The organism is Micromonospora siamensis (assembly GCF_900090305.1).
In the GTDB taxonomy this organism is placed as follows: domain Bacteria; phylum Actinomycetota; class Actinomycetes; order Mycobacteriales; family Micromonosporaceae; genus Micromonospora; species Micromonospora siamensis.
Genome location: NZ_LT607751.1, coordinates 3,897,685 through 4,128,370 on the forward strand (window position 1 = coordinate 3,897,685; position 230,686 = coordinate 4,128,370).

Annotated in this window: 186 protein-coding genes, 5 tRNA genes, 3 rRNA genes and 1 riboswitch (2 of these 195 running past the window's edge); of the genes, 88 read left to right on the forward strand and 106 right to left on the reverse strand. The window is 73.2% G+C overall.

Going from position 1 to position 230,686, the window contains the following annotated elements; all coding sequences use genetic code 11:
- On the reverse strand, nucleotides 1-1,072 hold the 5' portion of the coding sequence (locus tag GA0074704_RS18180) for a WD40/YVTN/BNR-like repeat-containing protein (RefSeq protein WP_088971616.1). 44 nt of this gene lie to the left of the window's left edge; 1,072 of the gene's 1,116 nt are visible here — the first part of the coding sequence; its start codon is at nucleotides 1,070-1,072; its stop codon lies beyond the left edge, outside the window.
- Nucleotides 1,073-1,233: 161 nt separating this feature from the next.
- On the opposite strand from GA0074704_RS18180, the gene GA0074704_RS18185 reads away from it, so the two are divergent.
- Genes GA0074704_RS18185 through GA0074704_RS18200 form a run of 4 tightly spaced genes read left to right on the forward strand, consistent with a single transcriptional unit; the run spans nucleotide 1,234 to nucleotide 3,604 of the window.
- Nucleotides 1,234-1,674, forward strand: a complete 441-nt coding sequence (locus GA0074704_RS18185; RefSeq protein ID WP_088971617.1) for an MmcQ/YjbR family DNA-binding protein — start codon at nucleotides 1,234-1,236, stop codon at nucleotides 1,672-1,674.
- A complete protein-coding gene (locus tag GA0074704_RS18190; protein WP_088971618.1) occupies nucleotides 1,671-2,321 on the forward strand; it encodes a GyrI-like domain-containing protein in 651 nt (216 codons plus the stop codon). Before GA0074704_RS18185 ends, GA0074704_RS18190 begins: the two co-directional genes overlap by 4 nt.
- A gap of 27 nt (nucleotides 2,322-2,348) precedes the next feature.
- Nucleotides 2,349-2,999, forward strand: coding sequence for a hypothetical protein (locus GA0074704_RS18195; protein WP_157743711.1), 651 nt, complete (start codon nucleotides 2,349-2,351; stop codon nucleotides 2,997-2,999).
- 5 nt (nucleotides 3,000-3,004) lie between these two features.
- Complete coding sequence (locus GA0074704_RS18200) at nucleotides 3,005-3,604, forward strand: nucleotidyltransferase family protein (protein ID WP_231926529.1); 600 nt, start codon at nucleotides 3,005-3,007, stop codon at nucleotides 3,602-3,604.
- Nucleotides 3,605-4,472: 868 nt separating this feature from the next.
- On the opposite strand, the gene GA0074704_RS18205 is transcribed toward GA0074704_RS18200, so the two are convergent.
- Both GA0074704_RS18205 and GA0074704_RS18215 read right to left on the reverse strand, forming a co-directional pair.
- On the reverse strand, nucleotides 4,473-5,258 hold the full coding sequence (locus tag GA0074704_RS18205; protein ID WP_172880613.1) for a tetratricopeptide repeat protein: 786 nt from the start codon (nucleotides 5,256-5,258) through the stop codon (nucleotides 4,473-4,475).
- Between the two features lie 382 nt (nucleotides 5,259-5,640).
- Entirely contained in the window at nucleotides 5,641-6,585 is a 945-nt protein-coding gene (locus tag GA0074704_RS18215) for a hypothetical protein (protein WP_231926531.1), read from the reverse strand.
- 148 nt (nucleotides 6,586-6,733) lie between these two features.
- On the opposite strand from GA0074704_RS18215, the gene GA0074704_RS18220 reads away from it, so the two are divergent.
- Nucleotides 6,734-7,315, forward strand: a complete 582-nt coding sequence (locus GA0074704_RS18220) for a TetR/AcrR family transcriptional regulator (RefSeq protein WP_088971623.1) — start codon at nucleotides 6,734-6,736, stop codon at nucleotides 7,313-7,315.
- Nucleotides 7,316-7,464: 149 nt separating this feature from the next.
- Nucleotides 7,465-8,046, forward strand: a complete 582-nt coding sequence (locus GA0074704_RS18225) for a hypothetical protein (RefSeq protein WP_088971624.1) — start codon at nucleotides 7,465-7,467, stop codon at nucleotides 8,044-8,046.
- A 140-nt stretch (nucleotides 8,047-8,186) separates the two neighbouring features.
- Here the strand turns inward: GA0074704_RS18225 and rrf are convergent.
- The 3 genes from rrf to GA0074704_RS18240 form a co-directional block, all read right to left on the reverse strand.
- Nucleotides 8,187-8,303, reverse strand: a 5S ribosomal RNA gene (gene rrf / locus GA0074704_RS18230).
- Nucleotides 8,304-8,380: 77 nt separating this feature from the next.
- Nucleotides 8,381-11,493 (reverse strand): 23S ribosomal RNA (locus GA0074704_RS18235).
- A 374-nt stretch (nucleotides 11,494-11,867) separates the two neighbouring features.
- A 16S ribosomal RNA gene (locus GA0074704_RS18240) occupies nucleotides 11,868-13,382 on the reverse strand.
- The 16S, 23S and 5S rRNA genes sit together here, the layout of an rRNA operon.
- 885 nt (nucleotides 13,383-14,267) lie before the next feature.
- On the opposite strand from GA0074704_RS18240, the gene GA0074704_RS18245 reads away from it, so the two are divergent.
- Nucleotides 14,268-14,465: a hypothetical protein gene (locus GA0074704_RS18245; protein WP_088973781.1), complete on the forward strand. Its 198-nt coding sequence runs from the start codon at nucleotides 14,268-14,270 to the stop codon at nucleotides 14,463-14,465.
- Between the two features lie 878 nt (nucleotides 14,466-15,343).
- The gene (tuf, locus tag GA0074704_RS18250) at nucleotides 15,344-16,531 is read left to right on the forward strand and encodes an elongation factor Tu (RefSeq protein ID WP_088971625.1); all 1,188 of its coding nucleotides are present in this window, start codon (nucleotides 15,344-15,346) and stop codon (nucleotides 16,529-16,531) included.
- Nucleotides 16,532-16,606: 75 nt separating this feature from the next.
- Here tuf and GA0074704_RS18255 read toward each other — a convergent pair whose 3' ends face one another.
- On the reverse strand, nucleotides 16,607-17,176 hold the full coding sequence (locus GA0074704_RS18255) for a TetR/AcrR family transcriptional regulator (protein WP_088971626.1): 570 nt from the start codon (nucleotides 17,174-17,176) through the stop codon (nucleotides 16,607-16,609).
- A gap of 104 nt (nucleotides 17,177-17,280) precedes the next feature.
- Between GA0074704_RS18255 and GA0074704_RS18260 the strand changes: the two genes are divergently transcribed.
- The 9 genes from GA0074704_RS18260 (at nucleotide 17,281) to GA0074704_RS18300 (ending at nucleotide 37,131) form a co-directional block, all read left to right on the forward strand.
- Nucleotides 17,281-18,189: an alpha/beta hydrolase family protein gene (locus GA0074704_RS18260; RefSeq protein WP_088971627.1), complete on the forward strand. Its 909-nt coding sequence runs from the start codon at nucleotides 17,281-17,283 to the stop codon at nucleotides 18,187-18,189.
- A 131-nt stretch (nucleotides 18,190-18,320) separates the two neighbouring features.
- Nucleotides 18,321-19,811: an NADP-dependent isocitrate dehydrogenase gene (locus GA0074704_RS18265; RefSeq protein WP_088971628.1), complete on the forward strand. Its 1,491-nt coding sequence runs from the start codon at nucleotides 18,321-18,323 to the stop codon at nucleotides 19,809-19,811.
- Between the two features lie 163 nt (nucleotides 19,812-19,974).
- Nucleotides 19,975-20,424 carry an ATP-binding protein gene (locus tag GA0074704_RS18270; protein ID WP_157743712.1) on the forward strand — a complete coding sequence of 150 codons (450 nt, stop codon included), beginning with the start codon at nucleotides 19,975-19,977 and terminating at the stop codon, nucleotides 20,422-20,424.
- A gap of 299 nt (nucleotides 20,425-20,723) precedes the next feature.
- Nucleotides 20,724-23,138, forward strand: a complete 2,415-nt coding sequence (locus GA0074704_RS18275; RefSeq protein ID WP_088971630.1) for a metallophosphoesterase family protein — start codon at nucleotides 20,724-20,726, stop codon at nucleotides 23,136-23,138.
- Nucleotides 23,135-26,689: a DUF6603 domain-containing protein gene (locus tag GA0074704_RS18280; RefSeq protein WP_157743713.1), complete on the forward strand. Its 3,555-nt coding sequence runs from the start codon at nucleotides 23,135-23,137 to the stop codon at nucleotides 26,687-26,689. The genes GA0074704_RS18275 and GA0074704_RS18280 overlap by 4 nt, the downstream gene beginning before the upstream one ends.
- Nucleotides 26,686-30,399 (forward strand): hypothetical protein, encoded by a 3,714-nt coding sequence (locus GA0074704_RS18285; protein WP_088971632.1) that lies wholly within the window; start codon nucleotides 26,686-26,688, stop codon nucleotides 30,397-30,399. The genes GA0074704_RS18280 and GA0074704_RS18285 overlap by 4 nt, the downstream gene beginning before the upstream one ends.
- Nucleotides 30,396-34,784: a hypothetical protein gene (locus GA0074704_RS18290; RefSeq protein WP_088971633.1), complete on the forward strand. Its 4,389-nt coding sequence runs from the start codon at nucleotides 30,396-30,398 to the stop codon at nucleotides 34,782-34,784. The genes GA0074704_RS18285 and GA0074704_RS18290 overlap by 4 nt, the downstream gene beginning before the upstream one ends.
- Nucleotides 34,781-36,490, forward strand: coding sequence for a hypothetical protein (locus GA0074704_RS18295; RefSeq protein ID WP_088971634.1), 1,710 nt, complete (start codon nucleotides 34,781-34,783; stop codon nucleotides 36,488-36,490). The genes GA0074704_RS18290 and GA0074704_RS18295 overlap by 4 nt, the downstream gene beginning before the upstream one ends.
- 86 nt (nucleotides 36,491-36,576) lie before the next feature.
- The gene (locus GA0074704_RS18300) at nucleotides 36,577-37,131 is read left to right on the forward strand and encodes a hypothetical protein (protein ID WP_088971635.1); all 555 of its coding nucleotides are present in this window, start codon (nucleotides 36,577-36,579) and stop codon (nucleotides 37,129-37,131) included.
- 146 nt (nucleotides 37,132-37,277) lie between these two features.
- On the opposite strand, the gene GA0074704_RS18305 is transcribed toward GA0074704_RS18300, so the two are convergent.
- On the reverse strand, nucleotides 37,278-37,829 hold the full coding sequence (locus GA0074704_RS18305) for an APC family permease (protein WP_231926533.1): 552 nt from the start codon (nucleotides 37,827-37,829) through the stop codon (nucleotides 37,278-37,280).
- Here GA0074704_RS18305 and GA0074704_RS29480 point away from each other — a divergent pair.
- Both GA0074704_RS29480 and GA0074704_RS18310 read left to right on the forward strand, forming a co-directional pair.
- On the forward strand, nucleotides 37,819-37,971 hold the full coding sequence (locus GA0074704_RS29480) for a hypothetical protein (RefSeq protein ID WP_231926534.1): 153 nt from the start codon (nucleotides 37,819-37,821) through the stop codon (nucleotides 37,969-37,971). The two genes, GA0074704_RS18305 and GA0074704_RS29480, sit on opposite strands and share 11 nt — an antisense overlap.
- Nucleotides 37,972-38,140: 169 nt before the next feature.
- Nucleotides 38,141-40,543, forward strand: coding sequence for a transglycosylase domain-containing protein (locus tag GA0074704_RS18310; protein WP_231926536.1), 2,403 nt, complete (start codon nucleotides 38,141-38,143; stop codon nucleotides 40,541-40,543).
- Between the two features lie 46 nt (nucleotides 40,544-40,589).
- Here the strand turns inward: GA0074704_RS18310 and GA0074704_RS18315 are convergent, their stop codons facing one another.
- On the reverse strand, nucleotides 40,590-41,000 hold the full coding sequence (locus GA0074704_RS18315) for a hypothetical protein (protein WP_088971638.1): 411 nt from the start codon (nucleotides 40,998-41,000) through the stop codon (nucleotides 40,590-40,592).
- 70 nt (nucleotides 41,001-41,070) lie between these two features.
- Here GA0074704_RS18315 and GA0074704_RS18320 point away from each other — a divergent pair, with 70 nt between their 5' ends.
- The 4 genes from GA0074704_RS18320 (at nucleotide 41,071) to GA0074704_RS18340 (ending at nucleotide 45,511) form a co-directional block, all read left to right on the forward strand.
- On the forward strand, nucleotides 41,071-41,550 hold the full coding sequence (locus GA0074704_RS18320; protein WP_197697546.1) for a helix-turn-helix transcriptional regulator: 480 nt from the start codon (nucleotides 41,071-41,073) through the stop codon (nucleotides 41,548-41,550).
- A gap of 5 nt (nucleotides 41,551-41,555) precedes the next feature.
- Nucleotides 41,556-41,966: a VOC family protein gene (locus GA0074704_RS18325; protein ID WP_088973782.1), complete on the forward strand. Its 411-nt coding sequence runs from the start codon at nucleotides 41,556-41,558 to the stop codon at nucleotides 41,964-41,966.
- A gap of 41 nt (nucleotides 41,967-42,007) precedes the next feature.
- Nucleotides 42,008-44,398: an ATP-binding cassette domain-containing protein gene (locus GA0074704_RS18330; protein ID WP_088971640.1), complete on the forward strand. Its 2,391-nt coding sequence runs from the start codon at nucleotides 42,008-42,010 to the stop codon at nucleotides 44,396-44,398.
- 621 nt (nucleotides 44,399-45,019) lie between these two features.
- Nucleotides 45,020-45,511 carry an SRPBCC family protein gene (locus tag GA0074704_RS18340; protein WP_172880616.1) on the forward strand — a complete coding sequence of 164 codons (492 nt, stop codon included), beginning with the start codon at nucleotides 45,020-45,022 and terminating at the stop codon, nucleotides 45,509-45,511.
- Between the two features lie 82 nt (nucleotides 45,512-45,593).
- Here the strand turns inward: GA0074704_RS18340 and GA0074704_RS18345 are convergent, their stop codons facing one another.
- The 3 genes from GA0074704_RS18345 to GA0074704_RS18355 form a co-directional block, all read right to left on the reverse strand.
- On the reverse strand, nucleotides 45,594-46,109 hold the full coding sequence (locus GA0074704_RS18345) for a hypothetical protein (protein WP_088971641.1): 516 nt from the start codon (nucleotides 46,107-46,109) through the stop codon (nucleotides 45,594-45,596).
- Between the two features lie 123 nt (nucleotides 46,110-46,232).
- The gene (locus GA0074704_RS18350) at nucleotides 46,233-46,976 is read right to left on the reverse strand and encodes a helix-turn-helix domain-containing protein (protein WP_088973785.1); all 744 of its coding nucleotides are present in this window, start codon (nucleotides 46,974-46,976) and stop codon (nucleotides 46,233-46,235) included.
- 154 nt (nucleotides 46,977-47,130) lie between these two features.
- Complete coding sequence (locus GA0074704_RS18355; protein WP_088973786.1) at nucleotides 47,131-47,943, reverse strand: alpha/beta fold hydrolase; 813 nt, start codon at nucleotides 47,941-47,943, stop codon at nucleotides 47,131-47,133.
- A gap of 348 nt (nucleotides 47,944-48,291) precedes the next feature.
- On the opposite strand from GA0074704_RS18355, the gene GA0074704_RS18360 reads away from it, so the two are divergent.
- Nucleotides 48,292-48,801, forward strand: coding sequence for a pyridoxamine 5'-phosphate oxidase family protein (locus GA0074704_RS18360; RefSeq protein WP_088971642.1), 510 nt, complete (start codon nucleotides 48,292-48,294; stop codon nucleotides 48,799-48,801).
- A 70-nt stretch (nucleotides 48,802-48,871) separates the two neighbouring features.
- Nucleotides 48,872-49,264, forward strand: a complete 393-nt coding sequence (locus tag GA0074704_RS18365) for a hypothetical protein (RefSeq protein ID WP_088971643.1) — start codon at nucleotides 48,872-48,874, stop codon at nucleotides 49,262-49,264.
- 49 nt (nucleotides 49,265-49,313) lie between these two features.
- Here GA0074704_RS18365 and GA0074704_RS18370 read toward each other — a convergent pair whose 3' ends face one another.
- Nucleotides 49,314-50,003, reverse strand: coding sequence for a DUF899 domain-containing protein (locus tag GA0074704_RS18370; protein WP_088971644.1), 690 nt, complete (start codon nucleotides 50,001-50,003; stop codon nucleotides 49,314-49,316).
- 164 nt (nucleotides 50,004-50,167) lie between these two features.
- On the opposite strand from GA0074704_RS18370, the gene GA0074704_RS18375 reads away from it, so the two are divergent.
- A complete protein-coding gene (locus tag GA0074704_RS18375; RefSeq protein ID WP_088971645.1) occupies nucleotides 50,168-50,593 on the forward strand; it encodes a VOC family protein in 426 nt (141 codons plus the stop codon).
- A gap of 64 nt (nucleotides 50,594-50,657) precedes the next feature.
- Here the strand turns inward: GA0074704_RS18375 and GA0074704_RS18380 are convergent, their stop codons facing one another.
- From GA0074704_RS18380 to GA0074704_RS18395, 4 genes are all read right to left on the reverse strand, one after another.
- The gene (locus tag GA0074704_RS18380) at nucleotides 50,658-54,704 is read right to left on the reverse strand and encodes a ThuA domain-containing protein (RefSeq protein ID WP_088971646.1); all 4,047 of its coding nucleotides are present in this window, start codon (nucleotides 54,702-54,704) and stop codon (nucleotides 50,658-50,660) included.
- A 204-nt stretch (nucleotides 54,705-54,908) separates the two neighbouring features.
- Nucleotides 54,909-56,096 carry a multicopper oxidase domain-containing protein gene (locus GA0074704_RS18385; RefSeq protein ID WP_197697547.1) on the reverse strand — a complete coding sequence of 396 codons (1,188 nt, stop codon included), beginning with the start codon at nucleotides 56,094-56,096 and terminating at the stop codon, nucleotides 54,909-54,911.
- Complete coding sequence (locus GA0074704_RS18390; RefSeq protein ID WP_088971647.1) at nucleotides 56,093-57,064, reverse strand: sugar phosphate isomerase/epimerase family protein; 972 nt, start codon at nucleotides 57,062-57,064, stop codon at nucleotides 56,093-56,095. Before GA0074704_RS18390 ends, GA0074704_RS18385 begins: the two co-directional genes overlap by 4 nt.
- Before the next feature lie 21 nt (nucleotides 57,065-57,085).
- Complete coding sequence (locus GA0074704_RS18395; protein WP_088971648.1) at nucleotides 57,086-59,938, reverse strand: OmpL47-type beta-barrel domain-containing protein; 2,853 nt, start codon at nucleotides 59,936-59,938, stop codon at nucleotides 57,086-57,088.
- 512 nt (nucleotides 59,939-60,450) lie between these two features.
- On the opposite strand from GA0074704_RS18395, the gene GA0074704_RS18400 reads away from it, so the two are divergent.
- The gene (locus tag GA0074704_RS18400) at nucleotides 60,451-61,011 is read left to right on the forward strand and encodes a GNAT family N-acetyltransferase (protein WP_088971649.1); all 561 of its coding nucleotides are present in this window, start codon (nucleotides 60,451-60,453) and stop codon (nucleotides 61,009-61,011) included.
- 6 nt (nucleotides 61,012-61,017) lie between these two features.
- Here the strand turns inward: GA0074704_RS18400 and GA0074704_RS18405 are convergent, their stop codons facing one another.
- From GA0074704_RS18405 to GA0074704_RS18415, 3 genes are all read right to left on the reverse strand, one after another.
- Nucleotides 61,018-61,605, reverse strand: a complete 588-nt coding sequence (locus GA0074704_RS18405) for a TlpA family protein disulfide reductase (protein WP_088971650.1) — start codon at nucleotides 61,603-61,605, stop codon at nucleotides 61,018-61,020.
- Nucleotides 61,602-62,036 carry a hypothetical protein gene (locus GA0074704_RS18410; RefSeq protein WP_088971651.1) on the reverse strand — a complete coding sequence of 145 codons (435 nt, stop codon included), beginning with the start codon at nucleotides 62,034-62,036 and terminating at the stop codon, nucleotides 61,602-61,604. Before GA0074704_RS18410 ends, GA0074704_RS18405 begins: the two co-directional genes overlap by 4 nt.
- 71 nt (nucleotides 62,037-62,107) lie before the next feature.
- Complete coding sequence (locus tag GA0074704_RS18415) at nucleotides 62,108-64,132, reverse strand: M6 family metalloprotease domain-containing protein (protein WP_231926538.1); 2,025 nt, start codon at nucleotides 64,130-64,132, stop codon at nucleotides 62,108-62,110.
- Between the two features lie 299 nt (nucleotides 64,133-64,431).
- Between GA0074704_RS18415 and GA0074704_RS18420 the strand changes: the two genes are divergently transcribed.
- Nucleotides 64,432-65,664 (forward strand): PucR family transcriptional regulator, encoded by a 1,233-nt coding sequence (locus GA0074704_RS18420; protein ID WP_157743714.1) that lies wholly within the window; start codon nucleotides 64,432-64,434, stop codon nucleotides 65,662-65,664.
- Between the two features lie 39 nt (nucleotides 65,665-65,703).
- Here GA0074704_RS18420 and GA0074704_RS18425 read toward each other — a convergent pair whose 3' ends face one another.
- Complete coding sequence (locus GA0074704_RS18425; protein ID WP_088971654.1) at nucleotides 65,704-67,602, reverse strand: Xaa-Pro dipeptidyl-peptidase; 1,899 nt, start codon at nucleotides 67,600-67,602, stop codon at nucleotides 65,704-65,706.
- 524 nt (nucleotides 67,603-68,126) lie between these two features.
- Nucleotides 68,127-69,053 carry an ion transporter gene (locus GA0074704_RS18430; protein ID WP_231926540.1) on the reverse strand — a complete coding sequence of 309 codons (927 nt, stop codon included), beginning with the start codon at nucleotides 69,051-69,053 and terminating at the stop codon, nucleotides 68,127-68,129.
- 545 nt (nucleotides 69,054-69,598) lie between these two features.
- On the opposite strand from GA0074704_RS18430, the gene GA0074704_RS18435 reads away from it, so the two are divergent.
- From GA0074704_RS18435 to GA0074704_RS18455, 5 genes are all read left to right on the forward strand, one after another.
- Nucleotides 69,599-69,674 (forward strand) — tRNA-Leu (locus GA0074704_RS18435).
- Between the two features lie 23 nt (nucleotides 69,675-69,697).
- Nucleotides 69,698-69,772: transfer RNA gene (locus GA0074704_RS18440), tRNA-Met, on the forward strand.
- 1 nt (nucleotide 69,773) lies between these two features.
- A tRNA-Leu gene (locus GA0074704_RS18445) sits at nucleotides 69,774-69,859 on the forward strand.
- A gap of 30 nt (nucleotides 69,860-69,889) precedes the next feature.
- Nucleotides 69,890-69,962, forward strand: a tRNA-Arg gene (locus GA0074704_RS18450).
- A 76-nt stretch (nucleotides 69,963-70,038) separates the two neighbouring features.
- Entirely contained in the window at nucleotides 70,039-70,794 is a 756-nt protein-coding gene (locus GA0074704_RS18455) for a class I SAM-dependent DNA methyltransferase (protein ID WP_088971656.1), read from the forward strand.
- 41 nt (nucleotides 70,795-70,835) lie between these two features.
- On the opposite strand, the gene GA0074704_RS18460 is transcribed toward GA0074704_RS18455, so the two are convergent.
- Complete coding sequence (locus tag GA0074704_RS18460) at nucleotides 70,836-71,408, reverse strand: TetR/AcrR family transcriptional regulator (RefSeq protein ID WP_088971657.1); 573 nt, start codon at nucleotides 71,406-71,408, stop codon at nucleotides 70,836-70,838.
- An 18-nt stretch (nucleotides 71,409-71,426) separates the two neighbouring features.
- On the opposite strand from GA0074704_RS18460, the gene GA0074704_RS18465 reads away from it, so the two are divergent.
- Entirely contained in the window at nucleotides 71,427-71,906 is a 480-nt protein-coding gene (locus GA0074704_RS18465; protein ID WP_269458903.1) for a nuclear transport factor 2 family protein, read from the forward strand.
- A 34-nt stretch (nucleotides 71,907-71,940) separates the two neighbouring features.
- On the opposite strand, the gene GA0074704_RS18470 is transcribed toward GA0074704_RS18465, so the two are convergent.
- Complete coding sequence (locus GA0074704_RS18470) at nucleotides 71,941-72,519, reverse strand: TetR/AcrR family transcriptional regulator (protein WP_088971659.1); 579 nt, start codon at nucleotides 72,517-72,519, stop codon at nucleotides 71,941-71,943.
- Nucleotides 72,520-72,610: 91 nt separating this feature from the next.
- Here GA0074704_RS18470 and GA0074704_RS18475 point away from each other — a divergent pair, with 91 nt between their 5' ends.
- A complete protein-coding gene (locus tag GA0074704_RS18475) occupies nucleotides 72,611-73,057 on the forward strand; it encodes a DUF1772 domain-containing protein (protein WP_088971660.1) in 447 nt (148 codons plus the stop codon).
- Between the two features lie 109 nt (nucleotides 73,058-73,166).
- On the opposite strand, the gene GA0074704_RS18480 is transcribed toward GA0074704_RS18475, so the two are convergent.
- From GA0074704_RS18480 to GA0074704_RS18490, 3 genes are all read right to left on the reverse strand, one after another.
- Nucleotides 73,167-74,783 (reverse strand): alkaline phosphatase D family protein, encoded by a 1,617-nt coding sequence (locus GA0074704_RS18480; protein WP_231926542.1) that lies wholly within the window; start codon nucleotides 74,781-74,783, stop codon nucleotides 73,167-73,169.
- Between the two features lie 175 nt (nucleotides 74,784-74,958).
- A complete protein-coding gene (locus GA0074704_RS18485; protein WP_088971661.1) occupies nucleotides 74,959-75,753 on the reverse strand; it encodes a nucleotidyltransferase in 795 nt (264 codons plus the stop codon).
- A 47-nt stretch (nucleotides 75,754-75,800) separates the two neighbouring features.
- Nucleotides 75,801-76,493, reverse strand: a complete 693-nt coding sequence (locus GA0074704_RS18490) for a DUF998 domain-containing protein (RefSeq protein ID WP_088971662.1) — start codon at nucleotides 76,491-76,493, stop codon at nucleotides 75,801-75,803.
- Between the two features lie 232 nt (nucleotides 76,494-76,725).
- On the opposite strand from GA0074704_RS18490, the gene GA0074704_RS18495 reads away from it, so the two are divergent.
- Nucleotides 76,726-77,487, forward strand: coding sequence for a L,D-transpeptidase family protein (locus GA0074704_RS18495; protein WP_172880624.1), 762 nt, complete (start codon nucleotides 76,726-76,728; stop codon nucleotides 77,485-77,487).
- 115 nt (nucleotides 77,488-77,602) lie between these two features.
- Here GA0074704_RS18495 and GA0074704_RS18500 read toward each other — a convergent pair whose 3' ends face one another.
- From GA0074704_RS18500 to htpG, 5 genes are all read right to left on the reverse strand, one after another.
- Nucleotides 77,603-78,340: a LysM peptidoglycan-binding domain-containing protein gene (locus GA0074704_RS18500; protein ID WP_088971664.1), complete on the reverse strand. Its 738-nt coding sequence runs from the start codon at nucleotides 78,338-78,340 to the stop codon at nucleotides 77,603-77,605.
- A riboswitch (cyclic di-AMP (ydaO/yuaA leader) is annotated at nucleotides 78,341-78,512 on the reverse strand. It abuts the gene before it with no gap.
- A 444-nt stretch (nucleotides 78,513-78,956) separates the two neighbouring features.
- The gene (locus tag GA0074704_RS18505; RefSeq protein WP_197697548.1) at nucleotides 78,957-80,051 is read right to left on the reverse strand and encodes a hypothetical protein; all 1,095 of its coding nucleotides are present in this window, start codon (nucleotides 80,049-80,051) and stop codon (nucleotides 78,957-78,959) included.
- A 65-nt stretch (nucleotides 80,052-80,116) separates the two neighbouring features.
- Complete coding sequence (locus GA0074704_RS18510; protein WP_157743715.1) at nucleotides 80,117-80,653, reverse strand: TIR domain-containing protein; 537 nt, start codon at nucleotides 80,651-80,653, stop codon at nucleotides 80,117-80,119.
- A 218-nt stretch (nucleotides 80,654-80,871) separates the two neighbouring features.
- Nucleotides 80,872-82,158: a helix-turn-helix domain-containing protein gene (locus GA0074704_RS18515; protein ID WP_172880627.1), complete on the reverse strand. Its 1,287-nt coding sequence runs from the start codon at nucleotides 82,156-82,158 to the stop codon at nucleotides 80,872-80,874.
- 231 nt (nucleotides 82,159-82,389) lie between these two features.
- Nucleotides 82,390-84,291: a molecular chaperone HtpG gene (gene htpG / locus GA0074704_RS18520; protein ID WP_088971667.1), complete on the reverse strand. Its 1,902-nt coding sequence runs from the start codon at nucleotides 84,289-84,291 to the stop codon at nucleotides 82,390-82,392.
- 146 nt (nucleotides 84,292-84,437) lie between these two features.
- On the opposite strand from htpG, the gene GA0074704_RS18525 reads away from it, so the two are divergent.
- Nucleotides 84,438-85,121, forward strand: coding sequence for a hypothetical protein (locus GA0074704_RS18525; protein ID WP_157743716.1), 684 nt, complete (start codon nucleotides 84,438-84,440; stop codon nucleotides 85,119-85,121).
- 10 nt (nucleotides 85,122-85,131) lie between these two features.
- Here the strand turns inward: GA0074704_RS18525 and GA0074704_RS18530 are convergent, their stop codons facing one another.
- Together GA0074704_RS18530 and GA0074704_RS18535 are read right to left on the reverse strand one after the other, a co-directional pair.
- A complete protein-coding gene (locus GA0074704_RS18530; RefSeq protein WP_157743717.1) occupies nucleotides 85,132-85,974 on the reverse strand; it encodes a hypothetical protein in 843 nt (280 codons plus the stop codon).
- 14 nt (nucleotides 85,975-85,988) lie between these two features.
- The gene (locus tag GA0074704_RS18535; protein ID WP_088971669.1) at nucleotides 85,989-87,224 is read right to left on the reverse strand and encodes a toll/interleukin-1 receptor domain-containing protein; all 1,236 of its coding nucleotides are present in this window, start codon (nucleotides 87,222-87,224) and stop codon (nucleotides 85,989-85,991) included.
- A 193-nt stretch (nucleotides 87,225-87,417) separates the two neighbouring features.
- Here GA0074704_RS18535 and GA0074704_RS18540 point away from each other — a divergent pair, with 193 nt between their 5' ends.
- The 4 genes from GA0074704_RS18540 to GA0074704_RS18555 all read left to right on the forward strand — a co-directional run bounded on the left by GA0074704_RS18540 (nucleotide 87,418) and on the right by GA0074704_RS18555 (nucleotide 91,790).
- Nucleotides 87,418-89,202 (forward strand): S8 family serine peptidase, encoded by a 1,785-nt coding sequence (locus tag GA0074704_RS18540; RefSeq protein ID WP_157743718.1) that lies wholly within the window; start codon nucleotides 87,418-87,420, stop codon nucleotides 89,200-89,202.
- Between the two features lie 44 nt (nucleotides 89,203-89,246).
- Nucleotides 89,247-89,804, forward strand: coding sequence for a hypothetical protein (locus GA0074704_RS18545; protein WP_088971671.1), 558 nt, complete (start codon nucleotides 89,247-89,249; stop codon nucleotides 89,802-89,804).
- Between the two features lie 81 nt (nucleotides 89,805-89,885).
- Nucleotides 89,886-90,380, forward strand: a complete 495-nt coding sequence (gene smpB / locus GA0074704_RS18550) for an SsrA-binding protein SmpB (protein WP_088971672.1) — start codon at nucleotides 89,886-89,888, stop codon at nucleotides 90,378-90,380.
- 177 nt (nucleotides 90,381-90,557) lie between these two features.
- The gene (locus tag GA0074704_RS18555; RefSeq protein WP_088971673.1) at nucleotides 90,558-91,790 is read left to right on the forward strand and encodes a glycoside hydrolase family 16 protein; all 1,233 of its coding nucleotides are present in this window, start codon (nucleotides 90,558-90,560) and stop codon (nucleotides 91,788-91,790) included.
- A gap of 55 nt (nucleotides 91,791-91,845) precedes the next feature.
- On the opposite strand, the gene GA0074704_RS18560 is transcribed toward GA0074704_RS18555, so the two are convergent.
- Nucleotides 91,846-101,508, reverse strand: coding sequence for a calcium-binding protein (locus GA0074704_RS18560; protein WP_157743719.1), 9,663 nt, complete (start codon nucleotides 101,506-101,508; stop codon nucleotides 91,846-91,848).
- A 202-nt stretch (nucleotides 101,509-101,710) separates the two neighbouring features.
- On the opposite strand from GA0074704_RS18560, the gene GA0074704_RS18565 reads away from it, so the two are divergent.
- The gene (locus GA0074704_RS18565; RefSeq protein WP_456299211.1) at nucleotides 101,711-103,684 is read left to right on the forward strand and encodes a M14 family zinc carboxypeptidase; all 1,974 of its coding nucleotides are present in this window, start codon (nucleotides 101,711-101,713) and stop codon (nucleotides 103,682-103,684) included.
- On the opposite strand, the gene GA0074704_RS18570 is transcribed toward GA0074704_RS18565, so the two are convergent.
- Nucleotides 103,654-104,730: a hypothetical protein gene (locus tag GA0074704_RS18570; protein WP_088971676.1), complete on the reverse strand. Its 1,077-nt coding sequence runs from the start codon at nucleotides 104,728-104,730 to the stop codon at nucleotides 103,654-103,656. The genes GA0074704_RS18565 and GA0074704_RS18570 overlap by 31 nt on opposite strands.
- Nucleotides 104,731-105,189: 459 nt before the next feature.
- Between GA0074704_RS18570 and GA0074704_RS18575 the strand changes: the two genes are divergently transcribed.
- From GA0074704_RS18575 to GA0074704_RS18590, 4 genes are all read left to right on the forward strand, one after another.
- A complete protein-coding gene (locus GA0074704_RS18575; protein WP_088971677.1) occupies nucleotides 105,190-105,747 on the forward strand; it encodes an AMIN-like domain-containing (lipo)protein in 558 nt (185 codons plus the stop codon).
- A gap of 89 nt (nucleotides 105,748-105,836) precedes the next feature.
- On the forward strand, nucleotides 105,837-106,514 hold the full coding sequence (locus tag GA0074704_RS18580; protein ID WP_088971678.1) for a response regulator transcription factor: 678 nt from the start codon (nucleotides 105,837-105,839) through the stop codon (nucleotides 106,512-106,514).
- A 10-nt stretch (nucleotides 106,515-106,524) separates the two neighbouring features.
- On the forward strand, nucleotides 106,525-107,916 hold the full coding sequence (locus GA0074704_RS18585; protein WP_088971679.1) for a sensor histidine kinase: 1,392 nt from the start codon (nucleotides 106,525-106,527) through the stop codon (nucleotides 107,914-107,916).
- Entirely contained in the window at nucleotides 107,913-108,893 is a 981-nt protein-coding gene (locus GA0074704_RS18590; RefSeq protein WP_088971680.1) for a Gmad2 immunoglobulin-like domain-containing protein, read from the forward strand. The genes GA0074704_RS18585 and GA0074704_RS18590 overlap by 4 nt, the downstream gene beginning before the upstream one ends.
- 11 nt (nucleotides 108,894-108,904) lie before the next feature.
- On the opposite strand, the gene GA0074704_RS18595 is transcribed toward GA0074704_RS18590, so the two are convergent.
- From GA0074704_RS18595 to GA0074704_RS18600, 3 genes are all read right to left on the reverse strand, one after another.
- The gene (locus tag GA0074704_RS18595) at nucleotides 108,905-109,117 is read right to left on the reverse strand and encodes a hypothetical protein (protein WP_088971681.1); all 213 of its coding nucleotides are present in this window, start codon (nucleotides 109,115-109,117) and stop codon (nucleotides 108,905-108,907) included.
- Between the two features lie 182 nt (nucleotides 109,118-109,299).
- Nucleotides 109,300-109,473 carry a hypothetical protein gene (locus GA0074704_RS29080; protein WP_172880630.1) on the reverse strand — a complete coding sequence of 58 codons (174 nt, stop codon included), beginning with the start codon at nucleotides 109,471-109,473 and terminating at the stop codon, nucleotides 109,300-109,302.
- Nucleotides 109,470-109,688, reverse strand: coding sequence for a flavin reductase (locus GA0074704_RS18600; RefSeq protein ID WP_088971682.1), 219 nt, complete (start codon nucleotides 109,686-109,688; stop codon nucleotides 109,470-109,472). Before GA0074704_RS18600 ends, GA0074704_RS29080 begins: the two co-directional genes overlap by 4 nt.
- Before the next feature lie 407 nt (nucleotides 109,689-110,095).
- On the opposite strand from GA0074704_RS18600, the gene GA0074704_RS18610 reads away from it, so the two are divergent.
- Nucleotides 110,096-110,347: a winged helix-turn-helix domain-containing protein gene (locus tag GA0074704_RS18610; RefSeq protein ID WP_157743720.1), complete on the forward strand. Its 252-nt coding sequence runs from the start codon at nucleotides 110,096-110,098 to the stop codon at nucleotides 110,345-110,347.
- A 610-nt stretch (nucleotides 110,348-110,957) separates the two neighbouring features.
- On the forward strand, nucleotides 110,958-111,947 hold the full coding sequence (locus GA0074704_RS29220) for an HIRAN domain-containing protein (protein WP_088971685.1): 990 nt from the start codon (nucleotides 110,958-110,960) through the stop codon (nucleotides 111,945-111,947).
- Nucleotides 111,948-112,268: 321 nt separating this feature from the next.
- Here GA0074704_RS29220 and GA0074704_RS18620 read toward each other — a convergent pair whose 3' ends face one another.
- Entirely contained in the window at nucleotides 112,269-113,366 is a 1,098-nt protein-coding gene (locus tag GA0074704_RS18620) for a DNA glycosylase AlkZ-like family protein (protein WP_088971686.1), read from the reverse strand.
- Nucleotides 113,367-113,561: 195 nt separating this feature from the next.
- Between GA0074704_RS18620 and GA0074704_RS18625 the strand changes: the two genes are divergently transcribed.
- The 5 genes from GA0074704_RS18625 (at nucleotide 113,562) to GA0074704_RS18645 (ending at nucleotide 117,850) form a co-directional block, all read left to right on the forward strand.
- Nucleotides 113,562-114,719 carry an RNA ligase RtcB family protein gene (locus GA0074704_RS18625; protein ID WP_088971687.1) on the forward strand — a complete coding sequence of 386 codons (1,158 nt, stop codon included), beginning with the start codon at nucleotides 113,562-113,564 and terminating at the stop codon, nucleotides 114,717-114,719.
- Nucleotides 114,716-115,324: a peptide chain release factor H gene (gene prfH / locus GA0074704_RS18630; protein ID WP_088971688.1), complete on the forward strand. Its 609-nt coding sequence runs from the start codon at nucleotides 114,716-114,718 to the stop codon at nucleotides 115,322-115,324. The genes GA0074704_RS18625 and prfH overlap by 4 nt, the downstream gene beginning before the upstream one ends.
- A 213-nt stretch (nucleotides 115,325-115,537) precedes the next feature.
- Nucleotides 115,538-116,290 (forward strand): alpha/beta fold hydrolase, encoded by a 753-nt coding sequence (locus tag GA0074704_RS18635; RefSeq protein ID WP_088971689.1) that lies wholly within the window; start codon nucleotides 115,538-115,540, stop codon nucleotides 116,288-116,290.
- Entirely contained in the window at nucleotides 116,287-117,627 is a 1,341-nt protein-coding gene (locus GA0074704_RS18640) for a cytochrome P450 (protein WP_088971690.1), read from the forward strand. Before GA0074704_RS18635 ends, GA0074704_RS18640 begins: the two co-directional genes overlap by 4 nt.
- A 10-nt stretch (nucleotides 117,628-117,637) precedes the next feature.
- Entirely contained in the window at nucleotides 117,638-117,850 is a 213-nt protein-coding gene (locus tag GA0074704_RS18645; RefSeq protein WP_088971691.1) for a hypothetical protein, read from the forward strand.
- Between the two features lie 46 nt (nucleotides 117,851-117,896).
- Here GA0074704_RS18645 and GA0074704_RS18650 read toward each other — a convergent pair whose 3' ends face one another.
- Both GA0074704_RS18650 and GA0074704_RS18655 read right to left on the reverse strand, forming a co-directional pair.
- Entirely contained in the window at nucleotides 117,897-119,096 is a 1,200-nt protein-coding gene (locus GA0074704_RS18650) for an RtcB family protein (protein WP_088971692.1), read from the reverse strand.
- Between the two features lie 35 nt (nucleotides 119,097-119,131).
- Nucleotides 119,132-119,203 (reverse strand) — tRNA-Trp (locus GA0074704_RS18655).
- A gap of 441 nt (nucleotides 119,204-119,644) precedes the next feature.
- On the opposite strand from GA0074704_RS18655, the gene GA0074704_RS18660 reads away from it, so the two are divergent.
- The gene (locus tag GA0074704_RS18660; protein ID WP_197697549.1) at nucleotides 119,645-120,181 is read left to right on the forward strand and encodes a DUF6058 family natural product biosynthesis protein; all 537 of its coding nucleotides are present in this window, start codon (nucleotides 119,645-119,647) and stop codon (nucleotides 120,179-120,181) included.
- Here GA0074704_RS18660 and GA0074704_RS18665 read toward each other — a convergent pair.
- Both GA0074704_RS18665 and GA0074704_RS18670 read right to left on the reverse strand, forming a co-directional pair.
- Entirely contained in the window at nucleotides 120,090-121,106 is a 1,017-nt protein-coding gene (locus GA0074704_RS18665; RefSeq protein ID WP_088971694.1) for a M56 family metallopeptidase, read from the reverse strand. The genes GA0074704_RS18660 and GA0074704_RS18665 overlap by 92 nt on opposite strands.
- A complete protein-coding gene (locus GA0074704_RS18670; protein ID WP_231926544.1) occupies nucleotides 121,103-121,474 on the reverse strand; it encodes a BlaI/MecI/CopY family transcriptional regulator in 372 nt (123 codons plus the stop codon). Before GA0074704_RS18670 ends, GA0074704_RS18665 begins: the two co-directional genes overlap by 4 nt.
- Before the next feature lie 76 nt (nucleotides 121,475-121,550).
- On the opposite strand from GA0074704_RS18670, the gene GA0074704_RS18675 reads away from it, so the two are divergent.
- Entirely contained in the window at nucleotides 121,551-122,204 is a 654-nt protein-coding gene (locus tag GA0074704_RS18675) for a phosphatase PAP2 family protein (protein ID WP_088971696.1), read from the forward strand.
- 89 nt (nucleotides 122,205-122,293) lie between these two features.
- On the opposite strand, the gene GA0074704_RS18680 is transcribed toward GA0074704_RS18675, so the two are convergent.
- On the reverse strand, nucleotides 122,294-122,665 hold the full coding sequence (locus GA0074704_RS18680; RefSeq protein WP_088971697.1) for a hypothetical protein: 372 nt from the start codon (nucleotides 122,663-122,665) through the stop codon (nucleotides 122,294-122,296).
- A 178-nt stretch (nucleotides 122,666-122,843) separates the two neighbouring features.
- Here GA0074704_RS18680 and GA0074704_RS18685 point away from each other — a divergent pair, with 178 nt between their 5' ends.
- Nucleotides 122,844-123,611, forward strand: coding sequence for an alpha/beta hydrolase (locus tag GA0074704_RS18685; protein WP_088971698.1), 768 nt, complete (start codon nucleotides 122,844-122,846; stop codon nucleotides 123,609-123,611).
- Nucleotides 123,612-123,762: 151 nt separating this feature from the next.
- Here the strand turns inward: GA0074704_RS18685 and GA0074704_RS18690 are convergent, their stop codons facing one another.
- Nucleotides 123,763-124,269, reverse strand: a complete 507-nt coding sequence (locus tag GA0074704_RS18690; RefSeq protein ID WP_088971699.1) for a DinB family protein — start codon at nucleotides 124,267-124,269, stop codon at nucleotides 123,763-123,765.
- A 106-nt stretch (nucleotides 124,270-124,375) separates the two neighbouring features.
- On the opposite strand from GA0074704_RS18690, the gene GA0074704_RS18695 reads away from it, so the two are divergent.
- Both GA0074704_RS18695 and GA0074704_RS18700 read left to right on the forward strand, forming a co-directional pair.
- Nucleotides 124,376-125,413, forward strand: a complete 1,038-nt coding sequence (locus GA0074704_RS18695) for a M4 family metallopeptidase (RefSeq protein ID WP_088971700.1) — start codon at nucleotides 124,376-124,378, stop codon at nucleotides 125,411-125,413.
- 109 nt (nucleotides 125,414-125,522) lie between these two features.
- Nucleotides 125,523-126,209, forward strand: coding sequence for a DedA family protein (locus tag GA0074704_RS18700; protein WP_088971701.1), 687 nt, complete (start codon nucleotides 125,523-125,525; stop codon nucleotides 126,207-126,209).
- A 22-nt stretch (nucleotides 126,210-126,231) separates the two neighbouring features.
- On the opposite strand, the gene GA0074704_RS18705 is transcribed toward GA0074704_RS18700, so the two are convergent.
- The 4 genes from GA0074704_RS18705 to GA0074704_RS18720 all read right to left on the reverse strand — a co-directional run bounded on the left by GA0074704_RS18705 (nucleotide 126,232) and on the right by GA0074704_RS18720 (nucleotide 129,544).
- Nucleotides 126,232-127,071, reverse strand: coding sequence for a M15 family metallopeptidase (locus tag GA0074704_RS18705; RefSeq protein ID WP_231926546.1), 840 nt, complete (start codon nucleotides 127,069-127,071; stop codon nucleotides 126,232-126,234).
- A gap of 65 nt (nucleotides 127,072-127,136) precedes the next feature.
- Nucleotides 127,137-128,102 (reverse strand): acetylxylan esterase, encoded by a 966-nt coding sequence (locus GA0074704_RS18710; protein WP_088971702.1) that lies wholly within the window; start codon nucleotides 128,100-128,102, stop codon nucleotides 127,137-127,139.
- A 17-nt stretch (nucleotides 128,103-128,119) separates the two neighbouring features.
- Nucleotides 128,120-128,329, reverse strand: coding sequence for an endo-1,4-beta-xylanase (locus tag GA0074704_RS18715; protein ID WP_088971703.1), 210 nt, complete (start codon nucleotides 128,327-128,329; stop codon nucleotides 128,120-128,122).
- 210 nt (nucleotides 128,330-128,539) lie between these two features.
- Nucleotides 128,540-129,544, reverse strand: coding sequence for a LacI family DNA-binding transcriptional regulator (locus tag GA0074704_RS18720; protein ID WP_088971704.1), 1,005 nt, complete (start codon nucleotides 129,542-129,544; stop codon nucleotides 128,540-128,542).
- 131 nt (nucleotides 129,545-129,675) lie between these two features.
- On the opposite strand from GA0074704_RS18720, the gene GA0074704_RS18725 reads away from it, so the two are divergent.
- The 5 genes from GA0074704_RS18725 (at nucleotide 129,676) to GA0074704_RS18745 (ending at nucleotide 136,393) form a co-directional block, all read left to right on the forward strand.
- The gene (locus GA0074704_RS18725) at nucleotides 129,676-130,986 is read left to right on the forward strand and encodes an extracellular solute-binding protein (protein ID WP_088971705.1); all 1,311 of its coding nucleotides are present in this window, start codon (nucleotides 129,676-129,678) and stop codon (nucleotides 130,984-130,986) included.
- Nucleotides 130,983-131,987 carry a carbohydrate ABC transporter permease gene (locus GA0074704_RS18730; protein WP_088971706.1) on the forward strand — a complete coding sequence of 335 codons (1,005 nt, stop codon included), beginning with the start codon at nucleotides 130,983-130,985 and terminating at the stop codon, nucleotides 131,985-131,987. The genes GA0074704_RS18725 and GA0074704_RS18730 overlap by 4 nt, the downstream gene beginning before the upstream one ends.
- Nucleotides 131,984-132,844 (forward strand): carbohydrate ABC transporter permease, encoded by an 861-nt coding sequence (locus GA0074704_RS18735; RefSeq protein WP_088971707.1) that lies wholly within the window; start codon nucleotides 131,984-131,986, stop codon nucleotides 132,842-132,844. Before GA0074704_RS18730 ends, GA0074704_RS18735 begins: the two co-directional genes overlap by 4 nt.
- A 36-nt stretch (nucleotides 132,845-132,880) precedes the next feature.
- A complete protein-coding gene (locus tag GA0074704_RS18740; protein ID WP_088971708.1) occupies nucleotides 132,881-135,205 on the forward strand; it encodes a beta-xylosidase/alpha-l-arabinosidase in 2,325 nt (774 codons plus the stop codon).
- Between the two features lie 162 nt (nucleotides 135,206-135,367).
- Nucleotides 135,368-136,393, forward strand: a complete 1,026-nt coding sequence (locus GA0074704_RS18745) for a LacI family DNA-binding transcriptional regulator (RefSeq protein ID WP_088971709.1) — start codon at nucleotides 135,368-135,370, stop codon at nucleotides 136,391-136,393.
- A gap of 17 nt (nucleotides 136,394-136,410) precedes the next feature.
- On the opposite strand, the gene GA0074704_RS18750 is transcribed toward GA0074704_RS18745, so the two are convergent.
- The 7 genes from GA0074704_RS18750 to GA0074704_RS18780 form a co-directional block, all read right to left on the reverse strand.
- Nucleotides 136,411-137,739, reverse strand: a complete 1,329-nt coding sequence (locus GA0074704_RS18750) for a D-alanyl-D-alanine carboxypeptidase family protein (RefSeq protein ID WP_088971710.1) — start codon at nucleotides 137,737-137,739, stop codon at nucleotides 136,411-136,413.
- Nucleotides 137,740-137,808: 69 nt separating this feature from the next.
- Nucleotides 137,809-139,740 (reverse strand): copper resistance CopC family protein, encoded by a 1,932-nt coding sequence (locus tag GA0074704_RS18755; RefSeq protein ID WP_088971711.1) that lies wholly within the window; start codon nucleotides 139,738-139,740, stop codon nucleotides 137,809-137,811.
- Complete coding sequence (locus GA0074704_RS18760) at nucleotides 139,737-140,204, reverse strand: hypothetical protein (protein ID WP_088971712.1); 468 nt, start codon at nucleotides 140,202-140,204, stop codon at nucleotides 139,737-139,739. Before GA0074704_RS18760 ends, GA0074704_RS18755 begins: the two co-directional genes overlap by 4 nt.
- A 56-nt stretch (nucleotides 140,205-140,260) precedes the next feature.
- Nucleotides 140,261-143,230 (reverse strand): multicopper oxidase domain-containing protein, encoded by a 2,970-nt coding sequence (locus GA0074704_RS18765; RefSeq protein WP_088971713.1) that lies wholly within the window; start codon nucleotides 143,228-143,230, stop codon nucleotides 140,261-140,263.
- 20 nt (nucleotides 143,231-143,250) lie between these two features.
- Complete coding sequence (locus GA0074704_RS18770) at nucleotides 143,251-144,552, reverse strand: multicopper oxidase domain-containing protein (protein ID WP_157743721.1); 1,302 nt, start codon at nucleotides 144,550-144,552, stop codon at nucleotides 143,251-143,253.
- 13 nt (nucleotides 144,553-144,565) lie between these two features.
- Nucleotides 144,566-145,825 (reverse strand): multicopper oxidase domain-containing protein, encoded by a 1,260-nt coding sequence (locus GA0074704_RS18775; protein WP_088971715.1) that lies wholly within the window; start codon nucleotides 145,823-145,825, stop codon nucleotides 144,566-144,568.
- Between the two features lie 98 nt (nucleotides 145,826-145,923).
- Complete coding sequence (locus GA0074704_RS18780) at nucleotides 145,924-151,107, reverse strand: hypothetical protein (RefSeq protein ID WP_088971716.1); 5,184 nt, start codon at nucleotides 151,105-151,107, stop codon at nucleotides 145,924-145,926.
- A gap of 246 nt (nucleotides 151,108-151,353) precedes the next feature.
- Between GA0074704_RS18780 and GA0074704_RS18785 the strand changes: the two genes are divergently transcribed.
- The 3 genes from GA0074704_RS18785 to GA0074704_RS18795 are packed head-to-tail and all read left to right on the forward strand — an operon-like array spanning nucleotide 151,354 to nucleotide 153,462.
- Complete coding sequence (locus GA0074704_RS18785; RefSeq protein ID WP_088971717.1) at nucleotides 151,354-152,022, forward strand: response regulator transcription factor; 669 nt, start codon at nucleotides 151,354-151,356, stop codon at nucleotides 152,020-152,022.
- A complete protein-coding gene (locus tag GA0074704_RS18790; RefSeq protein ID WP_088971718.1) occupies nucleotides 152,003-153,172 on the forward strand; it encodes a sensor histidine kinase in 1,170 nt (389 codons plus the stop codon). The genes GA0074704_RS18785 and GA0074704_RS18790 overlap by 20 nt, the downstream gene beginning before the upstream one ends.
- 47 nt (nucleotides 153,173-153,219) lie before the next feature.
- Entirely contained in the window at nucleotides 153,220-153,462 is a 243-nt protein-coding gene (locus GA0074704_RS18795) for a hypothetical protein (RefSeq protein WP_088971719.1), read from the forward strand.
- Between the two features lie 65 nt (nucleotides 153,463-153,527).
- On the opposite strand, the gene GA0074704_RS18800 is transcribed toward GA0074704_RS18795, so the two are convergent.
- From GA0074704_RS18800 to GA0074704_RS18850, 11 genes are all read right to left on the reverse strand, one after another.
- On the reverse strand, nucleotides 153,528-154,373 hold the full coding sequence (locus tag GA0074704_RS18800) for a DMT family transporter (protein ID WP_088971720.1): 846 nt from the start codon (nucleotides 154,371-154,373) through the stop codon (nucleotides 153,528-153,530).
- The gene (locus GA0074704_RS18805) at nucleotides 154,370-155,137 is read right to left on the reverse strand and encodes a polysaccharide deacetylase family protein (RefSeq protein WP_231926548.1); all 768 of its coding nucleotides are present in this window, start codon (nucleotides 155,135-155,137) and stop codon (nucleotides 154,370-154,372) included. The genes GA0074704_RS18800 and GA0074704_RS18805 overlap by 4 nt, the downstream gene beginning before the upstream one ends.
- Nucleotides 155,134-156,375 carry an MGDG synthase family glycosyltransferase gene (locus GA0074704_RS18810; protein ID WP_088971721.1) on the reverse strand — a complete coding sequence of 414 codons (1,242 nt, stop codon included), beginning with the start codon at nucleotides 156,373-156,375 and terminating at the stop codon, nucleotides 155,134-155,136. Before GA0074704_RS18810 ends, GA0074704_RS18805 begins: the two co-directional genes overlap by 4 nt.
- 55 nt (nucleotides 156,376-156,430) lie before the next feature.
- Complete coding sequence (locus GA0074704_RS18815; protein WP_088971722.1) at nucleotides 156,431-158,008, reverse strand: flippase-like domain-containing protein; 1,578 nt, start codon at nucleotides 158,006-158,008, stop codon at nucleotides 156,431-156,433.
- A gap of 254 nt (nucleotides 158,009-158,262) precedes the next feature.
- Nucleotides 158,263-159,543 (reverse strand): D-alanyl-D-alanine carboxypeptidase family protein, encoded by a 1,281-nt coding sequence (locus GA0074704_RS18820; RefSeq protein WP_088971723.1) that lies wholly within the window; start codon nucleotides 159,541-159,543, stop codon nucleotides 158,263-158,265.
- Between the two features lie 61 nt (nucleotides 159,544-159,604).
- A complete protein-coding gene (locus GA0074704_RS18825) occupies nucleotides 159,605-159,916 on the reverse strand; it encodes a hypothetical protein (protein WP_088971724.1) in 312 nt (103 codons plus the stop codon).
- Nucleotides 159,917-159,930: 14 nt separating this feature from the next.
- Nucleotides 159,931-160,959 (reverse strand): SPFH domain-containing protein, encoded by a 1,029-nt coding sequence (locus GA0074704_RS18830; protein ID WP_231926550.1) that lies wholly within the window; start codon nucleotides 160,957-160,959, stop codon nucleotides 159,931-159,933.
- Nucleotides 160,960-161,020: 61 nt separating this feature from the next.
- A complete protein-coding gene (locus tag GA0074704_RS18835) occupies nucleotides 161,021-161,461 on the reverse strand; it encodes a protein-tyrosine phosphatase family protein (protein ID WP_088973794.1) in 441 nt (146 codons plus the stop codon).
- Between the two features lie 118 nt (nucleotides 161,462-161,579).
- Nucleotides 161,580-162,206 carry a hypothetical protein gene (locus GA0074704_RS18840; RefSeq protein ID WP_231926552.1) on the reverse strand — a complete coding sequence of 209 codons (627 nt, stop codon included), beginning with the start codon at nucleotides 162,204-162,206 and terminating at the stop codon, nucleotides 161,580-161,582.
- Nucleotides 162,207-162,240: 34 nt separating this feature from the next.
- Entirely contained in the window at nucleotides 162,241-164,019 is a 1,779-nt protein-coding gene (locus GA0074704_RS18845) for a DUF4012 domain-containing protein (protein WP_088971726.1), read from the reverse strand.
- Between the two features lie 101 nt (nucleotides 164,020-164,120).
- Nucleotides 164,121-165,374 (reverse strand): glycosyltransferase family 4 protein, encoded by a 1,254-nt coding sequence (locus tag GA0074704_RS18850; protein ID WP_088971727.1) that lies wholly within the window; start codon nucleotides 165,372-165,374, stop codon nucleotides 164,121-164,123.
- Nucleotides 165,375-165,518: 144 nt separating this feature from the next.
- Here GA0074704_RS18850 and GA0074704_RS18855 point away from each other — a divergent pair, with 144 nt between their 5' ends.
- The gene (locus tag GA0074704_RS18855; RefSeq protein ID WP_088971728.1) at nucleotides 165,519-166,073 is read left to right on the forward strand and encodes an arsenate reductase/protein-tyrosine-phosphatase family protein; all 555 of its coding nucleotides are present in this window, start codon (nucleotides 165,519-165,521) and stop codon (nucleotides 166,071-166,073) included.
- On the opposite strand, the gene GA0074704_RS18860 is transcribed toward GA0074704_RS18855, so the two are convergent.
- The gene (locus tag GA0074704_RS18860) at nucleotides 166,054-167,517 is read right to left on the reverse strand and encodes a polysaccharide biosynthesis tyrosine autokinase (RefSeq protein WP_088971729.1); all 1,464 of its coding nucleotides are present in this window, start codon (nucleotides 167,515-167,517) and stop codon (nucleotides 166,054-166,056) included. The genes GA0074704_RS18855 and GA0074704_RS18860 overlap by 20 nt on opposite strands.
- 188 nt (nucleotides 167,518-167,705) lie before the next feature.
- Here GA0074704_RS18860 and GA0074704_RS18865 point away from each other — a divergent pair, with 188 nt between their 5' ends.
- On the forward strand, nucleotides 167,706-169,559 hold the full coding sequence (locus GA0074704_RS18865; protein WP_088971730.1) for a nucleoside-diphosphate sugar epimerase/dehydratase: 1,854 nt from the start codon (nucleotides 167,706-167,708) through the stop codon (nucleotides 169,557-169,559).
- Between the two features lie 129 nt (nucleotides 169,560-169,688).
- Entirely contained in the window at nucleotides 169,689-171,008 is a 1,320-nt protein-coding gene (nhaA, locus tag GA0074704_RS18870; protein WP_088971731.1) for a Na+/H+ antiporter NhaA, read from the forward strand.
- A gap of 52 nt (nucleotides 171,009-171,060) precedes the next feature.
- Here the strand turns inward: nhaA and GA0074704_RS18875 are convergent, their stop codons facing one another.
- The 10 genes from GA0074704_RS18875 to GA0074704_RS18920 form a co-directional block, all read right to left on the reverse strand.
- Nucleotides 171,061-171,264, reverse strand: a complete 204-nt coding sequence (locus GA0074704_RS18875; protein WP_088971732.1) for a hypothetical protein — start codon at nucleotides 171,262-171,264, stop codon at nucleotides 171,061-171,063.
- Nucleotides 171,261-171,572, reverse strand: a complete 312-nt coding sequence (locus GA0074704_RS18880; protein ID WP_197697550.1) for a hypothetical protein — start codon at nucleotides 171,570-171,572, stop codon at nucleotides 171,261-171,263. The genes GA0074704_RS18875 and GA0074704_RS18880 overlap by 4 nt, the downstream gene beginning before the upstream one ends.
- Nucleotides 171,569-171,931, reverse strand: coding sequence for a DUF1622 domain-containing protein (locus GA0074704_RS18885; protein WP_088971733.1), 363 nt, complete (start codon nucleotides 171,929-171,931; stop codon nucleotides 171,569-171,571). The genes GA0074704_RS18880 and GA0074704_RS18885 overlap by 4 nt, the downstream gene beginning before the upstream one ends.
- A 39-nt stretch (nucleotides 171,932-171,970) precedes the next feature.
- On the reverse strand, nucleotides 171,971-172,558 hold the full coding sequence (locus GA0074704_RS18890; RefSeq protein WP_088971734.1) for a TMEM165/GDT1 family protein: 588 nt from the start codon (nucleotides 172,556-172,558) through the stop codon (nucleotides 171,971-171,973).
- Between the two features lie 257 nt (nucleotides 172,559-172,815).
- Nucleotides 172,816-173,781: an L-histidine N(alpha)-methyltransferase gene (egtD, locus tag GA0074704_RS18895; protein WP_088971735.1), complete on the reverse strand. Its 966-nt coding sequence runs from the start codon at nucleotides 173,779-173,781 to the stop codon at nucleotides 172,816-172,818.
- Between the two features lie 34 nt (nucleotides 173,782-173,815).
- Nucleotides 173,816-174,613, reverse strand: coding sequence for an ergothioneine biosynthesis protein EgtC (gene egtC, locus GA0074704_RS18900; protein WP_088971736.1), 798 nt, complete (start codon nucleotides 174,611-174,613; stop codon nucleotides 173,816-173,818).
- A 34-nt stretch (nucleotides 174,614-174,647) separates the two neighbouring features.
- A complete protein-coding gene (gene egtB / locus GA0074704_RS18905; RefSeq protein ID WP_088971737.1) occupies nucleotides 174,648-175,979 on the reverse strand; it encodes an ergothioneine biosynthesis protein EgtB in 1,332 nt (443 codons plus the stop codon).
- Entirely contained in the window at nucleotides 175,976-177,208 is a 1,233-nt protein-coding gene (egtA, locus tag GA0074704_RS18910) for an ergothioneine biosynthesis glutamate--cysteine ligase EgtA (protein WP_088971738.1), read from the reverse strand. The genes egtB and egtA overlap by 4 nt, the downstream gene beginning before the upstream one ends.
- Nucleotides 177,209-177,426: 218 nt before the next feature.
- Nucleotides 177,427-178,323 carry a hypothetical protein gene (locus GA0074704_RS28860; protein ID WP_157743722.1) on the reverse strand — a complete coding sequence of 299 codons (897 nt, stop codon included), beginning with the start codon at nucleotides 178,321-178,323 and terminating at the stop codon, nucleotides 177,427-177,429.
- A gap of 16 nt (nucleotides 178,324-178,339) precedes the next feature.
- A complete protein-coding gene (locus GA0074704_RS18920; RefSeq protein ID WP_088971740.1) occupies nucleotides 178,340-178,978 on the reverse strand; it encodes an RNA polymerase sigma factor in 639 nt (212 codons plus the stop codon).
- A gap of 539 nt (nucleotides 178,979-179,517) precedes the next feature.
- Here GA0074704_RS18920 and GA0074704_RS18925 point away from each other — a divergent pair.
- Nucleotides 179,518-180,957: a serine/threonine-protein kinase gene (locus GA0074704_RS18925; protein ID WP_088971741.1), complete on the forward strand. Its 1,440-nt coding sequence runs from the start codon at nucleotides 179,518-179,520 to the stop codon at nucleotides 180,955-180,957.
- Between the two features lie 110 nt (nucleotides 180,958-181,067).
- Here GA0074704_RS18925 and GA0074704_RS18930 read toward each other — a convergent pair whose 3' ends face one another.
- The 3 genes from GA0074704_RS18930 to GA0074704_RS18940 all read right to left on the reverse strand — a co-directional run bounded on the left by GA0074704_RS18930 (nucleotide 181,068) and on the right by GA0074704_RS18940 (nucleotide 185,671).
- A complete protein-coding gene (locus GA0074704_RS18930; RefSeq protein WP_331716635.1) occupies nucleotides 181,068-183,638 on the reverse strand; it encodes an FtsX-like permease family protein in 2,571 nt (856 codons plus the stop codon).
- A 180-nt stretch (nucleotides 183,639-183,818) separates the two neighbouring features.
- Nucleotides 183,819-184,484, reverse strand: coding sequence for a response regulator (locus GA0074704_RS18935; protein ID WP_088971742.1), 666 nt, complete (start codon nucleotides 184,482-184,484; stop codon nucleotides 183,819-183,821).
- The gene (locus GA0074704_RS18940) at nucleotides 184,481-185,671 is read right to left on the reverse strand and encodes a sensor histidine kinase (protein ID WP_088971743.1); all 1,191 of its coding nucleotides are present in this window, start codon (nucleotides 185,669-185,671) and stop codon (nucleotides 184,481-184,483) included. The genes GA0074704_RS18935 and GA0074704_RS18940 overlap by 4 nt, the downstream gene beginning before the upstream one ends.
- Nucleotides 185,672-185,757: 86 nt before the next feature.
- On the opposite strand from GA0074704_RS18940, the gene GA0074704_RS18945 reads away from it, so the two are divergent.
- Nucleotides 185,758-186,981 carry an ArsB/NhaD family transporter gene (locus GA0074704_RS18945; protein ID WP_231926554.1) on the forward strand — a complete coding sequence of 408 codons (1,224 nt, stop codon included), beginning with the start codon at nucleotides 185,758-185,760 and terminating at the stop codon, nucleotides 186,979-186,981.
- Between the two features lie 17 nt (nucleotides 186,982-186,998).
- Here the strand turns inward: GA0074704_RS18945 and GA0074704_RS18950 are convergent, their stop codons facing one another.
- The 5 genes from GA0074704_RS18950 to GA0074704_RS18970 form a co-directional block, all read right to left on the reverse strand.
- On the reverse strand, nucleotides 186,999-188,600 hold the full coding sequence (locus GA0074704_RS18950; RefSeq protein WP_088971745.1) for an asparagine synthetase B family protein: 1,602 nt from the start codon (nucleotides 188,598-188,600) through the stop codon (nucleotides 186,999-187,001).
- Nucleotides 188,601-188,604: 4 nt separating this feature from the next.
- Complete coding sequence (locus GA0074704_RS18955; RefSeq protein ID WP_088971746.1) at nucleotides 188,605-189,555, reverse strand: DUF5715 family protein; 951 nt, start codon at nucleotides 189,553-189,555, stop codon at nucleotides 188,605-188,607.
- Between the two features lie 93 nt (nucleotides 189,556-189,648).
- The gene (locus GA0074704_RS18960; RefSeq protein WP_088971747.1) at nucleotides 189,649-190,461 is read right to left on the reverse strand and encodes an isocitrate lyase/PEP mutase family protein; all 813 of its coding nucleotides are present in this window, start codon (nucleotides 190,459-190,461) and stop codon (nucleotides 189,649-189,651) included.
- Nucleotides 190,458-191,477 (reverse strand): cytochrome P450, encoded by a 1,020-nt coding sequence (locus GA0074704_RS18965; protein ID WP_172880636.1) that lies wholly within the window; start codon nucleotides 191,475-191,477, stop codon nucleotides 190,458-190,460. Before GA0074704_RS18965 ends, GA0074704_RS18960 begins: the two co-directional genes overlap by 4 nt.
- Before the next feature lie 182 nt (nucleotides 191,478-191,659).
- Complete coding sequence (locus GA0074704_RS18970) at nucleotides 191,660-192,406, reverse strand: ArsR/SmtB family transcription factor (protein ID WP_088971748.1); 747 nt, start codon at nucleotides 192,404-192,406, stop codon at nucleotides 191,660-191,662.
- 132 nt (nucleotides 192,407-192,538) lie between these two features.
- Between GA0074704_RS18970 and GA0074704_RS18975 the strand changes: the two genes are divergently transcribed.
- A complete protein-coding gene (locus GA0074704_RS18975) occupies nucleotides 192,539-194,749 on the forward strand; it encodes a family 43 glycosylhydrolase (RefSeq protein ID WP_088971749.1) in 2,211 nt (736 codons plus the stop codon).
- 20 nt (nucleotides 194,750-194,769) lie between these two features.
- Here the strand turns inward: GA0074704_RS18975 and GA0074704_RS18980 are convergent, their stop codons facing one another.
- Nucleotides 194,770-195,306 carry a 2'-5' RNA ligase family protein gene (locus tag GA0074704_RS18980; RefSeq protein WP_088971750.1) on the reverse strand — a complete coding sequence of 179 codons (537 nt, stop codon included), beginning with the start codon at nucleotides 195,304-195,306 and terminating at the stop codon, nucleotides 194,770-194,772.
- A 57-nt stretch (nucleotides 195,307-195,363) separates the two neighbouring features.
- On the opposite strand from GA0074704_RS18980, the gene GA0074704_RS18985 reads away from it, so the two are divergent.
- Nucleotides 195,364-195,798 carry a nucleoside deaminase gene (locus GA0074704_RS18985; RefSeq protein WP_231926556.1) on the forward strand — a complete coding sequence of 145 codons (435 nt, stop codon included), beginning with the start codon at nucleotides 195,364-195,366 and terminating at the stop codon, nucleotides 195,796-195,798.
- 3 nt (nucleotides 195,799-195,801) lie between these two features.
- On the opposite strand, the gene GA0074704_RS18990 is transcribed toward GA0074704_RS18985, so the two are convergent.
- Nucleotides 195,802-196,407 (reverse strand): response regulator transcription factor, encoded by a 606-nt coding sequence (locus GA0074704_RS18990; RefSeq protein WP_088971751.1) that lies wholly within the window; start codon nucleotides 196,405-196,407, stop codon nucleotides 195,802-195,804.
- Complete coding sequence (locus GA0074704_RS18995; RefSeq protein WP_088971752.1) at nucleotides 196,404-197,558, reverse strand: sensor histidine kinase; 1,155 nt, start codon at nucleotides 197,556-197,558, stop codon at nucleotides 196,404-196,406. The genes GA0074704_RS18990 and GA0074704_RS18995 overlap by 4 nt, the downstream gene beginning before the upstream one ends.
- Before the next feature lie 134 nt (nucleotides 197,559-197,692).
- On the opposite strand from GA0074704_RS18995, the gene GA0074704_RS19000 reads away from it, so the two are divergent.
- Together GA0074704_RS19000 and GA0074704_RS19005 are read left to right on the forward strand one after the other, a co-directional pair.
- Nucleotides 197,693-198,592: a hypothetical protein gene (locus tag GA0074704_RS19000; protein WP_231926557.1), complete on the forward strand. Its 900-nt coding sequence runs from the start codon at nucleotides 197,693-197,695 to the stop codon at nucleotides 198,590-198,592.
- Nucleotides 198,593-198,667: 75 nt separating this feature from the next.
- On the forward strand, nucleotides 198,668-200,437 hold the full coding sequence (locus tag GA0074704_RS19005) for a DEAD/DEAH box helicase (RefSeq protein WP_088971753.1): 1,770 nt from the start codon (nucleotides 198,668-198,670) through the stop codon (nucleotides 200,435-200,437).
- A 109-nt stretch (nucleotides 200,438-200,546) separates the two neighbouring features.
- On the opposite strand, the gene GA0074704_RS19010 is transcribed toward GA0074704_RS19005, so the two are convergent.
- Both GA0074704_RS19010 and lon read right to left on the reverse strand, forming a co-directional pair.
- Nucleotides 200,547-201,092, reverse strand: a complete 546-nt coding sequence (locus tag GA0074704_RS19010) for a hypothetical protein (protein WP_157743723.1) — start codon at nucleotides 201,090-201,092, stop codon at nucleotides 200,547-200,549.
- Between the two features lie 317 nt (nucleotides 201,093-201,409).
- Entirely contained in the window at nucleotides 201,410-203,746 is a 2,337-nt protein-coding gene (gene lon, locus GA0074704_RS19015) for an endopeptidase La (protein WP_088971755.1), read from the reverse strand.
- Nucleotides 203,747-204,028: 282 nt separating this feature from the next.
- Here lon and GA0074704_RS19020 point away from each other — a divergent pair, with 282 nt between their 5' ends.
- Nucleotides 204,029-204,376: a histone-like nucleoid-structuring protein Lsr2 gene (locus tag GA0074704_RS19020; protein ID WP_088971756.1), complete on the forward strand. Its 348-nt coding sequence runs from the start codon at nucleotides 204,029-204,031 to the stop codon at nucleotides 204,374-204,376.
- Nucleotides 204,377-204,549: 173 nt separating this feature from the next.
- Here GA0074704_RS19020 and GA0074704_RS19025 read toward each other — a convergent pair whose 3' ends face one another.
- Together GA0074704_RS19025 and GA0074704_RS19030 are read right to left on the reverse strand one after the other, a co-directional pair.
- Nucleotides 204,550-205,860, reverse strand: a complete 1,311-nt coding sequence (locus GA0074704_RS19025; protein WP_088973799.1) for a hypothetical protein — start codon at nucleotides 205,858-205,860, stop codon at nucleotides 204,550-204,552.
- Between the two features lie 279 nt (nucleotides 205,861-206,139).
- Nucleotides 206,140-207,006, reverse strand: coding sequence for a hypothetical protein (locus tag GA0074704_RS19030; protein WP_088973800.1), 867 nt, complete (start codon nucleotides 207,004-207,006; stop codon nucleotides 206,140-206,142).
- Between the two features lie 136 nt (nucleotides 207,007-207,142).
- Between GA0074704_RS19030 and GA0074704_RS29685 the strand changes: the two genes are divergently transcribed.
- The gene (locus GA0074704_RS29685; RefSeq protein WP_088971757.1) at nucleotides 207,143-208,240 is read left to right on the forward strand and encodes a DICT sensory domain-containing protein; all 1,098 of its coding nucleotides are present in this window, start codon (nucleotides 207,143-207,145) and stop codon (nucleotides 208,238-208,240) included.
- 13 nt (nucleotides 208,241-208,253) lie between these two features.
- Here GA0074704_RS29685 and GA0074704_RS19040 read toward each other — a convergent pair whose 3' ends face one another.
- Nucleotides 208,254-208,919 (reverse strand): nitroreductase family protein, encoded by a 666-nt coding sequence (locus tag GA0074704_RS19040; protein ID WP_269458904.1) that lies wholly within the window; start codon nucleotides 208,917-208,919, stop codon nucleotides 208,254-208,256.
- Between the two features lie 117 nt (nucleotides 208,920-209,036).
- Here GA0074704_RS19040 and GA0074704_RS19045 point away from each other — a divergent pair, with 117 nt between their 5' ends.
- Nucleotides 209,037-209,762 carry a helical backbone metal receptor gene (locus tag GA0074704_RS19045; RefSeq protein WP_088971759.1) on the forward strand — a complete coding sequence of 242 codons (726 nt, stop codon included), beginning with the start codon at nucleotides 209,037-209,039 and terminating at the stop codon, nucleotides 209,760-209,762.
- A gap of 193 nt (nucleotides 209,763-209,955) precedes the next feature.
- Nucleotides 209,956-210,432, forward strand: coding sequence for a universal stress protein (locus GA0074704_RS19050; RefSeq protein WP_088971760.1), 477 nt, complete (start codon nucleotides 209,956-209,958; stop codon nucleotides 210,430-210,432).
- Between the two features lie 177 nt (nucleotides 210,433-210,609).
- On the opposite strand, the gene GA0074704_RS19055 is transcribed toward GA0074704_RS19050, so the two are convergent.
- The gene (locus tag GA0074704_RS19055) at nucleotides 210,610-211,308 is read right to left on the reverse strand and encodes a CBS domain-containing protein (RefSeq protein ID WP_088973801.1); all 699 of its coding nucleotides are present in this window, start codon (nucleotides 211,306-211,308) and stop codon (nucleotides 210,610-210,612) included.
- A 217-nt stretch (nucleotides 211,309-211,525) separates the two neighbouring features.
- Between GA0074704_RS19055 and GA0074704_RS19060 the strand changes: the two genes are divergently transcribed.
- Nucleotides 211,526-212,083 carry a DoxX family membrane protein gene (locus GA0074704_RS19060; RefSeq protein WP_172880639.1) on the forward strand — a complete coding sequence of 186 codons (558 nt, stop codon included), beginning with the start codon at nucleotides 211,526-211,528 and terminating at the stop codon, nucleotides 212,081-212,083.
- A gap of 155 nt (nucleotides 212,084-212,238) precedes the next feature.
- Complete coding sequence (locus tag GA0074704_RS19065; protein WP_088973803.1) at nucleotides 212,239-212,616, forward strand: FKBP-type peptidyl-prolyl cis-trans isomerase; 378 nt, start codon at nucleotides 212,239-212,241, stop codon at nucleotides 212,614-212,616.
- A 219-nt stretch (nucleotides 212,617-212,835) separates the two neighbouring features.
- Here GA0074704_RS19065 and GA0074704_RS19070 read toward each other — a convergent pair whose 3' ends face one another.
- Nucleotides 212,836-213,246 (reverse strand): STAS domain-containing protein, encoded by a 411-nt coding sequence (locus GA0074704_RS19070; RefSeq protein WP_231926559.1) that lies wholly within the window; start codon nucleotides 213,244-213,246, stop codon nucleotides 212,836-212,838.
- Nucleotides 213,247-213,632: 386 nt separating this feature from the next.
- Between GA0074704_RS19070 and GA0074704_RS19075 the strand changes: the two genes are divergently transcribed.
- A complete protein-coding gene (locus GA0074704_RS19075; protein ID WP_088971762.1) occupies nucleotides 213,633-214,667 on the forward strand; it encodes an SMP-30/gluconolactonase/LRE family protein in 1,035 nt (344 codons plus the stop codon).
- A gap of 74 nt (nucleotides 214,668-214,741) precedes the next feature.
- Here the strand turns inward: GA0074704_RS19075 and GA0074704_RS19080 are convergent, their stop codons facing one another.
- From GA0074704_RS19080 to pdhA, 5 genes are all read right to left on the reverse strand, one after another.
- Entirely contained in the window at nucleotides 214,742-216,010 is a 1,269-nt protein-coding gene (locus GA0074704_RS19080) for a L,D-transpeptidase (protein ID WP_088971763.1), read from the reverse strand.
- Nucleotides 216,011-216,263: 253 nt separating this feature from the next.
- Nucleotides 216,264-217,943 (reverse strand): right-handed parallel beta-helix repeat-containing protein, encoded by a 1,680-nt coding sequence (locus GA0074704_RS19085; protein ID WP_088971764.1) that lies wholly within the window; start codon nucleotides 217,941-217,943, stop codon nucleotides 216,264-216,266.
- 123 nt (nucleotides 217,944-218,066) lie between these two features.
- Entirely contained in the window at nucleotides 218,067-219,491 is a 1,425-nt protein-coding gene (locus tag GA0074704_RS19090; RefSeq protein ID WP_088973804.1) for a dihydrolipoamide acetyltransferase family protein, read from the reverse strand.
- 110 nt (nucleotides 219,492-219,601) lie between these two features.
- A complete protein-coding gene (locus tag GA0074704_RS19095; protein WP_088971765.1) occupies nucleotides 219,602-220,606 on the reverse strand; it encodes an alpha-ketoacid dehydrogenase subunit beta in 1,005 nt (334 codons plus the stop codon).
- A complete protein-coding gene (pdhA, locus tag GA0074704_RS19100; RefSeq protein ID WP_088973805.1) occupies nucleotides 220,606-221,832 on the reverse strand; it encodes a pyruvate dehydrogenase (acetyl-transferring) E1 component subunit alpha in 1,227 nt (408 codons plus the stop codon). Before pdhA ends, GA0074704_RS19095 begins: the two co-directional genes overlap by 1 nt.
- 72 nt (nucleotides 221,833-221,904) lie before the next feature.
- On the opposite strand from pdhA, the gene GA0074704_RS19105 reads away from it, so the two are divergent.
- On the forward strand, nucleotides 221,905-222,414 hold the full coding sequence (locus tag GA0074704_RS19105) for an Lrp/AsnC family transcriptional regulator (RefSeq protein ID WP_088971766.1): 510 nt from the start codon (nucleotides 221,905-221,907) through the stop codon (nucleotides 222,412-222,414).
- A 58-nt stretch (nucleotides 222,415-222,472) separates the two neighbouring features.
- The gene (locus GA0074704_RS19110) at nucleotides 222,473-224,617 is read left to right on the forward strand and encodes an acyltransferase family protein (protein ID WP_231926561.1); all 2,145 of its coding nucleotides are present in this window, start codon (nucleotides 222,473-222,475) and stop codon (nucleotides 224,615-224,617) included.
- A gap of 1 nt (nucleotide 224,618) precedes the next feature.
- Here the strand turns inward: GA0074704_RS19110 and GA0074704_RS19115 are convergent, their stop codons facing one another.
- From GA0074704_RS19115 to GA0074704_RS19125, 3 genes are all read right to left on the reverse strand, one after another.
- Nucleotides 224,619-225,593, reverse strand: coding sequence for a DNA polymerase domain-containing protein (locus tag GA0074704_RS19115; protein ID WP_088971768.1), 975 nt, complete (start codon nucleotides 225,591-225,593; stop codon nucleotides 224,619-224,621).
- A gap of 50 nt (nucleotides 225,594-225,643) precedes the next feature.
- Entirely contained in the window at nucleotides 225,644-225,970 is a 327-nt protein-coding gene (locus GA0074704_RS19120; RefSeq protein ID WP_088971769.1) for a hypothetical protein, read from the reverse strand.
- A gap of 149 nt (nucleotides 225,971-226,119) precedes the next feature.
- Nucleotides 226,120-226,347, reverse strand: coding sequence for a hypothetical protein (locus GA0074704_RS19125; protein WP_088973806.1), 228 nt, complete (start codon nucleotides 226,345-226,347; stop codon nucleotides 226,120-226,122).
- A gap of 131 nt (nucleotides 226,348-226,478) precedes the next feature.
- Here GA0074704_RS19125 and GA0074704_RS19130 point away from each other — a divergent pair, with 131 nt between their 5' ends.
- The 4 genes from GA0074704_RS19130 to GA0074704_RS19145 all read left to right on the forward strand — a co-directional run bounded on the left by GA0074704_RS19130 (nucleotide 226,479) and on the right by GA0074704_RS19145 (nucleotide 230,320).
- Entirely contained in the window at nucleotides 226,479-227,210 is a 732-nt protein-coding gene (locus GA0074704_RS19130) for a histidine phosphatase family protein (protein WP_088971770.1), read from the forward strand.
- Nucleotides 227,194-228,063, forward strand: coding sequence for an NAD(P)H-hydrate dehydratase (locus GA0074704_RS19135; protein WP_088971771.1), 870 nt, complete (start codon nucleotides 227,194-227,196; stop codon nucleotides 228,061-228,063). The genes GA0074704_RS19130 and GA0074704_RS19135 overlap by 17 nt, the downstream gene beginning before the upstream one ends.
- A gap of 148 nt (nucleotides 228,064-228,211) precedes the next feature.
- Nucleotides 228,212-229,705, forward strand: a complete 1,494-nt coding sequence (locus GA0074704_RS19140; protein WP_088971772.1) for a S8 family peptidase — start codon at nucleotides 228,212-228,214, stop codon at nucleotides 229,703-229,705.
- A gap of 114 nt (nucleotides 229,706-229,819) precedes the next feature.
- Nucleotides 229,820-230,320, forward strand: coding sequence for a hemerythrin domain-containing protein (locus GA0074704_RS19145; RefSeq protein WP_088971773.1), 501 nt, complete (start codon nucleotides 229,820-229,822; stop codon nucleotides 230,318-230,320).
- 70 nt (nucleotides 230,321-230,390) lie between these two features.
- Here GA0074704_RS19145 and GA0074704_RS19150 read toward each other — a convergent pair whose 3' ends face one another.
- Nucleotides 230,391-230,686, reverse strand: the end of a protein-coding gene (locus tag GA0074704_RS19150) for a metallophosphoesterase family protein (RefSeq protein WP_088971774.1). The gene runs 589 nt beyond the window's last position; only the last 296 of its 885 coding nucleotides appear in the window; its start codon lies beyond the right edge, outside the window — the gene reads right to left on this strand; the stop codon is at nucleotides 230,391-230,393.

Genomic DNA, 230,686 nt, shown 5'->3' on the forward strand with positions numbered 1-230,686 from the left:
CCCGGACGATCGGCGCCCAGGTGTCGCCGCCGTCGGCGGACCGGTAGACCTGGCCACCGGTGGTGCCGAAGTAGATCCCGCACGGGTCGAGCGTGTCGACGGCCATCGCGTCGCGCAGCACGTTGACGTAGCAGTGCGACTGCGGCAGGCCGGCGGTCAGCGGCTCCCACTCGTCGCCACCGGTGCGGCTGCGGTAGACCCGCAGCTTGCCCTCCGGCGGGTAGTGCTCCGAATCGCTCTTGATCGGCACCACGTAGACGGTCTCCGGCTCGTGGGCGTGCACCGCGATCGGGAACCCGAAGTCCGACGGCAGGTTGCCGGAGACCTCCCGCCAGGTCGCGCCGGCGTCGTCGCTGCGCATCACGTCCCAGTGCTTCTGCATGAACAGCGTGTCCGGCCGGGACGGGTGCTGAGTGATGTGGTGCACGCAGTGGCCGACCTCGGAGTCCTGGTCGGGGATCTCCCCCGAGCGCAGGCCCTTGTTGATCGGCAGCCAACTCGCCCCGGCGTCGTCGCTGCGGAACGCGCCCGCCGCCGAGATGGCCACGTAGATCCGGTCCCGGTTCGCCGGATCCAGGATGATCGTGTGCAGGCACATCCCGCCCGCGCCGGGCTGCCACGCGCCACCGGTCGGATGGGTACGCAGGGCGGTGCGCTCGGTCCACTTCTGCCCGCCGTCGGTGCTGACGTAGAGGGCGGCGTCCTCGGCGCCGGCGTACAGCGTGTCCGGGTCGTCGCGGGACGGCTCGAGGTGCCAGATCCGCTTGAACTCCCACGGACGCGGGGTGCCGTCGTACCAGAGGTGCTCGCCGACGTCGCCGGCGTAGGCGAAGTCGTTGCCCACCGGGTTCCAGGTTCTGCCGCCGTCGTCGGAGCGCTGGATCAGCTGCCCGAACCAGCCGCTGGACTGGGAGGCGTAGAGCCGGTCCGGGTCGGCGGGTGACCCGGTGAGGTGGTAGATCTCCCAGCCACCGAAGTGCGGGCCGTCGACCGTCCAGTCGTCGCGCCTGCCGTCGGAGGTCAGGGTGAACGCGCCCTTGCGTGTGCCGACCAGCACCCGTACGCCGCTCATAGGCTCATCCTTCCGCTCGTTTGTGCTGGGTAGGACCGACCGCCATGCCGAAACTCATCGGTCCGCGTCAGTCGTATCCCGTGGGTGTGACGATTGCGGGGACGCGGACCGGCGGTGTCACGGAAAACTTCTTGTCGGAGGGCGCGGGTAGCTTCCCGAGCGTGACCGGCCCTCAGGACGTCCCACCCGAGATCCTCGACCGGCTCCGGCCCGTGTGCCTCGGGCTGCCGGAGACCTACGAGGAGCCGGCGTGGATCGGGACGCGCTGGCGGATCCGCCAGCGCACGTTCGCGCACGTCTACCTGGTCGACCCCGACCACCAGGCGGCGCTCGCCCGGGCCGCCGGCAGCGACGAGCCGGTCTGCGTGCTGACCTTCCGCTCCTCCGGCGACGAGCTCGCCGCGCTGACCGGCGGTGGCCACCCGTTCTTCAAGCCGGACTGGGGCGCCGACGTCATCGGCATGGTGCTCGACGACGGTGTCGACTGGGAGGAGGTCGGCGAGCTGTTGACGGAGAGCTACTGCCTCCGGGCGCCGAAGAAGCTGGTCGCCCGGGTGGACCGGCCGGCCGAGCTCGACGCTTTCACCGGCCCGCTCGAATGACGACCAGGATCGACTTCAAGAGGGCCCTCGACGCCTACCGGGCGCAGCAGGGCCGGTTCCGGGTCGTGGACGTGCCGGACATGAACTACCTGATGATCGACGGTCACGGCGACCCGAACACCTCACCCGCCTTCGGCGAGGCGGTGCAGACGCTCTATCCCGTGGCATACAAGCTGAAGTTCGCCAGCAAGCGGGACCTCGGGCGGGACTACGTCGTCCCACCGCTGGAGGGGCTGTGGTGGGCCGAGGACATGTCCTCCTTCACCTCCGTACGGGACAAGTCACGGTGGGACTGGACACTGATGCTCATGGTTCCCGAGTGGGTCAGCCCGGCCCTGTTCACGGCCGCGATCGAAAAGGTCCAAGCGAAGGACGCGCCGGCGCGGCTTCCTGACGTGCGGTTGGAGGCGCTGTCGGAGGGGCGGTGCGTGCAGACGCTGCACGTCGGCTCCTTCGACGACGAGGCGGATGTGCTCTCGCACCTGCATCACGAGGTCATCCCCGGGCTGGGGTTCCGGATGGTCGGCGTCCACCACGAGATCTACCTCAGCGACTTCCGCAGGGTCGCGCCGGAGAGGCAACGCACCATCCTCCGGCAACCGGTCACCGATCGAGCCGCTCCGACTGGACAGGCGCAGGCCTCGTAGCGGTCGTTCCCGCAGAGGGTGGACACAGTGGATGACCATCAGCGTCGGCAGCGGCTCGATCGCCGCGACGTGGAGACCAAGCTCGACGAGGAGTGGCTCGTGCTCGACGCCGCCGACGGCCGTCTCCTGGGACGGGCCTCGACCGGCACGGTGGCCGCCGGCTCCCACCACGTCCCCCATCCCGACCCGGGTCAACTCGGCCTCAGCGTCGGAGAGGGGCAGGACGGTGTCCCGCTGCTGTGGGGCCGATGGGACGGCAACCGACTCACCGTCACCCGTGTGGGCGAGGACGACCGTGGCCTCGTCGACGTCAGCCCCGACGGGACCCGCTTGCTCACGACCGCCCACTGGGGACAGCAGCCCGCGATCCACCGCCTGCCCGACGGCGCGGTGATCCGCGAGGTCACCATCGATCCCCGTCCGGATGCGCCGACGGAGGACCAGGAGGGAGTTTCCTGGGGCTACCGGTGCGGATTCGTCGACGATCACACCATCATCGCGAGCACCATCGAACGTGGTGGGCTGACCCGGCACTGGCTGATCGACGCGACCGAGGGGAACTGCCTCGGCCAGGTGGAGTACCCGCAGCGGGTGTCGGAGGATCCCGTGGCGCTCGGCGACGGGACCTGGTTGACCAGCGGTGGACACCCCTTCCACCTGCTGCTGTGGAGCCTGTGATGGTGATGAGCGAGCAGGACGTCGTGCACCTGGTCGAGTCGGACCCGGACGCGATGGCGGTCCTGCGGGCCGCGGCCGACCTTGGACTGCCGGACTGGTGGATCGGGGCGGGCTTCGTCCGCAACCGGGTGTGGGACGCGATCAGCAACCGTCCGGCCGCCCCGCCGCGCGACGTGGACCTCGCCTACTTCGACCCGGTCAGACAGGAGCCACGCGACGACGCCCGAGCCGCGGCGGCCCTGCCCGGCGTCCCGTGGGAGATCCGGAATCAGGCGCGGATGCATCTGCGCAACGACGTCGAGCCCTACACGAGCACCCTGGACGCGATATCGCGCTGGCCGGAGACCGCCACATGCGTCGCGGTCACGCTGCGGGGCGGCTCGGTCCGCCTGGTGTGCTGTCACGGGCTAGATGATCTTGTCGAGATGGTGGTCCGCCCCTCCCCCGCCTTCCGCAACCCGGCGGGCCGCACGCTGGTACGGCGCCGCGTGGACGCCAAGGGGTGGCGGGAGCGCTGGCCCGAACTACGGCGGGAGATCTCGCACGCGTCCCGTGCCCGACCGGATGACGAGGGTCACCGGACCGGCGGCCGGGACCCTGGCTGAGCACCTCCGGCACATCCGGACGATGGACCCGGACGCATCGAGGGTGCGCCCTGGCGACGGTGTGCGGAGCCGAGGGGGCGATGCCCCGCGCGCCGGCGTACAGCACCCATCCCAGCCAGGCCAACAGGCCAACGCAGATCGAGACGAAGGCCGGGACGGCGACGAAGTCCGGCAGCGGCAGCGCCGAGGACGGGAGGACCGCCACCAACACGATGACGAGAAGCTCCACCAGCGCGGCCAGGCTCAGCGGCACGAGCAGCTGCCCGAGCGCGGCGTTCTGCCGCCCAGGGCGGTTGATGATCCGGCGCCGCGACCAGCGGGCATACACGACGAGACCGACCAGTGCGACACAGCTCGGGACCGCGCGACCCGGCCATGACGCCGGCGGATCGATGCCGAGCAGGAACGGCACCGCCGCGAACAACGCGCCGGCACGGGTCAGACGCATCGCCCACCGGCCGGCATGGGATGCCTGCCGGTGCACGTCGAGCAGGTCGGTGCCGGCCGGTTCGGCAGCTGATGGGGGCACGGGCCCAGAGACTCGTGCGAACCCGGTGTCCGCTGGCGACGCCTCCTGACGGGAAGGCGCCGATCCACGCACGGGCGGACCGGCGGCCCTGCGGTCAGCGATGACGAACACCGCCCCGCTCACCATCAGCGCCAGGAAGTGGGCCGCCATCAGGCCTGCCATGGCGGCCGACATCGGCTGATCCGGGTCCAGCCGCGACGCGACGACGATCAGCAGGACCCCCGTGAGGGCGCAGAGTCCCAGCCCGAACAGCCGGGCGCGGGCCCGAACGTCCGTACGCAGGACGGACGCGGCGTAGATCCGGGCGCCTGAGGAAAGGGCACGCCACGTCCGGGCGGCTCACAGCATCCACAGCGCGGGCGGGAGCAGCGCCAGCAACCCCACCCAGGGAAGCCCGGCGAAGATGCCGAGGAAACCGCCCACCCAGACCGACATCAGCGCCCACCCGGTCAGGCCGCCGATGACCAACCGGTCCAGCTCGGTACGGGCGGCCTGGTTGGTCGGCTCTGCGGCGATGACCGCGCTGAGGTGCCCGGCGGCCGTGGACAGCCGCCCCCGGGTGGCCGCCACGTGGGCGAGGCCGGTGAGGGCGGCCGTGTGCTCAGGGTCCAGCGCCAACGCGCGCCGGTAGGACCGGTGGGCGAACAGGTTCCAGCCGATCGACTGGAACATCAGCGCCCGGATGTGATGGGGCCCGGCCGACTCCGGGGACAACGCCACCGCCCGTTCGATCGCGCGAAACGCGCGACGTGACTGGCCCAGGCCGATCGAGGCGAGTGCCAGCGCGGCGTGCCCCCGCCAGTCGTCGGGCTCGAGGCGAACGGCTTCCAGTGCGCTGGCCCGGGCCCGGATCGGATCCTCCTCACCGAGATAAGCGTACGCGAGCAGCAGATGACCCTCGTGCCGTCCGGGTGCGACCGCGACGGCCCGCACGGCGGCGTCCCGCATGGCGGCGAACTCGTCCTGCGCCTGGTGGCAACGGGCCAGGACGTACAGCGCCTCGACATTGTCCGGATCGTCGGCAAGCGCGGCGGCGATCTCCCCCCGGGCGGCGTCGATCCGACCCACGTCCACCAGCGCGCTGGCCCGCGCCACACCGGCGGCGGACACCGACTGCCCCGTCATCAGCACACTGTAGGGCCAGCCCGGGTCTGGCAGGCTCCCCCGTGGGTGCCCGCAGTCCTGGCACACTGTCCTGACCGGACCGCAGCCCGGTCCGGCCGCGCCCACCACCGGCGGAGCCGGAACCGGCCAGTGCAGCCGCCAACAGTACGACGGGCCACCGTCGGACGCCGCCGTCTTCGACCGGGTCAACGGGACCAACCTGCGGGAGCAGGTCAGCGGCGCCATCGTCACCTGCTCGTGGCTCGGCGGGCTGGTGGGGCTGGGTTGCAACCGCCTACCACGCCGCCAGGCACGGTCTGGTCGGGCTGACCCGCAGCGCAGCCCTGGAGTACGCGCCGCGCGGCACGCGGATCAACGCGGCGGCCCTGCCCGTCGACGCCGGCTACACCGCCCGGTGAGTGCCGGACCGGCTCGACGTGCGGGCGCGGCCGTACTCGGCGAGGGCGTGGAAGGCCGCCTTGGGTGTCCATGAGCCGTCCGGCAGCACGCGCACGATCCCGCGTGCGGCCAGGTCGTAGTCGTGCTCGGCGTCGCCGGTGGTCGGTAGGTGTCGATTGGCGAACGTGTACACGAACACCGCCTCCACCCCGCCGGCCTCGTAGTCTCGCAGCAGATCGACGATGTAGCGGGCTTGGCCTTCCTCGTCGCGCTCCAGCTCCGCGGTGAGCTTCACCGCGCGGCCGCGTTCGTCGTACGTCACCGGTTCTGTCGCGCCCGCTACGTCGCCCGCGCCCCGGAACGTGCAGCAGCCGAATTCGGTGGCGGCGTACGGCTTTCCCTGCCCCACCGCGCTCGCCAGGGTCTGCGGGAACGCGGCGGAGTTGGTCGCGTCGCGATAGCCGGCGTCGCTGGCGATGATGTCGAACGGCGCCCAGTCGACGTCCTCGAGCGGAATCGAGGCGTATCCGACGAGGCCGCCGAAGCGTTCCCGCACGGCGGGAACCACTTCCGCGAAGAAGTCCCGCACGGCGGCCCGGGCGACCGGGACCGCCTCTCTCATCCGCATTGGATCGGTGAACAGCGCCATGCGCTCCGCCAGGTCACGGCCGGGCAGGAAACCCTCCGTGAACATGGAGATCTCGGAGCCGGCGAGATACACGACCGAGGCGCCCTCGCGGCGCAGTCGCTCGGCCCGCTCGGCGCCGTCGAGCAGGAACGCCAGGAGACCGTCGCGGTCGAGGCCGTTGGTGAAGGGGCAGTACCACACCTCCAGTCCCGCCTCGGCCGCCAGCCGCTCGGCCAGCTCCAGCCGGGCCTGGACACCGCCGGTGATCCGCACCGCGTCGCAGTGCAGCTCGTCCCGGATGACACGCAGGTCGCTGCGCACGGTGTCGGGGTCGAACGGCTCGTGGGTGGTGGACCCGCCGCTCACGAAGCCGGTGTCGTAGTTCATGCCGAAGACGCGCATCGAGAACTCGCCCTGTCGTCAAGGTACGTCGCGTACCCTATAAGGTACGTCGAGTACCCTGCAAGGCATGAGCGCACGGCGCCGAGGCGAGGAACTGGAACGGGCGATCCTGCAGGCCGCAGCGGAGGAACTGCGTGAGTCCGGATACGCGGGGATGACGATGGACCGGGTCGCCGCCCGGGCCGGGACCAACAAGAACGCCATCTACCGCCGGTGGCCGCACCGGGCGGCGCTGGGCGTCGCGGCGTACCGCCACCTGTCCGACGCCGCCATGCCGAACCCGGACACCGGAACCCTGCGCGGCGACGCGCTCGAGATGCTGCGACAGGCCAACGAGACATGGTCCTCCCCGTACGGGACGATCCTGCGCGGCCTGCTCGCCGCCGCGGCCGACGACCCGGAGCTGCTCACCCTCATGCGCGAACGGTCCGGCGCGGACGCCATGGACCGCGCCTGGCTCGGGATGCTGGAACGGGCCGCGGCCCGCGGCGAGGCATCGGCGGCCGCCGTCCATCACCGGGTGGCGACGACACCGATGATGCTGCTGCGCGCCGAATACGCGATGCGCGGTATCCCTTCGGTGCCCGACGAGGTACTGGTCGAGATCGTGGACGAGGTGTTTCTGCCGCTGGTGCACGGCCGCGCCTGATGCGACGCGGTGGGTGATACGGCCGTCGCCGGCACGACCGGGCCGGACGATCGGCACGCCCGGCGGCCGCGCCGACGAGCGGCTGCGTACCGGTAGGGCTGGCGATGGTGGGACGCGCTACCGAGGGTGCGCGGGGTTAGCCTTCCACAATGTCGTCGCATGACCAGCTGCTGGCGCGGCTACGGACCACACCGGCCACCGCCGATGCCCTCGCCGGGTTCTTCGAGTTCGACGTGACCCGCGACGAGCCGATCGAGGACGTCGGCGTGGCCTCGGGAGCCGCTCTGGTGCCCATCGCCGGCGACAGCACCGGCGGTTGCTATTTCCTGTGCGGGGACGGGCCATGCCCACCCGTGGTGTTCATGACCTCGGAGGGTCAGGGCGGTCTGATCGCCGACAGTCTCCCCGAGGTGCTGGCGCTCATCGTGGGTCTGCCCTACTGGCAGGACTGCCTGAAGTTCTCCGCGGGCGGAGACCTTGACCAGATGCGTACGGCCGCCGCGCGGCTGGAGCATGACCTGTTGCAGGACGACTCGCAGGTGCGACAGCCGCGCCGGCAGGTGTACCGCGAGTTGGGGCTGTCGGCGACGTCGCCGCAGGAGCTGGTGGCGAGGCTGCACGAGGCGGTCGTTCGCACAGAGCCGGATTTCGTTCTTCTGGACCCAGACGGAAACGCCTACGCGTCGCTGTTCAATACGTTTCGGGTCAGCGACAACCCGGACTGGCGTTGAGCGTGGCCTCGAGATGCCGAGCCGGCCGTTGGAACGCTGCCGGCTACCGCACAATCCGCTGGCTACGGACATCACGCGTCGTCCTGGACGCGAACGCATTCAGGGCCACCCCGGATGGGGTGGCCCTGAATGGAATGTTTGTCCGGCGGCGTCCTACTCTCCCACACCCTCCCGAGTGCAGTACCATCGGCGCTGGAGGGCTTAGCTTCCGGGTTCGGAATGTGACCGGGCGTTTCCCCTCCGCCATGACCGCCGTAACTCTATGAACATGTCAAACACACTCTCGTGGGGTGTTCGGTTGTTCAGAGTTGCACAGTGGACGCGTAGCAGCTTCGTAGTCAAGTCCTCGGCCTATTAGTACCGGTCACCTGAACCCGTTACCGGGCTTACAGTTCCGGCCTATCAACCCAGTCGTCTAGCTGGGGGCCTTACCCACTCAAAGAGTGGTGGGATACCTCATCTTGAAGCGAGCTTCCCGCTTAGATGCTTTCAGCGGTTATCCCTTCCGAACGTAGCTAACCAGCCGTGCCCCTGGCGGGACAACTGGCACACCAGAGGTTCGTCCGTCCCGGTCCTCTCGTACTAGGGACAGCCCTTCTCAAGTATCCTACGCGCACGGCGGATAGGGACCGAACTGTCTCACGACGTTCTAAACCCAGCTCGCGTACCGCTTTAATGGGCGAACAGCCCAACCCTTGGGACCTGCTACAGCCCCAGGATGCGACGAGCCGACATCGAGGTGCCAAACCATCCCGTCGATATGGACTCTTGGGGAAGATCAGCCTGTTATCCCCGGGGTACCTTTTATCCGTTGAGCGACACCGCTTCCACATGCCAGTGCCGGATCACTAGTCCCGACTTTCGTCCCTGCTCGACCTGTCAGTCTCACAGTCAAGCTCCCTTGTGCACTTGCACTCAACACCTGATTGCCAACCAGGCTGAGGGAACCTTTGGGCGCCTCCGTTACCCTTTAGGAGGCAACCGCCCCAGTTAAACTACCCACCAGACACTGTCCCTGAACCGGATAACGGTCCGAAGTTAGATACCCAAATCAACCAGAGTGGTATTTCAAGATTGCCTCCACCCATACTGGCGTATGGACTTCACCGGCTCCCACCTATCCTACACAAGCTCATTCAGATACCAATGTCAAGCTATAGTAAAGGTCCCGGGGTCTTTCCGTCCTGCCGCGCGTAACGAGCATCTTTACTCGTAATGCAATTTCGCCGGGCCTGTGGTTGAGACAGTGGGGAAGTCGTTACGCCATTCGTGCAGGTCGGAACTTACCCGACAAGGAATTTCGCTACCTTAGGATGGTTATAGTTACCACCGCCGTTTACTGGCGCTTAAGTTCTCCGCTTCGCCCTTACGGGCTAACAGGTCCCCTTAACGTTCCAGCACCGGGCAGGCGTCAGTCCATATACATCGAATTACTTCTTCGCATGGACCTGTGTTTTTAGTAAACAGTCGCTTCCCCCTGCTCTCTGCGGCCATACAACGCTCCACCCGCGCGGGGCTTCACGTCTCCGGCCCCCCTTCTCCCTAAGTTACGGGGGCAATTTGCCGAGTTCCTTAACCACAGTTCGCCCGATCGCCTCGGTATTCTCTACCTGACCACCTGTGTCGGTTTGGGGTACGGGCCGCTAAGAACTCGCTAGAGGCTTTTCTCGGCAGCATAGGATCACTGACTTCACCTGAATCGGCTCGGCATCACGTCTCAGCCTATGTGCACCGCGGATTTGCCTACGGTACGGCCTACACGCTTACCCCGGCACAACCACCGGCCGGGCTCAGCTACCTTCCTGCGTCACCCCATCGCTTGACTACTACCCGCCAGGTTCCCACGCTCCCCACCCTCAACCCGAAGGTCTTGGATGGTTTGGGTGGTTAGCACAACGAGGTTCGTCAGGGTCGCTCTTTCGCGGGTACGGGAATATCAACCCGTTGTCCATCGACTACGCCTCTCGGCCTCGCCTTAGGTCCCGACTCACCCAGGGCGGATTAGCCTGGCCCTGGAACCCTTGGTCATCCGGCGGAAGGGTTTCTCACCCTTCTTTCGCTACTCATGCCTGCATTCTCACTCGTGCCGCGTCCACAACTAGGTCACCCCGTTGCTTCACCCCCGGCACGACGCTCCCCTACCCATCCACACACCTGCACCGGATATCAAGACCCGACGAGGTTAAAATGTGAATGCCACAGCTTCGGCGGTGTGCTTGAGCCCCGCTACATTGTCGGCGCGGAACCACTTGACCAGTGAGCTATTACGCACTCTTTAAAGGGTGGCTGCTTCTAAGCCAACCTCCTGGTTGTCTATGCGACCCCACATCCTTTTCCACTTAGCACACGCTTAGGGGCCTTAGCTGGTGATCTGGGCTGTTTCCCTCTCGACTACGAAGCTTATCCCCCGCAGTCTCACTGCCGCGCTCTCACTTACCGGCATTCGGAGTTTGGCTGATTTCGGTAAGCTTGTGGGCCCCCTAGACCATCCAGTGCTCTACCTCCGGCAAGAAACACGCGACGCTGCACCTAAATGCATTTCGGGGAGAACCAGCTATCACGGAGTTTGATTGGCCTTTCACCCCTAACCACAGGTCATCCCCCAACTTTTCAACGTTGGTGGGTTCGGCCCTCCACGCGGTCTTACCCGCGCTTCAGCCTGCCCATGGCTAGATCACTCCGCTTCGGGTCTAGAGCATGCGACTCAAGAGCGCCCTATTCAGACTCGCTTTCGCTACGGCTCCCCCACACGGGTTAACCTCGCCACATGCCACTAACTCGCAGGCTCATTCTTCAAAAGGCACGCCGTCACCCCGCAAGGCTCCGACGGATTGTAGGCGAACGGTTTCAGGTACTATTTCACTCCCCTCCCGGGGTACTTTTCACCATTCCCTCACGGTACTCGTCCGCTATCGGTCACCAGGAAGTATTTAGGCTTACCAGGTGGTCCTGGCAGATTCACGGCAGATTTCAGGGGTCCGCCGCTACTCGGGAACACCCACAGAAGGTCAGCAACTTTCACGTACCGGACTGTCACCGTCTACGGTTGGCTTTTCCACACCATTCGGCTAGCCACTGACTTTGTAACTCCTCAGACAAGTGTCAGCTTGTCTAGCGGGGTCCCACAACCCCGACCACGCAACCCCTGACAGGTATCACACGCAGCCGGTTTAGCCTCGATCCGCTTTCGCTCGCCACTACTCACGGAATCACTAAATTGTTTTCTCTTCCTACGGGTACTGAGATGTTTCACTTCCCCGCGTTCCCCCCATACACCCTATGTGTTCAGGTGCAGGTGACACCACATGACTGGTGCCAGGTTTCCCCATTCGGACACCCTGGGATCACAGCTTGGTTGACAGCTCCCCCAGGCCTATCGCGGCCTCCCACGTCCTTCATCGGCTCCTGGTGCCAAGGCATCCACCGTTCGCCCTTGACAACTTGACCACAAAGATGCTCGCGTCCACTGTGCAATTCTCAACAAACGACCAACCCACAACCCGAACAGCCCCACACCTACGACCCACACAGGATCACGGTTTGCAAGGCCAGGCCGTGCCTGGCGCCTCGACAAGCTTCCGCTCATCATCAAGGCTCTGAAAGACAACCAACCGGTTGTTCCTTCAGGACCCAACAGGGTGTTCTGCGCTCCTCCTCAGCCGCACCGAAGGCAAACCGTTCCCACCACCGAAGTGGCTGTACTAGGCGCCCCCGACCGTTGCCGAGGAAAAACTGGCCAGTGTCTCCGCCATCGAGCACCCCACCGCCACATTCGGACGGTGCGGGCTCCATACCAGCTTTCGCTGGATGGTGCTCCTTAGAAAGGAGGTGATCCAGCCGCACCTTCCGGTACGGCTACCTTGTTACGACTTCGTCCCAATCGCCAGCCCCACCTTCGACGGCTCCCTCCACAAGGGTTGGGCCACCGGCTTCGGGTGTTGCCGACTTTCGTGACGTGACGGGCGGTGTGTACAAGGCCCGGGAACGTATTCACCGCAGCGTTGCTGATCTGCGATTACTAGCGACTCCGACTTCACGGGGTCGAGTTGCAGACCCCGATCCGAACTGAGACCGGCTTTTTGGGATTCGCTCCACCTCACGGTATCGCAGCCCATTGTACCGGCCATTGTAGCATGCGTGAAGCCCTGGACATAAGGGGCATGATGACTTGACGTCATCCCCACCTTCCTCCGAGTTGACCCCGGCAGTCTTCGATGAGTCCCCGCCATAACGCGCTGGCAACATCGAACGAGGGTTGCGCTCGTTGCGGGACTTAACCCAACATCTCACGACACGAGCTGACGACAGCCATGCACCACCTGTGACCGCCCCCGAAGGACCCCCCATCTCTGGAGGTTTTGCGGCCATGTCAAACCCAGGTAAGGTTCTTCGCGTTGCATCGAATTAATCCGCATGCTCCGCCGCTTGTGCGGGCCCCCGTCAATTCCTTTGAGTTTTAGCCTTGCGGCCGTACTCCCCAGGCGGGGCGCTTAATGCGTTAGCTGCGGCACAGGGAACCGGAGAGGCCCCCCACACCTAGCGCCCAACGTTTACAGCGTGGACTACCAGGGTATCTAATCCTGTTCGCTCCCCACGCTTTCGCTCCTCAGCGTCAGTATCGGCCCAGAGACCCGCCTTCGCCACCGGTGTTCCTCCTGATATCTGCGCATTTCACCGCTACACCAGGAATTCCAGTCTCCCCTACCGAACTCTAGCCTGCCCGTATCGACCGCAGGCTTGGAGTTGAGCCCCAAGTTTTCACGGTCGACGCGACAAGCCGCCTACGAGCTCTTTACGCCCAATAAATCCGGACAACGCTCGCACCCTACGTCTTACCGCGGCTGCTGGCACGTAGTTGGCCGGTGCTTCTTCTGCAGGTACCGTCACTTACGCTTCGTCCCTGCTGAAAGAGGTTTACAACCCGAAGGCCGTCATCCCTCACGCGGCGTCGCTGCATCAGGCTTCCGCCCATTGTGCAATATTCCCCACTGCTGCCTCCCGTAGGAGTCTGGGCCGTGTCTCAGTCCCAGTGTGGCCGGTCGCCCTCTCAGGCCGGCTACCCGTCGTCGCCTTGGTAGGCCATCACCCCACCAACAAGCTGATAGGCCGCGAGCCCATCCCAGGCCGAAAAACTTTCCACCAAACCTCATGCGAGGAAAGGTCATATTCGGTATTAGCCCCGGTTTCCCGGGGTTATCCCAAAGCCTAGGGCAGGTTGCTCACGTGTTACTCACCCGTTCGCCGCTCGAGTACCCCGAAGGGCCTTTCCGCTCGACTTGCATGTGTTAAGCACGCCGCCAGCGTTCGTCCTGAGCCAGGATCAAACTCTCCAACAAAAACTTTGTTGAACAATCCATCCTGACAACAAAAGTGTTGCCAAAGGAATCCCAACCAACAACCCACTCCAAAGAGCAGATCACCAGTCCGGGGTATAAATCATAATTGGCACTGGCTTATCAAACACCCTGTTGAGTTCTCAAAGAACAACCACACACCATCCGACAGCCCCGCTAACCGCAGGACCCCGTCCGGGGCATTTCGTCCGCATCCCCGCCGCTCTCGCGCCGGGCACTTTTACTACGTTACCCGGTGGTTTCCGCCGTGTCAAACCAGTGTTTCGCGGTTTGTCATGCTTCCACCCGAATTCCGGGCACCACAAATCAACCAGCTCGCGCCGGACGCTTCATGGCTTTGACAGGCCGGCCGCCCTGCGGTCACCCGCGGGCTCGTCCGTTTCCCTGCCGGTCGAGAACACTACCCGGTCGACTCCGCCTCACCAAATCCGCCCCGCGACGGATCCGGGGCATCGAACAACCCCTGTTCCTGCCGGAAGGAACCCCGGCCGGCTTCGGGAGTCGCCTGGGCGCTCCAACTCCCAGGTTTTTCGCATATTCTGTCCGTTATGCACCTCGACACCGTGGCGTCGGAGTCCCAGTCCTGGCAGATCAGCCCGCTACGGTGAGTTCACCCTCGGGCGTTGTACGCACCGTCGCCTCGCGCACACCTTCCGCCACGCCTCGAAAGCGACAACACCCGAGGTAGTCGGCCCCCTGCGGCTGGAGCCGACGAGGGTGGGAGCAGTGCAGCCTCCGCGCCACTCAACGGCTGACCGCGCGATCGCCAACTGCGGGGACCTGGTCGGCGGCCCAGGCGGTTCGAGGCAAGGTGGCAAGAGCCGGCGTACCGGGGCGGTGCTGCCGGCCGGTGCGTACGGTCAGAGAGTGGACGTGCTGCTGCGCGGCGGGCCAGGTGACGGGCAGGTGGTGCCCGGCGGTGGGGAGACCGTCGTGTGGCGGGCCTGCCTGTACGAAATCACGGCTGAGCGCGATCGACGGGACGGCCGTGATGTGCGGGTGTATCGACACCGGCCGGACTGCTGCGAGCCCTATGGCCGAGGCGTCGAGGACCGCTGCGAGTGATCCACAGGCCAGGCCGGCAGGCTCCGTTCCGTGGCCGGATCACGCACCCTCACCGCCTCGTCCGGGCGGACGGGCGGACGGGCGGACGGGCGGTTCACCCGCGGAAGACGTGATTCCTCGGTGATGACCGCATCGCGCTCACCCAGGCCGGCGACTGCTACCTGCCAACGGCGAGGAACCGACAAACGTTGAAGTGGACCTCGCGAGTTCCTACCACTGGCCGCACCGTCGCCCTGGCTGCTGACGCGCCTTTCTCGGGGATCCGCAGTCGGGGCCGGCGCGGTGGGCGCTGGCTCACTCGAATCGCCATGCCCGTGATCTTCCATGGTGCCGGTCGGGCGGTCACGACACCGCCCGGTGGCCGCAGCTCCCAGCCGCCCGAGCGCCACGCCCGGCGGCAGCACCTGCCCTTCGCGCAGCCGATCAACGCCCCCGCCACCCCGGCTTTGGGGGTACGACGACCCCCGTTCCGACCGCCGGAGGTGCGGTGGCCAGCCCTCTCCGTACGCGCGGACCGACCGACCGGGAGGGTCAGGAACCGCGCGAGGCGGGCCCCGGCAGGGTACGAGAAATATCGATCGACCTGCCGGGCGTTGGGGGGCTAGCGTGATCGCCATGTTCAGCACCGCCGCAGTTGCGCGGCCCGCAGGTCTTCACCTGCCGGGCCCCCTCGGCGTGTGCGCGTGGCTGGCCGATACCCGAGGCTGACCCTCCTCCCGCTCCAGCAGAACCACGGAGGAGGGTGGCCCGGCACTTGCGGCGCCGCCCCCTGGCGGGTGCGCCGCGATCCGCGGTTCTGGCGCGGCTTTCCCTGTGGGGTGGCACCCGCCCGCGTTCGTCTTCCGCCAGCTCATCTTTTGTCACGATGGAGCCTGACCATGGCCAAGAGCCAGTTCGTGCGGGCCAAGCCGCACCTCAACATCGGCACGATGGGTCACGTCGACCATGGCAAGACGACCCTGACCGCCGCCATCACCAAGGTCCTCGCCGACCGCGACCCGGCCGTCAACCGGTTCGTGTCCTTCGACGGCATCGACCGGGCGCCGGAGGAGGTGGCGCGGGGCATCACCATCAACATCGCCCACGTCGAGTACGAGACGGCGACCCGGCACTACGCCCACGCGGACATGCCCGGCCACGCCGACTTCGTGAAGAACATGATCACGGGGGCGGCGCAGGTCGACGGCGCGATCCTCGTCGTCTCCGCGCTGGACGGGGCGATGCCCCAGACCCGCGAGCACGTGCTGCTCGCCCGGCGGGTCGGGGTGCCCTACCTGGTGGTGGCGATGAACAAGGTCGAGGCCGTCACCGACCCGGAGCTGCTGGACCTGGTCGAGCTCGAGATCCGGGAGCTGGTGTCCGGGTACGGGTTCCCCGGCGACGAGGTGCCGGTGGTGCGGGTGTCGGCGCTGCGGGCCCTGGAGGGCGACCCACGCTGGGTGTCCTCCGTGGTGGAGCTGCTCGACGCCGTCGACCGGTACGTGCCGGTGCCGCCCCGTGAGCTCGGCGAGCCGTTCCTAATGCCGATCGAGAACGTGCTGACGATCTCCGGGCGGGGGACGGTCGTGACCGGCGCCGTGGAGCGGGGCGTGCTGCGCGCCGGCGACGCGGTGGAGGTCGTCGGTCTCGGCCCCACCCTTGCGACGGTGGCGACCGGGCTGGAGACCTTCGGCAAGTCGCTGTCGACGGCCGAGGCCGGGGACAACGCGGCGGTGCTCCTGCGCGGGGTCAAGCGCGACCAGGTGCAGCGGGGCCAGGTTGTCGCGCTGCCCGGTAGCGCCACGCCGCACCAGCGGTTCCGGGCCCGGCTGTACGCGCTGACCACCGCCGAGGGTGGGCGGCACACGCCCTTCCTCGCCAACTACCGGCCGCAGTTCTACTTCCGCACCACCGACGTGGTCGGATCGGTGGACCTCGGTGACGTGACCATGGTCCTGCCCGGCGACACCGTCGACCTGACGGTGGAACTGGGCAAGCCGATCGCGATGGACGTCGGGCTCGGCTTCGCCGTCCGCGAAGGTGGCCGCACGGTGGCGGCGGGGACCGTGACCGAACTGCTCGACTGAGCCGGAGTGGAAGGGCTCCTCGACGAGGAGGGGCCCTTCCACAGGCAGCCGTCCTACCGTCCGGGGCGGTACGCGTCAGCGGACGCGGCGGCAACCGGCGAGCAGCCGGGCCACCATGTCCCGGGCGTGTGCGCGCTCGTAGCCCGGGCCGAGGATGCACAGATTTCCCACCGCACGCATGAGTGTGTACGCCGTGACCCCCGGATCGATCTCGTCGGCCGCCACGCCTGCCGCGATCAGCGACGCGCAGGCCGGAACGAGCTTGTCGAGCATGAGGGTGTGCAGCGCGAGCAGGCTCGGGTCCTCGGACTGGAGGGCGACGCCGAGCCCGTGCTTGGTCACCAGGAACTCCACGAACGCGTCGATCCAGCGGGCGAGCGCTTCAGCGGGTGCGATCGGCTCCCGACCCAGCGCGGCGGCCAGCTCCACGCACTCCTCGATCTGGTGGCGGTACACGGCGGTGACCAGCTCGGCGCGGTTCGGGAAGTGACGGTAGACGGTGCCCAGGCCCACGCCCGCGCGGCCGGCGATGTCGCGGATGGGCGCCTGCACCCCCTGCTCGACGAAGACGGCGGCGGCAGCGGCGAGCAGGGCCTCGCGGTTGCGCCGCACGCCCGCCTGCCGGGTGCCTGACGACTCGGTCACAGTCTTCCCCCTTGTTGGCGGAACATTGTTCCGCTAGCTTTGGCGGAACAGTGTTCCGGACAAGTATGGCAGAACTCCCCTGGCCACAGAAGGCAGGCGTCAGCATGCGCAGCGCAGCTCCCACACCGCGGATCGTCGCGGTCAAGCCCATCTCCGTCCCCACCACCGGACGCGCCATCGACCTCCAGGTCAAGGTCACCGCCCCGGCATCCGGCCACGACCTGCCGGTGATCGTCTTCTCCCACGGAAACGCCTGGTCGATGGACGGATACGAGCCGCTCGTCGACCGGTGGGCCGCCGCCGGCTTCATCGTCGTGCAGCCGACCCACCTCGACTCCCGCCGCCACGGCATCGGGTTCGACGACCCGAGATTCGGCACCATCTGGCGGGTCCGGATCGCCGACCTGCACGCCGTCCTGGACAACCTCCGCGACATCCTGGCGCAGGCGGGACTGTCCGACCGCGTCGACCTGGGCCGCGTCGCCGCCGTCGGGCACTCCTGGGGAGGGCAGACCGTCGGCACCCTCCTCGGCGCCCGCGTACTGGACACCGACGGCGCAGCTGGCGAGGACTTCACCCATCCCGCGGTGAAGGCGGGTGCGCTCATCGCGGCCACGGGCACCGGTGACTCGCTCACCCCGTTCGCGGTGGAGCACCTGCCGTTCATGCGGCCGGACTACTCCACGATGACCACGCCGGCCCTCGTCGTCTCCGGCGGCAGGGACCAGTCGGCGATGTCCACCCGCGGGCCGGACTGGTTCACCGACGCGTACCACCTCAGCCCTTCGCCCAAGAGCCTGCTCACCATCACCGACGGGGAACACACCCTCGGTGGGGTCGCCGGTGAGAAGGTCGCCGAGACCAGCGACGAGGACCCGGCCCGGGTCGCCCTGGTCGCCGACGCGATCTCCGCGTACCTCCTCGACGCCCTCGACCTCGACGGCGCCGCCTGGAAGGCTCTCGCCGAACGAGCGGAGACCAGCGACGGGGCATACCGCATCGAGCACCGGTAGGACGGGGGCGCCCGCCGGGCCGGGGACCACCCCGGCCCGGCAAGCCCTCCCCCGACATGCGAACCCCTAGACGTGATGCATAATTCATGTAACTGTGTTCGCATGTTGCTGTGGTGGGAGGGGTGTCGACGATGACCACGCCCGAGCTGTCGAAGACCAACGGATCGGCCGGCACGACGGGGGCGCCCGTGCCGGTGACGGTGGCCCGGGGCGACGGGATCGGCCCGGAGATCATGGACGCCACCCTGCGGGTGCTGACGGCCGCCGGGGCGCGGCTGGCCGTGGAGGAGATCCAGATCGGGGAGTCGGTGTACGCCCGGGGCCACAGCGCCGGCATCGAGCCGGGCGCGTGGGAGTCGCTGCGCCGGACCCGGGTGTTCCTCAAGGCGCCGATCACCACCCCGCAGGGCGGCGGGTTCAAGTCGCTGAACGTGACCATCCGCAAGTCGCTGGGGCTGTTCGCCAACGTACGCCCGTGCGTGGCGTACCCGCCCTTCGTGCCGACCCGGCATCCGAAGATGGACGTGGTGATCGTGCGGGAGAACGAGGAGGACCTCTACGCCGGCATCGAGCACCGACAGACCGACGAGGTCACCCAGTGCCTGAAGCTGATCTCCCGTCCCGGGTGCGAGCGGATCGCCCGCTACGCCTTCGAGTACGCCCGCCGGCACGGCCGGTCCAAGGTCACCTGCATGACCAAGGACAACATCATGAAGCTCACCGACGGGCTGTTCCACCGGGTCTTCGACGAGGTGGCCGCCGACTACCCCGACATCGTCGCCGAGCACTGGATCGTCGACATCGGCACGGCGAAGCTGGCCGACACCCCCGAGGCCTTCGACGTCATCGTCACCCCCAACCTCTACGGCGACGTGCTCTCCGACGTCGCCGCGCAGGTCGCCGGCTCGGTCGGGCTGGCCGGCTCGGCCAACATCGGCGAGCACGCGGCGATGTTCGAGGCCATCCACGGCTCCGCACCGACCCTGGCCGGCCTCGATGTCGCCAACCCCTCCGGGCTGCTGCTCGCGGCGGTGATGATGCTCGTGCACATCGGCCAGGCCGACGTCGCCGAACGGGTCCACAACGCCTGGCTGGCCACCCTGGAAGCGGGCGTCGCCACCGCCGACATCGCCGGCCCCGGCGCCACCGCGGTCGGCACCCGGGCGTTCGCCGACGCCGTCATCGACCGGCTCGGCCAGCGCCCGACCATCCTCCCGCCGGTCGCCTACCCGACCGGGCAGCGGCAGCTCACCGTCCCGACCACCGCTGCCCGCCCGGCGCAGCGCAAGACGATGGACGGGGTCGACGTGTTCCTGGACCACCGCGACCGCGACCCGGACGCGCTCGCCGCCACGCTCCAGCGGGCCACCGAGGGCGCCACGCTGCACCTGCAGATGATCACCAACCGTGGGGTGAAGGTGTGGCCCGACGGGCTCCCCGAGACCTTCTGCACCGACCACTGGCGGGCCCGCTTCCAGTCGTCCCGGCCGGGCGCGGCGTCCCGGGCCGAGGTGGTGGACCTGCTGCACCGTCTCGACCGCGCCGGGCTCGACTTCGTCAAGACCGAGGGCCTCTACCGCTTCGACGACGAACCGGGCTACTCCCTCGGACAGGGCCAGTGATGACCGATGAACGGAGCCTCCTTCCGGTGCGCCGGAGAGTGCGCGGCCCTGACATTCCACTGTCCGGACGGCTGCACCAAGGCTGGCCTCACGCCGCTGACCTGCGATTTCTTGTCCGGTGACAACAGTCGCGGACCGTACGGACCCGAGTAGGGTTCGCGCCGTGGATGACAACACGGGGGCATCCGGTTCAGTCCGACCACAGCGGCTCGCCGCTGTGGTCGTCCTGGCTGAGGATTTCATCGCCGCGACCGTCACCACACTCCGCCACCGACTGAGAACCTCGGTGACCACTGCCGGACTCACCGGAGACGATGCCGACGACTTCGTTCTCGCCGTCCACGAACTGGTCACCAACGCCGTGCGGCACGGCGGCGGCCGCGGCCACCTCGAGCTGTACCGCAACGGCGACGTCCTCGTCTGCGAGGTCAGCGACGAGGGCGACCCCACCGCAGAGCTTTCGGTGCGGCTGTCCGCGACGGACATGCCCGGTGGACGAGGGTTGTGGCTCGCCCATCGGTTCACCGACGGGCTCACCCTCACTCGTGGACTGCACGGCGTGACCGCCACCGTCACCGCCTGCCTTACGCCGCAGCGCCTCCCTCGCCGGTAAGGGCCTGCTCCGCCTCGGTCCGAAGACATCTGTCAGGCTGCCACACCTCGGACCACCGACCGGTAGTCCGGCATCTCTATCGCGCAGAGGTCGGCCCGGGCAACCGACGCGTCGGGTCTCCGTCAGTCGAACGACCTGAGTGGACGCTCACCTGTCCCGGAACGGACGGCGTGGGCCGTCGAGGGTCCGACGGCCGCCACCCGGCAGGCCTGAGCCTTCGCGCTGATGTGCGGTGTCCCGCCGCCCGGCGGATCGCTTCAATTGAAGGCGACCCCTGGCCGAGGGTGGAGGGATGCCGGATGACCGCTGCGACCGGGTGGCGGCTCGCGGATCGTCTGAAGACGATGCCGTCGGTGCTTGCCGGACCGATCCTGCGCCACACCAGCGACACCACGGTGACCGTGTGGCTGGCCCTGCAGCAGGCCACCACGGTGAGCCTGACCGTCTACGACAACGATGCCGCAGCCGGCGCCCCCGTCGCCGCGACCGCCGAACCAGCGCCCACCGTGGCGGTGGGCACGAATCTGCACCTCGTGGCGGTCACCGCCAAGGTGACGCCGCCCCGCCCGCGGCTCAGCGAGGGCGTCACGTACTACTACGACCTGCGCCTCGCCGACGGGAGGCGACTCAAGGACCCGGGTGTCCTGTCCAACGACGCCGACGAGGCCGAACGCCTGCAAACGGTCGTCTTCGGCAGCGACAAGCTGCCGAGCTTCGCACTGCCCCCGGCCGACCTGGGTCGGCTGCGGATCCTGCACGGCTCGTGCCGCAAACCGCACGCCGACGAGTACGACGGACTGGCCGCGGTGCACCACCTCATCGAGTCGTCCTACTGGGCGTCGAACGACACCGATCCGTGGGCGCTGACCCGGCCGCACCTGCTGATGCTCACCGGCGACCAGATCTACGCCGACGACGTCGCCGACTGCATGCTGGCGATGTGCACCGACTTCGGCGACACGTTGCTGGGCTGGTCCGGCGAGCAGTTGCCCGGCCTGGACACCATGACCTCGGCGGCGTTCCCGCCGGGCACCCGGGCCCAGGTCGTCACCGAGGTCGGCGGCCTCACCGGGTCGCTGGTCGACCTGGCGGAGCTGGCCAAGAGCCAACTGATGGGCCTCGGCGAGTACCTCGCGATGTACCTGCTGGTCTGGTCGCCCGTCCTGTGGCCGGCCACCCTGCCGCGTACGCCGTCCCTGCACGACGCGGCCGAGCGCGAACGCGTCGAGCTGATGCGCGGCACGCTGCCGCAGGTGCGCCGCGCCCTGGCCAACGTCATCACCTACATGTCCTGGGACGACCACGAGGTGACCGACGACTGGAACCTCAACCGTGAATGGTGCCGCCGGGTGTGGGGTGAGGAAGGAATGACCGACGGCCGTCCGCTGGGCCGGCGGATCGTCACCAACGGCATGCTCGCCCACGCCGTCTGCCAGGCCTGGGGCAGCATGCCGGACCAGTTCACCGGCGACACCCCGGGCGCCCGGCTGCTCGCGGCGCTACCGCAGTGGGACGGCGACCCCGCCCACCAGTCGGTCCTGGACCGCCTCGCGGCGCTGCTCGGCGTACCGACCGGCAAGCTGCCCGCAGGCGGCGTCGACCGGCTGCCCCGCGCTGCCGACTCGCTGCGCTACCACTACCGGCTGACCTGGACGGGACGGCCGTTCGAGATCCTGGTCACCGACTCCCGCACGACGCGGTCGTTCGACCCGCAGCCGATGGAGCCGCCCGCGGTCATGTCCGACGAGGCGATCGCCGAGCAGCTGCCGGCCGTCGCCGACCCGCCCTACCTGACCATCGCCGTCGTCCCGGGGCCCGTGCTCGGCGTGCCGTGGATCGAGGAGAAGCAGGAGGAGCGTACGCCGGAGATGATCTGGGGCCACGACGCGGAAGCGTGGGGCCTGCGGCAGCGGACGTTCCACCGGCTGCTGGGGCAGCTGGCGCACCGGCCACGGGTGGTGCTGCTTTCCGGTGACGTCCACTACGGGTTCACCATCCACCTGAGCGCGTGGAACAGGCAGCCGTACGGCACGTCGACGCCGCTTGCCACGCCGCTGCGCAGCGAGATCGCCCAGTTCACCGCGAGCGCCCTGAAGAACGAGACCAACTCGTACCTGGACCTGACGACCGACAAGCTGCAGGGCGTGGGCTGGAACGCGCTGCCCGGCTTCGCCTGGGTCCCGCACAACCCCGCCGACGAGGTGGGCTGGGCGGAACCGCTCCGTTACTGGACCGAGTGGCGCCCGGCCGGCTCGACGACGCCACAGCCGTACTTCCAGAAGAACCCATCCCGTCTCGACGTCAGCGTGCCGCACGAGTTCCCGCACTACTACGTCCCCGAGCACTGGCGGCACCGCATCCGCTACGGCACCGGGACGCGCAGCGACAAGCAGCCCCCCGTGACGCCGCTGACCCGGCCCGCGCCGGACTCCGACAAGGCGGCCTTCACCTCCTGGTACGGCGGACTGACCACCGCGTCGGCCTACGCGCGGCGCGCCAGGTCGGGCACCCAGCTGGTTGGCAACAACAACCTCGGCGAGATCCGGTTCGCCCCGGACAGCTCACCGAGCCGGCCGGCCCTCGCCGCGCGGCACATCCTCTGGTGGCAGATGACCGCGGCCGGGCAGCCCGCCTACAGCACCACGTTCGACGTGACCCTCGACCCCGCGGACGCCAGCGCTGTTCCGCCGAGCTACGTGGAGCGCCCCCAGTGACATCGCCTCTCACCCCCGCCGACGCGCCCACGCCGCCCGACCCGCCCGCCGACGTGCGCGCCGAGCTGCTGCGCGAGGTCACCCTGCTGCTGGCGCCTCTGCGCGCGGCCGTGGACGACCGTGGGTGGCGCGCCGAGCTGTTCGCCGCGATCGGCTGGAACCTCGACGGGATCGCCGGCTTCCCCGTCGCCACCATCGAAAACCTGCTGTCCGCCGTACGCGAGGCCGTCGACCGGCTCCAACCGCTGATCGACCAACCGACCACCGACCTGAAGGCCTACAAGCCCGCCCTCGCGGCCCTGAAGAGGTGCTTCGACGCCGTCCGCGCCCTGAAGACGGCGTTCGACGGCTGGAGCGGGATCGCCCTGCCGGACGCACCGGCGATCGGCGCCGACCTGGTGAACTACCTCGTCGCGACCTACCTGCGGCGGCACCGGCCGACCCTCGCCGCCGTGCTGTGGGCGCTGGCGTTGATCGACGGCCCGCCGCCGCCGATCGAGCCGGTCGTCGATCCGGGCACCGGCAAGGAGGTCCGGTTCTCCTCCGTGACGCCCCGCCTGCGCGTCGACCGGCTGCCCGCGCTCATCGGCGACCCGGTCGGGCAGCTGCGCTCGCGCTACCTCACCAAGGAGGGCCTGGCCACCCGGGCGGCCACCGACGCCGTCGCCGACCTGCTCCTGCCGGCGATCGCCGGCGTGCTCAACCGTCTCGGCACGCCGATCACCGCCCTGTACGGCGCCGAGATCCCCGAACTGGGCGACAGCGCCGAGGCCGCCCGGCACCTGCTGCACGTGTTCGTGCGGACCGGGCCCGGCGCGTTCGCCGACGGCGATGCCGGCTTCACGCTGCTCGTCGGCCTCGCCGGGGACGAGGACGGCCGGCTCGGCCTGATGATCGCGCCGAAGGGAGCCGTGGCGTTCGAGGACACCATCGGCGACTGGACCGCCACCCTCACCGCCGCCCTGCAGACGGCCTCGGTCATCGCGGTCGGTCCCGACGGGCTGACCACCGACCTGCCCGACGCGGCCGCGGTCGACCTGCGCGCGGACCTCGGGCTGGTGCGTACCGGCGCGGCGATCCGGGTTGGCGGCGCGACCGGCACCCGGCTGGAGATCGACGGCCCGATCCGGGTCACCGGCTTCGCCCAGCTGACCCGCGACTACCAGGACTTCGGCGTCGAGGTCAGCTGCGGCACAGCGCGGCTGGTCGTCTCCGGCGCCGACGGTGACGGTTTCCTCGGCAGGGTCCTGCCCGACGACGCCACGCTCCGCTTCGAGCTGGGCATCGGCTGGTCGCGGCGGCGTGGGCTGTTCCTCACCGGCGGCGCGGCGCTCACCGCGCACGTCGACGTCGCCGCCGTCCTGGGGGACGTGGCCCGACTGGACTCCCTCGACGTCGAGCTGAGCCCCACCGGGCCGAAGGACGCGACGCAGGCCCTGACCGTCACGGCCACCGCCTCCGGCCGGGTACGCCTCGGCCCGGTCGGCGTGACCGTCCAGGGCGTCGGGATGCGGGCCCGGCTGGCGTTCCCCGACGGTGGCGGCAACCTCGGACCCGTCGACCTCGACCTCGGGTTCCAGCCCCCGCACGGAGTCGCGCTGCGCATCGACGGCGGGGCCGTCACCGGCGCCGGTTTCCTGTCCTTCGACGCCGACGCAGCCAAGTACGCCGGCGGCATCGACCTGGAATTCGCCAAGCTGCGCCTGTCGGCGCTGGGGCTGCTGGCCACCCGGATGCCCGACGGGCGCCCCGGTTTCTCCCTCCTGGTGGTCATCAACGCCCGCTTCCCGAAGCCGATCCCGCTCGGCTTCGGGTTCAACCTCGCGGCCGTCGGCGGCATCGTCGGCGTCAACCGGGCCGCCGCCGTCGACCGGCTCCGGGCTGGGCTGCGGGCCGGGTCCCTCGGCGCGGTCCTGTCCCCGGGCGACATCCTCGGCGACGAACGCCGCCTGCTCGACGACCTGGACGCGCTGTTCCCGGTGACCCCGGGCCGGCACCTGTTCGGTCCGACGGCCCAGCTCACCTGGGGTGTGCCGACGGCGGTCACGATCGACCTGGCGCTGGCCCTGGAGCTGCCGAGACCGCTGCGGTTCATCGCCGCCGGCCGGGTACGCACCCTGCTGCCCGACGAGCGCAAGCCGGTCGCCGTGATCAACATGGACGCCCTCGGCGTCCTCGACACCGGCGAGGGCACCCTCGCCCTCGACGCCACCCTCTACGACTCGCAGCTGGCCGGGTGGCGGCTCTCCGGCGACATGGCGCTGCGCGCCCGGTGGACCGGCCGCAGCGAGTTCGTGATGAGCGCGGGCGGCTTCCATCCCCGCTTCCGGCCACCCGTCGGCTTCCCCGAGTTGCGCCGGATGACCATGGAGATCGGCGAGGACCGGTTCTGGCTGCGGATGCAGGCGTACCTGGCGCTGACGTCGAACACCCTGCAGTTCGGCTCGCGCGTCGAGTTCCACGCCGAGACCGGCGACTTCACCGCCGACGGACACTTCACCTTCGACGCGGTGGTGCGGTTCGCGCCGTTCGGCTTCGAGTTCGACCTGTCGCTGGGCGTGGCGATCCGCTGGAAGGGCCGGCTGCTGCTCGGCATCACCGCCGACCTCTACGTCGCCGGCCCCGGCCGGTGGCAGGTCCGCGGCCACGCCGAGATCAAGCTGCTGTTCCTCAGCGCCACCGTCCGGTTCAACGCGACCTTCGGCAGCCAGCCGGCGCTGCCCCCGGCACCGCCGCAGGACGTGGCCGCCCTGGTCCGCGACGCGCTGGCCGAGCCGGGCGCCTGGCACGTCGAGGAACGCGCCGACCTGCCCGCCCTGACCATGCGGGCCGGCATCACCTGGTCGGACCTGCTGGTCTCCCCCTCGGCGCGGGTCAGCGTCCGGCAGCGGATCGCACCGGTCGGTGGCACGCACCTGGACCACTTCGGTCAGGCGCCCATCGACGGATCGGCCGAGCTGCGCATCGACTCGGCCACCCTGGGCGGGGTCCCCGCGCAGCTCGCCGACGTCAAGGACGAGTTTGCCCCGGCCCAGTTCTTCGCCCTCAGCGACGAGCAGAAACTCGCCGCCGACGGGTTCGACCTGCTGCCGTCCGGGGTCAGCTTCGCCGCCACCGACACCATCGCCTACGACCAGGCCGGACCGGCTGCGGTCGTCATCGCGTACCAGACGAAGGTGATCGACGAACCGGACCCGGCCGGACCGGGCCGCACCGTGGCCGGTGGCCTGCCACGGTCGGTGTGGGTTCTCGGCGGCGCCCAGCTGGACCGGCTCGCCCACGGCGGAGCCGCCGGCCGCGCCGCGACCCGGTCGACGGGCCTGGCCCGGTTCCGGGCGCCCGGCCTGCCGATCACCGTCCGCGACCCCGGCTTCCTGATCGTCGACCGGGCGACCCTGCGACCCGCGGGTCCCGCCCCGGCGGTCGACGAACGGTGGAGCCGCAGTGAGGCCACCGACCGGCTGCGCCGCTGGAGCGCCGACCATCCCGACCACGACCTGATGATCGTCGCAGCCCCCGAGGCCGTCACCGGAAGCGCGGTGCCCGCATGACCATCCCCGCCGACCTCGCCGCCACCACCGCGCGGCGGCACCTGCTGTCCTGGGTACGCGACGGCCTCGCCAGCCGCCTCACCGATGTCGACCCCGGCAGCGGGCCGGTACCCGCCCGGGCTAACCTCACCACCGGGCTCACCGTCAACGGGACGCCGGTGCCCGGACCCCGGCTCGCCCTGCACGGCCCGGGCGACGTCACCGGCGTCGACCCGCGGCAGATCGTGCGTACCGACCCGGCGCCGGGGGCGCAGGACGTCGAATCGACGCACTACGCGCTGGTCGAGTTCGACGACCCCGGCCTGCCGTGGCGACTCACCCCGCTCGCCGCCCACCCGCTGCGGGGACTGCGCCCGTGGCTGGTCCTGGTCGTCGTCGACACCGCCACCCCCGGCGTACGCCTGACCACCGACCCGCGCCGCCCCCGACCGGTGCTCGACACCCCCCTCGCGGAACTGCCCGACCTCACCCGGTCCGCCGCGTGGGCGCACGCCGAGGTCGTCGCCGCCGACGGCGAGGACATCGCGACGCTGCTCGCCGAGCGACCCGAGCGGACGGTGTCCCGGCTGATCGCAGCGCGCAAGCTCGCCGACGGCCACACCTACCTGGCGTGCCTGGTACCGGCGTTCGAGCACGGACGGCTGGCCGGACTCGGCGAACCCGTGCCCGACACCGACACCACCCCACCGGCCTGGACCGGCACGACCGGCACCGTCCGCCTGCCCGTCTACCACCACTGGACCTTCTCCACCGGTGTCGACGGCGACTTCGCGGCCCTGGCCCAACGGCTGCGCCCGGCGACCCTCGACGACGGCGGCAAGCAGCTCTACTACCACGACGCCGCCCCGGAGGTGACCAGGGCCGTCGGCGCCGACCCGGGGCTCACCGGCATCCTGCCCGCGCTCACCGCACCCGGGGCCGCCATGACCGACCCGGTGCACCCCGGCTTCGCCACCGCACTGACCGCGATCCTGGCGCGTACCGGCACCGTCACCGCGCCGCTCTACCTCGCCGCCCACACCGGACACGGGCCGGGCTGGACCGGCACCGAACCGCCGTGGCTGCGCCAGCTCAACACCGACCCCCGGCTGCGGGCCGCGGCCGGGCTCGGCGCCGAGGTCGTGCGCATCCACCAGGAGCCGCTGATGGCGGCGGCCTGGCAGCAGGCCGCCGAACTCGCCGAGGTCAACCGGGATCTCCAGCAGGGACAGGTGGGCCGGGCGGTCAGCGCCAGCCTGCACCGCCGCTACTTCACCCCCGCCCCCACCGCCGCCGGGCTCGCCGAGGCGACCACGCCAGCAGCCGCCGCCGACCGGGACGACACGGTGATCTCGCGTACCGCCCGGGCGTTGGGCCGTCTTCCCGGCCCGGACGGCACCGTCGCCGCGCAGCTGGCCACCTTCACGGCCACGGCGGCCATCGCCTCCGCCGACGTGCAGCGGGCCGCCCGCCCCACCGGCCCGGCCGCGCGGGCCGCCGGCGCCACCCCGGTGGCACCGCTGGCGTCGGCGCTGAGCCCCAGCGCCGCCGGCACGATCGTGCCCGCTCCCCCGCCCCGGGCCGGATCCGACGCCGCGGTGCTGGACCGCTACACCGGCGGCGCGACCCGCTACCGCGACATCACCAGCGAGCTGGCCGCCGCCGCGACCGACTGGTGGAGCCAGCCGTACGCCACGGGGCTGCCCCTGGTGACACCCGGCCCACTGGGCTACCTGACCGACCTCACGGTGCTCCAGGAGAACCCCGCCCACAACCAGCTGTCGGCGACGTTGCTGCGGACCATCGACTTCGACGGCCGGGCGCGGGACCAGGGCATCCCCATCCCGCTGACCGCCGATGCCGCCGCGCCCACCGTGCGGCTCGTCGGTGGACTGGTGCACCGGGTCCGCTCCGACCGGCCGACCACCCTGCTCGCCGGCGTCCGACCAGGCCTGTTCGTGGACAGCTGGGAACCTTGCATCCGCACGCTGGCCCTCGCCTCCGACGGCACCGTCGACACGACGCCCTACCTCCCGCTGCCGACCTTCCGCTGCGGCACCCTGCACGGCGCGGACGTCACCCTGCGCCGCCGCGCCGGGCAACCGGACACCGCCGCCGAGCTGGTCATGCTGTGGAGCGGCGCCGACCCGAACGGGTCCGGCGCGATCAGCACCTGCAGCTACCAGCTCGACACCCGGACCGTGCTCGCTCCGCAGCGCAACATCCGGGTCTTCCTCGGCTACCCCCCGGCCGACGTCGCCGCCGACCTCGTGCCGGTCACCGCCGCGGCCGGACAGCCGATCGTCGAGCCGACCGACCTGGCCGTCGCGTTCCTCAACCCCACCTTCGCCACCGAGAACGGACCGGGCGGCCCCATCGTCCACCCGATCTGGCAACTCGACTGGGTCGTCGGCCGCGCCTTCGGCACCGCGCAGGAAAGCTGGAGCACCACGCGCTCGGTCACCCTCGGCGACCGGGTCTGGGACGACACCACCAGCGGCCACCTGAGCCTGTCGGTGACCGACCTCGACGGCGACGGCGATCCGGAACTGGTCGTGCACCTCACCTTCGACGAACGACCACCCAGCGGCCCCGCCCGACGCGTCACCCGCCAGCGGATCGGCCACGGGCTGCGCCCCGACGGGTCGATCGCGCACTGGGAGGCCCCGGTCGACCTGCCGATCGTCGCGTTGACCCCGGACGCCACCACCGTCGCGTTCCTCGGCGACCTCGACAACCAGCGGCTGGGCCGCATCGCCGGGATCGGCCGCACCTTCCGGGCCGTCGCCACCGCCCACCAGGCCCTGCTGATCCGCGACGCCACCCTCGGTGCGGACCCGCCCGCGCGGGCGGCGTACGAGATCGCCGCCGTGGCCGGCTCGGTCAGCGCGTCGATCGACCCGGCGACCACCATCCCGGCGGCCGTCGCCGACCGGATCAGCCCGCTGCCGGCCACGACGTCGCTGACGGCGGCAGGCGGGGCCGACCCGCTGCGACCCCGGCTCTACGAGCCGTCGTTCCCGCAGGCGATGGCCGAACCGCTGCGGGAACTCTTCCCCGACCTCGTCTTCCCCGGCGCAGACGCGCTGCCCGACGACAGCGTGGCGCTGATGGCCGGCAACGGCCCGCTCATCGCGGCCTACCTCGCCGGGCTCAACCACGAGTTCGGCCGCGAACTGCTGTGGCGGGGCTTCCCGTCGACCGGCCGGGCGACCTGGTTCCGCCGCTTCTTCGACGCCAGCGGTGCCGACCCCACCGAGTCCGCCGCCGACATCGCCGACATCGCCGGGTGGGGCGCCACCGGCGACCTCGCCGACAAGGTCGTCGGACCCGCCGCCAACGGCAGCGTCATCCTCCTCGTCCGTGGCGAGCTGCTGCGCCGCCATCCCGACGTGGTCATCCAGGCCGCCCCGGCGGTGCTCACCTCGACCGGACGCAGACCGGACGACACCGCCGTACACCTACCCGTCTTCACCGGCCGCGCCGCGGCCGACGTGCTGCTGTTCAGCTTCGACATCCCGGCCGACCAGGTACGCGGCGACGCCACACACCCCGGCTGGTTCTTCATCTTCGCCGAACCGCCGACCGAACCCCGCTTCGCCGGAACGTCCGACTGGACCGGGCCCGGGGCGTACGCGGCCGCGGCGGCGCTCAGCATGCCGTTCCGGGTCGCCGTGCACGCCTCCGACCTGATCGCGCCCACGTCCCTCACCTCCGGAGCCGACGCATGACCGCGCCCACCACCGCGACGGCGACCCCGCTCGTGGCCGCCGCGCAACCGCTGCCGCTGCCCGCCGACGTCCCGATCGCCCTGCTGCCGGTACGCCTGGAGACCCGCTACCACGACGGCAACCTGCTGATCCGGATCTACCCGGACGTGCTGCACGTGGACGCCCACGAGACGGAGCTGACCGCGGTCGAGGCCGACCACGGCGTCCGCTACTGGGCGCAGGTGGCCGCGGCCGGCACCGACACCGACCGGCTGCACGGCGTCTGGCAGGCGCTGACCGCCGAGCACGGCATCACCCGCGCCGCCTGGATCGCCCGCCGCACCCGCGACGGCGTACCGGCGCAGACACCGGCGACCGGCACGTGGACCCGGGCGCCGATGGCCCGGCTGCTGCCGACCCGCTGGCGGGTCGCCGGCTACCGCCAGTGGGGCCCCGGCAACCCCCCGACGCTGCACTTCGACGTGGCCGGCAAGGAGATCCCCGGCGACCTCGCCGTCGGGCCGGACCCCGCCGCGACCGGGCTGCCACCTGAGTCCGACGAGGACCTCGTCGTCACCCCCGGAATGCGCTGGATGGTGGACTACCAGGCGGCCCTGGACGTGGGCATGGCGGTCACCGTCACGCCCGCCGACGACGCGAACCTCGGACTGGCGCTGACCTGGTTGATCGCGTACGGCGCGGACGAGAAGTACGACGTGGACGAGAAGGGTGACCCGATCACCGGCGCCACCCGGCTCGCCGGCCTGCTCGAGGCACACCACTACACCGACGGTCTCGGCTACGCCGACCCCGGCACCGCCACCAACAACACCGAGCTCGGCCGCTCCGGCCTGGACCCGGGCGCCGAACAGCTCAGCGAGCGCTACCGGATCGCCGACGGTACGCCGACCGGGCCGGCGCCGACGCCCCCCGGTGCCGTCGCTGACCGGCTGGGCGCCGCACTGGGCCTCGACCAGTCGGCGGCCGTCGTGCTCGGCCGCGACCCCGCCGGTCGACGACCCGACCCGCAGGCTGACATCAACGCCGTGCTGTGGCCCTCGACGTGGGGATACTTCCTGCTGCACGTGCTCGACGGCATCGACCTGCCCAGCATCCGCCAGGTCCGCCGGCACTTCATCGACCACGTCCGGGCCGGCGGGGCGCTGCCCAGCCTGCGCGTCGGCAACCAGCCGTACGGCGTCCTGCCGGTGCTGTCGCTCAAGCACTGGGCCGACCGCGAGGGCGGCACCACCGCGCACACCACGCTGGTCCGGCTGCTGCGCCAACTCCAGCCCGCCTTCACCGAGGCGAGCTGGAAGGCGACCGTCGGCAGGCGATGGCCGGGGCAGACCGACGTCGACGCCACCGAGCGCTACCACCGGCTGCTGGCCACCCAGGCCCAGGCCGTCGACTACGTCGGCCGCAGCGCGCTCGGCCCGGAGTACGTCGGCGACCTGTGGCGCTTCCTGCGCCTGGACTTCGACGCCGCCTGGCGACAGGCCCCACGCCGGCAGGCCGACGAGGTGCTGTCCACCCTCGGCCTGCCGGTCGACCAGCGGCACACCGGCACCGTGTTCGCCGCGGAGGCGTACCCGGTGCCGAACGCCCTGACCGGGACCGACGCGGACACCTACCTGAGCGAGCTGGCGGCGCTCGCCCCCGCCGCGCTCGCCGCGGCGGCCGAGCGCGGGCACACACCGCTGCTCTACCGCCTCGCCCGGCACTCGGCGTTGCAGGAGTGGTGGACCGCAGCCATCGCGACCCGCGGTGACCGGGTGCTGCGGGAGCGGGAACTGGTCGACGTCGACCCCTCCGCGCCGCCCACCGCGACGCTGTGGCGCGGCCTGGCCGCGCCCGCACCGGGCCAGCCCGGACTGACCGTCGAGCAGTACCTCACCGGCGCCGCCGCCACCGACCCCAACGTGACCGACCTGCGCGAGTTCGGCGACCGGATGCGTAGCCTCGCCACCGCCATCCACCGCGGCGACGTCACCCCCGACCTGCTCGACGGTCTCGTACGCGGCGGCCTCGACCTCGCCGCCCACCGCCTCGACGCGTGGATCGGCTCGTTCGCCAACCGCCGCCTCGACCACCTGCGCGGCCGCCAGCCGCACGCGCTCGCCGTCGGCGGGTTCGGCTGGCTGGCCAACGTCGCCCCGGCCCCACTCACCGCCGTCGACAAGCTGCCACCGAACGAACCCGGACCGCTGTACACCGACGCCGCCAACGCCGGGCACGTGCTCGCACCGTCGCTGCAGCACGCCACCACCGCGGCCATCCTGCACGCCGGCTACGTGGCGCGGGGCGGCCGCGCCGGCAGGCCCGGCGCCGTGGCGGTCAACCTCAACGCCGACCGGGTACGCCTCGTGCAACACCTCACCGAGGGCATCAGCGCCGGGCAGCCCCTCGCCGCCCTTGTCGGCTACCGGTTCGAACGCGCCCTCGCCGACGCGGGCGTGCCCGGCGTACCGGCGATGATCCTGCCGTTCCGCCTCCTCGCCCCGTTCACCGCGCAGGTGCTCACCCCCGAGGGCGACGCCACCGACGTCACCCGGCCCGGCAGCCTCGCCGGGACGGTGGCCGACGGCGTGGAACTCGTCCGCCGCCTGCACGCCGGGACGATCCCGTGGGGCGCCGCCCCCGACCCCACGCAGCCGGCCGTCACCCTGCCCGCCCGCGGCACACCCGCCTACGACGCCTGCCGGCAGGCCCTGCAGTGCGCGGCGGACGCGCTGGACGCGCTGGCCGACGCCACCCTGGCCGAAGGCGTCCACCACCTCGCCGCCGGGAACCCGACCCGGGCCGGGGCCGTCCTTGACGCGCTGGCCAAGGGCGAGACGCCACCCCCACAGCTCGACGTGGTACGCACACCGCGCACCGCCACCGTCCACACCCACCGGCTGATGTTCCTCGGCACCGTCGACGTCGGCGCCGACTACCGGATCTGGCCCACCGACGGCCGGCAGATCCGCGCCGACATCGAACCCACCATCAACGGCTGGGCCGGCCGGCTGCTCGGCGACCCGGCCCGGGTGCGCTGCAAGGGCGTCTGGCATGGCCCGGACGGGTCGGTGCTCGCCACCGGGGAGACGACCCTCGACCAGCTCGCCGTCTCACCCCTGGACATGATCGCGCTGGCCGGCGACGACCGCTCCGGCGGCCGCTACGAGCTGCGCCAGCGCTTCATCGACCGGCTGCGGCTGCTGCGCCCGCCGACGGTGCCCGACGAGATCATGCCCGAGCCTGACTTCGGCCGCCAGCCCGACTGGCCCGCACAGACCCTCAGCGTGACCGAGTTCCTGCAGATGGTCGCGGCCGTACGGGCCACCCTCACCGCGGCCCGGCCGCTACGCGCCGAGGACCTCGCCGGACCCGGCGGCACCCGGGCCGTGCGGTGGGGAATCACCGACCTGACCAACCGGGTGACCGCCGTGCTCGACAGCTTCACCCGGACCAGGGCCCTGCTGGTGACCGCGGTCGACGCCGGTGACATCGGCGGGATGGGCGGACACCTGGTCACCTTCGCCGCCCGGGGACTGCCCGGCGCGTACCCGCAGACCGGGCACCCGTGGACCGACGAGTGGCGCGACGAGCTGCGGGTCCGGGCGCGCGGAGTGCTGGCTGAGGTGGACCGGCGGATGGCCGAGGAGGCGCGGCTGCGCGCCACCTTCGACGACGCCTCCGCCACCGACGACCAGCGGGTCGCCCACCACATCGCCCGGCTGCGCAGCCTGCTCGGCGACGACTTCCCGGTCGCGCCGACCTTCCAGGTCACCGACCGGGCCGCCCTCGCCGACCTGTTCGCCCACTCCCCCGGCCTCACCGCCGGTGACCCGCTCGCCCCCGGCACCTGGCTCGACCGGCTCGCCCGGGTCCGCACGGCTCCGGCCCGACTGCAGGCCGCCTTCCGCAACGCCGAGGCCACCGGCGCCGCCGTCTCCACCGACCTCACCATCGCCCAGCTGCCCTACCGCGACGGCGACGTCTGGGCGGCCCTGCCCGACGCACCACGGGCCGGGCGTACGGCGCTGGCCGTGCACACGATCCGGCCGATCAACCCGGCCGCCTCGCTGGCCGGCCTGGTCCTCGACGAATGGACCGAGACCGTACCCGGCGACACCGAGGTCACCGGACTCACCTTCCACTACGACGCCCCGAACGCCCGCGCCCCGCAGGCCGTGCTGCTCGCGGTCCCGCCCGGCGCCGACGGCCGGTGGACCACCGAACAGCTGCGCGACACCGTCGTCGAAGCGCTCGACACCGCCCGGGCCCGGGCGGTCACCCTGCCGACCCTCGACGAGTACGGCCACTTCCTGCCCGCGATCTACCTCGGCCTCAACGACGCGGGCGCGACCGTCTCGACCGATCTGACCGGCGGGGCCGGTCGCGAAGGAGCGTCCCGATGACCTCCCCCGACGGGCGGACCCCCTCGGCCACCACCTGGACCCGCCTGGAACCCCAGCACACCACCCCCGACGAGCGCGTCGGCGCGGCAGCCGCCATCGCCGACCCGGCCTGGCTGCTGGCCCGGCAGTGGCAGTTCGGCGAGTTCCACGGCAGCGACGGCGGCTCCCCGGCATCCGCCCGGATGCGGATGCACGCCGGCGCCCTGTCCGGCTACCGCGGCCGCGGCATCGGCAGCGACCTCGACCGGTGGGACCCCTACGTCCAACACACCACGCCGCTGGAGGTGCTGGTCGAACGGGAACCGGCCGACCCGGTGGACCTGAGCCTGCGCGCCGACGGCGGCCGCCGGTTCGTCCGGCTGCTGGACCGCCACGGCGTGAGCGGCTACCGACAGGCCTTCATCAGCCGGTACCCGCTACCCGCGACCACACCGGACGCACCCGAACACGCCGACAGCGCGGCCGTGCTGACGGTCCTCGCCGGCCGGCTGGTTGACGGTCAGTCCCTGGCCGCCGCCTGCACCACTGCGTCCGGGCAGCCCACCGTTCCGCCCGCGCCGGCCGTTGCCGCCGCCGACCGGCCGGCGGTGCTGGCCGCTGTGACCGAGTTCCTCAGCTGGTGGCACTCGTTTGCGGACCGCCCCGGCGTGGGAGGGCAGGCCTGGGTGCCGACCCGCATGGAGCACGCGTTCGGCGTCGCCGCCCGACTCGGCCCGGACAACACGCCGGTCAACCTCGTCGCCACCGAGTACCCGGGCGGCACCCTCGACTGGTACGACCTGGACGTCGCCATCGACGGCACCTGGGTCCCCGCCGACGCCCCGGGCACGGAGATCGTCCGGACCGGCCTGCCGACACCGGTCCGCTATCCCGGCATGCCGGCCGGCCGGTTCTGGGAGTTCGAGGACGCCCGCGTGCACCTCGGCGGCGTCGAGGCGGGCCGGACCGACCTCGGACGGATGCTGCTGGCCGAGTTCGCCATCCTCTACTCCGACGACTGGTTCGTCATCCCGGTCGAGCTGCCCGTCGGCTCCGTCGCCCAGGTGACGTCGCTGGTCGTCGCGGACACCTTCGGAGTTCGGACCCTGATCCGACCGGCCGCCCACGGCGACTGGGACATGTACCGGCTGGCCGGCGCCGGAGCCGAACAGGCGCTGTTCGTGCTGCCGCCGACCCTGGCCGGCAGCCTCGACGGCGACCCGATCGAGGAGGTCGTGCTGCTGCGCGACGAAGCGGCCAACATCGCCTGGGCGGTGGAGGTCCGGGTACCGACCGCCGCCGGCGGGTCGGCGGATCGGCACGAGCAGTATCTCGCGCTGCTGCGCGCCGCCGGCGATCCCGTCCCGCCGCCGGTGCCCGGCAGCGCCGACTTCGACTACCGCCTGCTCACCGGTCAACCGCCGGAGCACTGGATCCCGCTCATTCCGGAGGCCCACGACGACGGGCTGCGGCTACGCCGCGACGCACTGTCCCGTCCCGGCACCGACATCCCGATCCCGCCCGTCGGCGAACTGCTCACCGCCGCGCCGTGGATCGCCGCGCAGGAAGTGCCCCGGGAGGGCGTACGCGTCACCCGTGCCTGGCAGCTGGCCCGTTGGGGCGATGGTTCGACGCATCTGTGGCTGTCCCGCCGCAAGGTCACCGGACGCGGCGAGGCGTCCAGCGGACTCCGGTTCGACACGCTCAGCCGCGCCAACGCCGGGTAACCCGCCTGTTTCGCGGCGAGCGAAAGGCCTTGGCGAAGCGTCTCGTAATCATGTAATCATGTAATACGAGACAGTAGGAGGCCCTCATGTCCACTCGTAGCGCCCCTCACGGGGCACGACAGGATCCCCCCAACGCCGAGGAAGCGCCCGGCTGGATCGTCGGGGCGACGCCGGACGGCTGGTTCTCGGAGCCACCGCACGTCGTGATCGACCGCGACGAGATCATCATCTGGGGTCGTCTTCCGGAGCCGCAGCTGGCCGACGAGGCCACCGAGGCCGACCGCACCGCCGCCCAGGCCGGGCGGGTGCACCAGTTCCGCGAGGACAGCCGCGACGATCGCATCCGGGTCGCCCGGCAGGTCGAGCACCGGTACCAACGCAAGGTGAGCTGGGGTGTCAGGTGCGGTGACACCGAGCAGTTGTTCTCCCACCTCGCGGCGCCGGTGATGACCCGGCTCCGTCAGCCGGAACGCCAGATCCTCGACACCCTGGTCGACGCGGGCGTCGCCCGCTCCCGGTCGGAGGCACTCGCCTGGTGCGTCCGACTCGTCGGCCGGCACACCGACGACTGGCTGGATCAGCTCCGACAGGCCCTCTCCGCAGTGGACGAGCTTCGTCGACAGGGCCCGGACGGCACCTGACGAAGCGGCCCGGTCGACCGGGGTCCGGCCCTCCCGAGGCCGGATCCGCAACCCGGAACGCCTCGCCCGGGCCCGACAGGGGCCCGGGCGAGGCGCACCGGACGGACCGCCACGTCCCCCTCATCCGCGTCGGTCGACGTCGACGATCAGGGCCGGTGGAACCCGGTCAGTTCGGTGCCGAACTCCACCTGCGGCTCGTTGATCAGCAGCTGTGCGGCTCGGGCGAGGAAGGTGACGAGCGTGGCCACCCAGGGGCTGCGCCGGCGGGGCAGCACCCGGCCGAGCGGCCGGGGCAGCAGTCCGTCGCTGGCCATCCCGTACGTCAGGCGGCTGGTCATGATCGAGGTGAGCAGCGCGCCGCTGGCCACGGCGATGAGCGCGACCAGGCTGAAGACCCAGTCCGGCACGCCGACGTCGGCCACCCGCACCACCTCGAGCAGCGGCCCGGACGATTCCGTGAGTTGCCGGGTCGGCACGGCCGCGGACACCGCGAGACCGACCAGCACGTAGACGACACCGGCGGTGAGCAGACCACCGAACAGGGCGCGGGGATAGTTCCGCGCCGGATTCACCGTCTCCTCGGCGACGTTCGCCGACGTCTCGAACCCGACGAAGGCGGAGTATCGGAAGGCGCGCGCCCAGTCCGAGGACTCGAAGTACGACGACATCCGCACCCACGGCACCGCGATGCGCGACATCGCGTTCGCCATCTCCAGCGCTGAGCCGGAACAGCGGACCCTCGCGTTCGCCAAGATCAAGGACCTCCGCACGCACATCGAAGGGCTGAAGACTGCCTGCGCCGCGCAGGGCGTCGAACTGGGCATCGACACCGGCAACTGACCGCCTTCCCCACCGGCCCGGTGCCGGAAGGCGGTGTGACCTGCGGTCGGGCCGGCGCGATATGGTCCGAAGTCCCGGCCCGGCCGGTCACGGGCGGGACGGGCAGGCGCGACGCGGCTCACCGCACCCGCCCGGATTCGGCGAGCCGAACAGGGGGTACCGGGTGCGGGTGTCTCATACCGGTAACTACGACCATGGCGCCGGCACACCCGGCTACGGCGGTCAGCCCGCCGGGGCGGCGGCGAAACCGCGCAAGCGGCGCCGGCTGCCCGTCGTGCTGGCGGTGCTGGCGCTGCTGCTCGGCTCCGGACTGCTCGCCGGCACCTACTACGTCGACAGCGTGCCCACCCCGACGGATCTGAAACTGCCGGAGTCGACCACCGTCTACTACGGCGACGGTAAGACCCCGATGGCGACGTTGGGGGCGGAGAACCGGACGATCGTGCCGTACGACCAGATGAACGACTCCGCCAAGGAGGCGATCGTCGCCGCGGAGGACCGGACGTTCTGGAAGAACCAGGGCATCGACTTCTCCGGGGTGCTCCGCGCCGCCTGGTCGAACGTGACCGGCGGCCAGCGGCAGGGCGCGTCGACCATCACCCAGCAGTACGCCCGGGTCGCCGCGGATCTCAAGGGCGTCACGTACTCCCGGAAGCTGCGGGAGGCGGTGGTCGCCTGGAAGCTCGACGACAAGTACTCCAAGGAGGAGATCCTCGGGTTCTACCTGAACACGGTGCCGTTCGGGCGGGGCGCGTACGGGATCGAGGCCGCCGCGCAGGCGTACTTCGGCAAGACGGTGCGCACGGACGCGCCCGCCGCCCGGCAGCTGACCGTGTCGGAGGCGATGGTGCTCTGCGCGATGGTCAAGCAGCCCGAGGCGAACCCGGACGACCCGCAGGGCCAGCCGGGCTACGACCCGGCACGCGGGCCGAAGGCCAAGCAGAACTCGATGGACCGGTGGGGATACATCCGCGACGGCATGGTCAAGCTCGGCTACCTCAGCCCGCAGGAGGCGGCGGATCTGGCGTACCCGAGCTCGGTGAAGCCGATCGACCGCAAGGCCCGGCAGTCCGACGCCGGCCGACCCACCGGCCTGGTGGTCAAGCACGTGCTCAGCGAGCTGCGGCAGACCCCGCAGTTCAAGGACAAGCCGGCCGACTACATCCGCGATGGCGGCTTCAAGATCGTCACGACGATCGACAAGCGGGTCCAGACCGCCGCCGAGAACGCCGCCGACATCCGCCGGGACACCGCACCGGAGCAGGTCCGCGGCCAGCCGAAGAACTGGCAGGCCGCGCTGGTCTCCGTCGAGCCCGGCACCGGTCGGGTGCTCGGCTACTACGGCGGCAACGACGGCGAGGGCGCCGACTACGCCGGCTGGTACTACGACGAGGACGGCCAGGCCGTCGGGTTCGGCTCCCACCCGCCGGGCTCGTCGTTCAAGGTGTACGACCTGGCGGCGGCGGTGGAGAACGGCGTCTCGGTCAAGAAGCACTTCGACTCCCCCGAGACCAAGGAGTTCCCCGAGTCGGGGCGGACCAAGGACAGCGCCGCCGGCCCGATCCGCAACGCCGAGAAGGCCCCCTGCCAGCCGGACTGCGCGCTCTGGGAGGCCACCGTGGCCTCGCTGAACGTCACCTACTTCGAGCTGACCGAACTGCTCGGCGTGGACAAGGTGATCGACATGGCGACCAAGGCGGGCGTCGAGTCGATGTGGGCCAACGTCAAGGGCGAGAAGCAGCCCAAGCGGGTGGACCTGCGCGGCAAGAGCGGCGCGGACGTCGCCGGACAGTTCACCACCGAGGTCGGCCTCGGCCAGTACGGCATCACCGTGGAAGACCACGCCAACGGCATGGCCACCTTCGCCGCCGGCGGCAAGCGCGCCGAGGCGCACTTCGTCCGCTCGGTCACCAAGGGCGACGACAAGCTGTACCAGGAGAAACTGGAAACCACGGACATCGGTCTCGACGAGGAGGCCCAGGCCCAGCTGGACTGGACACTGCGCCAGGTCCGGGCCGCGAAGCTGGACAACGGCTGGGACTCCGCCGGCAAGACCGGCACCTGGCAGTCGGGGCAGAGCCTGACCGAGAACGCCCACACCTGGATGGTGGGCTGGACGGGCGCGCTGTCGGCCGCCGTGTGGCTGGGCACCACCGACGGCAAGCCGTTGCGTACCACGGACGGCAACAACAACGTCTTCGGCTCCGCCGGCGCCGCGCCGATCTGGCGGCAGTTCCTGGAGCAGGCGACCGAGGCCATGAAGCTCGACCCGGACAAGTACCGGTTCGCCGAGCCGAAGTTCCCCGATGACGCTCCCCCGCCGAGCAGGTCGGCCCCGCAGCCGAAGCCGAGCACGACCGAACCCGCACCGAGCACGACGTCACCGACACCCTCGCCGCGCCCGAGCAGCCCCTCGCCGCTGCCCAGCCGCACGTCGCCGTCGCCCCGCACGACCAGCCCGTCACCGACCCGGGAGCCGAGGCCCAAGCCGTCGACGAGCCGGTCGTCGTCGCCGAGCCCGTCGGCGACGACGGAGCCGACGCCGCTGCTGCCGCCGCCGCCGCCGCAGTGACCGCACGCCGTGGGCGACCGCCGCGACGGCGGTCGCCCACGGCTGTTCAGGCGGTCGGTCCGCGCAGCGCGGCGGCCAGCTCGTCGTCGTACGTGGCGAGCGGGCGGCCGTCGGCGGCGTGGGCGACCAGCCGCCCGTGGTTCATGGTCGCCGACCGGAACGAGAACGTACGGCTGCCCGGGTACGCGGACAGCAGCGGGATGGTGCGCGGGGCACCCCCGGGCCGCAGGACGGTGATCGGCCAGAGGACCAGCGCCGCGAACGGCGGGTAGGTGAACGGGCCGCCGTTCGCGGCCACGTAGTCGTAGAGCGCGCCCCCGGCCCGCAGGTGCGCCACCGCGCCGTAGTAGATGTGCAGGTCGGACAGGCGGTCCGGGCGGCGCAGCACGAGCAGGACCGAGAGCAGCGCGGTCGTGGCGAACCCGGCCCAGATCAGCATCACCCGACGGTCCCGCATGGGCCGAGCATAGGGACGTCGGCCGCGGGTGTCTGTCCTGCGGGGCCCTGACGGCGCGAGGTGCTCGGCGATGTCGGTGGTTCATGGCACGATCAGGCAGGTGAGCAGCCGAACCGACGAGGCGCAGCGCCTGCGCGACCTGGCGCTGCTGCGCCGGGTCCGCGACCGGATGGACCGGGAGTACGCGCAGCCGCTGGACGTGGAGGCCCTCGCCCGCGGCGTGCACATGTCGGCCGGGCACCTGAGCCGCGAGTTCCGCCGCGCGTACGGCGAGTCGCCGTACGGCTATCTGATGACCAGGCGGATCGAGCGGGCGATGGCGCTGCTGCGCCGGGGTGACCTGAGCGTCACCGAGGTCTGCTTCGCGGTCGGTTGCGCCTCCCTGGGCACCTTCAGCTCCCGCTTCACCGAGCTGGTCGGGGTGCCGCCGAGCGTCTACCGGGCGCAGATGGCCGAGGCGACGGCCGAACCGCCGGCCTGCCTGTCCAAGCAGGTGACCAGACCGGTCAGGAATCGAGAAGCCCGGCCCACCACGGCGGAACTAGCGTGACCGGCATGGACGTCACCATTCACTACAGCTTCCTGCCGCACACCGACCCGGAGGCCTCGCTGGCCTTCTACCGCGACGCCCTCGGCTGGGAGGTGCGCAACGACGTGGGCCGGGGCACGATGCGGTGGATCACGATCGGCCCGAAGGGTCAGCCGGGCACCTCGGTCGTGCTGACCCCGCCGGCCGTGGACCCGGGCATCACCGAGGACGAGCGGCGTACCGTCGCCGAGATGATGGCCAAGGGCACGTACGCGATCATCGCGCTGGCCACCGACGACCTGGAGGGCGCCTTCGAGCGGCTGGTCGCCAGCGGCGCCGAGGTGGTCCAGGAGCCGACCGACCAGCCGTACGGGGTGCGCGACTGCGCCTTCCGGGATCCGGCGGGCACGCTGATCCGCATCAACCAGCTGCGCTGAGACCGACGGCCCCGGCGGCCGCGCGAGGAGATGGAGACCTGATGAGTACGGCCCCCGCCACCGACCCGCGGTCGCCGGCAGCGCACGTCGCGGACAGCCACGGCCTGATCCGCGTGCACGGCGCCCGGGAGAACAACCTCAAGGACGTCAGCGTCGAGCTGCCCAAGCGCCGTTTGACGGTGTTCACCGGGGTGTCCGGGTCGGGCAAGAGCTCGCTGGTGTTCGACACGATCGCCGCCGAGTCGCAGCGGATGATCAACGAGACGTACAGCGCCTTCGTCCAGGGGTTCATGCCGACGCTGGCGCGTCCCGAGGTCGACGTGCTCGACGGGCTGACCACCGCGATCATCGTCGACCAGCAGCGGATGGGCGGCGATCCCCGCTCGACCGTCGGCACCGCCACCGACGCCAACGCCATGCTGCGCATCCTGTTCAGCCGCCTCGGCGTGCCGCACCTCGGCTCGCCGCAGGCGTTCTCGTTCAACGTCGCCTCGATCCGGGGCGCCGGCGCGGTCACCATCGACCGGGGCGCCGGCGTGACGAAGGAGCGCCGGGAGTTCAGCATCACCGGCGGCATGTGCCCGCGCTGCGAGGGCCGCGGCAGCGTCCAGGACTTCGACCTGACCCAGCTGTACGACGACAGCAGGTCGCTCAACGAGGGTGCCCTCACCGTTCCCGGCTACAGCGTCGACGGCTGGTACGGGCGGATCTTCCGCGGTTGCGGCTTCTTCGACCCGGACAAGCCGATCCGCAGGTTCACCAAGCGGGAGCTGCACGACCTGCTGTACAAGGAACCGACCAAGATCAAGGTCGACAACGTCAACCTGACGTACGAGGGACTGATCCCCAAGATCAAGAAGTCGTTCCTGGCCAAGGAGGTCGATGCGCTCCAGCCCCACGTGCGGGCGTTCGTGGAGCGGGCGATCACCTTCTCCACCTGCCCGGACTGCGCCGGCACCCGGCTCAACGAGGGCGCCCGGTCGTCGAAGATCAAGGGCATCAACATCGCCGACGCCTGCGCCATGCAGATCAGCGACCTGGCCGAGTGGGTACACGGCCTCGACGACCGCTCCGTCGCGCCGCTGCTGACCTCGTTGCAGCACACCCTGTCCTCGTTCGTGGAGATCGGGCTGGGTTATCTCAGCCTCGACCGCCCGGCCGGCACCCTGTCCGGCGGTGAGGCGCAACGGGTCAAGATGATCCGGCACCTCGGGTCGGCGCTCACCGACGTCACCTACGTCTTCGACGAGCCGACCATCGGCCTGCACCCGCACGACATCCGGCGGATGAACGACCTGCTGCTGCGGCTGCGGGACAAGGGCAACACCGTGCTGGTGGTGGAGCACAAGCCGGAGACCATCGCGATCGCCGACCACGTCGTCGACCTCGGCCCGCGTGCCGGCACCGAGGGCGGCGAGGTGGTCTTCGCGGGCACGGTCGACGGGCTGCGGGCCAGTGGCACGCTCACCGGCCGGCACCTGGACGACCGGGCCCGCCTCAAGCCCTCGGTGCGTACGCCCTCCGGGGCGCTGGAGGTGCGCGGGGCGAACACCCACAACCTGCGGGACGTGGACGTCGACCTGCCGCTGGGCGTGCTGGTGGTGGTCACCGGGGTGGCCGGGTCCGGCAAGAGTTCGCTGATCCACGGCTCGGTCTCCGGCCGCGACGGCGTGGTGGCCGTCGACCAGACGCCGATCCGCGGCTCACGCCGGAGCAACCCGGCGACGTACACCGGGCTGCTGGAGCCGATCCGCAAGGCGTTCGCGAAGGCCAACGGGGTCAAGCCCGCGCTGTTCAGCGCCAACTCCGAGGGCGCCTGCCCCACCTGCAACGGCGCCGGGGTCGTCTACACCGACCTGGCGATGATGGCCGGCGTGGCCACCACCTGCGAGGAGTGCGAGGGCAAGCGGTTCCAGGCCGAGGTGCTCGGCTACACCCTCGGCGGCAAGGACATCAGCGAGGTGCTCGCCATGTCGGTCACCGAGGCCGGCGAGGTCTTCGGCGCGGGCGCGGCGAAGCTCCCGGCGGCACACGCGATCCTGACCCACCTGGCCGACGTCGGGCTGGGCTACCTCAGCCTCGGCCAGCCGCTCACCACCCTCTCCGGCGGGGAACGGCAGCGGCTCAAGCTGGCCACCCGGATGGGCGACAGGGGCGGCGTGTACGTCCTCGACGAGCCGACCACCGGCCTGCACCTGGCCGACGTCGAGCAGCTGCTCGGCCTGCTCGACCGGCTCGTCGACGCCGGGAAGTCGGTCATCGTCATCGAGCATCACCAGGCCGTCATGGCGCACGCCGACTGGATCGTCGACCTGGGTCCGGGCGCCGGCCACGACGGTGGTCGGGTGGTGTTCGAGGGCACCCCGGCCGACCTGGTGGCCGCCCGTTCGACGCTCACCGGGGAGCACCTGGCCGCGTACGTGCAGGGCTGAGACCGGCTTCGCGAGCCACCACGGCGGCCGGACGCTGGCGAGCGCCCGCCGCCGTCATGACCCCGGAGAAGACCAACGGGCTCCTCACGCCAGGGGGCGGAAGGCAATGGAGCAGGTGAACCGGGCGTCAACCCAGGTCGTAGGGATCCCGGGCAGCCAACGCCTCAGCCTCCGACAATCCGAGGTGGCTGGCGGCCCTGCGCCGCATCCGGACCTGGGCACGCGTCCGTGGCCGGAACTTCGGCTCTCGCGAACAACCGCAGACCTCGAAACCCTCGTAGCGCAGTCCCGCGCCGAGGACTGCCGCGACCGCAGCCCAGCCGGAGTCATTCCGCCGGCGAGGTGCGGCGAGGTCGTGCCCAGCGAAGACCATCGGCTGCCGACAGGACGTACACGGGTGATTCGCGCCGTCCCACGCGTACTTGTGACTACGACGGCAGGGCACGCAGACGTGGTGGACCCGGTAGAAGGTCATGGCGTACCGGCACATGTCCCGCATGCCAGCCGCGCGGCGGTAGAGGCGACCGACAACAACGGCAGCCGGCATAGCCACTGTCGGCGGTGATGCCGGTGCCCCGACCGCGCCGGCATCACCGCCGGCTGAGGGCCTACGGTGGCGGTGTGCCGCGCATCGAGTTGACCACGGACGTTCAGGCAGTTCCGGAAGCCGTCTTCGACGCCTGCCTCGACGTCGACGTGCACACGAGGTCCATGGGGCCCAGCGCCGAACGGGTGGTCGGCGGCGTGATGACCGGCAGGCTGAAGGCCGGTGACGCCGTCACCTGGGAAGCCAGGCACTTCGGCCTCCCCTGGCGGATGACCGTTCGGATCACCGAGCACCGAAGGCCCCACGGCTTCACGGACGAACAGACCGAGGGCCCGTTCCGCCGATGGCGCCATGAGCACAGCTTCACGCCGAACTCGGCCGACTCGTCGGCGACGGTGATGCGGGATGTCATCGACTTCACCGCACCGATGGGCCCCCTTGGCCGCCTCGTGGCCGTCCTCGTCCTGCGGCCTTACCTGCAGCGCCTCATCGCACGCCGCAACGCCTATCTCGCCGCCAGCCTGGCTGAGCCTTCACTCCCAGCCGGTCGGGAGGTGGGCACGTGAGATTCGCCGGGCAGCGAGCGGCCATGCCCGCGAGCGCCGCGCATCGTTCCGCCGGCCTGCTATCCAGGGAACGGATTCAGCGTCAGTCGAACGGGACAGCGGGTTGACCGATGTCGGAGTCCCAGGTAAGCCCGGAGCGGGTCGGGTGAGCCGCCCGCCACTGCTTCTTGCGCAGTAGCTCACGCTGCCGAAGCCGTCGCAGGAGAGCGACGTCGGGCCGCCTCCGACGGCCTAGCACCACGTCCACCGCCTGGGCCAGCAGCTCGGGCGGCACCATCGTCGGGTGCACCCAGACACCCTCGGCGACCAAGCCGCCGCCGTCACCGCCGACGACGCCCGTGCCGACGGGGTGCCTCTCGAGGGCGACGGTGGCGATCGTTAGGTCGCCGCTCATCCAGGTGACGGCGTCCAGGTCGGACACCAGTGTCCGCAGCGTCGCCAGGTCGCATCGAAGGAGGCGAACCGGCACGGTCAGAAAGATCGTCCCACCGTAGTCGCCGGACAGCACGACTGCCGAATCCGGGTCCCGCCGGGCTTCGGCCAGCGAACGGTAGGAGACGTACTCGTTCCCGTCCACTTCGGCCAGGAAGGAGCGCACGTCATGATCCGGGAGCTCGTCGGGTCCGATCGGTGCAGAAGAAGTCATTAGCAGCGCGGTGACGGTGCGCGGCCGGTGCGGAGGGTGTCAGCACAGCGAGGCTAGCCGAAACGTCCGACCTGCTCAACGCGGACGGCTTGACGCCCAGGCGACGTCGTCGATGCTGAGCCACCGGGCGACGGCCAGCATCGAGGGGGTCAGCCCGGTCATCGCGCTGACGTCCCGGTGCAGGTGGGACTGGTCGGCATAGCCGCTGACAGCGGCGACTGCGGCGACGGGCTGGCCCGCGGCGAGGCGGTGCGCCGCGTGGTCGAATCGGATGAGCTGCGCGCCCTGCTTCGGGGTGATCCCGAGCTGCGACCGGAACCGGGACCAGAGTCGCTTGCGGCTCCATTCGACCTCGGCGGCCAACCGCTCGACGCGCACCCTGCCACGGGCGGTCGCGATCCGGTCCCAACTGTGCGCGACCTCCGGATCCACGCCGTGGCCACCATCGAGACGGCGCAGGAGCGCCGCCCGGGTGATGGCGAACCGGTCGGCCCAGGAGCGCTGCTCGTACAGCTGCTCCCGGAGCCGGACGGCGTCGCGGCCCCAGATCTCCTCGATGCCCACGACCGATCCGTGGAGCTCGCCGAGCGCGCCGAACAGGGCACGCGCCACCGTCGGTGACAGGCGCACCTGAAGGCACTCGAAGTTCGGCGCCACCGCTCGGATCCGAGCTGGCGCGAGGCCGACAACGCCGGCACCGCGAACCTGTCGTCCGCCGTACTCGTCGACGACCAGTGCGTCGCCGAAGTCGAAGAACAACGTCAGGGCGGGATGGGGAACAACCCGAAGGTCGACGGGACCGCCGGTCAGCCCGGCCATCGTGACCCCGGCGATCGGGCCCACGTCCGCAACCGCGATCTTCCACTGCGTGGGGGTGCCGCGGTCGCCGAGCCGCATGGTCCGATCGTACGTGTCGAGCCACGGCAGCGGCCCCGGCTGCGGGAGCGGATCGGGGGTGCGCCACACGGTGATCTCACCGCACGGTGTCGGCGAGGCCGGAGATCAGAGCGGCGGTCCGCCGGGGATCTTCGAGCATCGGAGAGTGCCCGACCCCGGCGACGAGCTCGACCCGCGCGCCGGGCACCCCGCGATACTCGGTTGTCGACGACGATGACCGCCACCGCCGGTCGTCCTGACCGAAGATCACCAGCACCGGCCGCCCGATGGCCGCCAGCCGCGCCGGCAGTGCCCGTTGCGTCAGGTAGTCGTCGGAGGCCCGGGACGCCTCGGTGAGCGAGTGGTAGGTCATCGCCCGCACGTCGTCCACGAGCTGCTGCGGGATCTCGTACCCAGGCCTGCTGAATGCCGTGCTCAGCCCCTTGCGGATAATGGAATCGGACCGGACCCGCCACAGCAGTTGCCCGACGCCCGGCAGGAACAGCAGTTTCCCGAAGGGCCCGTCGGAGATGAAGGCGCCCATGCTGGGACCGGTGTCGATCAGCGTGAGCGCCGTGACGAGGTCGCCTCGTTGTTCGGCCAGCGCGGTCGCGACATAGCCTCCCGTGGAGTGGCCGACGACGACGGCGTGCCGGACGCCGACCCGGTCGAGGACCAGTCCCACCCGGCGCGCCTGCTCCGGGATCGAGTAGCCCGCCCCGGTCGGCCTGGCGGAGCGGCCGTGCCCGACCAGGTCCGCCCGGAGGACGTGGTGGGAGGCCGCCAAAACCGGCACCACGGCGTCCCACCAGCGCGTCGAGCCGCCGAGCCCGTGGATCAACACCACCGCGGGTGCGTCGTGCGGGCCGTCCTGACGCACGTACATCGACACACCGTCCACGTCGGTCATGCTGTCCTCCGATGCCGCGCCGGACTGCCTTCCCACCAGGACGGCGTTGATGAGCAGAAGGCAGGCGGCCGCCAGGACGGCAACCGCGGCGACCGTGAGGCGACGCCTCCACCGACCGGTCGCCGCGCCGACCGTCGCTCCGGCGCCGGTGGTACGCGGCCCGTCCGGGTCCAGTGGCGGGGCCACCCGCCCCCGCGAGAATCTCGACATGGGTCCACTGTCGGTGGGCAGCCGTCGGATTTCTTGGATGTTTGTTCCCGCGAACCACGCCCGGGCACGCCTTGTCGATCTTGGTAGCCGGCGGGCGGGCCGGCGGGTTAGGGTGCGCGCCATGATCGAGGACGCCGCATGCCGTTGACCAATCCGTGGCTGGCCGGGCCCACGCCGACCGGACGGCTCGATCGTGAACGGCTCGAGGAGCGCATTCTCCAGCTGCTGTCGTCGCAGAACATGTGCGTGCTCGCGACCACGGGTCCGGACGGGCCGCTGGCCACCCCGGTGCGGTACTACCCACTCGGCTTCGCCGTGCTGTTCACGGCCGCGCCGCGTTCGCCGAAGATGCGCAACATCGCCGCCGATCCGCGGGTCTCCGTCGGGATCTTCGCTCCGCTGGTCGGGCTGGCCAGCAGCCGTGGGGCTCAGATGTTCGGGAGCGCTCGGGTGCTCGAGCCCGGGCATCCGGACCGGGCACACCACTGGGAGGCGTTCCGGTGGGAGAACGAGCACGCCGAGCGGGGGCGACCGCTGTCCGAGCCGCCCGAGGACACGCTCGTGGTCATCGAGGCGGAGCGGATCGTCTATACGGAGCACTGGCTACGACGTGAAGGGTTCGCGCCTCGACAGTTCTGGCGGCGCTGAGGATCCCTCTCGGCCACCCCGACGTCAGGTTGACTTGACGTCAAGTCAACCTGACGGCAGGATGGGTCGCATGGTGACTCCCGACAGCATCGAGCGTGACTTCACCCTCCTGACCGCGGTCGCCCGATACGAGCAGCTGCGGACCCGCGACGCCCTCGCGCCGGCCCTCGACGACACCTCCGACGACGAGCAGCCCTACGACACCGGAGCCGAGCCCCTCACCCGGGAGGAGGCGCTGGAACTGCTCGCCCTCGGCGAGCTGATCGCCCGCAAGGCCGCCTACGGTCGGCAGCTGGGGGTGCGTACCGCCCGGGCGACCGGCGCCTCCTGGACGCAGATCGGCGGCGCGCTCGGCACCAGCAAGCAGTCCGCCTGGGAGACGCACACCCGCTGGATCGACGAGCAGGACGGCGACACCGGATGGCCGGATGCCGCACGCAGCCCCGAAGACGCGGCGCCGTGATCAGGTGCGACCGGGTACGGCACCAGCGGTCCGCCAGCAGCGTCGGCCGTCAGGCGGTCGGCGAGCCGTAGCGGGCGGCGATGTCCTCGGAGCTGGACCAGCGGCTGTAGGTGGGCGACTGCGGCCAACCCTCCGGGGAGTCCTGCCACTCCTCCTGCCGGCCGTAGGGCAGCAGGTCGATCAGCGCGAAGGTGTGACTGAGCTGCTCGGTGCCGCGGCCGGTGGTGTGCCAGGTGCGATACACCGCATCGCTGTCGCGAAGGAAGACATTGACCGCGAACCCGCCACCGGCAGGTGCGCCGACGTCAGCGCCGAACGGGCTGTTCGCGGTGGAGTACCAGGTCATCATGTTTCCGACCCGACGCTTGTACGCCAGCGCCTCGTCGATCGGGCCCTGGGTGACGACGACGAATCGGGCGTCGTAGTCGTCCAGCGCCTCCAGCCGGGTGAACTGCGAGGTGAACCCGGTGCAGCCGGGGCACTGCCACCGCTGGCCGGGAGACCACATGTGGTGGTAGACGATCAGTTGCGCCCTGCCGTCGAACACGTCGACCAACCGGATCGGGCCGTCCTCGCCCGCCAGGACGTAGTCGGGCATTCTCACCATCGGCAGCCGCCGGCGCTGTGCGGCGATTGCGTCCAGTTCCCGGGTCGCTGCCTTCTCCCGGACCCGCAACGCGTCGAGTTCACGCTGCCAGGTGTCGGCGTCGACGACGGGCGGCAATGCTGCGGCGGTCATGCTGTCCCCCTACTGGTCGGGTGTTCGACCTTCCGCAGAGGTGGACCGCGCCGGCCCGTCGAACTCATCGGTGCGTGAACATCCGATACCTTCGCGACCGCAGCCCGGCCCGGCGGTCACCTACCATCCGTCACATCGGCAGACTCGAGCGAGCGGGGCCACCCATGATCGGTCGGTTGCACCACGTGATCCTCGACTGCCCGGACCCCGCCGCACTCGCCGAGTTCTACTCGGCGCTGCTCGGTCTGCCGGTCACCTACCGCAGTGCCGACTTCGTGGTGGTGTCCCGGAACGACACCACCTCCGGCATCGCGTTCCAGCTCGCCCCCGGCCATCGGCCACCCCGCTGGCCGGATCCGGCGGGGCCACAGCAGATCCACTTCGACGTCATGGTCGACGACCTCGGTCAGGCCGCCCCGGCCGTGCTCGCTCTCGGCGCCACGGAACTGTCGGGCCGGACCCATGTCTACGCCGACCCGGCCGGCCACCCCTTCTGCCTGATCAACCGACCGTCCTGGGCACCGCCGGTCCGCCCGGAGCGGGACGACCCACCGCCGGCTGACGCCTCCTCGTCGGCCGGACCGCGGTGAGCGCCGAGAGAGGGCCCTGGCCTCCTGCTCCACGCAGGCGCTACCAGGGCCCCCTCCTCACTTGTCAGAGCTGCCGCACCCGCACGTCCCGGAACTCGATCAGGTCGTTGGTGCCGTGGTTCTGCAACCCGATGAACCCGCGCAGGAACTGGCGCAGGTCCGTCGACGGGTCACCGGCCCGCGACGACGCCTTGCCCGGGGTGTTGTCGAACTCGTTGATCACCACACCGTTGCGGGTGATCGTGTAGTGCTGCCCGACGACCCGGACCTCGTAGTCGTTCCACGTCCCCTTCGGCGTCGGCCGGGCCTGCTCCAGGCCGACCGGGTCGAAGTTGTAGATGGAACCGGTCTTCTGCGGCTCACCGGTCGGCCCGTCGTAGATCTGGTTCTCGTGGCCGCAGTAGATCGCCACCCAGGCCTGCGAGCTGCGGGCCGAGCCCACCTTGCCGCACTCCGGGCGCTCCTCGACCGGGGTACGCGGGTCGGGGAACCGGGTGAACACGCCGCTGTTGGCGTACGTGCCCTCGGGTGAGACGTCCCGGAACTTCATCCGCACCGAGAAGTCGCCGTAGTCCTTACCGGCGTACCAGAGCATGCCCAGCCCGCCGGAGCTGCGGATCGACCCGTCCGTGCGCAGGGTGAACATGCCGCTCGGAGCCTGCCGCCAGTCCGCCAGGGACCCGGCGGTGCCGTCGAAGATGGTCTCGTACCCGGGGATCTTGCCGATCTGCGACTGCGCCGCCGCCTTGTTCAGCGCCGCGGCCGTCTTGTTGTCGATCGCCCCGGACCGGCGGGCCTCGTTGACCACGGCGGTGACCTGGCTGACGAACCCGCCGTGGTCGGCCCAGTTCCGCTCGTCGTCGATCAGGTCGTTGAGGGTGCAGCCGCCGCCGACCTCGACGTTGGCTACGCCGGTGTCGGTGTCCAGCAGGTGGACGGTCTTGGCGGTGGCCGGCGCGGCGCAGCCGGCGAGCACGGAGATGGTCTCGGTGGCCACCTCGCCGTCGGCGTAGGTCACCTTCACGGTGACCTGGTAGGTGCCGTAGTCGGCGTAGGTGTGCACCGGGTTGGCCTCGTGCGACACCGCGCTGCCGTCACCGAAGTTCCACTCCCAGGCGACGCCGCCGATCTTGGCGCTGGAGAACTGGATGGTCCTCGGCTGGCTCTGCGCCACGGCCCGCACCCCGACGTCCTTCGGGTTCGGGGTGGCCGGTCCGCCGGTGTAGGCGACCCGGATCAGCTTCTGGTTGGGGTGCAGGCTGAAGAAGCCGCCCGCGTAGTCGAGCAGGTAGAGCGCACCGTCCGGGCCGAACTTGGCGTCCATCCAGGACTGGAGCTGGTTGGCGCCGCTGCCGGAGCGGATGATCTGGCGCAGGTCCTCGGCGAAGGCCGGGGCGCCCTGGGTCGGCACGTTCTTGGGGTCGACGGTCACCGCCACCCGGTTGTTGGCGTTGGACTGGTCACCGATGAACCACTTGTTGTCCCAGTACTGCGGCCAGGCCACGCCGCTTCCGGTATCGACCTTCTCCCGCTGGTAGGTGGGTCCGTCCATGACCGCCTGACCGCCACCCTTGAGCCACGGCCGAGTGAAGGTCTCCTCGCCCACCTGGTAGCTGGGCAGGCCGCTGCCGTCGGCGCGCTCGGGGTAGACCGGTCCGCCGCCCTGCGGCGAGTACCAGATCATGTTGTCCCGGGCCGGCGGGATGTTCACCAGGCCGGTGTTGCGCGGCGAGGTGTTCTTCAGGTTGTCGCAGTCGTACCAGCCGGTCAGCTGGGTGGCGTCGGTGTTGCTGCGGTCCCGGTACGGCTGCCGGTTGCCCATGCAGTACGGCCAGCCCTGGTTGCCCGCCGAGGTGATGATGGTGGCGGTCTCGTACTTCGCCGGACCCAGCTCCGGGTCCGGGGCGCCGGCGTCCGGCCCCACCCAGGCGGCGGTGAGCCAGTGGTTCACCGGGTCCCAGGCGATCCGGGAGATGTTGCGCACGCCCATGACGTAGATCTCCGGACGGGTCTTGCCGCCACCTTCCTCCTTGCCGGTGAACAGGTTGCCCGCCGGGACGGTGTACGTGCCGTCGGCCTCCGGGTGGATCCGCAGGATCTTGCCGTTGAGGTCGTTGGTGTTGCCGGAGGTACGCCGGGCGTCCTGGAAGGAGGTGCCCTTGTGGTCCTGGGTCCAGTTGTTGCCGGAGTAGCCGCTCGACCCACCGGAGGAGTTGCTGTCACCGGAGCCGACGTAGAGGTTGCCGCTCTCGTCGAAGGTCATGCCGCCACCGGCGTGGCAGCAGCTGTGGATCTGGGTGTCCCAGGAGAGCAGATCCTTGCGGGTGCCCTGGTCGATGGTCCGCTTCGCGGCGTCGTAGGTGAACCGGGAGACGGTCCGCTTGCCGATCCGCTTGTCCCGGTCGATCGACTCGTGCGGCATCCAGTAGACGTAGACCCAGCCGTTCTGCGCGAACTTCGGGTCCAGCGTGATGCCGACCAGGCCCTCCTCGTTCTTGACCAGCTCGCTGCCGCTGCCCCGGTTGCCCATCACCGGCAGGGTGGTGAGCAGCTTGACCTGCTTGGTCTTCGGGTCCCACTGGTGGATGGTGCCGCAGCCCAAGCCCACCTTCGGGTCGTCCCAGCTGACGATCGGGCCGGTCGGGCAGGCCGCCTTGCCGATGTAGAAGACCGTGCCGTCGGGCGCGACGGTCAGGCCGTGCGGCTCGCCGATCTGGTCGAGCTGGCCGGGCTGGTTGGCCGCGGTCAGCCGGTCGATGCGGTAGTTCGAGGCGACGGTCGCCTGGCAGTCACCGCGCACCATGCCGGTGGTCCACTTGATCGCGCCGGCCAGGTGGCTGGTGAACTGCTCGTCGCCGGCCCAGCTGGCGTCGGTGCGGCCCATGCCGGTGTAGAAGGACCGGCCGCCGTCGTAGTCCTGGCACCAGGAGATTGGGTGGAAGGCACCGTTGCCGCTCAGGCCCGGGTTGTAGCTGCTCTCCTCGACCTGGGCGACGGTGTGCACCTTGCCGATCGGGTTGGAGTCCCAGTTGATCCACTGGTCGGAGCGGCTGATGGTCAGCGGCAGGCCGGCGTTGGCCGGGTGCTGCCGGTCGGTGAGGTCGACCGTCGCCTTCTGCACGACCGAGTCGGGCGCCGGGCCGGAGTCCGGGCCGATCAGCCACAGCTCGGCGAGCTGGATCAGCGGCTCCCCGCTGTTCGCGGTGACGTTGAGCCGGTAGTGCTGGTAGGCCGTGGTGTTGGTGAAGCTGTACTGCTTGGTCTGGAACCGCTGCGCGAAGGTCTCGTTGCTGCGGGTGTCCAGGTCGACCCAGGTGACGCCGTCGGCGGAGCCCTGCAGGGTCCAGTTCTTCGGGTCCCGGCCGGGGAAGTCGTTGGCCGAGGTCAGCGCGTACCGGGAGACCACGACGGGCTTGGCGAGCTTCGCGGCCAGCCAGCCGGTCGGGTTGAACGTCAGCCACTTCGTGCCGGTGGACCCGTCGACGGCCTTCGCGGCGGTCTCGTTCGGCGGGTTCTCCGCGCTGGCGGTCGCCGAGACGACCTTCTCGGCGTTCGGCAGGCCGGCGGCCGGGCGGGCCCCGATCAGGCCGGTGAACCAGGCGGAGTCCGGTTGGGCGCGGGCGGCGTCGTGCACGCCGACGAAACCGCCACCCCCCTTCACGTACGCCTGGAAGGCGGCCTCCTGGGCGTCGGTGAGGGCGACGCCGTTGGCGGAGAGGAACACCACGCCCCGGTAGCGGGCCAGGTTGCCGAAGGTGAACACGCCCGGGTCGGCGGAGACGTCGACGGTGAAGCCGTTCTCCGCGCCGAGGCCCTTGATCGCGGCGGCGGCCCGGGTGACCGGGTCGTCCTGCTTGTCGACCGGGCCGTGGAAGACCAGCACCTTCACCGCGGCGGCGGCGGGTGCGGCCGGCGCCTTCTCCTGGGTGGGGGTGGCCGCCTGGGCGGGCAGGGCGAGCACGCCGAGGGTCAGGGCGGCGCTGGAGGCCAGGGCGGCGACCCGGCTTCGGGTCGACGTGCCGCGGGTGGGCGGTGGTGTCGGGGATCCCGTCGGGTCGACGCCGAGGCGGGCGACCCATCGGGAGATCCGGGAATGGCGACTGTAGGCCATCTCGACTCCTCTGTTGCTGGTGTGAGGCGGGTGGTGCGGTTCGGTGCACCGACACCGGTCGCGGTCTGGGGCCCGGTTTTCGGGCGTACGCCGCCACCGGCGCCACCCGTCGAGGGCGGCCGGTGCGTGGGGTGGAGGGGATTGCCGAGGGGGTGGTTCCCGGGCGGGGCCGCCGCTCGTGGCGGCCCCGCCCGGGGGGTCCGGTCAGTTGTGCTGGTGTTCGGCGGTCGGCGCGACGGCGGCGCCGGTGGGTGCGGCGGCGCCGGTCATGGCCGCGTGGTCGTGGCCGCCGGGCGGCATCTTCCCGTTCTCGTCGAGCACGTGGAACATCGTCGACATGCCGGCGTCGGAGTGGAACTGCATGTGGCAGTGCAGCATCCAGTGGCCGGGACCGACCGAGTCGCCGGCGATGACCTGCACGCCGAACGAGTCGCCGGGGCCGAGGGTCTTGTTGTCGATGATCGGCACCTGGTCGGCGAACGGTTGACCGTTGCTCACCGTCCCGGTGCGGGTGTCCGCCCAGTTGTGCCCGTGCACGTGGAAGGTGTGCATGTCGTTGCCGGTGCCGACCACGATGAACTCGACCCGTTCCCCCTTCTTCGCCACGATGCAGCTGGGTCCGGGCTGCGGGTTGACCGGGTCGCAGGTGTCGGTGGCAGCGCCGCGGCGCAGGTTGATGCTCTGCCGGTCACCGAAGACGACGGTGTAGGTGCGGTCCGGCTTCGGGTCGCCCGGCCGGCGTACCACCACGCCGCCAAAGAGGCCGGCGCCGAGGCCCTGGGTGCCGTGTGGGCCACCCACCACGTGGTCGTGGTACCACCAGTAGCCGGCGGTGCCGGGGCTGCCGGTCTTCTTGTCGGCCGGCTTGGCGTACCAGGTGTAGGTGCGGGACTGGCCCGGCGGCACGAACGATCCGCTCTGCACGGTGCCGTCGGAGAGCTGGGTGTACTTCACCCCGTGCACGTGCAGCGAGACACCGAGCGGGTGGGCCGGGTCGGTGCGCAGCTTGGTCAGCGTCTCCACCGACACCTGGTTGTGCAGGGTGATCGCCAGGCACTCCCCCTCGGTCATCTCCATCGTCGGGCCCGGGTAGGACGCGGTCTGCGGGGTCAGGCCGTAGCCGAGCCGCACCTGGGTGCCGTCCGACGGCAGTTCCACGGCGTACAGCTGGATGCTGCGGTCGGGCTTGGCGCAGCCGTCCGGCTTCTCCGGGAAGAACGCGTCCATCGCGCCGCCCGCGACGGCGAAGCCGCCGGCCCCGACCAGGGTGAGCAGCACGGTGGCCGCGACCACCAGCATCCGCCGGGCTCCGGTCGCCGCCCGCGGGGCGGCCGGCTGCGTCGCGGGTCGCTGGTCGTCGGGTACGGTCTCCGGCAGCCGCCAGGCGCTCATCGCCCGCTCCGCAGGTCACGCATCCGCTGGTAGCTGCGCTCGGCGGCGCCTAGCGAGCCGGGCGGGTTGGGCTGGGCGTTCGGGGCGGAGTCCTGCTCCCAGAGGTACTCGAACCGGCCGCCGCCGTTGAGTTCGGTGAAGAAGTCGGTGAACGGGATCTGGCCGGCGCCGAACTCGACGTCCAGGTAGGAGTTGCCCTGCTGCGGGTCGGGCAGCGGGACACCGTCCTTGACGTGGAACAGCGGGTAGCGCTCCGGGTGGGCGTTGACGTAGTCCACCGGCCGGAAACCGGGGTACTTCCGCGCCCCGCCGTACGCCCAGAGGATGTCCATCTCCAGGAACACGTACCGGGGGTCGGTCAGCTCCAGGAACAGGTCGTAGAGGCGTACCTGCGGCGCGTCGGTGGCGAAGGCGAACTCGATGGTGTGGTTGTGCTGGTAGAGCTTGATGCCCCGGGCCGCGGCGGCCGCGCCCCAGGCGTTGAACTCCGCGGCGGCCCGGTGGTAACCGGCGATGGTCCGGTCGCCGGTGGGGGCCGAGGCGGTGCCCAGCGCCGGCATGCCGAGGGTCTGCGCGACGTCGAGCTCCCACTCCAGGTTGGTACGGAAGTCGTTCAGGCCGCGGTGACTGCCGGCCGCCTTGAGGCCGTTGTCGTCGAGCAGCCGCCGGATCTGCTCCGGGGTGATCGCTCCGACGCCGCCCTGGGTGTAGCCGGCGAACTCCACCTCCCGGTAGCCGATGCGGGACAGCTCCTCGAACACGGCCGCGAAGCCGAGCTGGGAGATCTTGTCCCGGACGCTGTAGAGCTGGATGCCCAGGTGGCCCTGCGGGATCAGTCGGGCGCCGGTCTCGCTCTCGGGGGCCGCCGTCGCGGGCAGGCCACCGGCGAGGGTGGCGGCGCCGACCGCGACGGTGGAGCCGGCCAGGGTACGCAGCAGCGCCCGGCGGTCGATCTTCTGCTTTGCCATGATGTGTCGTCTCCTTGCGGGTCAGCTGGCCGGGGTCAGCGGCGCGATGCGGACGTTGCGGAAGCTCACGAGGTCGCCCGCGCCGTGGTTCTGCAGGCCGACGTGGCCGGTGGCGCTCTGCCGTCCGGCGCCGCCCGGGTCGTCCGCGCGGGGCGGGCTGAACACGGCATCCGGCGTGTTGGCGTAGTCGTTGATCAGTTCACCGTTGCGGTAGATCTGGTAGTGCTGCCCGACGACGCGGATCTCGTAGTCGTTCCAGGTCCCCTTCGGGGTGACCCGGGCGCCGGCCAGGTCGACCCGGTCGAAGCCGTACACCGATCCGGTCTTGTAGGCGTCGCCGTCGGTGCGGTCGTGGATCTGCAGCTCGTGGCCGTACTTGACGGCCACCCACTCGGGGCGGGACTCCCGCGGGTCGTGGCGCGGGTCGGGGAAGCGGACGAAGACGCCGCTGTTGGCCCGCCCGTCACCCGGCGCGTCGTCGCGCCACTGCAGCTTCAGCGAGAAGTCGCCGTACGCGGTGGCGGGGAACCACAGCATGCCCATGCCGGGTACGGCGCGGCTGCTGACCGACCCGTCGGTGTTGCGGGTGAAGCCGCCCGCGCCGACGTGCTCCCACCTGGCGAACGAGGCCGCGGAGGTGTCCAGCAGCGGCTGGTAGCCGTTCTTCACGTCCGGCTTGCCGACGCCGGAGCGGGCCGCCGCGCTGGTCAACTTTCCGTGCTCGGCGTGCTCGAGCAGGCCGAGGTGGTGCAGGTGCTCGGCGACCTCGTTGATGTGGGTGACGAACGCGCCGTGGTTGGTCCAGGTCTTCGCGTCGCCGATCAGGTTGTTGATGGTGCAGTCGCCGTCGACCTTGCGGTTGGGTACGCCGCTGTCGACGGTGCCCAGCCACACGGTGGGCCGGGTGTCCGGCACGGCGCAGGCGTCGTGACCGCCGCTGGCGACCACGGTGAAGGTGACCGAACCGGCGGTGGAGACGTTGCCGGCCTTGTCGGTGGCCCGGTAGCTCAGCGTGTGCTGACCGGCCGCGTTCACCGTCACCGGCGCGCTGTACGTGGTCCAGGCGCCACCGTCGAGCGCGTACTCGATCTTCGCGACGCCGGAGCCGGAGTCGGCGGCGGTGAGGGTGACCGTGGCGCTGCCGACGTACCCGCCGTCGGCGTCGAGCTGGCCGGCGACGGTGGCCGCGGCGGTCGGCGGCGTGGTGTCCGGGGCCGGCGGGTCGACCACGGTGAAGGTGACCTGCTGGGCGGTGGAGGTGTTGCCGGCCTTGTCGGTGGCCCGGTAGCTCACCGTGTGCGGGCCGGTCTGGTTGACCGTGACGGGGGCGGTGTAGGTGGCGTAGGGCTGGCCGTCGAGGGAGTACTCGATCTTCGCGACACCGGAGCCGGCGTCGCTGGCGGTCACGGTGACCGTCGCCCCGCCCACGTACCTGCCGTCGGCGTCCTTGGTGCCGGTCACGGCCGCGGTGGCGGTCGGCGCGGTGGTGTCGGTCGGCGCGGGCGCCACCACGGTGAAGGCGACCTGCTGGGCGGCGGAGGTGTTGCCCGCCTTGTCGGTGGCCCGGTAACTCAGCGTGTGCTGACCGGCCGCGTTCACCGTCACCGGCGCGGTGTACGCCGTCCAGGCGCCGCCGTCGAGCGCGTACTCGATCTTCGCGACGCCGGAGCCGGCGTCGGTGGCGGTCACGGTGACCGTGGCGGAGCCGACGTACGCGCCGGTGGCGTCCTTCTGGCCGGTCACCGCGGCGGTGGCGGTCGGCGGCGTGCCGTCCGTCGGCGCCGGCTCGACCACCGTGAAGGTCACCTGCTGGGCGGCTGAGGTGTTGCCGGCCTTGTCGGTGGCCCGGTAGCTGACCGTGTGCTGACCGGCCGCGGTCACGCTCAGCGGCGCGGTGTAGGTGGCGTAGGCGCCGCCGTCGAGGGAGTACTCGACCTTCGCCACGCCCGACTCGGTGTCGGTGGCCGACAGGGTCACCGTCGCCGAGCCGACATACGCGCCCGCGGCGTCCTTCTGGCCGGTCACCGCGGCGGTCACCGTCGGCGCGGTGGTGTCCGTCGGCGCGGGTTCGACCACCGTGAACGACACCTGCGCGACGGTGGAGGTGTTGCCGGCCCTGTCGGTGGCCCGGTAGCTCACCGTGTGCTGGCCGGGGGCGTTGACGGTCACCGGCGCGGTGTAGACGCCCCAGGCGCCGCCGTCGACGGCGTACTCGACCTTGTCGACGCCGGAGCCGGCGTCGGTGGCGCTGAGGTTGACCGTCGCGCTGCCCACGTACGCCCCGGCCGCGTCCTTGGTGCCGGTCACCGCGGCCGTCACGGTCGGCGCGGTGGTGTCCGAGGTGCCGCCGGAGACGACCAGCAGGCCGGTCATCCCGCCGTGGCCCGGGATGGAGCAGAAGTAGCGGTAGGTGCCGGGTGTGAGCGTCACGTCCACCGTCCAACGGCCCCCGTTGGCGTCCGTCGGGTCGGCGAGGATGTTGACGTCGACGTCGCTGTTGTACCGCGGGTCGCCGGTCTCGAAGGTGAGGGTGTGCTGCATGCCGGTGGTGTTGCCGGTGGCCCGGCTGTTCTCGAAGACCAGCGTGGCGGGCCCGGCGACCGCGGTCGTCGGCGCGGACAGGTACGACGTGAAGTTGTCGCCGGCGGTCCAGGTGAGCACCTGGGCCTGGGCCTGGACCTGCGTCGACGGGGCGGCCACGGTCCGGTCCGGGTCGGCGGGACGGGCGGTGGCCGGCGCGCCGGTCAGCGCGGCGGTGACGAACAGCAGCAGCGCCGTGACGGTGGCGGCGACCGTGCGCCGCGACGGGCGCCGCGGCGCACGGCCGGGCGGACCGCCCACCGGTGGCGGGACGGGTGGTGAGAAGCCGTTCATGGAGGTCCCTTTCACGGTCCGATGAGGAGCATCGGCGCAGCAGACGGCGCCACGTCGGGTGTCGTGGATGGTCGGACTGGCGGTGGTCGCGCACCCCCTTCCGGGCGCGCGGTCCCGCGGCCGTGGTGAGGCGCCACGGTCGTCGGTGTTCGGCTGGTCTGATGACGCGCCGGCTGGAGGGCGCGTGGAGCGGGCGCGTCGCCGCGTCCGGAGCTGGGTCGATCGCCGGGACACCGAACGGCTGAGGCGGCCGTCGGTGCGCGGTGTCGGTCGGGGGCGCTCGTCGTCGGGTGTGCCGCCCGACGCGATCCGGACGCCGGGGCGGGTTGCGCCGCCCGGTGTCGCGGGTCGAAAGCTACCTACACTGCGACTTCATCTCGACGAAACATATCGACAGTTCCCGACCCTACTGACTTGCCGAGAAGCTGTCCAGACCTTTCGTCAACCACTCTCGTACTTTCCTCCGAGTAAACAAAAGTGGCTTCGAACCCCTCGTGACCTACCATCTCGGGATGGCTGGACCACCGTCACCGAGGACCGAGCGGCTCGTTCTCCGCCGCTGGCGGCCCGAGGACCGGGCGCCCTTCGCCGCCATGAACGCCGATCCGGCGGTGATGGAGCACTTCCCCGCCACGATGACCGCCGCCGAGAGCGACGCGCTCGTCGACCGGATCGAGGCCGGCTTCGACGAGCACGGGTTCGGCCTCTGGGCGCTCGAGATCGCCGACACGGGCCGGTTCATCGGCTTCACCGGCCTGTCGGTACCAGGCTTCCGCGCGCACTTCACCCCGGCCGTGGAGGTCGGCTGGCGGCTGTGCCGGTCGAGCTGGGGACACGGTTACGCCAGCGAGGCCGCCGCACGGGCGCTCCGCTTCGCCTTCGACGACGCGGGGCTGGCCGAGGTCGTCTCCTTCACCAGCACGACCAACCTCAGGTCGCAGGCGGTGATGCGGCGGATCGGGATGACCCACGATCCCGCCGACGACTTCGACCACCCCCGGCTGGCCGAGGGTCACCCGCTCCGACGCCACCTGCTGTTCCGGGTCCGCGCCGCGGGCCGGCGCGTCCCCTGAGGCCGCTCAGCCGGCCAGCACCAGCTCCCTGAGCCTGGCGTCGAGGGTGGACGCGTCCACCCCGCCGGTCCAGCCGCGCAGCAGCTTGCCGCCCCGGCCGACCAGCACCACCGCCGGTGGCTCCCGCACCGCGTACGACAGGGCGACCCGGCCGCCGTCGTCGAGCAGCACCGGATAGTCCACCCGGTGCGCCCGCAGGAACCGTTGCACGTCCGCCGGCTTGTCCTCGCCGGCCACCCCGACGAAGACCACCCGGTCGGCGTGGTCGCGGGCCAGCTGGCTCAGCGCGTCCTGCCGCTGCTCGCACGCGGCGCACCAGGACGAGAAGAACACCAGCACCACCGGCCGGTCCGCCCAGAGCCTCGCCAGCTCGACGGGGCTGCCGTCGGTGAGCCGGCCGGCGACCGCGGGCGCGGCGGGCACCCCCGCCGGCACGGGGCGCAGCGCCAGGCCGGTGGGCGCCGGGCCGGGCAGCGCCGCAACGCCGCCGGCCACCGGCTCGGGCCGCGTCGGTTCCTCCTCCGCCGCGAAACAGCCGGTGGCGGCCAGCGCCGCGGCCAGGGCCAGGGCGGTCAGGCGTACGCCGCCCCTCACGACGGCACCACCGCGACCAGCGCCGGCCCCTCGCTGTCGTTGGCGGTCAACGGGATCGGCGCCCGCCCGTCCACCGCCAGCCGGTACGCGTCCCGCCGCGCCAGCTGCACCGGCATCCGGAACTCGCAGTACGTCGGCACCTTCGCCACCTCCAGGTCCTCCTCGAACGCCGGCACCGAGCGCCCGCCGGTCAGCGCGCCCTCGGCGAGGGTGGCGCCACCGGCGTCCTCCACCCGGAACGGCGCCCGGTTGTGGAAGTGCGTGTACGGGCCGGTGCCCGCGCAGTCCACGCCGACCGGCCGGATGTTGATGTCGCGCACGAGCACCCGCACCGTCGTCGCCGACCGGGTCTCCTCGGCGTCGCCGCCGCACCCGGCCACTGCGCCGGCCAGCAGCGGGGCCAGGCAGAACGCCACCCACAGCCGTCTCATCCGTCGTCCTCCCGATCAGCCGGGGGCCGGGGCGGTGCGGGTGGCACCGCCCCGGCCGTGGTGGGTCGTGCTCAGCGCAGCGCGCGGGGCCGCTCCACCCGGCACTGGCTGGTGACCGTCCTGGTCGGGTCGCTCTCCGAGGTGGCGGTGAGGGTGACCAGGGTGGTGGCCGTCGCGTCGGCGGCGGCGCCGACCGACACGTCCACCGTTGTCGACGTCCCGAACTTGGCGGTGGCCAGCTCGTTGGGCAGCTCGACCTGCCAGCCCGTGCCGCCGACACTGGCCGACAGCCGGTACACGTCGGAGCGCAGGTGGTCGGTGACGTCCTCCGGGTGCTGGGCGTCGGCGGCCACGTACTCGCCGGTGTTGGTCAGGTCGAAGGTGCAGGTCGACCCGCCGGGGTTCGGCATGTCCCGGGTGGCCAGCTTGCCCTTGGACAGGGCCACGCCCCGCCGGCTGGGACCGGCGCCGTCGAGCGAGCGCACCGCCACCGTGTACGACAGCACCCCGTCGCCGTCGCGGCGCAGGTTGAGCACGTAGAAGTGCAGCCGGTTGGCCTCGTCGACGTACTCGTACTCGCTGCCGGAGTTCGCGCCGGCGTGGAACAGGGCGTCGGACAGCTGCCGGTAGTCACCCATGGTGATCTTCTGCGGGGTGCCGTCCGGCCGGTAGAAGTCCACCATGTCGATGTCCTGCGGGTTGGCGTCGACCACCCACTGGAACGGCGCACTGTCGGCGTTCTTGGTCTTGCTGATCAGCACGCCGCTGTCCGGGGTGAACGAGTCAGCGCCCATCCGGTCGACGACCTCGAGGGTGTAGTTGTTGAACCGGCCGCCGTCGCACAGCGGGTCGGCGCTGGTGCTGCACGCCGGGGACCGGTCGGCGTCCATCGCGATGTTCACGCCGGTGAGCCCCTCCCCCGCCTCGACGGCGCGGGCGGTGACGTCGGCGACGACCAGGCCGGTGGCGCCGAGCGTCTCGCGGGACAGCCGCAGCACGTTCTGCTCCCCCACCAGGCCGATCTTCATCTTGTCCCGCAGGGTGTGCAGGGAGCCCATCGAGCCGCCGTTGACCGGCGGGATCTGCCAGCGGCTGTGCGGTCCGCCCGGGCCGTTGAACGACCCGCGCGACATCATGCTCCAGATGCCGGTGTACGCCCGCCGCAGCGGCACCCCGTACGGGTTGTTGTAGTTGTCGCCGATGCGCAGCAGGTGGCTCAGTTCGTGGGCGTACACGCCCATACCGGAGCTCTCCGCCTGGGTGGAGGAGCCGCCGCCGGCGTTCGGCCAGATCGTCGCCGCCGCCTTCCACGACGTCCAGTCGACGTAGCGGGTCTTCGCCCAGTTCGGCAGGGTCGGGTCCGGCGGGCCCCAGGCGTCCGGCACGTCCTCCTTGTCCTGGAACATCATCTGCCCGAACTCCTGCCAGGTCGACGACTCGTCCTGGCCGGCGGAGAGGATGAACACCAGCTCGAAGGAGTCGGCGACCTCCTGGCCCACCGCGGCCCGCCAGGCGCCCAGCCCGTCGGTGCGGATGTTGCGGGCGCAGGCCTCGCCGGTCGGACAGGCCCCCGGATTGAAGCCGTTGTCGATGCCGTACTGGTAGGACTTCGACGGCATCCGGTACGGCCCGAACCCGGTCAGGTCCACCCCGTAGCGGCCGTTGGAGTCCTGCATCCAGTACTCGTGCAGGGTGTGCCCCCGGTTCAGGTCACCGGGCGAGTTGAGGAAGTCGGTGTAGAAGCCGGCGACGTTCTCCCGTGGCACGTTCGCCGCGTTGGCCTGCGGGTTGCCGAAGACCGACGATCCGGCCGGCTGGGTGATCTCGAACGGCTGGTCGGTGTAGTCCAGGGTGACCAGGGCGATCTTGAAGTTGCGGACCGAGCCCTCCACCGACGGGTCGGCCCAGTTCCGGTTGGGCACTGCCCGGTAGTCGTCCCAGGTCATGGTGTCCGGGTTCTGCCAGCGCTGCGGGTCGAGCACCTGGAACGGCGCGGTCCCGCCGGTCGTGTCGTCGGGGGCGGCCAGGGCCGGACCGGCTGCCGTGGACGCGACCAGTGCGGACGCGAGCACGGTGGCCAGCACCGATCTCCGCACCGCGGGTCTGGTGGGCAGAAGGTGCATCGAGTCACCTCTCATCATGGATCCAGGGGGCGGGGGGCCGAACGCGATCTCCCCGCCCCGACCCTAGGAGCGCCCCCGCCGCTGGTCACCGTGCAGATGTCGGCAGGTCCACCGGCCCGTTCCGACACGTGCAGGAGACATGACAAACCGGCCGGTCGGTTGCGCCCCGGCCAACCCCGTCGGAAGGTAGGCGGACGGTCCTGCCGAAACCGCGAGCCGGGCCCGATCTTCGGCGGTGTCGTGGGGACACCGGGATGACCGGGGGAAGCACAGTGCACACAGAGCTGCAACGCATCGTCGACACCATGGCCGCCCGGGTCGGCCGGCCCGCCCTGATCGAGGACCGGCGCCAGCGCGTCGTCGTCTACAGCGAACACACCGGCCTGATCGACGACGTCCGCCGCAGCTCCATCCTGCGCCGGCACACCACCCCCGAGGTCATCGCCTGGTTCCGGCAGGTGGGCATCTCCGACGCCCGCCGGCCGGTACGTACCCCCGCCTCGCCCGAACTGGACCTGCTCCCCCGGGTCTGCGTGCCGATCCGCCACCAGGACCTGCTGCTGGGCTTCGTCTGGTTCATCGACGCGGCCGGTGACATGAGCGACGAGGACATCGCCACCGTCACCGAGGCGGTGCCCGACCTGTCCCTGGCCCTGTACCGGGAGAACCTGCTCGGCGAACTGACCTCGCAGCGGGAGGCGGAGGCCGCGCGTACCCTGCTCTCCGACGCGCCCGAGACCCGCGCCGAGGCCGTCCGGTCGCTGCTCGCCGACGGGATCGTCGGCGCCGACGGCGAGGTCACCGCTCTGGTCGCGAAGCTGGTCGCTGACCGCGGCCAGCCGCTGGACGACCCGGCCCGGGTGGCGCTGGAGCACACCCTGGTCGCCACCCGCCGGTGGATCGGCCCGCGCGAGGCCCTGCACCTGGTCCGACACGACCACGGGGTGCTGCTGCTGTGCTGCGGGCGGGGGACCAACCGGGTCAGCACCGAGGCCGTCGCCGAGCACCTCGGGGCGAGCCTGCGCAGCGCCGGGGGCGGCCTGCCGTCGGTGGCCCGCGGCGTCGTCGGCGTCGGGCAGCCCCGCACCCGGCTCCACGACACCGTCGCCTCCTACCAGGAGGCGCTGCAGGCGGCCCGGGTGGGCGTCCAACTGCCCGCCCTCGGCCCGGTGGTGGCCTGGGCCGACCTGGGCATCTACCGGGTGCTCGCCCGAATGGACGCCCAGCAGCTGGGCGTCGCCGGAGTGCATCCCGGCCTGGAGCGGCTGCTGCGCGACGAGGCCAACCAGGTGCTGCTGGAGACCCTGGAGACCTATCTCGACCTGGCCGGCAACGCCCACGCCACCGCCCAGCGGCTACGCCTGCACCGCACCACCCTCTACTACCGGCTGCAGCGCGTCGAGCAGCTCGCCGAGACCGACCTCAAGGACGGCAACGAACGGCTCTGCCTGCACCTGGCCCTGAAGCTCGGCCGACTCACCGGGCACTACCGGCCCGCCCGCTGAGCGGCGGCGGGGGCGCCGGACGCCCCCGCCGCGCCCGCACTACAGGCCCGCCGCCACGGCGGCGGTACGCCCGCCGACCACCGGCAGCTCGATCCGGCTGCGGTCGAAGTGGACGGTGATGTTCGCCCGGGTCTGCTTGGCCCGGCTGCTGTAGCCGGAGTACGACCCGAGCAGCACCACCCCGACCTGGTGACCGGCGTCGAAGACGTAGTCCTCCGGCATCAGCCGGACGTCAACCTCGTTCTTCGCCCCCGGCACCAGCGGCGTCGACATGCTCGCCGAGTCGAGGTTGAGCCCGTCGACGACGCCCTTGGTCACCAGCTCCTGCGGATTGCTGGCGACGTTCTTCGCCACCTGCCTGTAGCAGGCCTCCTCGACCCGACCACCCCAGGTCGCCTCCGCGCCCCAGCAGTCCTCCGTGGTCAGCGTCCGGACCCCGTCCCCGGCGGTGCTGAACCGCTCCCGGGTGCCGTAGTCGACCAGCAGGCCGGCGAAGCTGGTGTCCTCGCCGTCGACCGTGGCGTTGATCCGCACGTACGGCGTGCCGGAGATGTGCAGCGGCGCGGCCAGCGGCTGCGACAGGAACACCAACCGGTTCGCGGTGTTCGCCAGCGGGTCCGACGGATGCCGGATCGCGGTGGTCTGGCTCATCACCGGGGTGTCCTGGAAGGTACGGGCCGCCTTGCCCGCGGACGGCTTCACCGACAGGCCACCGGCCGGCTGCAACCACACCTGCGTCGGATGGGCGTCGGGCAGCGGCCAGGTCGGCGCGGTCTCCCACACGTCCGGCGCCCGCTCGATGTCGGCCATCGGCTCGGCCATGATCCCGTTGTCGACGCCCTGCAACCAGAAGTCGAACCAGCGGTGCAGGGTCTCCACCCACTGCCCGCGCCGGAAGTCGAACGGGTCGACGTGCCCGGTGCCGGTCAGCCACAGCTTGCGCGGCACGTCCCGCTGCGCCAGCGCCGCCCACCACTTGCTGAAGTGGTCGGCCCGCACGTTGTCGTCGTTGATCCCGTGCACCACGAACACGCTGGCCCTGACCTGGTCGGCGTGCGGCAGGTAGTCCCGCTCGGCCCAGAAGTCGTTGTAGTCGCCGGTGACGTCGTCGCCGTCCTGGCCGAGCTTCGCCCGCACCGGCGCGCAGTACGCCCGCCGGTCCGGGTTGGTCACCGTGTTCGCCAGGCTGCCCGAGTAGTTGTTCGCCCGGGTGACCAGACCGTTGCTGCGGGAGTAGTCGTACCAGCTGGAGATCGCCGAGATCGGCACGATCGTGGCGAGCCCGTCCACCCCGCTGGCCGCCGCCGCGTTCGCCAGCGTCCCGTCGTACGACTTGCCGATCATGCCGGTACGGCCGTTGTGCCAGCCGGCGGAGACCTCCAGGCCGTCGGCGTCGAAGCCCTTGCGGCGGCCGTTGAGCCAGTCGATCGCCGTCGGCGCGCTGACGTTGTCCGCCCGGCCACCGGTCACCGGGCAGCCGGTGGAGTTGTTCGTGCCGATCATGTCCAGCAGCACCACCGCGTACCCGCGCGGCACGAAGTAGTTGTCGTAGAACAGCGGCCACCTGTCGAGCAGGCCGTCACCGTCGACGTCGGCCTTGCACTCGCCCTCGTTGCCCCGGCACACCGTCGAGTAGTACGGGCTGGCGTCCATCACCACCGGCACCCGCAACCCCTGGTCGCTGGCCGCCGGCCGGATGATGTCCATGGCCACCTTGTCCAACGCCCCGTCGCCGTCGGTGTCGACGTCGGAGGTCACGAAGACCCGCTGCCGGACGGCGTCGGCGTAACCGAACACCGGCTGGGTAACCCCGTCGGCCACGACGATCGACGGCTCGCTGCCGGCCGGCTGCGCCAGCGCGCCGGTCGCCGGCACCCCCGCGAGCAGCGTCACCGCCGCCACCACCGCGGCCCGCCACCGGATCCGATATCCACGCATGTGCGGCTCCTCCTCCCCGCACCGGCCCGTGGGCCTGCACGCCCCGGCGCTGACCGGGAAGAACGTGCGCCGCCGGCGCGGCAGTTGACAAGAACCTACGAACCGCGCCCGGGCAGGTCATCGGTCACCTGTACCAGATGCGAGCCGCCTGCTCCTACGCCTGTCGCAACCCGTCGGCGCATCGCCGTCCATCGTTGACAGACGCGCCGGACCACGGCCAGGGTGGGCCCACGCCTGTGGTCAGGACCGCACCGGACGCGCAGCGCAGGCATCCGCGGCCGCCGATCACGGTCGCGTCACCGTCCCGGGAACACCACGCCGACCGCACCGGCGTTCCGCGCTGCCGCTCCCGTCCACGACAGCTTGGGCAGTTTCCGTCGTCGGCCAGCGCTCAGGGCGGAGAGAAGGTCAATTCATGTGGACCCGGGCGCACTCGTCGCCCCTGCCCAGCAACGCCGTCCGGCCCGTCGGCTGAGCCACCCGGTGGGACGCGGCGTCAGCGTCGACGTCGCGTCCCACCGCGGTCAACCCCGGTCGACGGTCCGCCGGTGCCCGTCCTCCCGACCGACCCGTAGTTCCCGTTCCAACTCGCCGATCACCGCCCGCAGGTCGTCGAGGCGTTGGCTGATCGCGATCCGGTCCAGCTCGTCCGGCACGCCGTCGCCGTCGGCGTCGTAGTCCGGGGCCAGCCCTTCGGTCATCTCCAACCGGCGGGCCTCCTCCATCGAGTTGACGATGACCGCGATCAGGATGTTCAGCAACAGGTTCACGGTGATCAGCACGTAGCTGACGTAGTAGACCAGCGTCCAGCGGGACACCTCGAGGCCCTGCTCGATCAGGTCCGGCAGCGTCTCCAGCGACAGCAGCACGAACAGCGTCAGCAGGGAGCGGCCGATGTTGCCGTACTCCTCCGGATAGGTCTCGCCGAAGATCAACCAGCCGGCCATGCCGTACACGTAGAGGGTCACCGCGGCCAGGGCGAGGAAACCGCCGACGCCCGGCAGGCTGCGCAGCAGCGCCGTGACGATGGTGCGCAGGCCCGGGGAGAACCGCACCAGCCGCAGCACCCGGGCGACCCGCACCACCCGCAACAGGGCCGAGTCCCCGTGCAGGCCGGGCAGGAAGATCGCCACCGTCACCACCAGGTCGAAGACGTTCCAGCCGTGCCGGAAGAAGTCCTGCGGCCGACGGCCGTACGCCAGCACCCGGATGGCTATCTCCGCCACGAACATCGCCCGGAACGTCCACTCCAGCCAGCGCAGCACCGGCCCGGCCGCCCCCAGGTGCGGGTAGGTCTCCAGGCCCAGCACGGTGGCGTTCGCCCCGATCAGCACGATGATGACGATCTCGAAGGGCCGCGACCGCGCCAGCCGCGCACAGCGGGCGGCCACCCCGCGCGGGCGCGGCCCACCGGGCACACCCCGCTGCTCGGGTACGACCGAACCGCTCACCACGCGCGCGACCTCAGCCCGGCGGTCGCGACGCCGGACGCGGCGACCGGGCGGGCAGGGCGGGGCGGGGATCCGGCGGGCATGCGGCTCAGCCTAACCAGCGTTCACGCCCCGGCATGGGTCCGCGGAAGCCGCTCAGGACTTCCGCAATTGAAGCGCGAATATTCGTTGCCATTCCCGGATGGCCCGTCTACCGTGGATCGGGCAAGCAAGGATCGACCCGATCGAGGGAGTCATCGTGAAGCAGTTCTCCGGCGCCGACACGCTACGGCTGATGCCGTGCGGCCCGGGCATGCTGTCGCCGGTCAGGCGATCCCGTGACCTGCCCACGGGCCGACGACTCCGCAGCTCAGGGTGGTGGCGCAGCTAGCGCCGGCGTCAGCGACGCAGCCGCCCTCCCCACCGGGACCGGGCGGCTTTTCCGTGTCCGAAGACCCGTCGGGAAACGTCACTCCATGCGGAGACGAATCGCGTTCCGTGACTCGCCACGACCATTTTTCGCTTCGCTTCATCTGAATTCCAGAATGGCAGGTGACACCATTCCAGCCCTCGTGGCCCAATCCGGCAGAGGCGCCAGGCCGAGGTCCTGGTCACGTGCGCGTTCGAGTCGCGCCGAGGGCACTGCCGCGCTACGGCGCGGCCTCGCCGACGTAGCTCAGCGGTAGAGCATCCGGCTCATATCCGGAAGGCACCCGGATCGACACCGGGCGTCGGCACCACGCGCTCGTGGTGGAACAGGCATACACGCCGGCCTCAGGTGCCGGTGCCCCGCAAGGGGTGTGGGGGTTCGAAGCCCTCCGAGCGCACGACGGCCGGGACCGACCCGGCCGGGCAGGGCCCCCGTAGCTCAGTGGACAGAGCGTCCGGCTACGAACCGGGAAGTCGCGCGTTCGACTCGCGCCGGGGGCACGACAGGCGGCATCGGTGCCCACCTCCGTCGATATTCGCTGGCGGCGCGGCGGCGACGCGCGCAGGCTGCACGACCATGACGAGCAGTGATCTGTGGGACGAGGAGACCGCGGCGACGTACGACGACGCCTCGGCGCAGATGTTCGCACCCGGCGTGCTCGATCCGGCGGTGGACTTCCTCGCCCGGCTGGCCGACGGAGGCCCCGCGCTGGAGTTCGCGATCGGCACCGGGCGGGTGGCGGTGCCGCTCGCCGCCCGCGGCGTACCGGTGTCCGGGATCGAGCTCTCCCGGCCGATGGTCGACCAGCTGCGTTGCAAGGTGTCGGCACGGGAGGTGCCGGTGGCGGTGGGCGACATGGCGACCACGGTCGTCCCGGGCCGATTCTCGCTGGTCTACGTCGTGTGGAACAGCATCGGGAACCTGCGTACGCAGGACGAGCAGGTGGAGTGCTTCCGCAACGCCGCCCGGCACCTGTCGCCGGGCGGCCGGTTCGTGGTGGAGTTGTGGGTGCCGGGGATCCGTCGGTTCCCGCCGGGGCAGGCGGCGGTGCCGTTCGCGGTGAGCGACCGGCACGTCGGATTCGACACGTTCGACATGGTCACCCAGCAGGGGACGTCGCACCACTACCGCCGGCTGGACGACGGCAGCGCCCGGTACGCCTCCAGCAACTTCCGCTACATCTGGCCGGCCGAGTGCGACCTGATGGCGCGGTTGGCCGGGTTGACGCTGGAGCGGCGGTTGGCGGACTGGAGCGGAGCGCCGTTCACGTCGGACAGTGAGAGCCACGTGTCGGTCTGGCGCAAGCCGCTCGACGCCTCGGACGAGGACTGACGCCAGCGCGGCAGCTCCGTGGCCGTCTACGGCAGCTTCGCTCAGGGCGGCGCAGCTGTGGTCAGGATCTGAAAGCACGGGCGGAGCAGTTCGACGATCTGCTCGGGTGAGGCGTCCGCGAGGTGCGTGAGGCCCAGCAGATACCGTTCGGCCAGCACGCCGTGGACGATCGCGCTGAGCAGGCTGGCGCGCAGGTCGGCGTCGCGCGCGGGGATCGCTTCGGCGAGCTGACGGAGCCGGGGCTCCCCGGCGGCCCGGTAACGATCGGCGGCATCGGCGTTCGTGAGCATCGAGCGCAGCACCGCCAGGGAGGCCACCGGCTCGCCGGTCAGGCGCCGACCCAGGGACGTCAGCAGCGCCTCGGCCACCTCGTCCGGGGTGCCGCCGGGCAGCTCGTCGGGGGACGTCTCGACGGCCCGGGCGAAGAGCAGGTCCTTGCTGCCGAAGTAATGCATGACCAGCGCGGCGTCGACGCCGGCGGCGGATGCCACGGCCCGGATCGTGGTCCGGTCGTAGCCGAGGTCGGCGAAGATCTGCCGGGCTGCGGTGAGGATCCGCTCCTCGGTCCGGAGGCGCTGTTGCGCTCTGGTGGGGCGGGCGCTCGACTCGGTCACCAATTCATTCTACGGCTGTTGACCGGCGGCTCCCAGGGCTCTACGCTCGTTCAATCAACGGGCGTTGAACAAACGGGGGCGGCCATGACCGCGGCACGCGAAGTCGTCAAGCAGCTCCTGCGCGCGAGTCGAGAACAGGACACCGAGACGTTCGTCAACCTGTTCGCGCCGGACGGATACATCGAATGGCCGTACCGACCCGCCGGTGCCCCGGGCCGCGTGGCGGGCCACGACGAGCTCCGCGAGTTCCTCACCGCGCAGGCCAACGCCCTGGTCAGATTCGACGAGTACCGCAACACGGTGATCCATGAAACCACCGATCCGCAGGTGGTGATCGTGGAGTACGAGGCTCACGGCACGGCGCTCCGCACCGGCGCGCCACTGCACCAGACGATCATCGCCGTTCTGCGGATCAGGGACGGCCTGGTCGTTTCGTACCGCGACTACCTGGATCCATTGGTGGTGGCCGAAGCCCTGGCCGGTGCCGGCGACGCCTGACCCTCGCGCGGTGGGCGACCGGCACCCGATGGGGTCAGAGCGCGGTGAGCCGGTCCACCAGGAGCTCCACCCGCGCCTCGGTGTCCCCCGGCGGCAGCCGCCCCGCCCGCGTCAGGGTGGCCAGGCCGTGCAGGGCCGCCCAGAACAGCTCGGTGAACAGCGCCGGGTGGACCCTCTCCCCGGCGACATCGTCGAGACAGTCCAGCAGGGCGGCGAAGGCGTCCTTGAGGGGTTGCGGGGTGTCCTCGTGCGCGAAGGGCAGTCCGCCGTCGAGTGCGAACAGGGCGTCGTAGACGGCCGGGTTGCGGGCGGCGAAGTCGAGGTAGGTGCGGGCCAGCGCGGTGACCCGGGCGCGCGGCCCGTCCGCGGCGGAGGTCGCGGTCCGCAGGGCGACGGCCATCTCGGCGGCCCCCTGGAGGGCGACGGCGCCGATGATCTCCCGCTTGCCGCGGAAGTGGCTGTAGAGGACAGGCTGGCTGTATTCGATGCGTTCGGCGAGCCGGCGGGTGGTGACCGCGTCCCAACCCTGCTGTTCGGCGAGTTCGCGGGCCGTCGCGACGATCAGGCGTTCGCGGTCCGCCCGTTCGCGCCCCCGGCGTTCGTGTACCGACATGAGCGAACCCTAGCACTGCTAGACAAGCAAGCATGAGCAGGTCTAGCGTTGACTCGACAGCTAGCAGCGCTAGATACAAGGAGCGGTCGTCATGCTCAGCGCATTCCAGGTGCTCACCACCGTGGTCGTCGGCCTGATGGTGGGAGTGGAACTCTCCGTCGCCGTCGTCGTCAACCGGATCCTCGACGCGCTCCCCGGCGACGCCGGTCAGCTCGGCCGCGCCCACGGCGGCCGGATGCTCGGCGCCGCCATGCCGGTCTGGTACGTCGGCTCACTGGCCCTGGTCGCGGTCTGGGCCGTCGCCGGATGGGGACACCACGGCAACGCGCTCGTCGTCACCGCCGGCGGGTTGCTTGTCCTCAGCGTGGTCATGTCGGTGCTGCTGCTCGTCCCGATCAACAACCGGGGCAGGACGTGGACGCCCGACAACCGGCCCGCCGACTGGAAACAGCAGATGAAGCGCTGGGACCGCCTGCACCTCGTCCGCGTCGCGGTCATCATCGCCGCCTTCACCCTGCTGGTCGCCGCCCTGGCGTGACGTCCGGCGGGAGCACACTGGCCGCTCGCCCGTGCGTTCCGGATGGGGACGGGTGGCCCACCCCACCCGGAGCGCCCGCTGGCCGGGCGGGTGCACGACGCGCGCTCGTTCAGGCTGGTTGTACGCCCGGGCTACCCGCCTCGACGATCCACCGCCCGGTGGTCGAGGCGGGAGCGTCGGGCGAGTCGACGGCGGCGACGGAACGCTCCTCGGTCAACCAACGCGACCGGTCGACGTCCATCCGCAGCCATCCGTGCGTCCGGCCGTTGAAGTAGCGCACCCACGGGTTGAACGCACGGTTCGACGCCTCCACCACCGGGACCAGTTCGGCCGGGAAATCCGAGGTGATCGAGGTGGCGACGAACTCGCTGGCGACCACCGGTGAGGCCGCGTCGTCGAAGTCGAGCTTGAGGTCGCTGACCCAGGTCGAGTGAATGTCGCCGGCCAGCACGATCGGGTTCGCGGCTCCGGAGGCCCGTACCGCCGCGAGCAGCCGCGCGCGCTGCGGCGAGTAGCCGTCCCACTGGTCGAGGTTGACCGTCGACGCCGGCGGTGGCGTGACGAAGCGGGTCGCGGCCATCATCACCTGCTGGCCGAGCACGTTCCACAGCGCCGGCGACGAGCGCAGCCCGTCGACCAGCCACGCCTCCTGAGCGGGACCGGTCAGGGTCCCGTTGGTGTTGGTGGAGCCGAGCGCCTGCGGGCCGAAGTCGGTGGGGATGCCCCCGGGCTGGTCGGTGCGGTACTGGCGGGTGTCGAGCATGTTCAGCCGCAGCAGGGTGCCGAAGTCGAACCGCCGGTAGATGCGCAGGTCCGGCGAGCCGGGCAGGTACGCGGCCCGGACCGGGGTGTGCTCGTACCAGGCCTGGTAGGCGTGCGCCCGCTGGACCGCGAACTCCTGCCGGGCCTGGTGCCGCTGGGGGTAGGGCAGGTCGTCCTGCTCGTCGTCGAGGCCGGCGTAGTTGTTCTCGGTCTCGTGGTCGTCCCAGACCGCGACGAAGGGGAAGGCGCGGTGGGCGGCCTGCAGTTGGGGGTCGGTGCGGTAGAGCGCGTGCCGGTTCCGGAAGTCGGCCAGCGTCGACAACTGGTCGGCGTCGAGAGGTGTCCCCGAGGAGGGGTTGTGCTGCCGGACGGCGCCCGGCTTCGGGTCGTACTCGTAGATGTAGTCGCCAAGGTGCAGCACGAGGTCCAGGTCGCATTCGGCCATGTCCCGGTAGGCCGGGTAGTACCCGTTCTGCCAGTCCTGACAGTTGGCGATGCCGAACCGCAGCCGGGAGGCCACCGCGCCGCGCTCCGGCGCCGTGCGGGTCCGGCCGATCTCGCTGAGGTGGCGGCCGGCCCGGAAGCGGTACCAGTAGTCCCGGCCCGGCTGCAGGCCCCGCACGTCGACGTGGACGGAGTGCGCCCAGCCCGGCCGCGCGGTCACCGCGCCGGCGCGTACCACCCGGCGAAACGACGGGTCGGCCGCGATCTGCCACGTCACCTGCACCGGCCGGCTGCCCATCGAGGCGGCGTCGAGCGGGTCGCGAACCAACCGGGTCCAGAGCACCACGCCGTCCGGCAGCGGATCACCGCTGGCCACCCCGAGGCGGAACGGATTCCAGGACAACCCCTGCGCGTACGCCGGTGTCACGCTTCCCGTGACGGCCGCGGTCCCGGTCAGGGCGGCAGCCCCGACGAGAAGGTTACGCCGCCCGATGCCCCGCTGCTCGATCTGCTCGCCCACTGGCCAGTCCTCCCTGTCGACGCCGTCGAACCGATTCGACTCGGCACATCAGAGGCCCGGGTGACCCGAAGGCCAACACGACGTGACGCTCCGGCGGCGAATGGAACCCGTAGCATACGGCGAGACATCGACGTTCTTCATCACCACCGGGCCGCCCACCGTCGTCGACGGACCTTCAACAGCCCCGTCCCGAGCCGGCAACCGGCGTGTCGATCTCCGCTAGGACCTGCCGCTGGAAGGCGCTGGCCTCGGCACCTCCCGGCGGGGAGCCACCCGTGCGGGCGGCGATCGCACGGCCGATCAGCTCCGGCGCGTAGCCCAGTTCGGCGAGCCGGCGGCCGGCATCGACCTTGGACAGCCACACCCCGTCGCGGACCCGGACCAGGGACCGGCAGGCGCCGAGCACGGCGTCCTCCGCGCCCGGGGCGGGCGTGTCGCCGGGTGGGAACGGTCTGGCCAGCCACCAGGTGAGCGCGTCGAGCAGCAGCCGACGCAGGTCGTCGGGGGCCAGGTCGGCGAAGGTGTCGGCAGCCGGCGGCCCGATCAGGGTACGTCCGTGCTGGTGCAGGATGCTGCGGTCCAGCGCGTACCAGAACAGGCCGTCCTCGGCGGGCCGGCCGGTCACCGACAGCGTCTGCCGGAACGGCATCCCGGCGCCGGTGTTCAGCTCCAGCTCGAAGCCCGGCTCGGGGGTGCCGGAGCGCGCGGCGGCGGCGGTGTAGGCGACGAGTTCCAGGCCGCGGGCCGGGCAGGGCAGGGTCTCGTGGCGCAGGGCGGCGACCAGGGCGGACTTCTCGGCGCCGGCGAGGGGCCGGGCGCTGACCAGCGCCACGTCGACGTCGCTGCGCCCCGGTTGGTACGCGTCGAGCGCGACCGACCCGGCGGCGTACGCCCCGGTCAGGTCCTCGCCGAGCACGGCGCGCGCAGCGGCGACGAGCTGGTCGAGGTATCGCCGCACATCGGTGTCCACCGTCCCATCCTGGCGCGACGGCGGTGCCCGGCGGCGGCCGGGGTGGCTCAGGCGGGCTGGTCCGCCCTGGTCGTTCCCGGTTCGTCGACGGGCGGACCGGGGATGCGGGCGGCGTCCTTGACGATGGCCACTCCCTTGGTCAGCCAGGCGGCGCCGAAGGCGAGCACCGCGACGGTCTCGCACCAGAACAGTGGCCGCAGCGCGTCCTGCGTGGAGCCGGGCAGGGCGTTGCTGGCCAGCGCCAGCCCGACGGCGGCGAGGATGACCACCCCGCAGGTCCGGTAGATCCCGTGGTGCCCGCGCTTCTCGGCCGGTAGCCGGGGCCGGCTGGGGCTGCTGCGGGCGAAGAGGAAGCAGAAGAGCGCCAGCAGCACGAACAGCGCGGCGGCGCAGACCTGGTGGGCCCGGCCGACCAGCCGCTCGGTCGGGTCCGCGTCGGCGGGGGCGACCGGCAGCAGCGCCACCGCGATCGCCAGCGCCCCGGCGACGGTGCTGAGCAGGTCGTCGAGGCGGGCGTAGCGGTAGCAGACCAGGAACACCCCGATGGCGCAGAGGCTGCCGACGAAGACGTCGCGCATGCCGGTGCGGTGGTAGGCGCTGATCGAGTCGAGCACCGTGAACCGGCCGGTGAGCAGCGCGTCGCCGGCCACCAGCACGAACGGCAGGGCGATGCCGAGGACGCCGATGCCGAGGCGCAGCCGGCGTACGGTCAGCGCGTCCTGCGAAGGGATGACGGCCATCCGACCGACTCCTTCCCCACGGGCACCGGACACGGTTGCGCCGGCTCGTTCCACGATACGTCCGCCGCAGGTCACCGGTCACGTACGCGGAGTCACCCGACTGTGGCGGGAGATCACCGGAACCGGCGGACGGGACATCATGGATTGCTCGGCGGGACTACCGTGGACCCAGCTCCGCTCGTCCGCCCGGACCGCCGTCCGGGGGCGTCCACCAGCGGGTAAGGAGATCACCATGTCACCCCCCACCAGTCGTGTCCGCCGCGCCGCGGCTCTGGTCGCGCTCGCGACCACCGGCGGCCTGCTGCTGCCCGTCTCGACCGCCCAGGCCGCGCCCCGGCAGCAGGCGCCGGTCGTCACGCAGGTGGCCACCCAGGTCACCACCGAGCTCGGGGCGACCGCCACCGCCCGGTACGCGCTCGCCACGACGCAGCCCACGCTCCGGCAGGGCTCCCGCGGTGCCGCGGTGACCACGCTGCAGCGGCGGTTGGCGGCCCTGCACTACGACCTCGGCACGATCGACGGCGACTTCGGGCCGTCGACGTTCCACGCGGTCGTCGCGTTCCAGAAGGTCAACGGGCTCTCCCGGGACGGCATCGTCGGCCCGAACACCTGGGCCAAGCTCAGCAGCCCGGTGATCCCGAAGCCGCGGTACCGGCACTCAGGGCTGTCGCTGGAGGCCAACCTGAGCCGGCAGGTGCTCTACCTGGCCCGTGACGGGCAGGTGATCCGGATCCTGGACGCCTCCAGCGGCAAGGCGAGCACCCCGACCGTGCGGGGCAACTTCTCGATCACCCGCCGGATCGACGGCTGGCGGCAGAGCGACCTCGGCATGCTGTGGAAGCCCAACTACTTCTACCGCGGGTACGCCGTCCACGGCGCCACCTCGGTGCCGAACTACCCGGCCAGCCACGGCTGCGTGCGGGTGACCATCCCGGCGATGAACCGGCTCTGGGGCACCATCAAGGTCGGCCTGCCGGTGCACGTGTACGCCTGACACCGCGACGCGACGAACGCCCGGCCGGGAACCCCGGCCGGGCGTTCGTCGTTGCTGCCACCGGACACCGCCTGACGGTGGTGTCCGACCTCGGACCGCTCGGGTCCGAGCAGGATCAGAGGCTGAGCCGCTGACCCGGGAAGATCAGGTTCGGGCTGTCGCCGACGACGCGCTTGTTGCGCTCGTACAGCGCCTCCCAGCCACCCGCCAGGTCGCGGGCGTCCGCGATCAGCGAGAGGGTGTCACCCGACTGCACCACGTAGGTGTCGCCGCTCGACGCCGACCGGGTCTGGCGGGTCTCGCGCCGCTCGGTGCCGCGCGAGGCACGCTGCTCGCCACGGTCCTCGCGGGAGGACTTCGCCTCGGAACGCCGCTCGGACTTACGCTCCGACCGGTCCTGGGACTTCCGCTCCGAGCGCTGCTCGGACTTGCGCTCCGACCGGTCCTCCGACTTGGTCGAGTAGCTCTTCGTCGAGCCACCCTTCTTGCCGCAGACCGGCCAGGCACCGATGCCCTGACCGTCCAGCACCTTCTCGGCGATGGCGATCTGCTCGCTGCGGCTGGCCAGGTCGGCCCGCGCGGCGTACTTCTGACCGCCGTACCCGTTCCAGGTGCTCCGGGTGAACTGCAGGCCTCCGTAGAAGCCGTTCCCGGTGTTGATGTGCCAGTTGCCACCGGACTCGCAGGCGGCGACGGCGTCCCAGTTGACACTGGACGCCTGCGCCGCGGTCGCCGGACCGAACAGCGCCATGGCGCCGGTGACGGCACCGGCGGCCAGCGTGCCGACGGCGACGCGGCCGGTGATCTGACGCGTACGGGCCCGACGGTGACGGGCCTGGTAATCAGTTGCCATCTGTCGTTTCCTCCACGCCGACGAGGTGAGCTGTCGGGTTCGGGCCGAGGAGCCCGGCCGCACTGGGCGGCTTCACCCCGAGGTGTCATGCACCGAGGAACGTGTGGGTCCCCCGCTCTCTGCCTGAGGTCCAGGTACCACGGGCGGCGGCAGGATTAGGCGTTACCGTCCGTGGTGTCCGCGAGGAGCGGACGGATTCGACGCTAGGAGCGGTTGGTGCCGATTGCCCACTTCTTGTGAAGTTCTTCACCCGGACGGGCGATCGGGAGTTTTTCTCGCCGTGGCCTGGTTCGGTCGGTGGATCCGACCGCGCAACGTCCCACCAGGACACCCGGAAAAGCGCATCTGAACTGGGAAAATGCCGGAGCGCGAGGACCGTTGTGGACGGCGGCGAGGAGGGCCACGACCCCGCCCGGCGGGCCGGGAAGGTCTGCGGCGAACCAGCCGAGCGGGGCGGTCCGCACCGGACCTTCGGCGACCGTCGGTGACCGTTCATCGACGGCCGGCGGGACCTTCGACAACGATCGGACGACCCATTGTCCTCACCCGCGGTAACGTCACGAATACGCAGCGTCCACCCGGGACCTGTCACCGTCGGGCCGGCGACACCGCCCGGTCAAGGGTGGCCGGGCACGCCGGCGGCATCGGGCCAGAGCCGAGCGAGCGCCTCGGCCGGATACGGCGTCGTCTTCGGACCGTTCACCAGCCCGGCGTAGAAGTCGTTCATCCGCTCGGCGAGCGGGCCGAAGCGGTGGATGATCCGGGCGGCTCGCTCCGAGCGTTCCGCCGCCGGGTCACCGGCCACCACGGCGCGGATCGCCGCCGCCCGCTCCTCCCCCGGCCGCAACCCGGCCACCAGCCAGTTGACCAGGTACCGGGCCGTGTCGTAGCGGTCGAAGTCGCGGTGCGCCGCAAGGAACCTCCGCTCGTCGGCACAGAGGTCGAACGACGGGTGCAGGGCCAGCCCGAAGTCGGCGACGTAGACGCCCTCGCCGTCGGTCAGGACGTTGAGCGGGTGGGCGTCGAAGTGCACCATTCCCCGCGTACGCATCTCGGCCACCGCCGCCGCCCAGCCGGCGGCGACCCGCTCGATCGCGGCGTCCGCGACCGTGCCGCCCGCACCGACCCGCGCGGTCAGCCACTCGTGCACCGTGTACGGCAGGTGCTCCATGACGAGCACCAGCCGGGCCCGCGCCTCGGCGAGCTGCCGCAGCCGTTCGGCGACGGCCGCCGAGCCGCCCCAGTAGCGCACGGAACGGTCGAGCTCCGCCGGCACCGGCGGGGACGCCTCGGCGGGCAGCTCCCGCCAGTGGTACAGCAGCGGGAAGGCGCTCGCCTCGCCGGCCAGCACCCAACCGGTGGTCAGCGTGTGCGTCGCCAGCTCCCGCCAGGCGCCGAAGCCGGTGGAGCCGACCCCGTACTGGTAGTACAGCGGCAGCCCGAAGACGTTCGCGGTGGACCCGCGGTGAACGGCCTGCCGCTCCAGATCGGTCAGCGGCACCTGCTTGACGAAGACCGCGACGCCGTCGACGGTCGACCGTGCGGTGCGACCGCCGATGCCCGTACCCAGCGGGGTGGCCGCGTCGATCAGCCGCTCGAACCGGGCGTCGTCGAGCGCGGACAGCGCGGCCGACAGGCGGTGGTGGCGTGCGGCACGGGCGGCCACGTCCGACGGACCGGCGGCGCCCGTCACCCCGCCGTCCCCCCGCACCCGGGCGATCATGCCAGCCCGCTGAGGGCCGCGCTGTCCCCCCGAACGCCCGATCGGGCCAGATGTCAGGGCGTCGGGCTGGCGGCGTTCGGAGCGAGACCGCCGGTGGCCACCGCGGGCACCCGCCGGCCGGCCGGGCCGTCGGGCAGCAGGGTGGCCACCTCGGCGACCAGGCCGTCGAGGTCGTCGCCGACGGTCTGCGAGCACACCCGCAGGCTGCGCCGGTCGGTCAGGGCCCGGATGTCCTCGGGCAGCGCCTGCGGGTCGGGCAGCGGCGTGTCGCCCAGCAGCACCGGGATCACCGCGATCTCCCGCCGCAGCGCCCGACGGATCTCCCGCCGCACGTAGTCGCGGGGGTTGTCCAGCAGGCGGCGGCCCTGGTCGTCGGTGACGGTGAGCCAGTACGGGCCGATCAGCACCAGCAGGACGCGGCTGTCCTGGAGCCGGTGCCACAGCTCCGGCGGGAACGCGGTGCCCGGACGCAGCGCCCGGTGGTCGCGGAACACGTTGCGCGCCCCGAACTCGGTGCGCAGCCGCGCGTCGATCAGGTCGGCGCAGTACATCGCGTCCTGCGTCCGGTAGTTGAGGAAGATTCCCGTCACGTTACTGCCTCCGCTCCGGCGGACGGGTGCCGCCGCCTTCCGGCCGTCGCCGGTCCGCGGCTCGGACGATTGTCGACCGTGTGAATGATCCGCCGGAGAAGGCCACTCTGCAATTACCGACGGGGTAGCCGATCGAATATGCCCATTCGGCTGCAGGGTAACCATCCTGGCCGGTCGCGGGCCGGCGATTGAGCGAATTTTCTGCCAGCCGGAAAAGGTCAGCTCGCCAGCTCCGTCGGTGACGCGGGGGTGACGCGCAGCGCCGCGGTGAGCCGGGGCATCAGCTGCCGGACGGTGGCGTCGTCGCGCCACCGCCGGACCACCCGGTTGAGCTGGCCCAGGTCGTAGCGGGCGGTGGCGGAGTCCACCGACCGGACCACGTCCAGGGCCGGCCCGACCACCTCGGCGGCCCGGTCCAGCTGCCGCAGGCCGGCCAGCGACAGCGCCAGCCGCGACGCGTACCGGGCGCGGGCCCGCTGGGCGGTGGCCGGGAGCCGCTCCAGCTCGGCGTGCAGGATCTCCGCCGACTCGTCGAGGTGGCCGAGGTCGTGCAGGCACCAGGCGGTGGCGAACCGCATCGGGTCCGGTGCGGTGGTGCTGCCGAGCTGCGGCTCGTCGTCGTCGGCGGGCAGGTCGGTGAGCAGGTCGGCGGCCTCGGCCAGGGCCCGGCGGCAGCCCGCCTCGTCACCGGTCAGGGCGTACGCCTGGGCCTCCCGCTGCGCGGCCAGACCGCGGGTACGCCGGCCGCAGCGGGCCGCCCGGGCCTCCTGGGCGAGCTGCGCCGCGCCCAGCGCGTCGTCCTGGTACAGGCACAGTTCGGCGCGGCGGACCAGGGCGTACGCCCGCAGCTCGTCGTTGCCCCCGGCCACGCCCAGCTCGACCGCGTGGTCGGTCCACCACAGCGCGGCCGCGCCGTTGCCCCGCTCCTGGGCCATCCAGCCGGTGTACTCGGCGACCCGGGCGGCCAGCCGGAACGCCTGCTGGCGAGCCGGTGCGCGGGAGTCCTGCGCCAGGTCCCGCAGGAAGGCGGTGGTGGAGACGAGCATCGGACCCAGCGCCGCCGGCCGGCTGGTCTGGCCCAGCCGGCGTAGCTCCGCGAACCACGACCGCAGCAGCGGCAACGCGGCCAGCGCCTCCCCGGTCCGGTCACCGGACCGGACCCGCTCGGCACCGGTCAGTCCCGCCAGCGCGAAGGCCGACACACTCGACGGGTCGAACGCCGCCGCGTCCGCCGGTCCCACACCGTCCATCGCCACCGCCCACGCCTTCACCCCCGGCGGGGAGGACACCCGCCGGCCGGGCCGACCGGAAACCAGCCGCGTCAACGCGCCGCCCGCCGCGAGTGCGACGTCGCAGCCCCGGGCCAGGGCGTCGCTGGGCCGTTTCGCTCCCGACTCGACCTTGCTCAGGTGCGACTTGCTGTAGCGCACCCGCTGGGCCAGATCGGTCAGCGACAGGCCGGCGGCCTCCCGGCGTCGACGCAACTCGGTGCCGAAATCATCCATCGCGCAGGCCCTTCCGTCACGCGGCCGACAGCGGTTTCCCGGGCCCGGACCGAAACGGCGCGGACAACGGTCGGACGCGAACCGACCAACAGGTAACCGGAATGCTCGACGGAAAAACCGCATCGAACTGTCGCCATCACGACGCAATTACCGGCACTGGGATCATGTCCGGCCGGACGACGGTACGCGGGTGGCCGGCCGGCGGAACCGGCCGGCCACCCGGTCGGCGGGTCAGAGCGTACGGGCCAGCCGGTCGGCCAGCAGCCGGGTGAACCGGGACGGGTCGGCCAGTTCCCCACCCTCGGCGAGCAGGGCCAGACCGTAGAGCAGCTCGGCGGTCTCGGTCAGCGCCGCCGAGTCGCGGTCCGCGTCGTACGCCTGACGCAGCCCGGTCACCAGCGGGTGCCCCGGGTTCAGCTCCAGGATCCGCTTGACCTGCGGGACCTCGTGCCCCATCGCCCGGTACATCTTCTCCAGCGTGGGCGTCATGTCGTGGGCGTCGCCCACCACACAGGCCGGGGAGGTGGTCAGCCGGCTGGAGAGGCGGACCTCCTTGACCTGGTCGGCCAGGGCGCCGCCGAGCCAGGTCAGCAGCTCGGCGTACTCCTTGCGGTCGGCCTCCTGCTTGGCCTTGTCCTCGTCGGTGTCCAGGTCGACCTGGCCCTTGGCGATCGAGCGGAGCTGCCGGCCGTCGAACTGGCCGACGCGCTCCACCCAGACCTCGTCCACCGGGTCGGTGAGCAGCAGGACCTCGTACCCCTTGGCCTGGAACGCCTCCATGTGCGGCGAGTTCTCGATCATCGACCGGGACTCGCCGGTGGCGTAGTAGATCTCCTCCTGGCCGTCCTTCATCCGCTCGACGTAGCCGGCCAAAGTGGTCAGCTCGGCCGGGTCGTGCGTGGAGGCGACGGAGACGACGTCGAGGATCGCCGACTGGTTGTCGGCGTCGTCGACCAGGCCCTCCTTGACGACCGCCCCGAACTCCTTCCAGAAGGTCAGGTAGCGCTCGGCGTCCCGCTCACGCATCTCCTTGACGGTGGACAGGACCTTCTTGACCAGCCGGCGGCGGACCACCCGGATCTGCCGGTCCTGCTGGAGGATCTCCCGGGAGATGTTCAGCGACAGGTCGTGCGCGTCCACCACGCCCTTGACGAAGCGCAGGTAGTTGGGCATCAGCGCATCGCAGTCGTCCATGATGAACACGCGCTTGACGTAGAGCTGCACGCCGCGGCGGCCCTGCGGGGAGAACAGGTCCAGCGGGGCGTGCGACGGCAGGAAGAGCAGCGCGTCGTACTCGAAGGTGCCCTCGCCCCGCATGTGGATGGTCTCCAGCGGGTCGGCCCAGTCGTGGCTGACGTGCTTGTAGAACTCGTGGTACTCGCTCTCGTCGACCTCGGCGCGCGGACGGGCCCAGAGCGCCTTCATCGAGTTGAGCGTCTGCGTCTCGGTCTCGGTCGCGCCGTCCTGCCCGGGCCGCTGCACGGTCATCCGGATCGGCCAGGCGATGAAGTCCGAGTACCGCTTGACGATCTCCCGGATCTTCCAGTCGGAGGTGTAGTCGTGCAGGTTGTCCTCGGCGTCCTCGGGCTTGAGGTGCACGGTGACCGACGTGCCCTGCGGCGCCTCGTCGACCGCCTCCACGACGTACGTGCCCTCGCCGGTGGACTCCCAGCGGGTGCCGCCGGACTGCCCGGCCCGGCGGGTGAGCAGGGTGACCTTGTCGGCCACCATGAAGGTGGCGTAGAAACCGACCCCGAACTGCCCGATGAGCTCCTGCGACGCCCCGGCGTCCTTGGATTCGCGCAGCTTGCGCAGCAGCTCGGCGGTGCCCGACTTGGCGATCGTGCCGATCAGCGACACCACGTCCTCGCGGGACATGCCGATGCCGTTGTCCCGCACGGTCAGGGTGCGGGCGTCCCGGTCGACCTCGACGTCGATGTGCAGGTCGGACACGTCGGCGTCGAGGTCCTTGTCGACCATCGACTCCAGGCGCAGCTTGTCCAGCGCGTCCGAGGCGTTCGAGACCAGTTCCCGCAGGAAGACGTCCTTGTTCGAGTAGATCGAGTGCACCATCAGCTGCAACAGCTGACGCGCCTCGGCCTGGAACTCCAGCGTCTCGCTCCGGTTGCCCACGGCGACCTCCCTGTTACGTCACGGATCCGCAGAGAAGGATACGAGCCGGCCCGGTGGTCGATGCAGGCGGCGGCGAGCGACGGACTGCGATACTCGGACCCCGGATGCGCCCGACCGCGGCGCCGACGCGAACAGGGAGCCCGGACGTGCGCGAGGGATGGGTCGTCAACCGTTGGGCCCGGGGAGCCACCGGCCTGCTCGTCGGCGCCGCCGCCGGCTGGCTGGTCCACCAGGCCACCCGGATGCAGGGGCCCGAGCTGTTCGTGCTCGTCGGCGCGGTGGTCGGTCTGCTGGTCGCCCTGGCCGTGCACACCTACGCCCGCAGCGTCCGGCTGACCGAGATCACGGTGACCGTGCCGCAGTTCAGCGAGCTGCGCTTCGCGGTCACCCGGGACGGCCGGCAGGTGGCGTGGAAGCTGTTCGTGGAGACCGCGACCCGGGTGTCCACGCAGGCCCTCGGGCCGGGCGACGGGCGGATGCGGGAGGCGCTCACCTCGCTGTACGGGCTGTTCGCCGTCACCCGTGACCTGCTCAAGGAGGCGCACCCGGGGGTGCAGACCGGGCCGGAGCCGACCGTGGAGCAGCTGGGGATCGCGATGCTCAACCTGGAGCTGCGCCCGTTCCTGTCCCGCTGGCACCCGGCGCTGCACGCCTGGGAGAGCGCCCACCCGGAGGCGGACGAGAGCCAGTGGCCGGAGAACGCGGCGTGCCGGGCCGCGCTGGCCGGGGTCCAGCAGCGGCTGGCCGCGTACGTGCAGAGCTTCGGCCGGCTGGCCGGGGTGGCCCGGCCGGAGGTGCTGCTCGGCGGCCCGATCCGCGACGAGGCCTGAGCCTGCCCGGTCAGCCGGTGGCCGAGTGCAGCCGACCCAGCCCGAGCCCGACCAGGCCGGCGATCTCGCTGGGCCGGTGCGTCTCGGCCAGCCGCCGGTTCTCCTGCGTGGTCAGTCCGTTGTCGGGCACGTCGCCGGCCCGGGCGGCGAGCTGGGCGATGGCGTCGCGGTAGCGCGGGTCGGGGGGCTCGGCGCCCTCGTCGGGCGGCAGCCAGTCCGGGTCGCCGAGACCGAGGACGCGCAGGATGTCCCAGGTGGTGCCGCCGAACCCACCGGCCAGGTAGAGGGGCGTGCCGTGGTCCAGGGCGAGCAGCACCTCCTCGATCAGGCCGGGCATCCGGCCGCCGAAACCACTGCGCCGGCCGCCGATGACCACCCGGCCGTCGACCCGCTCCGCCAGGTACGACCGCATGGCGGTGAGCGCCGGCGCCCGGTCCGCCTCGGCCACCGGCGCGGGCTCGTCGCCGCGCTCCCGCGCCGGGTCGACCTCGCCGCCGGCGGGATCCAGGAAGACCGTGCCCGCGTACAGCCCGGCCTCGTCGCGCAGCCGGCGCAGCTCGGGCAACGGCACCTGACGGTGGTTCTGCCAGGCCAGGGCGAGCAGCAGCGGCGGGGAGTCGAGCGGCCCGTAGCGCTGCACCTCACGCAGGAGGAAGGCGGTGTGCCCGTCGGGGCGCAGGTGCCCACCGTAGGCGAGGGTGCCGCCGCCGACCAGCACCGTACGGGCGATCTCGGCCAGGGCCAGACGGAAGTGGTTGGGCAGCAGGCCGAGCCGGGCCAGGTCGGGGCTGTCGGAGGCGGAGAGGCCGACCCGCACGCCGGCCAGCGCGTTCCCGGGCAGCAGGCTGGTCATCGGGGCCTCCATGGTCAGCCGGCCCGCGCGGCGAGCAGCCGCGGGGTGAGCACGTCCACCCCGTCGGCGTAACCCGCGGCACGGGCCAGCTGGTCGAGGACGAGGCGCTCCTGCGGTCCCAGTGGTGGGTCCGGGTGCAGTATCCGGACCGTACCACCGGGTGGCTGCCCGCCCGCCGGCCGCGCGCGGTGCAGCCAGTCGACGAACGTGGTGGGTTCGGGCGACCGCGGCGCCCACCAGTCGACCCGCAGGTCGGGCCGGTGGCGGTGGGCGACCCGGCGCTGCTGCTCCCAGAGCGCGCGGCTGAGACACTCGTCGACCAGCTTGCGCAGGCCCCGGCGGATGCCGTCGTCGGGCCGGTCGCCGTGGACCCGGACCCGGGGCACATGGTCCATGAGGAAGGAGCCCCGGTCGTCGCCGCGCCGCAGGTCGTCCAGGACGACGATCGGCACCCCGGCGCACTTGGCCAGCCGCACCTCCTCCTGGCACCACTTGCGCCCGGAGTAGTGGTCGCCGCGGACGGCCAGCAGCGCGCACCGGCGGGCGTTGTCCCGCAGCACCCGGGCCCAGTCGGAGCCCGCCTGGATGCTGTGCGCGTCGAAGAACTGGTCCAGGCGGGTGTCGGCGATCAACTCCCGGACCCGCCCGACGAGGCGGCTGGCGCGTTCCTGGTCCTCCGGATCGGCGCGGCGGCTGTGGCTGACGAAGACCGTCAGCGCCCGGCCGCCGGTGCCCCGCAGCAGTTGGGCGAGGGCCTGGCTCAGCTCCCGTCCGCGACGTTCCACCACCGTCTCCCCCGCCGGCCCGGCGACGTCCAGACGCTGGTGGCCGTCGAGCAGCGCGCCGAGCCGGGTGCGGTGCACCGCCGCCTCGGTGAGCACCATCGGGTAGACGCCGACGTGCGCCGGGTCGGCTCGGCACCCGTCGACCAGCGTCGTCAGGTAACGGTGCCACGGCCCGTCGGCCCGCTGGCAGGCCAGGGCCAGGCCCGGGCCGAGGACCGGCACCACGGCCACGAACGTCGCCGGCGCCGGGTCACCCGGGGGTACGGCGGCGGGCAGCGGGATGGGCCGCGGGACGTCGTCGCCGCCGCGCCAACCCCGGGAGCGGACGAAGACCTCGACGGCGCCGCCGATCAGGCCGGTGAACGCGTCTCCCTGGAAGTGCTCCTCGACCTGGCCGGCGATCTCGGCGCCCGCGGGGTCGTCGGGATGCCAGAGGACGTAGAGCTCGAGCACGGGCGGCAGCATGGTCCCTGCTTATCCGATGTGGATGAATCACGGCCAGCCCGCAGGCTGCACCGGTTCACTTTCGCAAAGAGCTGGAAACTCTTTCTTCTCACGTCTGTCCACTTGCAAGTCTTGAAAGCACTTTCATCGCCTCCTAGCGTGGAGCCGGCCCCGCGGTTCGCGGGGATCCGCGTCCGAGTGCGAAGGAAGACACGTGTCCGTCCGTACCCCGATGCACCTCGCGGTGGCGCTCGCAACCGCCACCGCCCTGCTGCCCGCGGCCTCCGCCGCGGCGGCGGAACCCGACCCCCCGCAACGGGCAGCGCAGCCCGCCGCGCTCCCCGAATCCCCGGCGCCGACCAGCACCTTCCTGGTCGGCGTCCGTCCGGCGGCCCCCGACCGCCGCACCGCCGCGGCACCGGCGCGGCTCGCCGACGACCTGGCCGCCGTCGGCCGCGCCACCGGCCGCACCCTCACCGTGGCACGGGTGCTGGCCACCGGCGACCTGCTGGTCCGCGCGGACCGCCCGCTGGCCGCCGACCGGGCCACGACGGTGCTCGACCAGCTCCGCCGCCGCGCCGACGTCGACTGGGCGAGCGCCGACCGCAGGATCCAGGCCGGCACGGATGGAGCCGCCGAGCAGTGGGACCTCGACGATCCCGTCGGCGGCGTCTACCTCGGGCCGGCCCGGGAGAGCGGGGCGACCGGCGCGGGCGTGACCGTCGCGGTGCTGGACACCGGCATCACCGCCCACCCCGAGCTGGCCGCGAACGTGGTCCCGGGCTACGACTTCGTCAGCTCCGCGGCCGACGCCCGCGACGGTGACGGACGCGACGCCGACCCCACCGACCAGGGCGACTGGCAGGAACCCGGCGACTGCGGCGAGGAGTTCCGGCCCAGCAGCTGGCACGGTACCCACGTCGCCGGCACCATCGCCGCCCGCGACGACCGGGCCGGCACCGTGGGCGTCGCCCCGGACGCCCGGATCCAGCCGGTCCGGGTCCTCGGCCGCTGCGGCGGCACCACCGCCGACCTGGTCGACGCCATCGTCTGGGCCTCCGGCGGCAACGTCCCCGGGGTGCCGGACAACCCGACCCCGGCGCGGGTGCTCAACCTCAGCCTCGGCGCGCCCGGCGGCTGCGATCCGGCCACCCAGGCCGCCGTCGACGGCGCGGTGGCCCGGGGCGTCACCGTCGTGGTCTCCGCCGGCAACGCGAGCGCCGACGCCGCCGGGTTCAGCCCGGCCGGCTGCGCCGGAGTGGTGACGGTCGCCGCCAGCGACGACGCGGGTGAGCGGGCCGGCTACTCCAACCGGGGTACGGCCGTCGAGCTGGCCGCCCCCGGCGGCGACCGGACGCGCGGGGTGCTCTCCACCGTCAACACGGGCCGCACCGTCGCCGAGGACGCCGGCTACGCCGCGTACGCGGGCACCAGCATGGCCGCCCCACACGTCGCCGGGGCGGCGGCGCTGCTGCTCGCCATCCGGCCCGACCTCTCCCCCGACCGGATCACCGAGCTGCTGCGGCGTACCGCCCGCCCGGCCGTACGCCCCGACGACTGCGCCTGCGGCGCCGGTGTACTCGACGTGGACCTGGCCCTGCGCGCCGCCACCGGCCACCCCGGCGACACCGCCCGGGTGCTGGTCACCGCCGGCGTACGCCCCGGGGAGCCGCTGGTCGACGCCGCCGGGGTGCACCTGGCCGGCACGCTGGGCCGGCTCGGCACCGGGCTGCCCGACTGGGACCCCGCCGCCCTGCGGCTGCGCCGGGTGGGCCCGACCGGCCCGTACCGCACGGTGCTCACCGTGCCGGCCGGGGCCGAGCTGGAGTACAAGTACACCCTCGGCGGCTGGGACCACGTCGAGCAGGACTACACCGACAGCGACGCCGGCTGCTTCGACGTCGACAACCGGCACCTCACCGTCGCCCCGGCCGGGGCCGTGCAGACCGTCGACGACCTCACCGGCAGCTTCCGCGGTCTCTGGCCGTGCGACCGGTGACCACCCGTACCGCCCGCCCGCGCACCCCGACCGGAAGGACTCCCGTGCGGACCATCCTGCGTACCCTGCTCACCGCGCTGACCCTGCTCGCCGCCGCGCTCGTCGCGCCGGCCGCCGCCAGCGCCTCACCGCCGCCCCCGCCGGAGCTCGGCGGCCTCGACCTCGGCGCGTACTGCCGGTCGGTCGGCGCGGCGGACGCCGTGCTCGACGGCGGCACCGCCTACGACTGGCACTGCCGGACCGGCGACGGGCGCCGGAACGACCTGTCCTTCGACGCGGCCTGCCGGTGGACCTACCGGACCGACGCGGCGGTGGACCGGATCGGTGACTTCTACGACCCGACCTCGGTGCGCTGCTGGCGGGTCCGGGCCGACGTGGTCACCCCGGACTTCACCCGCTGGTGCCAGGCCACCGGCCACTCCGAGGCCACGCTGGTCGGCGCCACCGCCTACGGCTGGCGGTGCGTGTCGTACAGCCGGGCCGGGGTGACCTATTCCGACATCGACGTGCTGGCGGCCTGCCGGGAGACCACCTTCGGGTACGCGACCGTCGAGCGGTTCGTCGACTTCCGCGACGCCCGCTCCTGGCAGTGCCGGGTCTGACCCGCCGACCACCCGCCGGCGCCGGTGCCCACCGGCGCCGGCGGGTATCCTGCTTCCGGCGCACGGCATGGGAGGTGGGGCGTGGCCAGGGAGAACGGGCGCAAGCTCATCGCCTCGAACAAGAAGGCACGGCACGACTACGAGATCCTCAAGACCTACGAGGCGGGGCTGGTGCTGGCCGGCACCGAGGTGAAGTCGCTGCGTGAGGGGCGGGTGTCGCTGGTCGACGCGTTCGCCCAGGAGCACGACGGCGAGCTGATGCTGCACGGGCTGCACATCGCCGAGTACGGCTTCGGCAGCTGGACCAACCACGCGCCCCGGCGTACCCGCAAGCTGCTGCTGCACCGGGTGGAGATCGGCCGGATCCTGGAGAAGCTGCGCGAAGGCGGCTTCGCCCTGGTGCCGCTGTCGATGTACTTCGCCAACGGCTGGGCCAAGGTCGAGTTGGGGCTGGCCCGGGGCAAGAAGTCGTACGACAAGCGGCAGGCGCTCGCCGAGCGGGACGCCAAGCGGGAGATCGCCCGGGAGCTGGGCCGCCGCCTCAAGGGCCGTAGCCCCGCCCGCCCCCGGTCCTGACCCACCGACAGTCAGACCGTCCGGGTGGACGGCTGCCCGTGAAAGCGCTCTCTTGACAAGCGTCACCCTTCGTTCATAGCTTTATTGAAGTTCGTCGCTTTATCCCCGCACCGCTCTCCGCCGGTGCCCTCCCCGCCCCGGCGGAGCCACCCCCCACCACCGCAGGGAGGCACCACCGTGCGCAGCATCCGTACCATCGCCGCCGTGGCGCTGGCGAGCGTCGGCCTGACCGTCGCGCTCACCGCCACCACCGCCGCACCGGCCGCGGCCGGCCCCGGCGCCGTCACCTGGTCCGACGACTTCACCGGCGCCGCCGGCTCACCCCCCGACGCCGGCCGCTGGCGCTACGACACCGGCGGCAGCGGCTGGGGCAACAACGAGCTGCAGTACTACACCACCAGCACCCGCAACGCCGCCCTCGACGGCAACGGCAACCTGGTCATCACCGCCCGCAAGGAGAACCCGTCCGGCTACGGCTGCTGGTACGGCAGCTGCCAGTACACCTCGGCGCGACTGCTGACCCGCGGCACCTTCGCCCAGGCGTACGGCCGGTTCGAGGCGCGGATCAAGATCCCCCGCGGCCAGGGCCTGTGGCCGGCGTTCTGGATGCTCGGCAACGACATCGCCACCAACCCGTGGCCCAACAGCGGCGAGATCGACATCATGGAGAACGTCGGCTACCAACCGTCCACCGTGTACGGCACCATCCACGGACCCGGCTACTCCGGCGCCGGCGGGCTCGGCGGCAACACCTCACTGCCCGGCGGGCAGGCCCTCGCCGACGCCTTCCACACCTACACCGTCGACTGGGCGCCGGACTCCATCACCTGGTACCTCGACGGCGTCACGTACTCCCGCAAGACCCCCGCCGACGTAGGCGGCAACAAGTGGGTCTTCGATCACCCGTTCTTCATGCTGCTCAACGTCGCCGTCGGCGGCAACTGGCCCGGCTCCCCGGACGCCAGCACGTCCTTCCCGCAGACCATGGTCGTCGACTACGTCCGGGTCCAGGCGTGGGACACCGGCGGCAGCACCACCGGCCCGATCGTCGGATACGGCGGCAAGTGCGTCGACGTGGCCGGCGCCAACCCGGCCAACGGCACCGCCGTACAGCTCTGGACCTGCAACGGCACCGCCGCGCAGGCGTGGACCTGGGCGTCCGACGGCTCGGTCCGCGCCCTCGGCAAGTGCCTGGACGTCACCGCCGGGTCGACCGCCAGCGGGGCCAAGGTGCAGCTCTACGACTGCAACGGCACCGGCGCCCAGAAGTGGGTCTTCAGCTCGGCCGGGGACATCGTCAACCCGCAGGCCAACAAGTGCCTCGACGCCACCGGGGTCAGCTCCGCCGACGGCACCCGCCTGCAGATCTGGGACTGCACCGGCGGCGCCAACCAGAAGTGGGGACGCTGACGCCGCACACGCCAGGGGCCCGGCTCGGTGAGCGAGCCGGGCCCCGACGTGTCGCTCAGTCGGTACAGGACGGACCGTCGAAGTGCCCCGGGGTGGTCGGGAACGCCGCCCCGGCCCCCTGGTCCGGGTTGTCCCGCGGATAGACGTAGGACAGCTCGATGAAGGCCGAGGTGCCCGCCGTGGTGACGTCGGACGGGCTGCGGCCCGCCCCGGTCGCCCAGGCCAGCCTGGTCAGGAAGTCCTGCATGGCCGGGCTGTGCTGCCGTACGTCGTTGAACCCGCCGTACGCCGCGTTGCAGTGGGTGAACAGGTTGTACGCGCCGTTCCAGTCGAAGAGCCGGTCACCGTTGTTCGGCCCGTTCTGCGTCACGTCGCCCTGCAGCACGTCCCGGTCCCAGCCGCCGTACATCCAGTCGGTGCCGTGGTGGTGCTGGTTGTCGGCCGGGTCGTCGTTGTCCAGGCCGGTCAGCTCGAACCAGCGGCACGGGTCGATCGTGCCGGACGTGGTGTCCACCGGCCAGGCGCCGGCCGCGCAGTTGCCCGGGTAGGCGCCGCGCGGGCGGAAGTCCAGCAGGTCGGCGCCGAGCATCGCGGTCACCGCCGGGCCGCTGGTGGCCCCGGCGCCACCGAAGAGGTGGTCGACGTACTGGTCGTGGTCGCCCCGGGCGGCGGCGCTGAACACGCCGGCGACCAGGCACTGCGGGTTGGCCGCGTCCAGCACCCGGTCGCAACCCTGGCCGCCCCAGAGCACGTCCGCGCCCTCGCCGCCGAACACCTCGTCACCGCCGCTGTCACCGTTGGCGATGTCGTCGCCGAAGCCGCCGTGGATGTTGTCCGCGCCGGGCCCGCCCCGCAGGACGTCACCGGCACCGGAGGTCAGTCCGGCGTACGGCATGGGCGCCGACGTCGCCGACCCGATCCAGGCGTCCCCGTCGGTGTCGTGCAGCAGGTCCACCCGCCGGTCGTAGTCGCCGGCCCGGAAGCCGGTGTACGTCTCCTGCGGGGTGGACGACAGCGTGGTGGTGAAGCCCAGCGCCGCCACGTCGTCGGCGTTGAGGTACTGGTTCACCACGCCGCCCCGGTCGCCGAGAATGGCGTCCCGGCCGTCGTCGCCGTACACGGTGTCCGCACCGAGTTCGCCGAGGAGGTCGTCGTCGCCGGCCCCGCCCCGGATGGTGTCGTCGCCGTCCTGGCCCCAGACCCCGTCGTTGCCACCGTCACCGTAGAGCTGGTCGGCGCCGAACGCCCCGGCCGGCTCGCAGGTGGGTTGGGCGGTGGTGCAGAACCGGGTGGACGGGCCGGGCAGCGCCGGGTCGTGGGTCCGGACCACCGTGGCGTCGGCCGGCACCGCGCCGGTCGGGTACCGCTCGGTGTAGACCCGCTCCACCTGCCTACCCGCGACCGTGGACACGGTCCGCAGCAGCGAGCCGTTGTCGCCGAGCACCACGTCGTCGCCCCCGTTGCCCTCGATCACGTCACCGGTGTCCCGGAACCCGGCGGCCGCGCTGCCGCCGATCAGGTCGTCCTGCCCGGCCGGCGCGCCCGCGCCCACCAGGTCGGCCGCCGCCGACGGCTCACCCGGCCAGCCCGGATCCGGCAGCGGAGTGACCGTGGACCGGCCGGCCGCGCCGAGCGGGCTGTCGCCGCGTAGCGCGTCCGCGCCGCCGTTGCCCTCCAGGTAGTCGCCGTCACCGTCACCGGTCAGCGCGTCGTCGCCGTCCTGGCCCCAGAGGGTGTCGACGCCGTCGCCGCCGCTGATCCGGTCGGCGCCGTACCGGTTGGCGGTGGCCGCCGCCCGGTCCAGCAGCACCACGATCCGCGGGCCGAACGCCGTCGCGTCGGCCGCCGCCCGCACCGTCACCGGGGTGGGCTGCTCGCCGGCCAGCGGGCGGAGCACCGCGCCGTTGTCGCCGATCACCGCGTCGGAGCCGGGTCCGCCGAAGACGGCGTCCGCGGCATCCGGCTGGCCCGTCGTGGCCGCTCCGGTCCCGTCGTACGCGGTGCTCGAACCGCCGACCAGGTCGTCGTCACCGGAGTCGCCCTCGACCCAGTCGGAGCCGGGACCGCCCTCGGCGAAGTCGGCACCGCCGTCGCCGCGTACCCGGTCCGGTCCGCCCTGACCGAAGAGCACGTCGTCGGCGTCGCCACCGGAGATCAGGTCACCGCCGCTGGTGCCGGCCGCCGGGGTGAACCCGAGGTCGAGCAGGGTGACCCTGCGCTGCGGGCCGGTTCGCCCCTGGGTGACCCGGGTCGCGTCGGTGGTGGCCGGCGCGAACCGGGCGTTGTCCCCGGCGATCAGGTCGGTGTCGGCGTCGCCGTAGAGCTGGTCGCCGCCGTCGGGCCGGCCGGTCCCGGCGGTCGGCTCCTGGCCGGAGCCGCCGACGATCTCGTCCCGGCCGAGGTCGCCGTGGACCAGGTCGGCGCCGTTGTTCCCCTCGATCTGGTCGTTGCCGCCGTCGCCGTTGATCCGGTCGTCGCCGAGGCCGCCGTAGGCCACGTCGTCGTCCCCGCCGCCGGAGATCACGTCCCCGGCGCCGGCGCCGGCCACGTCACCGGCCAGGTCCAGCGGGTACGGCCCGACGTCGCCGACGCGCGCGGTGCCGTTGTCGCCGACGATCCGGTCGGCGCCCTCCTCGCCGTAGAGGAAGTCCCGGCCGTCGGTGAGCCCGGCGGCGCGTCCGCCGCCGTAGAGCACGTCGGCGTCAGGGCCACCGAAGACCTGGTCGCCGCCCTCGTCGCCCTCGGCCGTGTCGACGCCGGGGCCACCGAAGAGGCCGTCGTCGCCGGCGTTGCCGAAGAGCAGGTCGTCACCGTCGTCGCCGAGCAGCTGGTCGACGCCGGGGCCACCCCAGGCCCGGTCGGCGTCGCCGCCCAGGTGCAGGGTGTCGTCGCCGAGCTGGCCGCAGGCGCGGTCGGCGCCGCCGCCCAGGTCGGCCCGGTCGTTCCCGCCGCCGGCCGAGACCACCTCGACCCCGGAGCCGCCGAGGATCAGGTCGGCCGCGCCCTGGTCGGCGGGGGTCGGCTGGGCGTCGGCGGAGGTGGCGTCGGCGCAGGTCTCCGCCGGCAGGTGCCGGTCGCCGAAGACCGTCGCCCCGCCGTCGCCGCCGATCACGTGGTCGCTGCCCAGGCCGCCGACGAGCAGCTTGGCCTGCGACTGCGTGCCGGACGGCAGCGGCTGGTGGGTCACCTCGCGGTACGGCCCGTACCCGTCGGAGGCGCCCGGCGCCCCCACCGAGGAGGGTTCGGCGATCACGTAGTCGTCGGCCGGGCCACCGAAGATCTGGTCGGTGCCGTAGCCGCCGACGAGCACGTCCTCGCCGCCGTAGCCGTACAGGTGGCCGGTCTGGCCGTTGGCCGAGTGCGAGACCACCAGGTCGGTGCCCGCGCTGCCGTACACGGTGTCCTGGCCGGCGCCGGTGTCGACCTGGTTGACCAGGCCCACGTCGCCGGCGCCGGTCTGGTCGGCGTCCGCCGGGACCGTGCTGTCGTACGCGTGGATGGTGTCGTCGTTCTTCCCGCCGTTGACCGTGTCGCCACCCGGCCCACCGACCAGCGTGTTCTTCCCGTTGGGCCGGTCGTCGAGGACGACGCCGAGCACGTCGTCGCCGCCGTTGCCGTAGACGGTGCTGGCGCCGTGGCCGACGGTGACGTGGTCGGTGTCGCCGGTGGCGCCCTCACCCGGGGCGGTCAGCGTCGTCCAGTCGATCAGCCCGCTGAGGCTCGTGGAGCCCACCCCGGTCTGCACCGGGGTCGCCGGGCGGTCGGTGCCGCCGAGCGTGCTGTCGCCGGCCACCACGTCGTTGCCGTCGCCGGTGGTGACGGTGTCCTGGCCCGGGCCGCCGGCGACCCGGGCGACCTGGCCGGCAGCCTCGGCGGTGACGATGACGTCGTCGCCGCCCCGGCCGTCCACCCAGGCCGGTCCGGTGCCGGTACGGATCTGGTCCCTGCCGTCGGAGCCGATGACCACGGCCTCCTTGTCGAACGTGGAGGTCTTCGTCCCGTCGCCGCCGGTGTCGCCGTCGCCGAGCATCAGCACCGACATCGACGTCTTGGCCGCGTCGGCGACCTGGTATCCACGACCGTCGACGACCACCCGCTCGAGGTTCGGGTCGAGGAACTCCTGCTTGCGGCCGAGGGCCTCCACCGCGAAGCCGTCGAAGCCGGCGTCGCCCGTGGCGTAGTGCAGCGCGTACACCTTGATCACGTCACCGGCGTAGGTCGGCTTGGTGTTGTCCCAGGCGCTGTTGCCACGCTGCGCGTCCTTGCCGAACCTGCCGGCGAAGACCACCAGGGTGTCCCCCACCGTGCCGCCCAGCTCGGGTGGCTTGGGTTTGCAGTCCGGTTGTGCCCGGAAGTCCAGCAGGGTGGCGTCGACCAGGGTGAAGTCGAAGGTCTTGCTGAACAGGAACAGGTCGATGGTGATGTAGACCTTGAGGAACACCGACAGCTGCCCGCTGGTGGTGAACAGGCAGATCGGGTTGACCAGCAGCGCCTGGAGGAACTCGCTGGTGCGGAACTTGCCGTCGTTGTTCGGGTCGTTCCAACTGAACCCGACGGTGAGCCGGATGCCGCCCTGGATGCCGGCCTTGACGATGAGCACGCTCACCTCGGCCCCGGCGGCGATCTCACCGCGCAGGGTGACCACCGGCACGGCCTTGCCGGTGCTGTCGGCGGTCTTGAAGTAGAGGCCGTCGAGGAGGCTGACCGCGTCGACGGCGGTGCCGTCGTTGGCCGCCTCGATGGCGTGCCGGATGCCGGCGGTGTCCAGGCCGGCGATGAACCGGGCGGTCACCGAGGCGCTGCCGGCCAGGGTGATCATGACCGGCGGCGGCGCGTAGACCGGGCCGAAGGACTGCCGCCAGCTGAAGCCCAGCGTGAGCGGGCCGGAGTCGAAGCTGACCAGCTCGACGTCCTGCCCCATCAGCAGCCCGAACAGGGAGCCCGGGTTGTCGAAGATCGGGAAGCTGAAGCCGGTCTTCTCCGCGGTCGACTTCGTCTCGCCCGCCTTGGGGGTGAACAGCTTGTCCCCGTCGCCACCGGCGGCGTTGTCGATGGCCTGCTTGACCGTGGTGTCGGACGGCGCCTTGGTCAGGTCGGAGGCCCGGTCGATCAGGCTCTCCGCCGACGCCGGGGACGCCTCGGTGGTGAGGGCCTTCGCGGGGTCGACCAGGAACTGGCCGAGCGGGATGGCGCAGCCGGTGTCGCAGTCCAGGTCCTTGTTGACGAAGTTGATCACCTCGCGGACGGTGTCGACGAACCTCAGGTCCGGGCCGCCGCTGAGCGTGCTGAACGTCTTGGCCAGCCAGACCAGGGTGATGTCGGGACCGCCGGTGGCCTTCGACAGGTCCGACAGGACCGGGATCGGCGCGTACAGGGTGTCGAGCACCGGCTGGAGGGGGCCGGTGACCGTCTTGAGCTTGGCCACCACCGGCTTGAGGATCTTGTCGAAGAAGGCCCCGGCGTCCAGCTCGATCTCGGTGAAGGTGACCTTCAGGCCCTGGTCGACGCCGGCACCGGTCGCCTCCAGCTGGCCCTGCTTGTGGGTGAGCGCCCAGCTGAGCCCGAAGCGGGCGCTGATCCCCGGCAGCGCGGAGCCCGCCTCGTCGCCGGTGTTCACCACCGCCTTGAGCTTCCAGTCGATGTCGACCTTCGCGGTGAGGTCGGTGGCGAGCAGTTCGCCGAGGTCACCGAACTCCGCGAGGGTCAGCTTCGCCCCCGGGTCGCCCGCGCAGGCGACGGTGTCCGTGGGGTCGAAGCAGCTCTTCTCCTCGGGTGAGCCCTTCAGGTCGACGCCGAAGTACGCCTTCACCAGCGGGTCGGTCTTCTGCTTGGTCGCGTTGACCTGGATGAAGGCGAGCTGCGCGGCGAGGTCACCGGTCATGTCGAAGTTCGCGCCGATCTGCACCTCGGGCGTGGTGTCGCCGTCGTGGGTGGGGACGTAGAAGCCCTCCTCCCGGTCCAGCACCAGGTCCAGGTGCAGCTTCCAGCCGAGCTTGGCCTGGATGCCGTCGGTGGCGCCCTTCTTGGCCTTCAGGGACAGGCCGGGGATGCCGAGATCGAGCGGCACGTTGACGCCGAGGCAGCCGTTGTCGGTGACGTCCGTGCAGCCATCGGCAACGGTTGGCGCGCCGCGCGAGGTGGTCAGCTTGATCCTGATCGACTGGAAGTCCTCCGGCTTGCACGGCACGGTCACCCCCGAGCGGCAACCGACCACCACGCTGACCCCGGAATCGAGGTCGGCGAGCACGTCGTTGAGCGCGGCCTGCATGCCGGCGCTGTCCAGCGTGGCGTTCGCCAGCACCGGGCCGATCGCCGCCTTGACGTCCGCGCGCAGCTGCGCGACGAACTTCTGGCCCTGGGCCAGGTCGTCGCCGACCAGGGGTAGCTTGCCGTCGAAGCTGGCCAGCCGCAGCGCCTCCTCCACCTTCGCCAGGTAGCCGTCGATGCCGACGTTGAAGTCGGTCAGCTTCATGGCCAGGTTGGCGAAGCAGGAGTCCAGGTTCGGGGTGCCCGCCGTCGGGGTGAGGTCCAGGCCCATGGTGAAGGTGAACAGGTTGGTGGCGTCGGCCGGCTCGCAGTTGTTGACGTACAGCGGGGCCCGGGCGCAGATCGGTACGGTCGTGCCACCCACCCCGCCGCCGCAGTCGGTGCCGGTGGTGGTGAACTGCGGGGTCACCGCGAGCAGGTTGCTGATCGGCCCGTCCTCGGTCAGCCCGCCGAGGCCCACGCTGAGGTTGGCCCTGACGGTGGCCGGGTCGGTGTCCTTCTTGCCCAGGTCCAGGGCGAGCGGGCCGACCCGGGCGGCGATGGCCCCGTTGGTGATGCCGCCGGAGACGGTCACCCCCGCGGAGGAGGTGTGGTCCAGCAGCGGCGCGGAGTCCAGCCGCAGCGGCAGCAGCAGCCCCAGCTTGGCGTTGGCGCTGACGTCGAGGGCGAACGTGCCGGAGCTGTCCAGGCTGACCAGGTCCCGGCCGCCGCCGAAGCCGACGTTGATCGGGCCGCCGGTGTGGAAGTCCCGCTTCCAGTCCAACCCGATGCGCAGGAACGGGCCGCCCTCGCGCTGGTCGAGGGTGAAGCTGACGCCGCTGCCCGTGCCGATGGCGCGGTTGAGCACGTCGAGGGCGTCCTGGAGGTTGTCCGGCGGGGCGGCGAGCAGCGTGTCCAGCGCGTCGGCCAGTTCCGGCCGCAGGGCGTACGCGGTGCCGTCGGTCGGCTTCGGGGTGCCGGCCGCGTCGATGCGCAACGTCTGCCCGTCGATCCGGTCCAGCACCCGGTACGCCTGGCTGCCGATCACGATGGTCCGCCCGGCGAGCTTCGGGTCGAACGCCGAGTCGCTGTCGCGGGTGCCGTCGTGCAGCGTGAAGTTCGCCCCGTCGGCGGCGTACGTGACGTCGCCGCCGACGCCGCTCTCGTCGGCGCCGAGCAGCTGCCGCGCGGAGCGGCCGATCAGCGGGATCTCCTTGTCCAGCGGGCCGCTGCCGCCGGCGGGCTGGGACAGCGCGCTGTTGACCAGGCGCAGCGCCTCGACCACCACCGCGAAGAGCGCCTTCGGGTCGTCGGGGTCGAAGTCGACGGCGAACAGGCCGCTCAGGCCGGAGGTGTTCACCACCGGCTGCTGGCCGGCGATCCAGCTCACGTCCACGCCGATGCCCTGCCCGAGGGGGCCGGTGTCGCCGGGGACGCCGACCTTGACCCGGCCGGTGGTCTTCACCGACGAGGAGACGGCGAACAGGCTGCCCGGCTCGGACCGCAGCTTCGAGAACAGGGTGCCGAGGCTGATGTCCTGGGCCTGCTTGAAGGAGACCTGGAGCATGCGCTGCCCGGCGGTGGCCGGGCCGACGGTCAGGTCGCCGCCCAGCTTGACCTTGAGGAAGCCGGCGGTGGCGTAGAAGTCGACGCCCGTGGCGATCGGGAAGTCGGCGGTGAACAGCGGCACCGCCGGGTCGGTACGCAGAAGCACCCGGTCGGCGTTCGCCGCCGGGCTGCCCAGGTCGTCGCGCAGGTCCAGCACGAGGGTGACCGCGGCGCTGTAGCGGGGCTTCACCCTGGCGAGGCTGGCCTGGGCGTTGGCCACCCGCAGGCCGACCTTCCTGTTGTCGTCGACCGGGTCGGTGAACGCGCTGGCCAGCTCCACCGCGCCGATGTTCGGGCTGGAGCCGCTGATCACCCAGACGCTGTCGTTGGTGGGCTGCCCACCGATCCAGGGCTGGGCGAGGGTCACCGAGTTGGCGGTGTTGGCCTGCACGGTGCCGGCGGAGGTGCCGGCGACCACCCGCTGTCCGACCAGGGCGCCCGGGGTGAACCGGTCGCCGGCGACGGTGAAGCCGTTCGCGGTGTACGTCGCGCCGCGCCCGGACGTCGAGGCGGCACCCGGGTCCAGCGGCACCTCCACGGTGGACTCGCGCTCCAGCTTCACCCGGAACGTCAGCTTGTCGCCGGCGAAGGCGAGGCCGTCCACCGGCAGGCCCTCGGCGGCGAGCAGCGCGACCAGTTCCTGGATGGAGGAGAACGTCGGCTGCCCGGCCTGGGCCGGGTCGTCCTTGCTCGGGTCGAACGCGGGATCGTCGGGGCGGGGGTGGACGTGCTTCTTCAGGAACGCGGTCAGCTTCTCGTTGACCTGCACCGCGTCGGCGAAGGTGCCCTTGAGGAAGGGCAGGTCGAGGTTGCCGGCCGGACCGCTGCGCTGCACCCCGGAGAGCAGGGTGGCGAGCTGGGCCAGGCCGGAGGCGAGGTCCAGCGGGCTCATGTTGCGGAACTTCGCGATGGTCTCGTCGAGGCCGGTGGTGGTCACGGTCGGGGCGCCGGCGGCGATGTCGTTCCAGTCGACGGCGACGGTGGCCGCGATGGCGGGCAGCGCGAACGGTGCGCCGGAGGTGGCCGCGCCGAGCTTGATCACGCCGTGCACCGAGCCGGGACCCGCCTCGGTCTCGGTGTCGGAGATCCGGCCGCCGCCGGAGCCGTCGAGGGACGCCTGGACCAACCCGGCCAGCGAACCGGTCGCGCCCAGCTCACCGGTGTTCGCCCCGGCGGCGGTGTCGAACGCCAGCTTGCCGTCACCGTTGGGGTCGGTGAGGGTGACCTTCACGTGGGTGCGGGCGGTCAGCGAACTGCCGGCGGTGAGGGTGACCCCGAGGATGCCGTACGCGGCGGTGGCCTTGTCCAGGTCGGCGCGCAGCCGCGCCGCGGCGTCGATGTCGATGCGCGGGGTGTCCCCGTCGCGCACCAGGTACGTCTCGCCGGCGGCGGTGTGCCGGGCCCGCAGGTGCAGGGTGGCCCAGCCGGTGACGGTCGCCGCCTTGTCCAGCGTGACCCCGCCGACGGCGAGGTCCCGGTCGGCGACCTCCCGTTTCGTGGTCAGCAGCACGTCCAGCAGGTGGTCGCCGCCGCTGGTGGTGACCTGGCTGGTGAGCCGCGTGCCCCCGCCCAGGTCGACGTCGTCCCTGTTCAGGCCGGTCGCCAGCGCGTCGGAGGCGGCGCGGGCCAGATGGTCCGCGTCGACCAGCGAGCCGGGGCTCACCCCCAGCAGCGGCAACGGCTGGGCCAGCAGGCCCACCCGGTCCAGGCCGCCCTCGCTCCAGGTGGCGGTCCGGGCCATCAGGTTCTTCAGCGCGGTCTCCCACGCCTCGTCCGCGTGGGCCGGCGCCGCCGTCCACACCAGAGCCATCGCGGCTGTCACCACCGTGGCGGTCGCCGCCGCGAGCAGTCTCCGTAGAGCCACCTGAGCCACCTTTCTCGGACGGCCGTCACCGACGGCGCGGCGTCAGCACATCGGCCACTCAGGAAACTCTCAACAACTGTGTCGGCAGCGTGACACCGCGTCAGGACGAACGGCCGAGCCGGACCGCCGGGACGGGCCAACACACTGGTCCCGCGGGTCGCTCCGTGCCCGTCGCACCGCGCCCGAACCCGTCCACCGAGCCCTGCCGGGAGGCACCGTGCCGCGTCGGATCCCCACCCTCTGCGCCGCGCTGCTCGGCGGCGCCGCCCTGCTGGCCAGCGCCACCGCCGCCGCCGGCGCGCCCGTCGACCCCGGTCCGCGCGCCGCCGCCACCGCCGACCCGGACGCCGCCGCGCCGTACCGGGTCACCCATCTCAAGAGCCAGGCCGACGTCGACGCGGTGGCCCGCACCGGCGCGGCCATCGACCACGTCGAGCACGGCGAGCTGACCGTCAGCGCCACCCCCGCCGAGGTACGCGCCATCACCCGCCTCGGCCTGCGCACGGTGGCGCTGTCCACCGCGCCGGAGGTGGGCACGATGGCGTTCCCGGCCGCCGACGCGGCGTACCACGACCACGCGGAGACCATCGCGGCCGTGGACGCGATCGTGGCGGCCCACCCGACGATCGCCAGCAAGCAGGTCATCGGCACCTCGTACGAGGGTCGGGACATCGTGGCGTTGAAGATCTCCGACAACGTCGGCGCCGACGAGCCCGAGCCGGAGGTGCTGTTCACCGCCAACCAGCACGCCCGCGAGCACCTCACCGTCGAGCAGGCGCTCTATCTGGCCGACCAGCTCACCGGCAGGTACGGCGCCGACGCCCGGGTCACCCGGCTGGTGGACAGCCGGGAGTTCTGGATCATCCCGATGGTGAACCCGGACGGGGTGGAGTACGACATCGCCACCGGGACGTACCGCAGCTGGCGCAAGAACCGGCAGCCCAACAGCGGCAGCACCGCCGTCGGCACCGACCTGAACCGCAACTGGGGCTACAAGTGGGGCTGCTGCGGCGGCTCGTCGAAGTACCCGTCGTCGGACACCTACCGCGGGCCGTCCGCCTTCTCCGCCCCCGAGACGAAGGCGGTGCGTGACTTCGTGCTCGGCCGCCGGATCGGCGGTGTCCAGCAGATCAAGGCGGCCATCGACTTCCACTCCTACTCGGAGCTGGTGCTCTGGCCGTTCGGCTACACCAGCGCCGGGGTGGTCACCGGGATGACCGCGGACCAGAACCTGATGTTCAAGACCATCGGGCAGCAGCTGGCCGCCACGAACGGCTACACCGCCGAGCAGGCCAGCGCCCTCTACGTCACCGACGGGTCGATCGACGACTGGCTCTGGGGCGACCAGGGCATCGTCAACTTCACCTTCGAGCTGTATCCCACCGACCCGACCGTCGGCTTCTATCCGCCCGCGTCGGTGATCCCGACGGAGACCGCCCGCAACCGGGAGGCCGTGCTGCTGCTCTCCGAGTACGCCGACTGCCCGTACCGGGCGATCGGCAAGGCGGCCACGTACTGCCCGTCGCCCGACGACTTCACCATGGCCGCCAGCCCCTCCACCGGCACCGTCGCCGCGGGCGCGTCGGTCACCACCACCGTCACCACCACGGTCAGCGCCGGCAGCGCGCAGCAGCTCACGCTGAGCGCCAGCGGCCTACCGGCGGGGGCCAGCGCAATCTTCTTCCCGCCGACCATCACGGCCGGGCAGAGCGCCACGATGACCGTCACCACCGCGCCCGGCACCACCCCGGCCAGCTACGCGGTCACCGTCACCGGCACGGGCAGCGTCGTCACCCGCTCCACCACGTACGGGCTGGACGTCGACGGTCGGCCGGGCTGCACGGCGAGCAACGACACCGACCTGACCATCCCCGAGCTGGCCAGCGCGGCCAGCCCCGTGACGATCGGCGGCTGCGCCGGCAACGCCACCGCCACCAGCAGCGTCGAGGTGCACATCGTGCACCCGTACATCGGTGACCTGGTGGTCAGTCTGATCGCGCCCGACGGCACCGAGTACGTGCTGCACGACCGGGCCGGCGGCGGTGCCGACAACATCGACCGGACCTTCCCGGTCGACCTGTCCAGCGAGGTCGCCAACGGGACCTGGAACCTGAGGGTCTCCGACGAGTCCTTCGGCGACAGCGGTTACCTGGACCGCTGGTCGCTGTCGCTGTGAGCGTGTGGAGGGACCCCCGAGCCGGGGTCCCTCCACACCGTCCCGCCCGTCCGGGGCAGCATCGGGCAGCGCGGCCGGGTGAGCCGCTCGTAGCCGACCACCGCCCGGCCCAACGCGACCCCCCAACCGAGGAAGACCAGCTCGGTGCCGGCCACCGCCCACCCACGCCCCAGCTCCGCCCAGGTGGTCCGGCCCCCGGCCAGCGCCGCGCTCATCAACCACACCCCGATCAGGCCGTACGAGGTGAGCGCCGACGCCACCACACCGGCCGGGGCGAGCACCAGCGCCCGGGGCACCGGACGGCCCGCCCACGGCGTCCAGCGGGGGAACTCCTGCCCCCACCGGTGGGCGAGGCCGAGGGTGAGCAGCCCGCCGAGGGCCGGCCCGGCGGTGACCGCCACGGCGATCGCCGGGGACAGGTCCCGGCGGGCGGCGGCGAGCACGTCGGCCGGGACACCCAGCGGTACGCCGCCCAGCCACAGCAGGTGCGGCAGGGTGAACCCGAGCAGCGGCAGCGCCGCGGCCGCGTACACCCAGCCGCGCAGCGGGACCGGGACGGGGCGCGGTCCGGCGGCGTCGGGATGGCCGCACCCGGGCCGGCGCGCGGCCACCGCGACCCGCGCGAAGAGCAGACCCCCGGCGAGCAGGAGCAGCCGGTTGCCGACGTCCCGCCAGTCGGTGGGGTGGCCGGCCGCGGCGGCGGGCAGCTCGAAGAGCAGGTGTCCCGGGAAGGAGAGCACGACCAGCGCCAGCGCGGCGACCGAGGCCGGCCAGGCGACGAGCGGCCCCCGGCGCCGCAGCGCGACCACGGCCACCAGCGCGAGCAGTCCGCAGAGGACGACCGCCACCCGGCCCTCCACCGCCGACAGGCTCACCACCCGGTCGGCGTCGCAGCCGGTGGCCAGGTCGGCACGAGCGGGTGGCCGGGTCCGGTCGCAGGCGGTCCAGCCCCACCGGCCGCCGCACGCCCAGTAGAGCCGGACCGTGCCGTAGCCGGCGGCGAAGCAGAGGGCGGCCCGGGCACGTCGTCGCTGTCTCGTCAGCACCCCTCCACCGTCCCGGCCGGACGATGTGCCGCCCTGGCCCGGCGGCGGGATCCGCCTCCCCACCGGGAGGGACGGCCCCGGCCAGGTGGGCCTGCTCGGCGCGCTGGCCTGGGTGGCGTTCCTGCTGATCGGGCGCCTGGTGGGCCGGCTGGCTCGGCATCGGCCAGCTCTACGCGGTCGGGGCCTCGGTGGCGTCCTGGTGCAGCTGCTCACCGCACCGGTGTCGCTGGCCGTGAACGTCGTCGCGCACCTGGTCTCGGCCGCGGGGCTGACCCGCGTCCCGGCCCGGCCCGCGGCCGGACTCGACGGGCCGGCCCAGCCCGGCCACCCGCTGAGCACGGTTACCCCGCTGTTACGCCACGGCGAAGCTCCTGCCGTACGCGCGGCGCACCGTCGAGCTCGGAGGCCACCCTGGACGGCCGTCGTCGGGTGGCTCCACCGACGGGAGGGAGCACGACCATGAGGATCAGAAGGACGCTGCTGGCGGCGGCGCTGCTGCTGGCCGCGCTGGTTGCCGGGGGCCCCGGCACCGCGTCCGGGGCGACGGCGTACTGCGGGATCACCTGGGGCAGCGGGGCGAAGGCGGCCGGCACGCTCAGCGGGGCACCGCTGGTCGAGGTCCGGGCCGGGCAGGACACCTGCTGGGACCGGGTGGTGTTCGAGTTCGACGGGCCGGTGACCGGCTACTCGGTGGCCTACGGCGAGACGTACACCGAGGGGCAGGGGGCGGCGATGTCGCCGTACACCGCCGGAGGGGCGCTGATCAGCGTGTCGCTGCGCGCCCCCGCGTACGACGCCACGCACCTGGCGACCGTGCCGTACCGGGTGGGCGACCACGCGGTGAACGCGTTCGGGTACCGGACCCTGCGCGACGTGGTGTTCGGCGGCAGCTTCGAGGGTTACACCACCTTCGCCGTCGGGGTGCGGGCGCAGCTGCCGTTCCGGGTGTTCGTGCTGTCCGGACCGGACAGCCACAGCCGGATCGTGCTGGACGTCGCCCACCAGTGGCAGGCGTGATCGACGCCGGCGCCGAGGGCCCGCCCGGCCCCTCGGCACCGGCCGTTCCGGCAGGTCCGCCCAGGTGACGACGGGCCTACGCTGGGGTGATGGAGGGCCGCGTGCTGGTCGTCGAGGACGATGCCGCCATCCGGGAGGTGACCGCCCTCGGCCTGCGCCGGGCCGGTTTCCGGGTCGGCACCGCCGCCGACGGGCGGGCGGCGCTCGCCGCGTGGCGCGCCGGACCGGTCGACCTGATCGTGCTGGACGTGATGCTGCCCGGGCTCGACGGCTTCGAGGTCTGCCGGGAGATCCGCCGCACCAGTCAGGTGCCGATCCTGATGCTCACCGCCCGCACCGACACCATCGACGTGGTGGTCGGGCTGGAGTGCGGCGCCGACGACTACCTGCGCAAGCCGTTCGACCTGCCGGAGCTGGTGGCCCGGGTACGCGCCGTGCTGCGCCGAGCCACCGTCCCGACCGAGGAGACCGCCCTGGTGGTGGGGCGGCTGGAGGTGGACCCGGCCCGGTTCATCGCCCGCCGCGACGACCGTGACCTGCCGCTGACCGCCACCGAGTTCCGGCTGCTGCTGGAGCTGGCCCGCCACCCCGGCCGGCTGTTCACCCGGGAGGTGCTGCTGGACCGGGTGTGGCAGCACTCCCACCTGGGCGACACCCGGCTGGTGGACGTGGCGGTGCAGCGGCTGCGGGCCAAGGTCGAGGACGACCCCGCCCACCCGGTCCTGATCCGCACCGTCCGGGGCGCCGGCTACAAGCTGTGCCCGTGAGGGAGCACCGATGGCCACCACCGCCGTCCCGCCGGGCCGCCTGCGCCGGCGGCTGGTGGTGGCCTTCGTGCTGGTCGCCGGGGTGTCGGCCGGGGTGCTGGCCATCGGGTCGTACCTGCTGCTGCGGCAGGCGCGCCTCGACGGCTCGGTGCAGCGGGCCGCCGCCGACACCCGCTACGAGCTGGTGCTGGCCGCGCAGTTCGTGCCGCTGACCGACGCCCGCCGCGCCGACCTGCTGGCCAGCTTCGCCGGCAGCGGCCGGCAGGTGCTGCTCGTCGACGACGACAACGGCCCGGCCGCCGGCCCGGGCCCGACGCCGGGGCCGCCCTTGCGGTCCGCGGTCACGGCCGGTCAGCTGGGGTACGAACGCCGCCGCGACCACGGGCGGCAGCTGCTGCTGGTGGGCGGCCGGATCCCAGGCTCGACCGCGCAGCTGTACTCGGTCACCGTCGAGGACGACCTCGTGGCCGACCTGCACCAGTTGCGCGTGGCGCTCGGCGTGGGCTGGGCGGCGACGGCGCTGCTCGCCGCCGCTGTCGGGCACACCCTGGCCCGGCGCACGTTGGAGCCGGTGGGCCGGGCCAGCCGCGCCGCCCGGGCAGTAGCCGAGGGCCTGCTCGACACCCGCCTGCCGGTACGCGGCCGGGACGAGTTCAGCGACTGGTCCGCCGCGTTCAACGAGATGGCGGCGGCGTTGCAGGCGAAGATCGAGGAGCTGTCCCGGGCACAGGCGAGGGAGCGGCGGTTCACCGCCGACGTGACGCACGAGCTGCGTACCCCGGTGACCGCCCTGGTGGTCGCGGCCTCGCTGCTGCGCGAGCACCTGGACGCGCTGCCCGCCGAGGCCCGTCGGGAAGCTGAGCTGCTGGTCACCGACGTGGTCCGGCTGCGTCGGCTGGTCGAGGAGCTGATGGAGATCTCCCGGTTGGACGCCGGCCGGGAGACCCTGGAAGCCCGACCGGTGGACGTGCCCGCCCTGCTGCGCGCGATCGTCGACGGCCGGGGCTGGCGGGACCGGGTGACCGTCGCGGGCGCGGGCCGGCGGTTCGTGGCGCACACCGATCCGCGTCGGCTGGAGCGGGTGCTGGCGAACCTGGTCGGCAACGCCGTCGAGCACGGCACCGGCGAACGGCGGGCAACCGTGCGCCGGGACGGCGACCTGCTGGTCGTGACGGTGACCGATCAGGGGCCGGGCATCCCCGCCGATCACCTGCCGCACCTGTTCGACCGCTTCTACAAGGCCAACCCGGCCCGGGCGGGCGCGGGCAGCGGGCTGGGCCTGGCCATCGCCCGGGAGAACGCCCGGCTGCTGGGCGCCCGGCTGACGGTAAGCAGCGAGGTCGGTGTGGGCACCGGGTTCCGGCTGGAGCTGCCAATCGACCCGGACGGGGGTGACCGATGAACCGGGCTCCCGCCGCGCTGCTGGTCACCGCGCTGCTGCTGGCCGGGTGCGCCGACGACCGGTCGGGCACGCTCGGGCCGGCGCCCACGCTGCCGGCACCGGCCGCACCCGCCACCTCGACCGCCGCACCGGCGGTCACCCCGGTCACCTCGGGCACCGCCGCGCCGGGACCGGTTCGGACCGGGCCGACTCCCACCGGCTCGACGGCGGCCAGCCCGGCTGCCACCCACCCGGCTCCCCGCGGCTCGACTCCTACCGGCTCGACTCCTACCGGCTCAGCTTCCACCGGGTCGGCTCCGGACGGCACCGTGACCGTGCAGCTGTGGTTGGTGCGCGACGGCCGGCTGTCGCCGGCCACGCGTACCCGACCGCAGACGCCGGCCACCTCCGCGCTGGCGCTGGACGAGCTGGCCGCCGGACCGTCGGCGGCCGAGGCGTCGGCCGGGCTCACCAGCGTGGTGCCCGAGGGCGTGCGGATGGTCCGGATCAACGACGGCACCGCCACCGTCGCCGCGCCGCCCGCCTTCACCGACGGGCCGGTCGCCACGGTACGGCTGCGGCGGGCGCAGGTGGTCTGGACGCTGACCCAGTTCCCGGCGGTGCGTCGGGTCGACCTCGGCGACGGCCGGGCCCCGACCGGCCGCGCCGACTACGCCGACCTGCTGCCGCCGATCGTGGTCACCGGCCCGTCGATCGGACAGCAGGTCGGCAGTCCGGTCACGGTCACCGGCACCGCGCAGGTCTTCGAGGCCACGGTGAGCGTCCGGGTCCTCGACCGCGACGGTCACGTGATCGGCGCCGGCTTCACCACCGCCACCTGCGGCACCGGCTGCCGCGGCGACTATCGGGTGGCCGTGCGCTACCGCCTGGCCGCGACCGGTCCGGGCAGCGTCGAGGCGTACGAGGTGTCGGCGCGGGACGGCTCCCGGATCAACGTGGTCTCGGTGCCCGTCCTGCTCAACGCCTCCACGGCCTGAGAACCGGTCGGTCAGTGGCCGCGCAGGGGTGGCGCCTCGTAGATCCAGCCCTCGCCGTCCGGGTCCCGCCCGACCAACTGGTAGACGAACGTCTCCGCGCCCTCGTGCGGCCCGTGCAACTTCAGGTCGTACGTCTTCGGGGGGCTGTCCCCGTCCGGGACGTCCCAGCGGACGCGCTGCCCGTCGTACGGTCCGCCACGCAGGCGCAGGTTCACCTCGGCCATGTCCCGGACGCTAGTCGAGGCGGCGGGGCGCCGTGAGCGCCTCGGCCAACCATCCGCCCGCAGGTGTGAGCTCTCGACGAGCCGGTCGGATCGAGCTTGATGCCGTCAGAGGGCCTGGTGGCGCGCTTGTCGGCCCGGTTTGGTTGGCACGGTTGCTGTACTTGACAGCTGTACTACTGGAGTCACACGAGGCGCTGGACCCGGACCTTCGGGCGCTCGTTCTTGAGGTGGCCTTGTTTGTGCTGGCGGACCTGTTCGTCCCAGATTTCCTGGTCGTAGTCCGGGTCCGGCGGGATCCATTTGTGAGAGCCGTCGCTGTAGTGGAACTTCTCGTCGCCGCGTCGCAGGATGCTCATCGAGTCCAGCCGAGGAATCGGTGGTGCAGGTGGCCGGCGGGGACGTGGGCCAGGTCGTGGGCGGCGTCGACGAGTTGGGCGGCGAGGTAGAGGGCCAGGGAGACCGGGGTTCGGTCGTACTCGGCTCGCAGCTCGCGCCGCCGGGTCTGGCAGGGCCACTCCCCCGCGCAACCTCCGCACGTCCAGGTCGGCTTGATCGGGTGGTGAGTGGTCATCGCGGGTCGTCCTGGCTGGGCCAGTGGCTGCGGTTGATGGGGATGCGGTGGCGGCTTCGGCAGGGCAGGGTCGCGCCGCATCGGCAGACGTATCTCCAGAGGCGCCAAGACCAGACGGGCCGGTGGCGGCGGGCGAGGGTGAGCGCTGCCGCCAGGACGTACTCGTCGAAGGAGACCCGCTTCATGGGCTCACTGCAGACGTCGGGGTCACGGATCCCCGAGCGGGGGAACTGGTAGGGAGCACTGCCGCCTCCTCGTGCCGCAGGTGTCCGGAGGCGTGGATGCCCGATCGCGGGGAATGCGTCCGGGCATCCACGCCGGCGAGGACGTCCCACAGCGCCAACCGGGGGATCAACCTCCTCGGCAACCTCCCATAGGTACCGTTGGGTAGTCAAGGGCTGAGGTAGGTGGTCTACTCGTGTTGCCAACCGAGGGGAACCACCGTGCCACCGCGTTACCGCTACGAGCAGATCGCCGACGACCTCGCCGAACGCATCGCGTCCCGCGAGTTCCCACCGGGCTCCAAGCTGCCCAGCCGACGGGAGTTGATCGAGCACTACGGCGTTACCGAGCCGGTGATCGACCGCGCCATGCAGGTGCTACGGATCAAGGGGATGACCGAGACCCTGCCTGGCGTGGGCGTTTTCGTCGCCGAATAGACCCCCTGCTGTCAGCCGGTAGTGCGGATCCCTCGCTTGCAATCTCTGTGGAGGCCGTTCGTGCACTTCTATCCTGGTCCGTGGCCTCGGTCCGGCATCCGCCCCGGCCCGTCACCGACCTTGGTGGCTGGGCCCGTTGCTGTCAGCAGCCTCCGCCCGCGTCGGGTTGCCATCAACGAGCAGGCGGTAGTGGCGCAACCGCCGTGCAGGCAGCGATAGGAGCGTCGGGCTCCTCGTGGTCGATCTCGTACTGGCACTCGCTGCATGGCTCCGGCGGCTGGTGCTCGCGCCAGTCATGTCCGCAACCGGGACAGTCGCCATACCAGCGCGGTCTCCGTCGCAACTTCACGGTTCGCATTGTCGGCGCCGAGCGTAGAGGTAGACCGCCGTCGGGAGATGTGGTCTCCCCCTGCCGGTTGCCGCCAGGCCGTAACGGCCAGCGTCAATGAGCAGGGGCCTGGACGCAACGGTTGACGTTCCGCACCGACCCTCATCGTGGCTATCGCTGCCTCCTTGCTGCGCTGACTGAATCCGCAACGCCGGTCGGCTAACCTACACCCGCACAGTTCGGGGCTGACGAGTTCTCGGGCAGGAGCGGTAGCCTCCGCCAATGATCCGACCATTTGACCTGTGGGGCCAGCGAGGCTGGTGCAACCAGGAGGTCGTAGGCGAGTCCAACTACGCCAAGGAAATCCGAGGGGTACTCGGCGCAGACTTCAAGCCGTACGGGTCTGAGGTCGAGAAGGACGTGCGCCTCATCCCGGAGCCCACCAACCGCTTCGACCCGCACGCCGTCAGGGTCGTCCATGGCGAGCAAACCCTTGGGTATCTGCCCAAAGACCAGGCCAAGGTCTACTCGCCGCCCCTCACGGCGCTCGTCAACCAGGGCTGGACCCCCCAGGTTCGAGCCCGCATCTGGGGACGGCAAGACGAAAACTGGGACGGTCGACGCCGACCCCAGTTCGTGGGATCGGTGGCCCTGGACCTCGCTGACCCGCACATGATCGTTCCAGCGAACATGCCGCCAGCCGACCTGCACGTGATGCTTCCCCAAGGCCGCGCCGTCCAGGTGACGGGCGAAGAGAAACACATGACTCACTTGGCTCAGCTGGTGAGTCCTCAGGGCGAGTGCTGGATCTATGTGACGTTGCACCAGGTTGAGCAGCAGCGGGCGCGATCGACGCGAACGCTGGTAGAGGTTCGAGTCAACGGGGAGCCCGCTGGCACCTTGAGCCCAGCGACATCGGCCGAGATGTTGCCGGTACTCGCCCACCTTTCGGAACTTGGCATGTTGACGGCCGCCCGTGCAGTCCTGAAGGGCAACCGGGTCAAGGCCGACGTCACGCTGAACGTGTGCAAGGCCAGCTCGCTGACTGATGCGTGGTTGGATGCGCCGCCAGCGGCTGAGGGAGCCCGGCCGGCACAGCAGCCCACCACAGGAAGTCCCGGGCGCGATGTTGCCCCAGTGCAGCAGTGGCGGTTCGTGGTTCCGCCGGGATGGCCGCCTCCGCCCCCAGGTTGGGTCCCACCCCAGGGTTGGCGTCCCGATCCGTCCTGGCCTCCTGCACCTGATGACTGGCAGTTTTGGGTAGGAGCCTGAGGGGCCCCTACCCGGCCAGTCGCCCGACGAGGCCGGGAGAGAGCCCGAGGTGGCAGGATCGTGCGGCTCATAGAAGCCGCCACCCTCATCACGAACTCAGAGTGGCCAACATCCGTAGTCGTCCATAACCTTGATCAGCACCACGTCAGGCTACGTCGAGGAGTCGAAGCCGAACTTAGAACCACCGCGGCCTAACATGCGTCAAGCTGCTCAAAACCCTGTTCACGGCCCCTCCGGGGCCCAAGCCGACGGATGTGCTGGTCGCCGGCGCTTGACGCACTCCTGTACGCCATGTGGACACTACCGCCTGCATCCGTCGGGCTACTGCCGGACAACGTCGAGTCGCAGCCAGCTCGCCAGGGCCGCGATCTCGGTGTCGACGGCGTCGGCCTCCTCCGCCGTGAACGGCTCGTCCTGGTGCACCGCGTCCACCCGCAGCACGCCCGCCTTCCGGTCGGCGGTGGCGTCGAGCTTGCCGACCAGGCGGTCGGCGTGCAGTATCGGCAACGCGTAGTAGCCCCACCGCCGCTTGCCGGCGGGCTTGTACATCTCCAGCCCGTACTCGAAGCCGAAGAGTTCCAGGGCGCGCCGGCGGTCGTGGATCAGCCGGTCGAACGGCGACAGCAGGACGGTACGCCCGGTGAAGGGCTGCCCGAGTTGCGCTGGATCGACCCGCCACTGCCCCTTGACGCCCGCCACCACGGCCGGCTCGCCGGCCTCGCCGACGTCGTACGGCTCGATCGGCACCTTGGTCGTGCGGGCCCGGGCGATGCCCAACGCGCGGAGCCGGCGCTCGTCGCGGCGGCGCAGCGCCTCGGCCGGCGGCACCACCGGGTCGTCGGGGTAGACCCGCTCGGCGAGGTCCCACAGCCGCTCCCGACCCGACCGCCCGGCGACCGCGACCTCACCGCGCGCCGACATCGCGTCCAGCAGCCGGATGACGTTCTGGTCGTTGGTCCATCCGGTCGACCGCCATGGCACCGCACAGGTGTCCGGCAGCCGGCGCGAAGGCAGCGGCCCCTCGGCGGTCAACCGGGCGAGGATGTCGCGGCGGCACGCGTCGTTGGCCTGCACCCACTCCCGCTGCCGGGCCAGCCAGCCGACCGCCGGCCCGTCCCGCCGCTCGGCCATCTCGGCCCGGTACAGGGCCAGGTCCTCCGCCGGTCGGATCGTCGCCGCCAGCTCGATCAGCGCACGGCTTCCCAGCGCCGCGACCAGGTCGGCCGGCGCGTACGCCGGGCCGAGCCGGCTCCAGGAGACCAGGTCGGCCGTCGGCGCGACCGCCGCCGTCGGGTCGATCTGCAGCAGAGTCAGGTGCCGCACCGCCTCGACCAGCCCGGCCGGCCGCGCCGCGTCCAGCAGTTGCGCGCGGACGGCGATGCGACGGGCGTCTGCGAGGGAGAGCTGGTGGACGGTCATGCCCGGAGGCTAGCCGGATGGTGATGCCGAGGCTGACCGGTGGGCGCCGGCGAAATCCGTTTGCCGGGCGCGCCGGGGCCCGGCAGGGTGTCGGCATGACGTTCTGACGGCCCGCCTTCGGTCCTCCCGCACGCCACGGCGCCCATCGGTGCCGTGCCGCCGTCCGTCCACCCGTCCCACGAGAAGTGAGCCTTCTTGTCCGCGTACCCCACGCTGCCCGGATCCGCCGCCAGTGTCACCGTGTTCGCCTCCCCCACCAGTTGGATCGAGTCCGACGCCGTCGACCAGTGCCGGCAGGTGGCCGCCCTGCCCGGCATGGTCCACGTGGCCGGCATGCCGGACCTGCACCCCGGCAAGGGCGCCCCGATCGGCGCCGCGATGACCTCGACCGTGCTCTACCCGCTGTTGGTCGGCTCCGACATCGGTTGCGGCATCGCCGTGTTCCCGATCCGGCTCAAGCGGGCCGTCCCGGAGCGACTCGCCGCCCGGTTCCCCGACCTGGACCGGGCCCTGCACCCGGAACGGGACGCCGACGACCCGGCCTGGGCCGTCGTCGAGGGCGACGTGCCCGCCGGTCACCTCGACGGGCTGGGGACGGTCGGTCGTGGCAACCACTTCGTCGAGCTGGCCCGGATCGGCACTGTCCTCGACCCGTCGCACGCGCAGCGACTCGGCCTGGAGACCGGAGACCTCGTGCTCGTCGTCCACAGTGGCTCCAGGGGCCTCGGTGAGCGGATCCTGCGCGACCACACCGAGGTTCACGGCGCGGGCCCCGCCCCCGATCCGGCCGCCTACCTGACCCGGCACGACGAGGCCGTACGGTGGGGTGCGCTGAACCGGCGGGTGCTGGCCGCCCGCGTCGCGTACGCCATCGGGGCGGAGCCCACCGCCCCGGTCGTCGACCAGTGCCACAACCTGGTCGAGGTACGCGACGGGCACTACCTGCACCGCAAGGGCGCGGCGCCGGGTGACGGCCGGGACGTGCTGGTCGCCGGCACCCGGGGCACACCGTCCTACCTGGTCGCCGCCCACGCCGGGTCGGCGGCGAACCACTCGGTGGCGCACGGCGCCGGGCGCAAGATGTCCCGCGCCGACGCCCTGCGCCGGGGTCGGGCCAAGCACACCGTCGAGGAGCTGCGCCGCACCCCGCTCGGGTCGGTGGTGGTGTGCGGCGAGCGGCAACTGCTGTTCGAGGAGGCGCCGACGGCGTACAAGCGGATCGAGCAGGTGATCGGCGATCTGGTCGACCACGGTCTGGCCACCCCGGTGGCCACCACCGTTCCGCTGGTCACCTACAAGACGCCCGACGCCGCTCCCGGGTCGCGGCCGGACCGGCGGCCGGGGCGGCGATGAGCGTCCACCTGCTGCTGTCGGCCGGACGCGGTCCGCAGGAGTGCGCCTGGGCACTCGCCCGGCTGCTGCGCAGGCTGGAGGCCGACGCCGCCCGGCACGCCGTGACCGTCCACCGGCTGGAGACCGTCCCCGGGGAGCGGCCCGGCACCCACCGCTCCGCCCTGCTCCGGCTCGACGGCACCGGCGCCGAGGCGTTCGCCGCCGGCTGGACCGGCACCCTGTGCTGGCAGGCGCCCAGCGCCTACCGCGCCGGCGTCGGCCGGAAGAACTGGTACGTGCTGGCCCGACCGTACGAGCCGGACGCACCGACGACACCGTTCTCCGAGGCCGATGTGGAGGTGGTCCCCTGCCGCACCGGCGGGCCCGGCGGGCAGCACCGCAACAAGGCCAGCACGGCGGTACGCGCCACGCACCGACCGTCGGGTCTCGTCGTCGTGGTGGACACCGAGCGGCAGTTCAGCCTGAACCGGCGCCTGGCGGTGCAGCGGCTGCGGGAGCGGCTCGCCGACGGCGACGACGCGGCGCGGGCGGCGCTCGACAGCGCGCGCTGGCAGGTCCACGACGACCTGGTGCGCGGCGACCCGGTCCGGGTCGAGCGCCCCTGACCGGCCCGGGCCGCCGCCCGACGTGACAACCGTCAGTGGCGCCCCCAGCGGCCGACCGCCGCCGCCCCACCACCCGGCGGGCCGGTTCGGCGGCGGCGACCAACCGGCCGTCCGGCCCCCTTCCGCTCGGCGCCTTCGGCGACTACGGTCGCTCTCACCTGTGCAAGCGTCCACTCCGGTCGCCGTACCGGCCCGGCGGAAGGGATCGCCACCATGATCGGTCACGTCAGCGTCGGTGACGGGCCACACCGGGTACTGGCCCTGCACGGCTGGTTCGGCTCGGCGCGCGGCTGGGGCTGGCTGCCAGAGCTGGTCGACGGCGAGCGTTTCACCTGGGCGTTCCTCGACTACCGGGGCTACGGCGAGCGGATGTCCGTCGCCGGCGAGCACAGCATCGCCGAGATCTCCGCGGACGCGCTGGCGCTCGCCGACTCCCTCGGCTGGGACACGTTCTCGGTGGTCGGGCACTCCATGGGTGGCAGCGCCGCCCAGCGGGTGCTCGCCGACGCCCCCGACCGGGTGGAACGCCTGGTCGGCATCAGTCCGGTGCCGGCCGGCGGCGTCCCCTTCGACCTGCAGAGCTGGGCGCTCTTCGACGGAGCGGCCGGCAACCCGGACAACCGGCGGGCGATCATCGACCTGACCACCGGCAACCGGCTCGGCGGGCACTGGCTGGACCAGATGGTCCGGTTCTCCCTCGACCAGTCCACCCCGGAGGCGTTCGGCGCGTACCTCACCGCCTGGGCGCGGACCGACTTCACCGACGAGGTGAAGGGCAATCCGGTGCCGGCACTGGCCGTGGTCGGCGCGCACGACCCGGCGTTGGGCGCGGACACCATCCGCGAGACGTGGATGCGGCACTATCCCAACGCCGCCCTGGAGGTGCTGGCCGAGGCCGGGCACTACGCGATGTACGAGACTCCGGTCCGGCTGGTCACGGTGGTCGAGGAGTTCCTCGGCCGGTGACCGTCGACCCGACGCCGCTGGTCGACCCGCGCACCTATCTCCACGGCGTGCCGTACGACCTGCTCGCCGAACTGCGGGCGGCCGGGCCGGTGGCGTGGGTGGACGAGCCGCCGCTGCTGGGGCTGCCCGGCGGCCCGGGCTTCTGGCTGGTGCTCCGGCACGCCGAGGTGACCGAGGTGCTCAAGCAGCCGCGGGTCTTCTCCTCCCGGCTCGGCGCCACCCAGGTCCGTGACCCGGCCACCCCCGACGACCTGGCCTACGTACGCCGGATGATGCTCAACATGGACCCGCCGGAGCACGGCCGGCTGCGCCGCCCGGTGGCCCGCTCCTTCACTCCACGGGCGGTGGCCGCGCTGGAGGCGTCGATCCGCGCCAACGCGGTGGCGCTGGTCGAGCGGGTGCTCGGTGAGGCGGCCGAGGGCAGTTTCGACTTCGCCCGGGACCTGGCCGCCGACCTGCCGCTGCTGACCCTCGCCGACGTGCTCGGCGTGCCGGAGCCGGACCGTTGGCTGCTCTACGACTGGTCGAACCGGGTGATCGGCTTCCAGGATCCCGAGTACGCCGGGTCGGCCGTGTTCGACCCGGGCGCCGGCACCGCCATGGCGCGCCAGGCGCTGCGGCACCGCCCCGCCCCGGACGCGCAGGGGCGGATGCCGGACCCGCGTACCCGGGCCGGGATGGCCGACCTGTACGCGTACGCGCACCTGCTGGCCGAGTCCAGGCGCCGCGACCCGGGGCCGGACGTGATGTCGGTGCTGCTCGCCGAGCGGGGCGACGAGCGGCTGTCGGTGGCCGAGTTCGAGAACATGTTCTGGCTGTTCGCGGTGGCCGGCAACGAGACGGTCCGCAACGGCCTGCCGGGCGCGATGATCGCCCTGCTGGACCACCCGGCCGAGCTGGCCCGGCTTCGCCGCGACCCGGGGCTGTTCGACACGGCGGTCGACGAGCTGCTGCGCTGGTGGACACCCGTGATGGTGTTCCGGCGTACGGCGACGCGGGACACCGAGGTCGGCGGGCGGGCGGTGCGCGCCGGCGACAAGGTGGTGGTGTCGTTCGCGTCGGCGAACCGGGACGGGCGGGTGTTCGCCGAGCCGGACCGGCTGGACGTGGGCCGCCGACCGAACCCGCACCTGACCTTCGGGCACGGGCCGCACTTCTGCCTCGGCGCGCACCTGGCCCGCTGCCAGCTGCGGTCGCTGTTCGAGGCGCTGCTCGCCCGCACGACCGACCTCGGGTACGCGGGCGAGCCGGCCTACCTGCGATCGAGTTTCCAGCGTGGGGTGAAGCGGCTGCCGGTGCGCTGGCGTCGCGCTGCGGAGCGGCCGTCGCTCCCCTAGGTTCATCGGCATGCCACCCTCCACCCCGGACTCCTCAGGCGCGCTGATCAAGAGCCGAACGGCGTTCCACGTCATTCTCGTCCTGGAGGCCCTGTTCATCGGCTACCTGGCGACGCAGGCGTTCGTCGCCGACCGGCACCGGCTGCTCTACGCGCTGGGCGCCGCCGGGCTCGCGCTGGTGGTCGGCGCGGTCGCCTGGGCGAGGCTGCGCCCGCCCCGCTGACCAGGGCCCCGGTCGGCGCCCGCCCCCCGACGGGCGCCGACCGGTGTCACCCCTTGACGCAGACCACCTGCTTGAGGTGCGCCACCACCTCGACCAGGTCCTCCTGCTGCGCCATCACCTCGGTGATGTCCTTGTACGCGCCGGGGATCTCGTCGACCACCCCGGCGTCCTTGCGGCACTCCACCCCGGCGGTCTGCCGCTCCAGGTCCTCGGTGCTGTACGTCCGCTTCGCCTGTCCCCGGGACATCCGCCGGCCCGCGCCGTGCGACGCCGAGCAGTACGCGTCCGGGTTGCCCTTGCCCCGCACGATGTACGACCCGGTGCCCATCGAGCCGGGGATGATGCCGAGGTCCCCCGTGCCGGCCCGGATCGCCCCCTTCCGAGTGACCAGCACCTCCACCCCGTCGTAGCTCTCCTCCGCCACGTAGTTGTGGTGGCAGGAGATCGGCGCGTCGTAGCTGACCTGCGGGAACTGCTCACGCACCACCCCGCAGAGGACTGCGAGCATGACCGCCCGGTTGCGGCGTGCGTACTCCTGCGCCCACCACAGGTCCCGCCGGTAGGCGTCCATCTCCGGGGTGCCGGTGAGGAAGACCGCCAGGTCCCGGTCGGGCAGGTCGGTGTTGTGCGGCAGCGCCTGCGCCACCCGGATGTGCCGCTCGGCCAGCTCCTTGCCGATGTTGCGCGACCCGGAGTGCAGCATCAGCCACACCCGGCCGGCGTCCGGACCGTCCTGCTCCAGGCACACCTCGATGAAGTGGTTGCCGCCGCCGAGCGTGCCCATCTGGTGCCGGGCGCGGCTCTCCAGCTGCCGGACCCGGCGGTCCAGGTCACCGAAGCCGGTCCAGAAGGCGTCCCAGCCGCCCTGCTCCAGGCCGCGTACCCGCCGCGGGTCGACCGGGTCGTCGCGCTTGGCGAAGCCGACCGGGATGGCCGCCTCGACCGCCGAGCGCAGCGCCGCCAGGTCGTCGGGCAGGTCGGCCGCGGTCAGCGAGGTCCGCACCGCGGACATCCCGCAGCCGATGTCGACGCCGACCGCGGCCGGCGAGACCGCCTGCCGCATCGCGATCACCGAGCCGACCGTCGCGCCCTTGCCGAAGTGCACGTCGGGCATGACGGCGACGCCCTGCACCCAGGGCAGGGCGCCGATGTTGCGCAGCTGCTTCGCCGCCTGCGGCTCGATGGCGTACGGGTCGGTCCAGACCCGTACCGGGGCCCGGGTGCCGGGCAGCGGGGTGAAACCCATGATCGTCTCCTCGTGCGGGGGTGTGTCGGGTCGGGCGGGGGCGGCAGGATTCGAACCTGCGACCGTCGGGTCTGGAATCCGGTGCTCTTCCGTTGAGCTACGCCCACGGGGTGGGAGCCGGGTGACGAAAAAGCCGCCCGGACCCGTCGTGCGGGTGGGCGGCTGCGCGTGTAGCGCGGGCGCTAGGAGCGCCGCCACCCGGGTCGGTACCGCTGCCACGAGCAGCGGTCGGAGTTTCGTTCGCCGGCTGGCAGCCGGACACCGCCGCGCGGCATGGACCGCGGGGTCTCGGTGTGGGCGTGCTGCGTCACGGCGTACTCCCTGGGGGTGGTCTCGGATGACCTTGCGGCATTGACGGTAGGGCCACCGCGGGACCACCGCAATCGATATCGCGGAGCATCGGGTCGATGGGTGGGGACGGTTCGGCGGGCGCCGAAGAGTGGATCACCTACCCTGATCTGCGGAAACGATCAGGGTAGGGGGGTCGGAGAGTGGAGTTGCGGCACCAGGTGGCGGAGCGGTTCCGTGCGGTGAACGGGGAGCACCCGATGTCGGCCGCGGACGACGCGTACGTCGACGGGCAGTTCGTGGTGCTCGACGAGTTGTGCGCGGCCCACGGCCGGGACACCGACGACGTACGCCGGATGATGCTGGACCGGCGGCTGCCGCTGCCGGGCTACCTGCGCTCGGACGGCGCGCAGATGGTCCCGGCGGACCTGTTCGCCCTGGCGGAACGGGCCGGCGGGGTGGCGGCGCTGCCGGCCTGGTTCGCCGGGCACTGGGACGACCCGGCGGTCGGCGCGGCGGAGTGGGACGCCTACCTCACCGGCCGGTACGTGTGCCTGCACTCGGTGACCCCGGCCAACATCCTTCGCAAGGACGCGCTGACCGGGGCGATCCGGGCGGCGCCCGACGAGCCGGACGCCGGATCGCCGGCCTGGCTGACCCGACTGCACGCGTGGGTCGACGAACTGGACGCGCTGGAGCCGGCCTTCACCGCATACGACCGGCTCCGGTTCGGCGGCCCGACGTCCCGGGACACCTGCGTGGACGCGGTACGAGCCCGCTGGCCGCGGCCGAGCTGACCGGCCCCGACACGGCGGTCGATTTTCCGGCGCCGGCCCGTTCGAAGAGGCGCTCGCCCTGATGCTGGACGATGGCGGAGCCCAGCGTGACCAGGGTGAGGACGACGGCGAGCACGGCGAGCGCCGGGCCGCGCCGGGTGGCGGGCGGATCGAGCAGGGCGCGTACCCGGTCGGGCACGTCCCCGCCGGTGGCCGCGGGCAGCGGGCCGACGCCGTGCCGGTGGCGGGCCAGCGCGGCGCGGGCCAGGGCCCGGGCGACCACCCGGCGGTCCCCCAACCGGGCGGCGGCGTCCTCGTCCGCCCACCGCTCGACGGCGTTGCGCAGCGATCGGGCGGTGCGGCCGAGGGTGGGGTTGGTGGCGGCGGCCAGGTCGATCGCGGCGATCCACCAGGCGTGCCGGTGGGCCAGGTGGGAGCCCTCGTGGGCCAGCAGCGCCGAACGCTCGTCGGCCGGCAGGGCGCGCAGCATGCCCCGGGTGACCACGATGCGCCCGGTCGCCTCGGGGGTGGTGAAGGCGTCGGGCCGGTCGGTGTCGAGCACCACCAGTGCGCCCGGCTCGCCGAGGCGCCCGCAGTCGCGGTGGGCGGCCCGCAGGGCGGCGGCCCGCCGGACCAGGAACACACCGGTGCGGGCGGCGACGGCGGCGAGCACCGTCAGGGCCACGGCCGCGACGGGCCAGGGCAGCGGTGCCTGCGAGCGCAGCGCCTGGGCGGACCAGGCGCCGGCGGCGGCCACCTCGGCGTCCTGTCCGACCCAGGTGGCGGCCGTGACGGCAGCGGCGAACCAGAGCGCCGCGGTGACCAGCAGCCCGGTGGGCGCGAGCAGGCGCACCGCGAGGGCCGGTCGGAGGGTACGGCTGAGCCACGGTCCGCAGCCGGCGTACGCCGCGGCGGAGGCCAGCACCACCAGCAGGGCGATGATCACGACGGCTCCGGCTCGGTGCGTTGGAGCAGGGCGACCAGGAGCGCCTCGTCCTCCGGGGTGAGCGCGCCGACGAAGCGGGTCAGCACGGCGGAGCGGTCGGCGTCGTCGTCGAGGAGCCGGCGCATCTGGTGCGCGACCACCTGGGCCCGGTCGCGTACCGCCTGGTAGGCGTAGCCACGCCCGGCGGACACCCGGGTGACCCGCCCCTTGTCGTGCAGCCGGCCCAGCACGGTGGTGACGGTGTTGTAGGCGAGGCCGGGGTCGAGGCGCTCCCGGACCGCGGCGGGGGCCAGCGGCCCCTCGGCGGCGGCGAGCACGGCGATGACCTCCTGTTCGAGGTCGCCGTGCCCGCGGCGTCTGCTCTTCACCCATCCCCCAGAACTACGCATCTTGTAGGAGTACGCTGCGAACTACAAACATTGTAGGTGCGACCCAGGGAGTGTGATGGACGTCGGAGTGTTCGACGAGGTCAACCGGTTCGCCGAGGCAACCCCGTGGCTGCACACGGCGGTGACCGGATACGCCGCCTACGGCGTGGCACTCTTCGGGTTCCTCATGCTGGTCGGGTGGTGGGACGCCCGCGCGAGCGGCAACCCGGGGCGGGTGGCGGTCGCCCTCCTGGCCCCGGTGGCCACCGGGGTGGCGATCGGGGTCAACCAGCCCCTGGTGGCCCTGTTCCACGAGCCGCGCCCCTACACCGACCACCCCGGCATCCTGGTGCTCGCCACCCGCAGCACGGACTTCTCGTTCCCGTCCGACCACTCCGTCATGGCCGGCGCGGCGGCGGCCGCCCTGTGGTTCGTCTCCTGGCGTCTGGGGCTGGTCACCGCGGTGGCCGCGGCGCTGATGGGGTTCTCCCGGGTCTACATCGCCGCGCACTACCCGCACGACGTGCTGGCCGGCCTGGCACTGGGAGCCGTCGTGGCGATCGTCGTCGTGCCGCTCACCCGGCCGCTGGCCACCCGGCTGGTCACGGCCGCCGGCCACACCCCGCTACGACCCCTGGTCACCGCCGGCTCCCGGGCGGTGCCCGCTCAGCTCACCGCCGGCGCACCCGGCGGCACCGGCCGCACCCCGCCCGGCGCCGCCGGCCCGTGATCCCCCCTGACGCGCCCGCACCGGTCCCGCGTCACGACGAGGCCCCGGCGCGCTCGCGCCGGGGCCGGTCGGACGGTCGTTCGGGCCGGTCAGTCCTTCTTGCACTTCAGGAACGAGAAGCGGGTGGCCAGTTCGGGCAGCTCGGTCCCGCCGCACCAGGCCTGCGCCAGCTCGGCGATCGGCAGCAGGTCGCAGGCGTCGCCGTAGGCGCGGGCCCGACCACCCTCGGAGATGTCGACCATGAAATAGCGGGCCTCCCGGGCGACCCGGATCCGGACCACACCCCGTTCGCAGGCGATCTCGGCGTGGGCGTACCGCCCGGGGCCCGCTTCGGGGCCGGTGACCCGGCCGATCGACAGGCCGTGCCGGTCGGCACACTCGGTGAGCGCGGCGGCGAGCCCGTCGTGCTCGGCCAGGTCCGGATAGAGACGGACACCCAGCGCGGTGGACGCGTCGCTCATGACTGACTCCCACTTCCTCGTGACAGAGACCAGCAGCGCGCAGGTTACGGGGATGTTTCCGGCGCGCCTGGTCATCCTGTCCCTCGCGTACGCCCCTGGGCAATAGGAACCGTCGATTTGCCTCCGCGCGGAGGACGAACGCCCCGGGCCGATCGGTCCCCGCGTACGATCCACGCCCATGGCGCGGATCCGTTGTGACTTCTTCTCCGAGGCCCTCGGCATGGGCACGTCCATGACGGTGCTGCTGCCCGACCCGGCCGGCGCCGGGATCGGCATGGCCGGTGGCGCGCCGGCCGGCGACCCGCCCGTGCTGTACCTGCTGCACGGCCTGACCGACGACGACACGGCCTGGACCCGGCGCACCTCGATCGAGCGGTACGTCGCGCCGCTGGGGCTGGCCGTGGTGATGCCGAACGCCGGGCGCAGCTTCTACACCGACGAGGCGAACGGCAACCGGTACTGGCAGTTCCTCAGCGAGGAGCTGCCGCAGGTCTGCCGGTCGTTCTTTCGGCTGTCGGACCGCCGGGAGGACACCTTCGTCGCCGGCCTCTCGATGGGCGGCTACGGCGCGCTGAAGTGGGCGCTGCGCCAACCCGGGCGGTTCGCCGCCGCCGCCAGCCTCTCCGGCGCCCTCGACCTGGCCAACCGGCGCGACCACCCGACCAACCCGCTGAACCCGGCGGTCTGGCACACCGTCTTCGGTGACCGGCCGGTGGCGCCGGACGACGACACCATCGCCCTGGTGGAGGCCGCCGGCGCCGACCTGCCGGCCCTCTACCTCGGCTGCGGCACCGAGGACCACCTGCGCGAGGACAACGAACGGTTCCTGGCCGCCGCCCGGCGCCGGGGCGTACCGGTGGAGGCGCGCTGGTCCCCCGGCGCCCACGACTGGGACTACTGGGACGCGGCCATCCGCGACGTGCTGGCCTGGCTGCCGCTGCGCTGAGCGTGGGCCCGGCCGGTCGCCGCCGGCCGGGCCCGAGGCTCTGCGGTGCCGGCCCGCCACCTGGCGGGCGCGCAGCCAGCGGCGCACCGGGACCGGGTACGCGACCACCGCGGCGAGGGCGGCCACCCGGGCAGGGGTCGCCGAGCAGGCGTCAAGCGCCGACGCTGCCGTCGATCGCCTCGCGCAGGAAGTCGGCGTGGCCGTTGTGCCGGGCGTACTCGTGCATCATGTGCAGCATCACCAGCCGCAGCGACACGTCCTCGCCCCAGCGCGCCTGGTGGCCGGTGACCTCCAGCGACTCGGCCTCCCGCTCGATGCGGCGGGCGTGCTCCACCTCGGCCTGCCACACCGCGAACGCCTCCGCGCCGGTCGACCCGTCCGGGTCGTACGCGGCCTGGAAGTCGCCGGTCGGTGACCAGATCAGCCCGATCTCCTCGCCGGCGATCACCCGCCGGAACCAGGTCCGCTCCACCTCGGCCAAATGCCTCAGCAGGCCGAGCAGGCTCAGCGTGGACGGTGGCGAGGAGCGGCGGCGCAGCTCCTCGTCGCCGAGCCCGGCGCACTTCATGGCCAGGGTGGCGCGGTGGAAGTCGAGGAAGGCGCGCAGGGTCTCGCGCTCCCCCGCGCGCAGCGGCGGCCCGATCCGGTCGATCTCCATGTGAGGTCCCTCCCGTGCGGGCGCCCGGCCCGCTGGTCCGAGGTATTGGCAGCGTCCGACGGGGAGCCTAGTGTCGGCGAATCGATCCACCCTCGAAGGGACGATCATGAACCCCCAGATCCGACGTTCCGCGCTGCTCGCCTCGGCGGTCACCGCGGCGCTGGTCGCCGGCGGCACCACCGTGCAGGCGGCCGGCGATCCCTACTCCGGCACCGCCGGCGCGACGGTGTTCGCGCCGAACCCGGTGCAGCAGCTCGGCGACCAGACGCTGACCGACGCCAAGGACGCCGACTACCCGGCGCTGGCCGGCGCGTACCGGCCGGTGACCCTGACCAACCTGGACGGCTCCGGCACCCTCACCGGCCGCTACGTCCGGGTCAAGAGCGACACCGGCACGCCCGCCCGGGCGGTCGACGGCTCCTTCCCCGCCTGGCACCGCGACGCCGACCAGTTCGAGCAGGTCATGGGCTACCACTGGGTCAACACCGCCCAGGCTTACCTCCAGTCGCTCGGCTTCGGCAGCACGCTGCGCCCGGTCAACCAGCGGCAGATCGAGCTACGGGTCAACCAGTACGGCGGCGACAACTCGTTCTTCCGCGACGACAAGGCCAACATCACCCTCGGTAAGGGCGGGGTGGACGACGCCGAGGACGCCGAGGTGATCGTGCACGAGTACGGCCACTCGGTGCAGGACGGCCAGGTCCCCGGCTTCGGCACCAACCTGGAGTCCGGCTCGATCGGTGAGGCGTTCGGCGACTACCTGGCCGTCGCCGTGACCAGCTGGGCCACCGGCGTGCCGACGAAGACCCCGGAGGCGTGCGTCGCCGACTGGGACTCGGTGTCGTACACCAGCAGGACGCCGCACTGCCTGCGCCGGCTCGACGGCACCAAGGTCTACCCGACCGACGTGCGCGGCGAGGTGCACGCCGACGGGGAGATCTGGTCCCGCGCCCTGTGGGACATCCGGACCGCCCTCGGCGACCGCAAGGCCAGCACCCTGATCGTCGAGGCCCAGTTCGACTTCGCGCCGGACACCTCGTTCCGGGACGCCGCACTGGCCACCGTGGCCACCGCCGAGCGCCTCTACGGCGCCTCCGCCGCCACGGCGACCCGCTCGGCGTTCGCCGCCCGCGGCATCCTCTGACGGCCCGACCTGCTCACCTTCGGGTTTGCGAGGTGGCGGCGAGGGTAGCGGTGGCGGTGCACCCGGCCGCGTCCGCGCGCCGCCACCTGCGTACCCCTGGAGGCCGCTGATGTCCTCGATCCTCGCGTCGCCCGCCGCAGGCCCGGGCCTCCTCGCCCCCGAGTCGCTGATCTCGACGTTCGGGCTGATCGGCATCCTCGCGGTCGTCTTCGCCGAGTCCGGGCTGCTGATCGGGTTCTTCCTGCCCGGCGACTCGCTGCTGTTCACCGCCGGCCTGCTGGTGGCCGGCGGCCGCTACCTGAGCCAGCCGCTCTGGCTGGTCTGCCTGCTGGTGGCGGTCGCCGCGATCGCCGGTGACCAGGTGGGCTACCTGTTCGGCAAGCGGGTCGGCCCGGCGCTGTTCCGCCGGCCCGACTCCCGGCTGTTCAAGCAGCAGAACGTGGAACGGGCCAACCGGTTCTTCGCCCGGCACGGCGCCCGGTCGGTGGTGCTGGCCCGGTTCATCCCGGTGGTACGCACCTTCACCCCGATCATCGCCGGGGTGAGCCGGATGCGGTACCGCACGTTCCTGACCTACAACGTGATCGGCGGGGCGCTGTGGGGCACCGGCGTCACGGTGCTCGGCTTCTACCTGGGCCGGATCCCGTTCGTCCGGGACAACATCGAGTTCATCCTGATCGGCATCGTGCTGGTCTCCGTCGTGCCGATCGGGATCCAGCTGCTGCGCTCCCGCCACGCGGGTCACCGCGACGACGCCGACCGGGCGCGGAGGGCCGCGACGCCGCAGGACGCCTGAGCTGGCCGCGCCGGCCGAGCGGTCAACCGGGGCGCAGCGCGGAACGGGCCACCGGGAAGTCGAAGTACGTCTCCGGGTACGGCTCGGTCGTCCACCGGTAGTGCCACCACTCGCGCGGGTAGTTCTCGAAACCCTGTGCGGTCATCAGCCGCCGCAGCCGGTCCCGTTCCACCCGGGGCGTGCCGGTGACCCGGGGGTCGTCGGTGTGCGCGAGCGGGTCGAAGCAGTCGAAACCGGTGCCCATGTCGACGCTGTCGTCACCGAAGCGGCGGTCGGCCGGCGCGGTGCAGGCGACCAGCGGCTGCCCGGGCGAGTAGCCGGGCTGCGCCGGGGTGGGCACCGGGACCAGGGTCAGGTCCAGGGTGCTGCCCCGGCTGTGCGCGGTGGGCGCCCCGATGTACCCGTCGGCGAACAGCCGCGACTTCGGCACCGTCGGATAGAACTCGGCCTTCATCCGCTGCTCGCCGGGCTGCTTCGCCCAGGTCACGAAGTCGTCCACGGCGCGGCGGGGGCGGTAGCAGTCGTACACCTTGAGGCTGCGGCCCTGCGCGAGCGCGGCGGCCTGCACCCGACGCAGCGCGTCGGCGGCTCCCCGGGTGAGCAGGCAGAGCGGCTCGGCGTAGCCGGCGATCGGCCGGCCGACGAAGTTGTGCGGGCCGGCGTAGCGGATGTCGGCGCGGATGCTCGGGTCGACGTCGGTGAGCACCACGAAGTCGGCCGGGGCGCGCGGGCCGGTCGCGCTGGGGGTGGGGGTGGGCGGCGGCGGTGTCGGGGCGGGCCGCTGGCAGCCGGCGACCAGCGCGGCGGCCACGACCGCCAGGGCCGCCAGCCGCCGGGCGATGCTGGGCGGCCCGGACCTCACCTTGCCTTGTCTACCGCACGACCGGGCGGCCGGAGCGGGCAACGGCCACAGCGTGACCTCGCCGGTCAGGGGGCGAGCGCCGCACGCAGAAAGGTGAGCGCCGCCGCGTCGTCGTCGATACCGCCGGCCTCGTGGCCGTTGTACCGCCACACCGCCAGCTCCGCCGGCCCCCGGTAGGCGTTCACCGCCGCGTAGACCGTCGACGGCGGCACGATCTCGTCCATCAGGGCGACCGAGAACCGGGCCGGGACGGCGGCCCGGCGGGCGAAGGCCACCCCGTCGACGTACCCGAGGGTGCGCAGCGCCTGCTCCTCCGCGTCGCGGTGCACGGCCAGCCAGTCGCGGATCTCCCGGTACGGGTGGGCGTCGGTGACCAGCACCGCCCGGGGGATGTCGCAGAGGAACGGCACGTACGACACCAGCGCCCGGACCTCCGGCACCAGGGCGGCCACAGCCAGGGCGATCCCGCCGCCCTGGCTGTGGCCGAGCACCGCCACCCGCTGCGGGTCCAAGGCCGGTAGCGTGCGGGCCGCGTCGACGGCGCGGACCGCGTCGGTGATCAACCGCCGGTAGTAGTAGCGGCGGGGGTCGCCGAGGCCGCGGGTGACCACGCCGGGCGCCTCCGGGCCGGCCGCCGCCGGATCGGGGGTGTCGCCACGGCTCCACCCCGACCCCTGGCCCCGGGTGTCCATCTGGAGGTGGGCGAAGCCCGCGCACGCCCACAGCAGGTTCTCCAGCGGGTGACCGCGGCCGCCGCCGTAGCCGACGTACTGCACCACGGTGGGCAGCGGACCGCGCGCCGCGGCGGGTACCCGCAGCCAGGCCCGCACCGGCTGCCCGGCGAAGCCGGGAAGGGTCACGTCGTGGACCTCGACGGCGGCCAGCGCGGTCTCCACCGGGACCGACCGCACGGTGTCGTCGCAGGCCCGCGCCTCGGCGAGCGTCTCGGTCCAGAACCGGTCGAAGTCCGCCGGCTCCCGCAGCGCGCTGTGGTAGCCGCGCAGCTGCTCCTCGGGCAGGTCGGTGTGCACCCTCGGCCCGCCGGCGCCTACCGGTGCGGCCGCTGCGGCACGCGCGGCAGCACGAAGGGTGGCCCGGAGTAGACCAGCTCGGCCTTCAACTCCTGGTACGCCAGCACGTGCCCGCGTACCCGCTGGTGGTGCGCGGTGGCGAAGGCGACCAGTTGGTCGGCCGGCCCCCAGTCGTAGCTGCCGCGGGTGGTCTCCAGGCTCTCCCACTTCATCTCGTTCTCGACCATCGGGACTCCTTCTCGGGTCGACTCCTCCGGAGTCGGTCCGCCGCCAGGTTTTCCGGAAAACCAGCGCGGAAGTTTCGGAATCCCGCTCACCGTAGCGGCTCACGGCGGCCATGAAAAGAGCCCAGTCGATGGCAGAAGCCGTTCGCCCCGGTGCCACGAATTCCGGACCCGCGCCGGAACTTTCGGAGACGCGGCGGGGCCGCTCCGGGGTCAGCGGCAGGGACGGCAGGAAGAACGGACGACCAACTCGGTCGGGAGCCGGATGTGGGTGTCGCGTTCGACGCCGCCGATCAGGTCGATGAGCAGGCGCAGCGCTTCCGCGCCCATGCTCTGCAACGGTTGCCTGATCGTCGTCAGCGGCGGGTCGACCAACGCCGACTCGGGGACGTTGTCGAAGCCGATCACCGACAGGTCGTCGGGGACCGCGATCCCCATCCGCCGGGCGACGTCCATGGTGGAGATCGCCGAGAGGTCGTTGCCCGCGAAGATGGCGGTCGGCCGGTCGGCGAGGCCGAGCAGTTCCGCCGCGGTGCCGGCGGCGCTCTCGATCCGGTAGCCGCCGACGCGCACCAGCCGCTCGTCCACCGGTACGCCGGCATCGGCCATCGCCCGGCGGAAACCGGCCTCGCGCAGCCGGGACGACTCGAGGTCCGGCCGCCCGCTCATGTGCCCGATCCGCCGATGGCCGAGCGACAGCAGGTAGGTGGTCGCCAGGACGGCGCCGGCGAAGTTGTCGGAGTCGACGGTGGGCAGGCCGGACGGGCCGGTGTGCGGGTCGACGGCCACCACGTGGAAGCCGTGCTTGGTCTCCACGACGGTCGGCGTGACGATGACGGCGCCGTCGATCAGGGTGCCGGAGAGGCGGGCCAGCGAGCGGCGTTCCCATCCGACGGCGGCGCCCTCGCCGTCGCCGCTGGAGTAGGCGAGCAGCTGGTAGCCGCTGCCGGCGACCTCCCGGGACGCCCCCTTGAGCAGCTCGGTGGAGAACGGCTCGAACTCGGCGACCAGGATGCCGAGCACGTTCGTCCGGTGGCTGCGCAGGCTCTGCGCGCCCAGGCTGGCCTCGTAACCGAGGTCGCGGATGACCTGCTCGACGCGCTCCACGGTCGCCTGCGCCACGCCGTAACGCCCATTGACGACCTTCGAGACGGTCGCCACCGAGACGCCGGCCGTACGTGCCACGTCCGACATCTTGACGCGTTCCGGGAACACCACGCGACGAGTGTAGAGCCGGCGCGGGGCAAAGGTCACGACGGATCGAAAACGTTATCGATAACGATTGACATCGAGTTACGTGACTGTAAAACTCCCCCCGACAACCCGACTGACTGGTCGAGGAGACATCGATGACTACGAAGCGTCATGTGGGCGCACTCCTGGCACTGTTGCTGACCAGCGCTTCCCTCGTAGCCGGCTGCGGCGGCGGGGGCGAGGACGAGGCGGCCCCACCGGGCGAGCTGTACAAGAACCCGGTGACCCTGACCTGGTGGCACAACGCCCCCCAGGACGGTCCCGGCAAGACCTACTGGGCGAAGGTCGCCAAGGACTTCTCCGCCCTCCACCCGAGCGTCACGATCAAGATCGAGGCGATCGAGACCAACCAGCTCCAGCGGACCCGGATCCCGGCAGCCCTGCTGAGCAACGACCCACCCGACGTCTTCATGTCCTGGGGCGGCGGCGAGCTGCGCGAGCAGGTCGAGGCCGGCTACCTCAAGGACATCACCGACCAGGTCAGGACCGAGGTCGGCACCATCGGCAGCGCCGCCGAGATCTGGCAGGTGGATGGCAGGCAGTACGGTCTGCCGTTCCGGATGGGCATCGAAGGCGTCTGGTACAACAAGGAACTCTTCGCGAAGGCCGGCATCACGGCGCCGCCGACCACCTTCGAGGAACTCAACACCGCGGTCACCAGGCTCAAGGCCATCAACGTCACGCCGATCGCGGTGGGCGCCGGCGACAAGTGGCCCGCCGCGCACTGGTGGTACAACTTCGCGCTGCGCGACTGCTCGGTCGACACCCTCAAGAAGGCGACCAGGGACAAGGTCTTCGACGACCCGTGCTTCGTCAAGGCCGGCCAGGACCTGAAGGCCTTCATCGACACCAGGCCGTTCCAGAACAACTTCATCGCCACGCCCGGCCAGAACGACCCCACCAGCGCGAACGGTCTGCTCGCCAACGGCAAGGCGGCGATGGAGCTGATGGGCGACTGGAACCGGGGCACGCTGGACAACGTCGCCACCGACAAGGCCAGGCTCGCCACGTTCATCGGCTGGTTCCCCGTACCGGCGATCGCCGGCTCCGCCGGTGACCCGAAGGCGGCCCTCGGTGGCGGCGACGGCTTCGCCTGCGCCAAGGCCGCCCCCGCCGAGTGCGTCGAGTTCCTCAAGTACATCGCCAGCCCCGACGTCCAGAAGGGCTACGCCGAGACCGGCACCGGCCTGCCCGTCGTCAAGGGCGCCGAGGCCGGCATCAAGGACCCGGCCCTGAAGTCCATCCTCCAGGCCACCGCCGACGCGAGCTACGTGCAGCTGTGGCTGGACACCGCCTACGGCAGCACCGTCGGCACCGCGATGAACGACGCGATCGTCGCCATCTTCTCGGGGAACGGGACGCCGGAGAAGGTCGTCTCGGCCATGAAGGCAGCTGCGAGCAAGTGACGTCGGCCAACCAGACCCGCGACCCCGCCGGCGGCGTCGCCACGCCGCCGGCGGCCCGCCGGCCCGCCGCACCCGCGTCCTCCCGCCGCGCCGAGACCCGCCGCAAGTGGTACGAGATCATCGGGCTCACCACGCCGGCGCTCGTCGTCTACGTGATGTTCGTGCTGGTGCCGATGGGCTTCGCCGTCTACTACAGCCTGTTCCGGTGGCGCGGCGTCGGGCCACCCACCGAGTACGTGGGCCTGCGGAACTACGTCCTCGCCTTCGGCGACCCGATCTTCCTCGACGCGCTGCGCAACAACGCGATCATCGTCGCCGGATCGCTGCTGATCCAGGGACCGCTCGCCCTGGGCGTCGCCCTGCTGCTCAACCGCCACTTCCGCGGGCGCGCGCTGTTCCGGCTGCTGGCGTTCGTGCCGTACGTGCTGGCCGAGGTCACCGTCGGCATCATGTGGAAGCTGATCCTGACCGACGGCGGCACCGTCGACGCGCTGCTGCGGTCGGTCGGCCTGGGCGGTCTGGTGCAGGCGTGGCTCGCCGACCTCGACGTCGTCATCTGGACGCTGCTGTTCGTGCTCACCTGGAAGTACGTCGGCTTCGCGATCATCCTGCTGCTCGCCGGCCTGTCGAACGTGCCGCAGGAGCTGACCGAGGCCGCGGCGATCGACGGCGCGGGGTGGTGGCAGACCCAGCGGCACGTCACGCTCCCGCTGCTCGGCCCGACGATCCGGATCTGGATGTTCCTGTCGATGATCGGTTCGCTGCAGGTCTTCGACGTGGTCTGGGTGACCTCGGTGCCCGCGGTGCGCTCGCTCGGTGCGTCGGGAACCATGGCGACCTACATGGTGGACAACGGGTTCTTCGCCCGGCTGTGGGGCTACGGCAACGCGGTCGCCGTGATCCTCTTCGTCATCTCCTTCGTCGCGGCGCTGCTGTTCCAGCGCTTCATCCTGCGCCGGGACATCGAGGGCGCCATCACCGGAAGGGCGAACCGACCGTGACCACGCACCCCGTCCACTCCCGGTCCGCCGGGCGCCGCCCGGTGTCCTGGGGCACGCCGCTGACGTACGCGCTGGCGCTCGCGGTCGCCGCCGTGTCGATCGCCCCGATCCTCTACGTGGTCGTCGGCGGTTTCCGCACCACGCCGCAGATCGTGGCCGACCCGGCCGGCCTGCCCGACCCGTGGGTCTTCGACAACTACGCCCGGGTGCTGACGCAGAGCAACTTCTGGCGGCAGGCGTTCAACAGCGCGGTGGTCGCCCTCGGCACCACGCTCGGCGTCGTGGTGCTCGGGTTGTCCGCCGCCTTCGTGCTCGCCCGGTACGCCTTCCGCGGACGGGAGGCGCTGCACACCTTCTTCACCCTCGGCCTGCTCTTCCCGGCCGGGGCGGCGATCCTGCCGCTCTATCTCATGCTGCGCGACCTGAACCTGGTCAACTCCTACTACGCGGTGATCCTCCCGCAGGTCGCGTTCCAGCTGCCGCTGACGATCGTGATCCTGCGGCCCTTCCTCGCCGCCATCCCCCGCGAGCTGGAGGACGCGGCGGCGATCGACGGCGCGGGCCGGATCGGCTTCCTCTGGCGCGTCGCGCTGCCGCTGTCGCGTCCCGCCCTGGTCACCGTCGGGGTCCTCGCGTTCGTGGCCAGTTGGAACGCGTTCCTGCTGCCGCTGCTGGTCCTCGGCGACGTCAACCTGCACACCCTGCCGCTCGGCGTGCAGAACTTCTCCAGCCAGTTCTCCACCGACACCGCGGGCGTCCTCGCCTTCACCTCACTGGCGATGCTGCCCGCGCTGCTCTTCTTCACCCTCGCCGAGAAGCACATCGTCGGCGGCCTCCAGGGCGCGGTCAAGGGCTGAGTGGCAGCGGTACGCGCACAACCAGAAAGGCACACCATGACTGAGGTCCACGCGGTGGTGGACGGGCCGGCCCCGGCCCGGGCGACACCCGACCACGACCGGCCGGCCGGGCCGGCCGGCGAGGCACGCGTACGCGAACTGCTCGGCCGGATGACGCTCGAGGAGAAGGTCGCCCAGCTCGTCGGCTTCTGGGAGAAGGAGGACGGTGAGGCGGTCGCGCCCCTGCAGGGCGAGTTCGGCGAGGCCGTGCGGCTCGAGGACTTCGCCCGGCACGGGCTCGGCCACGTCACCCGGGCGTACGGCACCCGCCCGGTCGACCCGGTGGCCCGCGCGGAGGAGCTGTGGCGGTTCCAGCGGAACCTGGTCACCGACACCCGGCTGGGCGTCCCCGCCATCGTCCACGAGGAGTGCCTCACCGGGCTCTCGGCGTGGCGGGCCGCCACCTTCCCCACCCCACTGGCCTGGGGCGCCGCGTGGCATCCCGAACTGGTCGGCGAGATGGCCGCGGCGATCGGGGCCTCGATGCGGGCGCTCGGCGTCCACCAGGGTCTCGCCCCGGTGCTCGACGTGATCCGGGACCCGCGCTGGGGCCGGGTCGACGAGTGCATCGCCGAGGACCCGTACCTGGTCGGCACGATCGGCACGTCCTACGTGCGGGGCCTCCAGTCGCAGGGGGTGCACGCCACCGTGAAGCACTTCGCCGGCTACTCCGCCTCGCGCGCCGGACGCAACTTCGCCCCGGTGCACGCCGGTCCCCGGGAACTCGCCGACGTGCTGCTCCCCCCGTTCGAGATGGCGGTCCTCGACGGCGACGTCCGCAGCGTCATGCACTCCTACGCCGAGATCGACGGGGTGCCGGTCGCCGCCGACCCGACGATGCTGACCGGCGTGCTGCGGGACCGGTGGGGCTTCGAGGGCACGGTGGTGGCCGACTACTACGGCGTCGCGTTCCTGCACCTGCTGCACCACGTGGCGGCGGACCACGCGGAGGCGGCCGGGCAGGCGCTCACCGCCGGTGTCGACATCGAACTGCCCACCGGCGACGCCTACCTCACCCTGCCGGCGGCGGTCCGCGCCGGCCGGGTCGACGAGGCGCTGGTCGACCGGGCGGTGCTCCGGGTCCTGCGCCAGAAGCTGGACCTGGGGCTGCTCGACGCCGACTTCACCGACGAGCCGCCCCGGGCGGTCGACCTCGACTCCCCGGAGCACCGGTCGATCGCCCGCCGGCTCGCGGAGGAGTCGGTCGTGCTGGTCGCCAACCGCGACGTCCTTCCGCTGCCCGCGGGCCGGCGGCTGGCGGTCGTCGGGCCGAACGCCGACCGGCAGGGCGCGCTGTTCGGGTGCTACTCGTTCCTCAACCACGTACTCGTCCAGCATCCCGGCGTGGCGACCGGCATCGACGTGCCGACCGTCCTCGACGCGGTCCGCGCCGAGTTCGGGACCGACCTGGTCACCTGGGCGGGCGGCTGCGACGTGGACGGCGACGACCGGTCCGGGATCGCCGAGGCCGTCGCCGCGGTGTCCGCCGCCGAGGTGGCCGTCGCGGTCGTCGGCGACCACGCCGGCCTGTTCGGGCGGGGCACCGTCGGCGAGGGCTGTGACCGGGAGGACCTGGCGCTGCCCGGCGTCCAGCGTGAACTCGTGGAGGCGGTCCTGGCGACCGGCACGCCGGTGGTCCTGGTGCTGCTCACCGGCCGGCCGTACGCGGTCGACTGGGCGCTGTCGCGCTGCGCGGCGGTGGTGCAGGCGTTCTTCCCCGGCGAGGAGGGGGCCCAGGCGGTGGCCGGCGTCCTCTCCGGGCGGGTGAACCCGTCGGGTCGGCTGCCGGTCAGCCTGCCCCGGTCGGCGGGTGCCCAGCCGTACTCGTACCTGCACCCGGCACTGGGCCAGGGCAGCGAGGTGACCAACCTGCCGGCGACACCGGTGGCGGAGTTCGGCCACGGCCTGTCCTACACCACGTTCGCGTACACCGACCTCACCGTGCCGGCCACCGTGCCGACCGACGGGGCGCTGCCCGTGACGGTACGCGTGACGAACACCGGCCCGGTCGCCGGCGACGACGTGGTGCAGCTCTACGGCCACGACCCGGTGGCCTCGGTGACCCGCCCGGTGGCGCAGCTGCTGGGCTACCGGCGGGTCCACCTGGAGCCCGGCCGGTCGGTCACCGTCGCGCTGACGGTGCCCACCACCCGGCTGGCCTTCTCCGACCGTACGCTCACCCGGGTCGTGGAGCCCGGCGACGTCGAACTCTGGGTGGGCACGAGCGCGCGGCGGGAGACCGGGACGTCGACCGTCCTGGTCGGCGACACCGTGCCGGTCACCAACGACTCGCCGCGGTGGACGACCAGCACGATCGGCTGAGCCGGACCCGCCGGTCGTCCCCGCGGGTGACGTCCGGCGGGTGCAGGGCTTCCGGAACAACTCCGCAACGTCTCGGAACGCCGGGCCCCTTCCGCGCTGTCGAGCACCCACGCCGGTACGGCAAGATGAGCCGGGGCGGCACGGTGGGGTGAAGGAGACGCGGTGGGCGCGGACGACGAACGCAGGGTGACCATCACCGCGATCGCGCGGGAGGCCGGCGTCTCGGTGCCGACGGTGTCGCGGGTGCTCAACGGCCGGTCCGACGTCGCCCCCGGCACCCGGGAACGGGTGGAGGAGCTGCTGCGTCACCACGGCTACCAACGCCGCTCCGCGCGTACGGTGACCCGCGCCGAGCTGGTGGACCTGGTCTTCAACGACCTGGACAGCCCGTGGGCGGTGGAGATCATCCGTGGGGTGGAGGACGTCGGGCACAACGCCGGCGTCGGCACCGTCGTCTCGGCCATCCACAGCCGGTCCACCTCGACCCGGCAGTGGTTGCAGAACCTGCGGGCCCGGGCCAGCGACGGGGTCATCCTGGTGACCTCGGACGTGACCCAGCCGTTGCACGCCCAGCTGCGCCGGCTCAACGTGCCGGTGGTGGTGGTCGACCCGGCCGGCGCCCCCGCCACGGACGTGCCGACCGTCGGCGCGACCAACTGGGCCGGCGGGATCGCCGCCACCCAGCACCTGCTCGAACTCGGGCACCGCCGGATCGGCTTCGTCGCCGGCCCCACCCACCTGCTGTGCAGCCGGGCCCGGCTGGACGGCTACCGGGCGGCGCTGGAGGGGGCCGGCGTGCCGCTGGACGACCGGCTGGTCCGGCCCGGCGACTTCTACCACGCCTCCGGCTTCGCCGCGGGCACCGCGCTGCTCGACCTGGCCGAGCCGCCGACCGCCATCTTCGCGGCCAGCGACCAGATGGCCTTCGGGGTGTACGAGGCGATCCGTCGGCACGGCTCACGGGTGGCCGACGACGTCAGCGTGGTCGGCTTCGACGACCTGCCGGAGGCCCGCTGGGCCTCGCCGCCGCTGACCACGGTCCGGCAGCCGCTGGTCGAGATGGGGCGGCTCGCCGCCCGCACCGTGCTGCGGCTCGCCCGGGGTGAGCAGATCGAGTCACCCCGGGTGGAGCTGGCCACCGAGCTGGTGGTGCGGGACAGCTCGGCGGTCCCGTCCGGGCGTCGCTGAGTCGACCGGCCCCCCTTTCAGTCGGGTTCCGGAAGTTTCGGCGTCGGCAGGGCGCTGGACGTGGCGGCGAGCCGGGCGGCCTGCCGGCGGCGGCGGGCCAGCAGGACCGCGCCTCCGGCGACCACCAGGACGCCCGCCGCGGCGGCCGGCGTGCTGCCCGGCCACCCGCCGGCACCGCCGGTGGCCGTCCCGTTCAGCCCCGCGCCCCCGGCGAGCGCCGACGCCGCCACCGTCGCCGACGGGCTCGCGGACGTCGTCTCGCCGGGACGGACCAGCCGGCCCACCGACGCGTCGCGGGGCAGGGCGAACCCCCAGTCGAGCAGGGCGGCGCCCTGCTGCCAGCCGCGTTGGGTGGGGATCTCCGCGCCGAGCAGGGTCACCACCAGCCGCCGGCCGCCCCGCTCGGCCGCCCCCACGTAGGTGTGCCGGGCGACGTCGGTGAAGCCGGTCTTGCCGCCTAACGCCCCCGGGTAGTGGTCGAGCAGCTGGTTGTCGTTCTGGATCTGGAACGGCTTCTCGTGCAGGGCCGGCTGGCCGGGGATCTCCGCCACCCGGGTCGCGGTGTACCGGCGGAACGCCGGATCGGCGAAGCAGGCCCGGGCGATCAACGCCAGGTCGTACGCGCTGGTGAACTGGCCGGGCCCGTCCAGGCCGGACGGGGTGACGGCGTGGGTCTGGAGCGCGCCGAGCCGCCTGGCCTCCTCGTTCATCGCCCGCACCCCGCCGGCCAGCCCGTCGGGGCCCCCGCCGAGCCGGGCCAGGGCGTTGGCCGCCTCGTTGCCGGACTTCAGCAGCAGTCCCAGCCAGATCGTCTCGATCCGGTACCGGCCGCCCTCGGCCAGGCCGACCGCCGAGCTGCCCGGCTCGATGGCCAGGTCCCCGGCGGTCAGGGTGACCTCCCGGTTCGGGTCCAGCCGCGGCAACATGGTGGCCGCGAGCAGCAGCTTCTGCACGCTCGCCGGGCTGGCGTACTCGTGGGGGCCGCACCCGCCGAGCACCGCGCCGCTGTCCAGGTCGGCGACCACCCACGAGGTCGCGGTGACCGGCGGCGGCGCGGGCGCCGACGGGGGCGTCACCAGGCCGGCGGTGGCCAGCGCCGCACCACCGACGGCCCGGGCGGCCGGGTCGGGCATGGGCGGCGGCTGCGGTGGCGGGGTGGCCGGGGCGGGGACGTTCGGGCACGGCGGCCCGGCGGCCAGCCGGCCGGCCCTGCCCGGCGCTCCGGTCCGGACCTGAGCCAGGGCGGGGTTCGGTGTGCCCGCCCTGGACCGGGCCAGGGCGGGCGCCGGCAGCGTCGACACCGGGGCGAGGAGGGCGGCGGCCAGCGCCGCGGACAGGCCTCTCATGGTCGCCGAGGCTAGCCACGCCGACACGGACGGGTTGCCTGCTCAGCCGTTCGCGTCCGGCCGCCGTTGTCAGCGGGTAGGGTGCCGCCCACCCGGAGCCGGGCGGCCCGCACGCCGGGCACGCCACCGTCGCCCGCCCGCGCCGAGCGCCAGCCCGGTCGCGACGACCGCCAGCAGCAGCGCCGCCCGGTCCAGCACCGGTCGTAGCGGGGCCGCCGAGACGCGTACCGGGGCGGCGGTGGACGCACCGGCCGGGACGGTCCACGGGTGGGTGTCGGTGACCGGGGGCAGGCCGTCGCGGAGCACGGTCACCCCCACCCGCCACCGGCCGGGGCTGTGGATGTCGTCCACGGTCACCACCCAACCGTCGCCGGTGCGCGTGACCGGATGCACCGCCCGTTCCCCGTTCGGGCCGGTGAGCAGCAGCGACACCCCGGTCACCGGGCCGGGGGCCGGGCGGCGGGTGTCGTCGACGCCGACGCTGACGATGTTGCGTCCGGGCCGGTTCGGCCGCAGGGCCACGGTGTCGACCAGGTCGGACATCTGGCCGGTGACCTGCGGCTCGGCGCCCGCGACGGCGGTCGGCGGGAACGCCGGCCCCCGGCCCGGACCGGCGGCGGCGAGCGCCCCGGCCAGGCCGAGCGCGACGGCGAGCAGAGCGGCCTCGACGCGCAGCCCGCGCCGGGGCAGGTCGGTACGGCGCAGCCGCCGGGCGGTCCGCGCGCCGAGCAGCCCGGCCCCGACGGCCACGGCGACCTTGGCCACGAGCAGCAGCCCGTACGGGGAGCCGACCAGGGCGTCCACCGAGGCCACCTGCGGGCCGGTGAGCAGCAGCCCGGTGACGACCAGCAGGGCGAGGCAGGCCACGGCGAGGGTGGCGAAGGCCCGCAGCAGGGCGCGTACCTGCGGCGCACGGTCGGGGGCGTGCCGCAGCAGGGGCACCAGGGCCAGGGCGGCGGCCAGCACACTGCCCGCCCAGCCGCCGGCGGCGAGCACGTGCACCCCGCCGACCAGGGCGGTCCGCCAGGGGCCGCCCATCGGGTGACCGAGCAGCGCGGTGCCGGCGGCCGCCGCGACCGCCCCGAGCGCGCCGACGACCACGGTCACCGGCACCCGGCGGGCCGGGCGACCGGTCATCGGCGCGCCCGACGCACGATCGACCCCGGCGGGCGGGAGTACGTCCGGCGGGACGACGGGTGACGGGCCGTGGGCGATTCGGCGGGCGGCGAGCAGCGCCACCACCACCAGCGCGGCCGTGCCGGCCTCGCGGAGCAGCCAACGACCGCTGGTGAGCTGCGTGGCCAGCAGGCGCCACCGGTCGCCCGTCCCGGCCAGCTGGACGGCCAGCAGCAGGGGCGCGGCGAGCAGGGCGACGATGCCCGCGTACCCGGCGACGATGAGCAACCGGCGGCGCGGCGCGAGCGCCGCCGGGTCGGCGCGGCGGGTGCCGGCGGCGTGCAGCGCGGCGAGCGCGGCACCGCCGAGCAGCACCGACAGGCCGAGCAGGCCGACGGCGCGGGCGGCGGTCTCCCGGGGGCCGGGGCCGACCGGGCCGGCCACGCCGGCGGCGGTGACCTGCCGGCCGACGCCGAAGACCAGGGTGCCGCGGGTGGTGTGCAGGTCGTCGGAGGAGAGCGTCCGCCAGGAGACGTGGTACGTGTTGGGTGGCAGCGCGGGCAGCCCGGCGACCAGGGTGACCGGTTCCTCGCTGTCGGCGTCCTCGGCGAGCGGCGCGCCGTCGGTGTCGCGCAGCGCCAGCCCGGTCACCGCCCAGTGCCGGCCGTCCCCGTCGACCAGGCCGACCCGGGCGGCGGCGAGTTCCACGTGCTCGGTAAAGGCCAGGGTCAGCGTCTCCGGCGCCCGGTCCAGGACCGCGCCGTCGGCCGGCGCGCTGCTGGCCAGGTAGGCGTGGGCCTGCGCGGGCGCGGGTCCGGCCAGCACCGTCAGGGCGGCGACGCCGACGGCGAGCAGCAGCCGGCCGATCCGGGGCACGCCGGTCACCGCACCGGCACGTGGGCCAGGCGGCGCTGGCCCGACGTGATCTCGATGGTGTCGCCGCGTCGTACCGCGCCGTCCTTGTTCAGGTAGAGCAGGTAGTAGCTCTGGCCGGGGCGCAGCTCGTGGCCCTGCTTCATCAGCGCCGCCCGCCAGGCCAGCTTGCCGGAGCGCTCGTTGCGCAGCCGGGGCGGATGCTTCGTGTCGTTCTGGAAGGCGGACGCCTTCTGGGTGTCCAGCACCAGGTAGCGCAGCTCCACCAGGCCGCCGTCGCCCACCACGGCCGCCTGGGTGAAGCGGACGCCCAGGGCGGCCTCCAGCTGCCCGTCGTGCGGGACCGTGTAGCCCGGTCGGGCGGCGGCGTACCCGCCGAAGCGGACGATCGAGATCGCGACCAGCGCCAGGACGAGCAGCGGGAGCACCAGCCGGCCAGGGCGGGGACGGGGGATGCGGAACGGGATCGCGGCCATCGTCGGGCCTCCTCGGGGGACGGTGGAGCCGGGCGGTGACCCGGCCCCACGTGGCGTCAGGGTGCGGTGTAGCGGGTGGAGGCGTAGTTGTCGAAGCTCAGCGAGCCGGTGGTGGTGGCGGTGCGGGCGACCAGGCCCAGCGCCGCCGACTCCACGGTCCGGCCGCTGGTGTCGCCGGTCAGCGTGCCGACGGAGACGGTGCCGACCTTGAGGGTGGCCGACCCCGCGGTGGCCGAGGCCCAGTCCAGCCGGACCGTGCCGCCGTTCGCGGCCACCCAACCGGTGTACGTCCAGCCGGCCGGCCGCAGCAGCCCGAGCCGGAACTGGTTGGTGGTGCCGTTGCGCCGGTACTGGACGACGGCCACCGCCGCGCCCGACGCGTTGGTCAACTGCTCGACGGTCACCACGGCGGTCTGCGGGTTGAAGGTGCCCAGAACGACGTCCGCCCTGGTGTGGATGGTGCGTTCCGCGGCCGGGGTGTCGTCGACGGCGTACCCGACGGTGCCGGCGACGAGTTGGCCGGTGCCGGCCGACACCGTGCCGACCACCCGGGACCAGGCGCTGGTGCCTGTGGTGAACGCGTCGGCGAAGATCGCGTCCGGCGGGTCGACGGCGACGGTGACCGCGCCGGCCGTACCCCAGTTGCCCAGCGCGTCGCGGGCGCGGACCCGCAGGGTGTGGTTGCCGGCGCTGAAGCCGTTGAGGGCCACCGTGGCGGTGACGGCCGTGCCGGCGACCGTCATGGGACGGCCGTGGCCGACGCCGGGGTCGGCGCCCTCGTACCACTCGGCGGTGGTGACCGCGGAGGCCGCGTCGACGGCGGTGGCGCTCAGGGTGAGTGTCGCCGCCCGGGCGGTCGGGTTCGGGGTGGCGGTGACCGCGGTGACCACCGGTCCGGCGCGGTCCAGGGTGAAGGTGACCGGGGCCAGCGGGCCCCAGTTGCCGGCGCTGTCGCGGGCGTGCACCAGCACCTGGTGGGCGCCGTCGGCCAGCCCGGTCAGCTCGGTCAGCGGCAGCAGCCCGTAGGTGTTCTCGGTGGCGCCGTTGAACGACCCGTCGAGGGCGACGAAGGTGAACCCGGTGCCGTCGGCCCCGGCCACGTCGAGGAAGCCCTCCGCCGCGCTGACCACCGAGTGCACCCCGCCCGCGGTGGGGTCGGTGAACGCGGCGTTGATGCGCAGGCCGGTCGGGTCGGACGCGGAGCCCTGCCGCCCGTCGGTGGTGGCCGGGTCGACCGCGCCGGAGAGCAGGGTCGGCACGGTCCGGTCGACCACCAGGTCCGCGGTGGCGTACGGGCCCCACAGGCCGAACGAGTCGCGGGTGTGCACGAGCACGGTGTGCCGTCCCTCGGCCAGGGCGGCGGCCACCACGGCCGGGACGGTGCCCGACTCACCGGTGGCGGCGGCGCCCGGGTTGGCCAGGGCGAGCGGGGTGCCGGTGCCGTTGCCGCCGGTGGTGTCCACGAAGTATTCGGCGGCGGTGACGGTGCCGCCGAGGCCGGAGTCGTCGGCGGAGGCGGCGATCGTGATGTCGCCGGTGCCGGTGGTGGGGGTCGGGGTGAGCGTCACGCCGGTGGTGACCGCCCCGGTGACCGCCAGGTTGAGGGTGGTGCTGCCGACCACTCCCCAGTTGCCGGCGGCGTCGTGGCCGCGTACCCAGATGGTGTGCCGGCCCTGGGTGAGGGTGGTGAGCAGGTCGGCGGGGAGGGTGGCGGTGGCCCCGGTGACGGTCGGGCCGGCGCCGAAGCCCGCGCCGGTGAACGCCAGGCCGGTGCCCTCGGCGATCCGCAGGTCGTCGACGACCGCCTCGGCCCGGTCCACCACCGAGTTGCCGTTGCGGGCGTCGGTGAAGTCGGCGGTGACGGTCACCGTGTCCCGTACGCTCGCCGGATTCGGGGCGGCCCGCACGTTGCCGGCCGTCGGCCCGACGTGGTCGCCGCTGTCTGCGGGCGGGTTGGTGTCCAGGAAGGTCAGCATGCCGCCGAAGGCCTGCTGCGGGCTGACGCCGGTGACCGTGACGCCGTAGCGCTGGCCGGCGTTGTTGAGCTGCCCGCCGGACTCGGCGAGGGCGAAGCGCCGCCCGTCCGGGCCGGCCGGAACGGCGACCACGGCGTCGACCGCCTGTCCGGGTTGCAGCGGCACGGTCACCGCCGCCTCCGGGTACGCGGCCGGCCGGGCGTCCTGCCCGACGATCGCCTGGTCCAGGCCGAACAGGGTCATCGGGTGCGGCTGCACACCGGCGGCGACGTAGCGCAGCAGCACGCGCCGGCCGACGTCGGTGGCGATCACGTCGGTCTCCGGGAACGCCTTGCCGTTGATCAGCCGGTACTTCGGCGCGTAGGCGCGCAGGTCGTAGCTGAGCGGGGCGGCGTTGAACGCCGGGTCCACCTCGGTGAGCACCAGCACCGCCTCGTCGTCGTAGACGCTGGTGGAGTCGCCGTACGCGCTGGGCCGCCCGCCGGCCGCGGGGGCGCGCACCACCAGCGCCCCGACCAGGCCCATGGCGACCTGCCGGGCGCCGAGGGCGGTGTGGCCGGCCTCGTACAGGTAGGTGCCGGGGCGGGTGGCGGTGAAGGTGTAGCTGCGGGTTCCGCCGGGCGCCGCGCCGGTGCGGTCCGGGGCGAGCCCGGTAACCGCCGGGAAGGCCAACGACAGGGCGTCGGCGAGTCCGTTGTGCACCGTGACGGTCACCCGCTGACCCTGGTCGACCACGAGCACCGGACCGGGCAGGGTGGCCGGCGCGGTGTCGGCGCCGGCGAACCCCCAGATCGGCACGGGTGCCGACGCGCCGGGCAGCACGACCGTGCCGGGCTTCGCCCACACGTCGCAGGTGGCCGTGCCGTCGCCGAGCCGGCAGCCGGTCTGCGGCAGCACGCCCTGTGGCGGGGCGGGGTCACCGGTCAGGGTCGCCGCCCGCCCGGTGGGTGTCGCGGCGGGTGGGGCCGCGGCGCGGGCCGGCGCCGGGCCGAGCGCCAGCAGCGCCACCGCCACCCCGGCGAGCAGCCGACGCGTACGGGTCGATCTCATCGTCGCCCTCCCCTGCCTGGTCACGCCGGGCACCCGGCGGGCGGGTCGATGCGGATCAGCGTCATCATCCCGCCGAAGCTCGCCCCGTAGTTGGTGGCCTGTTCCAGCGCGTGACTGTGCGCCACGTGGTAGTACTCGCCGCACTCGTTGTTCTGCACCACGCCGGGCGGCAGCTCCCCGGGCGTCCCACCGAGGTACGGGTTCTCCGCGAACCAGGTCTCCGGGCCGGGGCCGACGATCTGGTCCTGCAACGAGGGCAGCGGCACCGGGATCGGATTGCCCTGCGGGTCCCAGTGCTCGGCGTCCTTCCAGATCATCAGGGTGTCGACGGTCTGACCCGGTGAGACGTCGATGAGGAAGTTGGAGAAGGAGAGGTCCTGCCCGGTGGGGCCCTGCGCGGGCCGGCCGTCCCGGGCGATCAGCTGCTCGTCGCTGCCGTGCGGGTGGAACGGGTAGGCCACCGATCCGGCGTTGAGGTAGCGGATCAGCGCCGGCTTCGGGTTGCCCACCGGGTCGTACGGGCGTATGTGGATCAACGCCCCGTACGGCTGGGCGGGCAGCCACTCGGCGTGGTTGGGGGCGATGGTGTCCGGCATGCTGCGCCCGTTGATGGTGAAGTAGCGGGCCTTGTACCTCGTGAAGTCGTACGCCCGCCTGCGTTCGACGGCCAGGTGCAGGTCCGGGTCGATCTCGCCGAGCAGGTAGAGGTACTCGTGGTCGGGGTCGAACGCCGAGTCGGCCCGGTCGTTCTCCCGGTCCGGGTGGCCGGTGGGGCGGACCACGAGGGCGCCGTAGAGCCCCATCTGCACCTGCTTCTGGATGTCGGTGCCGGACTGGTAGAGGTAGGTGCCCGGCGGGCCGGCGGTGAAGGTGTAGGTGACCGCGCCGGTGTTCGCCGCGGCGGTGGTGGTCAGCGAGGTGAGGGTGCCGCTGGCGTCGGTCTCGGGCTGGGCCGGCCGCCCGTCGGCGAGCACCTGGGCCTGGCCGGGAAAGGTGATCGAGGTGGGCTCCGGCAGGCTGTTGTGCAGCACGACGGTCACCTTCGCGCCGGAGGTGACGCAGAGCGTCGGGCCGGGCAGCTGGAACTCCCCGCCGCCGGAGGCGTAGCTCCACATGTAGATCGTGTTGCCGTCGGGCATGGCCGCGTACCCGCCGGTGGCGGTGAGGTCGAAGGCGTTGTCGGCGGCGGTCCGGCACTCCAGGCCGGCGGGCGGGCTGGCGGCCACCCGGTCCGGCCCGGGGACGACGAGCACGGCGACGACGGCCGCCGCGAGCGGCACCGCGCTCAGCCGCTTCCACCGGCCGAGGTTCGCAGGAAGCATCGGTACCCCCATCTCAGGCGTTCGCCCGGGTCTGCGCCGGGAGCGTGCCGGGCGGCGAGATCCGGATCTCGGTGAGCTGGCCGCCCCGCCCGCCGCCGGCGTTGGCCAGCGACGTCAGGTCGCGGTCGTAGAGCAGGTACGTGCCGGGTTCCGGTGCGGTGAGGATGACGTCGCGGCTCTCCCCCGGTCCGATCTGCACGGTGCTGGTGACCTGGTACTCGGCGCTGCCGTCGCGGCCACGCAGCAGCGCGGCGTCCTTGCCGACCACCAGCAGGTCGACACCGTCCACGGTGAGCGTGTGGTTCTGGTAGCCGAGGTTGGCCAGCCGCAGCAGCACCCGCTCCCCCGCGTTGGCGGTGATCAGCGACGAGATCGGCTGGTAGCGCAGCCGCCCGGCGGCCGGGCTGAGCGGGTCCCCGTTGGGGGCCAGGGTGTCCGGGTGGCAGCGCCCGTTGAGGGTGAAGAAGGAGGGCTTGTAGTCGGTCCAGTCGGTGGTCTGGATGTGCGCGTCCCGGTAGTGCGCCTCCGCCCACACCTCGCCGAGCATGAAGGCGAACTCACGGTCGTAGCGGGTGGTCCCGTCCCCGTCGTTGTAGACGTACCTGCCCGGTGGCACGTCCGCGGTGCCGGCGTTCTGCGTGGGCCGGACGTAGACGACGCCGGTCATGCCCATCTGCACGTGTTCGACGTCCTCGAAGTGGCAGTGGTACATGTACGTGCCGGCGTCGTGCGGTCGGAAGAAGTAGGTGAACTCCCGGCCGATCGGCACCGAGATGGACAGCTCCGGCACGCCGTCGAAGAGCGGGATGGCGTTGCGGAAGCCGTGCCAGTGCACGGTGTGCCCGTCGACCAGGTCGGGTCGTTGCGACAGCCCGAGGTTGGACAGCTTGATCGTGATGTCGGTCTCCTGGTCGAAGCCGAGCAGCGGGGCGCTGATCTGCGCCTTTCCCCGCTGGGCGGTCACCTCCGTCGCCGACAGGCCGGTGACGTCGCGGAAGCCGAAGACGTACAGGTCGGAGCCGGCCGGGGCGAGCGGGTCCGGCCAGAACGGGCTGATCGGCGGGGAGCCCTGCGGCATGGAGACCCAGCCGTCGGTGGCGGCCAGGTGCAGGCTGGCCGTCGGGTTCGGCACCGCCCGGGGTAGCAGGGCCGCCGGCCGGCGCGGCTGGGCGTCGGAGCCGCTCTCCGGCAGGACCGCCCAGGTGCCCAGACCGGTGAGGCCGGCCAGCAGGGCACGCCGGCTGATGCTCCCCTGCCGTACGGGATCGGTCACGATCTCCTCCTCGATGGGTCGGGGTCCGGGGGCGGCCGCTGTGGGTCGACCGCCCCCGGCGTACCGGCCGGTCCCGGCCGGCCGGGTGCCGGTACGGGTCAGCGGGGCCGGCGGGTCGGGGCGAGTGGGACCACGGGCAGTTCGTCGGCGCCCGCGTCGGGGTGCGGGAGCGCCCGGGGCTGCCCGTCGATGTCGACGGGCGGGGCGACCACGGTGGTGGTGCCGTAGGTGCGGGTGAGGACGCCCAGGTCGCTGGCGGACGAGGTGGCGTCGGTGAGGTGCCAGTCGCCCATCCGGGTCAGCGGCACCTGCTGGAGCACGATCACCGCCTGCCGGAAGGTCGGGAAGGTGCGGGAGGTGAGCACCGACACCGACACCGGGAACGGGTTGCGGAACCTGGGGTCGAGGCCCACCCGGTTGGTGGCGCTCGGCGCGGTGCCGGTGGTTTCCTGCAACACCGACTCGGTCGGGGTGAGCGGTCCGACCCCGTCGGCGGAGCCCATGTCCCAGTGCCGCACCGCCTCGCCGGCGGCGGCGCCGGCCGCGCCGATGCCGGTGACCGAGACGCCGTTCCACTCACCGGCCCGGTTGTCCCAGAAGACGTTGTCGAACATCTTCGGCCTGCTGAACGTGGGTGAGCCGGCCGGCAGGACCGCCTGGAGCTGGTCGCTGTTCGCGGCGGTGGACAGGCCGGCCGGAGCGGCGCGGCCGGTGCTGGTGGCCGCCGTGGCGGTGGTCAGGTTTCCGGCCACCGTGTTGGCCACGAACCGCACGTCCGGCGCGTCGTCGAGGGCGATGCCGCCGCCCTCGTGGGTGGAGATGTTGTCCACCAGCATGTTGTCGGTCACCGTGACCGGCACGTTGCCGACCTGGAGCAGCCGGACCCCACCGCCGTCGTCGTTGGCCAGGTTCGCCTCCACCAGGTTGCGGTCGATCGTGACCGCGCCGGAGCCGGGCGACAGCTTCGTCGGGTCCGCGGGCAGCTCACCGGCGACCATCACCCCGCCGGCCTCGTCGTACGACTGGTTGAGCCAGATCCGGTTGTTGGTGATCTTCCCGCCGGCGGAGCGGCCGTAGTGGCTGATCCCGCCGCCGTACTCGGCGGAGAAGTTGCCGCAGACCGCGTTGTGGTCCACCGAGTAGCCCGCGCTGCCGGCGAAGATGCCGACGCCACCGGCCAGGTTGGTGCCGCCGTTGTCCCGGATCTGGTTGCGGGCGACGCTGACGTGGTCGTTGCCGGTGTCCACGTACGGCGTGCCGATCCGGACGCCGCCCGCGTACGCGCCGCTGTTGGCGGCGATCACGTTGTCGGTGATCTGCGCATAGTGCAGCTGGGAGTGCAGGTAGACACCGCCGCCCTGGGTGATCAGCGCGCCGTCCGCGCCGACCGGGGTGTGCACGCTGCCGTTGGCGTTGACGTTGCCGGGGAAGTCGGACTGGTTTCCGCCGGTGATCCGGAGACCGGACACGGCCGGGGCGTTCAGCCGGGTGAACTGGTTCTCCCGGGCCAGCAGGGTTACCACGGCGCCGTCGGGTACCTCCGCCGGTGCGGCGTGCGGGGTGGACCGGACCAGGTCCACCCAGGCCGCGCCGGCCGGGTTGTCGATGCCGAAGCCCCGCCCGTCGAGCACCGACCCGGGGACGTACGTGCCGTCGGCGTACCGGCCGCCGGGGCCTACGCCGCGCAGCCACACCGAGGAGTGCACGACCACGTTCTCGTAGTAGGCGCCGTACGGGTTGTCGGTGCCGGCGACGTGCGGCCAGACCGCGACGACGGCGGTGCCGCCGGCCCGGCTCGCCGCCTCGAGCGCCGCCTGGACGGTGGCGTACGTGGTCTCCCCCGGCCGGACCGCCGAGGCGGGCGGGTTGACCTGGAGCACCCGGGGGTTGCCGCGGCTGCCGGTGCCCGCGCCGTTGCCGACGATCTGGAGGGTGAGTCCGTCGACGGTCTTCTGGCCGTTGGCGGCGGTCACGCTGAGCACCGCCGCGCCGTGGGTCAGCTCGTCGGTCGGGTTGTCGCGGTTGGTCAGGGTGAGGGTGATCCGCCGGTCCGACCAGGAGGTCACGGTGACCCGTGGCGCCTCGGTGGGGTCGGCGAAGCCGGTGACGTCGACCCGCCCCGGGGTGGTGCCGAAGCCGCTGCCGGTCAGGGTGAGCTGCCGGTTCGGGTCGTTGCCGCGCAGGATCGGCCGGGAGGCGGCGTAGACCTGCGGGACGTCGGCGGCCGGGTCGCAGACCACGGCCCCGAGCTGCCCGGAGTCACCGCCGATGGCCACCGCCGCGACCTGGGTGGGCGCGGTGTCGGTCACCGTGTACAGGCCCGGCCAGGCCTGGAAGTTGGTGGCGATGGTGCGGTAGCGGGGGTTCCAGTTGGCGTTGAGGTGCCCCGGCTGGCCGGGGTCGTTGCCGACGAAGCGGTACATGTTCGGGCACGGCCCGGCCGGCAGCGGGCAGTTGTACGTGCTGGTCGACGGCTCGATCGCCTCGTACATGCCGTTGAAGTCGGTGTCCACCGTGTCCACCAGCCGGCCCGCCCAGTCGTAGAGGCCGACCGGGACGTCCGGGAGGCCCTCCGCCTCGCCGAAGTTGCTGCTGCGCTTGTCCCGGGTGAGGCCGAGGTCGTTGATGACCAGCCCCCAGAAGTGGGTGGGCAGCGGGACCGGGGTGAAGAGGTTGAAGTTGGGGGCGCTGGCCTGCCCGGCGCGCACCTCGACCAGCTTGGTGTCGCACAGTGGGCGCGACTGGCCCTCGAACGGGCTGCCCCCGGCGTCGCGGAAGCCCGGGTCGGTGACGTGCACGGTGTGCAGCGCGCCGGCACAGGAGGAGGTGATGCCGTTGCCCTGCGACGGCGGCTCACCCGGGTCGGGCTGCGGGTCCGGCGGCGCCGGCTGGTCGCCGGCCTGGTCCGCCGAGGGCGGGAAGTTCTCCTGGGGCAGGAAGCCGTCGCCGGCGAAGACGTTGACGTCCTCCTCCCGGGTCGGCTGGTACATCGCGCCACCGCCGACCGGGTTGTCCGGGCTCTCCACCGCGACCAGGTAGTCGTCGGGCGGCAGCGGCTGGGTCTGCCCGTCGGGCAGCGGGGCGTAGAGCGGCAGGTCGTCGTCGGGGCCCGGGTTGGCCGGGTCGCCCGGCGGGATCAGGTTCAGCTTCGAGTCGGCGAAGGCGTAGTTGCCGTTGACGGTCTGCCCGAAGTTGGTCGGGTCGTTGTCCGTGGGCGCGGCCTGGAAGCCCATCATCGGGGCCTCCACGCACATCTGGTTCGCCTCCCGACCGAATTCGGGCAGGGCCTGCTGGTCGGTCAGCGGCCGCCCGTCGAACATCCGCGCGGTGCAGCCACGCCCGGGCTGCCAGGTCTCCGAGGTGTACGCGTCGTTGAGCTCCGGCCCCTTCCGCAGCGACCCGTCCGCCTCGCGGACCGGCTCGCCGTCGGCGTCGCGCACCACCGCGTACAGGTGGACCTTCAGCCCGGGGATGCCCGGCTGGTACGGCTCGGTGACCGCGTACGCGGGGTCCAGCTCGTTGCGGGTGGTGTCGTAGGTGACGGTGCCGGCGATGCCGCCGTTCTCCGCCCCCCGGTACGGCTGCACCCCCCAGTCGACCCGGCCGGTGAGCCCGATGATGGGCAGCACGTCGACGTCGACGGCCGCGCCGAGCAGCGTGGTCGGGGTCGGCTCGTTGGGTGCCTGGAAGGTGATGCCGGTGGTCTTGTAGCGGGTGTTGAACGCCTCCAGCACCAGCCACCTGGTCAGCGGGTAAGCCTCCTTGATGGCGTAGTGCCCGGCGCTGTCGGTGACCACGCTGTTGGTGCCCTGGTCCATCAGGGAGTTGTCGCGTTCCTTGAGGACCACCGGGAAACGCGGCACGCCCTTCTCCCCCGGGTCCTGCCGGCCGTTGCCGTTGGTGTCGACGAAGACCGTGCCGGTGATCTCGGTGAACCAGCCGACCAGCGGCTTCGCCCCGACGTCGACGGTCCGCCCGCCGCTGACCGTGACGTTGAACGAATCGAGCAGCATCTCCTGCGGGCCGTCCCAGAGGGTCAGCTGGTAGTCGCCGTCGGGCACGTTCGGGATCCGGAACGAGCCGTCCGCGCCACCCCGGTCCAGGTAGACCATCCGGTCGCCGTCGCCCAGGTCGGACAGGGCCACCCAGGGCCGGGCCACCGGCCCGGCGATCTTCGCCCCGGCCACCCCGTCGGCCGGCAGCGTGACCCCGCCCTGGCCACCGACATAGGTGTACGCCTGAACGGCGGTGCCGGTGATCGCCCCGGACGCCGTGCCGGACAGCGGCGTCGGGGAGACGAACCCGAAGTCGACGTACGGCACCGGCTCACCGCCGAGGGTCTGCTCGGTGTCGTAGCCGGTGTCGCCCTCCTGCACCCAGACGTCCCAGTCGTGGCCGCCCTCCAGGGTGGTGGTCTGCACCCAGCTGCGTCCGCCGGGCGCGACGACCTGCGCCGCGTACCGGTCGGGGCCGAGGTTGGGGATGGTGATGTCGCCGTCGGCGTCGCTGCGGCAGCCGGTGGACTCCTCCGCGATCACCGGTCGGCCGTCGTCGTCGAAGACGACCCGACCGGTCGGGTGGTCGGCGTCCGGCGCGGTGTGCGCGTACCGCGTGCACAGCGGGTTGCCGTAGTAGTCGACGGTCACCTCGCCCATCACGTCGGCCAGGTGCGCGGTGAAACCGGCCAGCCCGTGCTCCGCGCCGACCTCGTACGTGCCGTCGACCGGCGCGGCGTCCTCGAAGACGCGCAGCCGCACGGTGCCCAGCGGCAGCGGGTACGGCTGCATGCCGACGCTCACGTCGGTGGTCCGGCCCGGCGTCACGGTGAAGTGCTCTCCGTCGATCTTGTAGCCGTCGGCGGTGACCGAGATCAGGTAGCGGCCGGCGGGCAGGCCGTCCAGCGGCGTACCGGCGGCCAGGGTGTCCTGGTCGCCCTGGGCGACCACCGGCACCGCACCGGGGGTGTTGCGGATGGACGGCCAGCGGCAGTGGTCGGCGAAGTCCGGCGCGCTGGCCACCCCGGCGCGGGCCGGCAGGCAGTGCTCCGGGGCGTCGTGCGGGTCGCCGGAGTCGTCGGCGGTGATCAGCCAGTGGTAGGCGGACACCGGGTCGCCCCGCTGGACCTGCGGTCGCGGCCCGACCGTGCGGGCGCTCACCACGGCCAGGGTGATCGCGCCGGTGGTCGGTTCGGCGGCGGCCGGTCGCGGCGGTACGACGATCCCGACGAGCAGCAGGCAACAGGCGGACACGAACCAGCGCGGCCAGGTGGAACGACGCGGCATGCCCTCACCCCCTCGGTCAGCGGTGGCCCGCCGCGACGGTGCGCGGCCGGGCTGGTGTGAGGAGCATGGGTGGCGGTGGCGGGTCGACGACCGTTCATGACGACGCCGTCATCGGAGCGTCATCCTCGGGCGACCGCACGTGTCGCATCTACGACAGGAACTGTGCCCCGTTCGGCGGAAGCGTGAACGAACGCGAGGGGAGCTTCATATAGACGCCAGAAAGTCACCGACGGCTGTGGGGGCACGGTGGGACGGGTACTGGTGATCGAGGACGACGAACGGATCGGACGACTGGTCACCCGCGCGCTGGAGGGCGGTGGCCTGCTGACCGAGCGGGCGTCCTCCGGCAGCGCCGGGCTCGACGCGGCGCTGCGCCGCGACTACGACCTGGTGGTGCTGGACCTGATGCTGCCCGGCCTGGACGGGCGCCAGGTGCTGGACCAGTTGCGCGAGCGGCGACCGGAGCAGCCGGTGCTGGTCCTGTCCGCCGTGCCGGAGATCAGCACCCGGGTCGCGGTGCTGGAGGCGGGCGCCGCCGACTTCCTCGGCAAGCCGTTCGCGGTGGCCGAGCTGCTGGCTCGGGTCCGGGCCCGGATGCGCCCCGCGCCCGGCGGGGACGGCGGCCGGTGGCTGCGGATCGGGCCGGTGCAGCTCGACCTGCACCGGCGGCGGGTGACCGTCGACGGCGTCCGGGTGGAGCTGCCACTGCGGGAGTTCCTGCTGCTACAGCACCTGATGACCCGCGCCGGCCGGCCGTGCAGCCGCGACGAGCTGCTGGCCGACGTGTGGGGGTTGCACTTCGACCCGGGCAGCAACGTGGTCGACGTGTCGGTGCGCCGGCTGCGCGGTCGACTCGACCGGCCCGACCGGATCGAGACCGTACGCGGCGTGGGCTATGCGTACGCCACCGACTGACCGCCTGCTGACCTGGATCTGGATCGTCTTCGCCACCGTCAACGTGGCGCTGATGTGGTTCCTGCCGGGCGAGGAGACCGTCCCGTTCCACCTGGTCTGGATCAGCCTGGCGCTGGTCTACGGCTTCACCACCTGGCGGCTGTCCCGGATGGTCGCGGCGCTGGCCGCCGTGACCACCACCACCGGGGTGATCCTGGCCCACCACGCGGCCGTCGGCGAGATCCGCTGGGAGGAGACCGCCGAGGAACCGCTGATGGCGGTGATCTTCATCGTGATGGCCTGGCACGTGCACCGCCGACACGTGCTGCTGCGCCAGATGCGGGGCCTGCGGGAGTCCGAGCGGGATCGCGCGCACCAACGGGAACTGCTGGTCCGGCTCGCCTCGCACGAGCTGCGGACCCCGCTGACCATCGCCCGCGGCTACACCGAACTGCTGCGCAGCACCCACGACGAGCCGTCGACGGTGGAGGACACCACGGTGGTCCTCGACGAGTTGGACAAGGCCACCCGCATCGCGCACCGCCTGGTCACGCTGATGCAGCTGGAGCAGCAGCCCCAGGCCCGGCTGGTCGACCTCGACGCGGAACTGGCCCGGATCGCCCGCCGCTGGGCGCCGGCCGCCGACCGCGACTGGTCCTGCCGGTCGGCCGTCGGCCAGAGCCGGGTCGACCCCGAGCGGCTGGAGGCGGCCCTGGACTGCCTCATCGAGAACGCGGTGAAGTTCACCGCGGCCGGTGACCGGATCGCGCTGGTCGGCCGGCGCGACGCCGACGGGTGGACGGTGGAGGTGGTCGACTCGGGCGCCGGCATCCCGCCGGAGGTCGTACCCCGGCTCGTCGACGGCCGGCCGGGGCGGCCCACCGCCACCGGCACCGGTCTGGGGCTGGCCATCGTGCGGGCGGTCGCCGGGGCGCTCGGCGGCCGGGTGGTGGTGGGCGCCGGGCCGGACGGCGGCGCCCGGGTCGGCCTGTGGGTGCCCGAACGCGAGCCGGCCGGTACGCCGCGGCCGGGACCGGTCCGGCCGCGGTCGCCCGGCGGCCCGGCCACCCAGGCGGAACCGGACCGGCCGACCCGGAGGCCGGCCGGCCTGCGGCACCCGGTGCGCAGCGTCGCGGACGGTGAACGGGGCGGGACGCGGCAGGTGTCGTGACGAGGAGGGTGGGGTAGCCCGGGGGGAAGGACATCGAAGGAGGAGCCATGACCGACCCCCGATACGCCCCGCTCGGCCTCGCCGTCACCGGAGACCTCACCGAGGACGCCGGCGAGCGCGACGGCGGTCCCGTCGTCGGCGCCGACGACGCCCGGGCCGACGCGGCGAACGCCGGCGCGGACACCGACCTGACCGGCGCCACCCGCGACTCCGACGGCACGCCGGTCGGTGCGGCCGACGCCGACGCCGACCGGGCCCGGGCCGCCGGCGAGGAGCCGCTCCGACCGTGACCACGCCCCGGGGGGCGGCCGGACCGGCCGCCCCCGGGCACCGGTGGGTCGGCGGGGCCGCCGGATCAGCGGGCGGCCGGTGCCGAGCCGCCGGCCAGCCGGACCCCCGCCACGATGGCCGCCCCGGCGACCAGGAGCAGCGGGATCCGCGCCCCACCGAGGGAGAGCGTCTCGTGGAAGGCGGTCACCCCGATCAGCACACCGGCCACCGGCTCGGTCAGGGTGAGCGCGGTCAGCGGGGCGGCGATCCGACCACTCTGGAACGCGTTCTGGTTGAGCTGCACGCCGAGCAGGGCCACCAGCACCAGCGCGGTCAGGCGGGGATCGGTCAGCAGCGCCAGCGGATTGCCGTGGACCCCGGCGGCCACCGCCTTGAGCAGGGCGGCGGCCATCCCGTACAGCACTCCGGTGGCGACTCCGAGCAGGGCACCCCGGGCCGCGCCCGTGCTCGTCCGGGCCGCCAGGAGGCACAGGGTCACCACGCCGCCCACCCCCGCCGCCACCCACCACCAGGCGGCGGCGCTCGGGGCGTCGACCCCGGCGTGGGGGTCGGCGACGACCAGGAAGCCGATCAGCCCGGCCAGACCGACCAGCGTCGCCACCAGGTCACGGCGTCGCGCCCGCCGCCGGTTCCAGGCGGCCTCCAGCAGGACGGCCATGAAGAGTCCGGTGGCCATCAGCGGCTGCACGACGGCCAGCGGCCCGTACCGCAGCGCGAGAGCCTGGGCCAGGGTGCCGATCACGTCCGGGACCCAGCCGAGCTGCCACAACCGGGTGCCCAGCAGCCGCCAGAGCAGCCGGGGATCGAACGCCCGCCGCGCCGGCTGCCGCTTCGCCGCGCGCTCGTGCATGGTGGTGGAGAGAGCGAAGGCGAACGCCGCCACGAGGGCGGCCAGCACCGCGACGATCACCGGTCGAGGGCCCGCTGCTCGCCCAGCGGTCCCACCGCCCAGCCCTGCCGCCGGCAGTGGGCGAGCAGCCGGGGCAGCGCGGCCAGGCTGGACCGCCAGGCGCCGGGGGCGGCCGTGCAGTCCGAGTCGTGCAGCAGGATCGTCCCGCCCGACCCGAGCCCCGCCCGGACGGTGTCGTGGACGCTGTCGCCGGTGGCCGTACGGGTCCAGTCCCGACCCCAGCAGGTCCAGAGGACGGGCCGCAGGTCCAGTCGGCGTGCCGCCAGCAGTGCGGCGCCGGTGAGCACCCCGTACGGGGGTCGGAAGAACAGTGGCCGGCGGCCGGTCACGGCCGTCACCAGGTCGCGGGTGCGGGACAGCTCCCGCCAGGTCGCCACCGGCCCGCGCAGCAGCAGGTTGCGGTGCTCCCACCCGTGTACGCCGACCTCGTGCCCCGCGGCGACGATCCGCCGGCCCAGGTCCGGGGAGCGTTCCAGCATCGACCCGAGGACGAAGAAGGTCGCCCGCACGGAGTGCTCGGCCAGCACCGCCAGGAACCAGGGGGTCGACTCCGGGTCCGGGCCGTCGTCGAAGGTCAACGCCACCCGACCCGAGCCGACGCCCCCGTTCAGCCCAGGCAGGCACCACGACCGCAGCCCGGGCAGGGCGGTGAGGGCCGGGGCGACCTGCGCCGCGGCGAGGGAGACGGCGGCGGTCCGCAGCACCGGGCCCGCCCGGTGGAGCGCGGAGGCCCAGGGCAGCGCCACGCCCGGGTGCGGCCTCACCGGCGGCCGATCCGGGTCAGGGCCGCCGACTGGGCCACGGCGACCAGCACGGCCATCGCGTCACCCACGATGTCCGCCAGCGCGGTCACCAGGGTGCGGACCCGCCCGGCGGGCGCCGGGGCCACCGGGGGCGCGGCGGCCAGCTCGGCTACCAGGCGGGCCGGATCGGTCGGGCCGGCGCTCACCCGGCCCGGCGGCGCCACGGGTCCACGGTGAGCGGAGCCGAGCGGCGCCGGGTCGTCGTCGAACGCGGCGGCCAGCGCGTCGAACGCCGGCCGCAACTGCTCCGGCGCGGGCACCCACCGGGTCAGCCCGTGTCGGGCCAGCACCGAGGCGTTGGCCCGGCCGTGCCCCGGGATCGGCCGGTAGGTGACCACGGGCAACCCGCTGGCCAGCGCCTCCTGGCAGGTCAGACCGCCGGCGTTCTCCACCACCAGGTCGACGGCGCGCATCAGCGCCGGCATGTCGTCGACCCAGCCGAACACGTGCTCGTGGTGGCGGAGCAACCGTTCCCGCAGCGTCTCGTTGCGTCCGCAGACCACCACCGGCCGGACCCGACCGGTCCCGGCGACCTCGGCCACCGTGGTCTCCACCTCGCCGGCACCCCAGGCGCCCGCCACGATCAACGCCAGCCGGCCGTCGCGGGGCAACCCGAACCGGTCCCGCGCCCGGGCCCGGTCCTCGGTCGGCGGGGTGGCGAAGGCGGCCGGGACCAGCGGTTGCACCTCCCGCAGGCACACCGGGTCCGACACGTCGCGCAGCTCGGCGTGGCGCAGCGCGCAGTACACGTCCACGCCCGGTGAAACCCAGGTCGGGTGGACCACGAAGTCCGTCACGTAGGTGACCACCGGCACCCGTAGCCGGCGGCGCATCGGCCCGAGCAGCTGGTTGGCGAAGGGGTAGGTGGTGACCACCACCCGGGTGTCCGGCGGGATGCGGCGGCGCATCCGGCGACGGACCGGGCGCAGCAGGGCCCGGACCAGCGCCACCGGGGCCCGGGAGCGGCTGGTGACGGTGAACAGCGCCTGGTAGCCCCAGGGCAGCCAGCGCAGGATCCCCCGGTACGCCTCCCGGAACGCCCAGCCCACCGGGGCCGGGAACGTGTCCAGCAGGTTCACCCGGTCGACCAGGAAGCCGTGCTCGCGCAGCCGCCGGGACAGCTCGGCGGCCGCGGTGTCGTGGCCGGCGCCCACGTCGGCCGACACCACGACGACCCGGCCGCGGCCCTGCTCCCTCATCCGCCGCGCATTCCCAACGCCGGGTGATCCAATCCGGTCACCTGCCGGCCGCAGGTCACACCAGGTTCCGGCGCACCAGCAGCCGCAGCGCGACGTACCCCGGCACCACCGGGATCCAGAAGCTGGCCAGCCGGTAGACCAGCACGCCGGCCACCGCCGTCACCACCGGTATCCCGGCCAGCAGCAGACCGGAGACCAGGGCCGCCTCGGTGGCGCCGAGGCCGCCCGGGGTGGGGGCCGCCGTGGCCACCCCCTCCCCCACGATGCACACCAGCACCACCGCGGGCACCGGCGCCAGCGCCACCGGCAGCCCCACGGCCAGCAGGGCGAACCAGAGACAGGCGCCGTAGGAGAGGGTGAGGCCGACGCTCACCAGGATCAACCGGCGGATCCGCCCGCTGTGCCGCAGCACCCGTACCGCGTCGGCGACCTGGTGGCGCGCGGACCGTATCCGGGCGCGCAGCCGGGGCACGGCGAGCGCCGCCGCCACCAGCGCCAGCACCCCCGACGCGACCAGGAGCACGGTCGTGGACCGGGTGGCCGCCACGGTGAGGTGGCGGCCGGTGGTCCGGGCGAACGGCAGCAGCACCGGCAGCAGCAGGACCACCGACAGGACGCCGGCCACCCGGGTCACCGCGACCGCCGTGGCCGCCGCCGGCACCGACAGCCCTCGCCGACGCAGATACCGCACGCCGAGCGCGACGCCGCCGACGCTGCCGGGCGCGACCCGGTTCGCGAAGGCGGCGGCGACCTGCACCAGCACCGTCTCCCGCAGCGGCACCCGCTCGGCGGTGGCGAGCCGCAGCGCGGCGGCGCTGAGCGGGTAGGTGGCGGCGGCGGCGAGCAGGGTGGCCGCGGCCCATCCCGGTCGGGCGTGCGCCAGCGTGTGCGCGGCGAGCCGGACCTGGGCGAGCTGGTGCAGCAGGAGGTACGCCAGCGCGCCCAGCATCACCAGCAGGAAGACGTCCCGCCGGCCGTACCGGCCCAGCCACCCCTGGCGGCCGGTAGGGCGGTCCGGGTGCCCCTCCGCTGCGGGGTGGCCGGGCAGCAGCCGGGTCAGGCCGGCCGAGAACCAGCCGACCAGCGCCCCGCCCAGCACGTCGACCGGCAGGTGCGCGCCGACGTGGATCCGGGCGAGGCCGACCGCCGCGACGGCCACCCAGACCGGCCAGCGCCACCGCCGGGGCAGGGTGGGGGCCAGCACCAGACCCAGCGCGGTCACCACCGCCACGTGGCCGGAGGGGTAGCCGTAGCCGTCGGGTACGTGGGCGGGCAGGCGGACGTCGGGCAGGTATCCGGCCGGCCGTCGGCGGGCCACCACCGACCGGATCAGCACCGCCGACCAGTAGCCCAGGTTGCCCGCGAGCAGCAGGTCCCGGGCCAGGCGGAACCGCCGGGCGGCGGTCGCCGTCGCGGCCGCGACGAGGACCGCCGGGTACGAGCCGAGGGACATCACCGCCACCAGCGCCGGGGTGAACGCCGCCGGCAGCTGGTTGAGCAGCCGGAACAGGTCGCGTTCCGCGGGTCCCGGGGGGCGGTGCCGGGCCCAGAGGCTGAGCGCGGCGAGCAGACCGCCGGACACGGCCAGGCTGAGCAGGGACGCCGGGGAGGGTCGCCGGGTCCGGGCCGTCACCCCGGGCTACCGGCCGGGCGTCGGTGGCCCGGCGCGGCCCACCGGCGCGGTCAGCGCCAGGCTGGAACGGTCCATGGGTCGACCATAGGCGCGGGCCGGGCGCGCGGACCCGGCAACCGGTCAGCCGGCCGGCGAGGTCGTACGGGCCTGGTGGGCGGTGTGGTCGCCACGCGGGTGGTCGGGCAGGGCCCGGGCTCCGGCTGCTGCACTCCCGCGCGTGGCGACGGGCGGAGGCCGGCCGCTGACCGGCCGGGTCAGGCGGCCCGGCGCCGGCCCGGACCGCGACGGCGCCGGCCCTGGTCCCGACGGCCCCGGACCAGGAACACCGTCACCAGCACGAACAACACCGCGCCCGCCCCGGCCGCCGCGGGCCACCACCGGCGGGTCCAGTCCTCGGCGGCCCGGTACGCCGCCACCGGCCCCGGGGTGTCGGCCGGGTCGGGCTCGGTCGCGGCCGGTCGCGGCGAGGCGGCCGGTGCCGCCTGTTCCGCGGTCAGCTCCCCCGGCTCCACCAGCCGGCCCACGGAGGCGTCCTTCGGCAGGGAGAAGCCCCAGTCGAGCAGGGCGGCCCCCTGCTTCCAGCCGGCCAGCGGATAACGTTCCGCGCCGAGCAGCGTCACCACCAGCCGCCGGCCGTCGCGTTGCGCCGCACCGACGTAGGTGTGCCGGGCCAGCTCGGTGAAGCCGGTCTTGCCGCCCAGCGCCCCCGGGTAGTTGTAGATGAGCTTGTTCTCGTTCTGGATCTGGAAACCGGTCTGCTTCAGCGCCGGCTGGGCCGGGATCGTCGTGTTGCGGGTCAACGCGTACCGACGGAAGTCGGGGATGGCGAAGCACGCCCGACCGATCAGCGCCAGGTCGTACGCGCTGGTGAACTGGCCCTTGCCGTCCAGCCCGGAGGGGGTCACCGCGTGGGTCTGCAACGCGCCGAGCTCGCGGGCCCTGTCGTTCATCGCCTTGACGCCGGCGGGCACCGAGCCGGCGCCGAGCCGGGCCAGCAGGTTGGCCGCCTCGTTACCGGAGTTGAGCAACAGCCCCAGCCACAGGGTCTCCACCCGGTAGCGACCGCCCTGCACCAGGCCGACCGCCGAGCTGCCCGGTTCGATGTCCAGATCGGGCCGGGTGACGGTGGCCAGTTGTTTCGGGTCGAGCTTCGGCATCATGGTCGCCGCCAGCAGCAGCTTCTGGGTGCTGGCGGGGGTGCCGTACTCGTGCGGGCCGCAGGCGCCGAGCACCGCGCCGCTGTCCAGGTCGGCGACCACCCAGGAGGTCGCGGTGAGCGGCGGCGGGCTGGGCGCCCCGGGCGGGACGATCAGCCCGGGGGTGGCCAGGGCGTCGCCGCCCACCCGCTGCGCCTCGGGCACCGCGGGCGGCGGCACCGGTCGGGGCGGCCGGTCCGCCTTCGGCGGCACCGTGTGCGGGCACGGCACCGGTGTGCCGGCCGGCGCCGCGGCGGCCCGCGGGCCGGCGACCGCCGGGACCGGCGTCGTCGTGAGTACGGCGGCGGTGACCGCGGCTGCCAGGGCCCGTCCTCTCATGGGTGAGGAGGGTAGCGGGGAAGATCGTGTGGGGGGTGACCCACCCCGGCGTGGCGGGCGATCAACCTGGCAGCGCCGTGCCACCGGAGTTGAGATGGAACGCCCGCTCCTCGGCGACCTCCCGGGCCCGCAGGAACCGGGTCGTCCACTCCGGATCGGCCTGCGGGATCCGGTCCACGACGTGCTCGTCGAGCGGGCCGCCGCCGTGGCGGGGCAGCAGCCCCACCGCGACGACCGTGTACCCGTCCCGGCCGTAGTGCACCACCTGCCACCGGGCCGAGCGGGCGGCCCGCCGGTCCACCGCCCGGCCCACCGCGAGGCAGAGCGGCAGGACCGCGAGAACCAGCGGGAGGAGCAGGATCAGCGCCCGCACCGCGCCACCCCCCCTCACTTCAACGGTACGGTGGCTCCGGCGCCCGGCGCGTACGTGGTGACGCCGGGCGGCAACGCCTTGATGATGTCGATCTGCGCGCAGGCGGAGCAGGCGTTGTAGCCCTGCTGACGGGTCTTGTTCGCGTCGGCCTCGGCCCGGGCCTGGGCCACCTTGGCCTGGGCCTCGCTGACCGCCGCGTACGCCGCCTGGGCCTTGTTGACCGCCTCCTGGACGGCCTGCGGCAGGGTCACCCGGGCCAGGTTGAACTTTATGCCCTCGAAGAAGTCGCCGCCGAGCATCTCGGCGAGGTCCTTGGGCAGGCTCTCGTTGACCGCCTCCTGGACCTTGGCGATGTTGGTGTTGTTGGCCTGTCCCGCCGCGTCCGGGTCGCCCGGGCCGGTGGCCGGGGCGCGCTGGGCGCCGTTCTGCACCAGGGCGCAGCTGGAGACCAGCTCCGCGCAGCGGAACTTGCTGATCTGGATACGCAGGTCGTTGTCGATGACCGGCCGGACGATCGCGTCGAGGAAGCTGCTCCAGCCCTCGTCCCCGTCGTAGGCGTAGCGCAGGGTGCCGTCGACGCCGCGGAACTGCCGGGTGCCGAACTTGGTGTCGAACTGCGCGAGCGCCTTGGCGTCCAGGTTGAGGGTGAAGTAGATGGTGCCCTCGATGCCCATCTCCACGCCGTCGCTGGAGGGGGTGTTCACCACGTCCACGCCGGTCTTGTCGCCCCGGGCGGGGTCGGCGGTGATGGTGTAGAACCGCTGCTGGGCCGGGTAGCGGTGCATGGTGGAGTAGAGCCCGGTCCAGGTGCGCGCCGAGCCGGCCGGCACCACCTGGCGGACCCGGTTGTCGTCGAGCCAGCCGCCGTTGCGCACCACGCCGACCTCACCGCCGGCGGTCTTGTCGAAGCCGCTGACCAGCGCGCCGACGGCGACGATCAGCACGAGCACCGCGGCCAGCACCGATCCGACGATCGCGAACGCCCGGGACGGCACCCCGGACGGCATTCCGGCCGGCGGCCGGCGGTACTGCGGCGTGTTCATGGTGGACCTCCCCGACGTGGCGGGCGTCGCCCGCGCTCCGGGATCAGGTTGACAGCCCCCGTCAAGCCGCCGGCTCGGTCCCCGGCGGCGGCAGGGAGCGCAACCAGCGCCGCTGCCACGGGGTCTCGACGGCCCGCGGGTGGTAGTGGGCACGGACCCAGGTCACCGCCTGCCCGACCGGCAGCCCGTCCAGCACGGCCAGCGCCGCCAGCGCCGTCCCGGTCCGGCCGATGCCGCCCCGGCAGGCCACCTCGACCCGCTCGCCGGCGTGGGCCCGGCGCAACGCCTCGCCCAGCGCGTCCAGCGCGTCGGCGCGGTCCACCGGGATCCAGAAGTCGGGCCACCGCACCCGCCGCGACGGCCACGCCGGCGCCGGCCCGTCGACGAGCAGCAGGGTGAAGTCGGCGGGCGAGGCGGCTCTGCGGGCCGGCCGGCCGCGTACCTCCGCCCCGCCCGGCAGCACCACCACACCCGTCCGATCCGACCACGCGGCGACAGCCATTCCGTCATCGTGCCAGTGGCCGGCGCGCGCCGGGGGGACGCACGGGGACGCCCGCCGGATCTCGTCGATCCGGCGGGCGTCCACCGTTCACCAGGGAAGGAGAAACGTGCGGTGGCGGTCAGCTCTCCAGCCGACGGCGCCGCCAGACCATGGTCGCCAGGACCATGACCGCGCCCGCACCCAGCAGGCCGCCGCCGATCTTCATCGGGGTGCCGAGGCTGGCACCGGTGACCGGCAGGTGGTGCGGCGGCCGGTGGGGCGGCCGGTGGGGCGGCGGTCCCGGAGTGACGGTCACGCTGGCGCTGGCCGTACGCCCGGACGAGTTGCCACGCGCGGTGAACGTCCACAGCCCCGGCCGGGTCACCCGGTACTTGAAGGTGAACGAGCCGCTGCCGTCGACCTGCACGGTGAACCGTCGCGGCGGGTTGTTGCCGGTGAGCGAGGACCCGGGGGTCGGGGCCTGCTGCTGGTAGGCGACGGCGGCCATCGTGACGGTCGTACCGTCGCTGCGGCGCGCCGCGGCCGGCGCGGCGACGGGCAGGCCGCCGACCGTGACGGTGATGGTCGCGATCTCGCCGGGCAGGAAGCCGGTGCCGACGCCGGTGACGATGGTCCCGGGAGTCGTCGACGACGGCGTGACCGTGAGCGTCGGCGGCGTGGGGACGTAGTCCGGCGGCGGCTGTGGCTGCGCGCCGAGTGCGGCGCCGGGCGCCGCCGCCACGGCCAGCCCCGCCGTGAGCGCCAAGATTATGCGGGATAGCCGCATGATGGATTCCCTCCTACTGTTCACAACTCGGTGCGGTGACAACTTGGGTGGTCCACGGGGTGGCGGTGGGTGTGGTTCTGAGCTCGGCGGCGCCCGCCGAGGTCTTGCCGGTCAGCAGACCGACGTCGAGGGTCCGGGTACGTCCGGGCGGCACCTCGACGTTGGCCACCGCGATCTGCCGGCGCCGGTCGTAGCCGCTGCCGAGGCCGATCTGCTCACCGTCGAGTCGACCGTCGACCACCGTGCCGCCGGTGGGGCTGTAGACGGAGACGAGCGTGCGGATGGTGTACGGGTCGCCCGACCGACCCAGCCCCAGGACCGACTTGCTGAGCCCGGAGGCGGGGGCCGTCGAGTGCAACGTGAAGCGCAGGCGCAGCTCGCGGCGGCCGTCGGTGCGGCAGTCGCCAACGGTGAGGGTGGCCGCGGGCCGCACGTAGTAGCCGAGCTTCGCGCCGCTGCCGTCGTTGAGGTAGACGCCGACGGTCGGTACGGCGTCCTTCTCCGGCAGGGTGCCGGTCAGTCGGCTGTCGTCGAGCATGCGCTGCTCCTCAGGTCGGGCACTCCAGAACAATACCCGCCCTTCAGTAATCGAACGGTCAAAAGCCGACAAAAGGGTGCGAGGGTCAACATTTCTGGTGAAAAGCGCGTCGAAGACCGCTGCGGCGGCCGCGGCGAAGTAGCCGTCCTGTTCCTCCTCGTCGAGGTCCCGGTAGGCGTCGCTGAGCAGGGTGCGTACGGCGTGGTCGCCGGTCAGCGCCGGGCCGCCGGGAACGCTGACCGTGCCGATCGCCTTGAGCAGGTACGACAGCATCACCGGGTCCACCGCCAGCACCCCGTCCACAGCGGACCCGCCGCGCCGCCGGTACATCTCCCGGTAGAGCGCGGCGGCCGTCGGGAAGTGCGGGGTGAGGTTGACGTCGGCGGGGTACATGCCGGGCAAGTCGTTCCAGAGCGCCCGGGTCTGCGCGGGAACCTCCAGCGGCGGAACGAACCGACCGATCTTGGCGCTGGTGCCCTGCTCCACCATCCTGATCCGGCCACCCTCCGCGCGGATCACCGCGTAGGCGCCGAACATCCCGCCGGTGGCCCGCAGCTCCGCCAGGTTCTGCGACAGCAGGAGGTAGCTGCGGGGGCCGTCCGCGCCGAGCAGCGGCGGCAGCAGCTTCGCGCCCCGGTCGGCCGCGCCGGTCAGCTCCGCCAGCCGGTCCATCTCGGTACTCAACGCGCCGAGCGCCTCCCGGATCTGACTGACCAGGCTTTCCTGCGGCACGGCGGCCAACCGCGCGCGGACCTCACGGACGACGCGGTCGGCCGCGGTGAGCTCGCCCGACACGGCGGTCAGCCGGCCCAGGTCCAGTCGCCCACCGCGGGGCACCAGCGACGCCAGGTCCGTGCGCAGCAGGCTGGGAAAGGCGCCGCGGGCCAGCTCGTCGATGGCGACCGAGATCTGGCGTACGGCGTTGAGGTCGTCACCCGCCCAGGGCGCGTGCTCGCCGAGCCACCAGCCGGGGTCACCGGTCGCCGAGCGGGCCTTCGCGGACTGCTCCTGCAGGGCGGCCAGGGTGCGCTGCGCCCGGTCGACGTCGCCGGCGACCACGTCGGCGCTGAGCTCGCGGGCCAGCCCCGCCGCGTTCATCAGGTGCGCCCGGGCCTGCCAACCGCGGAAGCCGACCCAGCCGACGCCGAGCAGCACCAGCGAGCCGACGACCAGGGACGCGAGCAGGGCACGACGGATCCGCGCCCTCCTGCGCCGCCGGGACCGCCGGCGATGCGACACACCCTTCTCGGTCACACCAGACTCCACTCCGAAACGGACACAATCCACCAAATGCGTCTTCCGCCGTGAACAACGATCGTCGGCCGCGAACCGGACGGATCGCCGCGGGAAATCCCCTATCCGAGGGCGCGGGACTCCGCCGGGGCGGTGCCCCGCGCCGGATGCCCGGCCTCCTGCAACATCCGCTCGATCCGGTCCACCCCGGCCCGCAGCGACATCTCCCGCAGGTACGCCTCCCGGCCGCGCCGTCCCATCTCGGTCCGCGCCGCGGCCGGGATCGTGGAGGCCAGCCAGAACCGGTCCGCCAGCGCCGCCCAGTCCTCCGGCGCGCAGGACAGGCCAGCCCGGGCCCGTTCCACCAGCTCCACGGTGTCCCCGCCGGCCGACGCGACCACCGGCGCGGCGCAGCTCAGGGCGGCCTGCAGCTTCGCGGGCACGCTCCCGCGCAGCTCCGGCAGGTCCCGCAGCATGACCAGCTGATAGTCCGCCGCCGCGTAGAGATCCGGCATCTCCAGGGCGGAACGCCGCTCGACGAAGCGCACGTTGTCGGCCCGGAGCTGGTCGGCGAGCCCCCGCACCCGCCGCTCCTCCCCGCCCGAGCCGACCAGCACCAGGTCCATCCGGTCACCGAGCGCCGCCGCGGCGCGTACCGCGGTCTCCAGGCCCTGACGCCGGCCGATGGTGCCGGCGTGCATCACCACGGTGCGGTCGCCCCGGCGGACCAGGTCCCGCGCCGCCCGGGAGGGTTCCGTCGGGCGGAAGATCCGCTCGTCGGTCCAGTTGAGCACCAGTTTCACCCGGGCCGGGTCGGCGCCGGCGGACACCACCAGATCGCCCATGGCCGGCGCGGTGACCGCGATCGCGTCGGCCTCCCGGTAGATCCGGGACATCGTCGCGCCGATCCGCCCCGACCAGCGGCCACGCTCCGCACCCTGGGTGGCCTCGTCCTCCTCCGCCCAGACGTCCTGCACGTGGAGCACGGTCGGCACCCGGCCCAGCAGCCGCAGCAGGGCGGCGGTGGCGAAGGTGGTGGGCGGTAGCTGGAAGACGTACAACGCGTCGATGTCGGCGAAGTAGCGGCGACCGGCCACCGCGACGCTGCCGGCGAAGGAGAGGTACGCGGCCATCCGGGCCCCGGCCGAGCCGTCCCCGCGGGCGTACCTGGGCACCCGCCGGACGGTGAGCCGCTCGCTGTGCGTCTGGTGCCGCCAGCGCTGCCGCCAACCGGGATAGACGTGGCCCCCGGGATAGTCCGGAAAGCCGGTGAGCACCCGCACCTCGTGACCCCGGGCGGCCAACTCCTCGGCGAGGCTGCCCGGGACGAACGCCGGCTCCGGCGGGAAGTGGTAGGACAGGACGCCGATCTTCATCGGGCACCTCCGGATCGGTCCGGCGCGGCGGACCCGGGCCCGGCGGGCGCGTCGGCATAGGATCTGGTCCGCCCCTCACCGGCCGGTCGACAGCGCGCGCCGGCCGGCGCAGTCGTCACCCCGACGCCGTCGGAAGGGGCCCCCGTGGCCGACCGGATCCTCATCGTCTGCCATGCCAACCTGTGCCGGTCCCCGATGGCCGAGTACCTGGCCGCGAAGCTGATGGAGAAGCTTCCGGTCGAGGTCGCCAGTGCCGGCACCGCCGCCGAGGACGGCCTGGCGATGCATCCGTACGCCGCGGAGATCGCCGCCGGAACCGGAAGCGACCCGGCGGGTTTCCGCAGCCGCCGGCTGCGCCCCGAGCACCTCCTCGACGCCGGGCTGGTGCTTACCGCGAGCCGGCGGCAGCGCTCCCTGTGCGTCTCGCTCGCTCCCGGCGCGCTGCACCGCACCTTCACCCTGCACCAGTTCGCCCGCCTCGCCGAGGCCGCCGAACGACCGGACGACGCGGACGGCGGCGTGCTGCGCGCGGCGGTGCGGGCCGCCGCCCGCTGCCGGGGCCGACTGCAGCCCGCCGACCCCGGCGCCGACGACCTCTTCGACCCGATCGGCGGCACGGCCGCGGACTTCCGGCGCTGCGCCCGGCAGATCGAGCGCGCCGTACTGCCGGTCGCGGCGCTCATCGAGGCAACCGGGTGAGCTGCTGGGTCTCGTCGTGGGCGGGACCGCCGCGGGCGTGGGCCCCGCCGGCCGCGGCCCGGGCCCGGTCCACCGGGACGGTGGCGGCCGGCGGCGCGACCAGCACCTTGTAGCTCTCGTAACCGTAGGCGTCGACCTTGGCCATCTTCGCCATGTTCAGGACGCAGCCGAGCAGCCGGACGGAGACCGACTGCAACGACTGGGCGGCCGCGGCCACGTGCGTACGGTCGGTGCGTCCGTGCTGGCTGACCAGCAGCGCGCCGTCGGCCTGCACGGCGACCACCACTCCGTCGGTGACCGTTCGCAGCGGCGCGGTGTCGATGATCACGATGTCCGCCGACTGGCGCAGCACCACCAGCAGGTCGGCCATCGCCTTGGAACCGAGCAGCTCGCTGGGGTTGGGCGGGGTCGAACCGCTGGGCAGCACCAGCAGGGACTTGTCCCCCCAGCGCTGCACGACGTCGCCGACCTGCACGTCGCCGAGCAGCACGTCGGTCAGGCCGACGCCGGCCTCCAGGCCGAGGTAGTCGGCGACCTTCGGCCGGCGCAGGTCCGCGTCGACCAGGGCCACCCGCCAGCCCGCCTCGGCCAGCGCGATGGCCAGGTTGCAGGAGAGCGTGGTCTTCCCCTCCCCCTGCAGCGCGCTGGTCACCGCGATCACCCGGGCCGGCTCGTGGACGTCGACGAAACGCAGGTTGGTACGCAGCTTGCGGACCGCCTCCGCGCGCGGCGAGTTGGCCGCGTCCCCGACGATCAACGGCGCCGAGCGGGCGCTGCCGTCGAAGGGGATCTCGCCCAGCAGCGGGCTGCCGGTGACCCGTTGCAGGGTCAGCGAGTCGCGTAGGCGGGTGTCGAGCCGGGTACGCAGCACCGCCAGCGCCAAGCCGGCGAGCAGTCCGGCCAGCGCCCCGAGGACCAGGTTGCGGACGGGGTTCGGCGACACCGGCGTCGAGCCGACCCGGGGGCCACTGATCACCTCGACCTTGATCGTCGCTCCGCCGCCGTCCGGCGGCGTCTCGATCTGCTTGACCAGGCTCACGAACTCGGCGGCGATCGCCTCGGTGAGCTTGAGGGCGCGGGCCGCCTCGGTGTCGGTGAGGGTGGCCCGCAGCAGCACGGTGTCCGGCACGGAGGCGGCGACGATCCGGCTCTGGACCTGGTCGGCGGTGAGCCCGAGCGGGGTCTTCGCCACGACGGTCTGCGCCAGGCGGTCGCTGCGCAGCAGGTCGACGTAGGACTTGACGCGCTGCTGCATCAGGAAGTTGCCCTGGTACGCCTCGCCCACCCCCTTGCTGGACGTGGTGACGAAGAACGTCACCGAGGCTTCGTACCGGGGCACGCTGCGCACGGTGACGAGGGCGGAGGCGCCGAGGGCCACCATCACCGTGATCACCACGACCCACCAGTTGCGGCGAATCAGGCGCAGGCTGCTGCGTACGTCCATCAGGCCGGCCTCCCGTCGGAACGGACAACACCGCTGAGCTGCACGAAAACCCCCTAGTAACGACACTCGTCGTGTAAGGATTGAATTCCCCCCACACAACGTCAGACACCCTCGAACCGAATGTAGACGATTTAGAACTCAAATTGCCGCAAACCCCTCAGGCGGCGACCCGCAACCAGAGGGAGCCCATGAATCCCGCATCGCCCGCCCCGACGAGCCCGACCACACCCACGGCGAACCACCGGCGCGTCCGGGCCCTGTCTCTGTTAACGCTGGACGCGGCCGCCTGGTGCGCGGGTTTTCTGGCCGCCGCCACCACCCGGTACGAATTCGACCTCACCGAGCGGATCAGCGGGCTCGTCCTGGGCACCGCCCTCGCCTGCGCCGCCCTGCACGCCGGCCTCAACCGGGCCCGCCTCGTGCTGTGGGGGCGGCACCCCCTGGGCAGCGCCGGCGACGTGCGGGACCTGGCCGCCGCCGGGGCGCTGACGATCGCCGTCGCGCTGGCGGTGCTGCTGCCGGTGGACGTCCGCCCGATCCCGGCCAGCACGCCGCTGGTCGGCGGCGCGATCGCCCTGCTGCTGATGATGGGCAGCCGGGCCACCTTCCGGTTCCACCGTGAGCAGCGGGCACAGGCCGCCCCCTCCACCTCGCGGGCCCTGATCTACGGCGTCGACGACACCAGCGAGCGGCTGCTGCGGGTACTGCTCGCCGACCCCGCCGGCCGGTACCGCCCGGTCGGTCTCCTCGACGACGACCGCGAGCACCGGAACATGCGGCTGGCCGGCGTCCGGGTGCTCGGTGGCCGCGAGCAGCTCACCGATGCCGTCCGGGCCACCGGCGCGGACACCGTCATCTTCGCGACCGGGCACGCCGACCCGGAGCTGATGCGGGACGTACGCGCCCGGACCCTGCAGGCCGGCGCGGCGTTCAAGGTGCTCCCCCCGGTGCACGAACTGCTCGACCGCCCGGTGGCGGTGACCGACGTACGCGACCTGCAGATCACCGACCTGCTCGGCCGGGCCCAGCGGGTCGCCGAGCTGGCGGTGGACCGCAACGGACTGGCCGGGCGGCGGGTGCTGGTCACCGGCGCGGGCGGCTCCATCGGCTCCGAGCTGTGCCGGCAGATCGCCCGCTGCGACCCCGGCGAGCTGATGATGCTCGACCGGGACGAGTCGGCGCTGCACGCCCTGCAGATGTCGCTGGACGGTCGGGCCATGCTGGACGGGCCCGAGCTGATCCTGGCCGACATCCGGGACCGGGACGGGATCGCCCGGGTGATCGCCGACCGGCAGCCCGACGTCGTCTTCCACGCCGCCGCGCTGAAGCACCTCACCCTGTTGCAGCGGCACCCCGGCGAGGCGGTCAAGACCAACCTCCTCGGCACCCTGAACGTGCTCGACGCGTGCCGGGACGTGGCCGAGTTCGTGAACATCTCCACCGACAAGGCGGCCGACCCGGTCAGCGTGCTGGGCTACTCCAAGCGGATCACCGAGCGGCTCACCGCGCACTACGCCGAACGGTACGGCGGGGCGTACCTCAGCGTCCGGTTCGGCAACGTGCTGGCCAGCCGGGGCTCGGTGCTCACCGCGTTCGAGGCCCAGCTGCGCGCCGGGCTGCCGATCACCGTCACCCACCCGGACGTCACCCGGTACTTCATGACCGTGCAGGAGGCGGTGCAGCTGGTGCTCCAGGCCGCCTCCATCGGCCGGGGCGGCGAGGCGCTGGTGCTGGACATGGGCGAGCCGGTCCGGATCGCCGACGTGGCCCGGCGACTCGCCGACGAGGCGCCGAGCGGCGCCGAGATCGTCTTCACCGGGCTGCGTCCCGGCGAGAAGCTGCACGAGGACCTCTTCGGCGCCGACGAGGTCGACAGCCGACCGCTGCACCCGCTGATCTCGCACGTCCGGGTGCCGGCGCTGCGCCCGGAGGAGATCGGCTCCCTGGACCCGTACGGGGACCCGGCGGAGCTGGTCAAGCGGATGGAGGCGCTCTGCACCCACCGGTCCACGGTCTGGCAGGCGCTGCCGACTCCCCGGTGAGGCCAACGTCGCAGCTCATCGGCTCGGCGGTGCCGGGCCGGTGCGGATAGGGTCGAAAGCCTGGTGTGCCGGGAAGTCTGGTCGGCGATGGTCCCTTGCCGCCCCGACACTCCGAGGTGAAACACGCCCATGGCCTCCCCTCCCACCCGCACCGGCCCGTCCCGCCGGCTCTTCTCCCGCGGTTCCTGGCCCGAGGCCCGGTTCCTCGCCGACGTGCTGCGCACCGAGACCGTCGGCGGTGGTCTCCTGCTGCTGGGCGCGGTCGTCGCCCTGGTCTGGGCCAACTCACCGTGGGGAGACTCGTACGCCGCCCTGGGCCGGTGGGTTCCCTGGCCGGGCGGCGCCGCCCTGCACCTGGACCTCAACCTGGCCAAATGGGCCGCCGACGGACTGCTGGCGATCTTCTTCTTCGTCGTCGGGCTGGAACTCAAGCGTGAGTTCGTCGCGGGCGACCTGCGCGATCCTCGGCGTGCCGCGCTGCCGGTGGTGGCCGCACTGGGCGGCATGCTGCTCCCGGCGCTGTTCTACGTCGGGGTGGCTCTCGCGGCGGGTGGCGAGGGGCTGCGCGGCTGGGCCATCCCGACCGCCACCGACATCGCCTTCGCGCTCGCCGTGCTGGCGGTGATCAGCTCGCACCTGCCGCAGGGGCTGCGGGCCTTCCTGCTCACCCTGGCCGTGGTGGACGACCTCTTCGCCATCACCATCATCGCGGTCTTCTACACGGCGGAATTCCATCCCCTGCCGCTGCTGCTGGCGCTGGCGCCGATCGCCCTGTTCGGTCTGCTCGTGCAGCGGCGGAAGACCTGGTGGTGGGCGTTGATCCCGCTCGCCGTGCTCGCCTGGACGCTGGTGCACGCCTCGGGGGTGCACGCGACCGTCGCCGGTGTCCTGCTCGGCTTCACCGTGCCGGTGCTGCGCAGCCGGGGCAGCGGACCGGGCCTGGCCGAGCACCTGGAGCACCGTTGGCGGCCGGTGTCCGCCGGCTTCGCGGTGCCCGTGTTCGCCTTCTTCGCCGCCGGTGTGTCCCTGCGAGACGCCGACCTCGGGGCGGTGCTCACCGACCCGATCGTGCTCGGCATCGCCGCCGGTCTGGTGCTGGGCAAGGCGATCGGCATCTTCGGCTCGACCTACCTGCTGGCCCGGTTCACCCGTGCCGAGCTCGACGAGGACATCAGCTGGGCGGACCTGGCCGGGGTGGCGCTGCTGGCCGGCATCGGGTTCACCGTGTCCCTGCTGATCGGGGAGCTGGCGTTCGGGGTGGGCAGCGCCGAGGACGAGCGGGTCAAGATCGCCGTACTCGCGGGGTCGGTCACCGCGGCCGTGCTGGCCTCGGTCGTGCTGATCCGGCGGAACAGGGTCTACCGGCGGATCGCCGAGCAGGAGACCCGCGACGCCGACGGCGACGGCGTGCCCGACGTGTACCAGCAGCGACCCGGCCGGGAGGCCTGAGCCGGGGCCGGGACGGTCCGGTGGCGCGTCGACCGCGCCACCGGACCGGCGGTCACCGGCGGTGCTGCCCGGCGCGCTGCTCCTGCTCCTCGTCGGTGTCGCTGAGCGCGTCGGTCAGCGGTTCGGTGAAGTCGTCGCCGGGCACGGCCACCGCCTCGGCCCGGTCCTGCTCGTCGGGGCGTCCGCCCGCCGGCGGCTCGGGTGCGGTGGCACCACCGGCGAAGCCGTACTCGTTGGGCTCGTCATGCTTGCTCATGCGGTGATCCTCCCGCTTTCTTCCGGTTCGCGGAGCGCTGTCCAACTGTGATCGTTCCCGCCTCCGGAGCGCCGAAACAACGGCGTGCGGGGCCCGGCCGCCAGCACCGACCAGAGCACCCGGCGCAGGCCGACTATCGCCGCCGCGCCGGCCAGGTCGGTCCAGCTCTGGTCCACGCCCAGGCGCAGCAGACCGGCGGCGGTCAGCAGGTCCAGCAGCACCCGCAGCGCGGTCCGCCATGATCCGGTGCCGACCAGCACCGCCAGCCCGGAGAACAGCCCCGCCGCGGCGACCACCGTCGCGATCACGGCGGCGGCCCGGGCCGGCCCACCTGCTGCTGCTCCTGGGCTATCTCCCGGCGAAGGAAGAAGTTGAGCGCCGTCCGGATGGTGGCGATCGCAGCCAGCTTGGCGATCTGGTCGAACGTCGGGGAGACCGCCGTACGCAGGATGTCCGCGGCCAGCTGGAACTCCAGGCCCAGCGTGAGGAACCGACCCAGCGACAGCCGGATCGGGGTGAAGACGGCGGCGTCGCGGCGCCGCAGCCCGTCGACGACGAACCGCAGCGCCGCCCAGACCGCGCCGACGAAGATGATCACCGCGCCGGCGATCTCCACCACGGCGACCACCACCTGGTCACCCTGGTGCAGGAGCTCCTCCAGCCTCACCCGCAGGCGTTACCCGCCGCCGGGGCGGGTAGTCGGCGCTCAGGTCAGCTCGCGCACCGCCTCCAGGATCAGCCACAGGCCGCTGATGGCGAAGAGCACCGCGGCACCGTACTTGATGGCCTTCTCCGGCAGCTTCTTTCCGAGCAGCCGGCCCACCAGGATGGCCAGCGCGTCCGCGGCGACCATGCCGACCGTGGAGCCGAGCCAGGTGCCGAACCAGCCGTACTTGGTGGCCAGCGTGATGGTGGCCAGCATGGTCTTGTCACCCAGTTCGGCCAGGAAGAACGCCACTCCGACCGCGACGATCGCGGACTTGCTGGACCGCTCCGCCTTCTGCCGCTCGGCCTCGGTCAGCTCGTCGCCGCGCAGCGTCCAGGCACCGAAGGCGAGGAACGCCAGACCGGCGATGAGCGAGATCCAGCCGGTCGGCAGGGTGGCGCCGAGGCCGTACCCGATGCCGACCGAGACGAGGTGCACCACCGCGGTGGCGACGGTGATGCCGATCAGAACCGTCACCGGCTTGTAGCGCGTGGCGAACGCCAGCGCCATCAGCTGGGACTTGTCGCCCAGCTCGGCGACGAAGATGACGCCGAAGCTGACGACCAGCGCGACGAGGAAACCTTCCATGACAACCTTCCCGATCCGAGCCGGGACAAGGTCTGGGGCGCCCTCGACCCGGCTGCGTGTGAACAGCCTGAGTCGAAGGTCTCGCCCGCCCCACCGTCGGTGGGGCCGCGTGGCCGGACGCGGAACGCGTCAGTATGTCGACCACGACATTGGGGGCTACTCCCCTTCGCGTCGCCCAGCCTAGCCGACCCGACCCGGGGCGACCGGCCGGGGTGAACGGGCTCACCGCCGACCGGCCGCCACCCGGCCGGTCCGGCTCAGTCCGCGCGGGCCAGGCTCACCCCGAACAGGCCGTCCGGGTCGGTCCAGAAGCGCTCGGTGACGAAGCCCGCCCCCGCCAGTTCGGCCCGGATCCGCTCCGGGCGGAACTTCGCCGAGATCTCGGTACGCAGCTCCTCCCCCGCGGCGAACTCGACGTCCAGGTCCAGCACGCGTACCCGCATCGGGCGGCGGGCCCGCAGCCGCATCTCGATCCACTCCTGCTCCGGGTCCCAGACGGCGACGTGGTCGAACGCGTCGGTGTCGAAGTCGGCGCCCAGCTCCCGGTTGATCACCCGCAGCACGTTGCGGTTGAAGTCCGCCGTCACCCCGGCCGCGTCGTCGTACGCGGGCACGATCACCGCCGGGTCCTTCACCAGGTCGGTGCCGATCAGCAGCCAGTCACCGGCCTCCAGGGCGGCGCGCATCGCGGTGAGGAACTCGACCCGCTCGATCGGCAGCAGGTTGCCGATGGTGCCACCCAGGAAGGCCACCAGCCGCCGCCCGCCGGTGGGCAGCCGGTCCAACTGCCGGGTGAAGTCCCCGACGATGCCGCGGACCCGCAGCCCCGGGTAGTCGGTGGCGATCTGCGCCGTGGACTGGCGCAACGCGCTGACCGATACGTCCAGCGGGACGAAGGTGCCCAGGCCGCCGCGCCGGGTGAAGGCGTCCAGCAGCAGCCGGGTCTTCTCCGACGAGCCGGAGCCGAGCTCGATCAGGGTCTTCGCGCCGGTGCACTCGGCGATCTCGCCGGCCCGTTCGGCCAGCACCGTCCGCTCGGCCCGGGTCGGGTAGTACTCCGGCAGCCGGGTGATCTCCTCGAACAGCTCGCTGCCCCGGGCGTCGTAGAACCACTTCGGTGGCAGCCACTTGGGTCGGGCGGTCAGCCCGGCCCGGACGTCCTCCCGCAGGCTCCGCCCGATGTCCTGCTCCTCCAGGTAGATCTCCAGTGGCTCCGCGCTCATCAGCCGTCCCTTCGCCTCGATGCGTTTCCGCCTGTCACGCGCCCACCAGGGCGCTCACCCGCACGCCGGTCGCGGTGGCCACCACCAGCCGACCGTCCGGCACCGGACGCCAGCCCGGGTCGTCGTCCGACGGCTCGGAGGCCAGCAGCACCGCCTCCGCCGTGGCGCGGACCGACAACGCGTGCCCGGCCACACTCGCCACCACCGTGCTCCCGTCGGTGAGCAGCAGGTTCAGCCGCGAGTCGGGGGCGACCGCGGCCACCGCGGCGACGGTCGCGGCGACCGCCTCGGCCGGCTCGACGCCCGCCCGCAGCCGGTGCCGGACCATCGCCCAGAGCAGCGCCGAGTCGGTCGGCGCGTCCAGGGTCAGCAGGTCGCGCACCGGCAGCTCGGCGGCGAGCCCGGCCACCGAGTCCGGCCAGCCGCGGACCACCCCGTTGTGGCTGAACAGCCAGCGACCCTCACCGAAGGGCGCCGCCGCGGTGGCCACCACCGGCATCCCGACGGTCGCCGACCGGACGGCGGCCAGCACCGCGCCGCTGCTGGTCGCCGCCGCCAGCTCCGGCAGCGTCGGGTCGCTCCAGATCGGCGTGTCCCGCCGGTACCGCACCGGCGTGCCGGCGCCGCGCGCGGGCTCGCCCCCGCTCTCCCGTCGCTGCCCCGGCGCCGGGTCGCGGGGATACCAGCCGACCCCGAACCCGTCGGCGTTGACCGTCCCCCCGCCGCGCATGTCGCGCGGCGCCCAGGACTGGCGCAGCAGCGAGTACGGCGGGTCGAGCAGCAGCGACCGCAGGGTGACCGGCGGCCCGAGGTACGCCAGGTGCCGGCACATCAGCGGCCCACCCCCGGCCCGGCGTGGCCCGCCCTCACCCGCGGGCCTCCTCGACGGTGGCGTCCCGGGCACAACGGAAGCCGCTGAAGATCTGCCGCCGGATCGGGTAGTCCCAGTTGCGGAAGGTGCCCCGGCAGGCGGAGCGGTCGGTGCCGAACGAACCGCCGCGCAGCACCCGGTGGTCGTCGCCGAAGAAGGCCTCGGAGTATTCCCGGTAGGGGAAGGCCGTGAAGCCGGGATGCCCACGGAAGGTCGTCGAGGTCCACTCCCAGACGTCGCCGATGAGCTGGTGCACCCCCAGCGGCGAGGCCCCGCCCGGGTACGCGCCCACCGGCGCCGGCCACAGGTGCCGCTGGTCGAGGTTGGCGTGCGCGGAGGTGGGGTCCTCGTCTCCCCACGGGTAGCGGCGGGACCGCCCGGTGGCCGGATCCCACCGGGCCGCCTTCTCCCACTCGGCCTCGGTCGGCAGCCGCCTGCCCGCCCAGGTCGCGTACGCCTGCGCCTCGTGGAAGCAGACGTGCACCACCGGCTCGTCGTCGCGGACCGCCGACCAGCGGCCGAAGCGCCGGTACGCCCAGCCGTCGCCGTCGCGTCGCCAGTGCATCGGCGCGGTCAGGTCGGCCTCGACCCGGTGCCGCCACCCCTCCTCGCTCCACCAGCGCGGGTCGTCGTACCCGCCCTCGGCGATGAACCGCCGGTAGTCCCCGTTGGTGACCGGGGCCGCGTCGATGACGTACGCGGGCAGCTCGACGGTGTGCGCCGGGCGCTCGTTGTCCAGCGCCCACGGGTCGGTCGAGGTGCCCATGGTGAACGGCCCGGCCGGCACCAGCACCTCGCCGGCCACCCGCGCGGCCGGCTCCGGCGGCGGCGGGGCGTGCAGCACCGCCGGCCCGGAGCGCAGCTGGTGGGTGGCGAGCATCGTCTCGTCGTGCTGCTGCTCGTGCTGCACGATCATCCCGAACGCGAACCCGTCCTCGACCAGCTTGCGGTCGGTGAACCGGGTGCGGTCGAGCAGGTCGTAGACCTTGTCCCGGACCTGGGCCACGTACGCCCGCGCCTCGCCGGGCGGCAGCAGCGGCAGGGACGGGCGGTCCTTGCGGGGCTGTTTGAAGGCGTCGTAGAGGTCGTCGATGTCCTGGCGGACCGGTGGACGGCGGCCGACGTCGCGGACCAGCCAGAGTTCCTCCTGGTTGCCGACGTGGGCGAGGTCCCAGACCAGCGGCGACATCAGCGGCGAGTGCTGCCGCACCAGGTCCGCGTCGTCCACCGCGTCGGTCAGCAGGGCGGTCCGCTCCCGGGTACGCCCCAGCTCCGTCGCGATCCGGCCGCGCAGCCGCTCGGCCTCCGGTTGGTCGGTGATGGTCACCGCAGTCCCCTCTCCGCGGCGGCGAGCCGCCGCCGGATCCCTCGGCTGGTCTCCTCGTGCACGTCGGCGGGCAGGTGCAGTCTCGGCAGCGCGGACAGCGCCAGCTCGAACAGCGCCGCGGCGGCCCGGGCCAGCGGCGGGTCGGCCAGTCCGTAGCGGGCGGCGGCGTGCCACCGGTCGCCGACCGGACCGGCGGCGTCGAGAGCCGCGGCGACCGTGCCGGGCTCGGCGAACAGGGCCGCCAGCACCGCGAGGGCGATCCGCCAGTCCCGGTCGGGCTGGGCGTCGAGGTAGCGGATCTCCAGGTAGCCGCGGGGGCGTACCGGTGGGAACAGGGTGCTGACGTGGTAGTCCAGGTCGTCGGTGGTGGGTGGCCGGGGCAGTGCGCCGTCGATCCAGTCGGCGAAGGTCACCCCGGCCGGCGGGGTCCAGTCGGTGCCGGCGCCCCGCAGGCACAGCAGGGGCGCGGCCAGGACGTACTCCGTCCAGGCGGCGACCGGATCCCGGTCGGCGCGGTGCGGCGACCAGACCGGTCGGGTCCGGGCCGGGTCGATGGCCAGCCAGGCGGCCATCCGGGCCGACGCCCATCCGGTCCGGCGGCCGGCGTGCCGGTCGGCGGTGGCGAACGCGGCGAGCAGCGGCGGGCCGACGGCGTGCACCGCGGCCCACCGGGCCGGCAGCTCCGGCGCCTCTCCGGCATCGAGGCAGACCTGAAGCCCGGCGGTGCTGTACATCATGGTGCGACCGGCCGGACCGCGGCGGTCGAACACGCATCGCATGGCCCGGTAACGGGGAGTCTCGACCACCGGGCGCGGGACCCGCCAGGGGTCGATGCCGGTGTCCCCGAGGACCAGTCCGCCCGCCTCCAGCAGGCCGGTCAACTGGTCGATGTCCCGCTCGGTGGCGCTGATCAGCGCGGCGACCGAGGGTCGCGGTGGGGTGGAGATCTCCACCTGCCCGCCGGGCTCCACCGTCACGGCCCCGCCGTGGGCCAGTGGCTCGGCCGGGCTGCCGCCGTCGAGGGTGGTCGGGCTGTGCCGCCCCAACGCCCTGCGGAGCCGATCCGGGTCGACCGGGCGCGCGGGGTCGGCGGCGTCGTGCACGGTCCATTCCAGTTCCACGCCGGTGTGGACCGGCGGCCCGGTCTTGAAGCAGATCCGGGCGAGGTGGCGGGCGGCGGCGTCCGCCTCCCGCAGGACGGGCCGGTCCAGTCCGGGCATCGTCACCAAGGGTCCGGCTCCTCCCCCGCGTTGGGTCCGCCTCCGCCGCCGGGCGCCACCCATCGTTGCCGGGGGCGGCGTCCGCGGTCTCACCATCTTCTGTCTATCAGACGAATTTCGCCTGCCCGGCCGGACGGATTTTTGTCCGGGTCGGCGACCGGCGTACCGGCGCGCAGCGGCTCGCGCCGGCGACCCGATGCCCCGGACGAATCGGGTGCGACGAGGAGTCAGCGGGAGCTGGCGTCCGGTTCGGGCCCGGCGGCCCGGCTCGTGGGGGTGGTGGCCGCACCGGTCGCGCGCGCGGAAGCGTCGGTCGCCGGCCTGGACCGGCGCGGCGAGGCGCCGGTGGCCGGCTCGGTGCGGTGCGGCGAGGCGCCCGGTGCCGATGCGGTGCGGTGCGGTGAGGCGCCGGGCGTCGGCGGGGTACGGTCCGGGCCCGGCGTGCCGTCGCCCGTGGGCGGAACCAGCTGCCGGCAGTAGCCGGCGACCTGCTCGGGGCCACCGGCCACCTCGACCAGCGGCTGGAACCCCGGGGTGCGCAGCGCCTTGCCCCGTTGCTCGGCCGGCTTGGCCAGGTAGGCCCGGCACAGGCCGAACAGCTGCGCCGGGGTGGGGCGGGGCCCGGCACCCGACGGTCCGGTGCTCGGGGCGGCGCCGGAGGTGGCCACGCCGGGGCCGGCACCAGGGCCGGGGCCGGTGCCGGGGTCGGTGCGGGTACCGGTGGGTGAGGAGCCGCCGGTCGCATCGGGGCCGGCGCCGGAGGTGCCCGGTCGGGGCGGGGCGGGTTCGTCCCGGTCGAGGGTCACCGCCGCGAACGCCGCGCCGGCCGTCGCGGTGGCGGCGACCCCGGCGATCCAGGCCACCGCTCCGGTGGTCAGCCGCCGGCCGGTCGCCCGCGTCGGGGCGGGTGCGGGCGCGGCCCGGGCCGCGCGGAAGGCGGCCAGCGCCTGCTCCTCCCCGGCCAGTTCTCCCGGTCGCGGCGGCGCCGCCGCGGCGGCGAGCAGCCGGCCGAGCGGGTCGGCGGGCGCCGACGGGCGCGGCGTCGCCGCGGCGTCGAGCAGCCGCTCGCTCTCGTCGCGGTCGACGGGTCGGTCGGACCGGTCGGGCCGACGCGGAAAGGTCATCCGGAATCCCCTCACATCACCCGTCCGCCGGTTCGGCCCGCGAGGTGTCGGGCGCCTGCCGGCCCCGGCCGCTGCGCGGCCGAGGGGGCGTCCCCTCGGCCGTGGCGGGCGGTGGGGACTGGTCGTGTCGTTCCATCATCGCGGCGAGCCGGCGCAGACCGCGGTGGGCGGCGGTGCGGACGGCCCCGGGTCGGCGGCCCAGCACCCGGCCGGCGGTCTGGGCGTCCAGCCCGATGACGGCGCGCAGCAGCACCGCCTCGGCCTCGCGCGGAGGCAGGGTGGCGATCATGGCGAGCGCCGACTCGGTGCCGATCGTCTCGCCGGCCCGCTCCTCGGTGTCGGCGTCCCCGGCCAGCTCACTGAGCGCCTGCACCGGCACCGGCAGCGACGGGCGCCGGCGTTGGCGGCGCAGATGGTCCATCGCCCGGTTCCGGGCGATCGTCACCGTCCAGGCGCGGAACTCGCCCCCGGCGAAGGTCGGCAGGTCGCGGGAGATCTGCAACCACGCCTCCGAGGCGACGTCCTCGGCGTCCACGCCGACCAGCGCGGTCAGGTAGCGCAGCAGGCCCGGCTGGAGAGTGCGGTAGAGGAAGCGGAACGCGTCCTCGTCCCCTGCCTGCGCGGCGGCGACGGCCTCGTTCAGCTCACCCGTCATGGAGCCGCCGTCCCGGCCGTGGCGCAGCGGCCCGGTCCGACGCCGTACGCCGCCCGACGCGCGATCCCGGTTCCCAGCAGCACCTTCAGCCCCCCGCTGACCTGATCACCCCGGACGTCGTCCACCCCGGGCGACAGGTTCGTCACTCGGCACCGGGCACGGCCGGCGTCGGGCACGGCGTACCAGAGCCGTGGGGTCGGCCCGAGCCGCGCTAACGCTAGGAGGGGAGGCGGACGGGAACAAGCCGTGGCCACGCGCGCCGGGAGTGACATATCTCAACTTGTGCACACGGAGTGTCGGCGTAACGGAGAACGGCCCTTGGACGCTGCACCCCGCGCGGGCCGCGGACCAGCTCAGCCGTAATGACCGTTGTGCCTGCGTACCGGTCGTCCTGATCGATTTGCGTCACCACTCGCCTGCACCCGGTGACAGGGTAACCGTCGCATCAAGGGATGCGGGATGCCGGGCGGTCCGGCCCGGCGGCCGGTCGCCGAGACGCTGACACATCCTCTTCGCCGATCCTGGGTACCGTAGTCCCCGTGTTGTCTTCGGGAGTCGTGCTCAGCGGTCGGTACCGCCTGGACGAACGTGTCGCCACCGGCGGCATGGGTGACGTCTGGCGGGCCACCGACCAGGTGCTCGGGCGGCAGGTCGCCGTAAAGGTCCTGCTCCCGGCGCTGGTCTCCGACCCCGACTTCATCGCCCGCTTCCGGGCCGAGGCCCGGATCATGGCCGCGCTGCGCAACCCCGGCATCGTGCAGGTCTTCGACTGCGGCGAGGACGATCTCCCCGACGGCAGCCGGGCCGACTACCTGGTGATGGAGTTCGTCGAGGGCGAGCCGCTGTCCCGGCGGATCGAGGCCGCCGGCCGGCTCGGCGTGGCCGAGACCATGTCGGTGGTGGCCCAGGCGGCGCAGGCGCTGCACGCCGCGCACGCCGGCGGCATCGTGCACCGTGACGTCAAGCCGAGCAACCTGCTGGTCCAGGAGGACGGCACCGTCGTCCTGGTCGACTTCGGCGTGGCCCGGTCGGCCAACGTCACCAGCATCACCAGCACCAACGCGGTCCCGGGCACCGCGCTCTACATGGCGCCCGAGCAGGCGTCCGGTCGTCCCGTCTCGGGCGCGACGGACATCTACGCCCTCGGCGCGGTGGCCTACTGCTGCCTGACCGGCGGGCCGCCCTTCACCGGCGAGAACCCGCTCCAGGTCGCCGTCCGGCACCTCGACGACGAGCCGCCGCCGCTGCCGGAGGAGATCCCGGCACCGGTGCGGGACCTGGTGACCCGCGCCCTCGCCAAGGAGCCGACCGACCGCTTCGCCACCGGCGCGGCGATGGCGGAGGCCGCCCGGGCCGCCGTCGCCGATCCGTCCGCGCCGACCGCCGTGTCGGCCGTTCCGCTGCGCGGCGCCACCGACACCCGCGACGACATTCCGGTCGTCCCGGCCGCCGCCGTGGCGACGCCGACGGCCAGCCGGGTCCGGCGCGGACCCCTGGTCGGGGCGGTCGCCGCGGTGCTGGTCGCCATGGCGAGCCTCGCCGCGGCGCTGGCTGTCATGAACCCGACCGGTGGGCCACCCGCGGTCGACATCAGGAGCCCCGCGCCCGCGGCGGTGCCCAGCGGCGAACCTTCCCGGCCACGGCAGGGCGGCGGCGGGAACGCCGAGTCCGAGGTGGTCCAGCCGATCGGCCGGCCGGGCGGGGGCTACAACAACCGGCCCAGCGAGACCGTCAGCGGGTCGCCCCGACCCACGGCGTCCGCCACCGCGGCCTCGCCCTCGCCGAGCGCGTCCAGCGCACCGGCCTCGCCGTCCGCCACCACGACGACCAGCGCGCCGGCGCCGACCGCCACCAGCACCTCCCCGGCCGCCCCGGTCGACCCGGCGCCCACCACGACCGAGCCGACCGTCACCACCGAGCCGGTGCCCACCGACCCGCCGGCGCCGACCGAGGCGCCGGTCGAGCCACCGGCCGGCTGACCGGGCCGTCGCGCCGGGACGACATCCGGCATCTCGGCCCGTCCCGGACCGGGACAGCCACCACCCGCCGCACCCCGGCCCGGACCCACCCGGGTCGGTAGGTACCCGATTCACTCCGCGCCGAGCGCGGCCACCACCGGTCGGGCCAGCGCCCGCCGGGCGGGCAGCACCGACGCGGCCACGGCCGCCAGCAGCGCCGCGGCGACCAGCAGGCCCAGCCGACCCCAGGGCAGCGTCAGCGTGAAGCCACCCGCGATCCGGGCCAGCGCACCCATCGCGGCGCCGGCCACCAGCACACCCACCGCGACGCCGAGCAGCGCGCCGGCCGCCGCGGTCAGCGCCGCCTCCAGGGCCAGCAGGAGACGCAGCCGGGCCCGGCTCAGGCCCACCGCCCGCAGCACGGCGTGCTCCCGCGCGCGTTCCAGCACCGACAGGCCGAGGGTGTTGGCCACCCCGACCAGCGCGATCACCACGGCCAGGCCGAGCAGCACGGTGACCAGCCCGAGCAGCATGTCGACCGTGCCGGTGAGCATCCTCTTGTAGGCCGCCCGGTCCAGCAGGTTGACCGTCGGGTACGCCCGCAGGACCTGCTCGATGGCCGCCCGAGCCCGGTACGCCGGCACGCCGGCCGCCGGTTGCACCTCGGTCAGGAAGCCGCGCTCGGCGGGGAACAGCGCCGCGAAGTCGGCGTCCGGCAGCTCGAGGACGTGACCGGTGGGGACCCCGCGCATGCCGCCGAGCGAATCGTCGCCGGCCACCACCGCGGCCACCTCGAACCGCCGGCCGGCGACGCTCACCGGTGATCCGACCGTCCAACCCCGCTCCCGGGCCAGTTCCCGGTGCACCAGCACCCGCCCGGGACGCAGGTCGCTCCGGCTGCCCTCGAGCACCTCACCGGCCGACCGGGCGACCAGCGCCGGGTGGGCGGCGCGTACCTCGACGCCGTCGACGACCCGGCTGCGCTGCTCGTGCACCACACCCAGCTCGGGGCGGGCGGCCAGCGCGGCGGTGACCCCGGGGGGCAGGTCACCGCCGATCCCGGTGACCAGGTAGTCGACCCCGATCCGGGAGTCCACGGCACGTTCGATGCTCGCCTTGACGCTGGCCGCACCGACGACGAACGCCGCCACCAGAGACACCCCGACGACGAGCGCTCCGGCGGTGGCGGAGGTGCGCCGCGGGTTGCGTACCGCGTCGGCGACGGCGAGCGTCGCGGTGGCGCCGAGCAGTGGCCGCAGCGGCAGGGCGCAGAGCCGCACCAGGGCGGGCACCAGCAGCGGGCCGTACAGCACGACGCCCAGGAAGGTGAGGATCCCGCCAGCCGCGACGAGGAGGACCTGTCCCCCGGCGACCGCCGCCGCGAGCGCTCCGCCGCCGGCGGCGAGGGTGACCGCGCCCGCCGCCAGCCGGACGCGGCCGGGGCGGCGGGCGGGGGCGACCGCGCCGTCGGTGAGCGCGGCGACCGGCGGCACCCGGCTGCCCTGCCAGGCCGGCAGCGCGGCCGCCACCAGGGTGGTCAGCGTGCCCACGGCGAGGCACCCCAGCACCGTCGGCGTCCGCACCGCGACGGCCCCGCCCGAACCGGTGGGCACGTCGAGCGCGGCGCCGACCCGCCGCAGGACGACCGCCAACCCGACCCCGGCCAGCACCCCGAGCGCCGAGGAGAGCAGGCCGAGCACCCCGGCCTCCAGCAGCGCCGCGCGGAACAGCTGGCCCCGGCCGGCACCCACCACCCGCAGCAGGGCGGTCCGCCGGGTCCGCTGGGCCAGCACGATGGTGAAGGTGTTGGCGATGACGAAGGCGGCCACCACCACCGCCACGGCGGCGAAGGCCAGCAGCACCATGGAGAACTGGCGTACGTCCCGGACTGCCTCCGCCACCGCCGCGTCGAGGATCTGCTGGCGGGTCCGGACGGTGCCCGCAGCACCCACCACGTCGGCCACCCGGACGGTCAGCGCGGCGATGGGCGTACCCGGCGCGGCGGCCACGAGGATCCGGCCGTAACCGGACGCCCCGGAGGCCGCCAAGGCGTCGGAGCCGACCAGGCCGATGAACGGGCCGCCGACGTCGCGTACGCTGCCGGCCACGTCGACCGTGCCGACCAGGGTGTACGCCCGGGCCGCGCCGCCGCCCCCACCGACCCGGACCGGGGCGCCGAGCCGGAACCCCTGCCGGGCCACCGTCGGCGCGTCGAGCACCACCTCGCCCGGGTGACCGGGCAACCGGCCGGCCACCACGTCGTACGAGCGCAGGGCCGGTTCGGTGGGCACGGCGGCGAGCAGGGCGTAGCCGAGCAGCGGCCGCCCGTCGGCGCCGAGCAGGCCGCCCTGGGCGGTCAGCTCCCCCGCCGCGGCGGCCACCCCGGGCACCGCCCGCACCCGGTCCACCAGCGCCGGTGGCAGGGCGGCCGTCCCGGCGTACACCCCGAGGTCGGTGTGCCGGTCGAAGGCCCCGGCCCGGTCGTACGCCCCGGCGCGCATCCCGTCGGTGACCATCAGCGTGCCGGCCAGGAAGGCGACGCCGAGCACGACGGCGAGCGCGCACAGCGCCGACCGGGACGCCTCGGCCCGCAGCGTGCGCAGGGTGACCCGGAGCAGACCGGTGGGCGGCGCGGCGTGGGACCGGCGCCCCGGACGCGGGTGCCGCCCCCGGGCGGCGGGCGGCGCTGGTGGAACGGACATCGGTCGACCCCCGTGCGGTCGGTGACAGGACTGTCTCCGACGCTAGGGACACCCGCACCGGCGCCGCGTCCGTCCGCCGGGGCGGGCCGGCTCCGCCCCGGGTCGCCCCCGACCGGGCAGCCCGTACGTCCCAGGTCGTAGCGGCGGCACAGCACAGGGGCGGATGGGCGCAGGGGCGGGTCAGCTGCCCGGGACGACCAGCCCGCTCTCGTACGCCAGGACCACCGCCTGCACCCGGTCGCGCAGCCGCAGCTTCGCCAGGATCCGCCCGACGTGCGTCTTCACGGTCGCCTCGGCGACGTGCACCCGGGCGGCGATCTCCGCGTTCGACAACCCCTCCGCCACCAGCAGCAGCACCTCCCGTTCCCGGTCGGTCAGCAGGGCCAGCCGCGGGTCCTCGGCGGGCCCCGGGCCGAGCTGGCCGGCGAACCGGTCCAGCAGGCGGCGGGTGATCGGCGGGGCGACGACCGAGTCGCCGGCCGCGACCACCCGGATCGCGGCGAGCAGCTCCTCCGGCGGCACGTTCTTGAGCAGGAAGCCGCTCGCCCCGGCCCGGAGCGCGGCGAACGCGTCCTCCTCGGAGTCGAAGGTGGTCAGCACCAGCACCCGCGGCGGGCCGGCCGGCCGGTCCAGGCAGATCCGCCGAGTCGCCTCCACCCCGTCCATGGTCGGCATCCGGACGTCCATCACCACCAGGTCGGGGCGGGTCCGTTCGACCACCCGCAGCGCGTCGGCGCCGTCGATCGCCTCGCCGACCACCTCCAGGTCGGGCTGGGAGTCCAGCACCATCCGGAAGCCCGCCCGCACCAGCGCCTGGTCGTCCGCGATCACGATCCGCACCGTCATGCCGTACTCCCCTCCGGGTCCGCCGCCGGCAGCGGCAGCCGCGCCTCCACCCGCCAACCCCCGCCCGGGCGGGGGCCGACGGCCAGACTGCCCTCGTACACCCCGACCCGCTCGCGCATGCCCACCAGGCCGTGCCCGCCGGGCGGCGCGGGCCGCTCCGGTCGGCGGCCCCGACCGTCGTCGACCACCCGGACCACCACGGCCTGGTCGTCGCGAGTCAGCTCGACCGTGACGGCGGCCCCCGGGCCGGCGTGCTTGAGCGCGTTGGTCAGCGCCTCCTGCACCACCCGGTACACGGTCAGCTCCAGCCCGGGTGGCAGGGCCGGCTCGGCGGGGGCGGTGTACGTGGTCCGCAGCCCGGCGGCGCGGAAGCGGTCCAGCAGCGCGGGCAGTTCGGCGACCGCCGCCCGGCGGTGCGTCGGCTCGGGCACCACCTCGGCGACGTCCGGCTCCGGCTCCCGCAGCACGCCGACCAGGCGGCGCATCTCCCCCAACGCCTGCCGGCCGGTGTCGGCGACCACCCGGACCGCCTCGCGGGCCCGGTCCGGGTCGCGGTCGAAGGTGAAGCGGGCGCCGTCGGCCTGGGCGATCATCACGGCCATGCTGTGCGCCACCACGTCGTGCAGCTCCCGGGCGATCCGGGCGCGTTCCCCGGCCACCGCCGCCCGGGCCTCGGCCTCCCGCTCGCGTTCCAGGGTGGCCGCGCGTTCCTCCAGGCTGCGTACGTAGAGCCGGCGGGTGCGCACGTTGACCGCCGCGAGCCACACTCCCCCGGTGACCAGGCCGAACCAGATCGCGCTGATCCACCACGGGGCCGGACTGACCGTCGTGCCGGCGGCCAGCAGCACGCCGACGGCGGCCACCGCGCCGGCGATCACCCCGTCGCGCAGCCGGTCGGCGTAGGCGACGACGCTGTAGAGGGCGACCAGCACGGCGACGTCGTAGGCCAGCGGCCCCCACCCGGCGAGCACCTGGACCAGGGCGAGCAGCCCGACCACCACGGCCACCATCGACGGGTGGGAGCGGCGGAACAGCACCGCCACCGCCATCACCGCGCCGACCAGCGTCGCCACCCAGCCGCCCGGCTGGGCGGCCGCGCCGGCGACGGCGAAGAGCACCACGAGCGCGCAGACGGCGACGTCGAAGGCGACGGAGCGCAGCGGGCGGCCGAGGACGGTGCGGTTCACGGCCTCCCAGCGTACGGGCCGGACCGGCGTCGATGTCGCCCCTGGCCCGCCGGGCGGGCCGCCGGCGTGGTGGCAGGATCGGCGCCGTGGATCCCGCCGGCGGACCGAGCGCCCGCACCGAACGCGTGTCCGGGTGCCGGGCGCACCCGCTGGACGTGGTGGCCGTCGTGCTGGCGGTGGCCGGCGCCGGCTGCGCGCTGACCGGGCTGCTGCCCCGCGCCGAGGCGGTCGCCACGGTGCAGCGGGTCCTGCCGCTGCTGCTCTTCCTCGCCACGGTGGTGGTGCTGGCGGAGCTGACCGCGGTGGCCGGGGTCTTCGACGCGGTGGCCACCCGGCTGGCCATCGCCGCCCGCGGCCGGTACGCGGTGCTCTTCGGGCTCTGCGTCGGCTTCGCCTCGCTGACCACGGTCGTGCTGAACCTGGACACCACGGCCGTGCTGCTGACCCCGGTGATGCTGGCGCTGGCCCGCCGGCTGGGGCTGCCCGCGGTGCCGCTGGCGATGACCACCGTCTGGCTGGCGAACACGGCCAGCCTGCTGCTGCCGGTGTCGAACCTGACCAACCTGCTCGCCGCCGACCGGATCGACCTCGCCCCCCTGTCGTACGCGGCCCGGATGGCGGCGCCGCAGCTCGCCGCGGTGGCGGTCACGGCGGTGCTGCTGTGGTTCTGCTGGTGGCGCCCGGGCCGGCGGGGCGGGGGTGGGTTCCGCAGCCCGCCCCGGCACGTGCCGGCCGACCGGTGGCTCTACCGCACGGCGGTCGCCGGCTGCCTGCTCTTCGTCGCCGGCATCCTGGCCGGGGTCCCGATCGGGCTGGCCTCCACGGTGGCCGCGGCGCTGGTGCTGGCGGGGTTCCTGGTGCGGTCCCGGGGCACGCTGCGCCCGGCGCTGGTCCCGTGGCGGCTGCTGGTCTTCGTCACCGGCCTGTTCCTGGTGGTGCAGACGCTCGGCCGGTACGGCCTCGACAACCTGGTCGGGTGGCTGCTCGGCCCGGACGGCGGGGCGCTCGGCGCGCTGCGGGCCGGGGGCACCGGGGCACTGCTGTCCAACCTGGTGAACAACCTGCCGGCGTACGTGGCCGGCGAGGCGGTGCTCCCGGTCGGCGACGAGCCCCGGCTGCTGGCCCTGCTGATCGGCACGAACGTCGGCCCGCTCGCCACCCCGTGGGCGTCGCTGGCCACCCTGATCTGGTACGAGCGCTGCCGGGCCGCCGGGGTGACCGTGCCGACGGCCCGGTTCCTGGCCACCGGCGCGCTGCTCGCGGTGACCGCCACCCTGGCCGCCGTGGCGGCCCTGCTGCTCACGAGCTGACCGGCTGACCGGTCGGGTCAGCGGATGGGCGTACGGCGGGTGGGGCGCGCCCCGACCAGCCGGCGCACCAGCGGGGCGGCGTTCCACCGGGCGGCGCCCACCAGGTCGCGGGCGTGCTCCAGCACGGTGTGGTCGGGTCGGGCCAGTCCCTCGGCGATCGCCCGGTCGAGGTCGTTGCCGCAGCGGGTGAGCACCGTGTCGAAGTCCCGCCGGACCGGCTCCAGCCGGTCGTAGCCGAAGGAGCGGTGCAGCCGGGCGAAGAGCGGCTTGTAGAGCCGGGTCCGCTCGTGCAGCCCCGACGAGTACGACATCGGGTTCTTCGGCCGGTGCCGGACGTAGTCGGGCAGCACGTCGGCGAAGGCCTGCCGCAGGATCCACTTCTCCTGGCCGTCGCGCAGCTTGAGGTCCACCGGCAGCCGCATGGCCAGTTCCACCACGCTCAGGTCCAGGAACGGCACCCGGGCCTCCACGCCGTGGCCCATGCTGGCCCGGTCGATGCGCTGCAACTCGGTACGGCACAGGTTGCGGATCTTGTGCAGGAAGAGCCGCCGGGAGTGCTCGGGGCCGACCTGGTGGTACATCGGGTAGCCGCCGAACAGCTCGTCGGAGCCGTCGCCGGTGAGCACCACCTTGATCCCCAGCTCGTGCAGCCGACGGAAGATCGGCACCGACACCACCGCGTTGATGATGTCGCCGTACTCGGTCAGCTCGGAGACCCGGATGGCCTCCCGCACGTCGGCCAGCCGGATGTCGCGCGGGCGCAGCTCGATCACCTCGTGGGCGACGCCCAGGTCGGCGGTGAGCCGCCGGGCGTACGCCACGTCCGGGCTGTCCGGCACGCCCACGGTCACCGCCACGCAGTCGGGGTGCTGTTCGCGGACGTGCAGCAGCGCCAGCGAGCTGTCCAGGCCGCCGGAGAGCACCACCCCGACGGTGAGGTCGGTGTCCACCCGCATCCGGATGGCGTCGGTGAGGGCGACCCGGACGAGCAGGGCGGCCTCGTCCGGGTCGTCCACCACGGGCAGTCCCTCGCCGAGGGTGAGCAGGTCGACGTGCGGGGCGAGCCGCACCTCGCCGTCCGGGTCGGCCCAGCCGTGGTGCCCGGGTGGCACCTCGACGATCGGGGCGCCGTGCCCGACCAGCGCCTTGACCTCGGAGGCGACGTGCAGGCAGCCCGGCGTGCGGGCCCAGTACAGCGGCTTGACGCCGAGCGGGTCGCGGGCCAGGTAGGCCCGGCCGGTGGCCCGCTCGACGACGGCGAACGCGTACTCGCCGCGCAGTCGGCGCACCGCGTCCCCGCCCCAGCGCAGGAAGGCGGCGAGCACCACCTCGGTGTCACTGCCGCTACGGAAGGCGTACCCGAGCCGCGTCAGCTCCGCGCGCAGCTCGTGGTGGTTGAAGACCTCGCCGTTGTAGCAGAGCACGTGGCGCTCGTCGGCGGACACCCACGGCTGCACCGCCCGCTCCCGGTCCACCACCTTCAGCCGGCGTACGCCGGTGAGCAGGCCGTTCTCCTGCCGGGTCTCGGTGACCTCACCGCGCGGGGCGAGGACGGCGAGCATCTGCCGGAAGACGGCCGGGTCCGCCTCCGGTCCGAGGCTCAGGGCGATGCCGCACACCGGCTCAGATCCCCAGCTCGGCCTCGTACGCCCGGCGCAACCGCGTCCGGGCGGCGGGGGCGAGGCAGACGTGCCAGGCCTGCCCCTCGTCGACCACGTTGACCTCGCCGGCCTCCTGCCGGGCCAGCAGCAGGTCGGCCAGGACGTCGGCGGCGCCGAACCGGCGGAACCAGTGCATCTCGACGTCGACGGCCCAGCCGAGGCAGTGGCCGCTGGGCACCATCGCGGCGTAGCCGAGGCGGCGCAGCCGGTACTGGTGTTCGGCGCTGCGGACCAGGCTGGTCACCCAGAGCGGCGGGGTGCCCGTGGGCGCGGTGGCGGTGAACTCGCGGCCGATGTCGTTGAGCAGCGCCACCACCTCCCGGCGGGAGCGGCGGAAGCGGACCCCGGCGGTGTGCGGGCGGGAGCCGGGCAGCACCCGGCGGCGCACCGCCCGCAGTCCCCGGCCGACCAGGGTCGCGGGTTGCTCCTGGTAGCGGAAGCGGATCAGGTCCCGTCGGCGCAGCCATTCCAGGTCGACGAGTTCCTGGCTGCCGTCGACCTCGGCGTCGGTGAGGAACGGCGCGGTGTCCCGCCACCACATCACGTCGATGCGGGAGAGCAGGTAGATCCGGACCAGCGCGGTGAGGTCGACCGCCGAGGTGCGGCCGTTGGGCTGGTAGCGGGCCATCTCCAGCAGCAGGGTCTCGCGGGCGCCGACGTAGCCCTGCGGGGTGGCGTCGAGCACCGCCACGATCGCCGGGTCGCGCAGCCTGTCGTCGAGCAGCGCCTGCCGGGCCCGGGTCGAGGGGGCGTCGGTCAGCGCGCCCAGCTCGACCAGGAGGTCCAGCACCGCGCCCCGGTACGCGGCCACGTCCGGCGTCGTCGGGGCGGTGGGCTGCGGCCGGCGGAACGGCGTGGTGGACGGGAGGAAGGAGCCGGACTGGTGACCGGGACTCCGGCTGGGCACGCGCATGGTGGAGGTCCTCTCCCGGTACGACACGGTGTGCTGAACCTGAAACCCACCGTAGGCACTTGGAGAGGACGAACCCCGAACAATCCTCCTGTCTCACCCCAATGAGGGGCGATTCCCTCCGCCGGCGCTGAGCGCCTGCACCCGCGCGTACGACGGGACGTCCGGCAGGGCGGGGGCGGCGCCGTCCCGGACAGTGGTGGCGACGTCCAGGACGGCGCCGAGGGCGGCGCGGAACAGCAGCGATCCGGTGCTCACCCGCGCCACCCCCAGCCGGCCGAACTCGGCCAGGTCGGGTCCGCCGGGCCGGTACAGCAGGTTCAGCGGCGCGGGCAGCTCGGCGACGAGGACCCGGACCGGCCCGGGATCGGTCACCCCCGGGGTGAAGATCCCGTCGGCGCCGGCCGAGAGGTACGCCCGCCCCCGCCCCAGGGCCTGCTCCAGCGGGTCGGCCACGCCCAGCCACCAGGCGTCGGTACGCGCGTTGACGAACAGCCCCGGCACGGCCGCCTTCACCGCCGCCACCTTCGCCGCGGTGACCTCGACCGGGGCCAGGTCGCCGTCGGCGCGGCCGTCCTCGATGTTCACCCCGACCACGCCCAGGTCGGCCAGCTCGGCGACGTAGTCGGCCACCTCGGCGGGGTCGTGGCCGAACCCGGCCTCCACGTCCACGGTGAGCAGCACGGGCAGCGGGGCGAGCAGCCGGGCGAGGGTCAGGTTCTGCGCCCGGGTGGCCGCGGCGCCGTCCGGCAACCCGTGCGCCGCCGCGACGCCGAGGCTGGTGGTGCCGACGGCCGGGAATCCGGCGGCGGCGAGGGCGGCGGCCGAGGCGTGGTCCCAGGCGTTGGGCAGCAGCAGCGGCCGGCCGGGGCGGTGCAGGTTGCGGAAGGCGGCACGGCGGTCGGTCATCGGGGCCTCACCTCGAGACTGGTCGGGACACGGAGGGTGGGGTGCGGGGCGTACCGGACCGGGCCGGGGGCCGGGCGGCAGCGCCCGCGCAGCACGTCCAGCACCCCGGCGGCCAGCGCGAGCGCGTGCCGCTCGCCGGGGCAGCCGCGGGGGCCGGCGCCGAAGGTGAGCGCGCCGTCCGGCCGTCCGGGCACGAAGCGGTCCGGGTCGCCGAAGACCGCCGGGTCCCGGTTGGCGGCGTCGAAGCGCAGCAGCACCGCCTCCCCCGCGGCGACGTCACGCCCGCCGAGGTTCGTCGGGGCCACCGCCACCCGCCGGGTGCCGCGGACCGGCGGGTCGAGCCGGAACACCTCGGCGAGCAGGTCGGCCGAGTCGTGACCGGCCGGCGTGTCGAGCAGGTGCCGGGCGCCGGCCGCGATCAGGCCGGCGGTGGCGTCGCAGGCCTGGACCAGCAGGCCGAGCCGGTTCGCGGTCCGCTCCGGCTCCCCGGCCGGCGACAGCGCGAGCAGGTCGGCAAGCGCGGCGTCCGCGCGGTGCACCAGGTCGGCGGCGACGCCCGGGTGGTAGGCGGCGGCGACGTCCGCAACCGCCGGCCCGGCCAGCTCGGGCCGGTCCAGGCCGAGCCGCCCGGCCAGCACCTCCACGGGTACGCGTCGCGCGAGCGACCCGATCACGTCGACCGCGTTCCCCGCCCGGTCGAGGATCGCGGCGGTGGCGGACGCGGCCTCCGCGCGCAACCCGTCCGGGTCGAGGTCGGCGAGCGCGGCGACGCCGTACGCCCGCCGGGCGCGGTGCTGGTCCGGGCCGCTGAACCGGCTGACCGTGGCCCGCAGCCAGGCCAGCGTGCCGGGTGGGCCGGCCGGTCCGACGGCGGGAACCGTGAGGGCCGGATCGGTCAGCGCGGCGCGGACGTCGGCGTACCGGGTCACCGACCAGCCGGTGCCGGGGTCGCGGGTGGGTGCGCCGCAGGGCGGGGTGTCCGGGGCGGGATCGACGACGGGCCAGGGGTGGGTCACCCGGCCGAGGCTAGGCGCGGATCGCTTCGGCGGGCGCCGAACCGTCGCGGCGTGTCGACGGTTGCGCGCAGGAGGGGGCGACGGCGCTCGATGTCACGACGGCAGGTGGAGCTCGGTGAACTCCCGATCCGTCGACGTCGAGCCGGCGGACCTGCGGGTCGGGCCCGGCGCGCCGGCGGCACTCAGGCGCGGCCTCCGCCCGTCTCCTCGCGCGGCGGCGGTGCCAGGTCGGCGGGTGTGACGCCGAGCAGCGCCGGCAGTGCCTCGGCGCCGGCCGGGGTGAGCCGGACCGCGCGCCCGGTGCCGGAGGCGATCCACCCCAGATCGCGCAGGTGGCGGCAGAGCGCCGCGCCGAGCGCCCCGGCCAGGTGCGGGCGGCGTTCGGTCCAGTCGAGGCAGTCGCGGACCAGCGGACGGCGGGTGCCGCGCAACGGCTCGGTCGGTACGCCGAGGGCGGCCAGCCGGTCCCAGCCGGCCGGGGTGACGGCGAGGCCGCCGGCCCGGTCGAGCAGGCCCTGGCGGAGCAGCCCGTCGAGCAGCGTCACCCCGAGCCGGCCCGCCAGGTGGTCGTAGCAGGTCCGGGCGTACGCCAGGGCGGTGCCGGCGGCGGCGACCCGCAGCGAGCCGGCGGGCCGGGGTGGGGCCGGGGCGTGGCCGGCCAGGTCCTCGATCAGCTGGGCCACCGACGGCCCGGCCAGCCGCAGGTAGCGGTGCCGGCCCTGCCGCTCCTCGGCGAGCAGGCCGCCGCGGACCAGGCGGGTCAGGTGTTCGGTGGCGGTGGAGGGGGCCACCCCGGCGTGCCGGGCGAGCTCGCCCGCGGTCCACGCCCGCCCGTCGAGCAGGGCCAGGCAGAAGGCGGCCCGGGTGTCGTCGGCGAGCAACCCGGCGAGCTCCGACATCCCCCGGCCGGCGGCGGCGATCGCGGTCATCGCCCCATGATGCCGCGCCGGCCGCGTCGATAGCAGGCCGGCAGCTCTTTACAACGTTGTAGTAAACGTTGTAGACAGTGTGGACCGCAGTGACCCTTGTCGACTCCACCGCCAACCACCAAGGCAGGTCTGATGGGACACCTCCACCGCGGCGGCGCCGTTGCCGCCGTACTCGGTCTGCTGCTGGCCGCGACGCCGGCCGCAGCCGACCCGCCCGACCGTTACCGCAATCCGATCTCCGCCGACTTCGCCGACACCTTCGCCGACCCGGTCGTCGTCCGCGGCCCCGACGGCCTCTGGTACGCCTACGGCACCAGCGACCCGCTGAAGGAGGGCGAGAAGACCGCCCACCGGGTGCCGGTGGCCCGCTCGGCCGACCTGGTCGACTGGACCTACGTGGGCGACGCCTTCGGCCCCGACCAGCGTCCCGCCTTCGCCGCGCCCGGCGCCGCCTTCTGGGCCCCCGACGTGCGCCACCTCGACGGCCGCTGGGTGATGTACGTGACGGTCACCGACACCACCGTCTCCGGCGACACCTTCGACACCGCCGTCGGGGCGGCGACCGCGCCCAGTCCGGCCGGGCCGTGGACCTTCAGCGACACCCCGGTCGTGGCCCCCCGTCCCGGGCCCGGCGGCGGCTACCTGTGGACCATCGACCCGAGCCAGTTCACCGACGTCGACGGCACGAAGTACCTCTACTACGGCAGCTACTACGGCGGCGTCTCGGTCACCGAGCTCTCCCCCGACGGGCTGCGCGCGGTCGGCGAGCCGACGCTGGTGGCCGTCGACAACAAGTTCGAGGGCAGCTACGTGCTGCGCCACGACGGCTGGTACTACCTCTTCGCCTCCACCGCGAACTGCTGCGCCGGCCCGGCCACCGGCTACTCGGTGCACGTCGGGCGCTCCCGCAGCCCACGCGGCCCGTTCGTCGACCGCGAGGGCGTCCCGCTGACCGCGTCCCGGGCCGGCGGCACGCCGGTGCTCACCCAGAACGGCAACCGCTGGATCGGCACCGGCCACAACGGCTTCCTCACCGACCTGTCCGGCCAGGACTGGATCGTCTACCACGCGATCGACCGGGCCGACCCGTACCTGGACGAGCCGTTCGGCATCAACGAGCGGCCGATGCTGATCGACCGCCTCGACTGGGTCGACGGCTGGCCGACGGTCAACGCCGGCGCCGGACCGTCCGACGGGCCGCGGCCCGCCCCGGTCACCACCGCCCGCCTCGACGAGCGCTTCGGCTCCGCCTCCCTCGCCGACTGGCGCAAGTCGAGCGGCGACTGGCGGGTCACCGGTGGCGCGCTCACCGGCTCCGGCACGCTGACCTCCCGGTCGGGCACCGGCGGCGACGTCCGCGCCGAGGCCGACCTGCGGGTCGGCGACGCCGACGCGGCGGGGCTGTCGCTCGGCGGCCGGGTCACCGTCACCGTCGACGCCGCCGGCCGGCTGGCCGCCCGCCAGGGCAACCGCACCGTCACCTCGGCCGCGCCGGCCGGCTTCGACCCGGCCGACCGGCACAACCTCGCCGTCGAGGTACGCGGCCGCCAGCTCGTCGCCGAGCTGAGCCCCGCCCGCCTCGGCGACCAGCTCGCCACCGTCACGCTGCGGCTGGACCGCCCGGCGGCCGGGCCGCTCGGCCTGGTCGCCACCGCAGGCCGGGCCGAGTTCGACAACGTCAGCGCCGCCCGGCTGTACCGGCCGGTCAGCAGGGTCGCCGCTCCCCCGCGGGTCGGCGCGCCACTGCCGGCCTACTCCGACGAGTTCACCGACGGGCTGGACCCGGCCTGGCAGTGGATCCGGCGCAACCCCGAGGCCACCGTTGCCGGCGGGGAGCTGCGCTGGCCGGTCGAGGCGGCCGATCTCACCGGCACCGGCAACACCGCCGGGGTGCTGCTGCGCGACGCGCCGACCGGCGACTACGTCGCCGAGACCAAGGTGACCCTGGACCTCGGCGAGGAGACGGTCCGCAACTTCCAGCAGGCCGGCATGGTCGCGTACGTCGACGACGACCGGTTCGCCCGGCTGTCCCAGGTGGCCATCTGGAACACCCGGCAGGTCGAGTACGGCTACGAGCTGCCCTTCGCCGGCCAGCCGGTGTACGGCGGCAACATCGTCGGCCCGCCGGCGACGACCACCTGGCTGCGGCTCGCGCACCACGTCGACCCGGCCACCGGGGAGCACGAGTTCCGGGCCGGCTCCAGCCGGGACGGGGTGACGTGGACCTGGGGCGGGGTGTGGACCTTCCCGGCCGGGACCACGCCGAGGATCGGCCTGGTGGCACACGGCGGGTCCGAGCCGCCGGTGACCGCCGAGTTCGACTACCTGCGCTTCTACCGCTGACCCGACCGGCGCCGCCCACCTCACCCGGTGGGCGGCACCGGCGTGTCGGCGTCCAGGGCGGTCACCGTGCGGGACTCACCGTCGTAGCTGCGCGCCGCCACGAACTCCCCCGCCGGGCGGTCCACGCACACCACCGCCCGGGCCCGCCGCCGGTCGGCGTCCCGGAACCGCAGCGCCAGGCTCAGGTGCGGCACCCACCGTCCGGGACGGTGCCACGGATTCGCCCCCTCGGCATCGCCGAGCACGTCCCAGACCGCGGCGTGCAACGCCACCAGCTCCGGGGTCGGACGCACCAGCCACACCAGCGGCGCGCTGCCGTCGAGCACCTCCACCCGGTCGAGCCGGACCGGGACCGGCAGCGCCGCGGCGCAGAGATCGACCAGGCGCTCCCGCGCCCCGGGCGGGAACGCGTCGACCGCGGCGAGGGTCAGGTGCGGCCGGTTGGTGGGGTGGACGTTGCGGGCCAGGCTGGGCAGCCCGGCCTCGGCCAGCCGCGTCCAGGCCGCGCGTACCCCGTCCTCCAGCGGCGCCGAGCAGAGCAGTTCGACCGTACGCACGCCGTCAGGGTAGACCGGCCCGGTGTGGCGGACGGTCCGACGGGGAACCGCAGCGGGATGAGCATGCTGAACACCGACGACGAACGACACCTGCGCCGGGCGGTGGCGCTGGCCGGCGTGGCCAGGGCGGCCGGTGACGGGCCGTTCGGGTCGCTGCTGGTGGCCGCCGACGGGCGGGTGCTCGCCGAGGAGGTCAACACCGAACGGACCGACCGGGACGTCACCGCCCACCCGGAGCTGAAGCTGGCCCGCTGGGCGGCCCGCGAGCTGGACCGCAACGCAGCGGCCGCGACCACCATGTACACCAGCTGCCAGCCGTGCCCGATGTGTGCGTTCGCGATCGACCGCTCCGGCCTCGGCCGGGTGGTGTACGCGCTCAGCGCCGACCAGCTGGTGACCCTGCGCCCCTCGGCGGCTCCGGTGCCGCCCCGGGTGACCTACCTGGGGCCGGCGTTGCTCGACGAGGCGCGGGTGCCGGTCGAGGAGTTCTGACCCCTACAGCCAGCCCGCGTCGCGGGCGATCCGGACCGCCTCGGCCCGGTCGGCGGCGCCGAGCTTCTGCACCCCGGCGGTCAGGTAGTTGCGCACCGTCCCCGGCGACAGGTGGGTACGCCGGGCGATCACCGCGACCGGGGTGCCGTACTCGGCCAGCCGCAGGGTCTCCAGCTCCCGCGGGGTCAGCGGGCACTCGGGCAGGGTCAGCGCGTCGGCGGCGAGCGCCGGGTCGACGTACCGGCCGCCGCCGTGCACCCGGCGGATCACGTCGGCGAGGGCCCCGCCGGGCGCACCCTTGGGCAGGAAGCCCCGGGCGCCGGCGGTGAGCGCCTGGCGCAGGTGCCCGGGGCGGCCGTGGCCGGTGAGGATCACCACCGCGCACGCCGGCAGCGCCCGGGCCAGCTCGGCGGCGAGCTCGATCCCGCCGGGCGGTGGCATCTCCAGGTCCACCACGGCCACGTCCGGCCGGTGGGCCAGCACGGCGTCGACCGCCTCCCGCCCGGTCGCGGCCTGGGCCACGACCGTCAGGTCCGGCTCCAGGTCGAGCAGGGCGCCGAGGGCGGTACGGATCAGCTCCTCGTCGTCGGCGAGCAGGACCCGGATCACGGCCGCACCGGCACGGTGGCCCGCAGGACGAACTCGTCGCCGTCCCGCCCGGTGTGCAGGGTGCCGCCGGCCACGGCGAGGCGTTCGGCCAGCCCGCGCAGCCCGTTGCTGTGCCCGTCCGGTCCGCCGGCCACGGCGCCGTCGTTGCGTACCGTCATGGTGGCCATCTCGTCCTCCCGGGTGACCTCGATCCGGCACCAGCCGGCCCGGCTGTGCCGCAGCACGTTGGTGCCCGCCTCGCGCAGCACCGCGGCCAGGTCACCGGCCGCGGGCGCCGGCAGCGCGCCGGACGGCGGTACGACGGTGCAGCGCACCCCGCAGGAGCGCAGCACGTCGGCGACCGCGGCGAGCTGCTCGGTCAGGTCGACGGTGCGGTACCCGTGCACCGCGGCGCGGACCCGGTGCAGCGCGGTCCCGGCGAGCCGGCGTACCTCGTCGGCCTCCCGGCCGGCGCGGCCGGCGTCGACGGGCGCCAGGCGGGCGGCGAGCTCGGCCTTCAGCGCGATCACTGTCAGGTCGTGCCCGAGCAGGTCGTGCACGTCGCGGGCGAAGCGCAGCCGTTCCTCGGCGGCGGCCAGCCGGGCCTGAGCCCGCTGGCCCTGCCGGGCCTCGACGAGCAGGTCCCAGAACCAGACCTGCATCCGGTTGACCGCGGCGATGCCCGCCCCGATCCCGCCGGTGATGACCAGGTGGTCGAGGACCGAACCCCCGGTCCACCGGGCCACCGCCGCCGAGACCGCGACCACCACCGCCGACGCGCCGAGGGCGGCCGGGGTGGCCAGCAGCAGGGGCGCCATGCCGACCAGGGTGGCGCCCAGCCAGGCCCAGGTGGGCCAGGCGCCGGCGGCGACCGGACCGGCCAGCGGCACGCTGAGCACCGCGACGGCGAGCAGGCCGGCCTGGAATCGGCGCCGCCACGGAGACGCCAGCCACGGGGTGACCGCCGCGTAGAGCACGGCCGTCTGCGCGACGGTGAAGGCGAGCAGGGCCACCGCGCCGAGGGCGACCCGGGTCTGGTCCGGCTCGCGGGCCAGCCCGACGCCGGGCAGGGCGAGGCTGGCCCAGACGCCGGCGACCAGTGCGGCCAGGGTGACCTGCCGGGCCCGGCGCAGCCGGCGGTCCGCACCGGAGCGCACCGACTCGACCGCCATGTCCGCCGATCCTAGGGGCAGGTCGCACCCGGTTCACCCGTGCGGGATGTCACGGGCGGACCGTGAATTCCACCCGGCGGTTCGCTGACGATCGGCATCTGGGCGGGCACCCCCGGGCGGGCGACGCTGAGGGCATGTCACCTACCGCTCCGGTCCCCGCCCCCATCGAACCCGTCACCGGCCCCGACGCCCGCACAGCCGATCTCGCCCCGGGCGGCGCGTCTCCGCCGACCGGCGCCGGCACCCGCCGACGGCTGCTGCGGCATCTCGCCGAGATGACCGTGGCCATGATCGCCGGCATGGTCCTGCTCGGTCCGGTCCGTCAGCTGCTCGCCGGGGCCCTCGGCCTGGCGGCGACGCTGGACCGGCCCGCCGTCACCCCGTTCGCCATGGCCACCGACATGGCGGTGGGCATGGCGGTGTGGATGTGGCACCGCGGCCACGGCGCCCGGGCCACCGCCGAGATGGTGGCGGCCATGTACGTGCCGTTCCTGCTCCTGCTGGTGCCGCTCGCCGCCGGCCTGCTCGACGCGGACGCGCTGATGCTCGGCGGGCACCTGCTGATGCTGCCGGCGATGGCGGTGGTGGCCGTCCGGCACCGGCACGAGCACCCGGCCCCGCCCCGCCGGCACCCGGCGGTCGCCGCCCTGGTCGCCCGCTGGCCGGCCGCGCTGGCGCTGCTGATCACCGCCGACCAGTGGTTCGCGCCGAGCGTCCTGCCGGCGGCCAGCCTGCTGGTGCTGCCGGCGGGCTACCTGACCATCGGCACGGTACGCCGGCAGTGGCGGACGCCGGGGGCGCTGCGGACGCAGTTCCTCGGGCTGGTGGTCTGGTCCGGGCTCGCCGGGTTGGCGCTGGCCGTCGGCGGGGACACCGCCGGCTGGCTGGTCGCCGGGGGCTGGTTCGCCCACGCCGGCTGGGACCTGTGGCACCACCGCGCCGACCGGGTGGTGCCGCGCGGGTACAGCCAGTTCTGTGGCGTGCTGGACCTCGTGTTCGGGGTGACCATCGCGCTGGCCCTGCTCGCCGGGTGAGGCCCGGACGTGTCGCGCGCGACGGTTGTGCCGGTCGGCGGAACGCGCCGACCGGCATGATGAAAAGCTTTGCCCATGAGTTCCGCACCCGTACCGACCGACCCCACCCCCGCCGACCCCGACGAGGCGACCGCCTTCGCGGACCTCGGCCTGCGGGCCGAGCTGCTCGGCGCGCTCAGCGCCCTGGGCTACGAGGAGCCGACCCCGATCCAGCGGGAGGCGATTCCCACGCTGCTCAGCGGCCGGGACCTGCTCGGCCAGGCGGCGACCGGTACGGGCAAGACCGCCGCGTTCGCGTTGCCGCTGTTGCAGCGGATGCCCGACGACCGGCCCGGCGGTGAGCCGCTGGCCCTGGTGCTGGTGCCCACCCGGGAGCTGGCGGTGCAGGTCTCCGAGGCCTTCCACCGGTACGGCAAGGACCTGGGCGCCCGGGTGCTGCCGATCTACGGCGGGCAGCCGATCGGCCGGCAGTTGCGCGCGCTGGACATGGGCGTGGACGTGGTGGTGGCCACGCCGGGCCGGGCCCTGGACCACATCGCCCGGGGCACCCTGCGGCTGGGCAACCTGGCCACGGTGGTGCTGGACGAGGCCGACGAGATGCTCGACATGGGCTTCGCCGAGGACATCGAGGCGATCCTGGAGCACGCGCCGGAGCAGCGGCAGACGGTGCTCTTCTCGGCCACCATGCCGGCCCGCATCGACGGGCTGGCCCGCAAGCACCTGACCGATCCGGTGCGGATCCAGATCGGGCGGGAGCAGCCGGTCGCCGGGGAGGCGCCCCGGGTGCGGCAGAGCGCGTACATCGTCGCCCGAGCGCACAAGCCGGCGGCGCTGGGCCGGGTGCTCGACGTCGAGTCCCCCACCGCGGCGATCGTCTTCTGCCGCAGCCGGGAGGAGGTGGACCGGCTCACCGAGACGATGAACGGCCGGGGTTACCGGGCCGAGGCGCTGCACGGCGGGATGAGCCAGGAGCAGCGCGACCGGGTGATGGGGCGGCTGCGGTCCGGCACGGCGGACCTGCTGGTGGCGACCGACGTGGCCGCCCGTGGCCTGGACGTGGAGCAGCTCACCCACGTGGTGAACTACGACGTGCCGTCGGCCCCCGAGTCGTACGTCCACCGGATCGGCCGGGTCGGCCGGGCGGGTCGGGAGGGCGTGGCGATCACCCTCGCCGAGCCGCGCGAGCACCGGATGCTCAAGACCATCGAGCGGGTGACCGGCCAGCGGATCGCCATCGACAAGATCCCCACGGTTGCCGACCTGCGGACCCGCCGGCTGGAGCTGACCCAGGCGGCGCTGCGGGAGTCGCTGCTGGAGGACGACCTGGAGCCGTTCCGGGTGATCGTGGAGACGCTCAGCGACGAGTTCGACATGATGGAGGTCGCGCTCGCGGCGGTGCGGCTGGCCCACGAGGCGACTCTCCCCGGCTCCGCCGACGAGGAGGAGGAAGAGATCCCGCAGGTCGCGGTCCGTCCGCAGCGGGAGAGCCGCCCGGGGTACGAGGGGCGCGGCGGCGACCGTCGCGGTGGCGGCGCCCGGCCGCGTACCGGCGGCACCACCCAGGTCTTCATCGGCCTGGGCCGGCGGGCCGGAGTCCGGCCGCAGGATCTGGTCGGGGCGATCACCGGCGAGACCGGGATCAACGGCCGGGACATCGGCTCGATCGAGATCGCCGACCGGTTCTCGCTGGTGGAGGTGCCGGTGGGGGTGGCCGACGAGGTGATCCAGGGGTTGCGGGGCAGCACGATCAAGGGGCGTAAGGCGACCGTGCGTCGGGACCGGGACGGCGACGACGGGGGCGGCGAGCGCCGCTACGGCTCCCGGGAGCGGCGGGACCGCCGTTGACCGGGGCGGGTCGGAACCCGTTTCGGCGCCGGTCGGGACCGCCGCCTCCGCGCCCGGCCTGAGCGGCACGGCGGGGCCGACCCAACCGGGCCGCCCCGCCGCGAAGCGATCAGCAGTTACGGATGTACCAGACCGGGTCCCAGTTGTACGTCCCCCGACCGACGGTCGTGAACGACTTCAGGGTGCCGCCGCTCTGGTTGTAGAAGTACACCCGGACGCCGCCGTACTGGTTGTTGTAGTAGTAGCCCGTGCCCTGCCAGTAGGAAAGCGCGTAACGGTTGCAGTAGTAGAGGTCGAAGACCTTCCAGGTACCCCTTGTCGGGTCCCACACCGAGGCACAGAAGTTTCCGTACGCACAGGAGACGGTCTGCGGGTTCGAGGTGTACCGGACGTTGGTCGCCGGGCTGATCGTGGGCGAGTATGCGGCCAAAACGGCCCCCACCTGCGCGCCGCCGGAGGCGGCCTGTTGACGGGGTGCGGCTACGGCCGCGGCCACGACGTGGCTGGTGGCGGCGTGGGTCTCGGTCGGTTGGGCGGCGGCCGGGGCGGCCACCGCGAGCATGCCGGCCATGGTCACGCCACCGAGCAGCGCGAGCAGCCGAGCCGACCTCCGGAAGGCCCGACGCGGGGTCCCGCGCGACGATTCAGCGGACATGTGACGCTCCTTTCACAAACGGTCGTCTGCCGGCCGGCTGCGAGCAGATGCGTCGGCGGAGCCGGCCAATCGGAGCCTAGAACTCCCGCCCGATCGGCAGCCAGGCCGACATCTGTCATTTCGCAACCGACGCAAAAGGATCGCCGCAATGCGAATGGAGCCTCAAATTGTCTCGGCCTTTTTGTGAAATGTGAATGGGGCATCGACATTCATGGTCAGCCTACTGGTTCCACACGGCTGCCGGACCGGCCGTCGCCGGTCCGGCAGCAGGACGACATCGGGCGGCCGACCCGTCGGGGTCGGCCGCCCGGGCGCCGTCAGGCCGCGGCGAGCGGCTGCCCGCCCAGCGTCCCGGCGTCCACCTCGGCCGGGCGCAGCGCGAGGGCGAGCACGTCGGCGACGTCGGCCAGGGTGTGGATGGTCAGCGCCTCGCGCACCTCGGTGGGCAGGTCGTCCAGGTCCGGCTCGTTGCGGGCCGGGATGATCACCTCGGTCAGGCCCGCCCGGTGCGCGGCCAGCAGCTTCTGCTTCACCCCGCCGATGGGCAGCACCCGGCCGGAGAGGGTCACCTCGCCGGTCATCCCGAACTCGGGCCGTACCGGCCGGCCGGTCACCAGGGAGGCCAACGCGGTGACCATGGTGATGCCGGCGCTGGGGCCGTCCTTGGGCACCGCGCCCGCCGGGAAGTGCACGTGGATCCGCCGCCCGGCGAGGGTGTTGGGGTCGATGCCGAGCCGCCGCCCGTTGGAGCGCAGGTACGACAGCGCGATCTGCGCCGACTCCTTCATCACGTCGCCGAGCTGCCCGGTCAGGGTCAGCCCCGGCTCACCCTCCATGCTGGTGGCCTCGATGAACAGCACGTCCCCACCGGCGCCGGTGACGGCCAGACCGGTGGCCACGCCGGGCACCGCGGTCCGCTCCGCCGACTCCGGGGTGAACTTCGGCCGGCCCAGGTAGCGGGCCAGGTTGCCGCGGTCCACGGTCACCCGCGTCGGGTCCGCCGCCAACGCCACGGTCACCTTGCGCAGGATCTTCGCCAGGGCCCGTTCGAGCTGCCGGACGCCGGCCTCCCGGGTGTACTCCCCGGCGATCAGCGCCAGCGCCTCGTCGGCGACGGTCACCTCGTCGGCGGTCAGTCCGGCCCGGTCGAGCTGTCGGGGCAGCAGGTGGTCGCGGGCGATGGCGACCTTCTCGTCCTCGGTGTAGCCGTCCAGCGTGACCAGTTCCATCCGGTCCAGCAGCGGGCCGGGGATCGACTCGACCACGTTGGCGGTGGCCAGGAAGAGCACGTCGGACAGGTCGAGGTCGACCTCCAGGTAGTGGTCGCGGAAGGTGTGGTTCTGCGCCGGGTCGAGCACCTCGAGCAGAGCCGCGGCCGGGTCGCCGGAGTAGCCGACGGCCAGCTTGTCGACCTCGTCGAGGAGCACCACCGGGTTCATCGAGCCGGCCTCGCGCAGGGCGCGGACGATCCGACCGGGCAGCGCGCCGACGTAGGTGCGCCGGTGACCGCGGATCTCCGCCTCGTCCCGGACGCCGCCCAGGGAGACCCGGACGAAGTTACGGCCCAGGGCCCGGGCGACGGACTCGCCGAGGCTGGTCTTGCCGACGCCGGGCGGGCCGGCGAGGGCGAGCACCGCGCCGGAGCCACGCCCGCCGACCACGCCGAGGTTGCGCTCGGCCCGGCGGTTGCGCACCGCGAGGTACTCCAGGATGCGGTCCTTCACGTCGGCCAGGCCGGCGTGGTCGGCGTCGAGCACCGCCCGGGCCACGGCCAGGTCGGTGTTGTCCTCGGTACGCGTGTTCCACGGCATCTCGAGGACGGTGTCCAGCCAGGTACGGATCCAGCCCGTCTCCGGGGAGGCGTCACTGGCCCGCTCCAGCTTGCCGACCTCGCGCAGGGCGGCCTCGCGGACCTTTTCGGGCAGGTCGGCGGACTCCACCCGGGACCGGTAGTCGGCGGAGCCGTCCGGCTCGTCCTCGCCGAGTTCCTTGCGGATGGCGGCGAGCTGCTGGCGGAGCAGGAACTCGCGCTGGGACTTTTCCAGCCCCTCCCGGACGTCGCTGTTGATCTGCTCGGTGACCTCCTGCTCGGCCAGGTGCTCCCTGACCCAGCCGACCAGCAGTTCGAGTCGGGCGGTGACGTCCGGCGCGACGAGCAGTTCGGTCTTCTGCCCGAGGCTGAGCCAGGGCGCGTAGCCGGCGGCGTCGGCCAGCTCGGAGAGGTCGGTCATCCGCTCCATGGCGTCGATGACCTGCCAGGCGCCGCGCTGCTGGAGGACCGAGGTCATCAGCGCGCGGTACTCACGGGCGAGTTCCCGGGCCTTGCCGGCCGGGGCGGGTTCGTCGAGCGGGGTGGCCTCGACCCAGAGGGCGGCGCCCGGTCCGGGCACGCCGGAGCCGATCCGGGCGCGGGCCAGGCCGCGGACCACGGCGGCGGGTTCGCCGTCGGGCAGCCGGCCGACCTTCTCGATGGTGGCGATCACGCCGACGGGGCCGTACTCGCCGTCGAGGCGGGGCACGGCGAGCAGTTTCTTGTCGCCGGTGGCCCGGGCGGCGTCGACGGCGGCCTGGGTGGTCGGGTCGAGGGTCACCGGGATGACCATGCCGGGCAGCAGGACGGCGTCGGTGAGGGGCAGTACCGGAAGAGTAGCCATCGAACACCTGCTATCGCGTTGAGTTGAGCGTGTCAGGCTCAAGTCAGCGGGCGGGTCCGTTGTTCCGGGCTGTGACCCAGCACACGTCGCGGGTGCCGACCCCGCTGGACGTCCATCGGGGCCGAACCGGCTGAATGGCACACCTGCGGGATTGCCCCGGTCCGGATTTCCGCAGGATCGGGACGACGCGCCGAATAGAAATTGGTGGGTAATGTTGCGATTATGCCCGGCCATACGTCAAACTCTGGGGCAGAACCAGCCCGACACGAGGAGTAATTGGCGATGGCAAGGAAGGTAATCACCGTTCTGACCGACGATCTCGACGGCGGAAAGGCCGATCGGACCGTCGAGTTCAGCCTGGACGGCGTGGCGTACACCATCGACGTCTCCGACGAGAACGCGGGGGTTCTGCGCAAGACCCTGGACCCGTACATCAGCGCCGGTCGGCGCATCGGTCGTGGTCCGGTCGACGCCGGTCGCGCCACCCGCCGGCCCGGCCGGCCGGCGAGCGCCGGAATGGACCGGGAGCAGAACCGGGCCATCCGGGAATGGGCCACGAAGAACGGCTACGAGATTTCCGAGCGGGGCCGCATCCCGGTGTCGGTCGTCGAGGCGTACAAGAACCGCTGAGACAACCGGCGCGGTCACCCGCGGGCACCTGAAGGTCACGCTGGGAAAGCAGCGGGCATCCGGTGGGCGTTTTCCACCGTTCACAATTATCCGCCGGCCGGTACCCGTCGGCCGGCAGGTTCCACCCGAGCATCGGGCGGCCCGGGCACCTGGCCCGGACCGCCCGATTCTCGTCAGTTGACCTGGATGCGCACCACGTCGAACGCGGGGGTCTGGTTCGCCCGCTCCATCATCGGGATCCGGTGCGAGCCGTCACCGGCCCAGACCGCGCACTGCGCCGTGCCGGACTGCGGCAGGCCCGGGATCTGGATGAGGACGTCGTCCGGCTGGGCGCCACCGCGCCCGTCCTCGGTGGCCACGAAGAACGCCGGGACGTCCTGCGGAGCGGGCGGCTCACGGTCGCTCTGCAACATCCGGCAGGCGGTGTGGAAGTGGCCCCGCACCAGCCCCTGGTCGTTGAGGAGCGAGCTCTCCAGGTAGTAGCCGCCCTGGCCGGCGGCGAGGAACCGGTCGCGGACCAGGTTGCGGGTGGTCACCCGCAGCGTGAACGCCTGGTTGCGCTGCACCTGCCCGGGGAACTGCGTGATCAGCAGCGAGGGGTTGTTGGCCGCCGCGCCGACCTCGCCGAAGGCCGTGCTCACGCACCGGTTTCCGTTCTGGAAACCGTCGTGCGGCTGCAAACGGCTGTTTCCGCAGTCCTTCGCCAGGACACCGAGCCCGTTGCCGTTGTTGTTGCCCCCGTTGTTCGCACCGCCGTTGCCGGCGCCGCCGTTGTTGTTTCCGCCCGTGGCGCCACCGTTGTTCGCGCCACCATTGGCGCCACCGTTGTCCGCACCGCCGTTCGCGCCACCGTTGGTCGCGCCACCGTTGTTGCCGCCGCCGGCCAGCGCGCACTCGGCCAGCCGGTCGAGGCCCTGCGGGCGCTGCGCGACCCGGCCGATCGCGGTGGCGATCCGGTTCAGGGCGGCCCGCCGCTTGTCGGCGAGCGGTCGCAGGATCGCATTGTTGATGAAGTCCGGTCCGTTGGCGCCCTCGGCGGCGAGCCGGCGGTTCGCCTCCGCGATCTGCCGCTGCAGCAGGGCCAGGTTGCGGTCGACCTCGCTGCGGGCCGCCTCCGGCACCTGCTGGAGCTGGCCGGTGGCGTCCGGGCAGGCCACGGTGGCCGCGCCGGTGCCCGCGCCGCCCGCCGTGGTGTTCTGGCACTCGGCGACGGACATCTGCCCGTCACCCCAGTGGTTGCGCACCCAGCGACCGTTCTGCCAGGTCCGGGTGGTGCTGCCACGACCGCTCGGCGAGGTGGCGCCCGGGCTCGGCGCCACGCACGAGACCGCCCTGGTGCGGGTGCCCGTCGGCCGCTCATGGGCCGACGAGATCTGGGTGACGGCGACGATCCCGCCGAAGACCGCGAGCGTGCCGACCACGGCCAGTACCCGCTTGCTCCGCGCGTTACCGGATGACCGGCGCGCGGTTGTGGACCTGCGCATCGAATTGCTCTCCTTCTCGATCCGGTAGTTGACCCGCGACCTCGCCGGATCGACGATTTCGGGGTCTGCCACCCCGGCGAGGAACACGGCGCCGTTCCGGCCGTGCGTCGATGACCGACGATGCCCTTTCCGCACCGTCCGCCGCGCCTGCCGGGCGCGGCCGGGAAGATCTGCGTCCGTTCGGGCAGGAGTACGGAGTGCGCGCCGCCACGGTTCAACCGGGCCTACGCGGATTTCCGGAAAAAGGAGAAGCAGGGTCGACGCCCCGTCGGGGTGCGCTCAGTCGGCGCAGAGATGCGCGAAGGCGAATCCGTCCACCAGCTCGTCGGAGCGGTCCCGCAGCTCGACCACCGACCGGCGCAGCTCCTCGGGAGTGACCAGCTGCGGCGGCACACCGGTCAGGTCGCGCAGCCGCTCCCCCACCGCCGCCGCGGCGAGGTCCTCGGCGAGCCGGGCGGCGTCCACCCCGCAGGAGACCCCGTGCTCCCAGATCCGCACCCGCTCCACCAGGCACCCGTCCGGGCGTACGGAGACCCAGCTCCAGCCCTCCGCCGGCCCGCCCTGCCACCGCACGTGCAGGCCGCGCACCAGCGGGTCGGCCAACCGCCGGTCAACGTACGCCTCGACGGCCGCCGCCCGGGCCAGCGCGCCGAGGTCGTTGACGTGGCCGCTACGCCCGTCGGGCAGCCGGCCGACGATGTCGCGGAACCCGACCGGCACCGGGTCCAGTTCACCGCCCGAGCCGTCGGCGGCTCCGGCGTACCGGTGGGCGTCCAGGACGTACCCGATGATCCGCCGCCCGTGCCCGGCGGCGGCCAGCGTGGCGTTCTCCACGGTGAGCACCGGAAGGCCGACCGCCGCGCAGACGGCGGTCGTCGCCCGCTCGACCCGGTGCCGGGGCGACCCGGGCGGCGCCGGCGGCGCGATCCGCAGCGCGAACGCCGGCAGCCCGGTACGGGCGTCGCAGACCACCTGGTCGAAGCCCTCGCGCAGCGCCGAACTCCACTGGTGCCCGGTGATGCCCGGCGGGCGACCGGTGACCAGCTCGCCCAGGCGGCGATCGGGGTGCACGACCGGGCCGGCGCCGGACCGGTCCGGGTCGGCGGTGAGGGGACGCAGCCAGGCGCCGGTGCCGGTGCTCGTCATCGTGGTGGGATCCATCCGTGGGGCGGTCGACCGGCCCCGAGTCTAGGTCGCCGATCGTGGGCGACGGCTCGGCGGTGCGGCCGAGCCGCCCGACTCTGCGGGTGCGCCGGTCGGGCCGATTATCTAGGCTCACCGGGTGCCACAGAGTGGAGCAGTCCCACAACGTTCGACCAAGCGCGCCCTCGTCGCCGTCTCGCACGCCATCGAACAGGCCGCGCTGGCCACCGCCGAGGACGGCCCGCTGCTGGTCGTCGCGCTGTTCCAGCGGCTGCCCTACTTCGAGCGGGAACGCGCCCGGTACGCGCGGATCGCGGGCACGGCCGCCGTGACCGTGATCGGCATGGTCGGCCAGCTCCCGGCGGACCTGCCGCCGAACGTGGTGGGGGTGCCGCTGGACGAGGCGGAGGAGCTGGGCCGTGAGTGGAGTGTGGTGGCGCTGACCCCACGCTTCGGCGCCGCCCTGGTGGCGTACGACCAGGGAGAGGTGGAGCCGGCGCCGACCCTGGAGGCCGGACGGCTCTTCGACGGCGGCTGGAGCTTCCGGCGCGACGTCGCGTTGCACGAGGCGCTGCGGCTGCGCGACCGCCTCGGTGACCGGGTGCCCGGCCCGGCCCGCGCGGCCTTCGACGCGGTCCTGGAACGGGTACGGGACCTGCCCGCCACGCCCGGGGAGAGCCGGGCGGAGGCGGCGCTGCGGCTGATGGCCGGGCGGGCCGACCGGGCCCACCGCGCCATGGCGGAGCCGGTCGAGGAGCGGCCGCCGCTGCTGGACGAGCCGGCGCTGCGACGGTGGACCCTGGCCGACGGGGTGACCGCCTCCGGCACCCTGCCGGTGGCGGTGATCGGCGTACGGGTGGCGGAGCCGGCCGGCACCCCGGAGCGCTTCGGTCGGCGCAGCATGGCCCGGGAGACCCAGGCCGTGGTGGCCGCCCTCACCGCGGTACTGCGCCCGGTGGACCGGGCGGTACGCCTCACCGAGCAGGACTACCTGCTGGTCCTGCCGTCGCTCACCGAGGAGCAGGCGGTGGCCGTGGCCGGCCGGGTGCACGAGTCGATCGGCGGGCTGGCCCGCTCGTACCCCTTCGTGGCCTACGCGGTGCACGCGGCGGTAGCCTTGACCGACCGGCGTCCGCTGCCGGTGGCCGAGGTGCGGCACGCCATGGAGTGGGCGGCCCGGGAGGGCGTGCCGGTGGCCACGGTGGCCCGGGAGGCGGTGGCCACCGGCCCGGGCTGACCGGCCGTCCGGCTCAGCGCCAGACCACCACCTCGGACAGCGGTTTGCGGGCCAGGTCTGGGACGCTCGCCCCGTCCGCCGGGTAGCCCACCGGGATGAGCAGGTATCCGCGCTCCTCGGCCGGCCGGTCGAGTAGTTCGTTGAGGAACCGCATCGGGCTCGGCGTGTGGGTCAGGGTGGCCAGGCCGGCGTGGTGCAGCGCGGCGAGCAGGAACCCGACGGCGATCCCGACCGACTCCTTGACGTAGTACGGCCGGGGCGTGCGGGGACCGCGGTGCAGCTCGAAGACCACGATCACGGCCGGGGCGGTCTCCAGGAACGGCTTGCTGGCGTCGGTGCCCAGCGGCGCCAGCGCGGCCAGCCACTCCTCCGGTGCCCGCCGCTCGTAGAAGACCCGCTCCTCCGCCTCGGCCGCCACCCGCAGCCGCCGCTTCAGCGCCGGATCGGTGACCACCACGAACCGCCACGGTTGCAGGTTGGCGCCGCTGGGCGCGGACGCCGCCGCCCGCAGCGCCTCGGCCAGCACGCCCTCGGGCACCGGCCGGTCGCTGAACTCGCGCACGGTGCGGCGGTCCACCATGGTCCGGGCGAACGCGCGGGCCCGGGGCAGTGCCTGGTCGGCCGGGACACCGTAGTCGGGGACGGGCAGGGTGAACGCGGGGTCGGGGTTCGGCGTCACCAGAACATTGTGGGGGCACTCGCCGCTCCCGGCCACCGGACCGCCCCTCGGCGGGCGGCGCGGCGCGGGCCGGCATGATCGGTACGGGCGCCGCCGGCGCCGCAGAGAGGGGTTCCCGTGCGGGTCGTGTCGTTGGTGCCGTCGCTGACCGAGGCGGTCGCGGTGACCCTGCCCGGGGTGCTGGTCGGGGCGACGGACTGGTGCACCCATCCGGCCGGGTTGGACGTCGCCCGGGTCGGTGGCAGTAAGTACCCGGACCTCGACCGGGTCCGCGCGCTGCGACCCGACCTGGTCCTGCTCAACGTGGAGGAGAACCGCCGCGAGGATGCGGATGCCCTGGCCGCCGCCGGGGTGCCGGTCCGGGTGACGTACCCGCGTACCGTGCCGGCGGCGCTGGACGAGCTGGCCGGCCTGCTGACCGACCTCGGTGCCCCCGGCGAGCCGGAGTGGCTGGTCGCGGCCCGCCGGGCCTGGGCGGACCCGCCGGCCCTGCCGCGGGTACGCACGGCCGTGGTGCCGGTGTGGCGCCGGCCGTGGGTGGTGCTCGGCGCGGAGACCTTCGCCGGGGACGTGCTGCGCCGGCTGGGCGTGGTCAACGCCTACGCCGGGCACCCGGAGCGGTATCCCCGGCCCGGCCTGGACGAGCTGCGGGCCCGCCGGCCCGATCTGGTGGTGCTGCCCGACGAGCCCTACCTGTTCACCGCCGACGATGGCCCGGAGGCCTTCCCCGGCGTGCCCTGCGCACTGGTCCCGGGCCGGCACCTCACCTGGTACGGCCCGAGCCTCGCCGACGCGCCCGCCGTGCTCGCCGCAGCGCTGTCCGCCCCGCTCCCCGCCGCCTGACCGGGCCCTCCCCCACGCCCGGCGGCCCGGTGTTCGCCGGCCCCTTCCCCCGATGCCGTGCGGACCGGTTCCGGGCGGCCCGGTCGGGCGCCGTGCGGGGCGAACGGCCCGGGCCCGCCGGGTCCTTCGCGCCTTCCCGGCCAGCCCCCGGCGGGATGGACTGCGGGAGGAGGAGAAGGAAGGAGCGGGAGCGATGGAGAGCAACCGACTGATCGTGGTGGGCGTCGACGGCTCCGACGGTGGCCGGCGGGCGCTGGACTGGGCGGCCGACGAGGCGATCGCCCACGGCGGCGCCGTCCAGGTGGTGGTCGCCTGGCGGTGGGATCGGATCGAGGTGGGTCCGATGACGAACGCGACCGGCCCGGTCGACGAGCAGGCCCGGGCGGTGGCCCTGCTCGACGACGAGCTCCGTGGCCTGGCCCTCCGCAAGGGATCCGGGTGCGTGGTCTCCGGCGAGGTGGTCGAGGGACCACCCGCGGAGGTGCTGGCGTCGGCGGCCCACGGCGCCGACCTGCTGGTGCTGGGCAGTCACGGGCACAGCCGGCTGCGGCACACGGTGCTCGGCTCGGTGAGCGAGGAGTGCGTCCGCCGGGCCACCTGCCCGGTGGTGGTGGTCCCGGTGCCCGCACCGACCACCCGGGTCTCCACCGAACCCGCCCTGCGCGCCTGACGCCGACGGCAGCGGGCCCCACCGGTGACGGTGGGGCCCAGTTGGGTGGGCAGCGTCTCAGCAACAATCGTTCCGAGCGTGATACCTCAGAGTTCATCATCATTCCTCCGAGGTATCACGCTCGCGGGGCCGTCCACGTCGCCGCCCACGGACCCGAGGGCGGCCCGGGACCGCGGCTCAGGCCACCGGGGTGACCGGGCCGGACGGCAGCTCCACCAGGGTGGTGTCGTCCACGTCGTAGCCGACGGCGTTCACGACCTGCACCACGCCGCCGACCTGCGCGGCGAGCCGGCCGGCCAGATCCACCGCCGTGCGCCGGTCCAGGCGCCCGTCGAGGGTGACCACCCCGTCGCGGACCTGCACGGTGACCAGGCCGTCGCGCACGGCCAGCACCCGGCGCAGCACCTCCTGCACCACGTCCTCGCGGATCTCCGCGTCGGTACGCAGGTGCACCCGGAGCAGGTCGCCACGGGTCACGATGCCGACCAGCCGGCCGAGGTCGTCCAGCACCGGCAGCCGCTTGACCGCGTCGCGGTCCATCTGCCGGGCGGCCGCCGGCAGGGACGCCTGCGCGACGGTGGTGACCGCGGGGGCGCTCATCAGGTCCCGGGCGACCAGCCCGTCGGCCTTCTCCCGCGCGGTACGCCGCCGGCGCCCCTCGAAGACCCGCCGTTCCTCCGGGTGGCCGGACCGCTCGACCTTGTGCAGCAGGTCCGTCTCGGACACCACCCCCAGCACCCGGCGGAACCCGTCCACCACCGGCACGCCGCTCACGCCCCGGCGGATCAGCACGTCGACGATCTGCCGGTACGGCGTCTCCTCGCCGACCGTCGCGACGTCCCTGGTCATCACGTCGCCCACCTGCCACGTCCTCATGACGGCCTCCTCGCCGAGTCGTTCCACCCGCGACGCTACGAGCGCTTCGGCGACCCGGTCAGAGGCGGCGGACCGGCGTCGTACGGCCGACCGGACCGGTCGGATCGGGGTCCAAGGTCCCGGGTACGCGGGGCCCGGTCGGCCCTGCTGGCCGGGCATCGACCGGAGTGGAATGTAGATGCCACCGAGAAGCGCGGTGCGAGGCACAAGAAGGGACGTGGAGACCATGACCGCGACAACTGAGCGGAACACCGCCAACACCATCGCTCCGGCGGCCGGGACCACCCGTGAGAAGGCCGTCCGGTACATCTTCGCCGGGCTGCGGATCGCGCTGGGCTGGATCTTCCTCTGGGCGTTCGTCGACAAGCTGTTCGGGCTCGGACACGCCACCCCGGAGAAGGGTGCCTGGATCAACGGCGGCAGCCCCACCAAGGGCTTCCTCGCCTTCGGCGCCACCGGCCCGTTCAAGGGCTTCTACAACGGGATCGCCGGCGCCGCCTGGGCGGACTGGCTGTTCATGCTCGGCCTGCTGGGCATCGGCGTCGCCCTGGTCCTCGGCATCGGAATGCGGATCGCCGCCATCGCCGGCACCCTCCTGCTGGTCATGATGTGGACGGTCGTGCTGCCCCCCGAGAACAACCCGTTCATGGACGACCACCTGATCTACGCGGGTCTGCTGGCCGCCCTGGCCCTGGTCGGCGCCGGGAACACCTTCGGCCTCGGCGGGACGTGGCAGAAGCTGCCGATCGTCCAGCGCTTCCCCTGGCTCCGCTGAACACCACCCCCGGCGGGCGTCACCGATGGTGACGCCCGCCTTTCGCGTACGCCCACCCGCCCGCCTCGGGGACCGGCGGGGATCGGTGGGTCGCTATCCGGCAGGATCGATACCGACCGCAGAACCGTGACCGAGGTGGGAGAACGCGCATGAACATGCCCCAGGCAGGCAAGCCCGAGGTCGGCCCGATCGAGGGCGCGCCGCCCGCCGACCTGGTCGTCGAGGACCTCACCGTCGGCGACGGCCCCGAGGCGCGGCCCGGCCAGCTGGCGACCGTGCACTACGTCGGCGTCTCGCACTCCACCGGGCAGCAGTTCGACGCCTCGTGGGACCGGGGCGACGCCTTCGAGTTCCCGCTCGGCGGCGGCCAGGTCATCTCCGGCTGGGACCAGGGCGTCGTCGGCATGAAGGTCGGCGGCCGTCGCAAGCTGACCATCCCGCCGCACCTGGGCTACGGCGCGCGGGGCGCCGGCGGCGTGATCAAGCCGAACGAGACCCTGATCTTCGTGGTGGACCTGCTCGGCGTCCGCTGACCCGGCCACCGCCGGACCACGGCGGGGTCGTCGGCCGCACCGGTCGGCGGCCCCGCGCCAGGGGCCAACTGCGGGACGCGCCCGCACGGTCAGGCCATCAGCGGGACGTGTCCACCTGGCCAGGCCACCGGCGGGTCGTGTCCACCCGGTCAGGCCACGGGCCGCCCGGTCAGGCCATCAGCGGGACGTGCCCACCCGGTCAGGCCACGGCCCGCTTGGTCAGGCGACCAGCTCGACGGGCAGGTCGCCCGGCTGCCCCGGGCGCTGGCGGCCCGCGAACCCGCCGCCGGTGGCCTGCGTCGGATCACCACCGACGATCGGGACGACCCGGTGCAGGCCGGTCGCCCGCAGCACCCGCAGCACGGTCGGGGTGGGCTCGACCAGGACCAGCTCGCCGCCCTGCGCCCGGATCCGCAGGTGGGCGGCGACCACCGCCCGGACCCCGGCGGCGGAGAGCAGCCGCACGCCGGCCAGGTGCAGACGCAGCACCGGCCGAGCCGGAGCCGACCAGAGAGCGGCACGCAGCGTGCCCACGGTGGCGATGTCGACCTCGCCGACGGCCCGCACGTCGACCGCCCGGTCGCCCACGCTGACGGTGACCGCGAAACGGTCGCTGCGCTGCTCTTCCATGCCCCCGAACCTATCTCCTGCCACCGACATTTCCGGCCGGCTGAGACGCCCGTCTCCGGGTAGGTCCCGGGTCGTCCCCGAGGCGCCTCCGGGCTCCCCCGGTCGGCGCCCCGGATCCGAACTCCCGGCCCGGACGCGCGCTGCCCGGACCGGCCGTTCAAGGCGCTCCCTTCCGGCCCCGGCGAGCCCGGTGCCCGAAACGCCGCATCCTCGCCTGTCCCCCGCGACCACCGCCCGGAAAGCCGCAACCCGGCCCCCTGCGGCAACCCGGCCCGAGCACGGAGGGGGTCGGTCGCCGGCCGCCGCACTTCGGCCGGATCGTCGGGGCCGGCGATCCGGGCCGATCGCCGGATGGGCGGTCGGGCCGGCCGGACCACAATGAGCGGATGGTCGTTCCTCATCCGCGTACCTCCCGCCCCCGGGCGCCCCGGCTGATCCGTCCGGTCCGGGAGCCGGCCACGGTGCCGCCGCCGCTGACCGGGCCGTGGGCGCCCGCCGACCGCCGGCTGGACGCCGCCGACATGTTCCCGCTGCCGGACGGCGCGCACGGGCCCGAGGACGTGCTGGTCGACCCGGACGGGCGGGTGATCAGCGGGGACGAGGACGGGCGGCTGTGGTGGTGGCCGGTGGACGCGGTGGCCGGCACCCGGCCCCGGCTGCTCACCGAGACCGGCGGCCGGCCGCTCGGCATCGAGCTGGACCCGACCGACGGCAGCCTGGTCATCTGCGACGCGTACCGGGGGTTGCTGCGGGTCACCCCCGACGGGGCGGTACGCCAGCTCAGTGACGCCGGAGAGCCGGTGCACCTGGCGGACAACGCCACGGTCGGCGCCGACGGGACGATCTACTTCACCGACAGCAGCGACCGGTTCCCGGTCGAGCACTGGCGGCGGGACATCCTGGAGCACCGGCCCAACGGCAAGGTGCTGGCCTACTCGCCCGGCACCGGCCGGACCGAGGTGGTGGCCGCCGGGCTGTACTTCCCCAACGGCATCGCGCTGGCCCCGGACTCCTCGGCCCTGCTGGTCGCCGAGACGGCCACCCACCGGCTGCTGCGGATCTCGCTGCCCGACGGGGCGGTGACCGTGCTGACCGACCTGCCGGCGTACCCGGACAACGTGGCGGCGGTGGGCGACGGCACGTACTGGGTGGCGCTGCCCAGCCCGCGCCGGGCGATCGTGGAACGGCTGCTGCCCCACCCCCGGGTCCGGCAGGTGGTGGCGCTGCTGCCGACCGTGGCACAGCCGCGGCCCGCCCGGTACGGGCTGGTCGCGCTGGTCGACGGCGACGGGCGGGTGCTGCGGACCCTGCACGGCCCGGCCGGGGCGTACCCGATGGTCACCGGCGTCCGCCAGCACGGCGACCAGCTCTGGCTGGGCAGCCTGACCGGCTCGGGGATCGCCCGGGTGCCGTTGGGTTGAGCCCACGCGGCCGGCCCGCCACCGTGACGGTGGCGGGCCGGCCGATCCCGCGGTCGTTCCTCCCCCTGCTGCCGTCAGCCTCCGCTGGCCGACGGGGCCGGTGCGGGCGAGCTGCCGCCGGCCACCGCACCGGGGTGCGGGGCGGTGGTGGCCGGTGCGGGCTTCAGCCCGGCCGGCACCGGCAGGGCGCTGCCCCTGGCGAACTCGTCCCAGCTGACGTTCCACGCCGTCCAGCCGTTGCCGGGCCGCAGCGGAACCTCGGTGCCTCTGACGGTGACCAGGTCACCGACCTGGGTGACCCCCATCAGCCAGTCCGCGGCGGCGGAGGAGACGTTGGCGCAGCCGTGCGAGGTGTTGGTGTAGCCCTGCTCCCCCTCCGACCAGGGCGCGGCGTGGATGAACTCGCCGCCCCAGGTCAGACGCTGGGCGTCCTCGACGTCGACCACGTATCCGCCGTCCGGCTCACCGCGGGTGTCGAACGTCGTCTGCTGGTGCTTCTCCATGATCACCATCTTGCCGCTGGAGCTGGGCGTGCTCGGCTTGCCGAGGCTCACCGGGATCTTGCGGATCAGCTTGCCGTCCCGGAAGACCGACATCTGCTTGGTGGCGTTGTCGATGTCGAGGTTCACCTGCTGGCCGATCTTCGAGGTGGCGGTGTGGTCGGCGTCGCCGACGTACTCCTTGCCGATCGGCAGTCCCGCAAGGCCGGTACGCACGCTGATCGTGGTCCCGGGACGCCAGAAGTCGGGGGCCCGGTAGTAGACCTGGCTGCCGTCCTCCAGCCACGACCAGGCGCCCGGCTGGGGCGGGTTCGTCTTCACGAACAACCGGCGCTGCACCGCCGCCCTGGCCTCTTTGGGAATTGCCGGCTCGAATGCGACGGTTACCGGCATCGCCGTTCCGTACGTCTGGTTCCCGGCGAAATAGAGAACGCTGTCGACGGCCTGTTTGTCGGATTTCTTCGCGGTGCTGAACGTGGTGCTGCGGGTGGTCGTGCGGCCCTTCGCCCCGGTCGCCGTCACCTCGGCGGTGTAGGTGCGCCCGTTCTCCAGCGGGGTGGCCGGCACCCAGCTCGACCCGTCCTCGCGGGGCTCGCCCCGGACCTGGCCGCCCTTGTCGTCGGTGAGCTTCACCGAGGTGACCTTCCCGCCCTGCACGGCGGTTCCCACCTCGGCGCTGATCGGAACGTCGCGGCTCCGGTCGGCCGGCGTGACACTGACCGCGACCGGCGGCTCCTTGGCCTGCGCCCGGTCGGCCGCCTTCCGCTGCGCGGTGCATCCGGCGCCCGCCGGCACCATGACGATGGCCACCGCGAGCAGTCCCACCCCTCGCCTCAATTTCATGACGCGCTCCCCGTTCCGGCTGGATTCCCGCCCATTGTGTGCAGCCCGACAACTGCGGTTCGGCAATTCCAGAAAATTGCCGAACGGCTCGTGGCCGCTATTTCGTCAATTGCTCTCCAATGGGTGTCGAGCGGCCCGATCCGGCCCGGCCGCGCCGACCCTGCCGGTCCCGCCCGTCGCACACCGGTTCACCCGGCCCGCGTCGCTCCCACCCGGTTGGGCCACCGGAGTCGCCGCTGCCCGGTTCGGCGGTTCAGCTCCAGTCCTCGTCGCCGTGGTTGCGGTCCCACCGGCCGCCGATCGGCGGGGTGTCCAGCCGGGTGGGGCCGTCGGCATTGCCGGCGAGGTCGTTGTCCTCCACCCGGCAGGACACGCAACTGCCCCGCTCGGTGATCCAGATGCCGTGGCTCTGGGTACGCCGGTCCTGGTTGTCCCAGATCCGGTTGCCCTTGATCGTCGCCCCGTCCAGCGCCGCGTCCACGGTGATCCCGGCCCGCACCGCCGGTGCCGGCGACAGCTCGTACCGGGTGCCCGGCTCCGGCACGTCACCGCTCCACCCGGTGAGCGCGTCGGGGCGTACCGGGGCCAGGGTGAGCTGGTTGGCGTCGTTCGCCGCCACCACCGCCGTCCGCCTGCCGACCCGGACCACCTTGCCCCGGTGCCCGTCGGGCGGCCAGTTGGCCCGCCGGTCGACCACCAGCTTCGCGCCGTACCGCACCGAGTCGCCACCGCCGGTCGCCGCCTCGGGATGCTGCCGCCCGTTGGCCCGGATCCGGTTGCCGACCACCGTGGCGTCGTTCATCGGACGGTCGATGCGGATCGCGTCGCAGCTGTTGCCGTAGAAGTCGTTGCTCTCGATGACGATCTCCTGGGCGGGCTCCGGCCCCTCGCCGCCGAAGGCCCGCTGGTGGTAGCCGTACCGGCCGTTGCCGCTGATCCGGTTGCCGCGCACCGTGTACGGGCCGGGGGTGTTGCCGATGCTCACCCCGTCGCGCAGGTTCCCGTCGATGACGCAGTCGGTGAGGATGCCGCCGCGCCCGGCGGTGCGCGTGGTGCCCTTCGCGGACACGCTGAAGCCGGCCTCCAGGTTCCCGGTCATCGTGCAGGCGGAGACGATCAGCCCGTTGGCCCCCCAGTCGGAGATGCCGAACCGGTTGCCCTGCGCGTGGCAGCCGATGATCCGGATGCCGCGGGGGCGCAGCCCACCGGCGTACTGCAACTCCAGGAAGATGCCGTTGGTGGCGTTGCCGACCGCCGAGCAGTTGACGATGTTGAGCCGTTCGACGCTGCCCCAGCCGCCGATCCCGATGCCGATGCCGGCCCCACCCATCTCGGTGCCGTTGTCCAGCCGACCGCAGCCGGCCACCAGGACCCCGTCGATCAGGGTGTCCTGGAGGAAGTCGCAGCCCAGGCCGGTGGCCGCCGTGTGGTGGATGTACAGGTTGCGGAACACGCCTCGCACCACGTACTGCAGGCCGAGCCCCTTGGCCAGCGGGTTGTACTCGGCCAGCGACACCCCGGAGCCGTCGATCTCGAAGTCGGCGAAGGTGCAGTACGCCAGGTGCCGCTGCCGGTCCGCGCCGTGCTGCTGCGCGGTGTAGAACGCCAGCGGGGCCGGGTCGGCCCGGTTGCCGGAGTTGCTCAGCACGAAGCGGGTGGCGCCCGGCCCCGCGCCGACGAGGGACACGCCGGTCCGCCACACCGTGCCGGCGTCGCGCATCGAGTAGACCCCGGGCGGGCAGTAGATGACCCGGGCGCGGCCGTCGGCGGCGTACGCGTCGCCCAGCCGGTCCACCAGCGCGGCGAACGCGGGCTGGTCGTTGGTCGTGCCGTCACCGGTCAACCCGTGCTCGCGCGCGTTGCACATCAGCGGCGCTCCGGCGACCGGGTGCAGCCGCACCCCACCGGCACCGGGCGTGCCGGGATACGCCATCTCCGCCCTCCCCTCGACGACCGGCGAGGCATTCCCGGTGCGCGGGCGAGGAAACCGCGGCGCCTACCGCGCCGGCCCCGGCACCGAAGGGTGGTCGGTGCCGGGGCCGGGGTCGTCGCGGGTTCAGACGTTGGCCACCAGCAGCGCCGGCTGCTCGACGCAGTCCGCCACGTGCCGCAGGAAGCCGCCGGCCACCCCGCCGTCGCAGACCCGGTGGTCGAAGGTGAGGCTGAGCTGGGTCACCTTGCGCACCGCGAGCTGCCCGTCGACCACCCACGGCTTGTCGACGATCCGGCCCACCCCGAGCAGCGCCGCCTCCGGGTGGTTGATGATCGGGGTCGAGCCGTCCACCCCGAACACCCCGTAGTTGTTCAGGGTGAAGGTGCCACCGGTGAGCCGGGCCGGCGGCAGGGTGCCGGCCCGCGTGGCGGCGGTGGTCTCCGCCAGCGCCGCGGCGATCTCCCGCGTGGTCAGTCGGTGCGCGTCGCGCAGCACCGGCACCACCAGGCCCCGGTCGGTCTGCGCGGCGATGCCCAGGTGCACGGCGGCCGACTGGACGATCCGCTCACCCTCGCCGTCCACCCTGGAGTTGAGCTGCGGGAACTTCCGCAGGCCGCTGAGGCAGATCCGGGCCAGCAGGGCCAGGACGCTCACCGGCTGGTCGGGGGTGGCCGCGTTGATGGCGGCCCGCGTCTCCAGCAGACCGGTGGCGTCCACGTCCACCCAGACGGTGACCTCGGGGATCTCCCGTCGGCTGCGGGAGAGCTTGTCGGCGATGGCCCGGCGGATGCCGGTGAGCGGGATGATCGTGTCGCCCTCGCCGGCGGGGGCGAGTCCGACATGCGCCGCCGGGGCGTCCGGCACCGCGGCGAGCCGGGCGGCCGGCGCGCTCAGCGTCGCCTCCACGTCGGCCCGGCGGATGACGCCGCCCGGGCCGGTCCCGGTCAGCGACGCCAGGTCGACGCCGCGCTCCCTGGCGAGGCGTCGGACGATCGGCGAGATGACCAGCGGCGCCGATCCCGTCGTACGATCCGGGACCGGCTCGCCCGCGGCGGCGTCCGGCGCCGGGACTGCGGGTTCCGTCCGGCCGGTCTCCGCGTCCACCGGCCTTGCGGCGGTACGGTCGTCGGTCGCCGTCGCAGCGGGCTCCGGGGCCACGGCGAGCCGGGGCCGACGGCGGCGCCGGCCGGAGCCGCCGTGGCCGGTGCCGTACCCGATCAGGACGTTGCCGGAGCCGGCCCGCTCCTCCTCGCGGTAGGTCGCGTGGCCCGGCGGCTCGTCGCCGCCGGCGTCCAGCGGCGCGATGGTGACCAGTGGCTGGCCCACCGGACGTACCTCACCGGCCGCGCCGTGCAGGGCGACGACCCGGCCGGCGTACGGGCAGGGCACGTCGACGACGGCCTTGGCGGTCTCCACCTCGACCACGCTCTGGTCCACCGTGACCAGGTCACCGACGGCGACCCGCCACTCGACGATCTCCGCCTCGCTGAGCCCCTCACCCAGGTCGGGCAGGAGGAAGTCGAGGGTCCGCTCGGTGCGTTCGGTCATGCCGTGCCTGCCGGGCATGCCCTCACGGCCCTCGCTACGCTCGGTGCGTTCGGTCATGCCGTGCCTGCCGGGCATGCCCTCACGGCCCTCGCTACGCTCGGTGCGTTCGGTCATGCCGCGGCCCACCGGGAGTCGGGCTGGTCGTCCCACTGCAGCCGGGCCACGGTGTCGAGCACCCGGTCCACCGAGGGCAGGTGGGTGTGCTCCAGCATCGGCGCCGGGTACGGGATGTCCAGGCCGGACACCCGCAGCACCGGGGCGTGCAGGGCGTGGAAGCAGCGCTCCTGCACCCGGGCGGCGATCTCCGCGCCGACCCCGGCGAAACCCTGCGCCTCCTGGATGACCACGCAGCGGCCGGTCCTGCGCACCGAGGCGGTGACGGTGGCGTCGTCGAACGGCACGATGCTGCGTACGTCGACGACCTCCAGGTCCCAGCCCTCTTCGCGGGCGGCCTCGGCGGCCTCCATCGCGACCGGCACGGCCGGGCCGTACGCGACCAGGGTGGCGTCGGTGCCGGCGCGGCGCACCACGGCCTTGCCGAACGGCGCGGTACGGGCCGGCAGCTCGGCCTCGCCGCTGGAGAAGTAGAGCTTCTTCGGCTCCATGAACACGACCGGGTCCGGGTCGTCGATCGCCTCGCGCAGCAGCGAGTACGCGTCCTCCACGGTGGCCGGCGTGACCACCTTCAGCCCGGGGGTGTGCGCGTAGTACGCCTCGGAGGAGTCGCAGTGGTGCTCGACGCCACCGATGCCGCCCGCGTAGGGAACCCGGATCACCATCGGCACGCTGAGCGCGCCGCGGGTGCGGTTGCGCAGCTTCGCCACGTGCGAGGCGATCTGCTCGAAGGCCGGGTAGCCGAACGCGTCGAACTGCATCTCGACCACCGGCTTGAGGCCGGACATGGCCAGGCCGACGGCGAAGCCGACGATGCCGGCCTCCGCGAGGGGGGTGTCGAAGCACCGCTTGTCGCCGAACCGGGCCTGGAGGCCGTCGGTGATCCGGAAGACGCCGCCGAGCTGGCCGACGTCCTCACCGAAGACGAGCACCCGCTCGTCGTCGAGCATCGCGTCGGCGAGCGCGGCGTTGAGCGCCTTCGCCATGGTGGTGGTGGCCATCAGCGCTCACCCTCGGAGTCGGAGTCGGCGGCCAGCTCGGCCCGGACCTGTTCCCGCTGCTCGACCAGCTGCGGGGTGGGTTCGGCGTACACGTGGTCGAAGAGGCTCAGCGGGTCCACGGCCGGCTTGTCGTGCATCCGCTCGCGCAGGTCGGCCGCGTACGCCTCGGCCTCCTCGGCGATCGCCGCGACGGCGGCGTCGTCGAGCACGCCCCGGGCGCGCAGGTAGGTCTCCAGCCGGGCCACCGGGTCCCGGTCGCGCCACTGCTCGACCTCGTCGGCGTCCCGGTAGCGGGTGGCGTCGTCGGCGTTGGTGTGCGCCTCCATCCGGTAGGTGTGCGCCTCCACCAGGAACGGGCCGTGTCCGGCGCGGGCGTGCTCCACCGCGCGGCCCAGCACGGCGAGCACGGCCACCGGGTCGTTGCCGTCGACCTGCTCGCTGGGCACCCCGTAGCCGACGCCCTTGTACGCCAGGCTCGGCGCGGCGGTCTGCCGGGACAGCGGCACGCTGATCGCGTACTTGTTGTTCTGCACGAAGTAGACGACCGGGGCCTTGAACACGGCCGCGAAGTTGACCCCCTCGTGGAAGTCGCCCTCGCTGGTGGCGCCGTCGCCGATGAAGGCCAACGCCACGGTGTCCCGCCCCTGGTACGCCTCGCCGTAGGCCAGGCCCGCAGCGTGCACGCACTGGGTGGCCAGCGGGGTGCACTGCGGCGCGGTGTGCACCCGCGTCGGGTCGTACCCGCAGTGCCAGTCGCCGCGCAGCAGGGTGAGCACCTCGACCGGGTCGATGCCGCGGGCGGTCAGCGCCATCGACTCGCGGTAGGTGGGGAAGACCCAGTCGTCGTCGCGCACGGCGAGGACCGCGCCGACCTGGCAGGCCTCCTGGCCGCGGGAGGACGGGTAGACGGCGAGCTTGCCCTGCTTGGTCAGGGCGGTGGCCTGGATGTCGAAGCGGCGACCGATCACCATCCGGCGGTACAGCTCGCGCAGCGCCTCGACGGGCGGCTCGGGGTAGTCCTCGCGGGCCGGCAGCGGGGTGCCGTCGGGGTCGAGCAGGCGGACCGGCTCGGCGGCGGGGAGCAGCCCGGCGGACCGGTCGGCGGGGGCGGGCGCGGTGCGCGCGGACGGCTCGTCGGCCGGCGGGCGGGGGCGCGGGGATGCCCTGCGGACCGCCTGGGGTGTGGTCGTCACGGCAAGGACCTCCTGGACGTGTGGTGGCCCTATGCTCCTGCTGTTGGATGATTGACTCAAGATCCCGGATGAACGCGGGACGAATGACCTTCCAGGGGAGCGGATGTGAGCCAGGAGACCGGCCCGGAGGCGGGCACGCCGGTCGGATCGGGACGTTCGGTCGGACCACTGGACGAGGTCGACCGGCGGATCCTCGATGAGCTGGTCGGTGACGGGCGGATGTCCATCCGGACCCTCGCCGAGCGGGTGCACGTCTCGCGTACCAACGCGTACGCACGGGTGGAGCGGCTGCTGCGCGACGGGGTGGTCACCGGGTTCCGCGCCCGGGTGGCGCCGGAGCCGGCGGGACTGGGCACGTCGGCGTACATCGCCCTGACCATCGAGCAGAACACCTGGCGGGAGGTGTCGGCCGAGCTGGCCCGGGTGCGCTACGTCGAGCACGTGGCGCTGCTCAGCGGCGAGCACGACGTGCTGGCCCTGGTCCGCGCGCCGGACAACGCCACCCTGCGGGACGTGGTGCTGGACCGGGTGCAGCACATCGGCGGGGTGCTGTCGACGCGTACCTGGCTGGTCTTCGAGGAGTTCGACGGCGAGCGGAGCCCGTGGCAGGGCTGATCGCCCACGAACGTGATAACCGCTCAAAGCAGGACAGAACGCCCCTAGCATTTGTGCTGTGCTGACAACGACCGAGTCGCGGTCCGACGCGAGCCTGCCGGCGCGGGCGTCCGGACCGGTGTCCCACCGGCCGGGGTCGTTCCGCGGCGACATCGAGGGCCTGCGGGCGGTGGCGGTGCTGCTGGTGCTCCTCGGCCACGCCGGGGTGCCCCGCCTGCCCGGCGGCTTCGTCGGCGTGGACGTCTTCTTCGTGATCTCGGGCTTCCTCATCACCGGGCTGCTGCTGCAGGAGCACGACCGGCGGGGACGGATCTCGCTCACCGGCTTCTACGCCCGGCGGGCGAAGCGGCTGCTGCCCGCCGCCGCGACGGTGCTGCTCGCGACCCTCGCGCTGACCTGGTTCTTCCTGCCCCGTACCCGATGGTCCGCGACGGCCTGGGACGTGGTCGCCAGCGCCGGGTACGCGATGAACTGGCGGATGGCCGCCGAGTCCCTCGACTACGCCACCGTGGGCCAGGCGCCGAGCATCCTCCAGCACTTCTGGTCCCTGGCCGTGGAGGAGCAGTTCTATCTGGTCTGGCCGTTGGTGATGATCCTGCTCGGGTGGGTCGCCCGACGCCTGCGGCGGGGGCGCGACGGCCTGCTCCTGCTCGGGCTCGGATCGATCGCGCTGCCGTCGTTCGGCTGGGCGCTGGCCACGTCGCCGACGGACCCGTCCGCCTACTACGTCACCACCACCCGGCTGTGGGAGCTGGCCGTGGGCGCCGCCGTCGCCGTCGCGGCGGCCCGGCCACGCGGCGTCCCACGAGCCGTCGCGGCGACGCTGGCCTGGGCGGGACTCGTCGCCATCGGCGCCTCGGCCGCGCTCATCGACACCCCCTCCGGGTTCCCCGGGTACGCCGCGCTCGGTCCCACCCTGGGTGCGGCGGCGGTGGTCGGCCTCGGCTCCGTGGCCGGCCGGGCGGGGCCGGCGCTGCTGCTCGGACTGCCACCCCTGCGGGCCGTCGGGACCATCTCCTACTCGTTGTACCTCTGGCACTGGCCGCTGCTGATCGCCGCCCGGGCGTACCTCGGCGACCTGGACGTCGGCCCCGCGCTGGCGGTCGTCGGCGCCTCGTTCCTGCCGGCCGTCCTCACCTACCGCTACGTCGAGAACCCGCTGCGCCGGTCCGCGGCCCTGAGCCGACGGCCGTTCGCCGCCCTGCGGCTCGGTGTCGCCTGCACCGTGGGCGCGGTACTGTCCGGGCTGCTGTTCCAGCTGCTCGTCGTGCCCGGCACGCCGGCCACCGTCGGATCCGCGGTCCCGCTCCGGGCGCCCGCCGACCCGGCGGCGCCGGCGCCGTCGTCCTCGTGGGGCGCCGCGGCGCTGGGGTCCTCCCCCCGCGACAGCCCGGCCGGCGTACCCGTCGACCGGGTCGACTCGATCACCCCCGACCCGTTGCGGGTGGGGTCCGACGTTCCCGCGGCCTACCAGCGCTGCATCGTCGACCAGGCCACGGCGACCGCGAAGCGCTGCGTCTTCGGTGATCCGTCCGGGCGGACCACCGTGGCGCTCGTCGGCGACTCGCACGCCTACCACTGGCTTCCCGCCCTCGACCCGGCCGCGAAGCGGAACCACTGGCGGATCGTCCTCTACGCCAAGGCCACCTGCCCCTTCGTCGAGGCGACGGTGATCTTCGCCGGCCGGCCGTACGAGACCTGCACCCGGTGGAACGCGTCGGTGCGCGCCGCGCTGCGCGGCCCGGACCGGCCCGACCTGCTGCTGACGAGCAACGCCGGCTATCTCGTGGTGGAGAACGGCAGACCCGCCACGACCACCATGGGGCTGAGTCCGAAGCTGCGGCAGACGTGGCGCGGGATGGTGGACGCGGGGGTGCCGGTCGTGGTGCTGCGCGACGGGCCCCACCACGAACGGAACATCGCCGAGTGCGTCGCCGAGAACCGGAAGCGGCTGACCCGGTGCGCCTCGCCCCGGGCCCGCCTGGCCAGCGGTGGGGGCCCCGCCCAGGAACAGGCGGCCGAGGGACTCGCCGGGGTGCACCTGATCGACCTGACCGACGCGATCTGCCCCGCCGACCGGTGCGCCCCGGTCATCGGAGGTGTCCTGGTCTACAGCGACGACAACCACGTGAGCGCGACGTACATGGCGACGATGGAGCCCCGCCTCGAGGCGGCCCTGCGACCACTGGTCCCGGCCCGTTGAGTCACCCCCGTTCGGGGGGCGCCTCCAACCCCTCCCGGTCGGCCAGCTCCAGCAGCGGTTCCAGCGAGTAGCGGCGGTCGTCGAGGCCGGCGTGCGGGTCGCCCCGCTCGGCGAAGCGGGCCGGCATCGTGGTCACGTCGAAGTCCTCCGGGCGTACGTCGGAAAGCTCCGACCAGTCCAGCGGCGCCGAGACGAGCGCCGCCGGTGTCGGCCGGATCGAGTACGCCGACGTGACGGTGTGGTCGCGGGCCATCTGGTTGTAGTCCACGAAGACCGGCCGGTCCCGTTGCTCCCGCCACCACGTGGTGGTGACCAGGTCGGGCAGCCGGCGCTGCATCTCGCGGCCCAGCGCCAGCACCGCCCGCCGGCACTCGCCGAAGCTCCACCGGGGCTCGATGGAGAGGTAGACGTGCAGGCCCCGCCCTCCGGTGGTCTTCGGATAGCCGGCCAGCCCCAGCTCGTCGAGGAACGCGCGCACCTCGTGGGCCACCGGCACCACCTGCGCGAAGTCCACCCCCGGCATGGGGTCGAGGTCGATGCGCAGCTGGTCGGGGTGTTCCACGTCGCCGGCCGAGACCGGCCACGGGTGGAAGCGCAGGGTGCCCAGGTTGGCCGCCCAGATCACCACGGCCAGCTCGCTCGGGGCCACCTCGTCGGCGGTGCGGCCGCTGGGGAAGGTGATGTGCGCCGTCCGCACCCAGTCGGGCGCCCCCGCGGGCAGCCGCTTCTGGTAGAACGCGTCGCCCTTGTTGGTCTGCCGGGTGGCGACCTTGGCGCCCTCGAACACCCCGCGCGGCCAGCGTTCCAGCATGGTGGGCCGGTCGCGCAGGGCGCGCAGGATGCCGTCGCCGACCGCCAGGAAGTAGCGGACCACGTCCAGCTTGGTCAGTCCCCGCTCCGGGAAGTAGGGCTTGTCCGGGCTGGAGACGCGGACCAGCCGCTCCCCCACCCGGATCTCCTCGGCCGCTGTCGCCATGCCTGACACCGTAACGGCCACCGACGCCCGACCGGGCCCGTCGCGGCCGGTCAGCCGGCGATCCACACCCCCAGCACCAGCAGAGGAAGCGAGACGAACAGGAAGATGCCCACCCCGGTGAGCACCCGCCCGCCGCCGGCGTCCTCCCGCTCGGGCGGCAGGCCGAAGGTCGACCGGGCGGCCAGCATCCCGACCCGGCTCAGTGTCAGGTCGCCGGTGACCGAGAGCAGCAGCGCCACCACCACCAGGGCGACGCCGAACCGGTGGACGAAGTCGCCGCCGGAGGTGGCCACCCAGATCCCGACGCCGACCGCGGCGACCAGCGCCGCCACGACCATCAACAGCAGGGCCTCCCGCAGCCCCTTGAGCACGGTCATCGACCGTCACCTCCCCCGTGGACACGACCGGAGCCGGTCGTACCCGACATGGTGCCCCGAGGAGGTCGTCGCCGCTGTCCCGTCACCGACAGTGACGGGCACGGCGGCCGGGCGGATCGCGGACGATCCGCCCGGCCGTCCGGTACGGCTCAGCCGTCGCGCTGCATCCGGGCCAGCAGCATCTGCTTGCCCTGCTCGCCGGCCTTGCGGTTGTTCTCCTGCATCTTGCGGAACCAGGTGGCCAGCTCCTGGTCGCCCCGGTTCTCCGCGTCGGCGATGTACGTCTCCAACCGCCAGATGTGCTCCAGCGACAGCTGCAGTGCGTGGATCAGGTCGTAGTTCTGGTCCTTGACCGGACTGGCCGGTTCCCTGACCATGGTCGCCACGGTGTACCTCCCGATGGTTTCGGTTCTGGCGAGCGCCACGCTTACCCGCTGGGTCCGGCTTCACGCGAGGGCCACCGACCGGGCGCGGTTACCGGGCGCGACGCCCGGGTAGGGGTTGGCCCATGGCGGAACTGGCAGCCCTCTGGATCGTCCGGCACGGCGAGAGCACGGCCAACGTGGCCGCGACCGCGGCGGAGAGCTCCGGCGCGGAGCTGATCGACCTGACCCACCGTGACGCCGACGTGCCGCTGTCGGCCACCGGCGAGGACCAGGCCCGGGCCACCGGCCGCTGGCTGGCCGGGCTGCCGGAGCACCGCCGGCCCGACGTGGCGGTGGTGTCGCCGTACCTGCGCGCGGTGAGCACCGCCGAGCTGGCGCTGGCCGGCACGGGGATCCCGGTGAGCCGCGACGAGCGGCTGCGCGACCGGGAGTTGGGCATCCTGGACGGGCTGACCGGGCACGGGGTGCGCCGGCGGTACCCGGACGAGGCGGACCGCCGGGACCGGCTGGGCAAGTTCTACTACCGGCCGCCGGGCGGCGAGTCCTGGACCGACGTGGCGTTGCGGCTGCGCGGGCTCCTCGGCGACCTGCGCCGCGACCACGAGGGCCGACGGGTGCTGCTGTTCGGCCACGACGCGCTGGTCTTCCTGCTCCGCTACCTGATCGAGGGGCTGACCGAGTCGGAGCTGATGGCCCTGACCCGGGAACACGTGATCGCCAACTGCTCGGTCACCGGCTGGTCGGCCGGCGCCGACGGCCGGCTGACCGCGGACACCTTCAACGACGTCGGCCACCTGCACCAGCAGGGCGCCCGGCCGACCAGAGAGGACGAGGTGCATGCCGAACCGGTCTGACACCCTGGTCATCACCCCGGCGCTGCTGCGCCGGTGGGCACTGCCCGTGCCGTCCGGCGGCAAGGACGCCCGGGGCACCGTGCTGGTGGTCGGCGGCTCCCGGTTCACCCCCGGCGCGGTGCTGCTGGCCGGGGTGGCCGCGCTGCGCGCCGGCGCGGGCGTGCTCCAGCTCGCCGCCGCCGAGTCCACCGCCGCCGCGCTGAGCATCCAGGTGCCCGAGGCGCTGGTGGTCGGCCTGCCGGAGACCCGGGCCGGGGCGGTCGCCGGGAGCGCCGGCGACCAGCTGCGCGAGCTGGCCGGCGAGGCCACGGTGGTGGCCCTGGGCCCCGGACTCAACGACATCGACGAGACGCGGAAGCTGCTGGAGCTGGTCCTGGAGGCGACCGGTCCGGAGACGTCGCTGGTGCTCGACGCGTACGCCCTGGGGGCGCTGAGCCACTCCCCCGACCTGCTGGTCGGCTCGGGACGTCCGGTGGTGCTCACCCCCAACCTGACCGAGGCCCGGCACCTGCTCGACCGCGATCCCGGCGACGACCTGGACGCCGAGGCGGCCGAACTGGCCCGCCGGTACGACACGGTGGTGTCGCTGTACGGCCACATCGCCACCCCGCAGGGACAGGGGTGGCGGGAGGAGAGCGGCGACGCCGGACTGGGCACCTCCGGCAGCGGCGACGTGCGGGCGGGGCTGCTGGCCGGGCTGCTGTCCCGGGGCGCCGAGCCGGCGCAGGCGGCCTGCTGGGCGGCGTTCGCGCACGCCGTGAGCGGTCAGCGGCTGGTCCCCCGGTACGGCCGGATCGGCTTTTTGGCCCGCGAGCTGCTCGACGAGATCCCACACACCCTGGCCACCGTATGACGGAGGCGGGTCGTCCGAACGGGTGTGTGTAACACCACAGTCGTTGCCTACGCTGTCCCTTCAGGAAGTGGAGCACCCCGCCCGCTTCCCGCCGGCCGCTTCCCGCCACGAAGCGTCACCCGGCTGGATACAGCCCCTGGGAGTCTGTGTGAAGAACCTCCGTCGCAAGACGCTGGCCGCGGCGTCCGCCGTCACGCTCGGCGTCGGCCTCGCCGTCGCCGGCGGGCTGGCCCCGGCGGCGTCCGCCGCCGGACCGGACGCCACGTTCCTGGTCCTGGCCCCGCAGGGCGCCACGACCGCCAAGGCCGCCGCCCGGGTCGCCGCGGCCAACGGCACCGTGGTGGCGAAGTACGACCAGATCGGTGTGCTCGTCGTCCGTTCCACCAACCCGGACTTCGCCACCGCGGTGGCGGGGGCGGGCGTGGAGTCGGTCGCCTCCACCGCCGGTCTCGGCTCCGCCCTCGACGAGGGCGAGACCGTGGAGGTGGCCACGGCCGACGCCGCCACCACCACCACGGCCGGCGACCCCACCAAGGAGCCGGACTACGCCAAGCAGTGGGACATGGACATGATCCACGTTCCGCAGGCCCACGCGGTCAACGCCGGCAGCTCGAACGTCGTCGTCGGCGTGCTGGACAGCGGCATCTCCAGCACCCACCCGGACCTGGCGACCCAGATCGCCAAGGACAAGTCCACCTCCTGCATCGGCGGTGTCACCGACACCACCGAGGCGGCCTGGAACCCGACCACCAGCGACCACGGCACCCACGTGGCCGGCACCATCGCCGCCGCCGTCAACGGCGTCGGCGTGACCGGCATCGCGCCCGGGGTCAAGGTCGCGGCCGTCAAGGTGGTCAACGACGACGGCTACATCTACCCCGAGGCGGCCGTCTGCGGCTTCCTCTGGGCCGCCGACCACGGGATGCAGCTGACCAACAACAGCTACTACATCGACCCGTGGGAGCTCAACTGCCGCAACGACGCGCGTCAACGCCCGGTGTGGCAGGCCGTGCAGCGCGCCATCCGCTACTCGCAGTCCAAGGGCGTGCTGAACGTGGCGTCCGCGGGTAACTCGAACTACGACCTCGCCCACAAGCTCTCCGACTACGGCAGCCCGGACAACGGGACTCCGGAGGAGCGCGAGAACCTCACCAACGCCTGTCTCGACCTGCCGGCCGAGGCGCCGGGCGTGGTGACCGTGAGCGCGGTCGGCCCGACCGGGGAGAAGAGCTACTACTCCTCGTACGGCCAGGGCGTCATCGACGTGACGGCGCCGGGCGGCGACACCCGGTTCCGTACCCAGGGCGTGAAGTCGACCCTGAGCGACGGCATCCTGTCCACCACCTTCAACACCACCACCCGCACCAACGGCTGGGGCTACAAGCAGGGCACCTCGATGTCCGGCCCGCACGCCACCGGTGTCGCGGCGCTGGCCCTGTCGGCGCACCCGGGGATGACCCCGGGTCAGCTGGCGTCGTTCCTGGAGCGGACCTCGGTGACGAAGTCCTGCCCGCAGGGCGTCTACAACCCGGTGCCGCTGAGCGCGGCCGGCCCGAACGCCTACGACGCCACCTGCTCCGGCGGGGCGCGTAACGGGTTCTACGGTGCCGGCATCGTCGACGCGTACAACGCGGTGAAGTAGCCTTTCGCACCACCTGTGACGGGCCCGGCGCCATTGCGCCGGGCCCGTCCGTTTTCGCAGCTCGGGACCGGGGTACCGGAGGGATCACCAGCTGAGATCCCTAGGAGGTCCCCGGTGTCCACCGATGCCATCGTCCTGCTCAAAGAGGACCACAAGGAGATGCGGCGTCTCTTCAAGGAGTTCGGCAAGGCCGAGGACGCTCCGGCGGCGCAGCGGCGGAAGCTGGTCGGCCAGATCATCGAGGCCCTGACGGTGCACACCTACCTGGAGAACGAGGTGATGTACCCCGAGGTCCGCAAGCTGCTGCCGGACCTGGAGGACGACATCCTCGAGTCGTACGAGGAGCACCACGTCGCCGACCTGCTCTGCGCGGAACTGTTCGCCATGGACGCCTCCCACGAGCACTACAACGCCAAGACCACGGTGCTGATCGAGAACGTGCTGCACCACGTCGAGGAGGAGGAGCAGGAGTGGTTCCCGAAGGTGCGCGACGCGCTCGGGCGCAGCCAGCTCCAGGAGATCGGTGAGCGGATGATCGCCCGGCGCCCCGACGCGCCGCGGACCCCCACCGACCCGAAGGCGATCAAGTCGGCGAAGGACGCGGTCACCGCCTGAGGCGACGCACGCGTCGTGGGGACCCGGCCCGGGCCGGGTCCCCGCCGCGTACGGGCCGTCCGTCGGCTGGTCAGAACCGGAAGACGCCCTTGGGCCCGGCGGGCGGTTCCTCGGGTACGGGCAGGATCTGCCGCAGCCGGCCGGGCGGGTTGGGACGGCGGCGCCACTCCCGCGGGTAGCCCACCGACACCTCCTCGAAGCGCACCCCGTCGTGCCAGGTGGTGCGCGGGATGTGCAGGTGGCCGTAGACCATCACCGTCGCGTCGAACCGCAGGTGCCACTCGGCGGTGGCGTCGGTGCCGCACCACTGGGCGAAGATCGGATAGCGCAGGATCGCGGTCGGCTCGCGGACCAGCGGGAAGTGGT

Excerpts from the sequence above, each read along its gene's own strand:
- GA0074704_RS18190 (WP_088971618.1), top strand. The coding sequence starts at position 1,671 with ATGACGACCAGGATCGACTTCAAGAGGGCCCTCGACGCCTACCGGGCG.
- GA0074704_RS18660 (WP_197697549.1), top strand. The coding sequence starts at position 119,645 with ATGTCGGCCGCGGACGACGCGTACGTCGACGGGCAGTTCGTGGTGCTC.
- GA0074704_RS18890 (WP_088971734.1), bottom strand. The coding sequence starts at position 172,558 with ATGGAAGGTTTCCTCGTCGCGCTGGTCGTCAGCTTCGGCGTCATCTTC.
- GA0074704_RS19050 (WP_088971760.1), top strand. The coding sequence starts at position 209,956 with ATGGAGAGCAACCGACTGATCGTGGTGGGCGTCGACGGCTCCGACGGT.
- GA0074704_RS19130 (WP_088971770.1), top strand. The coding sequence starts at position 226,479 with ATGGCGGAACTGGCAGCCCTCTGGATCGTCCGGCACGGCGAGAGCACG.
- GA0074704_RS19120 (WP_088971769.1), bottom strand. The coding sequence starts at position 225,970 with ATGACCGTGCTCAAGGGGCTGCGGGAGGCCCTGCTGTTGATGGTCGTG.
- GA0074704_RS19025 (WP_088973799.1), bottom strand. The coding sequence starts at position 205,860 with ATGCGCAGGTCCACAACCGCGCGCCGGTCATCCGGTAACGCGCGGAGC.
- GA0074704_RS19000 (WP_231926557.1), top strand. The coding sequence starts at position 197,693 with ATGTCACCTACCGCTCCGGTCCCCGCCCCCATCGAACCCGTCACCGGC.
- GA0074704_RS18680 (WP_088971697.1), bottom strand. The coding sequence starts at position 122,665 with ATGAGCGACGCGTCCACCGCGCTGGGTGTCCGTCTCTATCCGGACCTG.
- GA0074704_RS18260 (WP_088971627.1), top strand. The coding sequence starts at position 17,281 with ATGCGCAGCGCAGCTCCCACACCGCGGATCGTCGCGGTCAAGCCCATC.
- GA0074704_RS18490 (WP_088971662.1), bottom strand. The coding sequence starts at position 76,493 with ATGGCCGTCATCCCTTCGCAGGACGCGCTGACCGTACGCCGGCTGCGC.
- GA0074704_RS18695 (WP_088971700.1), top strand. The coding sequence starts at position 124,376 with ATGAACCCCCAGATCCGACGTTCCGCGCTGCTCGCCTCGGCGGTCACC.
- GA0074704_RS19005 (WP_088971753.1), top strand. The coding sequence starts at position 198,668 with ATGAGTTCCGCACCCGTACCGACCGACCCCACCCCCGCCGACCCCGAC.
- lon (WP_088971755.1), bottom strand. The coding sequence starts at position 203,746 with ATGGCTACTCTTCCGGTACTGCCCCTCACCGACGCCGTCCTGCTGCCC.
- GA0074704_RS18495 (WP_172880624.1), top strand. The coding sequence starts at position 76,726 with ATGTCACCCCCCACCAGTCGTGTCCGCCGCGCCGCGGCTCTGGTCGCG.
- GA0074704_RS18875 (WP_088971732.1), bottom strand. The coding sequence starts at position 171,264 with ATGAGCAAGCATGACGAGCCCAACGAGTACGGCTTCGCCGGTGGTGCC.
- GA0074704_RS18365 (WP_088971643.1), top strand. The coding sequence starts at position 48,872 with ATGGTGACTCCCGACAGCATCGAGCGTGACTTCACCCTCCTGACCGCG.
- GA0074704_RS18765 (WP_088971713.1), bottom strand. The coding sequence starts at position 143,230 with ATGAGATCGACCCGTACGCGTCGGCTGCTCGCCGGGGTGGCGGTGGCG.
- GA0074704_RS18580 (WP_088971678.1), top strand. The coding sequence starts at position 105,837 with ATGGAGGGCCGCGTGCTGGTCGTCGAGGACGATGCCGCCATCCGGGAG.
- GA0074704_RS18575 (WP_088971677.1), top strand. The coding sequence starts at position 105,190 with ATGAGGATCAGAAGGACGCTGCTGGCGGCGGCGCTGCTGCTGGCCGCG.
- GA0074704_RS18750 (WP_088971710.1), bottom strand. The coding sequence starts at position 137,739 with ATGAGAGGCCTGTCCGCGGCGCTGGCCGCCGCCCTCCTCGCCCCGGTG.
- GA0074704_RS18320 (WP_197697546.1), top strand. The coding sequence starts at position 41,071 with ATGTCGGTGGTTCATGGCACGATCAGGCAGGTGAGCAGCCGAACCGAC.
- GA0074704_RS19010 (WP_157743723.1), bottom strand. The coding sequence starts at position 201,092 with ATGTCCGCTGAATCGTCGCGCGGGACCCCGCGTCGGGCCTTCCGGAGG.
- tuf (WP_088971625.1), top strand. The coding sequence starts at position 15,344 with ATGGCCAAGAGCCAGTTCGTGCGGGCCAAGCCGCACCTCAACATCGGC.
- egtC (WP_088971736.1), bottom strand. The coding sequence starts at position 174,613 with ATGTGCCGGCACCTGGCGTACCTCGGGCCGCCGGTCACCCTGCGGTCG.
- GA0074704_RS18375 (WP_088971645.1), top strand. The coding sequence starts at position 50,168 with ATGATCGGTCGGTTGCACCACGTGATCCTCGACTGCCCGGACCCCGCC.
- GA0074704_RS18425 (WP_088971654.1), bottom strand. The coding sequence starts at position 67,602 with ATGCGTGGATATCGGATCCGGTGGCGGGCCGCGGTGGTGGCGGCGGTG.
- GA0074704_RS18285 (WP_088971632.1), top strand. The coding sequence starts at position 26,686 with ATGACCATCCCCGCCGACCTCGCCGCCACCACCGCGCGGCGGCACCTG.
- GA0074704_RS18295 (WP_088971634.1), top strand. The coding sequence starts at position 34,781 with ATGACCTCCCCCGACGGGCGGACCCCCTCGGCCACCACCTGGACCCGC.
- GA0074704_RS18410 (WP_088971651.1), bottom strand. The coding sequence starts at position 62,036 with ATGAGACGGCTGTGGGTGGCGTTCTGCCTGGCCCCGCTGCTGGCCGGC.
- GA0074704_RS18645 (WP_088971691.1), top strand. The coding sequence starts at position 117,638 with ATGCCACCCTCCACCCCGGACTCCTCAGGCGCGCTGATCAAGAGCCGA.
- GA0074704_RS18305 (WP_231926533.1), bottom strand. The coding sequence starts at position 37,829 with ATGTCGCGCATCGCGGTGCCGTGGGTGCGGATGTCGTCGTACTTCGAG.
- GA0074704_RS18475 (WP_088971660.1), top strand. The coding sequence starts at position 72,611 with ATGCTCAGCGCATTCCAGGTGCTCACCACCGTGGTCGTCGGCCTGATG.
- GA0074704_RS18930 (WP_331716635.1), bottom strand. The coding sequence starts at position 183,638 with ATGTCCGTTCCACCAGCGCCGCCCGCCGCCCGGGGGCGGCACCCGCGT.
- GA0074704_RS18300 (WP_088971635.1), top strand. The coding sequence starts at position 36,577 with ATGTCCACTCGTAGCGCCCCTCACGGGGCACGACAGGATCCCCCCAAC.
- GA0074704_RS18860 (WP_088971729.1), bottom strand. The coding sequence starts at position 167,517 with ATGGACGTACGCAGCAGCCTGCGCCTGATTCGCCGCAACTGGTGGGTC.
- GA0074704_RS18935 (WP_088971742.1), bottom strand. The coding sequence starts at position 184,484 with ATGACGGTGCGGATCGTGATCGCGGACGACCAGGCGCTGGTGCGGGCG.
- GA0074704_RS19070 (WP_231926559.1), bottom strand. The coding sequence starts at position 213,246 with ATGGAAGAGCAGCGCAGCGACCGTTTCGCGGTCACCGTCAGCGTGGGC.
- GA0074704_RS18675 (WP_088971696.1), top strand. The coding sequence starts at position 121,551 with ATGGACGTCGGAGTGTTCGACGAGGTCAACCGGTTCGCCGAGGCAACC.
- GA0074704_RS18770 (WP_157743721.1), bottom strand. The coding sequence starts at position 144,552 with ATGCTTCCTGCGAACCTCGGCCGGTGGAAGCGGCTGAGCGCGGTGCCG.
- GA0074704_RS19095 (WP_088971765.1), bottom strand. The coding sequence starts at position 220,606 with ATGGCCACCACCACCATGGCGAAGGCGCTCAACGCCGCGCTCGCCGAC.
- GA0074704_RS18830 (WP_231926550.1), bottom strand. The coding sequence starts at position 160,959 with ATGAACACGCCGCAGTACCGCCGGCCGCCGGCCGGAATGCCGTCCGGG.
- prfH (WP_088971688.1), top strand. The coding sequence starts at position 114,716 with ATGAGCGTCCACCTGCTGCTGTCGGCCGGACGCGGTCCGCAGGAGTGC.
- GA0074704_RS18290 (WP_088971633.1), top strand. The coding sequence starts at position 30,396 with ATGACCGCGCCCACCACCGCGACGGCGACCCCGCTCGTGGCCGCCGCG.
- GA0074704_RS18275 (WP_088971630.1), top strand. The coding sequence starts at position 20,724 with ATGACCGCTGCGACCGGGTGGCGGCTCGCGGATCGTCTGAAGACGATG.
- GA0074704_RS18920 (WP_088971740.1), bottom strand. The coding sequence starts at position 178,978 with ATGACGGGTGAGCTGAACGAGGCCGTCGCCGCCGCGCAGGCAGGGGAC.
- GA0074704_RS18595 (WP_088971681.1), bottom strand. The coding sequence starts at position 109,117 with ATGGCCGAGGTGAACCTGCGCCTGCGTGGCGGACCGTACGACGGGCAG.
- GA0074704_RS19085 (WP_088971764.1), bottom strand. The coding sequence starts at position 217,943 with ATGGCGTATCCCGGCACGCCCGGTGCCGGTGGGGTGCGGCTGCACCCG.
- GA0074704_RS29480 (WP_231926534.1), top strand. The coding sequence starts at position 37,819 with ATGCGCGACATCGCGTTCGCCATCTCCAGCGCTGAGCCGGAACAGCGG.
- GA0074704_RS18970 (WP_088971748.1), bottom strand. The coding sequence starts at position 192,406 with ATGACCGCGATCGCCGCCGCCGGCCGGGGGATGTCGGAGCTCGCCGGG.
- GA0074704_RS18810 (WP_088971721.1), bottom strand. The coding sequence starts at position 156,375 with ATGAGGGAGCAGGGCCGCGGCCGGGTCGTCGTGGTGTCGGCCGACGTG.
- GA0074704_RS18385 (WP_197697547.1), bottom strand. The coding sequence starts at position 56,096 with ATGAGCGCCTGGCGGCTGCCGGAGACCGTACCCGACGACCAGCGACCC.
- egtD (WP_088971735.1), bottom strand. The coding sequence starts at position 173,781 with ATGAGCGCGGAGCCACTGGAGATCTACCTGGAGGAGCAGGACATCGGG.
- GA0074704_RS18200 (WP_231926529.1), top strand. The coding sequence starts at position 3,005 with ATGAGCGAGCAGGACGTCGTGCACCTGGTCGAGTCGGACCCGGACGCG.
- GA0074704_RS18265 (WP_088971628.1), top strand. The coding sequence starts at position 18,321 with ATGACCACGCCCGAGCTGTCGAAGACCAACGGATCGGCCGGCACGACG.
- GA0074704_RS18585 (WP_088971679.1), top strand. The coding sequence starts at position 106,525 with ATGGCCACCACCGCCGTCCCGCCGGGCCGCCTGCGCCGGCGGCTGGTG.
- GA0074704_RS18650 (WP_088971692.1), bottom strand. The coding sequence starts at position 119,096 with ATGGGTTTCACCCCGCTGCCCGGCACCCGGGCCCCGGTACGGGTCTGG.
- GA0074704_RS18620 (WP_088971686.1), bottom strand. The coding sequence starts at position 113,366 with ATGACCGTCCACCAGCTCTCCCTCGCAGACGCCCGTCGCATCGCCGTC.
- GA0074704_RS19055 (WP_088973801.1), bottom strand. The coding sequence starts at position 211,308 with ATGAGGACGTGGCAGGTGGGCGACGTGATGACCAGGGACGTCGCGACG.
- GA0074704_RS19065 (WP_088973803.1), top strand. The coding sequence starts at position 212,239 with ATGCCCCAGGCAGGCAAGCCCGAGGTCGGCCCGATCGAGGGCGCGCCG.
- GA0074704_RS18685 (WP_088971698.1), top strand. The coding sequence starts at position 122,844 with ATGGCGCGGATCCGTTGTGACTTCTTCTCCGAGGCCCTCGGCATGGGC.
- GA0074704_RS29080 (WP_172880630.1), bottom strand. The coding sequence starts at position 109,473 with ATGAGCATCCTGCGACGCGGCGACGAGAAGTTCCACTACAGCGACGGC.
- GA0074704_RS18635 (WP_088971689.1), top strand. The coding sequence starts at position 115,538 with ATGATCGGTCACGTCAGCGTCGGTGACGGGCCACACCGGGTACTGGCC.
- GA0074704_RS19125 (WP_088973806.1), bottom strand. The coding sequence starts at position 226,347 with ATGGTCAGGGAACCGGCCAGTCCGGTCAAGGACCAGAACTACGACCTG.
- GA0074704_RS18780 (WP_088971716.1), bottom strand. The coding sequence starts at position 151,107 with ATGCCGCGTCGTTCCACCTGGCCGCGCTGGTTCGTGTCCGCCTGTTGC.
- GA0074704_RS18225 (WP_088971624.1), top strand. The coding sequence starts at position 7,465 with ATGTCGTCGCATGACCAGCTGCTGGCGCGGCTACGGACCACACCGGCC.
- nhaA (WP_088971731.1), top strand. The coding sequence starts at position 169,689 with ATGGCCTCCCCTCCCACCCGCACCGGCCCGTCCCGCCGGCTCTTCTCC.
- GA0074704_RS19080 (WP_088971763.1), bottom strand. The coding sequence starts at position 216,010 with ATGAAATTGAGGCGAGGGGTGGGACTGCTCGCGGTGGCCATCGTCATG.
- GA0074704_RS18470 (WP_088971659.1), bottom strand. The coding sequence starts at position 72,519 with ATGTCGGTACACGAACGCCGGGGGCGCGAACGGGCGGACCGCGAACGC.
- GA0074704_RS18370 (WP_088971644.1), bottom strand. The coding sequence starts at position 50,003 with ATGACCGCCGCAGCATTGCCGCCCGTCGTCGACGCCGACACCTGGCAG.
- GA0074704_RS18975 (WP_088971749.1), top strand. The coding sequence starts at position 192,539 with ATGGGACACCTCCACCGCGGCGGCGCCGTTGCCGCCGTACTCGGTCTG.
- GA0074704_RS19075 (WP_088971762.1), top strand. The coding sequence starts at position 213,633 with ATGGTCGTTCCTCATCCGCGTACCTCCCGCCCCCGGGCGCCCCGGCTG.
- GA0074704_RS18355 (WP_088973786.1), bottom strand. The coding sequence starts at position 47,943 with ATGACCGACGTGGACGGTGTGTCGATGTACGTGCGTCAGGACGGCCCG.
- GA0074704_RS29220 (WP_088971685.1), top strand. The coding sequence starts at position 110,958 with ATGATCCGACCATTTGACCTGTGGGGCCAGCGAGGCTGGTGCAACCAG.
- GA0074704_RS18535 (WP_088971669.1), bottom strand. The coding sequence starts at position 87,224 with ATGCTGCCGCCCGTGCTCGAGCTCTACGTCCTCTGGCATCCCGACGAC.
- GA0074704_RS18740 (WP_088971708.1), top strand. The coding sequence starts at position 132,881 with ATGACTGAGGTCCACGCGGTGGTGGACGGGCCGGCCCCGGCCCGGGCG.
- GA0074704_RS18400 (WP_088971649.1), top strand. The coding sequence starts at position 60,451 with ATGGCTGGACCACCGTCACCGAGGACCGAGCGGCTCGTTCTCCGCCGC.
- GA0074704_RS19115 (WP_088971768.1), bottom strand. The coding sequence starts at position 225,593 with ATGGCGACAGCGGCCGAGGAGATCCGGGTGGGGGAGCGGCTGGTCCGC.
- GA0074704_RS18760 (WP_088971712.1), bottom strand. The coding sequence starts at position 140,204 with ATGGCCGCGATCCCGTTCCGCATCCCCCGTCCCCGCCCTGGCCGGCTG.
- GA0074704_RS18985 (WP_231926556.1), top strand. The coding sequence starts at position 195,364 with ATGAGCATGCTGAACACCGACGACGAACGACACCTGCGCCGGGCGGTG.
- GA0074704_RS18380 (WP_088971646.1), bottom strand. The coding sequence starts at position 54,704 with ATGGCCTACAGTCGCCATTCCCGGATCTCCCGATGGGTCGCCCGCCTC.
- GA0074704_RS19030 (WP_088973800.1), bottom strand. The coding sequence starts at position 207,006 with ATGACGAGCACCGGCACCGGCGCCTGGCTGCGTCCCCTCACCGCCGAC.
- GA0074704_RS18205 (WP_172880613.1), bottom strand. The coding sequence starts at position 5,258 with ATGACGGGGCAGTCGGTGTCCGCCGCCGGTGTGGCGCGGGCCAGCGCG.
- GA0074704_RS18960 (WP_088971747.1), bottom strand. The coding sequence starts at position 190,461 with ATGACCGACCGCCGTGCCGCCTTCCGCAACCTGCACCGCCCCGGCCGG.
- GA0074704_RS18690 (WP_088971699.1), bottom strand. The coding sequence starts at position 124,269 with ATGGAGATCGACCGGATCGGGCCGCCGCTGCGCGCGGGGGAGCGCGAG.
- GA0074704_RS18700 (WP_088971701.1), top strand. The coding sequence starts at position 125,523 with ATGTCCTCGATCCTCGCGTCGCCCGCCGCAGGCCCGGGCCTCCTCGCC.
- GA0074704_RS18795 (WP_088971719.1), top strand. The coding sequence starts at position 153,220 with ATGACCGACCCCCGATACGCCCCGCTCGGCCTCGCCGTCACCGGAGAC.
- GA0074704_RS18350 (WP_088973785.1), bottom strand. The coding sequence starts at position 46,976 with ATGGCCGGGCTGACCGGCGGTCCCGTCGACCTTCGGGTTGTTCCCCAT.
- GA0074704_RS18725 (WP_088971705.1), top strand. The coding sequence starts at position 129,676 with ATGACTACGAAGCGTCATGTGGGCGCACTCCTGGCACTGTTGCTGACC.
- GA0074704_RS18315 (WP_088971638.1), bottom strand. The coding sequence starts at position 41,000 with ATGCGGGACCGTCGGGTGATGCTGATCTGGGCCGGGTTCGCCACGACC.
- GA0074704_RS28860 (WP_157743722.1), bottom strand. The coding sequence starts at position 178,323 with ATGACCTTTCCGCGTCGGCCCGACCGGTCCGACCGACCCGTCGACCGC.
- GA0074704_RS18330 (WP_088971640.1), top strand. The coding sequence starts at position 42,008 with ATGAGTACGGCCCCCGCCACCGACCCGCGGTCGCCGGCAGCGCACGTC.
- GA0074704_RS18865 (WP_088971730.1), top strand. The coding sequence starts at position 167,706 with ATGAATCCCGCATCGCCCGCCCCGACGAGCCCGACCACACCCACGGCG.
- GA0074704_RS18390 (WP_088971647.1), bottom strand. The coding sequence starts at position 57,064 with ATGGCAAAGCAGAAGATCGACCGCCGGGCGCTGCTGCGTACCCTGGCC.
- GA0074704_RS18395 (WP_088971648.1), bottom strand. The coding sequence starts at position 59,938 with ATGAACGGCTTCTCACCACCCGTCCCGCCACCGGTGGGCGGTCCGCCC.
- GA0074704_RS18455 (WP_088971656.1), top strand. The coding sequence starts at position 70,039 with ATGACGAGCAGTGATCTGTGGGACGAGGAGACCGCGGCGACGTACGAC.
- GA0074704_RS19090 (WP_088973804.1), bottom strand. The coding sequence starts at position 219,491 with ATGACCGAACGCACCGAGCGGACCCTCGACTTCCTCCTGCCCGACCTG.
- GA0074704_RS18220 (WP_088971623.1), top strand. The coding sequence starts at position 6,734 with ATGAGCGCACGGCGCCGAGGCGAGGAACTGGAACGGGCGATCCTGCAG.
- GA0074704_RS18820 (WP_088971723.1), bottom strand. The coding sequence starts at position 159,543 with ATGAGAGGACGGGCCCTGGCAGCCGCGGTCACCGCCGCCGTACTCACG.
- GA0074704_RS18325 (WP_088973782.1), top strand. The coding sequence starts at position 41,556 with ATGGACGTCACCATTCACTACAGCTTCCTGCCGCACACCGACCCGGAG.
- GA0074704_RS19135 (WP_088971771.1), top strand. The coding sequence starts at position 227,194 with ATGCCGAACCGGTCTGACACCCTGGTCATCACCCCGGCGCTGCTGCGC.
- GA0074704_RS18790 (WP_088971718.1), top strand. The coding sequence starts at position 152,003 with ATGCGTACGCCACCGACTGACCGCCTGCTGACCTGGATCTGGATCGTC.
- GA0074704_RS19020 (WP_088971756.1), top strand. The coding sequence starts at position 204,029 with ATGGCAAGGAAGGTAATCACCGTTCTGACCGACGATCTCGACGGCGGA.
- GA0074704_RS18850 (WP_088971727.1), bottom strand. The coding sequence starts at position 165,374 with ATGAAGATCGGCGTCCTGTCCTACCACTTCCCGCCGGAGCCGGCGTTC.
- GA0074704_RS18955 (WP_088971746.1), bottom strand. The coding sequence starts at position 189,555 with ATGCGCGTGCCCAGCCGGAGTCCCGGTCACCAGTCCGGCTCCTTCCTC.
- GA0074704_RS18500 (WP_088971664.1), bottom strand. The coding sequence starts at position 78,340 with ATGGCAACTGATTACCAGGCCCGTCACCGTCGGGCCCGTACGCGTCAG.
- GA0074704_RS18715 (WP_088971703.1), bottom strand. The coding sequence starts at position 128,329 with ATGGTCGAGAACGAGATGAAGTGGGAGAGCCTGGAGACCACCCGCGGC.
- GA0074704_RS18360 (WP_088971642.1), top strand. The coding sequence starts at position 48,292 with ATGCCGTTGACCAATCCGTGGCTGGCCGGGCCCACGCCGACCGGACGG.
- GA0074704_RS18590 (WP_088971680.1), top strand. The coding sequence starts at position 107,913 with ATGAACCGGGCTCCCGCCGCGCTGCTGGTCACCGCGCTGCTGCTGGCC.
- GA0074704_RS18530 (WP_157743717.1), bottom strand. The coding sequence starts at position 85,974 with ATGACCAGCCTGCTGCCCGGGAACGCGCTGGCCGGCGTGCGGGTCGGC.
- GA0074704_RS18515 (WP_172880627.1), bottom strand. The coding sequence starts at position 82,158 with ATGGATGATTTCGGCACCGAGTTGCGTCGACGCCGGGAGGCCGCCGGC.
- GA0074704_RS18995 (WP_088971752.1), bottom strand. The coding sequence starts at position 197,558 with ATGGCGGTCGAGTCGGTGCGCTCCGGTGCGGACCGCCGGCTGCGCCGG.
- GA0074704_RS18835 (WP_088973794.1), bottom strand. The coding sequence starts at position 161,461 with ATGGCTGTCGCCGCGTGGTCGGATCGGACGGGTGTGGTGGTGCTGCCG.
- GA0074704_RS18600 (WP_088971682.1), bottom strand. The coding sequence starts at position 109,688 with ATGACCACTCACCACCCGATCAAGCCGACCTGGACGTGCGGAGGTTGC.